The sequence below is a fragment of the Ruegeria sp. AA6 genome (assembly GCF_056542865.1).
Genome location: NZ_JBQGAN010000003.1, coordinates 1 through 221,889, shown reverse-complemented (window position 1 = coordinate 221,889; position 221,889 = coordinate 1). Strand labels below are relative to the sequence as shown.

228 protein-coding genes, 2 tRNA genes and 1 riboswitch (1 of these 231 only partly in view) are annotated in these 221,889 nt (G+C 57.5%); of the genes, 133 read left to right on the top strand and 97 right to left on the bottom strand.

The genetic code is table 11. The annotated features are described in order from the left end of the window. Window positions 1-273, bottom strand: partial view of a beta-ketoacyl-ACP synthase I gene (fabB, locus tag ACR0LN_RS06990; protein WP_480428629.1) — the beginning only. 957 nt of this gene lie to the left of the window's left edge; only the first 273 of its 1,230 coding nucleotides appear in the window; its start codon is at window positions 271-273; the stop codon falls past the left edge of the window. 47 nt (window positions 274-320) lie between these two features. Then, entirely contained in the window at window positions 321-830 is a 510-nt protein-coding gene (fabA, locus tag ACR0LN_RS06985) for a bifunctional 3-hydroxydecanoyl-ACP dehydratase/trans-2-decenoyl-ACP isomerase (RefSeq protein ID WP_480428628.1), read from the bottom strand. 188 nt (window positions 831-1,018) lie between these two features. Here fabA and irrA point away from each other — a divergent pair, with 188 nt between their 5' ends. After that, window positions 1,019-1,435 carry an iron response transcriptional regulator IrrA gene (gene irrA, locus ACR0LN_RS06980; RefSeq protein WP_480428627.1) on the top strand — a complete coding sequence of 139 codons (417 nt, stop codon included), beginning with the start codon at window positions 1,019-1,021 and terminating at the stop codon, window positions 1,433-1,435. 2 nt (window positions 1,436-1,437) lie between these two features. On the opposite strand, the gene ACR0LN_RS06975 is transcribed toward irrA, so the two are convergent. Further along, complete coding sequence (locus ACR0LN_RS06975) at window positions 1,438-2,328, bottom strand: LysR family transcriptional regulator (RefSeq protein ID WP_480428626.1); 891 nt, start codon at window positions 2,326-2,328, stop codon at window positions 1,438-1,440. An 87-nt stretch (window positions 2,329-2,415) separates the two neighbouring features. Between ACR0LN_RS06975 and ACR0LN_RS06970 the strand changes: the two genes are divergently transcribed. Then, window positions 2,416-3,213 carry a phytanoyl-CoA dioxygenase family protein gene (locus ACR0LN_RS06970; RefSeq protein WP_480428625.1) on the top strand — a complete coding sequence of 266 codons (798 nt, stop codon included), beginning with the start codon at window positions 2,416-2,418 and terminating at the stop codon, window positions 3,211-3,213. Window positions 3,214-3,215: 2 nt separating this feature from the next. Here ACR0LN_RS06970 and ACR0LN_RS06965 read toward each other — a convergent pair whose 3' ends face one another. After that, window positions 3,216-4,079: a hypothetical protein gene (locus tag ACR0LN_RS06965; RefSeq protein WP_480428624.1), complete on the bottom strand. Its 864-nt coding sequence runs from the start codon at window positions 4,077-4,079 to the stop codon at window positions 3,216-3,218. A gap of 120 nt (window positions 4,080-4,199) precedes the next feature. Here ACR0LN_RS06965 and miaB point away from each other — a divergent pair, with 120 nt between their 5' ends. From miaB to cmk, 10 genes are all read left to right on the top strand, one after another. Beyond that, window positions 4,200-5,519: a tRNA (N6-isopentenyl adenosine(37)-C2)-methylthiotransferase MiaB gene (gene miaB / locus ACR0LN_RS06960; protein ID WP_480428623.1), complete on the top strand. Its 1,320-nt coding sequence runs from the start codon at window positions 4,200-4,202 to the stop codon at window positions 5,517-5,519. Between the two features lie 184 nt (window positions 5,520-5,703). Then, a complete protein-coding gene (locus ACR0LN_RS06955; protein WP_480428621.1) occupies window positions 5,704-6,468 on the top strand; it encodes an outer membrane protein in 765 nt (254 codons plus the stop codon). A 134-nt stretch (window positions 6,469-6,602) separates the two neighbouring features. Then, window positions 6,603-7,625: a PhoH family protein gene (locus ACR0LN_RS06950; RefSeq protein ID WP_480428619.1), complete on the top strand. Its 1,023-nt coding sequence runs from the start codon at window positions 6,603-6,605 to the stop codon at window positions 7,623-7,625. A 33-nt stretch (window positions 7,626-7,658) separates the two neighbouring features. Beyond that, a complete protein-coding gene (ybeY, locus tag ACR0LN_RS06945; protein ID WP_480428618.1) occupies window positions 7,659-8,153 on the top strand; it encodes an rRNA maturation RNase YbeY in 495 nt (164 codons plus the stop codon). Window positions 8,154-8,189: 36 nt separating this feature from the next. Further along, on the top strand, window positions 8,190-9,071 hold the full coding sequence (locus ACR0LN_RS06940; RefSeq protein ID WP_480428617.1) for a hemolysin family protein: 882 nt from the start codon (window positions 8,190-8,192) through the stop codon (window positions 9,069-9,071). Then, window positions 9,068-10,564: an apolipoprotein N-acyltransferase gene (gene lnt, locus ACR0LN_RS06935; RefSeq protein ID WP_480428616.1), complete on the top strand. Its 1,497-nt coding sequence runs from the start codon at window positions 9,068-9,070 to the stop codon at window positions 10,562-10,564. The genes ACR0LN_RS06940 and lnt overlap by 4 nt, the downstream gene beginning before the upstream one ends. 42 nt (window positions 10,565-10,606) lie before the next feature. Next, a riboswitch (SAM-SAH riboswitch) is annotated at window positions 10,607-10,655 on the top strand. A gap of 5 nt (window positions 10,656-10,660) precedes the next feature. Further along, window positions 10,661-11,842, top strand: coding sequence for a methionine adenosyltransferase (gene metK / locus ACR0LN_RS06930; RefSeq protein WP_480428615.1), 1,182 nt, complete (start codon window positions 10,661-10,663; stop codon window positions 11,840-11,842). A gap of 93 nt (window positions 11,843-11,935) precedes the next feature. Beyond that, window positions 11,936-12,646, top strand: coding sequence for a tRNA (guanine(46)-N(7))-methyltransferase TrmB (trmB, locus tag ACR0LN_RS06925; RefSeq protein WP_480428614.1), 711 nt, complete (start codon window positions 11,936-11,938; stop codon window positions 12,644-12,646). Between the two features lie 68 nt (window positions 12,647-12,714). After that, window positions 12,715-14,061 carry a 3-phosphoshikimate 1-carboxyvinyltransferase gene (gene aroA / locus ACR0LN_RS06920; RefSeq protein ID WP_480428613.1) on the top strand — a complete coding sequence of 449 codons (1,347 nt, stop codon included), beginning with the start codon at window positions 12,715-12,717 and terminating at the stop codon, window positions 14,059-14,061. Next, window positions 14,058-14,675, top strand: a complete 618-nt coding sequence (cmk, locus tag ACR0LN_RS06915) for a (d)CMP kinase (protein WP_480428611.1) — start codon at window positions 14,058-14,060, stop codon at window positions 14,673-14,675. The genes aroA and cmk overlap by 4 nt, the downstream gene beginning before the upstream one ends. A 17-nt stretch (window positions 14,676-14,692) precedes the next feature. On the opposite strand, the gene ACR0LN_RS06910 is transcribed toward cmk, so the two are convergent. Further along, on the bottom strand, window positions 14,693-15,172 hold the full coding sequence (locus ACR0LN_RS06910) for a YHS domain-containing (seleno)protein (protein ID WP_480428610.1): 480 nt from the start codon (window positions 15,170-15,172) through the stop codon (window positions 14,693-14,695). Window positions 15,173-15,389: 217 nt separating this feature from the next. Between ACR0LN_RS06910 and ACR0LN_RS06905 the strand changes: the two genes are divergently transcribed. The 9 genes from ACR0LN_RS06905 to trpB all read left to right on the top strand — a co-directional run bounded on the left by ACR0LN_RS06905 (window position 15,390) and on the right by trpB (window position 23,448). Next, entirely contained in the window at window positions 15,390-15,914 is a 525-nt protein-coding gene (locus tag ACR0LN_RS06905; RefSeq protein ID WP_480428609.1) for a hypothetical protein, read from the top strand. A 221-nt stretch (window positions 15,915-16,135) separates the two neighbouring features. After that, on the top strand, window positions 16,136-17,821 hold the full coding sequence (locus ACR0LN_RS06900) for a tryptophan halogenase family protein (RefSeq protein WP_480428608.1): 1,686 nt from the start codon (window positions 16,136-16,138) through the stop codon (window positions 17,819-17,821). 130 nt (window positions 17,822-17,951) lie between these two features. Then, a complete protein-coding gene (locus ACR0LN_RS06895) occupies window positions 17,952-18,245 on the top strand; it encodes a DUF6525 family protein (RefSeq protein ID WP_480428605.1) in 294 nt (97 codons plus the stop codon). 265 nt (window positions 18,246-18,510) lie between these two features. Then, the gene (gene rpsA / locus ACR0LN_RS06890) at window positions 18,511-20,187 is read left to right on the top strand and encodes a 30S ribosomal protein S1 (RefSeq protein WP_480428604.1); all 1,677 of its coding nucleotides are present in this window, start codon (window positions 18,511-18,513) and stop codon (window positions 20,185-20,187) included. Window positions 20,188-20,457: 270 nt separating this feature from the next. Beyond that, on the top strand, window positions 20,458-20,742 hold the full coding sequence (gene ihfB, locus ACR0LN_RS06885) for an integration host factor subunit beta (protein WP_037310872.1): 285 nt from the start codon (window positions 20,458-20,460) through the stop codon (window positions 20,740-20,742). Between the two features lie 3 nt (window positions 20,743-20,745). Beyond that, window positions 20,746-21,099 carry a lipopolysaccharide assembly protein LapA domain-containing protein gene (locus ACR0LN_RS06880; RefSeq protein WP_480428602.1) on the top strand — a complete coding sequence of 118 codons (354 nt, stop codon included), beginning with the start codon at window positions 20,746-20,748 and terminating at the stop codon, window positions 21,097-21,099. Window positions 21,100-21,108: 9 nt separating this feature from the next. Beyond that, a complete protein-coding gene (locus ACR0LN_RS06875; RefSeq protein WP_480428601.1) occupies window positions 21,109-21,750 on the top strand; it encodes a phosphoribosylanthranilate isomerase in 642 nt (213 codons plus the stop codon). A 47-nt stretch (window positions 21,751-21,797) separates the two neighbouring features. Continuing rightward, entirely contained in the window at window positions 21,798-22,133 is a 336-nt protein-coding gene (locus tag ACR0LN_RS06870; RefSeq protein ID WP_480428599.1) for a hypothetical protein, read from the top strand. A gap of 67 nt (window positions 22,134-22,200) precedes the next feature. Continuing rightward, complete coding sequence (trpB, locus tag ACR0LN_RS06865) at window positions 22,201-23,448, top strand: tryptophan synthase subunit beta (protein ID WP_480428598.1); 1,248 nt, start codon at window positions 22,201-22,203, stop codon at window positions 23,446-23,448. Window positions 23,449-23,534: 86 nt separating this feature from the next. Here trpB and ACR0LN_RS06860 read toward each other — a convergent pair whose 3' ends face one another. From ACR0LN_RS06860 to ACR0LN_RS06830, 7 genes are all read right to left on the bottom strand, one after another. Then, on the bottom strand, window positions 23,535-23,912 hold the full coding sequence (locus ACR0LN_RS06860) for a DUF2237 family protein (RefSeq protein ID WP_480428597.1): 378 nt from the start codon (window positions 23,910-23,912) through the stop codon (window positions 23,535-23,537). A 9-nt stretch (window positions 23,913-23,921) separates the two neighbouring features. Continuing rightward, window positions 23,922-25,085 (bottom strand): serine hydrolase domain-containing protein, encoded by a 1,164-nt coding sequence (locus ACR0LN_RS06855; RefSeq protein WP_480428596.1) that lies wholly within the window; start codon window positions 25,083-25,085, stop codon window positions 23,922-23,924. An 81-nt stretch (window positions 25,086-25,166) separates the two neighbouring features. Next, the gene (gene pth / locus ACR0LN_RS06850; protein ID WP_480428595.1) at window positions 25,167-25,847 is read right to left on the bottom strand and encodes an aminoacyl-tRNA hydrolase; all 681 of its coding nucleotides are present in this window, start codon (window positions 25,845-25,847) and stop codon (window positions 25,167-25,169) included. A gap of 127 nt (window positions 25,848-25,974) precedes the next feature. After that, window positions 25,975-26,631 carry a 50S ribosomal protein L25/general stress protein Ctc gene (locus tag ACR0LN_RS06845; protein WP_480428594.1) on the bottom strand — a complete coding sequence of 219 codons (657 nt, stop codon included), beginning with the start codon at window positions 26,629-26,631 and terminating at the stop codon, window positions 25,975-25,977. A 248-nt stretch (window positions 26,632-26,879) separates the two neighbouring features. After that, window positions 26,880-28,046 carry an alpha-hydroxy acid oxidase gene (locus ACR0LN_RS06840; protein ID WP_480428593.1) on the bottom strand — a complete coding sequence of 389 codons (1,167 nt, stop codon included), beginning with the start codon at window positions 28,044-28,046 and terminating at the stop codon, window positions 26,880-26,882. Between the two features lie 137 nt (window positions 28,047-28,183). Next, window positions 28,184-28,975, bottom strand: coding sequence for a tryptophan synthase subunit alpha (gene trpA / locus ACR0LN_RS06835; protein WP_480428591.1), 792 nt, complete (start codon window positions 28,973-28,975; stop codon window positions 28,184-28,186). Window positions 28,976-29,053: 78 nt separating this feature from the next. Beyond that, entirely contained in the window at window positions 29,054-29,539 is a 486-nt protein-coding gene (locus tag ACR0LN_RS06830) for an acyloxyacyl hydrolase (RefSeq protein WP_480428590.1), read from the bottom strand. Window positions 29,540-29,737: 198 nt separating this feature from the next. Between ACR0LN_RS06830 and ychF the strand changes: the two genes are divergently transcribed. Continuing rightward, window positions 29,738-30,835: a redox-regulated ATPase YchF gene (gene ychF / locus ACR0LN_RS06825; protein ID WP_480428589.1), complete on the top strand. Its 1,098-nt coding sequence runs from the start codon at window positions 29,738-29,740 to the stop codon at window positions 30,833-30,835. 54 nt (window positions 30,836-30,889) lie between these two features. Here ychF and ACR0LN_RS06820 read toward each other — a convergent pair whose 3' ends face one another. Then, on the bottom strand, window positions 30,890-31,402 hold the full coding sequence (locus ACR0LN_RS06820; protein WP_480428588.1) for an ester cyclase: 513 nt from the start codon (window positions 31,400-31,402) through the stop codon (window positions 30,890-30,892). Window positions 31,403-31,558: 156 nt separating this feature from the next. Between ACR0LN_RS06820 and ACR0LN_RS06815 the strand changes: the two genes are divergently transcribed. From ACR0LN_RS06815 to ACR0LN_RS06795, 5 genes are all read left to right on the top strand, one after another. Continuing rightward, on the top strand, window positions 31,559-32,440 hold the full coding sequence (locus tag ACR0LN_RS06815; protein WP_480428587.1) for a LysR family transcriptional regulator: 882 nt from the start codon (window positions 31,559-31,561) through the stop codon (window positions 32,438-32,440). Window positions 32,441-32,525: 85 nt separating this feature from the next. Next, complete coding sequence (locus ACR0LN_RS06810; protein WP_480428586.1) at window positions 32,526-34,229, top strand: NAD(P)H-dependent oxidoreductase subunit E; 1,704 nt, start codon at window positions 32,526-32,528, stop codon at window positions 34,227-34,229. Between the two features lie 13 nt (window positions 34,230-34,242). Continuing rightward, window positions 34,243-37,029 (top strand): formate dehydrogenase subunit alpha, encoded by a 2,787-nt coding sequence (fdhF, locus tag ACR0LN_RS06805; protein WP_480428585.1) that lies wholly within the window; start codon window positions 34,243-34,245, stop codon window positions 37,027-37,029. Window positions 37,030-37,143: 114 nt separating this feature from the next. Next, window positions 37,144-37,932 (top strand): cyclase family protein, encoded by a 789-nt coding sequence (locus ACR0LN_RS06800; RefSeq protein WP_480428584.1) that lies wholly within the window; start codon window positions 37,144-37,146, stop codon window positions 37,930-37,932. Further along, entirely contained in the window at window positions 37,925-38,437 is a 513-nt protein-coding gene (locus tag ACR0LN_RS06795; protein WP_480428583.1) for a thioesterase family protein, read from the top strand. The genes ACR0LN_RS06800 and ACR0LN_RS06795 overlap by 8 nt, the downstream gene beginning before the upstream one ends. Here ACR0LN_RS06795 and ACR0LN_RS06790 read toward each other — a convergent pair. From ACR0LN_RS06790 to ACR0LN_RS06775, 4 genes are all read right to left on the bottom strand, one after another. Further along, window positions 38,434-42,516, bottom strand: a complete 4,083-nt coding sequence (locus ACR0LN_RS06790) for a translocation/assembly module TamB domain-containing protein (protein ID WP_480428581.1) — start codon at window positions 42,514-42,516, stop codon at window positions 38,434-38,436. The genes ACR0LN_RS06795 and ACR0LN_RS06790 overlap by 4 nt on opposite strands. Continuing rightward, the gene (locus ACR0LN_RS06785) at window positions 42,513-44,315 is read right to left on the bottom strand and encodes an autotransporter assembly complex protein TamA (RefSeq protein ID WP_480428580.1); all 1,803 of its coding nucleotides are present in this window, start codon (window positions 44,313-44,315) and stop codon (window positions 42,513-42,515) included. Before ACR0LN_RS06785 ends, ACR0LN_RS06790 begins: the two co-directional genes overlap by 4 nt. 277 nt (window positions 44,316-44,592) lie before the next feature. Then, window positions 44,593-45,579 (bottom strand): type I glyceraldehyde-3-phosphate dehydrogenase, encoded by a 987-nt coding sequence (locus tag ACR0LN_RS06780; protein ID WP_480428578.1) that lies wholly within the window; start codon window positions 45,577-45,579, stop codon window positions 44,593-44,595. 54 nt (window positions 45,580-45,633) lie between these two features. After that, window positions 45,634-45,957, bottom strand: a complete 324-nt coding sequence (locus tag ACR0LN_RS06775) for a hypothetical protein (RefSeq protein WP_480428577.1) — start codon at window positions 45,955-45,957, stop codon at window positions 45,634-45,636. A 364-nt stretch (window positions 45,958-46,321) separates the two neighbouring features. Between ACR0LN_RS06775 and ACR0LN_RS06770 the strand changes: the two genes are divergently transcribed. After that, entirely contained in the window at window positions 46,322-46,678 is a 357-nt protein-coding gene (locus ACR0LN_RS06770) for a hypothetical protein (RefSeq protein WP_480428575.1), read from the top strand. 7 nt (window positions 46,679-46,685) lie between these two features. Here the strand turns inward: ACR0LN_RS06770 and ACR0LN_RS06765 are convergent, their stop codons facing one another. After that, a complete protein-coding gene (locus tag ACR0LN_RS06765; RefSeq protein WP_480428573.1) occupies window positions 46,686-47,621 on the bottom strand; it encodes a 2-hydroxyacid dehydrogenase in 936 nt (311 codons plus the stop codon). A gap of 148 nt (window positions 47,622-47,769) precedes the next feature. Here ACR0LN_RS06765 and ACR0LN_RS06760 point away from each other — a divergent pair, with 148 nt between their 5' ends. The 3 genes from ACR0LN_RS06760 to ACR0LN_RS06750 are packed head-to-tail and all read left to right on the top strand — an operon-like array spanning window position 47,770 to window position 50,226. Continuing rightward, window positions 47,770-48,576 carry a thioesterase family protein gene (locus tag ACR0LN_RS06760; RefSeq protein ID WP_480428572.1) on the top strand — a complete coding sequence of 269 codons (807 nt, stop codon included), beginning with the start codon at window positions 47,770-47,772 and terminating at the stop codon, window positions 48,574-48,576. A 4-nt stretch (window positions 48,577-48,580) separates the two neighbouring features. Next, complete coding sequence (locus ACR0LN_RS06755; protein WP_480428570.1) at window positions 48,581-49,297, top strand: DUF1007 family protein; 717 nt, start codon at window positions 48,581-48,583, stop codon at window positions 49,295-49,297. After that, window positions 49,282-50,226 (top strand): nickel/cobalt transporter, encoded by a 945-nt coding sequence (locus ACR0LN_RS06750; RefSeq protein WP_480428569.1) that lies wholly within the window; start codon window positions 49,282-49,284, stop codon window positions 50,224-50,226. Before ACR0LN_RS06755 ends, ACR0LN_RS06750 begins: the two co-directional genes overlap by 16 nt. Here ACR0LN_RS06750 and truA read toward each other — a convergent pair. Next, window positions 50,223-50,990: a tRNA pseudouridine(38-40) synthase TruA gene (gene truA, locus ACR0LN_RS06745; RefSeq protein WP_480428568.1), complete on the bottom strand. Its 768-nt coding sequence runs from the start codon at window positions 50,988-50,990 to the stop codon at window positions 50,223-50,225. The genes ACR0LN_RS06750 and truA overlap by 4 nt on opposite strands. A 107-nt stretch (window positions 50,991-51,097) precedes the next feature. On the opposite strand from truA, the gene ACR0LN_RS06740 reads away from it, so the two are divergent. From ACR0LN_RS06740 to ACR0LN_RS06695, 10 genes are all read left to right on the top strand, one after another. Next, window positions 51,098-52,510, top strand: a complete 1,413-nt coding sequence (locus tag ACR0LN_RS06740; protein WP_480428567.1) for a YcjX family GTP-binding protein — start codon at window positions 51,098-51,100, stop codon at window positions 52,508-52,510. Further along, complete coding sequence (locus ACR0LN_RS06735; protein ID WP_480428566.1) at window positions 52,507-52,962, top strand: N-acetyltransferase family protein; 456 nt, start codon at window positions 52,507-52,509, stop codon at window positions 52,960-52,962. The genes ACR0LN_RS06740 and ACR0LN_RS06735 overlap by 4 nt, the downstream gene beginning before the upstream one ends. After that, window positions 52,955-53,944, top strand: a complete 990-nt coding sequence (locus tag ACR0LN_RS06730) for a YcjF family protein (protein WP_480428564.1) — start codon at window positions 52,955-52,957, stop codon at window positions 53,942-53,944. The genes ACR0LN_RS06735 and ACR0LN_RS06730 overlap by 8 nt, the downstream gene beginning before the upstream one ends. Before the next feature lie 54 nt (window positions 53,945-53,998). Next, entirely contained in the window at window positions 53,999-54,709 is a 711-nt protein-coding gene (locus ACR0LN_RS06725) for a VIT1/CCC1 transporter family protein (protein WP_480428563.1), read from the top strand. Between the two features lie 78 nt (window positions 54,710-54,787). Continuing rightward, window positions 54,788-56,110 (top strand): SDR family oxidoreductase, encoded by a 1,323-nt coding sequence (locus ACR0LN_RS06720; protein ID WP_480428562.1) that lies wholly within the window; start codon window positions 54,788-54,790, stop codon window positions 56,108-56,110. After that, complete coding sequence (locus ACR0LN_RS06715) at window positions 56,110-56,595, top strand: DUF2269 family protein (protein ID WP_480428712.1); 486 nt, start codon at window positions 56,110-56,112, stop codon at window positions 56,593-56,595. Before ACR0LN_RS06720 ends, ACR0LN_RS06715 begins: the two co-directional genes overlap by 1 nt. An 88-nt stretch (window positions 56,596-56,683) precedes the next feature. After that, a complete protein-coding gene (locus ACR0LN_RS06710) occupies window positions 56,684-59,383 on the top strand; it encodes a DUF2339 domain-containing protein (RefSeq protein ID WP_480428561.1) in 2,700 nt (899 codons plus the stop codon). 164 nt (window positions 59,384-59,547) lie between these two features. Continuing rightward, on the top strand, window positions 59,548-62,490 hold the full coding sequence (gene ileS, locus ACR0LN_RS06705; protein ID WP_480428560.1) for an isoleucine--tRNA ligase: 2,943 nt from the start codon (window positions 59,548-59,550) through the stop codon (window positions 62,488-62,490). A 72-nt stretch (window positions 62,491-62,562) separates the two neighbouring features. Beyond that, a complete protein-coding gene (locus tag ACR0LN_RS06700; protein ID WP_480428559.1) occupies window positions 62,563-63,018 on the top strand; it encodes a methylated-DNA--[protein]-cysteine S-methyltransferase in 456 nt (151 codons plus the stop codon). Between the two features lie 76 nt (window positions 63,019-63,094). Continuing rightward, the gene (locus ACR0LN_RS06695) at window positions 63,095-63,562 is read left to right on the top strand and encodes a hypothetical protein (protein WP_480428558.1); all 468 of its coding nucleotides are present in this window, start codon (window positions 63,095-63,097) and stop codon (window positions 63,560-63,562) included. Here ACR0LN_RS06695 and ACR0LN_RS06690 read toward each other — a convergent pair. From ACR0LN_RS06690 to fsa, 4 genes are all read right to left on the bottom strand, one after another. Next, window positions 63,547-64,260, bottom strand: a complete 714-nt coding sequence (locus tag ACR0LN_RS06690) for a CDP-alcohol phosphatidyltransferase family protein (protein ID WP_480428557.1) — start codon at window positions 64,258-64,260, stop codon at window positions 63,547-63,549. The genes ACR0LN_RS06695 and ACR0LN_RS06690 overlap by 16 nt on opposite strands. An 85-nt stretch (window positions 64,261-64,345) precedes the next feature. Then, a complete protein-coding gene (locus ACR0LN_RS06685) occupies window positions 64,346-65,266 on the bottom strand; it encodes a tyrosine recombinase XerC (RefSeq protein ID WP_480428556.1) in 921 nt (306 codons plus the stop codon). Then, a complete protein-coding gene (locus ACR0LN_RS06680) occupies window positions 65,263-65,970 on the bottom strand; it encodes a DUF484 family protein (RefSeq protein WP_480428555.1) in 708 nt (235 codons plus the stop codon). The genes ACR0LN_RS06685 and ACR0LN_RS06680 overlap by 4 nt, the downstream gene beginning before the upstream one ends. A 196-nt stretch (window positions 65,971-66,166) precedes the next feature. Then, on the bottom strand, window positions 66,167-66,820 hold the full coding sequence (gene fsa, locus ACR0LN_RS06675; RefSeq protein ID WP_170404410.1) for a fructose-6-phosphate aldolase: 654 nt from the start codon (window positions 66,818-66,820) through the stop codon (window positions 66,167-66,169). Window positions 66,821-66,908: 88 nt separating this feature from the next. On the opposite strand from fsa, the gene ACR0LN_RS06670 reads away from it, so the two are divergent. The 4 genes from ACR0LN_RS06670 to ACR0LN_RS06655 all read left to right on the top strand — a co-directional run bounded on the left by ACR0LN_RS06670 (window position 66,909) and on the right by ACR0LN_RS06655 (window position 71,799). Next, window positions 66,909-69,104, top strand: a complete 2,196-nt coding sequence (locus ACR0LN_RS06670; RefSeq protein ID WP_480428554.1) for a primosomal protein N' — start codon at window positions 66,909-66,911, stop codon at window positions 69,102-69,104. Window positions 69,105-69,177: 73 nt separating this feature from the next. Continuing rightward, window positions 69,178-70,410: an MFS transporter gene (locus ACR0LN_RS06665; protein WP_480428553.1), complete on the top strand. Its 1,233-nt coding sequence runs from the start codon at window positions 69,178-69,180 to the stop codon at window positions 70,408-70,410. 66 nt (window positions 70,411-70,476) lie between these two features. Beyond that, complete coding sequence (locus tag ACR0LN_RS06660) at window positions 70,477-71,349, top strand: 50S ribosomal protein L11 methyltransferase (protein WP_480428552.1); 873 nt, start codon at window positions 70,477-70,479, stop codon at window positions 71,347-71,349. A gap of 105 nt (window positions 71,350-71,454) precedes the next feature. Beyond that, complete coding sequence (locus ACR0LN_RS06655; protein ID WP_480428551.1) at window positions 71,455-71,799, top strand: hypothetical protein; 345 nt, start codon at window positions 71,455-71,457, stop codon at window positions 71,797-71,799. 100 nt (window positions 71,800-71,899) lie between these two features. Here ACR0LN_RS06655 and ACR0LN_RS06650 read toward each other — a convergent pair whose 3' ends face one another. After that, window positions 71,900-72,115, bottom strand: coding sequence for a DUF1127 domain-containing protein (locus ACR0LN_RS06650; protein WP_480428550.1), 216 nt, complete (start codon window positions 72,113-72,115; stop codon window positions 71,900-71,902). Between the two features lie 333 nt (window positions 72,116-72,448). Between ACR0LN_RS06650 and ruvC the strand changes: the two genes are divergently transcribed. From ruvC to ACR0LN_RS06630, 4 genes are all read left to right on the top strand, one after another. After that, window positions 72,449-72,946: a crossover junction endodeoxyribonuclease RuvC gene (ruvC, locus tag ACR0LN_RS06645; RefSeq protein ID WP_480428549.1), complete on the top strand. Its 498-nt coding sequence runs from the start codon at window positions 72,449-72,451 to the stop codon at window positions 72,944-72,946. Continuing rightward, the gene (gene ruvA, locus ACR0LN_RS06640; protein ID WP_480428548.1) at window positions 72,943-73,620 is read left to right on the top strand and encodes a Holliday junction branch migration protein RuvA; all 678 of its coding nucleotides are present in this window, start codon (window positions 72,943-72,945) and stop codon (window positions 73,618-73,620) included. The genes ruvC and ruvA overlap by 4 nt, the downstream gene beginning before the upstream one ends. A 4-nt stretch (window positions 73,621-73,624) precedes the next feature. After that, a complete protein-coding gene (gene ruvB, locus ACR0LN_RS06635; RefSeq protein ID WP_480428547.1) occupies window positions 73,625-74,644 on the top strand; it encodes a Holliday junction branch migration DNA helicase RuvB in 1,020 nt (339 codons plus the stop codon). A gap of 63 nt (window positions 74,645-74,707) precedes the next feature. Continuing rightward, window positions 74,708-75,331 (top strand): hypothetical protein, encoded by a 624-nt coding sequence (locus ACR0LN_RS06630; RefSeq protein ID WP_480428546.1) that lies wholly within the window; start codon window positions 74,708-74,710, stop codon window positions 75,329-75,331. A gap of 3 nt (window positions 75,332-75,334) precedes the next feature. Here the strand turns inward: ACR0LN_RS06630 and ACR0LN_RS06625 are convergent, their stop codons facing one another. Next, window positions 75,335-77,041, bottom strand: coding sequence for a SulP family inorganic anion transporter (locus ACR0LN_RS06625; protein ID WP_480428545.1), 1,707 nt, complete (start codon window positions 77,039-77,041; stop codon window positions 75,335-75,337). 191 nt (window positions 77,042-77,232) lie between these two features. On the opposite strand from ACR0LN_RS06625, the gene ybgC reads away from it, so the two are divergent. The 14 genes from ybgC to ACR0LN_RS06555 all read left to right on the top strand — a co-directional run bounded on the left by ybgC (window position 77,233) and on the right by ACR0LN_RS06555 (window position 90,779). Beyond that, window positions 77,233-77,628, top strand: coding sequence for a tol-pal system-associated acyl-CoA thioesterase (ybgC, locus tag ACR0LN_RS06620; RefSeq protein ID WP_480428544.1), 396 nt, complete (start codon window positions 77,233-77,235; stop codon window positions 77,626-77,628). Window positions 77,629-77,737: 109 nt separating this feature from the next. Beyond that, on the top strand, window positions 77,738-78,433 hold the full coding sequence (gene tolQ, locus ACR0LN_RS06615; protein WP_480428542.1) for a protein TolQ: 696 nt from the start codon (window positions 77,738-77,740) through the stop codon (window positions 78,431-78,433). Window positions 78,434-78,435: 2 nt separating this feature from the next. After that, on the top strand, window positions 78,436-78,912 hold the full coding sequence (tolR, locus tag ACR0LN_RS06610; RefSeq protein WP_480428541.1) for a protein TolR: 477 nt from the start codon (window positions 78,436-78,438) through the stop codon (window positions 78,910-78,912). A gap of 9 nt (window positions 78,913-78,921) precedes the next feature. Then, on the top strand, window positions 78,922-80,016 hold the full coding sequence (locus ACR0LN_RS06605) for an energy transducer TonB (protein WP_480428540.1): 1,095 nt from the start codon (window positions 78,922-78,924) through the stop codon (window positions 80,014-80,016). Beyond that, window positions 80,013-81,332, top strand: coding sequence for a Tol-Pal system beta propeller repeat protein TolB (tolB, locus tag ACR0LN_RS06600; protein WP_480428539.1), 1,320 nt, complete (start codon window positions 80,013-80,015; stop codon window positions 81,330-81,332). Before ACR0LN_RS06605 ends, tolB begins: the two co-directional genes overlap by 4 nt. Before the next feature lie 88 nt (window positions 81,333-81,420). After that, window positions 81,421-81,930 carry a peptidoglycan-associated lipoprotein Pal gene (gene pal, locus ACR0LN_RS06595; protein ID WP_480428537.1) on the top strand — a complete coding sequence of 170 codons (510 nt, stop codon included), beginning with the start codon at window positions 81,421-81,423 and terminating at the stop codon, window positions 81,928-81,930. Between the two features lie 4 nt (window positions 81,931-81,934). Beyond that, window positions 81,935-82,759 carry a tol-pal system protein YbgF gene (ybgF, locus tag ACR0LN_RS06590; protein WP_480428536.1) on the top strand — a complete coding sequence of 275 codons (825 nt, stop codon included), beginning with the start codon at window positions 81,935-81,937 and terminating at the stop codon, window positions 82,757-82,759. Between the two features lie 50 nt (window positions 82,760-82,809). Further along, window positions 82,810-84,009: a tRNA lysidine(34) synthetase TilS gene (gene tilS / locus ACR0LN_RS06585; protein WP_480428535.1), complete on the top strand. Its 1,200-nt coding sequence runs from the start codon at window positions 82,810-82,812 to the stop codon at window positions 84,007-84,009. 76 nt (window positions 84,010-84,085) lie between these two features. Then, window positions 84,086-86,002, top strand: coding sequence for an ATP-dependent zinc metalloprotease FtsH (ftsH, locus tag ACR0LN_RS06580; protein ID WP_480428534.1), 1,917 nt, complete (start codon window positions 84,086-84,088; stop codon window positions 86,000-86,002). Window positions 86,003-86,102: 100 nt separating this feature from the next. Further along, window positions 86,103-86,678 (top strand): MOSC domain-containing protein, encoded by a 576-nt coding sequence (locus tag ACR0LN_RS06575; RefSeq protein ID WP_480428533.1) that lies wholly within the window; start codon window positions 86,103-86,105, stop codon window positions 86,676-86,678. Window positions 86,679-86,843: 165 nt separating this feature from the next. Further along, complete coding sequence (locus ACR0LN_RS06570) at window positions 86,844-88,520, top strand: formate--tetrahydrofolate ligase (RefSeq protein ID WP_480428532.1); 1,677 nt, start codon at window positions 86,844-86,846, stop codon at window positions 88,518-88,520. A gap of 58 nt (window positions 88,521-88,578) precedes the next feature. Continuing rightward, window positions 88,579-88,884 (top strand): chorismate mutase, encoded by a 306-nt coding sequence (locus ACR0LN_RS06565; protein WP_480428531.1) that lies wholly within the window; start codon window positions 88,579-88,581, stop codon window positions 88,882-88,884. A 52-nt stretch (window positions 88,885-88,936) separates the two neighbouring features. Then, window positions 88,937-89,827: a bifunctional methylenetetrahydrofolate dehydrogenase/methenyltetrahydrofolate cyclohydrolase FolD gene (gene folD, locus ACR0LN_RS06560; RefSeq protein ID WP_480428530.1), complete on the top strand. Its 891-nt coding sequence runs from the start codon at window positions 88,937-88,939 to the stop codon at window positions 89,825-89,827. Window positions 89,828-90,032: 205 nt separating this feature from the next. Further along, entirely contained in the window at window positions 90,033-90,779 is a 747-nt protein-coding gene (locus ACR0LN_RS06555) for a LytTR family DNA-binding domain-containing protein (RefSeq protein ID WP_480428529.1), read from the top strand. Window positions 90,780-90,785: 6 nt separating this feature from the next. Here ACR0LN_RS06555 and pdeM read toward each other — a convergent pair whose 3' ends face one another. From pdeM to ACR0LN_RS06480, 15 genes are all read right to left on the bottom strand, one after another. Further along, on the bottom strand, window positions 90,786-91,448 hold the full coding sequence (gene pdeM, locus ACR0LN_RS06550) for a ligase-associated DNA damage response endonuclease PdeM (protein ID WP_480428528.1): 663 nt from the start codon (window positions 91,446-91,448) through the stop codon (window positions 90,786-90,788). Window positions 91,449-91,489: 41 nt separating this feature from the next. Then, the gene (locus tag ACR0LN_RS06545) at window positions 91,490-93,901 is read right to left on the bottom strand and encodes a ligase-associated DNA damage response DEXH box helicase (RefSeq protein ID WP_480428527.1); all 2,412 of its coding nucleotides are present in this window, start codon (window positions 93,899-93,901) and stop codon (window positions 91,490-91,492) included. Between the two features lie 40 nt (window positions 93,902-93,941). After that, window positions 93,942-95,249 carry an ATPase gene (locus ACR0LN_RS06540; protein ID WP_480428526.1) on the bottom strand — a complete coding sequence of 436 codons (1,308 nt, stop codon included), beginning with the start codon at window positions 95,247-95,249 and terminating at the stop codon, window positions 93,942-93,944. Between the two features lie 117 nt (window positions 95,250-95,366). Continuing rightward, a complete protein-coding gene (locus ACR0LN_RS06535; protein WP_480428525.1) occupies window positions 95,367-95,912 on the bottom strand; it encodes a prepilin peptidase in 546 nt (181 codons plus the stop codon). A gap of 3 nt (window positions 95,913-95,915) precedes the next feature. Continuing rightward, window positions 95,916-96,767 carry a tetratricopeptide repeat protein gene (locus ACR0LN_RS06530; RefSeq protein WP_480428524.1) on the bottom strand — a complete coding sequence of 284 codons (852 nt, stop codon included), beginning with the start codon at window positions 96,765-96,767 and terminating at the stop codon, window positions 95,916-95,918. Between the two features lie 30 nt (window positions 96,768-96,797). Further along, window positions 96,798-97,379: a tetratricopeptide repeat protein gene (locus ACR0LN_RS06525; protein ID WP_480428523.1), complete on the bottom strand. Its 582-nt coding sequence runs from the start codon at window positions 97,377-97,379 to the stop codon at window positions 96,798-96,800. A gap of 19 nt (window positions 97,380-97,398) precedes the next feature. Further along, a complete protein-coding gene (locus tag ACR0LN_RS06520; protein ID WP_480428522.1) occupies window positions 97,399-98,373 on the bottom strand; it encodes a type II secretion system F family protein in 975 nt (324 codons plus the stop codon). A gap of 10 nt (window positions 98,374-98,383) precedes the next feature. Beyond that, window positions 98,384-99,352 carry a type II secretion system F family protein gene (locus ACR0LN_RS06515; RefSeq protein ID WP_480428521.1) on the bottom strand — a complete coding sequence of 323 codons (969 nt, stop codon included), beginning with the start codon at window positions 99,350-99,352 and terminating at the stop codon, window positions 98,384-98,386. A gap of 11 nt (window positions 99,353-99,363) precedes the next feature. Further along, a complete protein-coding gene (locus ACR0LN_RS06510) occupies window positions 99,364-100,797 on the bottom strand; it encodes a TadA family conjugal transfer-associated ATPase (protein WP_480428519.1) in 1,434 nt (477 codons plus the stop codon). Window positions 100,798-100,822: 25 nt separating this feature from the next. Further along, window positions 100,823-102,052 carry a CpaE/TadZ family protein gene (locus ACR0LN_RS06505; RefSeq protein ID WP_480428518.1) on the bottom strand — a complete coding sequence of 410 codons (1,230 nt, stop codon included), beginning with the start codon at window positions 102,050-102,052 and terminating at the stop codon, window positions 100,823-100,825. Window positions 102,053-102,250: 198 nt separating this feature from the next. Beyond that, window positions 102,251-102,880, bottom strand: coding sequence for an OmpA family protein (locus ACR0LN_RS06500; RefSeq protein WP_480428517.1), 630 nt, complete (start codon window positions 102,878-102,880; stop codon window positions 102,251-102,253). 16 nt (window positions 102,881-102,896) lie between these two features. Then, a complete protein-coding gene (locus ACR0LN_RS06495) occupies window positions 102,897-104,303 on the bottom strand; it encodes a type II and III secretion system protein family protein (protein WP_480428516.1) in 1,407 nt (468 codons plus the stop codon). A 194-nt stretch (window positions 104,304-104,497) separates the two neighbouring features. After that, entirely contained in the window at window positions 104,498-105,373 is an 876-nt protein-coding gene (cpaB, locus tag ACR0LN_RS06490; protein ID WP_480428515.1) for a Flp pilus assembly protein CpaB, read from the bottom strand. Window positions 105,374-105,522: 149 nt separating this feature from the next. Then, a complete protein-coding gene (locus ACR0LN_RS06485) occupies window positions 105,523-105,747 on the bottom strand; it encodes a hypothetical protein (RefSeq protein WP_480428514.1) in 225 nt (74 codons plus the stop codon). Between the two features lie 88 nt (window positions 105,748-105,835). Further along, window positions 105,836-106,036: a Flp family type IVb pilin gene (locus ACR0LN_RS06480; RefSeq protein ID WP_480428513.1), complete on the bottom strand. Its 201-nt coding sequence runs from the start codon at window positions 106,034-106,036 to the stop codon at window positions 105,836-105,838. A gap of 352 nt (window positions 106,037-106,388) precedes the next feature. Between ACR0LN_RS06480 and ACR0LN_RS06475 the strand changes: the two genes are divergently transcribed. Beyond that, window positions 106,389-107,255, top strand: coding sequence for a lytic transglycosylase domain-containing protein (locus ACR0LN_RS06475; RefSeq protein WP_480428512.1), 867 nt, complete (start codon window positions 106,389-106,391; stop codon window positions 107,253-107,255). A 42-nt stretch (window positions 107,256-107,297) separates the two neighbouring features. Here ACR0LN_RS06475 and ACR0LN_RS06470 read toward each other — a convergent pair whose 3' ends face one another. From ACR0LN_RS06470 to tldD, 5 genes are all read right to left on the bottom strand, one after another. After that, complete coding sequence (locus ACR0LN_RS06470; protein WP_480428510.1) at window positions 107,298-107,924, bottom strand: CoA transferase subunit B; 627 nt, start codon at window positions 107,922-107,924, stop codon at window positions 107,298-107,300. Then, a complete protein-coding gene (locus ACR0LN_RS06465; protein ID WP_480428509.1) occupies window positions 107,924-108,628 on the bottom strand; it encodes a CoA transferase subunit A in 705 nt (234 codons plus the stop codon). The genes ACR0LN_RS06470 and ACR0LN_RS06465 overlap by 1 nt, the downstream gene beginning before the upstream one ends. Before the next feature lie 91 nt (window positions 108,629-108,719). Continuing rightward, window positions 108,720-111,338 (bottom strand): type I DNA topoisomerase, encoded by a 2,619-nt coding sequence (gene topA, locus ACR0LN_RS06460; RefSeq protein ID WP_480428508.1) that lies wholly within the window; start codon window positions 111,336-111,338, stop codon window positions 108,720-108,722. A gap of 160 nt (window positions 111,339-111,498) precedes the next feature. Next, window positions 111,499-112,626: a DNA-processing protein DprA gene (gene dprA, locus ACR0LN_RS06455; protein ID WP_480428506.1), complete on the bottom strand. Its 1,128-nt coding sequence runs from the start codon at window positions 112,624-112,626 to the stop codon at window positions 111,499-111,501. A 228-nt stretch (window positions 112,627-112,854) separates the two neighbouring features. Continuing rightward, window positions 112,855-114,276 carry a metalloprotease TldD gene (gene tldD, locus ACR0LN_RS06450; RefSeq protein ID WP_480428505.1) on the bottom strand — a complete coding sequence of 474 codons (1,422 nt, stop codon included), beginning with the start codon at window positions 114,274-114,276 and terminating at the stop codon, window positions 112,855-112,857. A 176-nt stretch (window positions 114,277-114,452) separates the two neighbouring features. Between tldD and coxB the strand changes: the two genes are divergently transcribed. From coxB to ACR0LN_RS06395, 11 genes are all read left to right on the top strand, one after another. Continuing rightward, window positions 114,453-115,364 carry a cytochrome c oxidase subunit II gene (gene coxB / locus ACR0LN_RS06445; RefSeq protein WP_480428504.1) on the top strand — a complete coding sequence of 304 codons (912 nt, stop codon included), beginning with the start codon at window positions 114,453-114,455 and terminating at the stop codon, window positions 115,362-115,364. 76 nt (window positions 115,365-115,440) lie between these two features. After that, entirely contained in the window at window positions 115,441-116,397 is a 957-nt protein-coding gene (gene cyoE / locus ACR0LN_RS06440; RefSeq protein WP_480428503.1) for a heme o synthase, read from the top strand. Beyond that, window positions 116,394-116,555, top strand: coding sequence for a hypothetical protein (locus ACR0LN_RS06435; protein ID WP_480428502.1), 162 nt, complete (start codon window positions 116,394-116,396; stop codon window positions 116,553-116,555). Before cyoE ends, ACR0LN_RS06435 begins: the two co-directional genes overlap by 4 nt. Beyond that, the gene (locus ACR0LN_RS06430) at window positions 116,555-117,130 is read left to right on the top strand and encodes a cytochrome c oxidase assembly protein (RefSeq protein ID WP_480428500.1); all 576 of its coding nucleotides are present in this window, start codon (window positions 116,555-116,557) and stop codon (window positions 117,128-117,130) included. The genes ACR0LN_RS06435 and ACR0LN_RS06430 overlap by 1 nt, the downstream gene beginning before the upstream one ends. Before the next feature lie 22 nt (window positions 117,131-117,152). Next, entirely contained in the window at window positions 117,153-117,968 is an 816-nt protein-coding gene (locus tag ACR0LN_RS06425) for a cytochrome c oxidase subunit 3 (protein ID WP_480428499.1), read from the top strand. Between the two features lie 156 nt (window positions 117,969-118,124). Then, on the top strand, window positions 118,125-118,802 hold the full coding sequence (locus tag ACR0LN_RS06420) for an SURF1 family protein (protein ID WP_480428710.1): 678 nt from the start codon (window positions 118,125-118,127) through the stop codon (window positions 118,800-118,802). Beyond that, window positions 118,799-120,187: a threonine synthase gene (gene thrC / locus ACR0LN_RS06415; protein WP_480428497.1), complete on the top strand. Its 1,389-nt coding sequence runs from the start codon at window positions 118,799-118,801 to the stop codon at window positions 120,185-120,187. Before ACR0LN_RS06420 ends, thrC begins: the two co-directional genes overlap by 4 nt. Beyond that, on the top strand, window positions 120,184-121,446 hold the full coding sequence (locus ACR0LN_RS06410) for a M16 family metallopeptidase (RefSeq protein WP_480428496.1): 1,263 nt from the start codon (window positions 120,184-120,186) through the stop codon (window positions 121,444-121,446). Before thrC ends, ACR0LN_RS06410 begins: the two co-directional genes overlap by 4 nt. Beyond that, window positions 121,446-122,030, top strand: coding sequence for a GNAT family N-acetyltransferase (locus tag ACR0LN_RS06405; protein WP_480428494.1), 585 nt, complete (start codon window positions 121,446-121,448; stop codon window positions 122,028-122,030). The genes ACR0LN_RS06410 and ACR0LN_RS06405 overlap by 1 nt, the downstream gene beginning before the upstream one ends. Window positions 122,031-122,132: 102 nt before the next feature. After that, entirely contained in the window at window positions 122,133-122,951 is an 819-nt protein-coding gene (locus ACR0LN_RS06400; RefSeq protein WP_480428493.1) for an MBL fold metallo-hydrolase, read from the top strand. Between the two features lie 38 nt (window positions 122,952-122,989). Continuing rightward, window positions 122,990-124,405, top strand: a complete 1,416-nt coding sequence (locus ACR0LN_RS06395) for an FAD-binding oxidoreductase (protein WP_480428492.1) — start codon at window positions 122,990-122,992, stop codon at window positions 124,403-124,405. 36 nt (window positions 124,406-124,441) lie between these two features. Here ACR0LN_RS06395 and ACR0LN_RS06390 read toward each other — a convergent pair whose 3' ends face one another. The 3 genes from ACR0LN_RS06390 to ACR0LN_RS06380 all read right to left on the bottom strand — a co-directional run bounded on the left by ACR0LN_RS06390 (window position 124,442) and on the right by ACR0LN_RS06380 (window position 125,847). Then, window positions 124,442-124,924, bottom strand: a complete 483-nt coding sequence (locus ACR0LN_RS06390; RefSeq protein ID WP_480428491.1) for a fasciclin domain-containing protein — start codon at window positions 124,922-124,924, stop codon at window positions 124,442-124,444. A gap of 168 nt (window positions 124,925-125,092) precedes the next feature. After that, on the bottom strand, window positions 125,093-125,632 hold the full coding sequence (locus tag ACR0LN_RS06385; protein ID WP_480428490.1) for an adenine phosphoribosyltransferase: 540 nt from the start codon (window positions 125,630-125,632) through the stop codon (window positions 125,093-125,095). 80 nt (window positions 125,633-125,712) lie between these two features. Beyond that, window positions 125,713-125,847: a hypothetical protein gene (locus ACR0LN_RS06380; protein ID WP_480428489.1), complete on the bottom strand. Its 135-nt coding sequence runs from the start codon at window positions 125,845-125,847 to the stop codon at window positions 125,713-125,715. Window positions 125,848-125,953: 106 nt separating this feature from the next. Here ACR0LN_RS06380 and ACR0LN_RS06375 point away from each other — a divergent pair, with 106 nt between their 5' ends. Beyond that, window positions 125,954-126,127, top strand: coding sequence for a hypothetical protein (locus ACR0LN_RS06375; RefSeq protein ID WP_170384937.1), 174 nt, complete (start codon window positions 125,954-125,956; stop codon window positions 126,125-126,127). A 4-nt stretch (window positions 126,128-126,131) separates the two neighbouring features. Here ACR0LN_RS06375 and ACR0LN_RS06370 read toward each other — a convergent pair whose 3' ends face one another. Beyond that, window positions 126,132-126,761 (bottom strand): LysE family translocator, encoded by a 630-nt coding sequence (locus ACR0LN_RS06370; protein ID WP_480428488.1) that lies wholly within the window; start codon window positions 126,759-126,761, stop codon window positions 126,132-126,134. 205 nt (window positions 126,762-126,966) lie between these two features. Between ACR0LN_RS06370 and ACR0LN_RS06365 the strand changes: the two genes are divergently transcribed. After that, window positions 126,967-127,824, top strand: a complete 858-nt coding sequence (locus tag ACR0LN_RS06365) for an alpha/beta hydrolase (protein WP_480428487.1) — start codon at window positions 126,967-126,969, stop codon at window positions 127,822-127,824. A 5-nt stretch (window positions 127,825-127,829) separates the two neighbouring features. On the opposite strand, the gene ACR0LN_RS06360 is transcribed toward ACR0LN_RS06365, so the two are convergent. Beyond that, entirely contained in the window at window positions 127,830-128,702 is an 873-nt protein-coding gene (locus ACR0LN_RS06360; RefSeq protein WP_480428486.1) for an S-methyl-5'-thioadenosine phosphorylase, read from the bottom strand. A gap of 205 nt (window positions 128,703-128,907) precedes the next feature. Here ACR0LN_RS06360 and ACR0LN_RS06355 point away from each other — a divergent pair, with 205 nt between their 5' ends. Next, window positions 128,908-130,542 carry a SulP family inorganic anion transporter gene (locus tag ACR0LN_RS06355; protein WP_480428485.1) on the top strand — a complete coding sequence of 545 codons (1,635 nt, stop codon included), beginning with the start codon at window positions 128,908-128,910 and terminating at the stop codon, window positions 130,540-130,542. A gap of 31 nt (window positions 130,543-130,573) precedes the next feature. Here ACR0LN_RS06355 and ACR0LN_RS06350 read toward each other — a convergent pair whose 3' ends face one another. Together ACR0LN_RS06350 and ACR0LN_RS06345 are read right to left on the bottom strand one after the other, a co-directional pair. Continuing rightward, a complete protein-coding gene (locus ACR0LN_RS06350) occupies window positions 130,574-131,215 on the bottom strand; it encodes a CatB-related O-acetyltransferase (protein ID WP_480428484.1) in 642 nt (213 codons plus the stop codon). Further along, window positions 131,215-131,820 carry a flavin reductase family protein gene (locus tag ACR0LN_RS06345; protein WP_480428482.1) on the bottom strand — a complete coding sequence of 202 codons (606 nt, stop codon included), beginning with the start codon at window positions 131,818-131,820 and terminating at the stop codon, window positions 131,215-131,217. The genes ACR0LN_RS06350 and ACR0LN_RS06345 overlap by 1 nt, the downstream gene beginning before the upstream one ends. Before the next feature lie 72 nt (window positions 131,821-131,892). On the opposite strand from ACR0LN_RS06345, the gene ACR0LN_RS06340 reads away from it, so the two are divergent. The 5 genes from ACR0LN_RS06340 (at window position 131,893) to ACR0LN_RS06320 (ending at window position 134,936) form a co-directional block, all read left to right on the top strand. Beyond that, entirely contained in the window at window positions 131,893-132,387 is a 495-nt protein-coding gene (locus tag ACR0LN_RS06340) for a GNAT family N-acetyltransferase (RefSeq protein WP_480428481.1), read from the top strand. Between the two features lie 53 nt (window positions 132,388-132,440). Then, window positions 132,441-133,184 carry an EcsC family protein gene (locus ACR0LN_RS06335; RefSeq protein ID WP_480428480.1) on the top strand — a complete coding sequence of 248 codons (744 nt, stop codon included), beginning with the start codon at window positions 132,441-132,443 and terminating at the stop codon, window positions 133,182-133,184. 119 nt (window positions 133,185-133,303) lie between these two features. Then, window positions 133,304-133,768, top strand: a complete 465-nt coding sequence (locus ACR0LN_RS06330) for an NUDIX hydrolase (protein WP_480428478.1) — start codon at window positions 133,304-133,306, stop codon at window positions 133,766-133,768. A 70-nt stretch (window positions 133,769-133,838) separates the two neighbouring features. Next, window positions 133,839-134,294: a DUF1178 family protein gene (locus ACR0LN_RS06325; protein WP_480428477.1), complete on the top strand. Its 456-nt coding sequence runs from the start codon at window positions 133,839-133,841 to the stop codon at window positions 134,292-134,294. Between the two features lie 3 nt (window positions 134,295-134,297). Further along, window positions 134,298-134,936, top strand: coding sequence for an SDR family NAD(P)-dependent oxidoreductase (locus tag ACR0LN_RS06320; RefSeq protein ID WP_480428476.1), 639 nt, complete (start codon window positions 134,298-134,300; stop codon window positions 134,934-134,936). Here ACR0LN_RS06320 and ACR0LN_RS06315 read toward each other — a convergent pair. Further along, the gene (locus ACR0LN_RS06315) at window positions 134,930-135,283 is read right to left on the bottom strand and encodes a hypothetical protein (protein ID WP_480428475.1); all 354 of its coding nucleotides are present in this window, start codon (window positions 135,281-135,283) and stop codon (window positions 134,930-134,932) included. The two genes, ACR0LN_RS06320 and ACR0LN_RS06315, sit on opposite strands and share 7 nt — an antisense overlap. 163 nt (window positions 135,284-135,446) lie before the next feature. Here ACR0LN_RS06315 and ACR0LN_RS06310 point away from each other — a divergent pair, with 163 nt between their 5' ends. From ACR0LN_RS06310 to ACR0LN_RS06290, 5 genes are all read left to right on the top strand, one after another. Then, window positions 135,447-136,685, top strand: coding sequence for an aspartate kinase (locus tag ACR0LN_RS06310; RefSeq protein WP_480428474.1), 1,239 nt, complete (start codon window positions 135,447-135,449; stop codon window positions 136,683-136,685). Window positions 136,686-136,731: 46 nt separating this feature from the next. Next, window positions 136,732-138,975 carry a phosphoenolpyruvate--protein phosphotransferase gene (gene ptsP, locus ACR0LN_RS06305; RefSeq protein ID WP_480428473.1) on the top strand — a complete coding sequence of 748 codons (2,244 nt, stop codon included), beginning with the start codon at window positions 136,732-136,734 and terminating at the stop codon, window positions 138,973-138,975. Between the two features lie 139 nt (window positions 138,976-139,114). Further along, a complete protein-coding gene (gene zwf / locus ACR0LN_RS06300) occupies window positions 139,115-140,560 on the top strand; it encodes a glucose-6-phosphate dehydrogenase (RefSeq protein ID WP_480428472.1) in 1,446 nt (481 codons plus the stop codon). 3 nt (window positions 140,561-140,563) lie between these two features. After that, complete coding sequence (gene edd / locus ACR0LN_RS06295) at window positions 140,564-142,369, top strand: phosphogluconate dehydratase (RefSeq protein ID WP_480428471.1); 1,806 nt, start codon at window positions 140,564-140,566, stop codon at window positions 142,367-142,369. 5 nt (window positions 142,370-142,374) lie between these two features. Beyond that, entirely contained in the window at window positions 142,375-143,007 is a 633-nt protein-coding gene (locus tag ACR0LN_RS06290; protein ID WP_480428470.1) for a bifunctional 4-hydroxy-2-oxoglutarate aldolase/2-dehydro-3-deoxy-phosphogluconate aldolase, read from the top strand. A gap of 262 nt (window positions 143,008-143,269) precedes the next feature. Here ACR0LN_RS06290 and ACR0LN_RS06285 read toward each other — a convergent pair whose 3' ends face one another. The 3 genes from ACR0LN_RS06285 to ACR0LN_RS06275 form a co-directional block, all read right to left on the bottom strand. Beyond that, a complete protein-coding gene (locus ACR0LN_RS06285; RefSeq protein ID WP_480428468.1) occupies window positions 143,270-144,376 on the bottom strand; it encodes a pyridoxal phosphate-dependent aminotransferase in 1,107 nt (368 codons plus the stop codon). A gap of 82 nt (window positions 144,377-144,458) precedes the next feature. Continuing rightward, entirely contained in the window at window positions 144,459-145,166 is a 708-nt protein-coding gene (locus ACR0LN_RS06280; RefSeq protein WP_480428467.1) for a phosphatase PAP2 family protein, read from the bottom strand. Between the two features lie 45 nt (window positions 145,167-145,211). After that, entirely contained in the window at window positions 145,212-145,382 is a 171-nt protein-coding gene (locus ACR0LN_RS06275) for a hypothetical protein (RefSeq protein ID WP_480428465.1), read from the bottom strand. Between the two features lie 170 nt (window positions 145,383-145,552). Here ACR0LN_RS06275 and ACR0LN_RS06270 point away from each other — a divergent pair, with 170 nt between their 5' ends. Further along, on the top strand, window positions 145,553-146,335 hold the full coding sequence (locus ACR0LN_RS06270) for a crotonase/enoyl-CoA hydratase family protein (protein WP_480428464.1): 783 nt from the start codon (window positions 145,553-145,555) through the stop codon (window positions 146,333-146,335). A gap of 15 nt (window positions 146,336-146,350) precedes the next feature. Here ACR0LN_RS06270 and ACR0LN_RS06265 read toward each other — a convergent pair whose 3' ends face one another. Both ACR0LN_RS06265 and ACR0LN_RS06260 read right to left on the bottom strand, forming a co-directional pair. After that, the gene (locus ACR0LN_RS06265) at window positions 146,351-147,511 is read right to left on the bottom strand and encodes a benzoate/H(+) symporter BenE family transporter (protein WP_480428463.1); all 1,161 of its coding nucleotides are present in this window, start codon (window positions 147,509-147,511) and stop codon (window positions 146,351-146,353) included. A 138-nt stretch (window positions 147,512-147,649) separates the two neighbouring features. After that, window positions 147,650-150,811, bottom strand: coding sequence for a valine--tRNA ligase (locus tag ACR0LN_RS06260; RefSeq protein ID WP_480428462.1), 3,162 nt, complete (start codon window positions 150,809-150,811; stop codon window positions 147,650-147,652). 141 nt (window positions 150,812-150,952) lie between these two features. Here ACR0LN_RS06260 and ACR0LN_RS06255 point away from each other — a divergent pair, with 141 nt between their 5' ends. Beyond that, window positions 150,953-153,244 carry a xanthine dehydrogenase family protein molybdopterin-binding subunit gene (locus ACR0LN_RS06255; protein ID WP_480428461.1) on the top strand — a complete coding sequence of 764 codons (2,292 nt, stop codon included), beginning with the start codon at window positions 150,953-150,955 and terminating at the stop codon, window positions 153,242-153,244. Continuing rightward, window positions 153,222-154,298, top strand: coding sequence for a DUF2235 domain-containing protein (locus tag ACR0LN_RS06250; RefSeq protein ID WP_480428460.1), 1,077 nt, complete (start codon window positions 153,222-153,224; stop codon window positions 154,296-154,298). Before ACR0LN_RS06255 ends, ACR0LN_RS06250 begins: the two co-directional genes overlap by 23 nt. A 1-nt stretch (window position 154,299) precedes the next feature. Here ACR0LN_RS06250 and ACR0LN_RS06245 read toward each other — a convergent pair whose 3' ends face one another. Beyond that, window positions 154,300-154,998, bottom strand: coding sequence for a hypothetical protein (locus ACR0LN_RS06245; protein WP_480428459.1), 699 nt, complete (start codon window positions 154,996-154,998; stop codon window positions 154,300-154,302). Between the two features lie 187 nt (window positions 154,999-155,185). Beyond that, on the bottom strand, window positions 155,186-155,761 hold the full coding sequence (locus ACR0LN_RS06240; RefSeq protein WP_170332657.1) for a GcrA family cell cycle regulator: 576 nt from the start codon (window positions 155,759-155,761) through the stop codon (window positions 155,186-155,188). A 126-nt stretch (window positions 155,762-155,887) separates the two neighbouring features. On the opposite strand from ACR0LN_RS06240, the gene ACR0LN_RS06235 reads away from it, so the two are divergent. Beyond that, entirely contained in the window at window positions 155,888-156,691 is an 804-nt protein-coding gene (locus ACR0LN_RS06235; RefSeq protein WP_480428707.1) for an ABC transporter permease, read from the top strand. Here the strand turns inward: ACR0LN_RS06235 and ACR0LN_RS06230 are convergent. Beyond that, complete coding sequence (locus ACR0LN_RS06230; RefSeq protein WP_480428457.1) at window positions 156,673-157,563, bottom strand: DMT family transporter; 891 nt, start codon at window positions 157,561-157,563, stop codon at window positions 156,673-156,675. The genes ACR0LN_RS06235 and ACR0LN_RS06230 overlap by 19 nt on opposite strands. A gap of 294 nt (window positions 157,564-157,857) precedes the next feature. On the opposite strand from ACR0LN_RS06230, the gene ACR0LN_RS06225 reads away from it, so the two are divergent. Both ACR0LN_RS06225 and argF read left to right on the top strand, forming a co-directional pair. Next, window positions 157,858-159,045 carry an acetylornithine transaminase gene (locus ACR0LN_RS06225; RefSeq protein WP_480428456.1) on the top strand — a complete coding sequence of 396 codons (1,188 nt, stop codon included), beginning with the start codon at window positions 157,858-157,860 and terminating at the stop codon, window positions 159,043-159,045. Between the two features lie 74 nt (window positions 159,046-159,119). After that, window positions 159,120-160,046: an ornithine carbamoyltransferase gene (gene argF, locus ACR0LN_RS06220; RefSeq protein ID WP_480428455.1), complete on the top strand. Its 927-nt coding sequence runs from the start codon at window positions 159,120-159,122 to the stop codon at window positions 160,044-160,046. On the opposite strand, the gene ACR0LN_RS06215 is transcribed toward argF, so the two are convergent. Beyond that, entirely contained in the window at window positions 160,043-160,639 is a 597-nt protein-coding gene (locus ACR0LN_RS06215) for a ferric reductase-like transmembrane domain-containing protein (RefSeq protein WP_480428705.1), read from the bottom strand. The two genes, argF and ACR0LN_RS06215, sit on opposite strands and share 4 nt — an antisense overlap. 8 nt (window positions 160,640-160,647) lie before the next feature. Beyond that, a complete protein-coding gene (locus tag ACR0LN_RS06210; RefSeq protein WP_480428454.1) occupies window positions 160,648-161,136 on the bottom strand; it encodes a twin-arginine translocation pathway signal in 489 nt (162 codons plus the stop codon). A 184-nt stretch (window positions 161,137-161,320) separates the two neighbouring features. On the opposite strand from ACR0LN_RS06210, the gene ACR0LN_RS06205 reads away from it, so the two are divergent. The 3 genes from ACR0LN_RS06205 to ACR0LN_RS06195 all read left to right on the top strand — a co-directional run bounded on the left by ACR0LN_RS06205 (window position 161,321) and on the right by ACR0LN_RS06195 (window position 164,295). After that, window positions 161,321-162,151: a phytanoyl-CoA dioxygenase family protein gene (locus ACR0LN_RS06205; RefSeq protein WP_480428452.1), complete on the top strand. Its 831-nt coding sequence runs from the start codon at window positions 161,321-161,323 to the stop codon at window positions 162,149-162,151. Window positions 162,152-162,292: 141 nt separating this feature from the next. Beyond that, entirely contained in the window at window positions 162,293-163,255 is a 963-nt protein-coding gene (locus ACR0LN_RS06200) for a pirin family protein (RefSeq protein ID WP_480428451.1), read from the top strand. A gap of 65 nt (window positions 163,256-163,320) precedes the next feature. Then, a complete protein-coding gene (locus ACR0LN_RS06195) occupies window positions 163,321-164,295 on the top strand; it encodes a 2-dehydropantoate 2-reductase (RefSeq protein WP_480428450.1) in 975 nt (324 codons plus the stop codon). A 7-nt stretch (window positions 164,296-164,302) separates the two neighbouring features. Here the strand turns inward: ACR0LN_RS06195 and ACR0LN_RS06190 are convergent, their stop codons facing one another. From ACR0LN_RS06190 to hrpB, 3 genes are all read right to left on the bottom strand, one after another. Then, window positions 164,303-165,781, bottom strand: a complete 1,479-nt coding sequence (locus tag ACR0LN_RS06190; protein ID WP_480428448.1) for an inorganic phosphate transporter — start codon at window positions 165,779-165,781, stop codon at window positions 164,303-164,305. A gap of 92 nt (window positions 165,782-165,873) precedes the next feature. Further along, on the bottom strand, window positions 165,874-166,332 hold the full coding sequence (locus ACR0LN_RS06185; RefSeq protein WP_480428447.1) for an NUDIX hydrolase: 459 nt from the start codon (window positions 166,330-166,332) through the stop codon (window positions 165,874-165,876). A gap of 111 nt (window positions 166,333-166,443) precedes the next feature. Continuing rightward, the gene (gene hrpB, locus ACR0LN_RS06180; protein ID WP_480428445.1) at window positions 166,444-168,885 is read right to left on the bottom strand and encodes an ATP-dependent helicase HrpB; all 2,442 of its coding nucleotides are present in this window, start codon (window positions 168,883-168,885) and stop codon (window positions 166,444-166,446) included. 130 nt (window positions 168,886-169,015) lie between these two features. Between hrpB and meaB the strand changes: the two genes are divergently transcribed. The 5 genes from meaB (at window position 169,016) to ACR0LN_RS06155 (ending at window position 172,963) form a co-directional block, all read left to right on the top strand. Further along, window positions 169,016-169,993 carry a methylmalonyl Co-A mutase-associated GTPase MeaB gene (gene meaB, locus ACR0LN_RS06175; RefSeq protein WP_480428444.1) on the top strand — a complete coding sequence of 326 codons (978 nt, stop codon included), beginning with the start codon at window positions 169,016-169,018 and terminating at the stop codon, window positions 169,991-169,993. A 109-nt stretch (window positions 169,994-170,102) separates the two neighbouring features. Further along, window positions 170,103-171,236 (top strand): Hint domain-containing protein, encoded by a 1,134-nt coding sequence (locus tag ACR0LN_RS06170; protein ID WP_480428443.1) that lies wholly within the window; start codon window positions 170,103-170,105, stop codon window positions 171,234-171,236. Between the two features lie 170 nt (window positions 171,237-171,406). Further along, entirely contained in the window at window positions 171,407-171,694 is a 288-nt protein-coding gene (gene rpmB / locus ACR0LN_RS06165; protein WP_480428442.1) for a 50S ribosomal protein L28, read from the top strand. A 402-nt stretch (window positions 171,695-172,096) separates the two neighbouring features. Further along, window positions 172,097-172,447 (top strand): hypothetical protein, encoded by a 351-nt coding sequence (locus tag ACR0LN_RS06160; protein WP_480428440.1) that lies wholly within the window; start codon window positions 172,097-172,099, stop codon window positions 172,445-172,447. A gap of 42 nt (window positions 172,448-172,489) precedes the next feature. Further along, the gene (locus ACR0LN_RS06155; RefSeq protein ID WP_480428439.1) at window positions 172,490-172,963 is read left to right on the top strand and encodes a copper chaperone PCu(A)C; all 474 of its coding nucleotides are present in this window, start codon (window positions 172,490-172,492) and stop codon (window positions 172,961-172,963) included. 88 nt (window positions 172,964-173,051) lie between these two features. Here the strand turns inward: ACR0LN_RS06155 and ACR0LN_RS06150 are convergent, their stop codons facing one another. Continuing rightward, complete coding sequence (locus tag ACR0LN_RS06150) at window positions 173,052-173,660, bottom strand: HdeD family acid-resistance protein (protein ID WP_480428438.1); 609 nt, start codon at window positions 173,658-173,660, stop codon at window positions 173,052-173,054. A 60-nt stretch (window positions 173,661-173,720) separates the two neighbouring features. Then, window positions 173,721-174,416, bottom strand: coding sequence for an NAD-dependent deacylase (locus ACR0LN_RS06145; RefSeq protein WP_480428437.1), 696 nt, complete (start codon window positions 174,414-174,416; stop codon window positions 173,721-173,723). A 28-nt stretch (window positions 174,417-174,444) separates the two neighbouring features. Here ACR0LN_RS06145 and ACR0LN_RS06140 point away from each other — a divergent pair, with 28 nt between their 5' ends. After that, window positions 174,445-174,888, top strand: a complete 444-nt coding sequence (locus ACR0LN_RS06140) for a low molecular weight protein-tyrosine-phosphatase (protein WP_480428703.1) — start codon at window positions 174,445-174,447, stop codon at window positions 174,886-174,888. Here ACR0LN_RS06140 and ACR0LN_RS06135 read toward each other — a convergent pair. The 3 genes from ACR0LN_RS06135 to ACR0LN_RS06125 form a co-directional block, all read right to left on the bottom strand. Next, window positions 174,885-175,826 (bottom strand): LysR family transcriptional regulator, encoded by a 942-nt coding sequence (locus ACR0LN_RS06135; RefSeq protein ID WP_480428436.1) that lies wholly within the window; start codon window positions 175,824-175,826, stop codon window positions 174,885-174,887. The two genes, ACR0LN_RS06140 and ACR0LN_RS06135, sit on opposite strands and share 4 nt — an antisense overlap. 65 nt (window positions 175,827-175,891) lie before the next feature. Next, entirely contained in the window at window positions 175,892-176,200 is a 309-nt protein-coding gene (locus tag ACR0LN_RS06130) for a hypothetical protein (protein ID WP_480428435.1), read from the bottom strand. Window positions 176,201-176,363: 163 nt separating this feature from the next. Next, window positions 176,364-177,488, bottom strand: coding sequence for a hypothetical protein (locus ACR0LN_RS06125; protein ID WP_480428433.1), 1,125 nt, complete (start codon window positions 177,486-177,488; stop codon window positions 176,364-176,366). Between the two features lie 29 nt (window positions 177,489-177,517). Between ACR0LN_RS06125 and lepA the strand changes: the two genes are divergently transcribed. Next, window positions 177,518-179,317 (top strand): translation elongation factor 4, encoded by a 1,800-nt coding sequence (lepA, locus tag ACR0LN_RS06120; RefSeq protein WP_480428432.1) that lies wholly within the window; start codon window positions 177,518-177,520, stop codon window positions 179,315-179,317. Between the two features lie 35 nt (window positions 179,318-179,352). On the opposite strand, the gene ACR0LN_RS06115 is transcribed toward lepA, so the two are convergent. Beyond that, entirely contained in the window at window positions 179,353-180,300 is a 948-nt protein-coding gene (locus ACR0LN_RS06115) for an aldo/keto reductase (RefSeq protein WP_480428431.1), read from the bottom strand. Window positions 180,301-180,642: 342 nt separating this feature from the next. Here ACR0LN_RS06115 and ACR0LN_RS06110 point away from each other — a divergent pair, with 342 nt between their 5' ends. The 5 genes from ACR0LN_RS06110 to ACR0LN_RS06090 all read left to right on the top strand — a co-directional run bounded on the left by ACR0LN_RS06110 (window position 180,643) and on the right by ACR0LN_RS06090 (window position 182,890). After that, a complete protein-coding gene (locus ACR0LN_RS06110; protein WP_480428430.1) occupies window positions 180,643-180,822 on the top strand; it encodes a CTP synthetase in 180 nt (59 codons plus the stop codon). Between the two features lie 117 nt (window positions 180,823-180,939). Next, window positions 180,940-181,425, top strand: a complete 486-nt coding sequence (locus ACR0LN_RS06105) for a hypothetical protein (RefSeq protein ID WP_480428429.1) — start codon at window positions 180,940-180,942, stop codon at window positions 181,423-181,425. 138 nt (window positions 181,426-181,563) lie between these two features. Continuing rightward, a complete protein-coding gene (locus ACR0LN_RS06100) occupies window positions 181,564-181,917 on the top strand; it encodes a hypothetical protein (RefSeq protein ID WP_480428427.1) in 354 nt (117 codons plus the stop codon). Window positions 181,918-181,999: 82 nt separating this feature from the next. Next, the gene (locus ACR0LN_RS06095) at window positions 182,000-182,314 is read left to right on the top strand and encodes an SMR family transporter (RefSeq protein ID WP_480428425.1); all 315 of its coding nucleotides are present in this window, start codon (window positions 182,000-182,002) and stop codon (window positions 182,312-182,314) included. A gap of 129 nt (window positions 182,315-182,443) precedes the next feature. Then, window positions 182,444-182,890 (top strand): hypothetical protein, encoded by a 447-nt coding sequence (locus ACR0LN_RS06090; RefSeq protein ID WP_480428424.1) that lies wholly within the window; start codon window positions 182,444-182,446, stop codon window positions 182,888-182,890. A 1,073-nt stretch (window positions 182,891-183,963) separates the two neighbouring features. Here ACR0LN_RS06090 and ACR0LN_RS06085 read toward each other — a convergent pair. Further along, the gene (locus ACR0LN_RS06085) at window positions 183,964-184,101 is read right to left on the bottom strand and encodes an entericidin A/B family lipoprotein (RefSeq protein WP_480428423.1); all 138 of its coding nucleotides are present in this window, start codon (window positions 184,099-184,101) and stop codon (window positions 183,964-183,966) included. Between the two features lie 135 nt (window positions 184,102-184,236). After that, window positions 184,237-184,578, bottom strand: coding sequence for an ArsR/SmtB family transcription factor (locus ACR0LN_RS06080; protein WP_480428422.1), 342 nt, complete (start codon window positions 184,576-184,578; stop codon window positions 184,237-184,239). 311 nt (window positions 184,579-184,889) lie between these two features. Between ACR0LN_RS06080 and ACR0LN_RS06075 the strand changes: the two genes are divergently transcribed. The 6 genes from ACR0LN_RS06075 to ACR0LN_RS06050 all read left to right on the top strand — a co-directional run bounded on the left by ACR0LN_RS06075 (window position 184,890) and on the right by ACR0LN_RS06050 (window position 188,637). Next, window positions 184,890-185,522 (top strand): ATP-dependent Clp protease proteolytic subunit, encoded by a 633-nt coding sequence (locus ACR0LN_RS06075; RefSeq protein ID WP_480428421.1) that lies wholly within the window; start codon window positions 184,890-184,892, stop codon window positions 185,520-185,522. A gap of 131 nt (window positions 185,523-185,653) precedes the next feature. Beyond that, window positions 185,654-186,919: an ATP-dependent Clp protease ATP-binding subunit ClpX gene (clpX, locus tag ACR0LN_RS06070; RefSeq protein WP_170493494.1), complete on the top strand. Its 1,266-nt coding sequence runs from the start codon at window positions 185,654-185,656 to the stop codon at window positions 186,917-186,919. A 62-nt stretch (window positions 186,920-186,981) separates the two neighbouring features. Continuing rightward, window positions 186,982-187,344 carry a RidA family protein gene (locus tag ACR0LN_RS06065; protein ID WP_480428420.1) on the top strand — a complete coding sequence of 121 codons (363 nt, stop codon included), beginning with the start codon at window positions 186,982-186,984 and terminating at the stop codon, window positions 187,342-187,344. 79 nt (window positions 187,345-187,423) lie between these two features. After that, a complete protein-coding gene (locus tag ACR0LN_RS06060) occupies window positions 187,424-187,807 on the top strand; it encodes an NADH:ubiquinone oxidoreductase subunit NDUFA12 (protein ID WP_480428418.1) in 384 nt (127 codons plus the stop codon). 12 nt (window positions 187,808-187,819) lie between these two features. After that, entirely contained in the window at window positions 187,820-188,272 is a 453-nt protein-coding gene (mlaD, locus tag ACR0LN_RS06055) for an outer membrane lipid asymmetry maintenance protein MlaD (protein WP_480428417.1), read from the top strand. After that, a complete protein-coding gene (locus ACR0LN_RS06050; protein ID WP_480428415.1) occupies window positions 188,269-188,637 on the top strand; it encodes a DUF2155 domain-containing protein in 369 nt (122 codons plus the stop codon). The genes mlaD and ACR0LN_RS06050 overlap by 4 nt, the downstream gene beginning before the upstream one ends. On the opposite strand, the gene aat is transcribed toward ACR0LN_RS06050, so the two are convergent. From aat to ACR0LN_RS06030, 4 genes are all read right to left on the bottom strand, one after another. Next, window positions 188,592-189,224, bottom strand: coding sequence for a leucyl/phenylalanyl-tRNA--protein transferase (aat, locus tag ACR0LN_RS06045; protein WP_480428414.1), 633 nt, complete (start codon window positions 189,222-189,224; stop codon window positions 188,592-188,594). The two genes, ACR0LN_RS06050 and aat, sit on opposite strands and share 46 nt — an antisense overlap. 48 nt (window positions 189,225-189,272) lie before the next feature. Continuing rightward, window positions 189,273-190,622 (bottom strand): acetyl-CoA carboxylase biotin carboxylase subunit, encoded by a 1,350-nt coding sequence (gene accC / locus ACR0LN_RS06040; RefSeq protein WP_480428413.1) that lies wholly within the window; start codon window positions 190,620-190,622, stop codon window positions 189,273-189,275. Between the two features lie 9 nt (window positions 190,623-190,631). Next, window positions 190,632-191,117, bottom strand: a complete 486-nt coding sequence (gene accB / locus ACR0LN_RS06035) for an acetyl-CoA carboxylase biotin carboxyl carrier protein (RefSeq protein ID WP_480428412.1) — start codon at window positions 191,115-191,117, stop codon at window positions 190,632-190,634. A gap of 150 nt (window positions 191,118-191,267) precedes the next feature. Beyond that, window positions 191,268-191,804, bottom strand: a complete 537-nt coding sequence (locus ACR0LN_RS06030) for a LuxR C-terminal-related transcriptional regulator (protein ID WP_480428411.1) — start codon at window positions 191,802-191,804, stop codon at window positions 191,268-191,270. A gap of 205 nt (window positions 191,805-192,009) precedes the next feature. On the opposite strand from ACR0LN_RS06030, the gene ACR0LN_RS06025 reads away from it, so the two are divergent. The 5 genes from ACR0LN_RS06025 to ACR0LN_RS06005 all read left to right on the top strand — a co-directional run bounded on the left by ACR0LN_RS06025 (window position 192,010) and on the right by ACR0LN_RS06005 (window position 197,925). Next, a complete protein-coding gene (locus tag ACR0LN_RS06025) occupies window positions 192,010-193,305 on the top strand; it encodes a short-chain fatty acyl-CoA regulator family protein (protein WP_480428410.1) in 1,296 nt (431 codons plus the stop codon). Between the two features lie 78 nt (window positions 193,306-193,383). After that, window positions 193,384-193,764: a response regulator transcription factor gene (locus tag ACR0LN_RS06020; RefSeq protein ID WP_480428409.1), complete on the top strand. Its 381-nt coding sequence runs from the start codon at window positions 193,384-193,386 to the stop codon at window positions 193,762-193,764. Further along, entirely contained in the window at window positions 193,761-194,075 is a 315-nt protein-coding gene (locus ACR0LN_RS06015) for a hypothetical protein (RefSeq protein WP_480428408.1), read from the top strand. The genes ACR0LN_RS06020 and ACR0LN_RS06015 overlap by 4 nt, the downstream gene beginning before the upstream one ends. Then, the gene (locus ACR0LN_RS06010; RefSeq protein WP_480428407.1) at window positions 194,063-196,741 is read left to right on the top strand and encodes an ATP-binding protein; all 2,679 of its coding nucleotides are present in this window, start codon (window positions 194,063-194,065) and stop codon (window positions 196,739-196,741) included. Before ACR0LN_RS06015 ends, ACR0LN_RS06010 begins: the two co-directional genes overlap by 13 nt. Window positions 196,742-196,818: 77 nt before the next feature. Continuing rightward, window positions 196,819-197,925 carry a FliM/FliN family flagellar motor C-terminal domain-containing protein gene (locus ACR0LN_RS06005; protein ID WP_480428406.1) on the top strand — a complete coding sequence of 369 codons (1,107 nt, stop codon included), beginning with the start codon at window positions 196,819-196,821 and terminating at the stop codon, window positions 197,923-197,925. Window position 197,926: 1 nt separating this feature from the next. On the opposite strand, the gene ACR0LN_RS06000 is transcribed toward ACR0LN_RS06005, so the two are convergent. Genes ACR0LN_RS06000 through ACR0LN_RS05985 form a run of 4 tightly spaced genes read right to left on the bottom strand, consistent with a single transcriptional unit; the run spans window position 197,927 to window position 200,117 of the window. Continuing rightward, window positions 197,927-198,358 (bottom strand): protein tyrosine phosphatase family protein, encoded by a 432-nt coding sequence (locus ACR0LN_RS06000; RefSeq protein WP_480428405.1) that lies wholly within the window; start codon window positions 198,356-198,358, stop codon window positions 197,927-197,929. 9 nt (window positions 198,359-198,367) lie between these two features. Next, window positions 198,368-198,799: a DUF6691 family protein gene (locus ACR0LN_RS05995; RefSeq protein WP_480428702.1), complete on the bottom strand. Its 432-nt coding sequence runs from the start codon at window positions 198,797-198,799 to the stop codon at window positions 198,368-198,370. Next, window positions 198,799-199,221 (bottom strand): YeeE/YedE family protein, encoded by a 423-nt coding sequence (locus ACR0LN_RS05990; protein WP_480428404.1) that lies wholly within the window; start codon window positions 199,219-199,221, stop codon window positions 198,799-198,801. Before ACR0LN_RS05990 ends, ACR0LN_RS05995 begins: the two co-directional genes overlap by 1 nt. A 32-nt stretch (window positions 199,222-199,253) precedes the next feature. Further along, entirely contained in the window at window positions 199,254-200,117 is an 864-nt protein-coding gene (locus ACR0LN_RS05985) for an MBL fold metallo-hydrolase (RefSeq protein ID WP_480428403.1), read from the bottom strand. 244 nt (window positions 200,118-200,361) lie between these two features. Here ACR0LN_RS05985 and ACR0LN_RS05980 point away from each other — a divergent pair, with 244 nt between their 5' ends. Continuing rightward, window positions 200,362-200,577 (top strand): hypothetical protein, encoded by a 216-nt coding sequence (locus ACR0LN_RS05980; RefSeq protein ID WP_480428402.1) that lies wholly within the window; start codon window positions 200,362-200,364, stop codon window positions 200,575-200,577. A gap of 9 nt (window positions 200,578-200,586) precedes the next feature. Here ACR0LN_RS05980 and ACR0LN_RS05975 read toward each other — a convergent pair whose 3' ends face one another. Then, window positions 200,587-200,805, bottom strand: a complete 219-nt coding sequence (locus tag ACR0LN_RS05975; protein ID WP_480428400.1) for a hypothetical protein — start codon at window positions 200,803-200,805, stop codon at window positions 200,587-200,589. A 160-nt stretch (window positions 200,806-200,965) separates the two neighbouring features. On the opposite strand from ACR0LN_RS05975, the gene ACR0LN_RS05970 reads away from it, so the two are divergent. After that, window positions 200,966-201,235 (top strand): DUF2312 domain-containing protein, encoded by a 270-nt coding sequence (locus ACR0LN_RS05970; RefSeq protein WP_170493552.1) that lies wholly within the window; start codon window positions 200,966-200,968, stop codon window positions 201,233-201,235. A 127-nt stretch (window positions 201,236-201,362) separates the two neighbouring features. On the opposite strand, the gene ACR0LN_RS05965 is transcribed toward ACR0LN_RS05970, so the two are convergent. Continuing rightward, window positions 201,363-201,923, bottom strand: coding sequence for a hypothetical protein (locus ACR0LN_RS05965; RefSeq protein WP_480428398.1), 561 nt, complete (start codon window positions 201,921-201,923; stop codon window positions 201,363-201,365). 497 nt (window positions 201,924-202,420) lie between these two features. Between ACR0LN_RS05965 and ACR0LN_RS05960 the strand changes: the two genes are divergently transcribed. The 6 genes from ACR0LN_RS05960 to ACR0LN_RS05935 all read left to right on the top strand — a co-directional run bounded on the left by ACR0LN_RS05960 (window position 202,421) and on the right by ACR0LN_RS05935 (window position 211,062). Further along, a tRNA-Thr gene (locus ACR0LN_RS05960) sits at window positions 202,421-202,496 on the top strand. Between the two features lie 362 nt (window positions 202,497-202,858). Next, window positions 202,859-205,090: a type I restriction-modification system subunit M gene (locus tag ACR0LN_RS05955; protein WP_480428396.1), complete on the top strand. Its 2,232-nt coding sequence runs from the start codon at window positions 202,859-202,861 to the stop codon at window positions 205,088-205,090. A 78-nt stretch (window positions 205,091-205,168) separates the two neighbouring features. Beyond that, a protein-coding gene (locus tag ACR0LN_RS05950) for an IS3 family transposase (RefSeq protein ID WP_480428395.1) occupies window positions 205,169-206,520 on the top strand; the annotation gives its coding sequence in 2 pieces (ribosomal slippage) (window positions 205,169-205,505 and window positions 205,505-206,520; 1,353 coding nt in all). Window positions 206,521-206,554: 34 nt separating this feature from the next. After that, window positions 206,555-206,953 carry a SprT-like domain-containing protein gene (locus ACR0LN_RS05945; RefSeq protein WP_480428701.1) on the top strand — a complete coding sequence of 133 codons (399 nt, stop codon included), beginning with the start codon at window positions 206,555-206,557 and terminating at the stop codon, window positions 206,951-206,953. 777 nt (window positions 206,954-207,730) lie between these two features. Then, the gene (locus tag ACR0LN_RS05940; protein WP_480428393.1) at window positions 207,731-208,723 is read left to right on the top strand and encodes a hypothetical protein; all 993 of its coding nucleotides are present in this window, start codon (window positions 207,731-207,733) and stop codon (window positions 208,721-208,723) included. After that, window positions 208,723-211,062 (top strand): ankyrin repeat domain-containing protein, encoded by a 2,340-nt coding sequence (locus tag ACR0LN_RS05935; RefSeq protein WP_480428392.1) that lies wholly within the window; start codon window positions 208,723-208,725, stop codon window positions 211,060-211,062. The genes ACR0LN_RS05940 and ACR0LN_RS05935 overlap by 1 nt, the downstream gene beginning before the upstream one ends. Window positions 211,063-211,322: 260 nt before the next feature. Here ACR0LN_RS05935 and ACR0LN_RS05930 read toward each other — a convergent pair whose 3' ends face one another. Together ACR0LN_RS05930 and ACR0LN_RS05925 are read right to left on the bottom strand one after the other, a co-directional pair. Further along, window positions 211,323-212,570, bottom strand: coding sequence for a hypothetical protein (locus ACR0LN_RS05930; RefSeq protein WP_480428391.1), 1,248 nt, complete (start codon window positions 212,568-212,570; stop codon window positions 211,323-211,325). Then, window positions 212,567-212,962, bottom strand: a complete 396-nt coding sequence (locus tag ACR0LN_RS05925; RefSeq protein ID WP_480428390.1) for a plasmid mobilization protein — start codon at window positions 212,960-212,962, stop codon at window positions 212,567-212,569. Before ACR0LN_RS05925 ends, ACR0LN_RS05930 begins: the two co-directional genes overlap by 4 nt. Before the next feature lie 202 nt (window positions 212,963-213,164). Here ACR0LN_RS05925 and ACR0LN_RS05920 point away from each other — a divergent pair, with 202 nt between their 5' ends. From ACR0LN_RS05920 to ACR0LN_RS05910, 3 genes are all read left to right on the top strand, one after another. Beyond that, a complete protein-coding gene (locus tag ACR0LN_RS05920; RefSeq protein ID WP_480428389.1) occupies window positions 213,165-213,443 on the top strand; it encodes a hypothetical protein in 279 nt (92 codons plus the stop codon). Window positions 213,444-213,519: 76 nt separating this feature from the next. Beyond that, window positions 213,520-213,708, top strand: coding sequence for a hypothetical protein (locus ACR0LN_RS05915; RefSeq protein ID WP_480428388.1), 189 nt, complete (start codon window positions 213,520-213,522; stop codon window positions 213,706-213,708). Continuing rightward, the gene (locus tag ACR0LN_RS05910) at window positions 213,705-213,920 is read left to right on the top strand and encodes a hypothetical protein (protein WP_480428387.1); all 216 of its coding nucleotides are present in this window, start codon (window positions 213,705-213,707) and stop codon (window positions 213,918-213,920) included. Before ACR0LN_RS05915 ends, ACR0LN_RS05910 begins: the two co-directional genes overlap by 4 nt. Here ACR0LN_RS05910 and ACR0LN_RS05905 read toward each other — a convergent pair whose 3' ends face one another. The 10 genes from ACR0LN_RS05905 to ACR0LN_RS05860 form a co-directional block, all read right to left on the bottom strand. Continuing rightward, the gene (locus tag ACR0LN_RS05905; RefSeq protein WP_480428386.1) at window positions 213,921-214,136 is read right to left on the bottom strand and encodes a hypothetical protein; all 216 of its coding nucleotides are present in this window, start codon (window positions 214,134-214,136) and stop codon (window positions 213,921-213,923) included. It lies immediately after the preceding gene. A 266-nt stretch (window positions 214,137-214,402) separates the two neighbouring features. Next, entirely contained in the window at window positions 214,403-214,639 is a 237-nt protein-coding gene (locus ACR0LN_RS05900; protein WP_480428385.1) for a hypothetical protein, read from the bottom strand. A gap of 26 nt (window positions 214,640-214,665) precedes the next feature. Then, window positions 214,666-214,863: a hypothetical protein gene (locus tag ACR0LN_RS05895; protein ID WP_480428383.1), complete on the bottom strand. Its 198-nt coding sequence runs from the start codon at window positions 214,861-214,863 to the stop codon at window positions 214,666-214,668. Further along, window positions 214,860-215,159 carry a hypothetical protein gene (locus ACR0LN_RS05890; protein ID WP_480428382.1) on the bottom strand — a complete coding sequence of 100 codons (300 nt, stop codon included), beginning with the start codon at window positions 215,157-215,159 and terminating at the stop codon, window positions 214,860-214,862. The genes ACR0LN_RS05895 and ACR0LN_RS05890 overlap by 4 nt, the downstream gene beginning before the upstream one ends. A gap of 21 nt (window positions 215,160-215,180) precedes the next feature. Then, window positions 215,181-215,819 carry an AAA family ATPase gene (locus ACR0LN_RS05885; RefSeq protein ID WP_480428381.1) on the bottom strand — a complete coding sequence of 213 codons (639 nt, stop codon included), beginning with the start codon at window positions 215,817-215,819 and terminating at the stop codon, window positions 215,181-215,183. After that, window positions 215,819-216,034: a hypothetical protein gene (locus ACR0LN_RS05880; RefSeq protein ID WP_480428380.1), complete on the bottom strand. Its 216-nt coding sequence runs from the start codon at window positions 216,032-216,034 to the stop codon at window positions 215,819-215,821. The genes ACR0LN_RS05885 and ACR0LN_RS05880 overlap by 1 nt, the downstream gene beginning before the upstream one ends. A gap of 49 nt (window positions 216,035-216,083) precedes the next feature. Then, a complete protein-coding gene (locus ACR0LN_RS05875) occupies window positions 216,084-216,998 on the bottom strand; it encodes a hypothetical protein (protein ID WP_480428379.1) in 915 nt (304 codons plus the stop codon). Window positions 216,999-217,157: 159 nt separating this feature from the next. Next, the gene (locus ACR0LN_RS05870; RefSeq protein ID WP_480428378.1) at window positions 217,158-217,328 is read right to left on the bottom strand and encodes an AlpA family phage regulatory protein; all 171 of its coding nucleotides are present in this window, start codon (window positions 217,326-217,328) and stop codon (window positions 217,158-217,160) included. 112 nt (window positions 217,329-217,440) lie between these two features. Further along, window positions 217,441-218,142 carry a hypothetical protein gene (locus tag ACR0LN_RS05865; RefSeq protein ID WP_480428377.1) on the bottom strand — a complete coding sequence of 234 codons (702 nt, stop codon included), beginning with the start codon at window positions 218,140-218,142 and terminating at the stop codon, window positions 217,441-217,443. Beyond that, on the bottom strand, window positions 218,123-219,319 hold the full coding sequence (locus tag ACR0LN_RS05860; protein ID WP_480428375.1) for a tyrosine-type recombinase/integrase: 1,197 nt from the start codon (window positions 219,317-219,319) through the stop codon (window positions 218,123-218,125). The genes ACR0LN_RS05865 and ACR0LN_RS05860 overlap by 20 nt, the downstream gene beginning before the upstream one ends. Window positions 219,320-219,909: 590 nt before the next feature. Here ACR0LN_RS05860 and ACR0LN_RS05855 point away from each other — a divergent pair. Next, window positions 219,910-219,995 (top strand) — tRNA-Leu (locus ACR0LN_RS05855). Between the two features lie 517 nt (window positions 219,996-220,512). Here the strand turns inward: ACR0LN_RS05855 and ACR0LN_RS05850 are convergent. Further along, window positions 220,513-221,271: an alpha/beta fold hydrolase gene (locus tag ACR0LN_RS05850; RefSeq protein ID WP_480428374.1), complete on the bottom strand. Its 759-nt coding sequence runs from the start codon at window positions 221,269-221,271 to the stop codon at window positions 220,513-220,515. Between the two features lie 92 nt (window positions 221,272-221,363). On the opposite strand from ACR0LN_RS05850, the gene ACR0LN_RS05845 reads away from it, so the two are divergent. Beyond that, window positions 221,364-221,738 carry a hypothetical protein gene (locus ACR0LN_RS05845; RefSeq protein ID WP_480428373.1) on the top strand — a complete coding sequence of 125 codons (375 nt, stop codon included), beginning with the start codon at window positions 221,364-221,366 and terminating at the stop codon, window positions 221,736-221,738. The last annotated feature ends 151 nt before the right edge of the window (window positions 221,739-221,889 follow it).

Below are 221,889 nucleotides of genomic sequence, written 5' to 3'. Positions count from 1 at the left end.
ATCCTCGGTCAGGCCGGAATCAGCAATGGCCTGGTTCATGGCGATATGGGCATAGGCTGCGCCGGGCCCCATGAAACGCAGGGTGCGCTTGTCCACATGCTCGGCCACGTCAATTTTCAGCGATCCGGCGATCTGGCTGCGAAAGCCATGCTCGACCATCTGCTCATTGGCCTCGATGCCGGATTTGCCTGCTTTGAGCGAGGCGAGAACCTCTTCGGCATTGTTCCCGATTGAGGAAACAATCCCCAGACCGGTGACGACGACGCGACGCATATGCGTACTCCTGTGTTCCGTTCCCTATTGCATGTCGTCAGCTAGGATCAGCTTTCCGACAATGCAACCTTCATATCCTTGACCTGATAGATCACTTCGCCATCCGCTTCGACACGGCCATCGGCCACGCCCATTGTCAGACGGCGGGTCTGAACAGCCTTGGTAAAATTGACATAATATTTCAGCATCTTGCGGTCGGGGCGGACCATGCCGGTCAGTTTGACTTCACCGACTCCCAACGCATAGCCCCGTCCTTGCCAGCCGCGCCAACCCAGGTTGAAACCGGTCAGCTGCCACAGACCATCCAGACCCAGACATCCGGGCATAATCGGGTTGCCGGGGAAATGGCAGTCAAAGAACCACAGGTCCGGGGTGATGTCGAATTCGGCAATCACATGACCCTTGCCATGTTCACCGCCATCGCCGGAAATCTCGGTTATGCGGTCCATCATCAGCATCGGCGGAGCAGGCAGCTGCGCGTTGCCGGGGCCAAATAATTCGCCACGGGCGCATTTCAGCAGATCGTCTTTGTCAAAGCTGCTCGGGAATTGGGCCATTCTGCCGCCTCTCCTGCCAGGGGTCCGTTTATCTAATCTGGCCTCACCTAGCACCCGTATGCAAGGTCCTGCAAGAGCGGTCGCCCACATCATGTTGTGTTCAGTGCATTCTTTGCGAATGAATTTCATTTGAAATTACCCGGGCAAGGCACTTATATATAGGTCAGCAAACCACAGGTATCGGATTCATGACGCCTCAGAGCCAGAACATCGCCACAAATTGGTTGGTTGACGCAGGACTGCGTCCGACGCGTCAGCGCGTGGCGTTGGCCGAACTGCTGGTGGGCGATGGGCGTCATCGGCATGTGACCGCAGAAAGCCTGTTTGAATCGGCCAAAGAAAACGGCGATGCCGTGTCTCTGGCCACTGTCTACAACACTCTGCGTGCCTTCTGCGAAGCAGGTGTGCTGCAGGAAATTACCGTGGACGGGTCGAAAAGCTATTTTGACACCAACACTCACGATCACCCCCATTTCTTTTGGGAGGATGAAGGCCGCCTGAGCGATGCGCCTTCGGACCAACTGGTGATTCAACGCCTGCCAGATGCACCCGACGGGGTTGAGATCGCGTCTGTAGACGTCGTCATCCGCCTTCGAAAAAAGTAATCCTATTTCGTTAGTTGGGTCAAAGCGCGCTCTGCGGTTGCAGTTTGGGCATCCGTAGGGCCCGAGCCATGCCGGGCAAGCACGACAGGTTCAGCCGCGAACGTGTCCGAAACGGGTATGCTCCGCAACTGCATACTGTCATAGCTGATATCGCTCGGGGGATTGGCATAGCTGATCGCAACGCCTTCACCATGCGCAGCAAGGCTACGCTGAATTTCCAGCGAAGCCGCCCGGTGCGCGACTTTCGGGCTTTTCCCTATCTGGCGGAACAGGCCCAATACGTGCTGTGCGGATAGACCTTCTTCGGACAAGATCAGTGGATGGTCAGCCAAATCTGTCAGCGACACGTCGCGCTGCGCGGCCAGGGAATGATCCGGAGACAGCAGGGCATGCGGCGTGCTTTCGAATAGGGTTTGTCGGCTAAAGCTGGCATCCATGCTAAGCCCATAGGTCACCGCCAGATCAATCCTGCCGTCGATCAGGCCAGCGATAAGCCCTTCGAAATTGTCTACCCTGTACGACAGTGACACGTCCGGCATCTCAGCGCGCAGCAGGCGCAGAGCGCGGGCCAATAGAAACGGCGCCAGATCGACAAAGCACCCCAACCGCAGCCGCGCCTTTCCCGCGCCGGCCTCGGTTGTGTTCTCCAGCCTCGCCGCACTGGCCAACAGCGCTTCGGCCTCTTCAATAAAACTGCGCCCTTGCGGTGTCAGTGCCATCGCCGCTCCGCGCCTGCGGGCGAACAGGGGATGGCCCAATTGCTCCTCAACCCGTGTTAGCGCATTGGACAAGGCGGGTTGCGAGACGTTCAGGTGCTGTGCGGCGGCGGACAGGCTGCCATGCCGCCCTATGGCGCAGACGTATTCGTATTGGCGCAGGGAAATATATAACATGAAGTTAAGTGTACCTTTGAAAGATATGACTTGAACAGGGGGCTTTCCCATGTGCAGATCACTCAACCCCATGGCACGGAGACGAACATGACGCACCCTCTGGTCACGCAAGAGATGATCGACACCTATCAGCAGGACGGCGTTGTCCTGATTAAGGGTCTGTTTGCCGATCACGTTGAAACCCTGCGCGAAGGCGTCGCTGCGAATATGGCCGAGCCCGGTCCGTACGCGTCTGAAAACAAAAAAGAAGGCCAGACTGGTTTGTTCTTTGACGACTACTGCAACTGGACTCGCATCCCGCAGTTCCGGGACGTTATCGAAAACTCTCCGGCGGCGGGGGTTGCTGCAGATCTGATGCAGTCGCAGAGCGTGCAGATGTTCCACGACCATGTTCTGGTCAAAGAGCCGGGCACCTCGATGGCAACCCCGTGGCATCAGGACGGGCCATATTACTTTGTCGAAGGCCAGCAGACCATTAGCTTCTGGTCACCGCTGGACCCGGTGAAACAGGCGACGCTACGTTGCGTGGCCGGATCGCATCGTTGGGAGAAAGAGGTTCTGCCGACCCGCTGGGTCAGCGAAGAAGGGTTCTTCCCGGATGAAGGCCAGTACATCCCGGTCCCCGACCCGGATGCCGAAGGCATGAAGGTCGTGGAATTCGAGATGGAGCCGGGCGACGCAGTAGCGTTCAATTATCGCACGCTGCATGGCGCAAGGGGCAACCACTCTGACAGCCGGCGCCGGGCGTTTTCGCTGCGTCTGGTAGGGGATGATGCGCGCTACGTCGAACGTCCGGGCCGGACCTCACCGCCGTTTCCCGGTCATGAAATGACCCCCGGTCAGCGCCTACGTGAGGATTGGTTCCCGGTTCTGTTACGACGCTAGGGTCAGAACCATTGGCCCGGTTCGATCAGGCCAAGGTCTAGCAATTGCCCGGACGCCCACTGGAACGGCACCGAATTGCTCCAGCAGAATGTCGGGATATCAAACGTGGACCCGGCGTTGCTTTTTAACGCCTTGGCCGCGCGGAACGAGCATATGGCGGCCGTCATATTGTGATGCCAAGGGCAAGAGTAGGTGTTGTATTCCGGTTCGTTAAACGTGTGATCAGGGCGCAATTCCAAACCCTTGCGGGATTTGAATATCGCAATCCGGTCAATACGGCGTCGTTCAAAAGGAATGTGGTTCTCGAACCGCCAGCGCAGGCCGCCAGACATGTCCAGCTGCCGCTCTACCGGTTGGCCCTCGGCGTCGTGTCTGGCGTGGGCGTAGTAACCGGTGCTGTCTAGCATGGCGCGATCCGGCGCAACTCCGTTCGGGAATGCATTCAGGTCGTCCGCATACAGGTCGACAACGTGGTTTAGCATCGCGTCACGCCGTTCCTCGGCATGGAAGGCCAGCAACTCGGCAACCGTGCGGGTCTCGCAAAACGGAAAGAACAGGTATTCCGCGTTGTAGCAATAATACATCCAAATACCGGGAGCGGTCTGGACGACCCTGTTAATGGTGTCGAACACAGCTGCGCCAGGAACGCAGGTCAGCGCGACACGATGGATGCGATCTGACAACTCGGGGTCCAGCACAAAGCCCTGCGGCATGAAGACGATCACGGATTTAAAGCCGAGATGCAGGTGATGCCGGATGGTGCTGTCGACCTCGACCGTGTCTTCAGCAAAGATCAACGCGACCGGGCCTTTGGCCAGCGCGGATTTGCCTGAACTCAGGAAAACGTCGAGAGAGTCGTATTGCATGGCCTGTCGGGTTCCACTTGGCTGGAATCTGCGATCAAAATCGGGTATCCGCCTCGGCATTGCAAGCGGCGTTCGTAGGGTATAGACGACGCCGATCCCGCGAACGCAAAGGCCATACCCATGTCAGAACCCAAAAAGCTGTACATCAAAACCTATGGTTGCCAGATGAACGTCTATGACAGCGAACGCATGTCCGAGACGCTGGGCGGGCAGGGCTATGTTGAAACGCAAAGCCCAGATGACGCGGATATGATTTTGCTGAACACCTGTCATATTCGCGAAAAGGCGGCGGAAAAGGTCTATTCCGAGCTTGGCCGCTTCAAAGGTTTGAAAGCGGAAAAGCCAGACCTGAAGATTGGCGTCGCAGGGTGTGTTGCGCAGGCCGAGGGCGAAGAGATCATGCGTCGGCAACCCCTGGTCGATCTGGTTGTTGGCCCCCAGAGTTATCACCGCCTGCCCGAGATGGAGGCGAAGACCCGCACGGGCGCCAAGGCGCTGGACACGGATTTTCCCGAAGAAGACAAATTCGAGAAGTTGAAAAACCGCCCTAAGGCCAAACGTGGTCCGACGGCGTTTCTGACCGTTCAGGAAGGCTGCGATAAGTTCTGCGCCTTTTGCGTAGTGCCCTATACCCGTGGTGCCGAGGTCAGCCGCCCTGCCGATCGCATCATTCGTGAGGCTCAGGATCTGGTCGAACGCGGCGTGCGCGAGATCACTCTGCTGGGTCAGAACGTGAACGCTTATCACGGTGCGGGTCCCAACGGCGATATGACTTTGGCCGGTTTGATCTGGGAGTTGAACAAGGTCGATGGGCTGGAGCGTATCAGGTTTACGACCTCACACCCCAACGATATGGCGGACGATCTGATTGAGGCGCATGGCACCTGCGATAAACTGATGCCATATCTGCATCTGCCGGTGCAGTCGGGATCAGACCGAATCCTCAAGCGCATGAACCGCAGTCACACGGCAGAAAGCTATCTGCGCTTGATCGAGCGTATTCGCGCGGCGCGACCCGACATCGTGATGTCCGGTGACTTTATCGTCGGGTTTCCTGAAGAAACCGAAGAGGATTTCCAGGCCACGTTGGATTTGGTCGAGCAGGTCAAATACGGCTATGCCTATTCCTTTAAATATTCGACGCGCCCCGGCACTCCGGCGGCCGAGCGGCCCCAAGTTGACCCGCAAGCGGCGGATGACCGCCTACAGCGGTTGCAGGCCCTGATCACGCAGCATCAGCGGGAAATTCAGGATGCAATGGTTGGACGTAAGGTTCGCGTGCTGTTTGAAAAAACTGGCCGCTTGCCGGGGCAAATGGTCGGAAAATCCGAGTATTTGCATTCGGTTCACGTGTCCGACGCGGATGTCGCGGTTGGCGATTTGCGAGAGGTGTTGATCACCGATTCAGGGACAAATTCTCTGGCGGGCGCGTTGGTTTGATCTTCCGGGCACGTGCTGTCTGAATGCCATAGTGGGTATTAGCTTCCAAATTTAACCCTTGATTTATCCCTCAGAACTATGGTCCGAGAAAGGCTAGTTTTTTGGGGCGCTTGGATTGTGCGTCCAGATTATTCCAGATGTGTGCTGAACCGATTGCTGCGGGCTGGCACGATGGAGGGTGCGAGTGAAATTCCTAACGCAATACTTTGGATCGAATGGCCGATTTATCCTTTTGGCAGTTCTGGCCTGTTCACTTTTTTCCAGCGCAACGGTCGCAGGTAACCTCGAACAGGGCGTGACGGATCCTCCGGTCGTCAGTCCAAAACGTTTTGGCAACGACGTAAGTGCTTTCTATTTGGGCCTCAGTGGCGGCAACGCTTCGAATGGGTCGGACCGCTACGGGCTGCGTACACCGGCGGATGTGTTCGAAATCGGTGATCTGGACCTGAGCGGTGGCTATGTTGGAATTCGAGGCGGTTGGCGCGGTGTTCTTCCCGCCATTGGCGGGCGCGACTACGTGTATGGGGTCGAGTTGGGCTATGATACGGGGACGATTGATGATCGTGTCTCGACCGAGATCGGCAGTGTCACAGTCTCTGGAAGTTCCAAGGTCTCGGATATTCTCTCGATCCGGTTGCGCAATGGCCTGACCAACAAAAGCGGTTCTTTGTTGTATTTTGTTTCAGTTGGCTACGTTCAAGCTGACGTTGAAACGACCAGCGGGCTGGCCTTCGGTTCAACCTCACAACTCTTTGAAGAAAGTGACACGCGCGGCGGGTTTTCGGCCAGCATTGGTGCGGAACACAAGCTGAATGAGAATTGGTCGATTACAGGTGAATACGAATACGTGCAGTTCGATTCGCGTACCGTTGAATTTGACAACGGGTTCTCGACCAAATCCACACCTCGTTACCGGGGCCTGAGGTTCGGATTGAACTACACGTTTTGACGGCGAACCTTTCGGCAGAACGTGTCGCGCGTCGGCGGTTTTACCATCCATTGATGAATTTTTGAATCTGTGGCTTGCGCCCACCAAGAAATGTTGTCTACGCTCAGGGTGAAACGCCAAGACAGGAGAACGGATTGGCCATCGGTGCCCTTACCCCACCGCAAGATGACATGCCCCAACGTGAGGCGTTTGTTGAATTCCCTGACAACCGGTTGTTGATAGATTTGTGCGGCGAGTATGACCGCAATCTGACCGATATCGAGCAGAAGCTATCTGTCCAGATCGTGCGCCGCGGCAACCAGTTGGTTGTCATGGGTGACGAGGACGCCCAGAAACAGGCGATTGAGGTGTTACAAGCCCTTTACACTCGTCTGGAAGGCGGACGTGACGTAGAAGCCGCCGATGTCGACCGCGAACTGCGCATGGGCGGTTCGGAAACAGGAACCGGCAGCCGCGATGGCGACCAGCTTGAGATGTTCAAGGGCGGCACGGTCGAGATCAAAACACGCAAAAAGCTGGTCGAACCGCGCACCGATGCGCAGAAGGCCTATGTCCAGTCGCTGTTCAACAATGAACTGGCCTTTGGGATCGGTCCAGCGGGTACCGGTAAGACCTATCTGGCCGTGGCCGTGGGTGTGTCGATGTTTATCGGTGGGCATGTGGACCGGATCATCCTCAGCCGCCCGGCGGTCGAAGCCGGGGAAAAGCTGGGATATCTGCCCGGTGACATGAAGGACAAAGTCGACCCCTATATGCAGCCGCTTTATGACGCGCTGAACGATTTCTTGCCCGGTAAGCAGCTCGCTAAGCTGATCGAAGAAAAACGAATCGAAATCGCGCCGTTGGCCTTCATGCGCGGGCGGACGCTGGCCAATGCGTTTGTCGTGCTGGATGAGGCGCAGAACGCCACAACCATGCAGATGAAGATGTTCCTGACTCGTTTGGGTGAGGGCAGCCGCATGGTGATCACCGGCGACCGGTCTCAGGTAGATCTACCGCGCGGGGTGCAGTCTGGGTTGGCTGATGCCGAGCGTCTTTTGAAGACGATCCCGAATATCAGCTTCAATTACTTCACGTCGAAGGACGTGGTGCGTCACCCGCTTGTCGCCGCAATCATCGAAGCGTATGAGGCCGACTCAGGCCGCGAGACGGGGTGATCGTCCGGCGCTGAGGGCTTTGGGCGTGGCGAAATGAACCTTGAACTGACAATTGAAGATGCGCGCTGGCAGGGGCTGGAACCCTTGGCGATGCGCGCCGTTAAGGCGGTGTTGGATCATTGCAAGCTCGACGCAGATTTGTGCGAAATCAGTCTGTTGGCTTGCAATGACGCACGGATCGCCGAGTTGAACGCCGAATTCCGTGAAAAGCCTGCGCCTACCAACGTGCTCAGCTGGCCGGCCGAGGATTTGGCGGTCGAGCAGCCCGGCGCAATCCCGGTGTCGCCCGAGCCTGACTTTACCGGTGAAATCGCGCTGGGTGATATCGCGATTGCATACGAGACTTGTGCGCGCGAAGCGAAAGAGGCTGGAAAAAATATGGATGACCACGTCACGCATTTGATCGTTCACGGAACGTTACATTTGCTGGGATACGATCACATTCGTGACCCCGACGCCACTTTGATGGAAGGGGTTGAGGTCGCTATACTTGGCAAAATGGGTATTGATGACCCATATAACATGTAGTGAGGGCCATTTCGGCCGATAAATTGGAACAGGACAATGGGCGATACAGACGGCAGTTCTAGGGCGGCGCAGAGCGCGCAACCAGAGAACAGCGGTGAAAAAGAGAAAGCCGGATTTTTTTCTCGAATAGTGGACGCGTTCTCGCCGCAGGGCGAGGACGAGAGCCACGAGGCCAATGGGCACGAGGTCGACAAGGTGCAGCCGCGAGGCATGATCAATCTGCGGCGGATGCGCGTTGAAGACGTTGCCATTCCTACCGCCGAGATCATTTCTGTCCCTACGACCATCACAAAGGACGAATTGGCGCAGGTATTCCGCGACAGCGGTTTATCTCGAATTCCGGTGTATGAGGGCACGCTTGATACGCCTTTGGGGTTTGTTCACCTCAAGGATTTCGCGCTGACCCACGGGTTCAACGGCACGTCGTCCGAGTTTGATCTGGCCTCGATGCTGCGGACGTTGTTGTTCGTGCCGCCCTCGATGCCGATTGGTGTTCTGATGACCAAGATGCAGACCGAACGCCGTCATATGGCGCTGGTGATTGACGAATACGGCGGCGTTGACGGACTGGTTACCATCGAGGACCTGATTGAGCAGGTCGTTGGTGAAATTGCGGATGAACACGACGCGGACGAAGACCAGTTGTGGGTGCAGGACAAACCCGGCTGCTATACCGTTCAGGCCCGTGTCCCGCTGGAAGAGTTCGAGGCTGAGATAGGCCGCTCGCTGACCAGTCACGAAGACGTGGACGAGGAAGAGATCGACACGCTGGGCGGTCTGGTCTTCATGTTGTCCGGCCGGGTGCCCGCGCGGGGTGAGGTTGTCCTGCATCCCGAAGGCCCTGAGTTCGAGGTGATCGACGCAGATCCGCGGCGTATCAAACGTTTGCGTGTTATGCTCCCGGATCTCGTTGGATGAATCTTGCCCAGGGCTGGCCGTTTTGGCTGAGGTTCCTGTCGGCGGCCCTGTTGGGTGCGCTTGCGGCCTTTGGGCTGGCACCGTTTGGTGTCTGGGGCGCGGCTCTGATCGCGCTGGTGTTGCTCGCCCCGCTATTTCTGTCGGCTGAAACACGGGGCCGAGCGGCATGGATTGGTTGGGCTTTTGCCACCGGGTATTTCGCACATGGCCTCAGTTGGATCATTGAGCCGTTCTTTGTCGATGCCGAACGGCACGCCTGGATGGCCCCGTTCGCGCTGGTGTTTATGGCGGGCGGGTTGGCATTGTTCTGGGCGTTGGCGTTTTGGGTGGCACGGAGGCCGGGTGGCGGTGCAGTCGCACAGGCTGTCTTTCTGGCAGTGGCCGTGTCTTTGGCGGAATTTGCCCGCGGCTATGTTCTGACAGGTTTCCCCTGGGCGGGTTTGGCGCAGATTTGGGTTGGATCTCCGGTCGCGCAGTTGTTGTCCCTGTTCGGGCCCTATGGGCTGGGTGCGGTGACTCTGTTGTCAACCTTGCCCCTGGGTGCGGCGCTGACGCATCGCGGTGGGTTTGCGCTGCCGCTTGGCCTGACAGGTGGTGCAGTTCTTCTGGCGGCAGTCTATGCCACCACGCGCCCGACAGTCACGGAAACTGACCATGTAGTTCGGCTTATCCAGCCCAATGCGCCCCAGCACCAAAAATGGGACCCGGACTATGCGCCGCTTTTCTTTGCCCGACAGATCGAATTCACCGCCGCGCAACCTCGGCCTGATCTGATTGTTTGGCCTGAAACTTCGATACCCGCATGGCTGGGTAGTGCTCAGCCCTACCTTGATGTCGTTGCTGATGCTGCTCAGGGAGTGCCGGTGTTTCTGGGAATTCAACGTGGTGACGGGCCGCGTATATACAATTCCATGATCTACCTGAATGAGGACGGTCAGCAACAAGGGCTGTATGACAAGCACCATCTTGCGCCGTTTGGCGAATATGTGCCGTTCGGGAATCTGATGGCAATGTTTGGTATTCACGGGATGGCTACTACGGCGGGCCATGGTTTCAGTGCCGGGCCAGGGGCTGCGCTGATGGATGCGGGCAGGCTGGGTAAAGCGTTGCCGCTGATCTGTTATGAGGCCGTGTTTACTCAGGATGTTCTTTCTGCACCTGGGCGCGCGGACTTTCTGCTGCAAATCACCAATGATGCTTGGTTTGGAACCCGGTCAGGCCCCTATCAGCATTTGGCACAGGCGCAGATGCGCGCGATCGAGCAAGGTCTGCCTATGATGCGCGCGGCCAATACCGGAGTGTCGGCGATGATCGACCCTCTGGGCCGTATCACCGATGCGCTGGCGTTGGGGCAGGCGGGTTATGTGGATGCAAAGCTGCCCGCACCACTGACGCCCACGATATACGCTCGCATTGGGGATTTGCCGATCTTCGCGCTGCTGTTGGCCCTGTTTGCGCTGTTTTGGCGCAACGCATGGCGGGGGCACGTTTAATTTCGGATTGACCCTATGTTTCGGTCGGCGTATCCCCTCGCATGCCCGTCACAACGGCTTCCTGGCGTGATGGGGAAATCTTAATGGAGCACTTTCATGTCCCGACAGAACTATACTTTCACTTCGGAGTCCGTTTCCGAAGGGCACCCGGATAAGGTTTGCGACCGGATCTCGGATGCCGTCCTTGACGCATTTTTGAACGAAGAACCCGAAGCGCGAGTGGCCTGTGAAACCTTTGCCACGACTGATCGAGTGGTGATTGGCGGTGAAGTAGGTCTGTCTGATCAGGACAAGTTGCACGACTACATGGGCCGCATCGACGAAATCGCGCGCGCCTGTATCAAGGATATCGGCTACGAGCAGGACAAGTTTCACCACGAAACCGTCGAGGTTACGAACCTGTTGCACGAGCAATCCGCGCATATCGCGCAGGGTGTGGATGCGTCTGAGAACAAGGAAGAAGGTGCCGGTGACCAAGGCATCATGTTCGGCTATGCGACGACCGAAACTCCAGCGCTGATGCCTGCTCCGATCCAGTATTCCCACGCAATCCTTCGCCGTCTGGCAGAGGTGCGTAAGAATGGCTCGGAACCGGCGCTGGGCCCTGATGCCAAGTCGCAATTGTCGGTCATATATCGCGATGGCAAGCCTGTTGGTGTTAGTTCTATCGTGCTATCGACTCAGCACTTGGACGAAGCGCTGACCTCGAAAGACATCCGTGCCATCGTCGAGCCTTACATCGCCGAAACCCTTCCCGAAGGCTGGCTGACCAACGAAACAGAGTGGCACGTGAATCCCACCGGGAAATTCGTGATTGGCGGCCCGGATGGCGATGCCGGTTTGACCGGGCGCAAAATTATCGTGGACACCTATGGCGGTGCCGCGCCGCATGGCGGTGGCGCGTTCTCGGGCAAAGACCCGACTAAAGTGGACCGCTCGGCGGCATATGCCGCGCGCTATCTGGCCAAGAACGTGGTTGCCGCAGGCATGGCCGAACGCTGCACCATTCAGCTGAGCTATGCGATTGGCGTATCCAAGCCGTTGTCGATTTACGCTGACACACATGGCACTGGTCAAATTGCGGATTCTCAGATCGAAAAGGCAGTCGGTCAGGTGATGGACCTGACCCCACGCGGCATTCGCGAGCATCTGCAACTGAACAAGCCGATCTATCAGCGCACCGCTGCTTACGGCCATTTTGGCCGCGAACCGGATGCGGATGGTGGTTTCAGCTGGGAACGCACCGATCTGGCCGATGCACTGAAATCGGCAGTCTGATCTGAAATAACCCCAAGCGCGCCGAATCTGGCGCGCTTTTTCGTTGCCGCGCCGGGGTTGCAACACTGCCATCCGCGCAGTAAGGGCACCGCCATGAGTACCCAGACACCCCAACGCCCCCGCAGGAACTTCTATGGCCGCTTCAAGGGCAAGACCCTGAAGCCCAGTCAAAAGACGTATCTGAGCGAAGACCTCGACGCCCTGTCGCCGGGTGCGGTGGATTGGGAGACTAACCCCGAACGTCACCCGCTGGACCTGCAGGCGTTGTTCGGTGGCAAGGATGTTTGGCTTGAGGTCGGCTTTGGCGGTGGCGAGCATCTGGTTCATCAAGCAGCCGGCAATCCCGACATCGGCATCATCGGGGCCGAACCGTATATCAACGGCGTCGCCATGTTGCTGGGCAAGATTCGCAAGGCTGGCGTCGAGAATCTAGCCGTTCATCCCGGCGATGCGCGTGATCTGTTCGATGTACTGCCCGAGGCCAGCATCTCGCGCGCCTTTCTGTTGTACCCCGATCCGTGGCCCAAAACGCGGCACCATCGTCGTCGCTTTGTGACGCAGGAACACTTGGAGCCATTGGCCCGCGCCCTGAAGCCGGGCTCGATCTTTCGCGTGGCGACTGACATTCCCGATTATGTCCGACAGACGCTGGAAGAGGTTCCGCGTGCCGGGTTCGAATGGCTGGCTGAACGTCCCGCAGACTGGCGCGAGCCGTGGGATGACTGGATTTCCACCCGCTACGAACAAAAGGCCCTGCGTGAAGGGCGCACGCCTCATTACCTGACCTTCCGGCGCAAAGGCTGATTGCCGCTGGACCAACCGGCCCCAATTCGCTAATCCGCCTTGAACTGATAGCGAAAACAGGAGCCCCCATGTCCGGACACGGCACGCCCATCCCGATGACCTCGCATCCCTGCGGCCCGCTGACCGGCACGGCTGAGGTGCCCGGCGACAAGTCGATCTCGCATCGCTCGCTGATCCTTGGCGCAATGGCGGTCGGTGAGACCAAAATCTCGGGCCTGCTGGAAGGTGAAGATGTCCTGGACACCGCCAAGGCCATGCGGGCCTTTGGGGCCGAAGTCACCGATCATGGCAATGGCGAATGGACAGTACATGGTGTGGGTGTTGGTGGTTTCGCCGAACCCGATCAGGTGATTGACTGTGGAAACTCGGGCACCGGAGTGCGGCTGATCATGGGTGCGATGGCGACCTCTCCGATCACCGCAACATATACTGGTGATGCCAGCCTGAACAAACGTCCGATGGCGCGGGTCACCGATCCGCTGGCGCTGTTTGGAACGCAATCGGTAGGTCGCTCGGGTGGGCGCTTGCCGATGACCATCGTTGGTGCTGCTGAACCGGTTCCGGTGCGCTATGAGGTGCCGGTGCCGTCAGCTCAGGTGAAATCCGCGGTGCTGCTGGCCGGTCTGAACGCGCCGGGCAAGACCGTCGTGATCGAGAAAGAAGCCACCCGTGACCACTCGGAACGGATGCTGGCTGGCTTTGGTGCTGAAATCACCGTCGAAGATACTGATGAGGGCCGAGTGATCACCCTGACCGGTCGCCCCGAGCTGAAACCGCAAGTCCTTGCTGTGCCGCGTGACCCGTCCAGCGCGGCCTTCCCGGTCTGCGCGGCGCTGATCACGCCCGGTTCGGATGTGTTGGTGCCCGGCATCGGGCTGAACCCGACCCGCGCGGGTCTGTTTACCACGCTGCGCGAGATGGGCGCCGACCTGACATATGAGAATGAACGCGAAGAAGGCGGCGAACCCGTTGCCGATCTGCGGGCGAAATACTCGCCCAACATGAAGGGCATCAACGTACCGCCTGAACGTGCGGCTTCGATGATCGACGAATATCCGGTTTTGTCGGTGGTAGCAGCAAACGCCGCAGGCACAACGATGATGGGCGGCGTGAAAGAGTTGCGTGTTAAGGAAAGCGATCGGATCGACGCGATGGCCAGAGGTTTACGTGCCAACGGCGTGACCGTCGACGAGGGCGAGGATTGGTGGTCGGTCGAGGGGTTGGGCATCGGCAACATCCCCGGTGGCGGTACGTGCGAGAGCTTTTTGGACCACCGCATCGCTATGTCTTTCATGGTTATGGGTATGGGCGCGAAAACTCCGGTCTCTGTAGATGATGGCGGCCCCATCGCCACCTCATTCCCGATTTTCGAACCTCTGATGGCGGCATTGGGTGCCAAGGTCGAACGTACATGAGCTTTACGGTCGCTATCGACGGTCCCGCAGCGGCTGGCAAGGGAACTATATCCAAAGGGGTTGCGGCCCATTTCGGTTTTGCGCATTTGGACACGGGCCTGCTGTACCGTGCCGTTGGCCGCCGAACGTTGGATGGGATCGACCCGACTGAGGCTGCACAGGCACTGACCCCTGAAGAATTGCAGCAGGGCGATTTGCGGACGGCCGAGATTGCGCAGGCGGCCTCAAAAGTCGCTGTGATCCCCGAAGTCCGCGCGGCGTTGGTCGACTTCCAACGCGCGTTCGCTCGGCGAGAAGGTGGAGCGGTTCTGGACGGTCGCGATATCGGGACGGTGATTTGCCCCGAGGCCGAAGTAAAGCTGTTCGTAACGGCGAGCGCCGAGGTCCGGGCAGAACGTCGCTATCTGGAGCTGAGTGCCAAGGGGGCCGACGTGACGCGCGATCAGGTGTTGAATGATGTGCGCGAAAGAGACGCTCGAGACGCAGAGCGCAGCGCCGCGCCGATGAAACCCGCCGCAGATGCCGTGCTGCTGGACACTTCTGACCTGAGTATCGAGGCGGCGCTGGCTCAGGCGGTGGCTCTTATCAAAACCAGGCGCCCCGCAGCACACTAGTACCGCGGGGCAGACGCTCAGAGTTCGCCAACGGCGATAGTCTTGATCTGGGCCCATTGATCGTCGGCAGTTTTTGCCGTGCCGGTCACATCCTTCAGGAAAGCTGCGCGAGTTTCAGCGTTCAGAAACAGGTACAGTTTGCCGTCGGTGACCAGATACTGATCCGGGTCGCCGTCAAACTTCTTGCCAACCGACACGCCGAACGAACAAAACCCGCCGTGCTGCGGCAGATAAGCACCGGGGTTGACTTCGAAAGCTTCGCGATTTGCAGCGCTGGTAAAGTAGTAGGACGCTCCGTCGTAGGTGGCGGAATGTGTGGCAAAGCCTTCAACCGGATTGCCGTCATTGACCAACGCCACCAGATCTACGCCATGCGCGGCCAGCGGTGCGCCTGCTGCCGAGATACCGTTCGAGACGTTGATTTCATCTGCTGCGAAAGCCGGGGCGGCGATCAAGGGTAGGGTGGCGATCAGGGAGGTCACGATCAGAGATTTCATTGCTTTTCCTTTCATGTTCAGGATCGGGCTGACGGGGCCGCCAGCCGCTGAAACAAAGCTAGGTGGCCGTATCTGAACGAGCTATCGCAGTTAGAGCGGCATATCTTGCAGATCGTTCAAAGCTGTGGCCAAGCAGGAAATACTCCTCACCAAGCTTTGTTTGGTCAGAGTGCAAATGGGTTCCTATGGTTGACGTGTAGACTGCAGGAGAGATGCGATGATCCGACTAGCCGCAATGCTGATATTTCTGGCCGGAGGTCTGGCGGCGCAGGAAGGCGCCGAAACCGAGCCTCCGATGGATTATGAACGTCTGGGCAAGATTATCTTTGCGCTCGACCCCGAGGCACAGCCCCAAGGGCCAGGCTTTCAGCTCACTGTGTCGGACTTCCCGGTATTGGTAATTACAGACATCAGCGCTGATCGGATGCGCGCTATGGTTCCGATACGCAGCGCCGAGGGCCTGACCGCCGAAGACATGCAGCGTATGATGCAGGCGAATTTCGATACCACTTTGGATGCCCGCTATGCGATTGCCAACGGCACCTTGTGGGCCGCGTTTATCCACCCATTGTCTTTGCTGAAGAAGGATCAGCTAATCTCGGGTCTGGCGCAGACAGTAAACATCGCCAACACTTATGGCACGTTCTATTCCAGCGGAGCGGCAGAGTTCGGCGGAGGTGACAGCGGCGACCTTCAGCGCGCCCTGATCGAAGAACTTCTGAAGAAGGGCGAAGAAATCTGACCCGAGCCGGAAATGAACGCGCTTTATGTGAGGCGGCCAATGTAACAGTTTTGTTGCGGTTCCCACACAAATGCACAGATCTAAGCGGCTTTGGCCCTAGCGACGTACCGGAAACTTGGTATGCTATTTGTTCAAGCAAAAGGGGGTAGCTGCGCGAAATCCAGAAAAACTAGAAAAAGGAAGCAGCGAATACGCCCCTGAAGCCAACAGGGATGGAAAATATGAATAATCGACTGCGCAAAATCACCATTGTCGGCGGGGGAACGGCAGGGTGGATGACCGCGCTGATCCTGGACATGGTGTTTTCTCGCACTTCAGCACCCAAGGATCGCCCACAGCTTTGCCTTATTGAAAGCCCCAATATCTCGACCGTGGGCGTCGGAGAAGCCACGGTGCCACGCATGCCAGTCACGCTGCGCCAGGCGGGCATTTCCGAGCGGGACTTTTTCCGCGAAACGAACGCGTCGTTCAAACTGGGGGTAAAGTTCTGCAATTGGAACAAGGACGCCAAGGGTAATCGCATCGACTATGTGAACCCCTTTGCCCATGGTCAGATGATCGAAGGGTTAGAAGCGGCCGAGTATTTCTTGCGATTTGGAAACGGCGGGCGGGACTTCACGCAATCCGTTTCTCCGCACGATGATCTGGGCCGTTTGTGCAAAGGCGCGCGGCAATTGGGGCAGCCGGAATTCGAGCAGCGGTTTGGCTATGCCTATCATTTGGATGCAGTAAAGTTTGCAGGCATGCTGACACGGGTCTGCACACAGCGCGGCGTGGAGCATATCCGGGATGAGGTGCAGGCGGTCGAACTGGACGAACAGGGCAATGTCAGCCACCTGATGCTGGAGCGGAATGGTCGCCATGACATCGAAATGGTTATTGATTGCACCGGGTTCCGTGGGTTGATCATTAACCAGGCTCTGGGTGAGCCGTTCATGGATTATTCGGACTACCTGCCGAACGACCGCGCGATGGCGTTGCAGATCGAGCATCCAAACCCAAGGAAGATCGAAAGTCTGACACGGGCGACCGCGCTGGGCGCAGGTTGGACCTGGCGCGTGCCGCTGTTTAACCGGGTGGGCACGGGTTATGTGTTCTCGTCTGCGCACCGCACGGATGATCAGGCAGCAGATGAATATCTCAAGTGGTTGGGTGACAGCGGTAAGGGGGCGACGCCGCGCGTGATCCCGATGCGGATCGGGCGTGTCCGCAATGCCTGGGTCAAGAATTGCCTGGCAATCGGTTTGTCCGGCGGGTTCATCGAGCCTTTGGAAAGTACCGCGATCCACATGATTGATCACGCGGTACGATGGTTTGCCGAACACTTGCCCACGCGCGATATCGAGCCGCCCTTGCGGGCAAGATACAATCGGCAGATGAACAGGATGTATGATGAAGTTCTGGATTTCATCTGTCTGCACTATCGTTTGGGCAACCGCACGGACGATCAATATTGGATTGATGCGCGCACCGAGATGAAGATCCCGGATCGTTTGGCCGAGAATCTCGAACTGTGGCAGCACCGCCTGCCGATAGAGCACGATATCGAATTCGCAACGCTGTTCAATTTCCGGGTCTATCAAACCGTTCTTTTGGGCAAGCAAGTCTATGATACAGGCTACGGTACTGGCATACGTGATCGTCTGCGGCCGCTGAAAAAACCGATCTGGGCTCAGGCAATGAAGCACGCGAAAATGGACCTTGCACGCATAATTCAAGCAATGCCGGACCACAAAACGCTGCTGCGTGATATCCGTGGAGAACTGAAGCAACCAACCTTTGCAATGGCGTCGGCGATGAAACCGACTGTGGCCATGCCCGGTGTCGCGCCCGAACCCTTGGTGATTCAGAATATGCCGAATATCGCCGAAATCCAAAGCGGAAAGAAGGACTTACAATTATTCTAGGGGTTTTTCTTGCGCTCTGCGCAGGGAACATCTGAAAAGAATGAAGGGCGGGGCGATGAGTTCCGCCTTTTTCCTTCACCTATTGTGGGTCGTATGAATGTAATGTAATCACATTTAAAAAAAGTGAGGGGTGAGCAGAGTGCGTTCACGGCAGCAACAAAGCCAAAAGGCCCGTCGGAATCTGCGGAGCAGTCTCAAACGCACGCGGCGGCAGACAGCGCCAATGCAGGTCTACGATTCGCTTCCGCTGGGGCTTCGGCAATGGTTGGCCTCGGCAACCCTGCCGTGGAGCCCCGTTTCCGCTCAGAAGATCTGGAACCGGGCCGGCGGTGAGCGTAATCCAACCGCCGCACTGATGCGCTTGAATGAAATCGAGCAGGCCATGCTGCGACGCGATGCCGGGGTTTGGAGTGGCAAAACCTGAGCCGTGCCCCCGCAAAGACCTGCCGAACCTAGTAAATTAAGGGTCTTTGCCCTTGCACAGTCTACGGAATCCACCTATAGACGCGCTGTCTGAACAAGGGCGGTTAACGTCTGGATGACGTATCTGAGCAGGGCCGGGTTACCTCGGCCCTTTGTGTTTGTTTGCTCAGGTTCGTTCTGGATCACGCTGTCAGGCACCATGAAACAAGACCGGCGGAGACAACCGCTCGGCCAGCAAAAACGTATGTAAAGGAAAACAACGCCACATGGCTAACGCATCCATGGAGGAATTCGAAGCCCTCCTGAATGAAAGCTTCGAAATGGACACACCCGAAGAGGGTTCTGTTGTCAAAGGCAAGGTTCTGGCGATCGAAGCCGGCCAAGCCATCATCGACGTAGGCTACAAAATGGAAGGCCGCGTTGATCTGAAAGAATTCGCAAATCCCGGCGAAGCCCCTGAAATTGCTGTAGGCGACGAGGTCGAAGTATACCTGCGTGCCGCAGAAAACGCCCGTGGCGAAGCCGTCATCTCGCGCGAGATGGCCCGCCGTGAAGAGGCATGGGACCGTCTGGAAAAAGCATATGCCGACGACCAGCGCGTCGAAGGTGCAATCTTTGGTCGCGTCAAAGGTGGCTTCACCGTCGATCTGGGTGGCGCAGTTGCGTTCCTGCCCGGCTCGCAGGTTGATGTGCGCCCCGTGCGCGACGCTGGCCCGCTGATGGGTCTGAAGCAGCCGTTCCAGATCCTGAAAATGGACCGCCGCCGTGGCAACATCGTTGTGTCGCGCCGCGCAATCCTGGAAGAATCGCGTGCCGAACAGCGTGCCGAAGTTATCGGCAACCTGTCCGAAGGTCAGACCGTCGAGGGTGTCGTCAAGAACATCACCGAATACGGTGCATTCGTTGACCTGGGCGGCGTTGACGGCCTGCTGCACGTCACCGACATGGCATGGCGCCGTGTGAACCACCCGTCCGAAATCCTGACGATCGGCGAAACCATCAAGGTTCAGGTCATCAAGATCAACAAAGAGACCCACCGCATCAGCCTGGGCATGAAGCAGCTGCAGGAAGATCCGTGGGATCTGGTTGCTGCCAAGTACCCGCTGGGCTCGGTCCATCAGGGTCGCGTCACCAACATCACCGACTACGGCGCGTTCGTCGAGCTGGAAGCCGGTGTCGAAGGTCTGGTGCACGTGTCCGAGATGTCCTGGACCAAGAAAAACGTCCACCCCGGCAAGATCGTTTCGACCAGCCAGGAAGTCGACGTCATGGTTCTGGAAATCGACGGCGCCAAGCGTCGCGTGTCTCTGGGCCTGAAGCAGACTCAGCGCAACCCGTGGGAAGTGTTTGCAGAAACACACCCCGAGGGCACGCAGGTCGAAGGCGAAGTCAAGAACATCACCGAATTCGGTCTGTTCATCGGCCTCGAAGGCGACATCGACGGCATGGTTCACCTCAGCGACCTGTCGTGGGACGAGCGTGGCGAGGATGCCATCCAGAACTACCGCAAAGGCGATATGGTTTCGGCTGTTGTCTCGGAAGTTGACGTTGAGAAAGAGCGTATCTCGCTGTCGATCAAAGCCCTGGGCGGTGACAAGTTCGCCGAAGCCGTGGGCGGCGTGAAGCGTGGCTCGGTCATCACCGTCGAAGTGACCGCGATCGAAGATGGCGGCATCGAGGTCGAGTACGAAGGCATGAAGTCGTTCATCCGCCGTTCCGACCTGTCGCGTGACCGTGCTGACCAGCGCCCTGAGCGTTTCTCGGTCGGTGACAAGGTCGACGTTCGCGTCACCAACGTCGACAGCAAGACCCGCCGTTTGGGCCTGTCGATCAAGGCACGCGAGATCGCCGAAGAGAAAGAGGCCGTGGAACAGTACGGTTCCTCCGACTCGGGCGCGTCGCTGGGCGACATCCTGGGTGCAGCGCTGAAGTCGGGCGACTAAGCCCAGGCATCAGCCTAGCCGAATTTACGGCCCCGCGTATCTGCGCGGGGCCGTTTTTGTTGCGAATCAATATGTTCCAATTTCTGGGCTTTATTCACCTGTCGTTCACGCTTTAAGCGGGTAATTCCCGCTCACAAGCAAAAAAACGCGCGAATTCATAGGAAAATGAAGGCTTTGCACACAGAGTCGACGTTCCCCCGAACCGGGTTTGTTTCTATACTGTCCGAACAACTAGAGATGGCTAACCGGTCGCCTGGGAGGGTAACGCTCATGATCCGTTCAGAACTGATTCAGAAAATCGCCGACGAAAACCCGCATCTTTATCAACGCGACGTCGAGCGGATTGTGAATACTGTGTTCGAAGAGGTGACCGACGCGATGGCGCGCGGTGACCGTGTGGAACTGCGTGGATTTGGTGCTTTTTCGGTAAAGCAACGCGATGCTCGCGTGGGCCGCAACCCTCGCACTGGTGAGACTGTTCAGGTCGAGGAAAAATGTGTGCCGTTCTTCAAAACTGGCAAGTTGCTAAGGGACCGATTGAACGGTAAAGCCTAGGGCATGATACGCTACCTTCGATATGCTTTCCTGGCGATCCTCGGGATCGTTCTGATTTCCGTTTCACTGGCCAATCGCGAAACAGTTGAGCTGACGCTGATGCCGGAACCTTTTGCCGAGCTTGTGGGCTTTAACCTCAGCACGTCGCTGCCGCTGTTTGTGGTGGTGCTGGGCGGTGTGGTCGCCGGCCTGATCATCGGTTTCCTGTGGGAATGGCTGCGCGAGCATAAGCATCGCCGGGATGCATCGGTGAAGAAAAGCGAAGTGCGCAAGCTTGAGCGAGAGGTCAAGAAGCTCAAGAAAAAGCAGAACGAAGGTCAGGACGAAGTGCTTGCCCTTCTGGATGAGGCCAGCTGAGGCCCTTAAATGTCTGATGCTTCGGTCAAAATTTGCGGCCTGACCGCCCCGGATCACGTGCGCGCGGCTGCCGACGCTGGCGCGCGCTATGTCGGGTTCGTGTTTTTTCCCAAATCGCCACGCCATTTGGAAGTCGAGGCTGCCGCCAAGCTGGCCCACCTTGTTCCCGCAGGGATTGCCAAGGTTGCGTTGACCGTGAACGCAACCGATGAAGACCTTGATCGTATCGCCGCTGCTGTGCCGCTGGATATGTTGCAGCTGCATGGAAAGGAAAACCCTGACCGGGTGGCCGAGGTTCGCGACCGGTTTGGACTGCCGGTAATGAAGGCGGTCGGGGTGGCTGAGGCTGAGGATCTTGCAGCGATTGATCTGTACTCTGAGGTGGCCGATCAACTGCTGATCGACGCCAAACCGCCCCGCAATTCCGAGTTGCCGGGCGGTAATGGCCTGTCTTTCGACTGGCGCTTACTGGCCGGGCGTAAATACTGGCGTCGCCCATGGATGTTGGCCGGTGGACTAACTCCCGACAACGTCGCCGAAGCCATGCGCATGACCGGCGCGCAGCAAGTCGATGTGTCTTCGGGCGTGGAAAGCGCGCCTGGGGTCAAGGACGAAGCGCTCATCCGGGCCTTTATCGACGCCACAAGGTGATCTGATCGCCAAGCGGCCGCGTATCTCCGAAAGGGGAGGGGGCGACCATGCTTGCAGCGATTGGCGGAGTTTCATTAAAACGGTGGTACTATGGCCCGGAATTTTTCTGGCGTGCCCGTCAGGCGCTGCTGCAAGCGCGTGGCGATCCATTGTGTCTGCAGGCAGATGTATTCCCGCATCAAGGGCTCTATTTTTCTCTGAGTGTCTGGCACGATGCCGAGGCGATGCTGACCTTCGCGCATTCCGGCCCGCATCGCCGTGTCGTGCAGGCGGCTTCAAGGCTGGCGGACGTAAATGAGTTTCACCATTTTCCCTGCATCGCGGTGCCCAGCAGAGAGCAAGCCTTGCAAGTCTGGGCACACCATATTGAAGCGGCGGAATAATACGTTTTGGCATGGCAAATCCCGCCGCCACCACCTATGAACAACGGGTACGACGAGGGAGACACCCATGGCCAACGATCTTTTCAATTCCTTCATGTCCGGCCCCGACGAGCAGGGCCGTTTTGGCATCTTCGGCGGGCGGTTTGTCAGCGAGACGCTGATGCCCCTGATCCTGTCGCTGGAAGAGGAATATGAGAAAGCCAAGGACGATCCCACCTTCTGGGCCGAGATGGACGATCTGTGGGCAAACTACGTGGGCCGCCCATCGCCGCTGTATTACGCGGAACGCCTGACCGAGCATTTGGGCGGTGCAAAGATCTATCTCAAGCGTGATGAGCTGAACCATACTGGCGCACACAAGATCAACAACGTGCTGGGCCAGATCATTCTGGCGCGCCGCATGGGCAAAACTCGAATAATCGCAGAAACAGGGGCCGGTCAGCACGGCGTGGCCACCGCTACTGTCTGCGCCAAGTTCGGCCTGAAATGCGTAGTTTATATGGGTGCCCATGACGTGCAGCGTCAGGCCCCGAACGTGTTCCGTATGCGCCTTCTGGGTGCCGAAGTGATTCCGGTTACGTCGGGTCGCGGCACGTTGAAAGACGCGATGAACGACGCCCTGCGCGACTGGGTGACCAATGTGCGCGACACGTTCTACTGCATCGGCACCGTGGCCGGTCCACACCCATACCCCGCGATGGTCCGTGATTTCCAGTCGATCATCGGCAAGGAAGCCAAGGAACAGATGATGAAGGCCGAGGGCCGCCTGCCCGATACCATCATCGCGGCCATTGGTGGTGGATCGAATGCGATGGGCCTGTTCTACCCATTCCTTGACGACAAAGACGTCAACATCATCGGTGTTGAGGCCGGTGGTAAGGGCGTGAACGAAAAAATGGAGCACTGCGCCTCGCTGACCGGCGGTCGTCCGGGCGTGCTGCATGGCAACCGCACCTATCTGCTGCAGGATGATGACGGCCAGATTTTGGAAGGCTATTCGATCTCAGCCGGTCTGGACTATCCGGGCATTGGCCCTGAACATTCCTGGTTGCATGACATCGGTCGGGCGAACTATGTCTCGATCACCGACAAAGAGGCGCTGGAGGCGTTCCAGCTGTGCTGCGCGACCGAGGGCATTATTCCGGCGCTAGAGCCCTGCCACGCGCTGGCGCATGTGATGAAAATCGCGCCCGAGCTGCCCAAAGATCACCTGATCTGCATGAACATGTGCGGACGCGGCGACAAAGACGTGCAGACCGTGGCCAAATATCTGAACTTTGACATGTCGGATACAGAAGGCCGCACGGCAGACTAAAAAGCCGCTGGTTCACGAAAATTTAGACGGCCCTTACCTTTAGGCAGGTGAGGGCCGTTTTGCGTTCCAAGACCGGTTCGCCGGGGTCAGGTCTTGCTGGCAGCGTACTGCGTAAGAATGTCCAACGGAACTACTTCAAGCGCCCGTTGATGGGTGGCTTCCAGATGCACCTTGGGTGCGCAGCCCTCGTCATGAGCTTGCAGGAACCGCCCGGCGCACAGGCACCAACTGTCTCCGGGTTTCAGACCGGGAAAGTTGAAATCGGGCCGGGGGGTGCTCAGGTCATTCCCGACATATTTGGAAAAGGCCAGAAATTCGGCCGTCATAACTGCGCACACCGTGTGGCTGCCCTGATCTTCGGGGCACGTATTGCAGGCCCCATCGCGAAAAAACCCGGTCAGCGGATCACGCGAACATGGGGCAAGCACCCCACCCAACACATTGATACTGTCTTGTTTTTGCATGAGACCACTTTACAGGCTTTGGGCGATTTTGCGGAACATTTCTATATTGGCTTCGTTGATGCCTGGATCTCGGAACTTGCGATCCGCCCCGGTTGTTACAATCAGTACGCCGCGCGGTTGGTCGAAATAGATGTATTGCCCGTAAACACCACGGGCCAGAAACTCACCCTCATGCGCGCCAAGGGGGATCCACCATTGGTAGCCATAGCCGATCTTGCCGGGCACGGTCGGGGCACTGGGCAGAACGGATTTGGCAATCCAGTCTGCGGGCACCAGTTGCACACCGTTATGGACCCCGTTCTGCAGGATCATCTGACCAAACCGAGCGAAATCACGGGTGGTGAAATTCAGCCCACCCAGCACAAAGGCGACCCCGGCCCCGTCGGTTACATAATAGCCGTCGTACTCAAGGCCCAAGGGCTGAATGATCTTCTCCGTCAACAGTTCGGTCACGCTGCGATCAGTCGCTCCACGGATCACCATGCCGATGACATGAGTGTCGATGGATACGTACTGCCAAGTTTCACCAGGGGTCGCGAAGGTGTCTTGCAAAGAGGCCGCGAAATCGTCCAGTTCTCCACCCAGGGCGACGACCCGGCCCATGCGGTTGATATCAGAGTTCGGGTCGAAATAATCCTCGTTAAACGTGACACCACTGGCCATGTTCAGGACATTGCGGATCGTAGCACCGTCATAAGCGGTGCCTTCCAGTTCAGGCGCGTACTTCGTGACCGGATCGTCCAGCGACTCAATAGCGCCTTCGGCTAGCAGGATGCCGAACAGCGCCGAGAGATAGCTTTTTGCAACTGACCATGAAATGCGCCGATCTTCGGGGCCGGTGCCCTGATAGTATTCTTCAAACCTGATCTGCCCATCCTGCATCACCAGCAGAGAGGTCACCGCGCGGTCCTCGATCCAATTGTCGGTGCCCTCGGGAAGATCAAAACCAGGGCCGTAAGAGAGTTCTGAGGTCGGACCATTGCCGCGTGGTAAGTTGACCGTCAGAAAGGCTTCGTCCATATTGGAAAAATTGTGAACGATCTTTTCCTCGGAAAACAAAGAGTTAACGGCCATCAGGCGCTGAAGCTCTTCGCGTTTCCAGAACCCTATAACAACCGCGGCCAGCACCAGCATCAGAAGGATGCGTAGCATCCACTTCAACACAGCTCTCATAGTCTGCCTCCCTCTTCCTGCCGCATAGGAGCGCGAGCAACGCCATTGTGCAATTGGGACGTTACGGCATAGTGACGGGCTCTATTTGAACTTATCCAACAGCTTTTGCATGGCCGTGCGCTCGTCAACTTCTGGAACAGGCGCGGGCTTGGATGCGGTTTTGGGTGCCTCAGCCGGTGATTTTGAAGACCGAGGAGGGGCGGTGCGCAGCGCGACCGCGTTCATGAACTTGCCGCTGTCTCCGTCCGCCAGGTAGCCTGCCCCGTCTGACACGCCACGCAGCACGTCATCCAGCCAATCGGCATCGGCCTTTGCAAAGTCGCCAAGGACGTAGGGTGAAACCATCTCTTTCCGTCCCGGATGGCCGATACCCAGCCGCACCCGATCATAGGCCGGGCTGATATGATCGTGGATGGAACGCAGCCCGTTGTGTCCGGCGTGCCCTCCGCCCGCCTTGACGCGCACCTTGCCGGGGGCGAGGTCCAGTTCGTCGTGAAAGATGGTCACGTCGGTCGAGTCTAACTTATAAAACCGCATTGCCTCGCCCACGGGCTGACCGGAACGGTTCATAAAGGTTTGCGGCTTAATCAGCAGTACTTTTTCACCGCCCAGACGCCCTTCGGCAATCTCGGCCTGAAACTTGGATTTCCAAGGACCAAAGCCGTGGTCGTCGGCAATCCGGTCCACGGCCATAAAGCCGATGTTGTGCCGGTTGCGGGCGTATTTCGATCCCGGATTCCCCAATCCGACAAACAGTTTCATAGTCTCGTCCTTGTGCAGCGCTGGTGGTTGATGGCACGGAATGCCACTGCTTTTCCAGCCCGTAGCACCAAAAGAAAACGGGGCCCAATCTAGGCCCCGTTCCAAAATACGAAAAGAAGATTCAGACTTATTCTTCTGCTTCTTCCTGACCGACGACTTCTACTTCGTCTGCGGCTACTTCTTCGCCTTCTTCCTCGTCGTCGCTGGACGACAGGCCTGTCGGTGCCGAGATGTTCGCGATCACGAAGTCACGGTCGATGGTCGGCTTGGTGCCCGCAGGCAGATCAACAGCCGAAATAGTCACAACGTCGTTGATGTTCAGACCGGTCAGATCAACAGTGATCTTTTCAGGAATGTCACCGGCGGTACACATCAGTTCGACTTCCGGACGAACAACGGTCAGAACGCCGCCCTTCTTGATGCCGGGGGCCGCTTCTTCGTTGATGAACTCAACCGGGATGAACAGCGCGATCTTGGTAGTCCGACGCAGGCGCATCAGATCCAGATGGGTCGGCAGGTCTTTGACGACGTCACGCTGAACGTCGCGGCAGATGACGCGGACGTCTTCGTGGCCTTCAACCTTCAGGTTCCACAGGGTCGACTTGAACCGGCCCGCTTTCAGGCGCTTGAACAGGACGTTGAACGGGATCTGGATCGGCAGCGGCTCTTTGTCGCCACCAAAAACAATGCCCGGAACCATGCCGTCGCGGCGTGCTTGACGAGCGGCGCCCTTGCCTGTCCCCGTCCGTTCCAGAGCTACGAGATCAGGAATCTCACCAGCCATGATATATCTCCAAATGTTAGGGCGGGCATCCTCCAAGGCTGTATGCCCGCGTGAAGCCGCGTCCTTAGCTTGATTCATTAGATTTGGAAAGGGGTTTTTAGCCGCAATGATTTTTTGCGAGGCTCTGCCTCGCGCTCCGAGGTATTTGGGGCCAGATGAATAACGGATCCCTTGCTTCATCTGGCTAAAAATATCTCGGGGGAGTCGCCCAAAGGGCGGCGGGGGCAGAGCGCCCTGATCCCGCGTAGTCAGCCCTGCCAGCGGCCACCGAAGTCTTCGGGGATCAGCAGGTTATGCCGCCCCAGATCACCGACGCTTTTCTCACCGCACAGGGCCATAGTCGTGTCCAGTTCTTTCTGAATAAGTTCCAGCGCGGTAGTCACGCCTTTCTGGCCCATCGCACCCAGCCCATAGACAAATGCGCGACCTACATAGGTGCCCTTGGCCCCCAGAGCGACGGCCTTGAGGACGTCCTGACCTGACCGGATACCACTGTCCATGTGGACTTCGATGTCACCTCCGACCGCATCCATGATTTCCGGCAGCATGCGAACAGAGCTGAGCGCACCATCCAGTTGGCGGCCACCATGGTTTGAGACGATGATAGCGTCGGCACCCAGTTTTGCGGCCATTTTGGCGTCTTCGGCATCAAGAATACCCTTTAGGATGACTTTGCCGCCCCATTGTTCCATCAGCTTTTCAACTTTGGCCCAATCGAGGCTGGGATCAAACTGTTCAGCCGTCCACGCGCCCAGAGAAGACGCGTCCGAAATACCTTCAACATGACCCACGATGTTGCCAAATTCGCGGCGCTTGGCGTTGAGCATCTCTATGCCCCAGGCCCATTTGGTCATCAGGTTCGCGATGGTTTTCGGGGTTAACTTTGGTGGTGCGGATAAACCGTTTTTCAGATCCTTGTGCCGCTGCCCGAGTATTTGCAGGTCCAGCGTGATCACAAGGGCCGAACACTTTGCATCTTTTGCGCGTTGGATCAGGCGGCTGACATAGTCCTGATCTTTCATCGTATAAAGTTGGAACCAGAAGGGCTTGGTCGTGCTCTGGGCCACGTCTTCGATCGAATTGATCGACATGGTGGATAAGGTGAACGGCACGCCAAACTCTTCTGCAGCTTTTGCGGCCTTTATCTCTCCATCCGCATGCTGCATCCCCGTCAGCCCGACAGGGGCCAGTGCAACCGGCATTGCAACATCTTCACCGATCATCTGCGAAGCGGTCGAGCGCCCGGCCATGTCCACTGCTACCCGTTGCCGTAAGCGAATATCAGAGAAATCCGAGCTGTTTTCACGAAAAGTCTGTTCGGTCCAGCTGCCGCTTTCTGCATAGTCATAAAACATCCGCGGCACGCGGCGTTCATAGAGGCGTCGAAGGTCTTCGATGGTGGTAATGACGGGCATGAAGCAGCGTTTTATTGAGTGGGTTAAATCGTTCTACTGACGTATTCCAAATGGTGCAATTGGCAACGTGGATGAAAAAAACCGCAGCATGCCAGGGGCGCGCTGCGGTTTCGTTGGAAAACGTTGTGCTTGGAACGTCAGGCAGAGTGTGCGCCGTCGGCCAGAGATTTCACAAAGTCCAAAACCTCAACCACGGGTTTGCCTGCAGCGATCTGGCTGACAATGGCCGAACCAACCACGGCACCGTCTGCAACGCTGGCGATGGCCTTGGATTTCTCGGGCGTGTTGATGCCAAAGCCAACAATCACCGGCAGGTCTGTTGCGGACTTGATCCGAGCCACCTCAGGGCCGACATTTGTGGCTTGCGCCTCTGCTGCACCAGTGATGCCTGTGATCGAGACATAGTACACGAAACCCGAGGTGTTCTGTAGAACGCGCGGCAGGCGCTTGTCGTCGGTTGTTGGCGTTGCCAGACGGATGAAGTTCAGACCTGCGGCCTGTGCTGGCAGGCACAGTTCCTCGTCCTCTTCCGGGGGCAGGTCGACCACGATCAAGCCGTCGATGCCAGCAGCTTTGGCGTCGTCCAGAAATGTATCAACGCCTAGGCTGTAGATCGGATTGTAGTAACCCATCAGAACAATCGGGGTCGTGTCGTCGGTTTCACGGAACGCACGCGCCAGATCCAGAGTGCGCTGCAACGTCATACCCCCATCCAACGCGCGTTGACCGGCGGCCTGAATGGTAGGGCCATCCGCCATGGGGTCCGTAAAGGGCAGGCCCAGTTCGATTACATCCACGCCCGCGCCCGGCAAACCTTTCACGACCTCAAGCGAGGTGTCGAAATCGGGGTCGCCCGCCATGATATAAGCAACAAAGGCCTTCTTTCCATCGGCTTTCAGGGCGGCGAACTTGGCATCAATACGGGTCATCTGCAGTCCTTGCATTCAGAGTCAGACCTGATGTGCAGAAACTTTGCCCGGAAATCAATCCCGACGGGTCACATTGCATCAGAACTCGTAGTGATAACGAAGCAGAGCCGAATTCACGCCCGGATTGTCGTCCTGCGTGCTGGCGTTGGATTTGTGCGTGATAGCAACGGAAAGTTTGTTGCCGTTGTTAAGCGTGTAGCCTACTCCCAACAGGCTTCGGATTTGGAACTCTCCGCCAAGGTCGTTCAATTCGTCCCCCTCGGCAAAGTATCCGGGCATGACACTACCTTCAAGGAACCATCGGTCGGCAAAGGTATGAAAGCCGATCAAGCCAATGCCGATGTGAATGTTGCCCGCTGTGTCAACGGTCAGAGCGCTTCCCCATGTAGCAGAAAAGCGGGTGGCTTCGTGAAACGGGCTGTGTTGGTATTCCAGCGAAAAAACAGCTTCATCGTCGGCTGCGCTGTCGGAAAAATCTGAATATCCTGCGCCAAAGACAAGTGACTGTGCTTGTGCCGTCGGGGCCATGAGTATCAGCGCGAGGGCTGCGACAGAGTTCTTCATATTAGATCTTCACAATGTGTTTGTTCACAACGTACTACGTGTTGACCTTAAAGCGCGGGTTTCAATTCGGGCAAGCTCTTGCAGGTTGAACATTTCCGTGATGTTGCAAAATGGACTTATGGGCCTGACAGCAGTGTGGCTTGCGCATTTCCCCGGACCTGCCTAGAAGACGCCGTCGTATCGCTTCAGGAGGCCATCATGGGCTTTAAAATGGGAATCGTGGGTCTGCCGAATGTGGGCAAGTCGACCCTGTTCAATGCGCTGACCAAAACTGCAGCCGCACAGGCGGCGAATTTCCCGTTTTGCACTATTGAGCCGAATGTAGGCGACGTGGCCGTTCCCGATGACCGGCTCGACAAGCTGGCCGCGATTGCCAGTTCGAAACAGATCATTCCAACACGGATGACCTTTGTGGACATCGCCGGTCTGGTGAAGGGGGCGTCTAAAGGTGAAGGGCTTGGTAACCAGTTTCTGGCCAACATTCGCGAAACGGACGCCATCGCTCATGTACTGCGCTGTTTCGAAGATGGCGACGTGACCCATGTGGATGGCCGCGTCGACCCGGTGGCCGACGCCGACACCATCGAGACCGAGTTGATGCTGGCCGATCTGGAAAGCATCGAAAAGCGCCGCGCCAATCTGGTGCGCAAGCTGAAAGGCAACGACAAAGAGGCGCAGCAGCAGGATCGCCTGCTGGCTGAGGCGCAAGCCATGCTGGAAAGCGGCAAACCCGCGCGTCTGGTCGAGGTTTCGGACGAGGACTCCAAGGCATGGAAGATGCTGCAACTGCTGACCACCAAGCCCGTGCTCTATGTCTGCAACGTGTCCGAGGAAGAAGCTGCCGACGGTAATGAATATTCCGCGAAAGTGGCCGAAATGGCTGCCGCGCAGGGCAATTCCCACGTCATCATCAGCGCCAAGATCGAAGAAGAGATCAGCCTGCTGGAAGAGGACGAGGCCCAGATGTTCCTAGAGGAAATGGGACTGGAAGAACCCGGCCTCGACCGTCTGATCCGTGCCGGTTATGACCTGCTCAAGCTGGAAACCTATTTCACCGTCGGCCCGAAAGAGGCCCGCGCCTGGACCATCCGTACCGGCACCGCCGCACCACAGGCCGCTGGCGTGATCCACGGGGATTTCGAGAAGGGTTTCATCCGCGCCGAGACCATCGCCTATGACGACTATATCGCCGCCAATGGTGAGCAGGGCGCGAAAGAGGCAGGCAAGATGCGGGCTGAAGGCAAGAGCTATGTCGTCAAGGACGGCGACGTGATGCACTTCCTGTTTAATACCTGAGTAATGCTTGAGCGCCCGGTTTAGTTGAGGCCGGGCGCAACCGGGGTTTTGGCACTAGTTTCCCAGGCCGAGCTCGTGCCGCAGTGTGAAGTAGTCCCAGACGACCCAGCTTTCAGCAATCTTTCCATCGGCGATCCGGTCGATTTGGACTCCGGTCCAGTTGACGACATCGCCAGAGGCGGGCTGACCTAGGTAGGCCCCTTTCTGTGTCCCATAGAAACGCCAATGGGTGGATACGCGGTCTCCCTCGGCGATCTGTCCAAAAATCTCGACCTTCAGATCGGGAAAGGCTTTGTGGTTTTCCGCGACTATACTGGCCCAGGTGGCCAAATCGATGCTCCCAGTGCCTCCGGTAGCCAAGGGGGCCTGATGGTTTTGGTAACCTTCGGTGAAAATTGACTCGTCAATCGTGGACGCAGCTGCCCACATTTCAACGGCCTTCCGCGAGAGGTTTTTTGCTGTGGAATTTCCAGTTTCTTGTGCCATCACATTTCCTCCTGCGGCAAAGGTCAGAACAATCGCCAGTGCCCAAATGCGCCTGGCCAAGTTTTTATACTTACTGGCCATTGACCTCCTCCGTTCATCATGCCGGCTGCAGACAGGATACCGTGCTCGTTTGAACTGGGGAATTTGTAAGTTACGGCTTATAGAACCGTAACAATAACTTTTACGAGGCTGTAAACACGCTATTCTGCGCTTCTGACTGAAAGAAGAACCCAGAGCATGATCGAAATCCGCGACCTGCAATTGCTCAGTGCCCTCGCACGGCACCGCCATTTTGCCAAGGCGGCCGAGGAATGCGGGATTTCGCAGCCTGCCTTCTCAATGCGTATCCGCAATCTTGAGGACCGGCTGGGCGTCTCTATTGTCCGCCGCGCCAACCGTTTTCAGGGCCTGACCGAAGAGGGCGAAATGATCGTCCAGCGGGCGCGGCGAATCCTCGACGACACAAAGGCGCTGGAACAGCAGGTGCTGGCCGCGAAGGGTGAGATCACCGGCACGCTGATTTTGGGCGTGATACCCACAGCAATTGCTTTTACCGGGCGTCTGACCAAACGGCTTCGCGACGCTCATCCCCGCATCATCACGCGGATTGAAACCATGTCGGCCACTGCCATTCAGCATAGGTTGGACGAAGGTAGTTTGGACGCGGGGATCACCTATGGCGATAGCATCGGGACTGACCTTCGGCAGGTGCAGCCTTTGTACGAGGAAACTTATGTTCTGCTGGTGCCGTCGCATATGACGGATGAGACCGGCTCGATCCCATGGTCGCGGGTTGCAGAGTTTCCGCTCAGTTTGCTGGAGCCGCAGATGCAGAATCGACGAATCCTGGAACGGATTTTTGCCGAACAGGGCCTGCACCCGGATGTTGTGGCTGAAACCAGCGGGTTCACGGCGTCGATGGTCATGGCGCGAGAAGGGTTGGCCGCCACGGTGGTCCCTCGGGTTCTCGTCCGTGCGCTGGGTGATTTGAAGGGGACAAAAGTGCTGCCTTTGGTTGATCCTGTTGTCAGCAAGCCGATTTGTCTGGCGACTCTGTCCCGCGATCCGGAATTGCCGACAGTCGAAGCATTAAGAGCCGTTGTGACGTCTTTGCGGTGATAAGCTGTCGTTATCGTGCAATTGCGATAAGAGATTTGACGATATGTTAGTCTGATGAGACACGGAGCCTCAATCGGAGGGCATCATGGCACCATTAGACACCAAGCCATCAGGCGCACCAAAGGGCGTCTGGAAGTCAGGTAAAGGCAAGGGGCGGCACACGCCCAAGGGCCGTCAGTTCACGGATGAGGCACAGGCCGAAATTGCGCGCCTGTTGGGCGACCGCCCGCGCCGCCGCGATCTGCTGATCGAATTCCTGCATTTGATTCAGGACGCACACGGCCATATCAGTGCCGATCACATCGCCGCTTTGGCTGTTGAGATGCGTGTTGGTCAGGCCGAGATCTATGAAACCGCGACTTTCTATGCCCACTTTGATGTGGTGAAAGAAGACGAAACACCTCCGCCCGCGCTGACAATCCGGGTCTGTGATTCTCTGTCCTGTGAAATGGCCGGTGCTCAGCAACTGCAAAAGGCGCTGGAAGATGGGTTGAACCCGGCAGAGGTCCGCGTAGTTCGCGCGCCCTGCATGGGCCGTTGTGACACTGCTCCGGTGCTTGAGATCGGGCATAACCATATCGACCACGCGACCCCCGAAAAGGTGCAGGCCGCTATTGCTGCGGGTGACACCCACGCCCATCTGCCCGACTACGAAGCCTTTGTCGCTTATGAGGCAAACGGCGGTTACGCCAAGCTGAAAGAGCTGCGAGACAGTGGCGATTGGGAGAAGGTGCAGGAAGACGTCCTGTCCTCGGGCCTGCGTGGTCTGGGCGGTGCTGGATTCCCGTCCGGCAAGAAATGGGGCTTTGTTCGTGTGAACGAAGGTCCGCGCTATCTGGCTGTGAACGGCGACGAAGGCGAGCCCGGCACGTTCAAAGACCGCTACTATCTGGAACGCACGCCGCATGTCTTCCTAGAAGGCATGTTGATCGCAGCATGGGCCGTCGAGGCCGAGACCTGCTTCATCTACATGCGCGACGAATACCCGGCGGTTCTGGAAATTCTGCGCCGTGAGATCGCCGCGTTGGAAGACGCGGGGATCGTTGAGCAAGGCTACATCGACCTGCGCCGGGGTGCTGGCGCTTACATCTGCGGCGAAGAATCCGCGATGATTGAATCGATCGAGGGTAAAAAGGGCCTGCCGCGTCACCGTCCTCCGTTCGTGGCGCAGGTTGGGGTCTTTAACCGCCCAACCTTGGTGCACAATGTCGAGACGCTCTATTGGGTCACTAAGGTTTGCCGCGAGGGGCCGGAATGCCTCAACAGCACCGAAAAGAACGGTCGCAAGGGCCTGCGCAGCTATTCGGTCTCGGGCCGGGTGGCGAAGCCGGGCGTTTACCTGTTGCCTGCGGGTTCGACCATTCTGGATGTGATCGAAGCGGCTGGGGGCATGGCCGAGGGGCAGACCTTCAAGGCGTATCAGCCGGGTGGTCCGTCCTCGGGTCTGCTGCCCGCTTCGATGGACGATATCCCGCTGGACTTCGACACGTTGCAGCCGCATGGCACCTTTATCGGGTCTGCGGCGGTTGTGGTTCTGTCCGATCAGGACACCGCGCGTGATGCGGCGTTGAACATGCTGCGGTTCTTCGAGGACGAAAGCTGCGGCCAGTGTACGCCCTGTCGTGCTGGCTGCGAAAAGGCAGTGAAGCTGATGCAGGCCGACAAGTGGGATCAGGACCTGCTGGAAGACCTGTGTCAGGTCATGGGCGACGCCTCGATTTGCGGTCTGGGGCAGGCTGCTCCGAACCCGATCCGCCTGGTCATGAAACATTTCGCTGACGAAATCTGAGGGAGACAGAGCCATGCTTGATGCAAGCCCAAACAAGACCGTCACCTTCAACCTGAACGGCGAAGATGTCACCGTCCCCGAGGGCTGGACCATCTGGGAAGCCGCCAAGGGGCAGGGGTTCACCATCCCTCACCTGTGCCACAAGCCGCAGCCGGGATATCGCCCGGACGGCAACTGCCGCGCCTGTATGGTTGAGGTGGAAGGCGAGCGCACGCTGGTCGCCTCGTGCATTCGTCCCGCGGCGGACGGTATGGTCGTCAAGACCGACAGTGACCGTGCCGAGAAATCGCGCGCCATGGTCATGGAACTGCTGGTGGCCGATCAGCCCGAAGAGGCGCACGACACCTCCAGCCACTTCTGGGATATGGCCAAGCTGAACGATGTCAGCGACAGCCGTTTCCCGGCGAAAGAAGCCGAGAAGATCCCGCTGCTGGATGACAGCCACGTTGCGATGCGCGTCAATCTGGACGCCTGCATCAACTGCAACCTCTGCGTCCGCGCTTGCCGCGATGTGCAGGTAAATGACGTGATCGGCATGGCTGGCCGCGGGCACACCGCGCAGGTGGTGTTTGACCAGAACGACCCGATGGGCGCGTCGACCTGTGTGGCCTGTGGCGAATGCGTTCAGGCCTGCCCGACTGGCGCGTTGATGCCCGCCACCGTGCTGGACGACCAGCAAAAAGGTGACAGCAAGGACTATGACTCTGAGACCGAAAGCGTCTGCCCGTTCTGCGGTGTGGGCTGTAAAGTCTCGCTGAAGGTCAAGGACGGCAAGGTCAAGTATGTCGAAGGCATCAACGGCCCCGCCAACGAAGGCCGTTTGTGTGTCAAAGGCCGGTTCGGCTTTGACTACATCCACCACCCGCATCGCCTGACCAAGCCGCTGATCCGGCGTGAGGACGCGCCGGAGAAGGGTCTGAACGTCGATCCAGGCAACCTGTCGACTCATTTCCGCGAAGCGACGTGGGAAGAGGCGATGGATCTGGCTGCCACCAAGCTGAAAACCCTGCGCGACGAAGACCCGCGCAGCGTTGCTGGCTTTGGCTCGGCCAAATGCACCAACGAAGAAGCCTATCTGTTCCAGAAGTTCATCCGTCAGGGCTTTAAGCACAACAACGTCGACCACTGCACCCGCCTGTGCCACGCGTCGTCCGTTGCTGCTCTGATCGAGAACGTGGGCTCGGGTGCCGTGACCGCGACGTTCAACGAGATTGAAAACGCGGATGTGGCGATCATCATCGGGGCCAACCCGATCGAGAACCACCCGGTGGCTGCCACGTACTTCAAACAGTTCACTAAGCGGGGCGGCAAGCTGATCGTGATGGATCCGCGCGGCGTTGGCATGCGCAAGTTCGCTGATGAAATGCTGCAGTTCCGTCCGGGGGCTGACGTCTCGATGCTCAACGCGATCATGAATGTGATCGTCGAAGAGGAACTGTATGACAGCCAATACATCCATCGCTGGACCGAGAACTGGGAGGCCGAGAAAGAGCATCTGAGCCAGTTCACGCCCGAGGCGATGTCGCCGATCTGTGGCATCGAACCGGATCAGTTGCGTCGTGTCGCGCGCACCTTTGCGCAGGCCAAAGCAGGTCTGATCTTCTGGGGTATGGGCGTCAGCCAGCACATCCACGGCACGGATAATTCACGCTGCCTGATTTCGCTGGCTCTGATGACCGGCAACGTTGGCAAACCGGGCGCGGGTCTGCACCCGCTGCGCGGTCAGAACAACGTTCAAGGTGCCTCGGATGCGGGTCTGATCCCGATGTTCCTGCCGGACTATCAGTCGGTGATGGATGACGATATCCGCGCCAAGTTCAACAATGTTTGGAACGACGAGCGCGACTTCTCGAACGAGAAGGGTCTGACGGTGACCGAGATCATCGATCAGGCATATGCGGGCAACATCAAGGGTATGTATATTCAGGGTGAAAACCCCGCCATGTCCGACCCCGATGTTGGGCACGCGCGCGAGGCTCTTGCTAAGTTGGAGCTGATGATCGTGCAGGATATCTTCCTGACCGAGACGGCGAATTATGCCGACATCATCCTGCCTGCTTCGGCGCTGTATGAAAAGAACGGGACCGTGTCGAACACCAACCGTCAGGTACAGCGTGTTCGCCCGGCTGTGACACCTCCGGGTGAGGCGCGCGAAGACTGGAAGATCACCGTCGAACTGGCGCAGCGCATCGGCCTGAACTGGGATTACACCGATGTCTCGCAGGTCTTTGCCGAGATGAAGTTGACGATGAACTCGCTCAACAACATCACGTGGGAGCGTCTGGAGACCGAGACCATCACCTATCCGTCACTGTCCGAGACAGACCCGGGGCAGGCGATTGTGTTCGGCGATGGCTTCCCACGCCCGGATGGCCGTGCCCGGTTCACACCGGCCAGTGTCATCCCGCCGGATGAAGCGCCGGATGATGAATACCCCATGATCGCCACTACGGGGCGTCAGCTTGAACATTGGCACACAGGGTCGATGACCCGCCGGGCGACCGTTCTTGACGCCGTTGAGCCCGAGGCGAACTGTTCGATGAATCCTCGCAAGCTGAAGCTGATGGGGATCGAGCCGGGTGAGATGATCCGTCTGACCACGCGTCGCGGCTCGATCGAGATCATGGTCCGCGCCGACCGGGCGATTGCCGAAGACATGGTGTTCATTCCGTTTGCCTATGTCGAGGCGGCGGCGAACATCCTGACCAACTCGGCCATCGATCCCTATGGCAAGATCCCTGAGTTCAAGTTCTCGGCGATCCGGGTCGAAAAGATCGAAGACGCCATCGCGGCGGAATAAAACCACCACTCGCAAAATCAGGAAAGGGCGGCCCAAATGGGTCGCCTTTTTCTTTCCTTGACAGAGAGTTACTTGCAGCCAACCCTGTCACCGTCCGTGGAGGAGGAGGTTTGCATGGCCCGCCGTTTCGTCGATCTTTCCGTTCCCTTGGAAATGGGCATCGTGTCCGACCCGCCGATCATGTTGCCCGAGATTGAATACATGAACCACGACCAGACCGCGGAACAGGTCATGTCCTTCTTTCCGGGGTTACAGAAAGAGGACCTGCCCGGTGGCGAAGGGTGGGCCATCGAGCGGCTTCAGATTGCCACCCACAACGGCACCCATCTGGATGCGCCCTATCACCACCATTCTACGATGAACAAAGGTGAGCGGGCGATCACCATCGACGAGGTCCCGCTGGAATGGTGCATGAACCCCGGTGTGAAGCTGGATTTTCGCCACTTTGACGATGGCTATGTGGTGTCGGCTGCAGATGTCGAGGCCGAGCTGAAGCGGATCGGGCACGAACTACAACCACTGGATATTGTGGTCGTGAATACCGCAGCTGGCACACAATACGGGCAGCCCGACTATCTAATGAAGGGCTGCGGCATGGGGCGCGAAGCGACGTTGTATCTGACAGAACGCGGCGTCCGGGTCACCGGTACGGATGCCTGGAGTTGGGACGCGCCCTTTGCGCTGACGGCTCTGGAATATGCGGAGACACGCGATCCGTCGATCATATGGGAGGGGCACCGGGCCTCGATGGATATTGGCTATTGCCACATGGAAAAGCTGACTAATCTGGAAGGCTTGCCGCCGACGGGGTTCGATATCTCGTGCTTTCCGTTCAAGATCAAAGGGGCGTCGGCCGGCTTCGTGCGTGCCGTCGCGATTTTCGAGGAGGACGCCGATGTCTGAACCGCTCAGTGGGCATGACGGCCCTTATGATGTACCAGTCGAAATTCGGGGTTTCTCGGTTTTGCCAGAGTGGATCGACTATAACGGCCACATGAATGTGGGCTACTATGGCGTAGCTTTTGATACGGGTCTTGAGAAGCTGTTGGTTGACCATCTGGGCTTGGGTGAGCCACAGGTCAAATCACTGGGGCAGGGGCCGTATGACCTTCAATCCAGTATGAACTTCTTACGCGAACTGCAGCAGGGCGAACCCTTTTGGTTCCGCTTTCGCATGCTGGACGCAGATCATAAACGCGGCCACTACTTTGCGCAGATGCTAACCCAAGATGGTGAGATCTGTGCCACGCAAGAGGCGCTGTTCATGAATGTCAGCCACACGACCGGACGCGCGGTCGCCTACCCGGATTGGGCGGTTGCGCGGATGGGGCGAATGGTCCGAGATCACGTGACGCTGGACCCCGCGCCACAGGTTGGTCAGCCGATAGGTATCAGGCGGAGTGTTTAATAATCCCGCTGGAAAAACACGCCGAGACCGGTTTCCCCACGTCCGTCCACTGTGCCCCGCACAGTAAAGCTTTCGGTGACGTCCAGATTCAGGTTTACTTCGGTGTCACCTTCGGTGTTGACGCTGAAGTCCGTGTACAAATTGTCGCTGAGGTAAGTACCTGCACCCAGAACACCTCCGCCACCTTCGGCAGTTCCAACGTCGATTGTATCCAGTCCGGTGGCCTCCCGTACGCCTTTGGTCGCATCACCGCCAGCTCCGCTAAGCTGGGCAAGCGAGGCCGCCATTTGTGCGATGACGAACGGCGACAATTCCGAGAAACGGTTGCCGAACAATAACATGGCCAACGCCTCTTCTGCAGGGCGTTCGGGGTCAGAATAAACATCGACTTCGGGCGCATCCAACGGACCAGAGATTTCGATTGTCGCCGTTCCATCTGACGTACTGGTTGATGACGCGAACTCGATATACGGTTTGAGGTCACCTTGCAGTGTCACAAGACCCTTGGTCAGGGCGAGCCTCCGGCCCAGGATGTCAAAATTACCCCGGATCAATTCGATCTGGCCGGATGGAACGACCGAGGCCGTCGTGCCGCCGATAAACAAATTACCACCGAGCTCGGCATTCACACCACGACCGCGCACAAAAACAGCTTTGGGTGCCAGCAAGCTGATATCCAATGCGATGCGCGAGTCGCTCTTCTGTGCGCTTTCTTCAACCACTAGCCGCGCGCGTTCGCGGGTTTGGAAACCGGCGGCGCTTTCGTTGATATGCTCAATTTCCGGGATCGGAGCGGCACCGACGGCACCTGCTGCGGCCGCGAGGTTGATATTGGTCTCTTCGAAAGTGATTTGCCCGGAAATAGCACTGTTGCCTGCCAGTGCACCGGTCACGGCAATCTCGCCGTTCAGAATGGTCTCATATAACAGCTGATCCGTGATCACGAGTTGATTGAGTCGGGTAACAATATTCGCATTGAGCGGCGGCGTCAGGTCCACAGGACCAGATACGGTAAAGCTGCCACCGGCCCGCATTCCGCCATTCAACGAGATTGTGGCCCGGCTTTGCGCCAGTTCGACCGATCCGCTGATGCCTGTGATGGTCTGTCCGATATCCGGGATGGCCAGCGACGTCCCCGAGGTGGTGATGCTGCCGCTCAGCGAACTGAGTTCGGGTTGGCCCTTTAGCCTGAGATTGTGCCGGGCCGATCCTTCGATCTTGTTGGGCGAGATAAAGATGTTGGCAATACCAAGGTTGATACCACCCTGCGCTTGCATATCCGCCTCGCCGGTGGCCTCATCAAAAGTGCCCGCGATTGTGCTGCTGATCTCGGCGGGGCCGTTCGCCGACCCGTCGATTGTCCAGACGCCTTTGTTGCGCTTGGCGTTTCCAGTCGCGGCTATGGTGCCGGGAAATTCAGGGGCGAAACGTTCGATCTTGTTCAGCTTTGCGTCGAAGTCCAAATCTGCAGAGCCGTCTGTGCCGACCACTCCAGTCACCGCTGCGTAAGAACTGTCCGGCCCGCTCAGCTTGACGGTTCCGTCCAGCCCCGAACCGGTCGGGGCCACATTCCCGTCCAGTGTAAGTGGCCCGGACATTGATGCAACAACGCGAGATAGGTCGTCGAGCTGGGCTGTAAAGTTCAGCCCTCCGGCCTCACGATCCAACTTGCCCGAAGCGGTGGCCGACAAGGCTGTGCCGCGCAGGCGGAAGGTGCGGACATCGACAAGTTCGTCCCCCTTGGCGGCATCGACCTGCAGGGTCGTGCGGCCCTGGATCAGTTTGTCGACCATTTCAATGCCGGTTTTGATGTCATCGGCGCTTAGGTCGCCCTTGATGTCAAAAATCCGGTCAGCGAGATTTCCGTTTCCTTGCAGATTGGCGGATACCGAGCCGCTCAGGTCGCGTTTGGCGAGGCCCGAGAACAGCGAAAGATCAGGGGTATCTACACTGGCGTTGCCGTCCACCGACAGATCGCCAGCGGGATCGTCAACCGTTGCCGCGACCCGCGCGGTCAGTGCCGTGCCATTGACTGTTGCCTGACGAATTTCAATCCTGTTGGCGGTGCGCGCGCCGTCCCAATTGACCGTAGTCCTGCCGGTCAGCAAGGGATCAACGTCGGACATTCCGGTTTGGATATCTTGTCCGATGAGGCTGGCGGTGCCGTCGAATTCCAGCGTCTGCACAGTACCTGTGCCGTTTATCTCGGCTTGCACGGCGCCACCAAGCTCGCGCTTGGCCAAACCGGAAAACACGGCCAGATCGGGCGCATTCACGCTGGCTTGTCCGTCGATGGTCAAATTGCCATCCGGCGTCGTGACATCTCCGCTGGCCTGCGCTTGTGCGGCTTCGCTGTTCAGGTCGAATTCGCGAATGGTGATGCCATCGCTGCCTCGGCTGCCGTCCAGTGTGATCGTGGTCTCACCCTTGATAACGGGGTCGATGTCGTCTCGGCCTGTGACCAGATTGCGGCCTTCGACAACCAGTTTGCCGTCAAAGCTCCCTTCCAAGGGTGAGCCTTTGCCGTCGACCCGGGCCGAGGCCGACCCACCCAGATCAAGCTGGGCCACTTCCGAGAACCGGGACAGGTCCGATGCCTCAAGCGTGGCCGACCCGTCAACGGTTAAGCCGCTGGTCAGCCCGTCGATCAATGCGTCCAGCGCCAGCGTATAGTCGGTCCCCACCAGTTCGAACCCGCTCAGGTTCAAGGTCTGATCGGTGCCGTAATCGAACTGACCGTCCAGGGTGATGCGGTCGCCCAGAGCCGAGTTCACCCCCTGGTCATTCAGGTCGATGCCGTCGACAATGGCCTGAAGGTCACCCTGCACAGCGAGCATGTCGCCTTGTTCCAAAGTGCCCTGCGCCGTGATCCGAGCGGTGTCCAGCTTTGCTTGCGGGGACTGAAACGCATTTGCCGTCAGGCTCAGATCCCAAAGGTTGCCGTTCTTCTGGTCGAACAGCGCAGAAATCTGTGCCGCCTCGATCGAGGTGTCTCCGCCCGCAACCGGCAGCACGACGGTTTGCCCATCGGGCGGGGTAATGCGGCCTTGCAGGGCCGCCAGTTGCAAGCTGCCACCTTCGGCCAGTTGCAGTTCGCCCTTGAGGTTTAGGGCTTGCGTCGTCAGTTCCAGTTCGGGGATTTCCAGCGCCCCTTCCGGCTTGGTCTGGCCGTCGACGAACAGCCGCGTGTTCGGACCAAAGAACGGGTCCAGATCCTCGGCCATGAACGGGGTCAAATCACCACCCAGATCGGCGGTGAATGCAATCCCGTCCGCCGCGCCGCTTTCGGCGGCGCGCAGTTGAACCTGCCCGGTAACCCGCTGCTGGTTATCACTGCTCAGCGCGATATCGGCCGTGAAGTCGGTCAGAGGTCCGGCACCTTTGGCAGATAAGCCGATTGGCGGGCTGTCAGGGATTTTCAGCGCGGTCGAAATCAGCCCGCCTACGGCCTCATTGACCTGCAAATCAAGATTGATCTCGCGCGACGAGTTCTGGAAGCCAGCGGTCAGCTTGACCTCGTCACCAGCGCGGTCCAGCCGGGTAACATCCAGATTGGTGTCCAGTGTGCCATCGGCCAAGGACAGATTTCCCGTCACCGAAAGATCAGCGGCGACACCGACCAGAGGTTCGCCCAGCGAAATCTCATCTATCCGAATCTCTCCGATCTCGATTGAGACGGGTAGTTCGGGCAGTTGAAAGGGCTCGGTTTCAGCCGACGGTGGCGGGGTATCCTTGGTAGTGGTACCGGGCGCACGGGCGACGTCGATTTCTTGCGCGGTGAGGGCATTGACGGAAAACCTTCCCCGGATCAGGGCTAGCCGGTTCCAGTCCAGCACGGCGTCCTTGATGGTCAGCCAGACGCCTTCATCATCTGCCACGGTGATCTCTTGTATCGTGGCACGTGCGCTCAGCGCCCCTTGAAGGCCCGTGATGGTTACGTTCTGATCATCCCCTGACAGCGTGTCCTGCAAGAAACGCTCAAGCATACTGCTGCCGCCGTCATCCTCTTGCGCAATGGCGGGCGGCGCAGTCAGGAACAGCACCGTGGTGATTATCGGATATGAATACTGCCGTATCAAAACGCCTGTCCGATCCCGATATAGAATTGCAACCCGTCGCCCGTGTCGCCCTGAACCGGCAAGGCAAGGTCAAGGCGCAAGGGGCCAAATCCGCCCAAATCGTACCTTACCCCAAGACCGGCACCCGAATGGTATTCTGCATCGCTGCCGATAAAGGATGACGTGTCCACCGTACCGAAGTCGTAAAAACCGACAAGCGATATCGTGTCTGTGATCTTTCCACGCACCTCACCGGATAGGCCCACAAAGGATTTGCCACCTGCGATACCGCCATTCACCGGAATGCCGAGGCTTTCGAAAGGCTGTCCGCGTACCGTGCCTGCCCCGCCCGAAAAGAACAGGAAATCGGGTGTCACGTCACTTGCTGCGGGTCCAATCACCGATCCCAATTGTGCGCGGCCCGCCAGTACGATCCGCCCGCCCGTATTCAGGCTGGTGTACCCGCGGCCGTCAAAAAACAACCGAATGCCGTTGTCCGTGCCTGAAAACCCAACGAAAGGCATTGCCTGGGAATCCAGATAAAACCCGCGAGTCGCGCTGACCTTGCTGTCCCGTTCATCCCATTCCGACCGAACCGGAATGATGAAGTATCGGAACTTGCGCCCTGTTCCATAGGCGTCATCCGCGTCCGACCACTGAAAGCCGGCCGAGGCTTCGGCATACAGTCGGTCGGAAAAAGTGCGCCGTGCACCGTATGCCAACGAAGCTATGGTCACGTTGTAGTTGTCGGTATTACGCCGTTCCAGCAACGCGCTCCAAAAGGTGTTGTCATCCGGTCCCAGCCTGTCGGGTTGGTCCAGTCGCAGGCCAATACGACCGTCCAGATCTTCGGTGCCACCAATGTTGCGCAGCGCGGCCTCGAACCTCAGCCGCTCGGCGCGACGGAATACGTTGCGATGGGTCCAGGTCGCGGTCAGGTCCAGCCCCGCGTTCGAGGCAATCTCACCGCCGAGTGTTATGCGACGTTTGGGCATGTCTTCGAATGTAGCGTCGAAGTCCAGGGAGCCGTCGGGGTTGGGAGTTTCATGCTCTTTGATTGAAACCACACTGAATGTGCCAGTGCGCCGAAGTCGAGTACCAACCTTTTGGATTTGAGCGGGCGAGTATACCTCTCCCGACGGGAACCCGGCGATCTTTTCGATGGAACGATGGCGCACGTCGGTGTCGCCTTTGATGAACATTTTGCCAAACGTCAGGCGTTGTCCCGGCGCAAGGTCGATCTGCGCATCCAGCCGGTTCTGGGCATGCCGGGCGATGACCCTTTGATTTTCGACCGCGGCCTTGGCGTGGCCTGCATCCCGCCAGCCCTGAACTCCGGCAGATGCAGCCTGTTGTATGGCGCCTGTTGTGGCCAGTTTGCCCGGCGCGAAACCTTCGGGCAGAACAGTATCCGGCGCGACAGGGGCGACGACAGCTTCGCCAAATTTGAAGGTCGGCCCGGTGTTGACTGTGATAACCGCACGGTTGATCGTGTTGGGCACGGTGAGCGAGCTCATGTCCGCGGCTTCCTGCCCGTCCAGCTTGATGCTGACGACCGGGCTGAAATAGCCCTCATCATACAGTATCTGAACGATGGTGCGGTAATCCGACAAGGCGGCGGACAAAATTTCCAGCGGTGTATCCAGGCCCCGGTTTTCGGCAGTCGCAACCGAGGAGGTTTCCTCAATGCGTTCGACCAGCCCCTTCGGGGCACCCGGCGCGTTCAGCGTTGTCTCCAAGGCTGCCAGAGAGGTCGGAGCGGCCAAAATCGCGCCGAGAAGGCAAAATTTAACAAAGGCCCGTGGCCTGCTTCCCCGCATCGAATGGCTCCAACTGCCCCAAGTCGAAATCAATATCGCCGTCTTATGCAAAATGACGGTTGATACATTCATGTTAGAGCATCAGTTTCCACGCAGGGAAAGAAATTATCGAAAACAGTGCCAAATTACCGGTTTGTGTGCCCGTCCAGTCCCAATCCTGGGGCTCGGGATTGTGGAACCAGCGAATGGTGGCGTCGCGGTCTTCGGGTTCCGCAAATGTAACATTGGCAGGCGGCGATGGCTCAGGTCCAAGTCCGCACGCTGCGGTATCGCAGGGTCAGTGACGTGTCATCAGGCGGGCGACGTCGAGCATACGTGCCGAAAAGCCCCATTCGTTGTCATACCAGCCGAAAATGCGGACCTGACTATCACCTGTTACCCTTAATTCCGGCCCCGCAATGACCAGTGATTCCGGCCGGGTGCGCAGGTCTGACGACACCAGTGGGTGATCGGTCCAGCCCAGAACGGAGGAGTTAGCGATGGCCTTGCGCAATTTTGCCTCGAACTCGGTGGCGGACATGCTGCGGTCAAGAGTAGCCACCAGGTCTACCGCCGACACGCTGGCGGTTGGGACGCGAACCGCTGCACCTGAGATGCGGCCTGCAAGGTGCGGCATGACTTCGTCAATCAAGTGCGTGGCGCTGGTGGTGGTGGGAACCATTGACAGCGCCCCGGCACGTGACCGAGCCAGATCGCCGCGTGGCGCGTCGACCATGGGTTGGCTGTTTGTGTAGCAATGGATTGTTGTCATGTGGGCCGAAGCGATGCCTCCGATCCTGTCCAAAACCTTGACCAGAGGTGCCAGCCCGTTTGTGGTGCAGGACGCGTTCGACACAATTCGCGCATTGCCCAGCTGATCTTCGTTCGCCCCCAGAACAATTGTGACTTCGGTCGCCGGTGAAGGACCCGAGATCAACACTTTGCCCGCCCCGGCGGTCAGCCCTTGACCTGCCACGTCCGATGTGCGCGCAACGCCGGTGCAATCCATCAGGACATCCACGCCGGTCAGATCAACGCGGGACAAATCCGGGCAGTGGGTGACAGGAATTGTGTGCCCGTCAACCATCAGAATCCCGCCATCGGTCTCAACGTTTCCGGGGTAAGGGCCAAAGGTACTGTCGTACTTGAAAAGATAAGCACAGGTTTCCAGCGGCGCGATATCGTTGATCAGAACCAGTTCAATATCTTTGCCCAACGGCAACGCCAGAAGCTGCCGTAGGATCGTGCGGCCAATACGACCGAATCCGTTGATCGCGAGTTTCATACGCAAGCTATGGCAGCGGGTTGCGCCGACCTCAATGCCCCATTCGCCGCAGGATCAGTTGCAACTGACCTGCGAGAAGAACTGACCCGAGATGTTTTGATACATGCTGGCCCTTATGGGCTTGCATCCGGTTGCCGCCTGAATGGCTGCCATTGCCTGAATGGTGCGCAGGCGTGGCGGCGGGCCAAAGGGGTTCAGGTTGTTGTTGTCTCGGGTGGCGCGGTACATGACCGGTGAGTCCGAGACCTGCGTCACGGCCCAGGTTCGGCTCATGACAAACACCGACCTGGTTTCTTCCTTTGCGGCAACCGGGGTTGCCTCAAAGGCTGTCAGGCCAACTATTGCCGCCAGAGCCAGCATCGATCCGCGAAGTGCCATTGAATATTCTCCAGTGCTAAAAACACGGGTTATTTCACCAGATTCAATCGGTTCTGTGAACCCCTGCGTAGGAAATGACCAAATTCTCGTCGGCGTTTGGGCAAAAACAGCGGCATGCACCTGTCCACATCTTCAAGGAGCAGATACCGGAAGCGCCTGCATGGTAAGCCTGCAGACAAAAAGCGCGCCCTGACCTGGGTTGCGGCATGTGTTCCCGTAGTATGTGGAATGTGCCAACAATTCTGGCGCCCTATTCGCGATTGGATTGTTCAGGACAAATTGAAGGTCGCCTGTCGGGGGTTGGCCCTTGTTCACTGCCGGTATATTCTTGAATGCAAATCTATTTCAGAAAGGTGGGGCGATCATGAAAGCCTGGATTTCTTCTACAATTGTGGCAGCCGCGATACTTGCGACGGCTGCAAGCGTGCAGGCCCAAACGATTTCCCGAATCATTGCGGATATGGGCCTGAGCCCGGCAGATTTTGAAGTCTTGAATGCCACCTCAGCCGCAATGTTGGCGGGCGGTACACCACGGGTTGGTGAAGAAAGAACGTGGGTTAACGATCAAACGGGATCGAAAGGTACGATCCGTGTGAGAGATATCCGGGACAACTGCGTTCATCTGCAGCACTTCATTCAGCCCGAAGGAGCAGAGCAGAGCCGGGAAATCAGAACCCGACGCTGCCGCGATGCGAACGGAAACTGGATTCTGACGCCTTAATTCGTGCCTAGTAGCCGCGGGTCCGATCAACCTCGTGCAAAAGGGGATCGCCTGCGGTCAGACGCCGGAAGTTCTCACCTACATCCGCCAGCGCCTCGCCCAGATGCCAGCCCGAGACATGCGGCGTGATTGTCACGCCGGGATGCGCCCAAAGAGGGCTGTCGGATGGCAGCGGTTCGGTCGAGGTCACGTCCAGCACCGCGTGCCCCGGTGCGCCGCTGTCGAGCGCCGCAATCAGGGCGACCTCGTCAATCAGGTCGCCACGCCCCGCGTTCAGTAATTGGCTGCCCGGCTTCATGGCCGACAGCATCCCGGCGTCGAACAGCCCGACGGTCTGAGGGGTAGAAGGCAGAATGGCGCAGACATGGTCACACTTGCCCAACAGTTCAGGCAGGGCCGCATCGCCATGCATGCACGTGACGCCTTCAATCTGCTTGGGTGAACGGCTCCAGCCCATGACCTGAAAGCCAACCGCCCGCAGCATCTTGGCGCTGCGGGCGCCGATGTGACCCAGCCCAAGTACCCCAACCACGGTATCAGGCGAATAAATTGGTGCTTTGGGCGCCCATTCCGCTCGGCTCTGCGCGGCCTCGTGATAGGTCATGTGGCGTTGGTGCCGCAGGACATAGGCGACAAACCATTCAGCGATACCCTGAGCGGGCGCATCTGGTTTCAGCCGGGTCACGCGCACATGCTCGGGCAGGTGGGGATTGCTGACGATGGTCTCGACCCCGGCGCCCAGTTTTTGCACCAGTTGCAGGTTGGGTAGGCGTTGGGGGTGGTCGTCTTGCAAAGCAACCACTGCAACCATCGTGATGTCGTCGGGATTGCCCAGCGTCTCTGATGTGCGCACATCCGTTCCCGGAAATAGCCGCTGCACCTCTTGCGCGATGTCGCTGTCGTTTATCCAATCGGACAGCCCGGTTTCAATCAACAATGCCATCTTGTGCTCCCCCTATCTGGCTTGGTTCTGAATGTCAGGACGTCACGTCATCCGGCTGGACATCGTAACTGCAGCTAAGTCATTCTGTGGTCGAAGGTAAAGCCCGGTCGTGGGATCGAGCGGGCAGAAAAAACGTTTGAGGCAGCCTATGAACGGTACACAGGACCTGACCCAGCAGGCCTATTTTCATCTGCGCGACGATGGGGCCTTTGTGGGCAACGATCCTGCACGCGGCCCCTGGTCCGCCGATCACTGCCATGCGGGGCCGGTCAGTGGCCTGATCGTGCGCGCGGCGGAAACCGAGGTTGGACCCGAGAAAATGTTGACCCGTCTGACGGTCGACCTGATCCGGCCGTTGCCTCTGGCTGGGTTACGTGTGGCGGCGGAAACAACCCGCCATACCAAGACTTTGGCAACGACACGCGTGACCGTTCACGATCTGGACGACACGCTTTGTGCGCGGGCCACGACGATGCATCTGGTTAGACGCGATCTGGGGCCGGTTCCAAATGTGACGATGCCGCCGCCCCATTTGGAGGACACCGTGACCGGCCCGTTCCCGATTGGTGAGATGCGCCATGACTTGCCGGGGTTCGCCCACTATTCTCAGGTGCTTTACCCGCAAGGCGGAAATCAAGGGGCCGGGCCAAAGACGGTATGGATGCGCACTCCGAAGCTTTTGGAGCAAGAGGAACAGTCGCCGATCCAGTCATTGTGTCCGCTGGCCGACTGCGGCAATGGCATCTCATGGAACGCACCGACGACCGAGATGGGGTTCATGAACACCGACCTGACGGTGCAAATTCACCGAGAGCCCGTATCGGACTGGCTGGCGTCGGACTCTCTATGCCATTGGCAGCCGTCGGGGATCGGGATGTCCCAGTCTGTGCTGTATGACACCGAAGGGCCGGTCGCGACGGCGTTGCAGACGCTGGTTCTGTTTCCACCTGCATGATTCTGTGGCTGGTTTCTGCGTGGACGAAGCGAAACGCGTTGCGGGTCGTATGCCGAGGCCCTATCTTTCGCATATGCGCTGGATTGTAACCCTTTTGACTTGCTGCCTGCCGATTCCGGCCTTGGCACACCCGCATGTCTATATTGACACCGGGTTGGAGTTCATCGTGGACGAGGCCGGCCAGTTGACCCATGTTCGGGTGACTTGGGCCTATGACGAGCTGTACTCGTTATACACGCTTGAAGAATTGAAGCTGGATCAGGATTTTGATGGCATCCTGACTGAAAACGAAGAACAGTTCTTGTCTGGTTTCGATGCGCAATGGATCGAAGGCTATAACGGCGATCTGGTTGTTTTCGCGGATGGCGCGCCGGTGTCCCTATCCGGCCCGATGGAGCCGACCGCCACTACCGAGGACGGGCGCATTATCACGACTCATCTGCGTGCGGTTGAGGGTGGCGCCGTGCCAGCCGCCGCGCTGACCGCAAAGGCTTTTGATGAGACCTTTTACATAGCTTACGAAGTAACCCGTCCGGTGACCGTGTCTGGGCCTGCATCCTGCGAGATCAGCCGGATCGAGCCTGACATTGACGGGCAGTTGGCGCAGATGCAGGCGTTTCTGCGGACGCTGGACGCCAATTACGACCTTGAGGAAAACGATATTCCGCTGGTCGGGGAAAGCTTTGCCACCGAGATTTTCGTTTCATGTCCAAATACCTGATTGTTCCGGTCGCTATCGCCATCGGTTTACTGCTGTGGTTCTGGGGAAGCGGTGGCTTTGACAGCCTCGCCGCCTGGGCTGCGGGTGAACAGCGCGAGTTTCAGAACCAGATTGCACGGGCCTTGCGGGCGGCGCGAGCTGAACAATCCGAAGCCGTCGCGACTCTGCTGACTGTGTGTTTTGCCTACGGGTTCTTTCACGCCATTGGCCCTGGCCATGGCAAGGTTTTGATCGGCGGTTATGGTCTGGGCCGCAGTGTCGCGTTTTGGCGTCTTTCCGCGATAAGTGTGCTGTCGAGTTTGGGGCAGGCGGTGACGGCCATTGTCTTGGTTTATGCAGGTGTTCTGGTTTTCCAGATGTCGCGCGACAGCCTAGTGGACACGACTGAACAGGTCATGGCCCCAATTAGCTATGGGGCGATTGCCGCGATTGGCTTGTGGCTGGTTTTCCGAGCGCTCCGCAGCTTTGCCCGACGGCACCGCAGCGAAACGGCTCATCACCAACATGATCATCACCACCATCACGACCATCATCACCACGACGATCATCTCGGCGGCGAGGTCTGCGCGGATTGCGGCCACCGCCATGGTCCTACAGCCGAAGAGGTGGCGCAGGTCGGCAGTTTGCGCGAGGCTCTGCTGCTGATTGCAGGCATCGCCGCGCGCCCCTGTACCGGGGCGCTGTTTGTGCTCATCCTGACTTGGCAGATGGGCATCGCCATGGTCGGAATCGCGGGGGCGTTTGCGATGGCGTTGGGCACGGCAACGGTGACCACACTGGTCGGTTGGACCTCATTCGGGTTGCGCGGTGGCTTGCTGGCCTCGGCATCCGCAACTCGGTTTGCGTCCGTGCTGGCTCCGACGATTGAACTGGTTGCTGGGCTGGTTGTCGTCGTCGTCGCCAGCGGGCTGCTGATGCGCGCGATCTAGTCGAATACGGGGTCGGGGTAGCCGACCCGCGCCAGATACAGGCCTTGCGGCGGGCATACCGGTCCGCAGGCAGCGCGGTCTCCAGCCTCAAGTGCATCCCGCACATCATCAGGCGTCCATGCGCCTGCACCGACGCGCTCCAGCGTACCTACGAAACTGCGCACCTGATTGTGCAAGAAAGACCGGGCGCGAACGTGGAAATGCACCTCGGGACCGGAAAAGCCCTGAACCTGCTCAACCCGAAGCTCATCCAGCGTTTTGACCGGGCTGGCGGCCTGACAGATGGACGAGCGGAAGGTGGTGAAATCATGCCGTCCGATCAGCATATCCGCCCCGGCTTGCATCGCATCGACGTCAAGCCGGTGATTGATCTGCCAAACCTGCCCCGCGTCATGCGTCGCAGGCGCGCGGCGCATCAGGATGCGAAACAGATATTGCCGCTCCAGCGCCGAAAACCGCGCGTGCCAGTCTTCGTCCACCCGTGCCGCTTTGACAATGGCCACCGGCTGCGGCCTGAGGTGATAGTTCAACGCTTCGGACAGGCGAAACGGATCCCACTCCTTGACCAGATCGCAATGCGCGACCTGACCAAGCGCATGAACGCCCGCATCCGTGCGCCCGGCGGCGGCAATGGTGTGCTCGCCGGGTTGAATGCGCGACAGGGCCTGTTCGATTGCCCCCTGAACGGATGGCAATTCCTTTTGCCGCTGCCATCCGGCAAACGGTTCCCCTTGGTATTCGACTTTCAACGCGTATCTAGGCATGGGCTGCTGGTAACGCGCTGTGCAAAAGGGGGCAAGGGTGGGAAAGCTCTGGCAAGTACCGTGTCCTCTACCTATCTTGAGCGAAACGATAAAAGCGGGGCGGCGGTTTGGTCATCTCATCCCTGGCAGACAGTCTTGTGCGCGGCGTCGAATCTGTAGGCGACCGCGTGTCCGAGGCACTGTTCGAGCCAGTTATTCGACTGGGCGTCACAGGTTTGGCGCGTTCGGGCAAGACGGTGTTCATCACCTCTCTGGTCGCTAACTTGCTGGATCGGGGGCGGATGCCCGGGCTGGTCGCACAGCAAGAAGGGCGGATCAATTCCGTCTATTTGCAACCACAGCCTGACGATACGGTGCCGCGCTTTGATTATGAAAACCACTTGGCCGTATTGACCGGCCCGCAGCCGCATTGGCCCGACAGCACGCGCGCCGTGTCGGAGCTGCGCCTGTCGTTCAAGGCGCGCCCGGCTGGGTTGCTTGCTGGATTGCAGGGGCCGCGCACTATCCATCTGGATATCGTAGATTATCCGGGCGAATGGCTGCTGGATTTGGGGCTGCTGGAAAAAACCTACGAAGCTTGGTCGGCTGAGACACTGGATCGCATATCCGGGCGGGGCGAAGCCAAAGCGTTTATCGCGCAGGCTAAGGCTGTTGATGCCACCGCAGCACATGATGAGCCAGCGGCTCAGGCGTTGGCCAAGGCGTTCACAGCTTACCTGACAGACGCGCGTGATGCTGGTTACTATGACTGTACGCCGGGGCGTTTCCTGTTGCCGGGCGATCTGGCGGGGTCTCCGGCACTGACTTTTGCGCCATTACCGGTTGAAGGTCACGCCCCTCGGCGCAGCCTGCATCGCGAAATGGCGCGGCGGTACGAAGCTTACAAGTCACAAGTGGTAAAGCCGTTCTTCCGGGATCACTTTGCCCGGATCGACCGTCAAGTGGTTCTGGTCGACGCGCTGGGCGCGATCCACAAAGGGCCACAGGCAGTCGAGGATATGCGCCGCGCAATGGCGGACATCCTTGCGGCCTTCCGGCCCGGACGCAACGCGTGGCTCAGCCAGTTGCTGTTGGGCAAACGGGTCGAGCGTATCCTGTTTGCAGCAACCAAGGCCGATCACCTGTACCACACGCAGCACCCGCGTCTGACGCACATCATGGAGGCATTGACGCGTGATGCCCGCGACCGCGCCAGCTTTGCCGGGGCGGAAACGGCGGCGTTGTCTCTGGCCTCCCTGCGGGCGACGACCGAAGAGATGCGCACCCATAACGGAACCGAGCTGCCCTGCGTGCGCGGCACTTTGCTGAATGGTAAGCAGGCGGCCTTCTACCCCGGTGATCTGCCGGATGACCCTGCCCACCTGCTGGGACCAGCGCGTAATGGGGCGGAAAGTTGGCTGGGCGAGGATTTCGGTTTCATGGCGTTTGCCCCGGCCCACCTGACCCTGCGGCCCGGCGACGGCCCGCCCCACATCCGTCTGGACCGCGCCGCGCAATTCCTGATCGGAGACCGGCTGTGACCGTAACCCTTCGACCCGCCCGCACCACGGATGCCGGTAGTATCGGAGAGATTCTGCACGGCTTTGCCCGTGAAAACGACTGGATGCCCGAATTGCATTCTCGTGCTGAAACCATCGCCTTTTGTGGCCGGATGATTGATCAGGATTGGGTCACCGTGGCCGAAACCGAAGGCGGCGTTGTGGGATTTCTGGCGCTGAATGCAGCCGAGGTTCATTCTCTGTATCTGGCCCCAGCGGCCCGAGGGCAGGGGATCGGGCGGCGGTTGTTGAGGCACGCCATGTCCCGATGCACGCGTTTGTCTTTGTTTGCTTTTCAAGCCAACCAACCTGCACGCCGGTTCTATGAGCGCAACGGGTTCGCCGAGGTTGCCCGCAGCGACGGAGCGCGCAACGATGAAAACCTGCCCGACATCGAATATGTCTGGCACCGGAAAGGAGCTGTCGATGGCTAAAGGTCCGGTACTGATTGATCTTGATGCGGAAGAGCCTGCCGCTGACGTCGCCCAAGCCCCCCCGGTGCCGGACATCGCGCAGCCGCAAGGGCAGGCGATGCAGGCTGCGGCCCGGCTTGCAGCCCGAAAACCTTCAACCCTGTCGCGGTGGTTCTGGGGGTTGGCGCTGGCCGTGATCGGCGCGGTGGTTTCGGTTGCCGCTTGGGATTTTGTCACGTCTCTGATGTTGCGCGCGCCCGTTTTGGGCTGGGTTTTGACGGGTCTGATGGGGGCTTTTGTCCTGGTTGCGCTGATCATTGCGGTGCGGGAAATCGCCGCTATCGGGCGGCTGTCGCGGGTGGACGGGATGCGCCGCGCAGCGGATGCCGCGCTGGCCGAAGGCGATCTGGCGCAGGCGCGCGCAGTGACCACCCGTCTGATTGCCTTTTACAAAGTGCGGGACGAAACCCAATGGGGCCGTGACCGCCTAGCCGAGCGTATGGGTGAGCAGTTCGATGCTTCAACCCTGTTAGCCTTGGCCGAAGACGAGTTGCTGGCCTCACTGGACGCCGCCGCCAGCCGCGAGGTCGAAGCCGCAGCCCGACAGGTTGCAACGGTGACGGCTTTGGTCCCGCTGGCATTGGCCGATGTGGTGACGGCGCTGGCGTCCTCTCTGCGTATGATCCGCCGGGTGGCTGAAATCTACGGCGGTCGCGCGGGATTTCTGGGCAGTTGGCGCCTGACCCGTGCGGTCTTTGTGCATCTGGTGGCAACCGGTGCCGTGGCGGTGGGTGACGACCTGCTGGAACCCGTATTGGGCGGATCGGTCCTCAGCAAGCTTTCTCGGCGATTTGGCGAGGGTCTGGTGAACGGCGCGCTCAGCGCACGTGTTGGAGTGGCCGCGATGGAGGTTTGCCGTCCGTTGCCATTTTCCGAGCGTCACAAGCCCTCGACTCGCGGGATGGTCAAACGTGCGCTCAGCGGTTTGTTTTCGAAAACTTGACTTAACGCAAAGCCGACCTGTCTGCTGGCCTGCATAACAATGCCGGAGCCAGCCATGACCGACCACGGACACAGCCAGCAGGAAATCGCCGCGCGGATCAATGCGCCACCGGGGCGCGGAGTGCTGCGCGATATTGTCTACGGGGGCATTGACGGGTCGGTCACCACTTTTGCCATTGTCGCCGGGGTCGCCGGGGCGGGACTATCCCCCTTCATTATTGTGGCATTGGGGCTGGCCAATGTGCTGGCCGACGGATTCTCGATGGCGGCGGGGAATTATTCGGGCACCAAGGCCGAGTTGGACAATATCCGCCGAATTCGCGCCATCGAGGAGCGCCACATCAGTCAATACCCTGACGGCGAACGCCGCGAAGTGCGCGAGATTCTGGCGCAGAAAGGGCTATCGGGCCGAGTGCTTGAGGACGCCACTGATGCGATCACAGCCAATAACGACAATTGGATAAACCTGATGATCGAGGGTGAATACGGTCTGGGCAGCGTCGACCCCCATCCGATCAAGGCCGCGATGGCAACGTTTCTGGCCTTTCTTGTTGCTGGAATGGTGCCGCTGTTGCCGTTCCTGCTGTCCCTCGATCAAGCATTCGCGATTTCGGCGTGGATGACCATGGGCGTTTTCTTCGCCATCGGGGCCTTTAAAAGCCGCTGGTCTTTGTCTCCGTGGTGGCGATCTGGCGGAGAGACTTTGGTGATTGGTGGCGCAGCGGCTTTGATAGCGTATCTTGTAGGCTCTCTCTTCCATCCCTAATGGCCGAGATTGTCGCAGAACGCGACAATGGGCTGGTCTTGGCTCAAAGGTGCGTTAGGCTGAGAAAATCAGCTTAAAGTGATTGAGCGACCATTGCCGTTGGGAAATAAAAACATTCTTGTTTTAGGGGCATATGGCTTCATCGGCTCTGCCGTTACCCGATCATTGATGGCCAGGGGTGCGCGGGTTTCAGCGTTTGTGCGCAGCAAGAAAACCGCGGCTCGAGTTTTACCAAATGTCGAGCAAGTCCTGGGTGATTTGCGCGCCTGTACGCGGCCCGAGGATTGGGATAACGCCCTTACAGGGATCGATTGCGTCGTGAACTGTGCAGGCGCGTTGCAGGATGGTCCGGCAGATGATCTTGAGGCTGTCCACCATACGGCAATCGCGGCTTTGGGGCAGGCCTGTGCGCAAAAGAGTATCGCAGTGTTGCAGATATCTGCAATCGGTGCAGACCCCATCGCCGATACGGACTTTATGCGCACAAAAGCGGCTGGGGAGGCAGCCCTGCGGGCCTGCGGCGCGCCGCTTTGGATATTCAAGCCAGGTCTGGTCGTCGGACAGTCAGACTATGGCGGTACGGCATTGCTGCGAATGCTGGCGGCGGTGCCTTTTGTGCAGCCCATCGCGCATTCAAAAGTACCGGTTCAATCTGTGGGTATGCCCGACTTATGCGATGCTGTGGTCGAGACCATTGCCGGAAATTTGCCGCAGGGCAGCTACGATTTGGTTGAGGACGCCCCTTTTCCGTTGTCCGAGGTTCTGTCGGAAACGCGCAGTTGGCTCGGGTTTCCAGCGGCGAGGGTGACATTGAACGTCCCTGATTGGGCAACGCGCATTGTTTCTCGCTGCGCGGATGCTCTGGGCCATTTGGGCTGGCGCTCGCCCTTGCGAAGCAACGCAATGACCATCATGGCAAGTGGAGTGGTCGGGAACCCGGAACCCTATCGCGCCGCAACCGGCCGGTCCATGATGCCCTTGCACCAGATGTATGCCGGTCTGACCAGCTCGCGCGAACACAGGCTAAGTGCACGGATGTCCTTAATGATGCCAATGGTCGTAGCGGTTCTGAGCCTGTTCTGGCTGCTGTCAGGCGTGTTCGGGATCATTGGCTTGTCTCAAGCGACCGAGGTTCTGACAAATGCCGGTTGGGGCGTCATACTGGCGACTTTGAGCGTGGTGTTTTGGTCGGTGGTAGACATCGCGCTGGGGCTTGCGATCCTCTGGCGTCCATGGGCTGGACACGCTTGTTTGGCGCAATTCGGCGTCGCGCTGTTCTACCTAGTTGCCGCCAGTTTTGCGACTCCGGCCCTGTGGCTTGATCCGCTTGGTCCGCTGACCAAAATCCTGCCGGTAATGATGCTCTCGTTGGTTGCATGGCCTTTGGTGCAGAAACGATGATGGACCCAGACCTGATCCTTCGATGGCTGCATATTGTCGGGGCTTGCGTCCTGCTGGGTACTGGTGCCGGGATCGCCTTTTTCATGCTTGTAGCGCACCGTACCGGTGATTCCCGTTTCATCGCGCAAACGGCTGGAACCGTAGTGCTTGCCGATCTGGTGTTCACCGCAACTGCGGTCATTGCACAACCGGTGACCGGCGGCTTGCTGGCCTGGCGACTGGGCTGGTCGTTGACTGAGGGATGGCTTCTGGTTTCGTTGGTTCTGTACGTGATCACTGGGCTCTTCTGGTTGCCGGTCGTGTGGATGCAGGTCCAGATGCGCAAGCTGGCCTGTGCGGCAGTTGAAAATGCTGAGGTACTACCACCGGCCTATCACCGTTTGTTTCGCATCTGGTTCGTTTGTGGGTTTCCTGCCTTTGCGGCGGTGTTGACCATTCTTTGGTTGATGATCTCGCGCCCGGCGGTTGGCTGGAACTTGATTTAGCGTCATCGCCACGAAATCACTGAGATTTCTGACTGTTGCCAAGTGGGCGCCTCGGGTAGCCTGACATCGCAACCACTCGGAGAGCCCCTTGGAATCCTTACTTGTTCTTGTCGGATTGATTGTGCTGGCCATTCCGGTGACCATTATAGCTCTGTTGGTCAGTCATACACGCCTGCGTCGGCGCGTTGAGCAATTGGAGAAGCAAATTCTCTCGGCAGGCGCAGAAGCGGTCGCAACGGACCCTAGGGCGATGCCTCCCGAGCCGCGCAAACCGACCGAAAAGCCGGCTAAGACGTCGAAGCCTGCGCCCTGGAGCGCCGCCAAGGCGCAGTCACCCAAGTCACCGGCCGAGGACACACCCCCAGCCGCCGTGGTGTTCCGGGAAGATCGCTTTGTGGCGCTGACAAGCTGGCTGCGCGAGAACTGGTTTTATGCGGTCTCGGCCTTGTCGCTCGCTTTGGCAGGGATATTCTTGGTGCAATACGGCGTGGAAAGCGGATTGCTAACTCCATCTGCACGGGTGATCGCGGCGTTGCTATTCGGCGCAGCCTTGATCGTTGCCGGAGAGGGCATTCGGCGCAAATACGGAGACGACGAAACCTCTGCCACGGCCTATCTGCCTTCGGTGTTTTCCGGGGCAGGGCTGGTCACTCTGTTTGGTGGTATTCTGGCCGCCCGGCAGCTTTATGATCTGATCGGCCCCGAAGCCGCGCTGGCAGCGATGGTCTTTGTTGCGCTGGTCGGGCTGGTGCTGGGCTGGTTTCACGGCCCCTTGCTGGCCGCAATTGGTTTGATCGGAGCGTTCGCGGCCCCGTTTGTTGTCGGCGGCACATCCGAAAATCCGGCTTGGCTTTATGCCTATTTCTTCGTGATCGCCGGTCTGGGGCTGGGCATTGACACGGTTAGGCGTTGGGCTTGGGTTTCGGTATTAGCCTTGTTCGGCGCGTATTCCGCCTGCCTGCTGCTGGTATTGTCCGCGCCGTTTACTGAGGCGGCGTATCTGATGTGCGTGATGGCTCTGGCCGTGGTGGCCATTGCCATCCCTGTCAGGCGCATATGGCCGGATCATGGCGGGCAGATGATCACTTCGATCATCTGGCGCAAAAAGGGGGAGGCCTGGCCAGAGTTTCCAACCCGCGTTGCTTTCGCTGCGGTGGCCGTCAGTTCGGCGATCGTTGCAGTACACTGGGCAGACAGCTCTGATGAGTTCTGGCTTGGCGTCGCCCTGTTATCAGGGTTGACGTTGGTCATGATGCTTTGGGGGCAAGGGGCCAAAGCCTTACAGGATGCGGTTGCACTGCCCGCGCTGGGCCTAATCTGGTTTGTGTTAGTTCATGGCTTGGACAATGGCGTCGTGCTGCGCGCCTTTTCCGAAACCTACGCCAAAACGCCCGAGGCCGATTACCCATGGGTAGTCACCATACTGATCCTTTTGGGCGCGGTAATTTCAATCACCGCGGCATGGCGATCAATGCGTGCACAAACCTACGCCGCGATCTGGGCCGGAGCAGCCGCCGTTTTCGCGCCCGCGCTGGCGATTTCGCTTGAGGTGGGATGGCACCCGGCCTTGGTTATCGGAGCCTACCCATGGGCGCTGCACGCAATTGCGCTGGGCGTTCTGATGGTCATATTTGCCGAACGGTTTGCGCGTGTCGATGGAGACAACCGGATGCGCCCGGCACTGGCCACACTTTCCGCGCTGTCCTGCTTGTCCTTTGCCTGCGTCATCGTGCTGAGCTCGGCGGCCCTGACCATGGCTCTGGTCGTGATGGTTGTCATGGCCGCTGCGCTGGATCGCAAGTTCACGCTACCACCGATGAGCTGGTTTATTTGGGTGGGTGTGTTCACCGTTACGGTGCGGCTGGTGCTGAACCCGGGTCTGGACTGGGCCAGCACGGCCCCCGTTGCCGAGATGGCGCTAGTCTATGCAGCGTCTACAATCGGGTTCTTGGTGGGGTGGCTGCTGATCAGGCCACTCGACCGTCCTGTGGCAACACTGTTGCTGGAAAGCGCAGCCTGGGCCACCGGAGGGATATTGCTGTCGCTGCTGCTGGAGCGTTGGCTCCAGAGTTTTGGCGATGGCAACGCCACCAACAGCCATTGGGGGCTGGGGCTGCTGGCCGTTATCTGGCTGCTGCTGGCCTTTGCGCAGGTTCAGCGGTTCGAGTTGGGCGGCAAGCTGAATTATGCCCGCTACCTGTTGGCCGCGTTTTTTGCCGGGCATGGTCTGTTGCGTCTGGCACAGGCCTTGGCTGATGCAAACCCATTGCTTAATCCGTTTGCGCCTCCGGTTCTGGGGCTCCCGATTTTAAACACGCTAGCGGTGGCCTATTTGCTGCCCGCTCTGACCATTGGGTTTTCTGTCTGGCGGATCCGGGTAACGCCCCTGTGGCTGCGGCGCGCGTGTTGGGGATTGGTCGGTGTTTTGGCCTCAGTAGGGTTGGGGTTGATGATCCGCCATGTCTGGCAGGGGGCCGCGGGCATGTATGAGGGCAACGGTGTTACGCAACCCGAGCTTTATACCTATACAATGGCCTTGCTGGTGATTGGTGCGGTGGTGTTCTACCAGTCGCTCGCACGGCGATCCGACCTGATGCGCAAGGCCGGACTGGCCGTGATCGGGTTGGCGGTGGCCAAGGTGTTCCTGATCGACATCTCTGGTCTGGGTGGTCTGATCCGGGTGTTCTCGCTGCTGGCACTGGGGCTTGCACTGGCGGGTCTTGCGTGGCTGAACCGCTGGGCCAAGCTGCGCCATTCGCCTCAGGGGGCGGAGCCTCTGGACCATTAGGCGCGGGCGTCCTATAAGCGCGGCCATGTATGACCGTTTGGCCATCATTATTCGAATTATATCCCCGGCGCTCTGACCCTCTGAGACGCCGGGCAAAGGTGTTTGAGAACTCGCACCGACCGCTTCGATCCTAGTACGACCAGATCATCCAAAGGACGCTCCCAATGTGCGCCGACACGATCCAGACACCTGACTACAAAGACACGCTGAACCTGCCCAAAACCGAATTCCCCATGCGCGCTGGCCTGCCCAAGCGCGAACCCGCATGGTTGGAGCGGTGGGAGACCATCGGCGTCTACGACCGCCTGCGCGAAAAAGAGGGCCGCACGCCCTTTACTCTGCACGATGGCCCGCCCTATGCGAACGGCCACCTGCATATCGGCCACGCGCTGAACAAGACCATCAAGGACATGATCGTGCGGTCGCATCAGATGATGGGCTTTGACGCACGATACGTGCCGGGTTGGGATTGCCACGGCCTGCCGATCGAGTGGAAGATCGAGGAACAGTACCGCAAGAAGGGCAAGAACAAGGACGAGGTGAACGTTGTCGATTTCCGTCAGGAATGCCGCAAGTTCGCCGAAGGCTGGATCGACATCCAGCGCGAAGAGTTCAAGCGTCTGGGCATCACCGGCAACTGGGCCGATCCTTATATCACCATGGACTATCACGCCGAAGCCGTGATCGCCGACGAGTTCATGAAGTTCCTGATGAACGGCACGCTGTATCAGGGCTCAAAACCCGTGATGTGGTCGCCCATCGAAAAGACCGCTTTGGCTGAGGCCGAGGTCGAGTATCACGACAAGGAGAGTTTCACCATCTGGGTGAAGTTCAAGGTCGTTGACCCAGTCGGTGGAGACGGTCAGCAATTAGAGAACCGTGATTTAGTGGGCGCTTACGTAGTGATCTGGACGACCACTCCATGGACGATGCCATCAAACAAAGCGGTCGTGTATGGTAAAGACATTTCCTACGGCCTCTACGAAGTCACCGGCGCTCCAGAGGAGTGCTGGGCGAATGTCGGGGACAAGTTCCTGCTGGCCGACAATCTGGCTGCCGACGTTCTGGGCCGCGCGCGTCTGAACGACGACCAGTGGACTCGCGTTCGTGACGTGACTGCAGATGAACTGGCGGGCGCCCAACTGACCCACCCGCTGGCCGGGGCCGAGGGTGGCAATGGCGAATGGGACGACATCCGCGATTTCCGCGCTGCCGAATTCGTGACCGATACCGAAGGCACCGGCTTCGTTCACTGCGCGCCGTCGCACGGGATGGAGGAATTCGAACTCTATCGCGATCTGGGCATGCTTGAGCAGGTCATCACCTATAATGTGATGGACGATGGCTCGTTCCGCGCCGATCTGCCGTTCTTTGGCGGCAAATACATCCTGTCCCGCAAGGGTGGCGAGGGTGATGCGAACAAGGCCGTGATCGATAAGCTGGTCGAGGTCGGCGGGCTGCTGGCGCGCGGCAAGATCAAGCACAGCTATCCGCATTCGTGGCGCTCGAAAGCGCCGATCATCTACCGCAATACGCCGCAGTGGTTTGCATCCGTCGACCGCAAGCTGGATGACGGTATGGGCGAGATGGGCGACACCATCCGCGAACGCGCCCTGCGATCCATCGACGAGTTGGTGAAATGGACGCCGCAGACCGGTCGCAACCGCCTGTATTCGATGATCGAAGCGCGCCCGGATTGGGTGCTGTCCCGCCAGCGCGCGTGGGGTGTGCCGCTGACCTGCTTCACCAAGAAGGGCGCTCTGCCGACCGATGCGGATTACCTTTTGCGCAACGAAGACCTCAACGCCCGCATCAAAGCGGCGTTTGAGAAGGACGGCGCAGACATCTGGTACACCGATGGGTTCAAAGAGCAGGTGCTGGACGGCATCGCCAACCCTGACGATTACGATCAGGTGTTTGACGTGCTGGACGTGTGGTTCGACTCGGGTTCGACCCACGCCTTTGTTCTGCGCGACCGTGAGGATGGCACCGAGGATGGCATCGCCGACGTCTACATGGAAGGCACCGACCAGCACCGGGGATGGTTCCACTCGTCGATGCTGCAAGCGTGCGGCACCAAGGGCCGCGCGCCGTACCGCAACGTGGTGACCCATGGCTTCACGCTGGACGCCAAGGGCAACAAGATGTCTAAATCGCTGGGCAACACCATCGTGCCGGAAGAGGTCGTAAAGCAATACGGCGCCGATATCCTGCGTCTGTGGGTGGCTCAGACCGACTATACCGCTGACCAGCGGATCGGGCCGGAGATCCTGAAAGGTACCGCCGACAGCTATCGCCGCCTGCGCAACACGATGCGGTTCATGCTGGGATCGCTGGCTGACTTCACCGAAGCAGATCGCGTTGCGCTCGAGGATATGCCGCGTCTGGAGCGCTGGGTCCTCAGCCGACTGGCCGATCTGGATGAGCAGGTGCGCAAGGGCTATGCGTCTTTCGACTTCCAGGGTGTGTTCAGCGCCGTCTTCACCTTTGCCACGGTTGATCTGTCATCCTTCTACTTCGACGTCCGCAAGGATGCGCTGTACTGCGACGGCGACAACCTGCGTCGCCGGGCGGCGCGCACCGTGCTGGACATCCTGTTTCACCGCCTGACGACATGGCTGGCCCCGGTTCTGGTGTTCACCATGGAAGAGGTCTGGCTAGAGCGGTTCCCGGGCGATGACAGCTCGGTCCATCTGGTGGATTTCCCGGACACGCCCGCCGATTGGCGCGATGCGGAACTAGAGGCCAACATGGCCAAAGTGCGCCGCGTCCGCCGTGCCGTAACCGCTGCGCTGGAAATCCAGCGTCAGGACAAGGTGATCGGTTCCAGCCTTGAGGCCGCGCCGATCGTGCATGTTGAAGATGGCGAAACCCGCGATTTGCTGGCGACCTTCGATGTCGACGACATGTGCATCACCTCGGGTCTGACCATCACCGGCGACCCAGCCCCGGCCGAGGCGTTCCGCGTGCCCGAAATTGAGGGCGTCGCGGTGGTATTCGAAAAGGCCGAAGGCGAGAAGTGCCAGCGGTGCTGGAAGATCCTGCCCGATGTGGGCCGCCATGCCCATGCAGGCGTCTGCGGACGCTGCGACGAGGCGCTGAGCTAAGTTTAAAAACCCCCGGTCCTTTACCGGGGGTTTTTCGTTGCGCCGGGCAGTGCGATCTGAAACGCTGCGCTTATGCCTATGATTGCTGTTGATACCCAATTTGGTCGCCTTGGAGTCGAAGAAGCCAACGGGGCCATCACTCGCCTTGTCTGGAACGGCAAGGATGAGGGGCGAGAGACGCCTTTATTGCAAGAAGCTGCCGCCCAGTTGAGGGCCTATGATCAGGGGCAACTGGATCGCTTTGATCTGCCATATCACGTGGCCGGGTCCGAGTTTCAGCGACAGGTTTGCGATCTGATGTTTGCAATCCCTTTGGGCGAAACCCGAACCTATGGCGATATCGCCAAAGAGCTGGGGCAACCCCCGCAGCCGGTGGGGCAGGCGTGTGGCGCCAACCCGATCCCGGTTATCATCCCGTGCCACCGGGTACTGGCCGCGAACGGAATTGGTGGGTTTTCCGGTGACGGCGGGATCGAGACCAAAGTTGCCCTGCTGCGCCATGAACGGGCGGCAGGCCTGCTGATCTGATAGGCGGAATTCTGTTGCAATCCGGCTGGTTGAGGCTCAACTTGTATCAGATAGAGAATTCAAAGGATCGCATTGCATGACCGCCCAAACCGACCCAGCCGCCCGTAAAAAGGCCATTATCGACCGACTGATGTCACTGGAAGAGCAGGAATTGGCAACCGCGCAGGCCCATTACGATGCGTTTCTGAAGGATTCCCAACTGGATGACCGGGAAGGGCATGACAAGGATGACATCGCCGCCTCGCGCGAGAATGCGGATTTGGCGGCGGCCTTTGACGCCCCGGTCCATGCGCATCATGCCAAGATCGACGTGATCGAGAATACGGATTTCAGCATTACTGACACCGTGCAGCCCGGTGCAGTGGTCAAGTTCAACAACCGACGCTTTGTCGTTTGTGTATCGACCACCCGGTTCGATGTGGATGGCAAAACCTATATGGGTATTTCAACCCAAAGCCCGATCTATCTGGCGATGGTTGGCCTGCAAGAGGGTGACGTCTTTACCCATAACGGCACCGAGTTCGAGGTTCAGGAAGTCCTATAATCCACGCTTTTGCGCTGCGGAATGATCTGCTGCGCAATTCCTGCGAACACCAAGTACAGGCTGGTTACGACCAAGCCCCAATGCGCCCAGCTTTCCGGGTGAAAATCAACCCATGCGGCCCAACCGGCAAAGAATGTCCACGCGAACGCGATGGGCAGCGAGACCGAGCGCCACCGCTCGGTGCGGACCGGGTGAATGAATTTCAGTGGCAGGAACATGGCCAGCGACAGAACTGAAACCAACAGCAGGATGATCCAGAAATTGGGTTCCAGCGCGAAGACGACGATGACGAACATATTCCAGCATCCGGGGAAGCCAGAAAAGGAATTATCCTTTGTTTTCATTCGCGTGTCGGCAAAATACATCGCGCTGGCGAAGGTGATGACGATGATGGCAAACCAGCCGGTCCAGCCGTCCATCAGCCCGGACTTGAACAGAGCAAAGGCCGGAATGAACACATAGGTCAGATAGTCGATGATCAAATCCAGAAGCACCCCGTCGAACTCGGGCGCGTTCTTCTTGACGTGGTAGTGTCGGGCCAAGGGGCCGTCGATGCCGTCCACGATGAACGAAACGACCAGCCACAGATACATCAGGCTCCATTTCTCCTCGACTGCGGCCAGCATGGCCAACATGGCGAAGACGGCTCCGGTCGCGGTGAACAGATGGACGGAAAGTGCTTTGAATCTGAGTGTCATGCAGGTGTCATGGACGATGCGTTCGGCAGATGCAAACCAAAAGCCAAACATGGGTGAATGTGCCACGTAACGATGCAGTGTTGCGTCAGGCTTTGGGGTGGGCGCGGTTGTAGACTTCCATCAATCGCGCAGTGTCGACGGCCGTGTAGGTCTGGGTGGTTGAAAGCGATGCGTGTCCAAGCAGTTCCTGAATGGCGCGCAGGTCACCTCCGGCAGACAGAAGATGGGTCGCAAAACTGTGCCGCATCGCGTGTGGTGTGGCCGTTGCCGGCAAACCAAGTTGCATGCGGGCCTTGGCCATCACCTCTTGGATCGCGCGTGGATTCAGCGGGCCGCCACGTACTCCGCGAAACAGGGCGGCGTCATTAGCCTGTGGGTGCGGGCAAAGCTGTACGTAGCGTTCCACCGCAGCGCGTGCGGCGGGCAGGACGGGAACGATCCGCTCTTTGTTGCCTTTACCAACGATGCGCAGCGTTTCAGGCAGCGGCGCATCGGCTCCTGTCAGAGAGAGCGCCTCGGATATGCGTAACCCACAACCATAAAGCAGCGTGACCACGGCCACATCACGGGCTGAGACCCAGTCGTTGGTCGATTGCAGTTCAACCGTATCTATCATCGCGCGCGCGGCGTCTTCGGCCAATGGTCGCGGCAGTTTCTTGGTGAATTTCGGCGCTCGGGTGGACAGAACGGCGGTGGGTTCGAACCCCTCACGTTCAGACAACCAGCGGTAAAAGCTTTTGACAGCCGAAAGTTTGCGGGCCAGTGATCGCGCACCGACCCCCGAAGCGCGCTGATCTGCCATCCAGGCACGCATGTCAGAAACCGTGATCCGCGCCAAAGCGGCCAGACCCTGTCGTTCGCTGTGGTGCAGGGTGATGAATGAAAGAAAATCAGTGACGTCGCCGCGATAGGCGGTCTGCGTGTTTTCAGACCGCCCGGCCAAAGCCCCCAGACTGTCCAGCCAATGCTGCAACGCATCGCGGCAGGCTGGGGAAATCAGGCTCACGACAGCCAGTGGCGCATCGAGCGTTCGAAGACGCCAGCGAAGAAGGCCAGCAGATCGGTGCCCAATTGAGGTGTAAAGTGGTTGGCGTCTTTTGCACCCATGACGATCATTCCGGGCAGGCGACCCGCTCCGAAATTCAACTTCAGGCAAGCCTCGGATCGGAGTTGGCTAGCCATTGGGCCAAAAATTCGTGGGCTCGGGTTCGGCATCTGACGCAGAACGACCTCGCGCGCAGGGCCGCCGCGGTCCTGGCTAAGATAGGCGTCAATCGCACCTGGTTCGACCACGGTCAAAACGCCCCCCAACTTTTCAATGGCTGGGTCTTCTTGCACGACCGTAGTTTCAAGAACCAGTGTTATGTGGTCGACGCGCAGAATCTCGGCGACTTCGCCGCCCAGGGTGCTTAGGAAATCTTCGAACTCGACTGGGTCCAGCAGGCGCAAGATGGCGCGGTGCACTTGATTGGTGCCTGCGAGATTTTCATATGCTGCCGCGATGACCGACCGATGTGTATCCTCAAGCCGATCCAGCCGGGCTTCGAGCCGTTGCATCGCGATGCCACGCAGGTCGACTACGTTGTCCCCGCGGGCCTGTTCGTTGGCAGACACCAACGCCTGCATCAGATCCTTGTCGTCCAGAACTGCGTCTGGCTCGGCCAGAATCGCCGCGCGGAGATTATCCTTGAGTTTGGTGTTGCTGCTCATGTCCCGTCCGGTCTTTTTTTGTTGAGCGGCTTATAACACGACATGCCGGATTTGCCTTGGGAAAAATACAGGCAAAAGTGGAATTCATATGGGGATGTGTCGGAAAGGCTCCCGCCTGCAACATCCTGATCTTAAAATAAGGATTTGCAGTTGGGCCGGGCGCGGCGCCCGCGGGCGCCGCGCGGGTGCGCAAAACTTACAGGATTTTTTGGCCAGTTTTGGCCCAGTCGGCCAGGAAGGTTTCCAGACCTTTGTCGGTTAGCGGGTGATCAGCCAGTTTCTTGATAACGCCCGGAGGGGCGGTGATCACGTCCGCGCCGATGCGAGCGCTGTCGGTCACGTGGTTCACGGTGCGGATCGAGGCGGCGAGGATTTCGGTCTCGAACCCATAGTTGTCATAGACTTGGCGGATGTCGGCGATCAGGTCCATACCATCGAGGTTGATGTCGTCCAGACGGCCAATGAAGGGCGAGATAAAGGTCGCGCCTGCTTTGGCCGCCAGAATGGCCTGATTGGTCGAAAAGCACAGTGTGACATTGACCATCTGACCTTCGTCAGTCAGCGTCTTACAGGTTTTTAGGCCGGCCCATGTCAGCGGGACTTTGACGGCGATGTTCGGCGCGATCTTGGCCAGCTTGCGGCCTTCGGCGATCATGTCTTCGGCTTCGGTGGCGACGACTTCGGCGGACACGGGGCCGTCGACCAGATCACAAATCTCTTTGGTGACTTCCAGAATGTCGCGGCCCGACTTCAGGATCAGCGAGGGGTTGGTGGTTACGCCGTCCACCATGCCCAGATCGTTCAGTTCGGCGATGGCGTCAATCTCGGCGGTGTCTACGAAGAATTTCATGAGGGCAGTCCTTTGATGGGTTGGCCTTGGTCGCGGATGCCTTTACCTCAAAGAGACCCATGCTGAAACCCCCTGACTAGGAGATGCGGTGAGCACTCAGGAGTATTTTGACCAAGGTGAACTGGTGGCGGTTCTAACCACGCAGCCGCTGGACCGGACGTTGGACTACAAGGCGCCCGAAGGTGGGTGTTTTCTGGGTGCGTTTGTCGAGGTGCCCTTGGGGCCGCGCAAGGTGCTGGGTGTGGTTTGGGGGCCGGGGCAGGGCGGCTTTGACATCAGCAAGGCGCGGTCGGTGATCCGGGTGCTTGAGGTTGCGCCGATGCGCGAAGAGATGCGCGTTTTCTTGGGGAAAGTAGCCGATTACACGCTGACGCCGATGCCTGCGATGCTGCGGCTGGCGACGCGCGCGCCAGGGCTGGGTGATCCGCCGTCGATGCGCAAGATTTACCGCCTTGGCGATGCTGAGCCGGATCGGATGACTGACGCGCGGACCCGTGTGCTTGAGGCGCTGCGAGATTACGGCGGGCTGGCGTTCACGTTGAAAGAGCTGGCCGAACAGGCAGGAGTAACGTCCTCGGTCGTCAAGGGGCTGGTGAAACAGGGCGCAGTTCGGGAAGAGGACAGCCCGCGCGATCTGCCTTATCCACATTTGGACCCGGACCTGCCCGGGAAACAACTGACCGAGGATCAGTCAACTGCCGTGGCCCGATTGCAGGCAGGGCAACGGACCGGAGATTATGGCACAACGCTGCTAAAAGGGGTGACAGGCTCGGGCAAGACCGAGGTTTATCTGGAAGCGGTGGCCGAGGCGCTGCGAATGGGACGGCAGGCGTTGGTGCTGCTGCCTGAAATTGCCCTGACCGCAGAATTTCTGACACGGGTCGAGGCGCGTTTCGGCGCTCGGCCTGCCGAGTGGCATTCTGGGGCGACTATGACCGAACGCCGCCGGGTTTGGCGGATGGTCGGGCAGGGGGGCGCGCAATTGGTCGTGGGCGCGCGGTCGGCGTTGTTCCTGCCGTTCCGCGATTTGGGGCTGGTGGTGGTCGATGAGGAACACGACACCTCGTACAAGCAGGAAGACGGCGTGCATTACAGCGCGCGGGACATGGCGATTCTGCGCTCGGCCATCTGCGGCGGACGCGTGGTTCTGGCGAGTGCGACACCATCGTTGGAAAGCTGGGCCAATGCCGAGGCCGGAAAATACGAGCGGTTGGACCTGACTTCGCGGTTCGGCGCGGCGGTGCTGCCCGAGATGAAGCCCATCGACATGCGGGCCGAGCAGATGCAGCCGGGAACGTGGATTTCTCCGTCGCTGCGGCAGGCTGTGCGGCAGCGGATTGAACGGGGCGAGCAGTCACTGCTGTTCATCAACCGCCGTGGGTACGCGCCCGTCACGCTGTGTCGGGCGTGTGGTGAACAGATCGCCTGTGACCATTGCGACGCGCGGATGGTCGAGCACCGATTCCTCAAGCGCCTTATGTGCCATCAATGCGGTGAGACCAAGCCAATGCCTGATGCCTGCCCCTCTTGCGGGGTTGAGGGTAAGCTGGCCCCAGTTGGGCCAGGAATTGAGCGGCTGGCGGAGGAGGCCGAAGCGACGTTTCCCGAAGCCAAGATTGCGATGCTGAGTTCCGATCTGTTCGGTTCAGCCCGCGCGTTGAAAGCTAAGATCGAAGAGATTGCAGAGGGCGACGCGGATATTGTTATCGGCACGCAACTGGTGGCCAAGGGACATAACTTTCCCAAGCTAACATTGGTGGGCGTAATTGATGCCGATCTCAGTCTGCATGGGGCTGATCTGCGGGCGGCGGAACGGACGTTCCAATTGATGCGGCAGGTCGCCGGTCGCGCGGGGCGTGCGGATAAGCCGGGGCAGGCGCTGTTGCAGACCTTTCAACCGGAACATCCGGTGATCCGGGCGATCCTGTCGGGCGATGAAGAGGGGTTCTGGAAAGCCGAAGCCGCCGGGCGGCAAGCTGCTGGAGTGCCGCCTTATGGCAGGATGGCGGGGATCGTTCTGTCCGGTCCAGAGGTCGGGCCGGTTTTCGATATAGGTAATGCAATGGCGCGAAACGATGCGCCGTTGCGCGACGTGGGGGCGCAGGTTTTTGGCCCCGCTCCCGCGCCCATTGCGCGAATCCGGGGGCGACATCGCGTACGCCTGCTGGTCAAGGCTCCAAAGGGCGCGCCGATTCAGGACGCCATCGCCCGCTGGATCGCACCTTTGCGCCTGAAAGGTGACATTCGTCTGACCGTCGATATAGACCCGCAGAGTTTCTACTGACGTCTGCATACGCGCAGGGCAGTTGTGCGCCAACCCTCTCGCCAAAGCAAAAAAATGGGCGTAGAGGGGTCCCATGTTGAAACCAATGCCCTTGTCCGAGGCGCAGAGCCTTCCGTTCTGGCGCCGTCCCATCACGCTCTTGTTCATGATGGCGCTGACCATGCCCATCGCGTTCAATGGTTGGAGCGCGCTACTGAACAATTTCGTCATTGAGGTGGCGAATTTCGATGGCGCGGATATCGGATTGCTGCATACCGTGCGCGAAATCCCGGGATTTCTGGCCATTGGCGTCATCGCAGTAATCATATTCATCCGCGAGCAGGTGCTGGCCATGATCTCGCTGATGATGCTGGGGGTGGCAACAGCAGTGACGGCGTGGTTCCCCAGCCTTGGTGGGTTGTTGTTCGTGACGTTGTTCAGCTCGATCGGTTTTCACTACTACGAAACGGTCAATCAGTCATTGCAATTGCAGTGGTTGCCCAAGGATCGCGCTCCGCAGATTCTGGGCTGGCTGGTGGCCATGGGCTCGGCCGCGACGGCGGTTGTTTATGGCCTGATCGTGCTGACCTGGGACCGGTTCGATCTGTCCTACAACACGGTGTTCATGCTCACAGGCGGCGTTACCGCGGTGCTGGCGCTGCTTTGTCTACTTGCTTACCCGCAATTCGACGCGCCGACCCCGCAGACCAAGAAATTGATCCTGCGCAAACGCTATTGGCTGTATTACGCGTTGCAATTCATGGCAGGTGCGCGTCGGCAGATTTTTGTCGTGTTCGCAGGCTTTATGATGGTCGAAAAGTTCGGCTTTGAAGTGCACGAACTCACCAGCCTGTACCTGATCAATCTGGTGATCAACATGGCCGCAGCGCCCTTGCTTGGTAAAGCCGTGGCAAAGTTCGGGGAACGGCGCACGCTGATATTCGAATACGCAGGTCTGGCTATCGTTTTCGCGGCTTATGGTGGTATCTACTGGTTTGGTTGGGGCGTTCTGCTAGCGGCCATCCTCTATGTGATCGACCACGTGCTGTTTGCGTTGGCGCTGGCTTTGAAGACTTATTTCCAAAAGATCGCTGACCCGGCGGATATTGCGCCCACGGCGGCTGTGGCGTTCACCATCAATCACATTGCGGCCGTCTTTCTGCCTGCGCTGCTGGGCCTGTTGTGGGTCGTTTCCCCCGGCGCGGTCTTTGGTTTGGCCGCTGCGATGGCCCTGATTTCACTGGCGCTGTCGATGCTGATCCCGCGTCACCCTGAACCGGGTAATGAAACCATCCTGTCGAAATACGCGCCGGCACCTGCGGAGTAATCTCCAGAGCTTGACCTTGGCGGGCCCACGCCCTAGGCGCTGTCTCAACTGAGATAGGAGGCCCCCATGCCCACATTCACCGCGCTTACCACTCTGACCGGCAAGAAAGCCGCCGAAGGTCTGGGCGAAGCGATGGAGCGTCTGGACCCGGAACCCACAGGCGTTGGCGTGTTCGAGGTCGAGGACGGTTCGGGCCTGTGGGAGGTTGGCGGTTACTTCACCGAAGCGCCTGATGAAACCGCTTTGGCCGTATTGGCCGCTGCGTTCGAGGCCAAGCCGTTCGTGGTGTCCGAATTGCCCGAAACGGATTGGGTCGCCCACGTGCGCCGCGAGCTGGCCCCGGTCGAAGCTGGGCGGTTCTTTGTTTATGGCAGCCATGACGCCGACAAGTTGCCCGAGGGACGCATCCCATTGTTAATCGAGGCGGCGATGGCTTTCGGCACCGGCCATCACGGCACCACGCTGGGCTGCCTCAAGGCGCTGGATCACTTGCTCAATGACGGCTTCGAAGCGACCAAGGTGGCCGATATCGGCTGTGGCACCGCCGTTCTGGCGATGGCCGCCGCGCGTGTCTGGGACGGTGATATCATCGCCAGTGACATTGATCAGGTTGCCGTGGATGTGGCCGAGGCCAACTTGAAGGCCAATGACATGGCTGGTCAGGTCCACTGTGTCGAGGCCGCCGGGTTCGACCACCCCGATCTGAAATCGAAAGCCCCTTACGATTTGATTTTCGCCAATATCCTGAAGGGCCCACTCGTCGCATTGTCACCCGAAATAGGAGCGAATCTGCGCGAAGGCGGGCATGCGATCCTGTCGGGAATCCTCAATGAACAAGCCGATGATGTAGTCTCAGTTTATTCGCAGAATGGGTTCAATCTGACCAAAAGGGACGAGATTGGTGAGTGGACGACGCTAATCTTAACAAAACAGGGCTAAAATTAGACCATTTACAGGAGTTTCGTGGATTCTCGCCTCGTTTTTGTCGCAATCTGCAACTACCGTCATAACGTGGTTACGGGGGCGGTTCTTGAGGAGGCTGCCATGACGGGAAAACAACTGGAATTTGATCAGCGCGTTCATCGCCTGAACAAGAAGCATGCCAAGCTGAGCCGGGGTTATCGCGCCACGATGCGCAAGGATGGCCTTGTTGTTATGAAACCACAGCGGGTCAAATCTGCGGTTCCGGCAAAAATGCTTCTGATTTGTCTTGCCGGATTGTTTGCGTTTAAGACGTTTTTGCTGAGCAGCCTTGGCGCTTCGGCTTACCAATACCGTGTTGATAGTCTGGCGCAGGGCACGTCGGTGGAAAAAGCTGGTGCATGGGTCATGCAGATCGATCCGCTGTCAGAATATCTGGCGTCTCAGATCAACGGCTTTATCCGTTAAAACCGGCTTACTTGTAACAGAACGCCGCGCATTTCGTATGCGCGGCGTTCTGTTGTTCCCCTAAGGAAAGGGGTAGGGGTATGCGAGTGGTGGTATCGTCTTAGCGACGACCTTCTGCCACGACGTCAATATCGCCACGGCACAGGCCGATATCATCCAGCTCGCGATCCGTCAGACCGTTCAGGGCATTGCGGGTCGCGCGGGCGTCATTCCATTCGATTGCCGCGTTTACGACCGATGCGAATGTTGCGCCGATACGGCCAACGAGGCCGAACGAGCCAGTGGTGGCGATGCGGGTAGTGTCCAGTGCAGCCATATCCTGTTTCCTTCTGTTAAAGTTCAAATCTTGATCAACCGATCTGAGCGGCATCTAGTGATGTCGATTTACCTGTGCAAGTGCAGAAATTGCATGTGTCCTATGCAATTTTTGCAAGCCAGATTTTCCATTAAGAACCCTTAATTTATTGGCCATTTTGGCGTTAAGAAAAGTGTCGAAATCAGACTTTTCGCGGTCGCAAACAGGCCGTTTTGTCGTCTCTGAGATAGGTGTGTCGTTTTCAGCCAATGCGTCAATTCTCTTGGAAAATGTTCACGCTTCGTGCTAATCGGACATAAAGATCACAAAAACCCTAGCAGGCCGAGGCACATCATGCGGATTTTGGGCATTGATCCGGGGCTTAGGACCCTGGGATGGGGCGTCATCGAATCGCATGGCAGCCGTCTGACCCATGTTGCCAACGGGTTGTGCAAATCAGATGGGGATGATCTGGGGGAGCGGTTGCTGTCGCTGCACAACCAGATTGTCGAAGTTATCGCTGAACACCGGCCTGATCAGGCGGCCATTGAACAAACCTTCGTTAATAAGGACGGGGCTGGTACGCTCAAGCTTGGTCAGGCGCGAGGGGTTGCCTTGTTGACGTTGGCGCAAGCTGGGTTGCCGGTGGGCGAATATGCACCCAACCGGGTGAAGAAAACGGTCGTTGGTGTCGGGCATGCCGAGAAAGAACAGGTCCTGCATATGGTCAAATTGCAACTGCCGGGCTGTCAGCCCAAAGGTGCGGATGCAGCGGATGCGCTGGCGATTGCCATCTGTCACTCGTATTACGGAACCGCACCACAGGCGCGCATGAAAGAGGTTCGGGCATGATTGGAAAACTGACGGGCCGGTTGGACTATCGCGCGGCGGATCACGTGCTGATCGACGTGCGGGGCGTGGGCTACATCGTCTATTGTTCGGACCGAACCATGGCCGCGCTACCGGGTGTGGGCGAAGCGGTCTCAATCTACACCGACATGGTCGTGCGCGAAGACTTGATGCAACTGTACGGGTTTCTTTCGTTGGTCGAAAAAGAATGGCATCGCCTGTTGTGCTCAGTGCAGGGGGTTGGGGCCAAGGTTTCACTGGCTATTCTGTCTGCGTTGGGTCCGGACGGTGTAAGCCGCGCCATCGCTTTGGGCGATTGGGGTGCAGTCAAGGCGGCCAAGGGCGTCGGGCCGAAGACGGCACAGCGCATCGTGCTGGACCTCAAGGACAAAGCGCCGGGTGTTATGGCGATGGGTGGAACGGTGATCGAGGCGATGGACGGACCAGGACTGGAGGTCGTCGAGTTGGCCGAACCGGCACCTGCACCCAAACGGTCGGTGAAAGCCGCCTCGGGATCGGCAGCGGCTTCGGCGGGTGCGTTGTCGGCGCTTGGCAATCTGGGGTATGGACCTTCCGAGGCTGCGTCGGCTGTGGCCGAAGCGGCGGCCAGCCTGCCTGATGCGGGAGAGGCCGAACTGATCCGCGCGGCGCTCAAATTGTTGGCCCCGAAAGGTTGATTGAATGGTAGACGCCGATCCCACCCTGCGCCCCGATCCTCTGCCCGAGGACAAAGACCGGGCATTGCGCCCGCAGGGGCTGGACGAATTCATCGGCCAGGCCGAAGCGCGGGCCAACCTGCGCGTCTTTATCCAATCCGCGCGTCAGCGGGGCGAGGCGATGGATCATACCCTGTTCCACGGTCCGCCGGGGCTGGGGAAGACGACTCTGGCCCAGATCATGGCGCGTGAGCTGGGGGTGAACTTCCGCATGACCTCTGGCCCAGTGCTGGCCAAGGCCGGGGATCTGGCGGCGATCCTGACAAATCTGGAATCGCGGGATGTGTTGTTCATCGACGAAATCCACCGTCTGAACCCAGCGGTGGAGGAAGTGCTCTACCCTGCAATGGAGGACTTTGAGCTGGACCTCGTCATTGGCGAGGGACCAGCCGCACGTACGGTTCGGATTGAGCTGCAGCCGTTCACCCTGGTCGGTGCAACCACGCGAATGGGTCTGCTGACCACGCCTCTGCGCGACCGGTTCGGTATTCCTACCCGGCTGCAGTTTTACACGGTGGGTGAACTGCACGAGATCGTCACCCGCAATGCCCGCAAGCTAGGTGCCCCCGCCGACGATGACGGCGCACGTGAGATTGCGCGTCGATCACGTGGCACGCCTCGGATCGCTGGGCGATTGCTGCGGCGGGTTGTGGATTTTGCCATTGTCGAAGGCGACGGGCGGATCACCCGCGAGCTGGCAGATGGTGCGCTAACACGTCTGGGGGTGGACAATCTGGGGCTGGATGGCGCAGACCGCCGGTACCTTAAACTGATTGCTGAGAATTATGCAGGTGGACCGGTGGGGATTGAGACCTTGTCCGCGGCCTTGTCCGAAAGCCGAGATTCGCTGGAAGAGGTGATCGAGCCGTATCTGCTTCAGCAGGGATTGATCCAGCGCACGCCTCGTGGCCGGATGTTGGCGCAGAAAGCGTGGACGCATCTGGGGATGGCTGCGCCTCGGGGGCAGAGCGATTTGTTTGGTTGAAGCCTTGCGCCGAAGATTTTATGCCTCCGGCGGGAGTAATTTTGAAAAGATGAAGGGCTGGGCGTGACACCCGATCAGATCGAAGCGCTGTTTACGCGGGAAAGTGGTGAGTTCCTGTTTGCCCGGTGGGGTCGTCCCATCGTGCCCATCGTCTTTGGCGTTGAAGATGAAACACTGTCCACTGTCAAAGGCGCGTTCGAGGCTGTGGTGGCTTTGGCCGGGCATAAGATGGCCGAGACCGACCCGGAACTGGGTGCCAATTGCATGGTCTTCTTTTTCCTTGATTGGGAAGAATTGCTGGAAGTTCCTGATCTGGACCGGCTGATCCCGGATCTTGCGCCTCTGGTGGATCGTCTGGTGGCGGCGGATGCCAACCAGTACCGGATATTCCGGTTTGAAGAGGACGGTGCGATCCGTGCGGCCTTTGTTTTCCTGCGGATGGACAACGAACTGTCAAAGGTTCCCGCCGAGACTTTGGCGCTGAGCCAGGTGGTGCAGACCATTCTGCTGTGGTCCGATACTGCGTTTCGCGCGCAGTCACCTTTGGCCGTGGCCGGGGGCACGACTGTTTTGCGCCCTGATATAGCCGAGTTGATCCGCGCAGCCTATGATCCGGTTCTACCGGGGGCGGCGCAGGATACCTCTCATGCGTTGCGGTTGTTCGCGCGGCTGCAAGCGCCTCAGTGAGGCCTAGGTGGGTGATTTTTCGGCGCGCCGGAACGCCTCAACCAAGTCGCTGCCGGTTTCAAAGTAAGCTTCAGGCCCGACCAGATCAGTGACCCCGTAACGGTCCAGTTCCTTGCGGACATCAGGCTCAACCAGCAAGAAAACCAACCGGATGTTCTTGGATTGCAGCAAATCGTGGACATTGCGCAGGGTGTAACCCGCAGTAAAGTCCACATCATCCACCGATGAAGCCTCGATGCAGAACCAGCGCAATTCCGGTTCGTTCTTCTTGACGATTTCGGCGATCTCATCCAACAGCCTCTGTGTGTTGGCGTAATAGAGGCTGTGCGAGAAGCGATAAATCACGAGGCCGGGCTCGAACGAATTCGGGTGGGTAATGGGCTGAGTGTGCCAGCCGCCGTCACTGCTGTGGACGATGACCGCGTTCTTGGGCCGGTATCCTCGGCGGGTGTGGTCGATCAGCGACAGGACCATGGCAAAGATGATCCCTTGTTCTACGCCTACCAGAACCACTACGGCTGCTGTAGCGACGGCAATCCAGAATTCAGATCGGGCTTGCCGGTAGATAGCGGTCAACCCTCTTACGTCGATCAGTTTGACGCCGATCAGAAAGACCACTGCCGACAGTGCGGCGTTTGGCAGGAAAGCCAAAGGACCGGTCAGAAACAGGATGACCACAAGGACAATCGCAACCGTTGTCAGTTGTGCGATCTGGCTGCGTCCTCCGGCACTGGCGACCATCTCGGTCTTGGTGGGGCTGCCGTTGACGACGAAAGTGCCCGAAAATGCGGCCCCCAGGTTGGCCAGTCCCAAGCCGACAAGATCGGTATTTTCGCTGAATTTGTCTTCGTACTTGGCGGCATAGGCGCGCGAGGTGGCGGCGCTCTGCGCCAGGATGACCACAAAGATGGACAAGGCGGTGGGGGTTAGTTGTTTGAACAGAGACCAACTCCAATCCACATTTGGGATCGACAAGGCGGGAAGGCCGCTGGGAACCGCGCCCAGAACGGCAATGCCCGAGGCGCTGAACTGAAAAGCCCAGCTGCAAAAGATGATACCCAGAATGGCAAACAGAGGGCCGGGCAGCTTTGGCGAAAGGCGCTTGCACCCGATAACAACCACCAGAACGGTCAGCGACACTGCAACCGTTGACCAGCTTGTCTGACCATAGTGCTGGACGAGTTCGCGAAGCTTGGCGAGGGTGCCGTGGCCGGATGTTTCGATCCCGAGCATTCCGGGGATTTCTCCGGTCGCCACCTGTATGCCAACGCCGGTCAGAAAGCCGACCAACACCGTGCGCGACAGGAAATCTGCAAGAAAACCAAGGCCGATCAGGCGCGCGGCAATCAACAAAACCGCGGCCATCAGCGCCAGTAACGAGGCCAGTGCCAGATATTCGGAAGATCCTGAAACCGCCATACCCGCCAAGGCTGAGGCGGTAATAGCTGCCGTTGCCGAGTCCGCACCGACCACAAGGTGCCGGGATGATCCGAACAAGGCGAACAGGGCCATCGGAATGAGGATCGTGTATAAACCCGTCACAACCGGGGTGCCCGCGATCTTGGTGTAGCCCATTACTTCGGGGATCGCGAGACAGGCGAATGTCAGCCCGGCCAGAATTTCGGTCGGCAGGGCAGAGCGGGTGATTGGCAGGATGCCCTGCAGGATTAGTAGCTGTAATTTTCCCACTGCGCGCTGGGGGGCTGCCATTCGATCACCCTTTAAATTCAACTCTCTATTTGTTCAGCCTAGTCGCCAAACGGGAAAATTTCGATACCGGGTTTCGGGAGATTTGGCTATTCGGGTCACGCGGGGATTGCGCCGGAGTACTGATCCGTGTGAGGCATAGCCCATCCCGTGCCTTTAGATTTCATTCAGATTGAACCTCCGGAATCGTAAAAATGACTGACCAAAAAGTGCATCTGTACAGAATTCGGGTCTACTATGAAGACACAGATATGGGCGGAGTGGTCTATCACGCGAATTATCTGAAATACATCGAACGCGCTCGTTCGGACTATGTGCGCGGTCTGGGCAATGATCAGAACGCGATGCGGGACGACGGGATCGTCTGGGTGATCCGGCGGATCGAGGCAGACTATCTGGCGCCGGCGCGGTTCGACGACGAATTAACTATCGAAACGCATTTCATCTCACGCTCGGGCGTTCGTCTGACCATGGGGCAATTGGTAAAACGCGGCGAGACCGAGATTTTCCGCGCCACCGTTACCGCCGTTTGTATGAATGCGCAGGGCAAACCGGTGCGGCTTCCGGCAGAGATTCGCGCATTGCTGTAACAAATTACGGCGCAAGGGTGGTTCTATTGGCTTTTCAGGACCATCTGGGTTAGCGTTTGGCAAAACAAGGCCAAACCAACGGCCGTCAGGCAAAACAAAGAGCAGGTTCATGGAAGCTGAAACGCTGGCGCTGGCGCAGGAGATCGATTTCTCCATGTGGGGGCTGTATGCCCGCGCGACCTTTATCGTCAAACTGGTGATGCTGATGCTGGTTGGCGCATCGATCTGGTCCTGGGCGATTATCATTCAAAAGCTGATCAACTACCGCGCTGCCCGACGTGAGGCGCAGGTGTTTGATGAAAGCTTCTGGTCCGGGAACCCTCTGGACGAGTTGTTTGAACAGATTGGTACCCAGCCAGATGGCAGTTCGGAAAAGATTTTTGCGGCAGGGATGATCGAGTGGCGGCGATCTCATCGTACCGATGGCGGCTTGATCGCCGGGGCCACGGCGCGGATTGACCGGTCGATGGACGTGGCGATTGCCAAAGAGTCAGAGACGCTGCAGAAGGGCCTGCCTATTCTGGCGACAGTCGGCTCGACCGCCCCGTTCATTGGTTTGTTTGGCACGGTTTGGGGCATCATGAACGCCTTTATCGAGATTGCCGAGCAGCAGAACACAAACCTCGCCGTTGTGGCCCCAGGTATTGCCGAAGCGCTGCTGGCCACCGGTCTGGGCCTGCTGGCCGCGATTCCGGCGGTGATTTTCTACAACAAGCTCAGCGCGGATAGTGACCGGATCGTTGGCGGCTACGAAGCCTTTGCTGACGAGTTTGCCACCATCCTGTCGCGTCAGTTGGACAGCTGACGATGGGGGCGGCGGTTCAGCAATCCTCGAACGGAAACGGGCGCAGGCGCGGCCGACGTCGCGGTCGCGCACAACCGATGGCTGAGATTAACGTGACGCCGTTTGTGGATGTCATGCTGGTGCTGCTGATCATTTTCATGGTTGCCGCGCCGCTGCTGACGGTTGGCGTGCCAGTGGATCTGCCAAAGACCGCTGCAAGCGCGTTGCCCGGCGACAACGAAGAACCCCTGACCGTAACCCTGACCGCCGATGGCCGGGTGCAAATCCAGACCACGGATGTTTTGCGCGAAGAGTTGATTGGCAAGCTGCGCGCGATTGCGGCAGAACGCAGCAGTGACCGAGTGTTCCTGCGCGCTGACGGGGCGATCCCATATGCACAAGTGATGCAGGTCATGGGCGCGCTGAACGCGGGTGGGTTTTCCAATGTGGGCCTTGTGACCGACACCGGCGGGCCGACCTTGGACGAAGGTGGAGAGTGAGGCCGCGCGGTGGATACCGGCACCAAGATCTCGGCGATTGCCCACGTCACTTTGATTGGATGGGCTTTTTTCGGCGGTACCTTCCGGTCCGAACCCTTGCCTATGGCAGTTCAGGAGGTGTCAGTGGTTTCGGCTGAGCAATTTGCCGCGATGACCGCTCAGAATGACGCGCCCGAAGTGCCGACCCCCACCGCATTGCAGCAGCCTAAAACGCCCGAGGAACAGGTGGCCCCGCCTGAAACGGTGGACGAAGAGATCACCCCGCCCGAGGTCGTGACCCCGCCGGAACCCGAACCCGATCCTGTGCCCGAGCCGGTTGAGCCCCCGCCCGAGCCGGAGGTGGTCGAGGAACCCCCGATCTTGGATCAGCCCGAACCTGTGACCGAGGTTCTGCCTGTGGCCCCCGGACCCGAGGCCCAGCCGCGTGCCGCTGACAAGGTTGCACCTGAACCCGTTGCCCCGCCGCCGCCCGAAGCGCAGCCGGATGACATCGAAACTCCGGCCGTGTCGTTGGATGAAGGCGCTGAGACGCAGCAGGAACAACAGGATCAAACCGCGCCCGAAGAGGCCACGGATGAAATCGTGACCGAGGCGGAAGAGACTAAAGAGAACGCCCCGCGTACGTCTCCTCGCCCACAGGTGCGGCCAAACCGGCCCGCGCCTCCGCCACCAACCGAAGTGGCCGAGGACCCGGAACCGACTCCGTCCACGCAAGTTGATGAAAGCGCAGTCGAAGATGCCCTGGCCGAGGCGCTACAGCAGAGCAGTGAACCATCCGGCCCACCGCTGACCAGCGGCGAAAAAGACGCTATGCGACTGGCCGTATCGCAGTGCTGGAATGTGGGGTCCTTGTCCACGGATGCACTTCAGACCGTGGTCGTCGTGGGCTTTTCGCTGACGCCGGACGGCAAGGTTGTTGGGGGCAGCCTTAGCATGCTCGACAGCTCTGGCGGGACGGCAGCGTCTGCGAAACAGGCATATGAGGCCGCCCGACGGGCAATTTTGCGCTGTGGAGCCAAAGGATATGACCTGCCTGCTGACAAATACGCGCAGTGGCAGGATATTGAGATTACATTCAATCCCGAGAGGATGCGGATCAAATGATGAAATTTCTGACCAGCCTATTGCTTGGCCTGACGATTTTGACAGCGCCGGTATACGCCCAGAACGGACCGCTGCGGCTGGAACTGGATCAAGGCATTATCGAACCGCTACCTTTTGCGGTTCCAAATTTCGTTCCAGATGGGCCAGCGGCAACGCAATACGCCAACGACATCTCTCGGGTCGTCGCGGCGGACCTGACCGGAACCGGACTGTTCCGCGAGATTTCTTCGGATGCCTTCATAAGCCAGGTCAGCAGCTTTGACGCTCCGGTTCAGTTCGCTGATTGGAAAGCCATCAACGCAGACGCGCTGGTAACCGGGGCGGTGAATGTCTCGGGCAACCGCCTGACGGTGCGCTTCCGGGTTTGGGATGTGTTCTCGGGGCAGGAATTGGGCAACGGTCTGCAATTCGCAGGCACCACCGATGGTTGGCGGCGCATGGCGCATAAGGTGGCCGATCAGGTCTATAGCCGGATCACTGGGGAAGGTGCTTATTTTGACAGCCGCGTGGCGTTTGTGTCGGAAAGCGGCCCCAAGGATCAGCGTCTGAAACGTCTGGCGATCATGGATTATGACGGGGCCAACGTTCAGTATCTGACTGACAGCTCGTCCATCGTGTTGGCTCCGCGCTTTTCACCGACGGGCGACCGCTTGCTTTATACCAGCTATGAAACCGGCCAGCCGCGTATCTACGTTCTGGATGTTGATCGCGTGCAAAGAACCGAACTTAGGACGCAAGAAGGCACGATGAGCTTTTCGCCGCGGTTTTCGCCGGATGGCCGATCAATCGTCTATTCGTTGATCCAAGGCGGTAACACCGACCTGTGGAAGATGGATCTAGCCTCGGGGCAAAGTGTGCGCCTGACTAACACAACGGCCATTGAAACCGCACCCAGCTATTCGCCGGACGGGTCGCAGATCGTGTTTGAAAGCGACCGCTCGGGCACGCCGCAGCTGTATATCATGCCTGCAAATGGTGGTGAGGCGACTCGGATCAGTTTTGGTCAGGGGCGCTATGGCACGCCGGTCTGGTCCCCGCGTGGCGACCTGATCGCATTTACCAAGCAGAACAAGGGCCGGTTCCATATTGGCGTCATGCGCGTCGATGGCAGCGAAGAGCGGTTGCTGACGTCGTCTTTCCTTGACGAAGGACCCACGTGGTCCCCCAATGGGCGTGTCCTCATGTTCACCCGCGAAACACAGGGCGCAAGCGGTCGGGCGACGTTGTATTCCGTGGATATTTCGGGGCGGAACCTGCGCCCGGTCAGAACCCCGGATGGTGGCAGCGATCCATCTTGGGGGCCACTACAGAATTGATCGGGGCAGAGGCTTGGAAAAGTTCACAAAAATTCTGCACTGTGATACAGAGACGGCAATAAACCGATAAAACAACGAGGCACCTGAAATGAATGTATTGGGCAAAATCATAGCGTTGGGCGCGCTTAGTGTCATTGCCGCCTGCACCAACAACGATCCTTCCGCATTGGGCGGAGGGTTTGGTAACGGTGCAAACGGTTCCATCGAACCGGGGTCGCCAAGCGATCCGCGCTCACCAGCTTATTTCCAGCAGACCATCGGCGACCGTGTGTTGTTTGCGGTTGACCAGTCGACCCTGACCCCGCAGGCGCAGACGGTTTTGCAGGGGCAAGCTGACTGGCTGTTGGCCAATCCTGATTACGTGGCGACAATCGAAGGTCACGCTGACGAGCAAGGCACACGCGAATATAACCTCGGTTTGGGTGCCAAGCGCGCCAATGCAGCCCGGGATTACCTGATCTCTCGCGGCGTTGCAGGCAATCGTCTGACAACGGTCAGCTATGGCAAGGAACGCCCGATCGAGATTTGCAGCACCGAGGACTGCTATTCCAAAAACCGCCGCGCGGTGACGGTGCTGACCGGTTCAACCTTGGGGTAAGACGATGAGAATTGCAGGATGGGTTCTGGCCGCGGTGGTTGCGACCGCAGGCATGGCGCAAGCACAGGATCAGCAGACTTTGGCGGATATCCGGCAAGAGCTGACGGTGCTGCATGTGGAAATTCAGCGCCTCAAGCGTGAGTTTTCGACAACCGGGTCGCCGGCTCCGAACCTGTCCGGTAGTTCGATCCTTGAGCGTGTAGACGCAATCGAGGCTGAGTTGCAGCGCCTGACAAGTCAGACCGAACAGTTGAACCAGCGGGTGCAGAATGTGGTCACCGACGGCACAAACCGGATTGGTGATCTCGAATTCCGTTTGGTTGAACTGGAGGGCGGCGATCTAAGCACTTTGGGCGAAACCTCGACCCTTGGAGGCGAAACGCAAATCACTGCGGCGACGCCCATCACTCCGGCTACCCCGTCTGTGTCCGATCAGGGAGAGCTGGCAATAGGCGAGCAGGCGGATTTTGAGGCCGCTGCGCTAGCCCTGGCCGAAGGTGATTTTCAGGCTGCCGCCGATCAGTTCGCGCAGTTCGACACATCTTATCCCGGCAGCCCTCTGGCGCCGGAAGCGAACTTGAAGCGCGGGCAGGCGCTGGAAGGTTTGGGTGACACGCGTGAGGCCGCGCGGGCATTTCTGGCCAGCTTTACCGGTGATTCCGAAGGCGCGTTTGCGCCCGAGGCTCTGTTCGAACTGGGGGCAGCATTGGGACGTTTGGGTCAGACAGATCAGGCCTGTATCACACTGTCCGAGGTTGGGGTGCGGTTTCCTGCCTCGACCACGGTCTCCGCTGCCACGCAGGAAATGGCATCACTGGGTTGTTCTTGACCCGTCAGGCCGACACTCTTCGATCAGAACTTCGCGCGCGGTTGCCTGAAATGTTACCGCCGCGCTTGGGCATTGCCGTTTCCGGCGGCGGAGATTCCGTTGCGTTGATGCACTTGTTGCAAACCATCGCGCAGAATGAGCAGATCAACCTTTTCGCAGCGACTGTAAATCATGGGTTGCGCGCCGAAGCCGCAGCCGAAGCTGAGCGTGTGGCCGAACAGGCGGCGCAATTGGGCATCCCGCATGACACGCTGCTTTGGGAAGGCTGGGATGGTTCGGGAAACTTGCAGGATCAAGCGCGTCAGGCGCGGTATCGGCTGCTGACCGACTGGGCGCAACGCAACGACATCACGGCAATTGCCTTGGGCCACACATCGGATGATCAGGCCGAAACAGTGCTGATGCGACTGGGCCGGGCGGCTGGCGTCACGGGCCTTTCAGGTATGCCCCATGCGCGGACGCGAGACGGAATCACATTGCTGCGTCCGATGCTGAGGATTACTCGGCAAGCCTTGCGGGACTACTTGTCAGAACAAAGCGTGGGTTGGATCGAAGACCCGTCGAATCACGACCAGAAATTCGATCGGATCAAGGCGCGCAAGGCGGTGTCTGAGTTGGAGCCTCTTGGCATTTCCGCTCAATCCTTGACTCGTGTGGCTGAAAATCTTGCACAAGCGCGTGAGGCTTTGGCCTGCTTTACGCAGGAAACCGCGCGTAAGATCACGACCGTTGATGGTGGTGACGTATGCTTTGACCGCAGCGGCTTTGGGTTGCTGCCGACTGAGATTCAAAGGCGGTTGGTTACGGGGGCAATCGCATGGATTTCCGGGCAGGGGTATCCGCCGCGGGGCTCTGCGGTGGATCAGGCCGTGGCTTCGGTGCGGGATGGTCAGGCCTTTACGCTGGCTGGATGTATGTTGGTGCCGCAGGGCGATAAAACGTGGATTTGCAGGGAACTAAACGCAGTGGCAACGCAAACCTCAGAGCCTCACGAGGTATGGGATAACCGCTGGGTTCTGTATGGCCCCGAAGCTATTGGCGCCGAAGTGCGCGCATTGGGTGAGCGCGGTTTGTCGCAGGTGGATAACTGGCGCGCATTGGGCAAACCGCGTCAGGCGCTATTGTCGTCTCCGGCGGTTTGGAGCGGTGAAACCCTTATTGCGGCGCCATTGGCCGGTTTTTCGAACGGTTGGGCGGCTGAGTTGGCCCCGCAACGGGCCGAGTTCCAGCATTCGCTTTTATCGCATTGAACCTGCTTGAATCATCTCTATTTTATAGAGCAACCCGGCAGACCCCCATCTGCCGAAATCTTTTGGGAGATTTTCCTTGGGCAACGCTCGTAACATCGCTTTCTGGGTCGTTCTGTTTCTGCTGATCCTTGCACTGTTCAATTTCTTCAGTGGTCAGGGTGGAACGCTTCAGAGCAATGAAAGAACTTATTCCGATTTCGTCAGTGCCGTTGAGGGCGGCGAGGTCAAGAGTGTGACGCTGGACGGAGAGCAGATTCGCTATTCCACGCAAAGCGGCGCAAACTATGTCACCATCAAGCCCGGTGACGCAGAAGTCACCAAGTTGCTGATTGATGAAAACATCCCCGTTCAGGCGGTAAAACAGCAGCAGTCCGGGTTCCAGTCGTTCATTCTGACGCTACTGCCCTTCCTGTTGCTGATCGGTGTGTGGATTTATTTCATGAACCGGATGCAGGGCGGCGGCAAAGGCGGTGCGATGGGCTTTGGCAAGTCCAAAGCCAAGATGCTGACCGAAAAGCATGGTCGCGTGACCTTTGATGACGTGGCGGGCATTGATGAGGCCAAGGAAGAGCTGGAAGAGATCGTGGAATTCCTGCGCAACCCGCAGAAATTCTCGCGCCTTGGCGGCAAGATCCCCAAGGGCGCGCTGCTGGTTGGCCCTCCGGGTACTGGTAAGACGCTGTTGGCCCGTGCCATCGCAGGTGAGGCGGGCGTGCCGTTCTTCACCATCTCAGGCTCGGACTTCGTTGAGATGTTCGTTGGTGTAGGTGCGAGCCGTGTACGTGACATGTTCGAACAGGCCAAGAAGAACGCGCCTTGCATCGTGTTTATTGACGAGATCGACGCCGTCGGTCGCCATCGTGGTGCAGGCTATGGCGGCGGCAACGACGAACGCGAACAGACCCTCAACCAGTTGCTGGTCGAGATGGACGGGTTCGAGGCCAACGAAGGTGTAATTATTCTGGCCGCTACCAACCGTAAAGACGTCTTGGACCCGGCTCTGCTGCGTCCGGGTCGGTTTGACCGGAACGTGACCGTCGGCAACCCCGACATCAAAGGCCGTGAGAAGATTCTGGGTGTTCACGCACGCAAGACGCCGCTGGGCCCCGATGTCGATCTGCGCATCATTGCGCGGGGTACGCCGGGCTTCTCGGGCGCCGATCTGGCGAACCTCGTGAACGAGGCTGCGCTGATGGCTGCACGCGTTGGCCGCCGCTTTGTCACGATGGAAGACTTTGAGAACGCCAAGGACAAGGTGATGATGGGGGCCGAGCGCCGCTCGATGGTGCTGACCCAGGACCAGAAGGAAAAGACCGCCTATCACGAGGCTGGCCACGCCGTGGTTGGTCTAGAACTACCGCTGTGTGATCCGGTTTACAAGGCGACCATCATTCCGCGCGGTGGTGCTTTGGGTATGGTTGTCTCATTACCGGAAATGGATCGCCTGAACTATCACCGTGATGAGTGCGAGCAAAAGCTGGCGATGACCATGGCTGGTAAGGCAGCCGAGGTGATCAAATACGGCGAAGACCACGTCTCAAATGGTCCTGCAGGTGACATCATGCAAGCCAGCCAATTGGCGCGGGCTATGGTGATGCGCTGGGGCATGTCGGATAAGGTTGGTAATATCGATTATGCCGAAGCCCATGAAGGGTATCAGGGTAACACCGCCGGTTTCTCGGTTTCAGCGCACACCAAAGAACTGATCGAGGAAGAGGTGAAACGCCTGATCCAGCAGGGTTACGAGCGTGCGCACCAGATTCTGACCGAGAAGAACGAAGAATGGGAACGTCTTGCGCAAGGTCTTCTGGAATACGAAACCCTGACTGGGGATGAGATCAAGCGCGTCATGAATGGTGAATCGCCCTCAGAAGGCGATGACGACGGCGACAAGCCTGACGAGGGCAGCGCGCCCAGCGTGACGGCGATCCCGAAGACCAAGGTCAAGAAGTCTCCGCCCGACGGTGGGATGGAGCCGGAACCTTCGGCATAACAACAGCAGCCCCGGGCAATGTCCCGGGTCTTTTTTTGCCTTTTCATTTTAGGGAAGCTGGCCTCTATTGCCCGTAGAGCAGCTTTGAAAAGGACCTGAAATGCCCGTCATGCGCGAGACCGAGTACAAAGGCGAAGTTGTCTGGCTGGGGCATGTGCCCGCTGGTGAGTCTATTCGGGCTCATGCTGTTGATACGCTCGATCTGGGGTTCGCCGGAGACCGTGGCGCGCGGCACGAAGGTGAGAACCGCGCCTCGTGCGTGCGGGTTAAAAATCTCTACCCGCAGGGCACGGAAATCCGCAATGTTCGCCAATTGTCGATCCTGTCCGCTGAAGAGATTGAAGCGACAGCGCAAGAGATGGGGTTGGACCATTTGGCCCCTTCCTTTTTAGGCGCCAGTATCGTGCTACGCGGCATCCCGGATTTTACGCACATCCCGCCGTCTTCGAGGTTGCAAGCCGCTGGCGGCGTCACCATCACGGTCGATATGGAAAACCGCCCATGCGTGATTCCGGGTCGAGAAATCGAAGCTGATCTTCCGGGTCACGGTGCGGCCTTCAAGCCGGCGGCTCAGGGGCGGCGCGGTGTCACCGCATGGGTTGAACGCCCGGGAGAATTAAAGCTGGGCGATAAAATGACTCTGTTTGTGCCGGACCAACGGAATTGGGCACCATAGGACCGGTCCGTTTCCAATTAGAAACACCGGAGTCGCCCCAACGCCGTTTCGCGGCATGAATATGTCGGAATCTATAGCCTTCTATATTGTGCACGACGGTATGGGTTACGCAGCGCCGACGCCCCGCGTCGGTTTTGCACGCTATTCAATCAAGGACTCTGGCCAATGAGCTACAAATCCGACATCGAAATCGCCCGCGAAGCGAACAAGAAACCGATTCAGGAAATCGGCGCAAAGATCGGCATCGACTCTGCCGATTTGCTGCCCTACGGCCACGACAAGGCGAAGGTCAGCCAGGACTTCATCAACTCGGTCCAGGACCGTGAAGACGGGAAGCTGATTCTGGTTACCGCGATCAACCCGACCCCAGCGGGTGAAGGTAAGACCACGACCACCGTTGGTCTGGGTGATGGCCTGAACCGCATCGGTAAAAACGCGATGATCTGTATCCGTGAAGCCTCGCTTGGCCCGAACTTCGGCATGAAGGGCGGCGCTGCAGGCGGCGGTTACGCGCAGGTTGTTCCGATGGAAGAGATGAACCTGCATTTCACAGGTGACTTCCACGCCATCACCTCGGCCCACTCGCTGCTGTCGGCAATGATCGACAATCACATCTACTGGGGCAACGAGTGCGACATCGACATCCGCCGCGTCGCATGGCGTCGCGTTGTCGACATGAACGACCGCGCTCTGCGTCAGATCACCGCCTCGCTGGGCGGCGTGTCGAACGGCTTCCCGCGCGAAGCAGGCTTTGACATCACCGTGGCATCGGAGGTTATGGCGATCCTTTGTCTGGCGACCGACCTGAAAGATCTGGAAAAGCGTCTGGGCGACATCATCGTTGCTTACCGCCGCGACAAGACGCCGGTTTACTGCCGCGACATCAAAGCCGAAGGCGCAATGACCGTTCTGTTGAAAGACGCGATGCAGCCGAACCTGGTACAAACGCTGGAAAACAACCCGGCATTTGTCCACGGCGGCCCCTTCGCGAACATCGCGCATGGCTGTAACTCGGTCATCGCGACCAAGACCGCTCTGAAAGTTGCTGACTATGTCGTGACCGAAGCTGGTTTCGGTGCCGACCTGGGTGCTGAGAAGTTCATGAACATCAAGTGCCGCAAGGCGGGCATTGCTCCTTCGGCAGTGGTGCTGGTCGCGACCGTGCGTGCGATGAAGATGAACGGCGGCGTTGCCAAGGCTGATCTGGGCGCGGAAAACGTTGACGCCGTTCAGTCCGGTTGCGCCAACCTGGGCCGTCACATCGAGAACGTGAAATCGTTTGGTGTTCCGGTTGTTGTCGCCATCAACCACTTTGTCACCGACACTGATGACGAAGTGCAGGCGGTCAAGGATTACTGCGCCGAGCACGGCGTAGAAGCGATCCTGTCGCGTCACTGGGAACTGGGCTCGGATGGTTCCGCGCCTCTGGCCGAAAAAGTTGTCGAAATCGTCGAAGGTGGTTCCGCGAACTTCGCGCCGATCTACCCCGACGAAATGCCGCTGTTCGAGAAAATCGAAACCATCGCCAAGCGCATCTACCGCGCAGACGAAGTTCTGGCAGACAACAAGATCCGCAACCAACTGCGCGAGTGGGAAGAAGCGGGCTATGGCAATCTGCCGGTCTGCATGGCGAAAACCCAGTACTCGTTCTCGACCGATCCGACCCTGCGCGGTGCGCCTACTGGCCACTCGGTTCCGGTGCGTGAGGTTCGCCTGTCGGCTGGTGCTGGCTTCATCGTGGTTGTCTGCGGTGAGATCATGACCATGCCCGGTCTGCCCCGCAAACCCGCGGCTGAGACGATTCGCCTCAACGACGAAGGCCAGATCGAGGGCTTGTTCTAAGCGCCCGAATGATACATCTCGTGGTCCGGGGGTATCCCCGGGCCGTGAGGAGAAGAACATGCCCACTCTGACACCGCCGCAAGACTGTAACTCGATGCAGGACGTGCGGCTCCAGATCGACAACTTGGACCGCCAACTGATTGAGATGTTGGTGATCCGCGCAGGTTACATTGATCGTGCGTCCGCGTTGAAACCCGGTGAGGGGCTGCCCGCCCGTATCCCGGATCGCGTCGAAGAAGTGGTGCAACGCGTGCGCAAAAGCTCGGACGAGTTGGGCATGGACCCCGACCTTGCGGAAAAGCTCTGGCGTATTTTGATTGACTGGTCGATTGCCCGCGAAGAACGCGTGATCGGCCCCGACTGAACACACGGGCGCTTTGTGCGCCCGATCCGTTTTTGAAAGAAGGGATCAAAGGATGGTAGCGCAGGTTATCGACGGTAAGGCTTTTGCGGCCAAGGTTCGTGCTCAGGTGGCCGATCAGGTTGCAAAGCTGAAAGAGGAAAACGGCATCACCCCAGGTCTCGCCGTGGTTTTGGTGGGCGAGGACCCGGCCAGCCAGGTCTATGTCCGCTCGAAGGGCAAGCAGACCGTCGAGGTCGGCATGAACTCGTACGAGCACAAGCTGGACGTTGAGACTTCAGAAGAGGACCTGCTGGCGCTGATCGACAAGCTGAACAACGATCCGGCTGTACATGGCATTCTTGTGCAGCTGCCGCTGCCCAAGCATCTGAACGAAGATCTGGTGATCAACTCGATTGACCCGGCCAAGGATGTCGACGGCTTCCACATCTCAAACGTGGGTCTGCTGGGCACCGGTCAGAAGTCCATGGTGCCTTGCACTCCGCTGGGTTGCCTGATGATGCTGCGCGACTACCACGGCTCGTTGTCGGGTATGGATGCAGTTGTGATCGGTCGTTCCAACATCGTTGGCAAACCGATGGCGCAATTGCTGCTGGGCGATAGCTGCACCGTGACCATCGCGCATTCGCGCACCAAAGACCTGCCGGACGTCGTGCGCCGCGCCGACATCGTTGTCGCTGCTGTTGGACGGCCCGAAATGGTGCCGGGCGACTGGATCAAGGAAGGCGCCACCGTGATCGACGTAGGCATCAACCGGATTGAACGCGACGGTAAGAACAAGCTGGTCGGTGACGTCGACTACGCCAGCGCGGCTGAGCGTGCGGGCGCGATCACCCCGGTTCCTGGCGGCGTCGGTCCGATGACGATTGCCTGCCTGCTGGCTAATACTCTGACCGCCTGCTGCCGTGCAAATGGTCTGCCAGAGCCAGAAGGTCTGACCGCCTGATTGGCAGATAGCGTCGCTGACTATCGAGGCCGGAGAGTGGAAACACTCTTCGGCCTTTTCTTCATGAAGATCGCATTAAGTTTGAATCGCTGGGGTTTGAAGTATTTGAATTCGGTGATAAATAAATTATTCCAGCCGGTTACGTGATTTTGTTGCAGGTCGTCGGGTTTTGGGCTGGGCACCGCCGACCATTCACTGAGTGAGTATGACAGCCATATCAAGCCCAATTCTGTCCGCGCTCTCCTTGCGTCGAGTAATCGCGGGCGTTGCTTTCCCGCCGTTGCTGGCATGTGCTTTCCAACCCTTTCCTGATCTCTATTTAACCTATGATCAAAGGTTGGCGTTCTGGATCGGAGTGATGGGACTGGCGTTATGTGTGACATGGGTTGCGCGGTATTTGGTGCGGCGTTTTTTTCCCGATACGCATTTTTCCTGGCGCGACGTTGCCTTGGTAGTCGTCATTCTGGCGTTGTTTGTACCGCCCCTCTGGCTCATGTCGGTCCTGTTGATCACTGTAGGTGGGCAACAGGCACCGGGCCTTTTGTCAGTGGCGCCATATGGTGCGCTATTCGCCACCGGGTTGGTACTGGTTCGAGGCCATAGTCAGGTCGTCCCGACGCAGGAAACAGCTTCGCCTTCGGCTCCGCGTTTGGCAAATCGCCTGCCGGGTTCGTTTGCGGGCGAAGTTTACCGGCTTGCTGTTCGGGACCACGCCGTCGATGTGGTGACATCCGAGGGCACATTCACCATCCGATCAAGGTTTACCGACGCAATAGCTGAAATGGAGCCGGTTCCGGGACACAGCACGCACAGGTCGCACTGGGTGGCTGATGATGCCATAGTTGGGACCCAAAGGAAGGACGGTAAGATCTTCCTGCGATTGAAGAACAGCGATCTGGTTCCGGTCAGCCGAAAATACAAACCCCAATTGGAACAGGACGGGGTACTCTGATGTTCGCTACCGCGGCATTGGGATGATCCGAGGCTGCGGGCCCGTCAGTATCGCCAAAGCCTGCTTTTCCATAAGGGTATCCAACACATGATCCGAACATCGCATCCCGCCAGTATATGTGCCATAGGCAGGTAGGATCAGCCGTGTTTGATCCACAAGGAACGCCGGGCGGGTAATCGCGCGACCGCGCGTCCTTAGCCCGGCTTTGGGATGATAGTGGCCCGAAACTTCGGCTTGCGCTTGTTCTTCAGCGATATGGCGAAAGGTCAGGGGGCCAATTTTGCATTCCGATAGATGCGAGCCCCCCAGATCAATAGGGCCGGGATCGTGGTTGCCTTCGATCCAAACCCACCGGCGACCGGCTTGCAGAGCCATGATGTCGCGCTTTTCGGTCGTGTCCATCGCCACAGAGGCATCCAGATCGTCGAAACTGTCCCCCAGACAAATCACAGTGCCGGGATTTGTCGCGGTCATATCGGCAGTCAGGCGGGTCAGGGTCTCTTGACCGTCATAGGGCGGCAAGGTCGGGCCGCCCAAGCGCGCGATGCGTTCGGACTTGCCTAGATGCAGGTCTGAAACGCAAAGAAGTCGCTGATCCGGCCACCATAAGGCACCGGATCCCAACGCGCTGAGGGTTTGCCCCGCGAAAGTAAACGTTACTTCGTTCATGATCCGTTCTTTGCGCGTTTCGTGCTGTCGCGCAAGGGGTATCAGTTGGGGTCTAGGCCCGCAGCTTGTAACAGGCGGGCGCTTTCCTCGGCCAGAAGGCGTTCCTCGGCTGCTCCTTTCACCGGAACCTTACCAACTTCAAGAAAGAGCGGCGCGGCCAGAGGGGAAACCCGGTCCAGACGCAGAAGGTCAATCCGGTCACCGATACGGGCGATCATTGCTTCGATTCGACCAAAATCAACCAGCCCCCGCATCGCCTCTTCTCGGGTGATTTGCATGAGTAGGTGATCCGGGTCGTATTTCAGCAAGGTGTCATAAAGAATATCCGACGAAAACGTTGCCTGACGCCCGCTTTTGCGCTGTCCGCCGGTATTACGCTCGATCAGGCCAGCGATAGTGGCCGAGGCGCGGAATGTCCGCTTCATCACCGCGTTTCCGGCCAGCCATGTCTCAAGCCCGTCTCGCAGGGCGTCCAGTTGAAATAGCGGGCGGGGATCGGTCACTGCATCCAACCCCCAGATCAGAGTGGCATAGTCGGTTGCAACGAAACCCAGCGGAGCCAAGCCGGTTTCTTCCATCCGCTTGGTCAGCAGCAGGCCCAGCGTTTGTTGCGCGTTGCGACCGGCGAAACCGTAAACACACAGGTTCTCGCGCCCGTCGTTGGGAAAGCTCTCGATCAGCAGCCGGTCGCGTTGGGGCAGGCGGGACATGTCGCGCTGCAGGGCCAGCCAGTCGGCCGTGTGGGCGGGCAGTTGCGGCCAGTCGGGTTGCGAGAACATGCGCAGGATACGGTCGCTCAGTTGCGTTGAAGTGGCGAATTTCGTGCCCGAGAACACCGCCACTTTCGGTTTTCGATCTGCGCGGCGGCTAACCTCGACCACCATCTCGCGTAGCCCCTCATACCGCACGATCTGTCCGCCGATCAGGAACGTATCGCCCTGGGTGAGCGAGGCGGCAAAAGCCTCTTCGACCTCGCCCAGTGGTTTGCCACCGCGATTACGTTTCAGGCGCACTTTCAGCGTGTCAGTGTCCTGTATGGTGCCGAGGTTCATTCGGATGCGCTGTGCCGCGCGTGGGTCGCGTAGCTGCCACTGACCGTCGGGACGTTGTTGCAAACGCTGCCAGCGGTCATAGGCACGCAGGGCGTAGCCTCCGGTCGCGCAGTACTCCAGACAAGCGTCGAATTCTGTGCGGGGCAGATCTGCATAAGGTCCGGCGGCGGTCATTTCCGCAAACAGAGTGTGTGCGTCGAATGGCCCAGCCGCAGCAGCGATCAGGATATGTTGGCACAAGACGTCTCGGGGGCCGGGGCCGCGCGGCTCTCCGTCCAGATCATGCGCTTTGGCGGCCTCAAGTGCTGCGACGCATTCGACGACCTCAAATCTGTTTGCAGGCACCAGAAGGGCCTTGGAGGGCGCATTGTAGCGGTGATTGGCACGCCCGATCCGCTGCACCAGCCGTTTGACGTTCTTGGGCGCGCCGATCTGTATCACCAGATCCACATCGCCCCAGTCAATCCCCAGATCCAGAGAACCAGTACAGACAATGGCGCGCAGGTCCCCTCGCACCATAGCTGCCTCGACCCGTTCGCGCTGCTGTCGATCCAGACTGCCGTGGTGGATGCCGATAGGCAGACCGTCGTCGTTGGCCAGCCAGAGATTATGAAAGAAAATTTCGGCCTGCGCGCGGGTATTGTGAAAGATCAACGTGGTTTTGTGTTGCTTGATCTTCTCCAACACGGCCGGGATCGCGTAGGCTGCGCCGCCACCTGACCACGGTGGCATTTCCTGCGTTTCCAGCATTCGGATATCTGGGTCGGGGCCAGGGTCCGCTTGCACGATCTGACACGGGTCGGGATGCCTTGCCAGAAAACGCGCGATGGCCTCGGGGTCTTCGACTGTGGCCGACAACCCAACACGGCGCAGATCGGGGCATAGGGATTGCAGCCGTGCGAGGGCCAGCATCAGTTGATCGCCCCGCTTGCTTTCTGCCAGTGCATGGATTTCATCGATGATAACGCGTTGAACACCTGAAAACATCCGCGGGGCGTCCTCGTAAGACGTCAGCAGGGCAAGACTTTCCGGCGTGGTCAGCAGAATATGCGGAGGGTCCACGCGTTGCCGTTTCTTTTGGGTGGCCGAGGTGTCGCCGGTGCGGTCCTCAATCCGAATGGGCAGGCCGATCTCATCTGCTGGGCCGCGAAGGTTGCGGCGAATGTCGGCAGCCAGAGCCTTGAGCGGCGAGACGTAGATGGTGTGTAGGCCCGCATGGTCCTGCTCGGCCAGTTCCGCCAGAGTGGGCAGAAAACCGGCCATGGTCTTGCCGCCACCGGTCGGAGCGATCAGCAAAGTGGCCGGGTCTGACGCCCGGTCGAACATGTCTTGTTGATGAGGGTGGACGGACCAACCCTTGGCGGCAAACCAATCTGTGATCCGGGCGGGAATCTGCGTCATGCGCGCAGATTAAACGGCCCGTCAGGAGATTGGCACGGAGTTATTTGACGATTTTCTCGTCTTTGACGAACATGTTGGACCACGCCCGGTCGATCAGGTCGGGGCTCATCTGATAGGGGATGCCCTCGAACTCGCAGATCGAGATCATCTGGTCGATCAGGAAGATCGGCTGATAGTTCGCATAGATATTGTTGATGGTCGGGTATTTGACCTTCAGCAGATGGACCAAGGCAGCCTCGTCCAGCGGCATGCCGCGTTTGCGGGCCACCATGGCAAAGATTTTCAGGAAGTTTTCCTGGTTCGGTCCGTCGATCTTGATCTTGAAGAAGATCCGGCGCAGGGCCGCTTGGTCGAAGATTTCGTTCGGGTGGAAGTTGGTCGAGAAGATGACCAGCGTGTCAAAAGGTACTTCGAATTTTTCACCCGATTGAAGGCCGAGGATGTCCTTGCTTTCTTCCAAGGGAACAATCCAGCGGTTGATCAGCGCCTGCGGTGGTTCCTGCTGACGTCCAAGGTCGTCAACGATGAAGATGCCGCCGGTCGATTTCAACTGCAAAGGCGCCTGATAGGTCCGCGCCGTGGGGTTGTAGACCAGATCCAGCATGCTCAGCGACAATTCACCACCCGTCACCACGGTCGGGCGTTCGCATTGAACATAGCGCGAATCGAACCGCTTGAGGCGGCGCAGGCTGTTGGGGTCGTCGGGTTCCTGTTCGATCGCGGTGTGAACGATCGGGTCATAGACTGTGATCACCTGACCGGCATATTCGATAGCATAAGGGACATAAACATTGTCCCCCAGCGCGTCCCTGATCCCGTTCGAGATGGACGACTTACCATTACCCGGAGGGCCGTACATCAGGATCGAACGGCCCGCGCTCACCGCCGGACCCAAATGATCCAGAAGGCTATCGGGCAGAACCAGATGACCCATGGCGCCAACCAACTGATCGCGGGTCACCTGAATGTTGCGGATCGACTGGCGCTTAACCTGTTCGCGGTAAACATCCAGCGGCACGGGCATGGCGCCGAAATATTCAGACTGGCTGAGCGCGTCCAGCGCGCGGGCCTTGCCCGCGTCCGTTAACTGGTAACCCATTTCGTTGCCGCTGTTGGCGTTCAATGTACCTGTGGCCTCGATCAGCTTCTGCTCGCGGGCCATGTCGATCAGCTCTTGGGTAACGGAACCGGGTAGGCAAATTGCCTGAGCGATTTCAGAAACAGTATCGACGTTTTTGCGGAAGATCGTTTTCAGCATGATGTCACGCATCATGACGATGGGCAGTTTCATTTCTCCCAAACCCTTCGGGGCAGGGGGAGCCATAACTGATGTAGTCTGCATATTCATGAGCGTTGCCCGTCTATCCAGTATTCACGCCAAAAGCCCCCAGCAGGGCTAACTCAGTGAAATTTGGCGGGGCTTTGTGGCAGTACCATGGCAGCGGCAAGGCGGGTTAATGATAGTTTACGAGCCGTAAACAGTGCCTAAGATCAGATAGATGGCCAAGGTTCCCCCCAGTGGGAATCCCATAGGAAAATGTTTGGTTCTGTTCCAACTTTCCCAGTCCGGCGCAATATTTCGCAGCGGCGTTTTCTTGACCAATCGGTGCGTGACATAGGCTGCCAGCGTTGTTGTCGCGAGGATGACAAAGATCAGCCTCCAGTCACCTGACCAGACGAACGGAGACGCGGCCGCCAGGAACTTTGCATCACCAGCCCCCATCACGCCGGCTGCGTTAAGCAAAATGCCAAAGATCAGGATGACAACGATATGAAGCAAATGCCAGACATAGGGCGGCAGTGATAGGGACAGTGGCCCAACAGCTGCCGCTGTCCAGTCTGTCGCCCAAGGGGGCAAAACAAGCAGGCCGACTACGACAAAGACAAGGCTAAGCGCAACAACGGCGTGATTCTTGATCAGCATGTCCCGCAAATCGGTGAATGCCACGTAAAAACAGATTGGCAGAACAAACGGCAAGAACCACAGCGCAGCTTGCGCGGGAATGTCCATCAATCAGGCACCTTCTAGCGCGCGGAGCGAGCGGACGGCCTCATCAAAATGCTGCGGGTGGGTCGCGATAGCCTCACGAAACAGATTCTTCGCCGTTGTGACGTCACCTTGTTTGACCGCGGAAATTCCCATTGTATTCAGAAGCATGGCGCGTTCAACCTGCGTCATTGGCACAACAGGCATGCTGTAGTTACCCTGAGCCGCCCTAGCCAAAACCAAATTATTTTTGGCGGTAAAGAGAGATTTGTCCTGGCGGATCGCCTCGGTGAACAGACGTTCAGCCTCGGAATACTGGCCGCGGGTCAACTTGGAATAACCCCAATTGTTCATGACGCCACCGGGACGTGTCGTCAGACCAACCGCAGTTTCATAGAAATGATCAGCCCGTTTCCAATCCTGCGTGGAATCGGCGACGACAGCTTCAAGGCGATAGCGCTTGAAGGTTTCATAGGTTGGCGGAATGCTATTCAGGACCGACCGGGCTTGTCCCCAATTTCCAGCACGCACGAGGGCATCGGCATATTCGACTTTGTCGATATTCAATGTTCCCTTCATCGTCGTCACTTTTTTCCAGGCGGCGACGGCCTCGGTCGTTCGTTTCGCCCGGGTCAGAGAAATCGCCAGCCCGCGCTGAAGGTCAATCCGGCCCGGATTTTTGGCGGCGGCGCCTTGAAAGTAGGTGACTGCTTCGTTCGGATCTGCGGCGGTTAGCAGGACCTCGTTCAGGTTGGTCTCGTCAATAACGTTGACTTCCTGATACGTGCGTTCGACCTTTTCTTCTTCGGTCTCTTTTTCGCAGGCAGACAGTATCAACCCGCACATAGCGATTGGCGCAATCAAGAAATGTTGGCGCATTTTTTGCGTCCTTTACTGCTCTTGCCTGTGTCACGGGAGCTTGCGCAGCTTGAATTGACCGTCGCCTTGCTGCTCCAGCGTAAATTCTTGTTCTTGAGCGGTAGTATTAACAGGATTTTCCATTTTTGCGAGTGCTAAGCGCAGATTGTCTCGGATTGCGTCACTTTCGCCATTGTCCAGCGCATAGGCGCGTTTGAAGACTTGTGCGGCCTCAGGGTATTCGCCCAATTCCATCAAAACGACCCCCAGATTGTTCCAGGCGACGGGCCAATCAGGATTATCCTGGACCGCCCGGCGCAGCAGAGTTTCGGCCTGTCCCAAACGTCTGAGACCAAGGTTCGCTGTGCCCATGGACGTAAGTATCTGCGTGGTCATGCCCTGATCCAAGGCAGCGCGCGAGAATGAATCCAGCGCAAGTTCAAATTCGCCGGCTGCCATTAACCGATTCCCAACCGTTATTTCGTCTTCGCTTTGGCCCTTGGGGTCTATCCCAGGCGCGTCAAGGTCATTGTTCAGGCCCGTGTCAGTACAAGAGGCCACCATGGCGATTACCATGGCGGCCTTTAGTACGCGGCGTTTTCCGAAAGGGGCGCGTTTGTTTCTTGATATCATTCCGTTATCGGCCGCCAGCCTATTTCCCAAGTTCTGAGATTCCTTTCGCCGAAGGTCCGACCAGAATGACCAGCAAAGGCGGAACCGTCAGGATCATTGTGGCAAGTGTCATCTTTGTTGGCAACTTGTTCGCAGCCTCTTCGGCCCGCATGACGCGTTTGTCGCGCATTTCACTCGCATAGACCCGCAGCGCTTCGGCGATTGAGGTGCCGAATGTTGCAGACTGGATCATAACGGTCACGAATGCGCTGACGTCTTGAACACCACACCGCGTTCCAAAGTCGCGAAGAACCGTGTCCTTGTCTTTGCCAGCCTTCAATTCATAGGCAACAACCTCGAATTCTTGCGCGATCTCTGGGTAGGAAGTGCTCATCTCTTTTGCAACTCGAACGATAGCCTGATCGAGCGACTGACCGGCTTCAACGCAGACCAGCATTAGGTCTAGCGTGTCGGGAAAGCCCGCTGTGATTGCCTCATGCCGTTCTTCGACGCGACGAGTGATCCAGTATCGGGGTAAGAAGTACCCGGCAACCACTGGAATTATGACGCGGGTTCCCATCTGCGCAGGTGTGAACTCTTGACCGCCAGACAGCACCGTAACCAGCAGGACGCCAATCAAGATGCCAACGATCCCCAAAGCAAATTGGGCAAAGTGAAAGAAACGCACCGCATCTTTTGAGTGATAACCGGCTTGCCGCAGCTTGAGCTGGATTGCCGACAGTTCCTCTTCGTTTTGAGGTTCAAGAAATGTGGCGAACTTCTGCAGTTGCTCGTTGCGACTGGCATGACGGAGTTTGTCCTTTTTTGCCTTCTTGTCGACCTTGGGCGCAGAGTTTGCACGTTGGAGCTTTTTCAGCGGGTCCTCTGGCTGTTTCAGCATCAAGGAAACTGCAATCACGATCATCAACACCCCGAGAATTCCCAGGATGATAAGCGGACCGAATTCGCCCAAATGCTGTTTGATCAGGTCGTTGAGTGGGTTCAGAAATTCCATGGCACAGACCTCAGACCTTAATGTTGGTAAGGACGCGCATCACGACCAGGTTCAGCGTCAGCATGATGCCAACGAAGAAACAGGCAGGGATAAACAAGGCGTGATCCAGCACGTCATCATAATATCCGGGGTCCGTCACAAGAATGAACACCAGACAAAACAGTGGGAAGCCAGACAGAAACCTGCCGGACCATTGCGCTTCGGCAGTGATCGCTTTTACGCGGCGGAACAGGCGGAACCGAGCACGGATCACCTGCGCCAGGCCAGCCAGAATTTCTGCGAGGTTGCCGCCTGATTGCTGTTGGATGCCAACGGCAACGGCCAAGAAGCGAAGGTCCTGCATGTCCAGCCGCTCGGCCAGATCTTTTAGCGCTTCGCCCACGTCACGCCCATAGGCGCATTCGTCAGCAATAACACCAAATTCCGTGCCAAGAGGGTCCTGCACCTCGTTGGCGACAATCTGTACCGAGGACACAAACGGATTGCCTACACGCAATGAGCGGACCATCAATTCCACCGCATCGGGAAGCTGCTCTTCCATCATGCTCATGCGTTTATTGGCCTTGCGGCTCACCCACGTGTAAACCCCGCCAACACCAATCAAAATAGACAGCGCAACACGCAACACCATTTCCGTGGCGGTGCCGACGCTTAGGCCCACAAAGGCAAAGCAAGACACCAAGGCCATGACCAAGATCAGTTGCCGCGGTGAGAAGGCGATAGCCGCCTTTTGCGCCTTATCGGCCAACAAAGAATAGAGTGGAATGCTCTGAGATTTCATATGCTGCTGCATCTCTTTGCGCAGCTGTTCCAGAACCTGCTCTCGTCCGACGCCTTTATCCAGCATATCGAGACGCCGGTTCACGCGGCTGTTCAGGCTGATAGATTTGCCAAATGCTACCAGATAGATACCTTCGACCAGTGCGAACACCGCAGCGAAGATCACGACATATATGATCGCCTCAACAGGCAGTTGCATATTCAGATCTCCTACATAGTCGTTGGTTCATAGATCGAAGCGGGCAGGTCAAAACCCCATAGGCGGAAGCGCTCGGAATAGTGGCTGCGCACGCCGGTTGCGGTGAAGTGGCCGATGATCTTATTGTCTGGCGTCAATCCAACGCGTTGAAATTTAAAGATTTCCTGCATCGAGATCACGTCGCCTTCCATGCCGGTAATCTCGGTTATCGAGGTCATCCGACGCGATCCATCCTGCAAGCGGCTGGCCTGCACGATCAGGTTCACAGCGCTTGAGATCTGGCTGCGAACGGCTTTGATCGGCATCTCGATCCCAGCCATCGCGATCATGTTTTCCAGACGCGAGATGCCATCGCGGGCCGAGTTGGCGTGGATCGTGGTCATTGATCCATCGTGGCCAGTGTTCATAGCCTGCAGCATGTCAATAACCTCGGCGCCACGCGTCTCACCTACGATGATGCGGTCAGGGCGCATACGCAGAGCGTTTTTCAGACAGTCACGCGGGCTGACCTCACCTTTGCCTTCCACGTTGGGCGGGCGGCTTTCCATCCGGCCTACATGGGTCTGCTGCAATTGAAGTTCCGCCGTATCCTCGATGGTCAGGATGCGCTCAGCGTCGTCGATAAAGCTGGACAAGGCGTTCAGAGTTGTCGTTTTACCGGAACCCGTACCGCCTGAGACGATGATGTTCAGACGGGTCGACACTGCGGCCTGAAGATAGGCGGCCATCTCTTCGGTAAAGGCGCCGAAATTGACCAGATCGTCGATTCCCAGCTTGTCCTTTTTGAACTTACGAATAGAAACCAACGACCCGTCCACCGCAATTGGTGGCACCATCGCGTTGAAACGCGAGCCATCTGCCAGACGGGCGTCAACATAGGGGTTTGATTCATCGACACGACGGCCCACTGCGGACACGATCTTGTCGATGATCCGCATCAGGTGCTTTTCGTCCTTGAATGTAATGTCGCTGATTTCCAGTCTACCGTCGCGTTCCACAAAAATCTGCTGCGGGCCATTGACCAGAATATCGTTAACTGAATCATCTTGTAGCAGGGCCTCAAGCGGGCCGAGACCGGTAACTTCGTCGTAGAGTTCCTTGTTCAACTGCGAGCGATCTTCGCGGTTCAGAACAATATTTCGGGTTTCCAAAACCTCGCTGGCGATCGCGCTGATTTCCGCGCGCAGTTCAGCCTCGCCTGCGTTTTCAAGCGCTGCCAGGTTCAGGTTTTCCAGCAATTCCCGATGTAATTCGATCTTGATTTCACCCAAGCGCTCCTTGCGCTTGCGTTCGCGATCAGAACCTACCGGTTCTGCCGCTTTCTTTTGTAAGGGGCGCCTGGCGACCGCATTGGACGTCGGAGCCTTTTCTGCGACTGGCGCAGGCTTTGCGGCCGGAGTTTGAACCGGCTGTGCTTCGGGCTGTTTCTTGTAACGTGAAAACAAGGCGGCTCTCTCCCTTTAGTATAGTTTACGCGGCTTCAGCGTCGTTGTTGCTCAGGCTGTGAAGAGATTTCGCAAGTTTTGCGATTTCCCGACGCAGTGGGTTTTTCGCCGCCGCACTGGCCAGTGGCTGTCCGTGGTCGCCGCTTTGCATGACTGGCTTGCCACCGTCAGGCAGTTGCAGGTCAATGGAAATTCCTAAGCTTTCGCCCATCCGTTTGACCCGGCTTTTGCCATTCAGATCAGTGAATTTCGGTGCCCGGTTCAGAGCGAAGCGCAACTTGTTGAACGGCAGTTCCTCTGCCTGCAAAGCACGTTTCAGGCGCAAAGCGTTTTGGGCCGAGCGCATATCCAGCTCAATCAACGCAAAATACACATGTGCCGTTTGAAGAATGGTTTCTGACCATTGGACCAAGGTCGAAGGCATATCCACAATCACATAGTCAAAGTGGCGCCGTGCTGTTTCGATGACACGATCAATGTCTTCGGGCGTGATCAAGTCAAGCGGTACCATGTCGGACGGTGCTGTCAAAACTTCTAACTTGTCTTCGTAGCTTTGAAGTGCTTGCGAGAACACGTCGTCGTCCATGGACGAGGTGTCCGATAGCATCTCGAACACGGTTTCACGGCGCGGCAAGTCCAGATAGGTTGAAACTGTGCCAAATTGCAGGTCGAGATCCAGTAGGCAGACAGACGGTGCGTCCTTGTCGGATACGGTTGCCAATTCCCAAGCCAGATTGACCGCCATGGTGGTCGAGCCCACACCACCAGCCAATCCGTGTACAACAAAAAGAGCGCCTTCTTTGGATTCACCTTGCGCCATCGGAGTGGCGGCTTGCTGTACCACAACCGGATCGGGTTGGTTCATCCGGTCAATTGCTTCTTGCAGTTCACCTTCGGGCAAGGGGTAGGGGACAAATTCGTCGGCGCCTTTACGCAACAGCTGATGCAGTGAGGCCGGGGTAACATCTTCTGCAATGAGAACAATCTTGATCTTCTTTTCTTTGGCGCGGGTGATGATCTCGCCCATCAGCGACAGGTTGTCTTCATCTTCGCCATCAATTGCCAATGCCACGAATTCGAGTGAATCAGCATCAGGTTGGCTGAAAAATGCCAGTGCTTCTGCAAATCCAAGATCGCCCCAGCGCTCACCCAGGGCCGCTTCCATATCTTCGATCAAAAGATCGAAATTCTGGACATCTCGGCTGATCGTACAAGCCAGGATGGCATTTTCGTTTTGTGGCGTAGCGCTCGTCATAAACACAATCCTTGTTGCGAGAGCTGGCGGACCGGATGAGCTCGGAGGCTCTTTCTGGTTCGCTGTCGTCCCGTTGCGGCCAATTGGGGCCGTAGGTCACCTAATTGTAGAAAATTTGGCTTGGAACTTTGGCAACATTTGGGCGCAAAAGAACCAATTGTTGGGAAATGGGCGACGATGTCGCCCATTCCCTAGGGATTATTCTTCGCCACCGGTAGTGGTATCTTCGCTCTGGATGTAGCTTTCCCTAGTCGCGCTATCAACATACTCGCGATAGATCACTTCTGCGTACTTGCCGTCCAGAAGCTGTGGCGCACGATCCACAAAGCCAGACACCTCGGTCACGGTTCGGCGGTTGCGGCGATCCCGGTTCGGTGTGTCGATCAGCGGGCGCGACTTGCCAAACGAAACTACTGCCTCGAGGCGTGAGCGAGAAATCCCTTGCCGCGTCAGGAACGCAACAGCTGCATTGGCGCGTCGTTGACCCAAGGCTTTGTTGTAGCCGGTTGAGCCAACGGCATCAGTATGACCGTATACGCGGAACCTTGCTTCAGGGAACTGCTTGATCCAATCGGCTTGCCGCAGCAAGATACGCTGAGCTGACGCGTCCAACTGGGCGCTATCAAAGGCAAAGTTGATCTGAGTCGGAACTTCAGCTGCAAACCGCTGTCCCAGTATCTGGGCATAGGTCAGTTCGCCGTTCATGACTTGGACGTTGTTCAATGTCGCATTTCCGAACGCCCCTTGATCAACTTCGTATCCGGCCTCACGCGTACAAGCGGTGACAGCGACTGAAAGACCCAGTGCGACGATAATACACTTCTTCATTGGTCCTATCCTCCTATCAATCCAGCACGTAGCCGTAAGAGCTGCCAAAGTCCTGCTTGGCGACTTCGGATGCGCCTCCGGCTCCCGCACGCTCAGTGCGCGCGGTTCTACCGTTGATGAACAGATCAAACTCGCTGGGCGGCTTGACGCGATCTGTCGGCAACGCTAGTGCTTCACCACGAGTCGGCGATACAAGATGCGCAGTGACGATGATAACCAGTTCGGTTTGCTGGCGTTGGTACTCAGCGCTGCGGAACAATGCACCCAGTACCGGCACATCACCGATCCAGGGGATCTGGCTATTAAGGTCGGTAAAGTCATCCTGTATCAGGCCAGCAATCGCAAAGCTTTCACCATCACGCAGTTCAACTGTTGTTTTGGTCTGCCGAGCGATAAAGGTCGGCACGTTGTTGCCTGCAATTGTAAAGTCAGAGCTGCTGTCGATAGTGGAGACGGATGCTCCCATCTCGAGGTTGATCAGATCGCCGTCTACGACACGCGGCGTAAACAGAACCTGGACACCAAAGTTTCGGTATTCAATTGCAATGTTGCCATCGTCAGCGGGAACCGGGATCGGGACTTGGCCACCTGCAAGGAATTCGGCTTCCTGACCCGAAAGGGCGGACAGGTTGGGTTCTGCGAGGCTACGCGCAAGACCTTTGGCTTCCAGTGCCTCAAGCAGCAGGCGAACCTGTGTGGAGCCGGCACCAAATCCAAACAGGATTGCACCCGTATTGGTTTGCTGGATCGGTATGTTATTGTTAAGGGCATTGGCCAACGCACCCGCATTGTTCAGTGTGTTGAAACCACCGGTCACATCGCTACCGCCAAAACCCAGAGATGCGGTCAGGCTTTTGGCTACAGACCGGCTCATCTCAGCAAAGCGGACTTTCAGCATCACCTGCTGTACACCGCCGACCGACATCAGGTTCGAAACTCGCTCGGGCGCGTAACGCTCGGCCAGTTCCAAAGCTCGGGCCAGTTTCGCACTGCTGGACACGGTACCCGATAGGACGATGCCATCATTCGCCGTACGCACTTCAATCGGCTCAGCCGGCAAAATCTGCCGCAGGCGCTCTTTAAATTCGGATACATCCGGTGAAACGCGAACCCTGACGTTCGCCAGCAAATTGCCTGCGCCGTCAAACAATGTCAGTGTGGTCAGGCCCGGTGCCTTACCCAGAACATAAATCGTGCGGTCTGAAAGCGACGAAATGTCGGCGATGCCAGCATTTGCGATGCTGAGTTCCGCAAACGGCTCTTCGCTTTCGACAACAATTGCACGGTTCATGGGAACGTCAAGCGTTTCCGCTGTACCGTTCTTTACCACGCGTAAAGTTTCCGCCCAGGCCGATTGACCGACCGGACTAACTACAAGCGCCAACCCAAGAAGGGTTGCGCTGATCCAGGAATATATTTTCATGTGACCTGCCTCTCCGATCACGCCTCGTTTTTTTAGGCACTTTGCCCTATGTGGAATAACCCTGCGCGAATTACGATTTTATTGCAATAATCAATGGTTTCCGGAGGTTTCCTTATGTGGGGATTGCGCAACATTCAAAACAAAGAAAGCCGCGCACTTGGCGCGGCTCGTTTTGTTAAGGCGCTGATTTAGCGTCAGTTTGTGCAGGGAATTTCCTCTTCGACAATTTCCGCACCGCTCCGCTTTTTGACTGTGCAAACTCTCTTTTGGACGGCAACAGGGGCCGGGGCCGTCTGTTTCAGCCCAAGCAGTTTTTCCTGGTTCACTTCGACCGCGCTGATCTCGGTGTCATCCTGTGCTCCGACCAAAGCCAACGACATGCGTCCTGTGTTTTGTGCTTGCGCCAAAGCAGCGATTTCCTCGGGCGTTGCGGCGACAGTCACCGTGCGCGCGATTGTAGCACCGGTTATGTCAGATCCAGCAGTCTGGTCGACCGCAATAAGCTCAATATTTGTTTGGATGAGGCGTGTAATTTCGCCGCCGCCGCCTTCATAGTTGCCGCTGACGGAACCCGTCCAGTATACGTCTACATGGTCCCCAGGGCGCAGAAAGCCCGAAACGCCGGAAGCAACGTCAACTCGGAAGGCAAATGCGCGTTTGCCTTTTTCGATGCGCGAAATCAGCCCGGCGGTCTCCCCAGGATTGGTGACTTTCACCCCAAGAATCGCTTCGTCTTTTTCCATGGCTCTGAGGACGAATCGGTCCCCTTTGGCGTCTTCAGGAAACAACTCTGTCAGGCCAGCAAATGTACCTTCAGGAATTGCACCTTCAGGCCAGCTTACAGTCCGAACATCTTCGGAAGTTAAACGCTCTCCGTATTTTAGTGTCCGGTTTGAAACAATGACCTCAACGGTTGCAATCGTTTTGACACTAGCCAAAGCGTCCTTTGTAGCCTGACGTTCTCGGGCGAGCTGATCCTGGTGCTGTGCGATGTAGTCGCGCGCCAAATAAACGGCTCCTCCGGCCAAAGCCACCCCGACTATCAGGACAAGTCCAAATACTGCACGCATTCGCGTCCCCTCATACTGTTTTCTTGTTCAGTGCCGCACTGACTACGGCATCAATTGCCCCGTCATAAATGCGAATTGTGTCGAAAAGGGGGACAATGCGTGATTTTGTTCTGATCCGTGGCTATCAGATCAACCTGAACTCAGATTAGTCAGGACGGCGGATCGCCGAACTGGACTTTGACTTCCATTCCGCCAACTTGGGTTGCAACGCCAGAAAGAGCTTGGCCGCTTTTTGCATCAATTCCCTTGACAGGCTCGGCTATGTATAGAGCTACGACACTGCCCATAAATGCGATTGCAGCAGTTAGGACAACCCAATCAACTGTCACAGCTCCATCTTCATTCTCTATGAAATCTCTGCTTCTGTTCTTCATATGAACACCAGATGACGAGAGTTTAAAAAAAGGGCCATGCCGAAACAGGCAAGGCCCCACTATAAAATTTTTGGCTCAATCAGAGAGCTTAGTTAGGCAGGTTCAGCGTGCTGGATACTGATGCGTTGCTCAGTGTCGAGCCAACCGCGTCAGCAATGCTGCTGGTGCCATCGCCAATTGCCGAGTAAGCAACTGCGGCCAGACCAACGATAGCTGCGGTCAGAACAACCCAGTCAACAGTTACTGCGCCGTCTTCGTCTTTGCGGAAGTTCTTGATGAACTTGATCATTTTACGTCCCTCCTAAAGGATCAAAAGCTAATTAAACCTCGGCGTGCTACAGAGCTTTCTCTCTCAGTCCGCTCCCGACCGTCTCGGTATGTCATTATGTTTGCCTGTCAGGCGTGGCAGGAATTGGGCCAAACAACATTTTTTTTCATTTTGGCTTAACTTTTTGAAGTGAATTCTCCTAAGCTTCAGAAAACAAACAAATAAAAAATAGAGAGAGCTAGGGGTATCTGGTGAAGCCGATGCAAAATTGCGCCAAATGAGGCGAAATCGCCCCATTTCGCTGCGTTTCTCTGGCTTTGCAAAGGCATTTGCGTTTCAAATCGCTCAAAAGAAAAAGCATGAGGCAGGTAAAATGAAACTTCGGGTCGCAATGACCTGCGTGGGCATGGCTGTATTGTTGATTGCAGGAACTTTGCCTGCCGTTGCAAACGAGATTGAGCCCAGGGGCGTTTACAAAAGAGTGAAACCCCCTAAACCGGGTTCACGACCTAAAGTGACTGTTCAGATTTCGCCCGAAGAACACGCTGCAGCACCTTTTGCGCCCAGTACCGGGGCCGAAATCGTCATTCCTGAAATTGTGGCTCGCACTAAGGTTGTTCCCCCGAGCGTGCCGGGGTCTGGGCCGCAGAATAAACCGGTTGGTTCCTATAAGGCGTTCTGGGACAAGATATCGCCAGCGCTGGCTGAAAGTAGCGCTGGTCGCCTTCGTGCCGCGATGAACGCGTTGGCTGCGACCAATGTCGCGTCGCCCCGGCTGCAAACTCTTCAGAACATAGCCCAGAAGCAAGGGATCGAGATTCTGCGTTCGACCGTGGGAACAAATGTCTCGCCAGCATTGGTGCTTGCTGTAATTTCCGTTGAATCTGCAGGCCGTGCAGACGCGGTCAGCTCGGCCGGGGCACAAGGTTTGATGCAGTTGATGCCCGCCACAGCCCGCCGCTTTGGTGTTAAGGACAGTTTCGAGCCGTCTCAGAACATTTCGGGCGGGGTAAAATATCTCAACTGGCTGATGGGAGAGTTTGGTAACGACCCGATTCTGGTGCTGGCGGGATATAACGCGGGCGAGGGGGCGGTGCGCAAACATGGTGGTGTGCCGCCCTATGCCGAAACGCGGGACTATGTGCCCAAGGTTCTTGCGGCGTTTCAGATTGCCAAGGCACTGTGCTCAACACCGCCTGAACTGATTTCCGACGGGTGCGTGTTCCAAACCCTGAACTGAAAAAGGCCCGCCTGTTCTGGCGGGCCTTTTCGGTCGTATCGATCAGTTGACAAGCTTGGCTTCGGTGGCGGCGCGAATTTCGTCTTCGGTCACGCCCTCGGCCAGTTCGACGATCTTAAGGCCACCTTCGACCACGTCCAGAACGCCCAGATTTGTGATGATGCGATCCACCACCTGTTTGCCGGTCAGCGGCAGGGTGCATTTCTTCAACAGCTTGGATTTGCCGTGCTTGTTGGTGTGATCCATTACAACAATCACGCGGCCTACACCGGCCACAAGATCCATCGCGCCGCCCATGCCTTTGACCAGCACGCCGGGGATCATCCAATTGGCCAGATCGCCTTCTTCGTCCACTTCCATCGCGCCCAGAATTGCCGCTGCAATCTTGCCGCCGCGGATCATGGCGAATGAGGTCGCGCTGTCGAAATAAGCAGTGCGAGACAATTCGGTGATTGTCTGCTTACCCGCGTTGATCAGGTCAGGGTCTTCCTCTCCTTCGAACGGGAAGGGGCCCATGCCCAGCATGCCGTTTTCGGATTGCAGGGTGATGTCCTTGTCACCCACATAGTTCGCCACCAGCGTCGGAATCCCGATGCCGAGGTTCACATACATGCCGTCGTCCAGCTCTTGCGCCGCGCGGGCGGCCATCTGATTGCGGTCCCAAGGCATTATGCGTCCTCCTTCTTGCGGGTGGTGCGCTGTTCGATGCGCTTTTCGTGCTCGCCCTGAATGATGCGATGCACGTAGATGCCGGGCAGATGGATCGCGTCGGGGTCAAGCGAGCCGCGGGGGACGATCTCTTCAACCTCGGCGATGCAAATCTTGCCGCAGGTCGCGGCGGGCACGTTGAAGTTGCGGGCGGTCTTGCGGAAGATCAGATTGCCTGTGTCGTCAGCTTTCCATGCTTTGACGATGGCGAGATCGGCAAAGATGCCTTCTTCCATTATGTATGTCTCGCCGTTGAAGTCCTTGTGTTCCTTGCCTTCGGCGATCACGGTACCCACGCCTGTTTTGGTATAGAAACCTGGGATGCCCGCGCCTCCGGCGCGCATCCGCTCGGCCAAGGTTCCTTGCGGGTTGAACTCCAGTTCAAGCTCACCAGCCAGATACTGACGCATGAACTCGGCGTTTTCACCGACGTAAGAGCTGATCATCTTCTTGACCTGCTTGGTCTGCAACAGGATGCCGATGCCGAAATCATCAACGCCCGCGTTGTTCGAGGCAAAGGTCAGGTCCTGAGCGTCCGAGTCCTTGATTGCCTCAAGCAGCAGTTCGGGAATGCCGCACAGGCCGAACCCACCTGCGGCGATCATCATGCCGTCCGAGAGCACTCCGTCGAGCGCCTCGGCGGCATTGGCATAGATTTTCTTCATGGAAAACTCCCCCAATGACATGGTGATAGGCAGGTTGTGCCGTCAGGTCATGGGGAAGTCAACGAATCCAAGAGCGTGGTGGTATTTCTACCTAAGTGGCCGCCTTCTTGGTGGTTTTCTTGGCTGTGGCCTTTTTCTTGGGGGCTGCCTTCTTTTTAGTGCCCTTCTTGGCTGCACGCTCGTTGACCAGTTCGATGGCCATTTCCTGCGTCACGTCTTCGGGCTTGATGTCCTTGGGGATGGTGGCGTTGACTTTTTCCCATTTCACATAAGGCCCGTAACGCCCGTCCAGTACCTGCATGGCACCGCCATCAGGATGCTCGCCCAGCTCTTTCAGCGGCTTGGCGGCTGCGCGGCGTCCACGCCCCGGATTGGCGCGTTTTTCGGCAAGCATCTCGACGGCGCGGTTCATGCCGATCTCGAATACATCATTCGGGTCCTTAAGGTTGGCATAGACCGGCTTCGCCTCTTCGGGCAGCTGGTGCATCAGATAGGGGCCGAACCGCCCGAAATTCGAGCTGATCATGCCGCCTTCGGGGTGTTCACCGATCTGACGTGGCAGGGACAGCAGGGTCAGGGCCTTGTCCAGATCCATGTCGTCCTTGCTCCAGCCTCGGGGCAGGGAGGCACGTGGGGGCTTTTTGTTCTCAGGCGTGGGTTCACCACGCTGGACATAAGGCCCAAACCGGCCGGATTTCAGCCAGATTTCATCACCTGCATCTTCGCCCAGAAGACGTTCGTCGCCCTCGGCCCCTTCACCTGCGATGGGGCGGGTATAGGTGCATTCGGGGTAGTTGCCGCAACCGACAAAACCCCCGGTGCGCGAAGTTTTCAGATGCAACTGACCCGTGCCGCATTTCGGGCAGATGCGGGGATCAGACCCATCTTCGCGTGGTGGGTACAGCTGAGGCGCAAGCGCCTCATCTAGCTTGTCCAGAACCTCTGAGATGCGCAGTTCCGACGTCTCGCCAATCGCGGCTGAGAAATCGCGCCAGAATTTGCCCAGAAGGTCTTTGTAGTCGCGGTCCCCGGCGCTGACGTCGTCCAGTTCTTCTTCCAGGTTGGCAGTGAACTCGTAGCCCACATATTGGCGGAAGAAGTTCAGCAGGAAAATCGTAACGATCCGCCCCTTTTCTTCGGGGATCAGGCGGTTCTTGTCCTTGCGCACATATTCGCGATCCTGAATCGTGGTCACGATCGAGGCGTATGTCGAGGGGCGACCAATCCCAAGCTCCTCCATCCGCTTGACCAAAGTCGCCTCGGTATAGCGCGGCGGCGGTTGAGTGTGGTGCTGCAGCGCCAGAACGGCCTCGTTGTCGGACAGAATTGCCGCCTTGTCCTCGGCTTTTGCGAACTGATCCTTTAGCGAGGTCTTTGCAAACGGCGCTGGATCGCCCTGCATGATCTGAGGCAGGCGCTTTTCATCGTCATCGGCGACGTCATCGCGGCCCTCTTCGTAGACGCGCATGAATCCGTCGAACAATACGACCTGACCGGTCGCACGCAGGCCGACCTGACCATCTGCGCTGCCGACTTCAACAGTGGTCCGCTCAAGGCGCGCAGCAGCCATCTGACAAGCGATTGTACGTTTCCAGATCAGATCATAGAGTTTGCGCTGATCCTCATCCGTGACCTTCAGCGCCTTGGCATCGCGTGACATATCCGTGGGGCGGATACATTCGTGCGCTTCCTGCGCGTTCTTGGCCTTGTTTTTATACATGCGCGGGCTGTCTGGTACGTATTCTGCGCCGTACCGCTCGGTGATTGCATCGCGCGCGGCAGCAACGGCCTCGGGCGCCATGTCGATGCCGTCAGTTCGCATATAGGTGATGTAACCGGCCTCATAGAGGCGCTGCGCCACTTGCATCGCGTGGCGCGCGCCCATGCCGAATTTGCGGCTGGCCTCTTGCTGGAGGGTCGAAGTCATGAACGGCGCGCTGGGGTTGCGGGCGGCTGGTTTAGCCTCAACCGACATCACGCTTAGCGCGCGGCTGGTGATTGCTTGTACAGCCAGCTCGGCCTGAGTGGAGTTGGACAGATCGTGCTTGTCCAGCTTCTTGCCCGCTAATGTAACCAGGCGCGCCTCGTAAGTTTGGCCGCGTGGCGTTTCAAAAAGGGCACGGACTGACCAGTATTCAACCGGCTTGAACGCCTCGATTTCCATCTCACGTTCGACGATCAGACGCAGACAGACCGATTGCACACGGCCGGCCGATTTCGCACCCGGCAGCTTGCGCCACAGAACCGGAGACAGGTTGAACCCCACTAGGTAGTCAAGCGCGCGGCGGGCCAGATAAGCCTCGACCAGAGGCATGTCGACCTCGCGTGGGTTCTGCATCGCCTCGGTTACGGCGTCCTTGGTGATCGCGTTGAAGGTCACACGGCTGACCGGCGTGTCCTTTTTGATCGAGCGGCGCTTGGTCAGTGCTTCTTGCAGGTGCCAGCTGATCGCTTCCCCCTCGCGATCAGGGTCGGTGGCGAGGATCAGGGCGTTGTCCTCTTTCAGCGCATCGGCGATTGCCTTGACGTGTTTTCGGCTATCGTTTCCAACCTCCCATTTCATTTCGAATTCATGCTCGGGATCGACCGAGCCGTCCTTTGGCGGCAGGTCCCGCACATGGCCGTAAGACGCCAAAACCGTGTAGTCGGAGCCGAGATACTTATTGATTGTCTTGGCTTTGGCAGGGGATTCTACAACAACTACAGGCATTTAGGGGAAAACCTCGCTCGACGAATTGGGCGCCTTCTATGATTGTGCAAAATGTGTAGGGCAAGAGCGAATTGTCAATGCGTTCCTTGAAAAACCAGAATTTGACGGCAATTTCAGCGTTGTAGGCGTGGATTTTTTTGCGTTTGTCATGAAACGCGCTTCAAGCCGTCAGGGACAATAAGCCGCCGGGCTGGCGCTGAATACGCCCTTCCAGTTCCAGATCGACCAAGGCTGGGCCAATTTCGCCCGCGGTGGCGGCGATGTCGCGGATAAGCTGATCCTCGGCAATTGGCGACGGTCCCAGCCGTGCTAGTATTTCACTGTGCAGTGCGGCACCCAAGAGTGGCCGCTCTGCGGGTGCTGCAGGCAGAGGAGCTTCGAACAAGTCAGCCTGTTGCTGTGGCAGTGCCTCAATCACGTCTTCTGCAGATCGTACCAGTGTGGCCCCGTCGCGGATCAACAGATTGCACCCTGCGGCACGGGCATCAATGGGATGGCCGGGGACGGCCAGAACTTCGCGCCCCTGATCCAAAGCATCCCGTGCGGTGATCAGGCTGCCGGACTTGGCGGCCGCCTCTACGACCACGACGGCCTGCGCCAGCCCCGAGATGATCCGGTTGCGTCGCGGAAAGTGGCGCGCTTGTGGGGTTACGCCCATCGGTTGCTCGGACACGCGCAGCCCTGATTGAGCGATATTTCGTGCCAGATCAGTGTTTTCGGCGGGGTAGATCACATCAACGCCGCCTGCCATAACCGCTACAGTGCCAGTGTCCAGCGCGGCCACATGCGCCGAAGTGTCGATTCCACGCGCTAATCCGGACACCACGACATATCCCTGTTTCCCCAGGTCCGTGGCAAGCCCACGTGCCATTCGTGCACCCAGCGAGGAACAATTGCGCGCCCCGACCATCGCAATGCAGGGTTTACGCAGCAACGACACATCGCCAATGGCCCACAGCATTGGCGGGGCATCGGATAAATCATTCAACGCGTCAGGAAAATCAGCGGACCCAAGGCACAAAAGCTGCGCATTGGCGGCTTTTGCCGCCTTGAGTTCCGCCTCAATCACGCCGGGCGGGCAAATTTCATACCCTTCAATTCCGGCAGCGCGCGCCATTTCAGGCAGCGCGGCCAGCGCGTTCTGCGCCGAGCCATGTTCCCGCAGCAGCCGACGAAACGTCGCCGGACCAACTTTGCGCGAGCGCAACAGACGAAGCCAGGAAAACCGATCCTCTTCCGTGGTGGGTGGGAGTGTGGGGTGATTGGAAGAAAGCTGCTCTTCGGTCATCCGATGCTCCGCCTGATTGCAGAACTGGTTTACGGGTTCAGGAGTTAACAGCTTGTGAATCCATTCAAATTTTTCGGATAATTTTCCAGAGTTTCTTTTCGCTGATCGGTAACCATCAGATTTTTATAGGTAAAATAAAAGCGCCCGCTCAAAAGGAAATTTTGAGGGGCGCTGAAAAAAAGGAAATGCCGAGCGAAGGAGTTAACCGAGATCGTCGCCGATATTTTGTCAGGCCGCCGATCCGCCGACCGTCAGGCCATCCATTAGAACCGTCGGCTGACCCACGCCCACCGGTACCCATTGACCGTCCTTGCCGCAGGTGCCCATGCCCGGGTCCAGCGCCATGTCATTGCCCAAACCGCGAATACGGTTCAGTGCTGAAGGACCATCGCCAATCAGGGTCGCGCCCTTGACCGGAGCACCGATCTTGCCGTTTTCAACCCGATACGCCTCGGTACAGGAGAATACGAATTTGCCGTTAGTTATGTCGACCTGACCGCCGCCAAAACCCACAGCCCAGATGCCGTCTTTGATGTCTGCAACCAAAGCCGCAGGGTCGGCATCCCCGCCCAGCATCACGGTATTGGTCATACGTGGCATTGGCTTGTGGGCATAGCTCTGTCGCCGTCCGTTGCCGGTGGGCGCAACGCCCATCAGGCGGGCGTTCTGGCGGTCCTGCATGTAACCGGTCAGTACACCATCTTCGATCAGCACGGTCCGCGAACTGGGCGTGCCCTCATCATCCACGGTGATCGAGCCGCGCCGGTCCGCAATCGTACCGTCATCCACGACTGTCACGCCTTTGGACGCAATCTGCTGCCCCATCAGTCCGGCAAAGGCCGAACTGCCCTTGCGGTTGAAGTCACCTTCAAGCCCGTGCCCGATGGCCTCGTGCAGTAGAATTCCGGGCCAGCCGGGGCCAAGCGCGACTTCCATAACACCTGCCGGAGCAGGGACAGCGTCCAGGTTGACCAGCGCGATCCGCAGCGCCTCACGCGCTTTGTCCTGCCAGTCGGCAGGGTCGATCAGTCCGTCCAGACCCACGCGTCCACCGCCACCAGCCGAGCCACTTTCACGGCGGCCATTCTGTTCGACAATGACCGATACGTTCAAACGGGTCATCGGGCGCACGTCACGGACCTGAACACCGTCGGGGCGCAGAATTTCGACCTCTTGCACGGCGGCCAAAAGCGATGCGCTGACCTGCACCACGCGGGGGTCCAGATCACGGGCAAAGGCGTCGATCTCGCGCAAGGTTTCAATCTTTACCGGGAAACTGGCGGATTCGATCGGGTCTGCGTCCGTATAAAGCCTTGTGTTGGTTGCCCGAGGTGCCTCGGCCAGAGTGCCACCACCATCGCCAACGGCAAGCCGCGCGGTCTCGGCGGCGCGTTTCAGGGCCGGGATCGAGACGTCGGTGGAATGCGCATATCCTGCCACCTCACCTTGCACCGCCCGCAGGCCGAACCCCTCCGATGCGTCGTATGACGCGGTCTTCAAGCGCCCGTCGTCAAATACCAGAGACTCGGATTTCCGACGCTCGACGAACAGCTCTCCGTCCTCGGCCCCGGCAGTGGCAGACTGCAGTACCGCAAGCGCGTCGTCCTGGGGAAGAGCGCTTTCAAAAGGGCGAAACGGGTCGTTGGGCATGGGTTGGGACCTTTCGAGTTTGATCCAGATCAAAAATAGCGTCTGTTTGACGCAAGCATTTTGCTTTATCTACCCGCTGGAATATGGTTTTTAACGCGGCCAAAGACAACGGGAGAGGTGCGACTGATTCACACCTTTTCGCCAGGGACGCAAAGATCAAACGATCAGGACAGAAAATGAAGAATGCTTTGATGCTTTCGGGGCTTGTTACAGCCCTCTCCAGCCTTCCCGCTATGGCTCAGGAGCTTGAGATTATCGGTAAGCCGGTTGACGGCGGTCTCGGCTTCCAGCCCGCGGCCACCAGCCTTGCCGAGGGGATTCACCGGCTGGACAGTATGATTCTGGTGATCATCACCGCAATCTGCGTGTTCGTGGCCGGTCTGCTGGTCTACTGCATCGTGCGCTACAATCAGCGCTCCAACCCAACACCAGCACGTTTTTCGCACTACACCCCGGTTGAGATTGCTTGGACCCTGGGCCCGATCCTGATTCTGGTCTTCATCGGTGCGTTCTCGCTGCCGGTTCTGTTTAAACAGCAGGAAATTCCCGAAGGTGACGTGGTCATCAAAGTGGTCGGTAACCAGTGGTACTGGACCTATGAATACGTTGACCATGATTTCGCATTCGACAGCTATTTGCTGGGTCATCCAGCGACCCTGGATGAGGGCGCACGTCCGGCGGATGCCGATGTGACTCCGTTCGTTCTGGACGACGCGATGCGCGCGAAGCTGGCTGATGCCGGTTACGGCGAAGATGAATGGCTGCTGGCCACCGACACTGCGGTTGTTGTGCCTGTGGGCAAGGTCATCGTCATGCAGGTCACCGCATCGGACGTGATTCACTCGTGGACCATCCCGTCCTTTGGTGTGAAACAGGATGGCGTTCCCGGTCGTCTGGCCGAGCTGTGGTTCGAAGCTGACAAAGAGGGTATCTACTTCGGTCAGTGTTCTGAACTGTGCGGCAAAGACCACGCTTATATGCCGATCACCGTCAAAGTGGTCAGCGAAGAGGCGTATGAGGAATGGCTGCAGGGCGCAATCGACGAATATGCCGGTCTGCCGCAGCCTTATCAGGTTGCCTCGAACTGATACGGGCTTAGGCCTATTTAAAACATGATGCAGGCTGCGCGGCGATCGCGCAGCTTTCGCCCCAGAAGGACCCGAAATGAGCGACGCAAGCATCAATGCCAGCACCGTTTCCGCGCAGATTCGCGCGGACGAGGCCAGCTTTGGCGACTACTTTGCCCTGCTAAAGCCGCGGGTGATGTCGCTGGTCGTATTTACTGCGCTGGTTGGTCTTCTGGCTGCTCCGGTGCCCGTACACCCATTTGTGGGCTTTTGCGCCATCCTGTTCATTGCCATCGGTGGCGGTGCGTCGGGCGCACTGAACATGTGGTGGGACGCGGATATCGACAAGGTGATGAAGCGCACCAAGGGCCGCCCGATCCCCTCTGGAAAGGTCGAGGCGGGTGAGGCCATGGCCATCGGTCTGGCGCTGTCGGGCCTGTCGGTCATCATGCTGGGGCTTGCGACAAACTGGTTTGCTGGGGCCTTTCTGGGTTTCACCATCTTCTTCTACGTCGTCATCTACACAATGTGGCTGAAACGCTCGACGCCGCAGAACATTGTAATCGGTGGTGCTGCTGGGGCTTTCCCGCCGGTGATCGGCTGGGTGGCCGCCACCGGCTCGATGACGCTTGAGCCGTGGCTGATGTTTGCCCTGACCTTCATGTGGACGCCGCCACATTTCTGGGCGCTGGCGTTGTTCATGCGCTCGGATTACGACGATGCTGGCGTGCCGATGCTGACCGTGACCCATGGCCGCCGCGCGACCCGCTGGCATATTTTGGTCTATACCGTGCTGCTGGCACTGCTGGCTGTTGGCACTGCGTTCTCGGGTATCGGTGGCCCGATCTACCTGACCGTCGCGGTGGTGATGAACGCCCTGTTCCTGCGGGGTGCATGGCAAATCTCGCGCCGGACCGAGGACGACGCGGAGGCGGACAATTTCAAGGTGGAGCGCTCTTTCTTCAAGCTGTCGCTGCTCTATCTTTTCCTGCACTTCGGAGCAATTTTGGCCGAGGCGCTGTTGAAACCCTATGGGCTGGGAGGTTGGTCATGAGCCTGCGCAAAAGCCATGAACTGCACCAACGCCGGTTCAGTCGCAATCTGGGGGTTGGCCTGACGCTTGCGGCCTTCATCGTGATCATCTTTGGCCTGACCATCGTCAAGGTCTCTGGTACGAGTCTGGGCCTGCCAGCAGAAGAGGTGCAGAACTGATGGCGTTGTCCGGTCCGCAGAAAACAGTGGCGCAAACGGTTGGCGTGGTTGTGCTGATGGGCAGCCTGGCCTGGGCTGCGGTGCCGTTCTACGACTGGTTCTGCCGTGTCACCGGGTTTGGCGGTACCACGGGCGTGTCCGAAACCGCACCCGAGGATATTCTGGACCGGACCGTCACAGTCCGTTTCGACGCCTCGAAGGCGAAAGGCATGGCTTGGGAATTCAAGCCGGTCAAGCGTGAGATGGAAGTGCGCATCGGTGAAACCGGGTTGGCCTTCTATGAAGCCTACAACCCGACAGACCGCCCCATAGCCGGGCAGGCGTCTTACAACGTCGCGCCGTATTCGGCCGGTGGCTATTTCCAAAAAATCGCCTGCTTCTGCTTTGAAGAGCAGGTGCTGCGACCCGGCGAACGGGTGCAGATGCCGGTAACTTTCTTCGTTGACCCGGAAATGGTCGAGGATCTGGAAGCCAAGTATGTTCATACGATCACTCTGTCGTATACATTCTACGAAATTGACCTGCCCGAGGGCTATGCCGCCCTTGAAACGCAGGCAGATACAAACACGAACTAACGCCTGTAGGTGAGGGACGCTGATGGCACACGCAAAAAACCATGATTATCACATTCTGGCCCCGTCGATCTGGCCGCTGACCGGCGCGATCGGTGGCTTTGTGATGCTGTTCGGGGCCGTCCTGTGGATGCACGGCATCACATCGTTCATGTTCTGGATGGGTCTGGTGGCCGTTCTTTACACCATGTTTGCCTGGTGGTCCGAAGTAGTGGCCGAAAGCCGTCAGGGCGATCATACTCCGGTCGTTCGCATTGGCCTGCGCTATGGCTTCATCCTGTTCGTGATGTCCGAGGTGATGTTCTTCTTCGCCTGGTTCTGGTCGTTCTTCAAACACCGCATGTACCCGATGTACGACTATGCGGGCACCGAATACATCCAACCGGATATCCACGCAGTTGATCCGTTCCACTTGCCGCTGATCAACACTCTGGTCCTGCTGCTGTCGGGCTGTGCGATCACTTGGGCGCACCACGCGCTGGTGCATGACAATGACCGCAAAGCTCTGATCAACGGTCTTGCCATCGGTATCGTTCTGGGTATCGCGTTTACCGCACTGCAGGCGTTCGAGTATTATGAACTGCTGGCCCATGAAGGCTGGGAGTTCGGTGGCGATCAATTCTATTCGAACTTCTTCATGGCAACCGGGTTCCACGGCGCGCACGTCATCATTGGTACGATCTTTCTGAGCGTATGTCTGATCCGGGCGCTGCGCGGGGACTTTACACCCGAAAAGCACGTCGGTTTCGAGGCCGCAGCTTGGTACTGGCACTTCGTTGACGTCGTCTGGCTGTTCCTGTTCTTCGCGGTCTACATCTGGGGTCAGGCACCTTTGATGTAACAGCGATCACGTGATCCAATTGCAAAAGCCGCCCTTACGGGCGGCTTTTTCTTTATCCGGGGCGCAAGATTGCGCCCCATACAATTGCGTGGTTGCAATTCGGCCCGCGCCCACCTTAACAAGGCGCCGGTTCCTGCAATGAGGTTTGACGCTGACATGCGCCGTATCCTGTTCCTGCTGATCTTCGGTCTCGCCGGTCTGGGCGTGCTGCTGTCGCTGGGTATGTGGCAGGTGCAGAGACTGGCTTGGAAGCAAGGTGTGCTGGCCGAGATTGAAGGCCGAATTTCGGCCGAACCTGTTGCCTTGCCATTGCAGGTCTCTGAAGATGCAGACAAGTACCTGCCCGTCACGGTCTTGGGCGAGATGGTGCCGGGTGAAATTCACGTTCTGGTTTCCGTCAAACAGGTTGGGGCGGGGTACCGCATTATCCAGCCTTTCAGGACCGAAGATCGGACGATTTTGGTGGACCGGGGCTTTGTGCCGACGACAGCCAAAGAAACTGAGCGTTTGAATGGGCCAATGGAGGTGAATGGTAACCTGCACTGGCCCGATGAGATCGACAGTTACACGCCGGATGCTGATATCGATGCCAATATCTGGTTCGCCCGTAATGTGCCTGATCTGGCGGAAGCCTTGGGGGCCGAGCCCGTGCTGTTGATTGCTCGGTCAGAAACTGATCCGGGCGTAACGCCTTTGCCGGTAGATACCGCCGGCATCCCAAACGATCATCTACAATATGCAACCACCTGGTTTGGTCTGGCTCTGGTTTGGGCCGCGATGACCGGGTACTTCCTGTGGCGCAGCCGCGCCAATTCTGAGAGTGACGCGACATGAAATACATCTCGACCCGCGGGCAGGCGCCCGAACTGACGTTTGAAGAGGCAATGCTGACCGGGTTGGCCCGGGACGGCGGCCTATACCTGCCCGCCGAGATTCCGGTGATGTCACAGGACGAGATCGCGGCGCTGGCTGGTCTGCCTTACGAAGAGATCGCAATGCGCGTGATGTGGCCCTATGTCAGTGGCTCGTTCGGTGAGGATGAGCTCAAGTCGATCATCGCCCGCGCCTACGAAGGCTTTGGCCACGACGCCCGCGCGCCGTTGAAGCAACTGAACGAAAATCACTTCTTGCTAGAGCTTTTCCACGGCCCAACTCTGGCCTTCAAAGACTTTGCCATGCAATTGATTGGCCAGCTGTTCCAGGTAGCCCTCAAACGGCGCGGAGACCGCGTGACGATTGTGGGCGCGACCAGTGGTGATACTGGTTCAGCCGCGATTGAGGCGTTCCGCGGGCTGGACGCTGTGGATGTCTTTATCCTGTTTCCGCATGGCCGCGTGTCCGAGGTGCAGCGCCGTCAGATGACGACACCTGCGGACAGTAACGTGCATGCGCTGGCCGTCGATGGCGATTTCGACGATTGTCAGGCCGCGCTGAAGGATATGTTCAACGATTTCGACTTCCGCGATGGCGTGAAGCTGGCGGGCGTGAATTCGATCAACTTTGCCCGTGTTCTGGCGCAGATTGTCTATTACTTCTCGGCTGCCGTCAGCCTTGGTGCGCCGCATCGGAAGGTCAGCTTTACCGTGCCGACCGGCAATTTCGGCGATATCTTTGCGGGCTATCTGGCCAAACGTATGGGCCTGCCCATCGACCGGCTGGTTGTGGCAACCAACCAGAATGACATCCTGCACCGTTGCCTTTCGGGTGAGGGGTATTTCAAGGGCGACACCATCCCCTCGATCAGCCCCTCGATGGATATTCAGGTCAGCTCGAACTTTGAGCGCGCGCTGTATTACGCCTATGGCGAGGATGGTGGCGCTGTTGCGCAGCTGATGGATGAACTGAAGACCGGTGGCTTCAACGTCAGCCAGGGTGCGATGGAGGCCCTGCGCGAGAGTTTCGACTCGGGCCGGGTTTCCGAAGACGAGACGCTTGAGACAATCAAGCAGACGCTGGCCCATAGCGCCGAACTGGTCTGCCCGCACACCGCGATTGGGATCAAGGTTGGTGAAGAACACCGCGCGGCGGATGTGCCGATGATCACACTGGCCACTGCGCACCCGGCGAAATTCCCGACGGCAGTTGAGAAGGCGAGCGATGTGCATCCGCCTCTTCCATCCCGCATGTCTGATCTGTATGAACGTCCGGAACGGGTGACCCGCATCGCCAATGATCTGGGCACCCTTGAGGATCATATCAAAGGGCATATTGCTGAGTGACAGTTAGACAGGACCAACTGAAGAACGGCTTTCGTATCGTCAGTGAACACATGCCGGGGCTGCAATCGGCGGCCATCGGTATCTGGGTGACCGCCGGTGGGCGGCATGAGCGGATTGAACAGAACGGCATCGCGCATTTCCTTGAGCATATGGCGTTCAAGGGAACCGACCGGCGATCTGCGCTGCAAATCGCCGAGGCGATTGAGGACGTAGGCGGATACATCAACGCTTACACCTCGCGCGAAGTTACGGCCTATTACGCGCGTGTTCTGAAAGATGACGTGGCACTGGCGATGGATGTCATCGGCGACATCGTCCTGAACCCGGTTTTTGACCCGCGTGAGATTGAGGTCGAGCGTGGCGTGATCCTGCAGGAAATCGGGCAGGCGTACGACACGCCCGACGATGTGATCTTTGACTGGCTGCAAGAGCAGAGCTATCACGATCAGCCCTTGGGCCGAACCATTCTTGGGCCGTCCGAGCGCGTTAGCGCGTTCTCGCGCGAGGACCTCTCAGGTTTCGTGGCCGAGCACTATGGCCCGGAACAAATGATCCTGTCTGCGGCTGGCGCTGTGGACCACGATGCGCTGATGCAAATGGCCGAAGAAATGTTTGGTCACCTGAAACCGCGCAAGGGTTTGATCCCCGAAGCGGCGCGTTTCACCGGCGGTGAGGCGCGGCAGGAGAAGGATCTGGAGCAGGCCCATTTTGCGCTGGCGCTGGAAAGCCCCGGTTACCGCGACGACGCAATCTATACCGCGCAGATTTACTCGACCGCTTTGGGCGGTGGTATGTCGTCGCGCCTGTTTCAGGAGGTGCGCGAAACGCGCGGGCTGTGCTACACGATCTTCGCCCAAACCGGCGCTTATGCAGATACCGGGACGACCACGATCTACGCTGGAACCTCGGCCGATCAGGTGGGCGAATTGGCGACCATTACTATTGATGAGATGAAACGTGCCGCCGAGGATATGAGCCCCGAAGAGGTGGCCCGCGCCCGCGCCCAGATGAAGGCCGGGATGCTGATGGGGCTGGAAAGCCCGTCGAACAGGGCGGAACGTCTAGCGCGGCTGGTGCAGATCTGGGGTCGTGTGCCCTCGCTTGAGGATACGGTCGCCAAGATTGACGCGGTTAGCACCGAAGATGTGCGCGCCTTTGCCGAGGCGATGGCCGTAAAAGCCCCGGCAGCGCTTGCGCTCTATGGTCCCGTGTCCGGCGCCCCGACGCTGGCGGAATTGCAGGAGAGGCGCGCGGCGTGATGCTTTTGGGCAGACGCAAGCTGAAACTTGAAACCGAGCGCCTGAGCTTGCGCCCTCCCGTGCATTCCGACTTCAACGACTGGTCTGCTCTGCGGCGTGCGTCCAAGGAATACCTGACCCCGTGGGAACCGATTTGGGCAAAGGACCACCTGAGCCGTAAATCCTTTACCAACCGGGTTTATTGGGCGCAGCGCTCGGTTGCCAGTGGCACCGCGATCCCATTGTTTTTGTTTCGCCGAGAGGATGATGTGCTGGTCGGAGCGATCACGCTCGACAATGTCCGCCGTGGCCCGGCACAGGCAGGAACACTCGGGTATTGGACCGGTCAGGCTTTTGCCCGCAACGGGTATATGCGCGAAGCCATCGGCGCTGTCGTTCATCACGCATTTACCCGTTTGGACCTGAGCCGGATCGAGGCGGCGTGTTTGCCGGAAAACAAGCCGTCGCGTGGGCTGCTGGAAAGCTCAGGATTTAAGTACGAGGGCGTCGCCCAGTCCTACTTGCAGATCAATGGGCGTTGGCGGACGCATGTGTTGTATGCCAGCCTTCGTTCGGACCGGCGTGGGAAGACGGACGTGGGTTAGGGGGCTCTGCCCCCGTCGCGGCAAACCGCGACTCCCCCGAGGTATTTTTGGCCAGATGAACAAGGGGCATGACTTGGCGGCGTTCTGCGCTACACTTCCTTCATGCGCTGGATAGTTGCGGCATTGATGGTGATTTCGGGTGGGGCTGCGGCGCAGGAGCGGCGGCCAAGCCACTGTATCGCCATCGCCGATGCGGCTCCGGGCATTGAGTATGTACACAAAGCGGCTTGGACGGACCCAATCCCCGAATTCTCGGTGCGGATCAGTTACATTGCGCATGCCTCATTTCTGATCCAGACCCAGGGTGGGTTGAACGCGGTAACCGATTTCACAGGTTTCATTGGCGGTGCAGATTTGATCCCCGATGTGGTCACCATGAATCATGCCCACAGCACCCATTGGACAGCACATCCCGACTCAGCCATTCCGCATGTGCTGCCCGGGTGGGGCGAGTTCGGGCAGGGGATCGAGCATTATCTTGATTTGGGCGAGATGCTGGTGCGCAATGTCTCGACCGATATCCGGTCACCCTATGGCGGGGTCGAGGAACGCGGTAACTCGATCTTTGTGTTCGAGGTGGAAGGGCTGTGTATCGGCCATCTGGGGCACTTGCACCATGTGCCATCGGACGAACAAATTGCAGCGTTGGGGCGTTTGGATGTTGTTATGGCGGCCGTGGATGGAGGGACCACGATGCCGTTGCCTGACATGATCTCGGTTTTGAAGCGGCTGAAAAGTTCGGTGATCATCCCGATGCATTGGTTTTCAGGCTTTTCGCTGGACCGGTTTCTGGTTGATATCCGCAATGATTTCCCTGTTGAGCGTAAAGGTGTGTCCGAGATCGTCGTGTCCTTGCGCGATTTGCCGGATAAGCCGACGGTAGTTGTGCTTGAACCGCGCTATTTGATTGAATTGGAATAGGGGTTGTCGTGGAACGCCCGCTTGGGCAAGGAAGAGGTATGACTCTGAACCCTGCTGACGACACCCTTGCCCAACAGATTTGCGCCGACTTGGGTGAAAATGTTCTGCGCCCTGTGGCCGAGCGTTATTTGGAAGAGCCGCGCCGCCGTCTGGCCGGACATGTGGGTTTGTTGGCCTTACCGCGCACGGTTGAAGAGGTTTCGACGCTGGTGCGGTTGTCATCAAAGGCCCGAGTGCCGGTGGTTCCCTATGGCGGCGGTACGGGGCTGGTGGGCGGTCAAGTCATGTCTGAGGGGCCAGCGCCGCTGTTGATCTCGTTAGAGCGGATGACGGCGATACGGGCGGTGTACCCGACCGAGAATATTCTTATCGCCGAGGCGGGGGCCGTTTTGGCTGATGTGCAAACCGCCGCAGAGGACACCAACCGACTTTTCCCTTTGGCGCTGGCGGCACAGGGGTCGTGCCGGATCGGGGGCAACCTCTCGACGAATGCGGGTGGAGTGAATGTTCTGCGCTATGGCAACGCGCGGGATTTGTGCCTCGGGCTGGAGGCGGTTCTGCCGAACGGTGATATTTGGCATGGCCTTAGTCGGTTGCGCAAGGACAACACGGGTTATGATTTGCGCAACCTGCTGATTGGGGCAGAGGGCACACTTGGGATCATCACAGCGGCCTCGCTGAAGTTATTTCCGAGGCCCGCCTCCGTCGGTACGGCGATGCTGCAGGTCAGCTCACCCGAGGCCGCAATTGAGTTGCTGGCGCTGGTGCGGGATCAACTTGGGGATGGGGTCAGCACGTTCGAGTTGATCCACAAACAGGGGTTCCAGTTCCTGTCTGAAACCCTGCCGAGTGTGCGTCAACCTTTTGATACACAACCTGAATGGAGTGTTCTGATTGAAATCGGGCTGTTCGCAGGGCGTTCGCCCTCTGATGCTCTGGAAATGCTCTACGCTGCGGCGGACGAGGAGGGGCTGGTCGGCGATGCGGTCATCGCGCAGAGCGAAGCACAAAGCATGGAGCTTTGGGCTGTGCGCGAGCGTATCCCCGAGGCCAATCGGCTAATCGGTTCGGTTTCAAGCCACGATATCTCGATCCCGATTTCTCGGATTCCCGAGTTCATTCAGCGCGGACCCAAGGTGGTGGCGGCGCTTGGCCCGTTTCGTATCAACTGCTTTGGGCATTTGGGCGACGGAAATCTGCACTACAACGTGTTCCCACCGGAAGGGCGTGATCGGTCCGAATTTGAAGGGCAAAGGGACGCAGTTAAAGATGCGATCCATGATCTGGTACACTCCTTTGGCGGTTCGGTCAGTGCCGAGCACGGCATAGGGCGCCTTAAAGCGGAAGACCTTGAGTGCTATGGAGATCCGGCAAAACTGTCTGCAATGCGCGCCATCAAAGCCGCGCTGGACCCGCAGGGGATCATGAATCCAGGCGCAGTTTTGAGGTCATAGGCGCGGCCCGGCGTCACCCGGGCCGGGGCGGTACAGTTACGATTCAGGCAGGATGACCTTATCGATCACGTGGATGACGCCGTTTGAGGTTTCGATATCGGCCTGAACAACAGTTGCGTCATTCACCATCACGCCATTGTCCAGATCTATGGTGATATCTCCGCCCTGGACCGTGGCGGCGGTCATGTCGTCGGACAGATCGCCCGACATCACTTTTCCGGGCACCACGTGATAGGTCAGAACCGCGACCAGTTGATCCTTGTTTTCCGGCTTCAGTAACGTTTCTACCGTGCCTTCGGGCAGTGCCGCGAACGCCTCATCAGTAGGAGCGAATACGGTGAATGGGCCTTCGCCTTTCAGCGTATCCACCAACTCGGCGGCCTGTACGGCGGCGACGAGAGTTTCAAAGCTGCCAGCATTGACGGCGGTGTCGACGATGTCCTTAGAGTGGCCATCTGCAAACGCGGTGGAGGCGAGAAGGGCGCTTGTCGCGCCAGCAAGAGCGAATTTGCGAAACATGATACAATTCCCGTGTTGGAATGCCTCGTTTGGCATCAACGGGTTTACGGACAGACGTCGCAACAAGATCATCGAATATGTCTATTCGATAGGGTTGAACAAAAGGATTGCCGCGCTAAGCCCGAGTGGTTGCGGAATTCCACTCACAAATTTGTGATAGCGCGGTCCTCAAAGCCCCTCGAATTCGCACAGAACGTGTACGTCCATGCCCATCTCTTCCAGCACCTTGCGCCCGCCCAATTCAGGTAGGTCGATGATGAAAGAGCACGACACGATTTCGCCGCCCAACCGTTCAATCAGCTTGATCCCGGCGGCCGCGGTGCCTCCGGTGGCCAGCAGGTCGTCGACGACGAGGATTTTCTCGCCCGGCTGAATGGCATCATCGTGAACTTCGACGATGGCCTCGCCGTATTCCAATTTGTAATCTTGGCTGATGGTGGTTCCGGGCAGCTTGCCCTTTTTGCGGATCGGAACAAAGCCAACGCTCAACTGGTGCGCAATCGCGCCGCCGAGGATAAAGCCGCGCGCTTCAAGCCCGACGACCTTGTCGATTTGCTCACCCGCATAAGGGTGGAGCATCTGGTCAATAGCCATACGAAACCCGCGCGGGTCGGCGAACAGGGTAGTGACGTCCCGGAACATGATCCCTTCATGCGGAAAATCAACGATTGTACGGATGTAATCCTTGACCGACTTGTTTCTGGACATGACCAACCCCTTTGGCGTCAAAACACGCTGGGCTGTTTGGCCCATCGGGGTTAGTCATGCAAGGGAAGATTGGCTCAACTTTAGTTGCGACGCTGCGGAGTGGCTTTCGGCAATCCGTAATAGCGATAAAGCGCGGCGGGCAGCCACGACAGATGCGGTTTACGCCAGTTGCGTTGGTCTCGCAAAAGAAATGCCTGAGCAGCATGAAGGTTCATTGCCATAATCCTTTTTTATTGTTAGGTGCTCGATAACTACAACCTCTATGCTATGTATATACATTGCATCGCTTAAAGAATCAAGTGTTGGACGGGGAAAAGGCACGTGGCAAAGAAAGACGGTAAGGGGTCTACCAAGAAAAACAGTCAGTTGGTCCTGCGCCTGGACAAGGACGAACGCGACGCATTCGTTGAACTGTGCAAGGAATTGGACACCTCAGCCGCGCGGGAAATCCGGCGGTTTATTCGCGGTTTCATGAAAGAACACGCCGAGGACTAAGGCATTAGGCCGGGCGGCGCAGGATAGCGGTTGCGAACCCCATACCGATCAGTGCCAGGCCCCCGAAACGGGTCATCGCGGTGATCACTCCGGCGCGCCCGATCATGCGGCGCAATCTGTCGGCCAGCAACGCGTAAGCCAACGCATTTAGCCACGCCAATCCGACAAAAGTTGCGATCAGGATAGCGAATTGTGGTCCCAGCGGGTCAGCAGGGCGCAGAAACTGGGGCACGAATGCAATGAAGAACGCAATGGATTTCGGGTTCAGCGCGGTGACAGCGGCGGCATGCCCGAAGACGCTGTGCGGGGTGACATTGCGCCCGGTATCCACTGTTTCCAACCCGCCAGAGGGCGCGCTGCGCAGCAATTTGATGCCAAGCCAAACCAGATAGGCTGCCCCCACCCATTTCAGAACGGAAAACAAGGTGGCAGAGGCCAGAACCAAAGCACCCAAACCCAGCAATGAGGCCGTCATCGCCACGAGGTCTCCCACCGCAACCCCGGTGGCCGAAGCTACGGCAACGCTGCGACCTTTGGACAAGGCATAGCTAAGCACCAGCAGAACCGTAGGGCCGGGGATCAGCAGCAGTGCGGTCGATGCAGCCACGAAGGCCAGCCAAAGATCAAGGGACATGGTGTTTCCTATCTAGGTGTTCACGACACCAAGCCTTGGTAACGTGTTGAGGTCAAGCGTTTCGTATGTGCTAGACGGCCCAATTTTCTAATGCTGCCATAGAATCCGCGAAAGTTTAAGTTTGCATTAAAGCGGGCTTTCCGGTCTTGAAAGCTTGAACGACTTTACCGAACTCTGAACAAAAGCCGCAGGGTCGGAGCTTATGATGGCGCATACAGAATCCTTTGATAGCGAGGCGCTTGCGGGTGCTGCGAAAACCGCGCGGCTGAAGCGGGGCTTGGGTCTGCTGGCCCTGGTTGCCGTCGTGCTTTATGCCGCAATCGTCGGCTACATGTACGCGAAACAAGATACGCTTCTGTATAAACCCTCTGGCGAGTTGCCGGACCCCAAAACAGTCGGGATGGCTGACGTCGATGTGGTCTCACTGCCGATGTCAGACGGGGTGGTGTTGACAGCGTGGTCCGCGCCCCCTGCCACTGAAGGGGCGCCGACAGTTCTGTTTTTCCACGGGCAAAGTGGCAATCTGGGCGACCGGGCCGACCGTATGCGGGAAATCCTCAACAGTGGTTTTGGCCTATTCGCCCCCAGTTATCGTGGTTTTCCGGGAAGCGAGGGTGAACCCTCGGAACTGGCGCTGATTTCGGATGGGGTTCAGATGTTCGACCGTCTGGATGCTGATGGGGCAGATGTTGTCCTGCATGGGCAAAGCCTTGGTACGGGTATCGCTGCGGCGATTGCCGAGCAAAGACCGAACGCGCAGCTTCTGGTTCTCGAGGCACCGTTTACAGCAACCGTGGATGTCGCATCGGAACGCTATCCGTGGTTGCCCGTGTCAGCCCTGATGAACGACCAGTTCGCCACCCGCAACTTTATTGGCGAAATCACCGTGCCTACGTTGATTTTCCACGGGACCGAGGATGAGACGGTTCCGCTTCATCATGGTGAAGCGCTGGCGGCAATGTCGGATGGAGCTGCCCAGCTTCATGTCATCCAAGACGGAACGCATAACGACCTATGGTCGCATGGGCTCTGGGATGAGGTCCAAAGATTCATGGGCCAATAGAGTCGTCACAGTACCCGACCAGCCACCGCGTCCAGCTTTGCCAATAGGGCCGGATCGCGCTTTTCGGGTGCGGTCAGGATCGCGTATTCCAACGCCCGATCGCAACCATGCGGGCATGGTTCGCGTACAGCGCCCAACAGATCGGGTAGGCCCTTTACCAACGCCCGGCCTTTTTCGGCGTTGCCGGTCAGTGTGGCGATGATGGCCGACACGTCGACCTCGCCATGATCCGGGTGCCAACTGTCATAGTCGGTCACCATGGCGATCGAGGCATAACAAAGCTCGGCCTCGCGGGCGAGCTTCGCCTCGGGCATGTTGGTCATGCCAATTACGTCGCAGCCCCACTGCTCGCGATACATTTTGGATTCGGCCAAGGACGAGAACTGAGGCCCCTCCATCGCCAGATAGGTGCCGCCCCGGTGGACGGTGATGCCGGCGGCCTTGCCAGCAGTTTCGCAAGCGTCCGACAGGCGCGGGCAGGTCGGGTGCGCGACGCTGACATGGGCGACGCACCCGGTGCCGAAAAAGCTTTTCTCACGTGCAAAAGTCCGGTCAATGAACTGATCGACGATCACAAAATCTCCGGGCGCCATATGTTCTCGAAACGACCCGCAGGCTGAAACCGAGATTACGTCTGTCACACCCAGCCGTTTCAGCGCGTCGATATTGGCGCGATAAGGCACTTCGGTCGGCGAATGGACATGCCCACGTCCATGACGGGGCAGGAACGCCATACCAACGCCGTTCAATGCACCGGTCAGAATCTGATCCGAAGGATCACCCCAGGGCGTTTCCACGGTGACCCATTCCGCGTTCTCCAGCCCATCGATGTCGTAAATTCCTGATCCGCCGATGATGGCGATTTTGGTCTGGGTCATGGCAGCGCTCCGCGTGAAAAAACCGTTGCAGAATTTCTGAGGGGCGCCGGGTGATTTGGCAAGTGGGTTCAACGGTTTGTGTTGGTAGCTGACCCGGTATGCGCCTGACGCATATCAGGGTCCCGCCGGACGCGGTACCTCAGCTGGGGCTTGACCGCTAAAAGGCCCCTTTCGCGCGAACAAATCAGACCCACAGGACCGCCCCATGCCCCGAGCCATGCTGGCAAGCTTTGCCAATCGTATAGCCAAACCCGATCTGCGTTGGGTGCCGGATGAAGGGCTGACCGCCTCACGCCTGCGGATTGAGCTGTTGTCAGGGCTTACTGTTGCGTTGGCGTTGGTGCCCGAAGCTGTAGCATTTGCTTTTGTCGCCGGGGTGCATCCGCTGGTTGGCCTTTACGCGGCCTTTATGGTCGGTCTGATCACGGCGCTGATCGGCGGTCGTCCGGGCATGATTTCAGGCGCGACTGGGGCATTGGCCGTAGTGATGGTGGCGCTTGTGGCCGAACACGGGGTCGAATACCTGTTCGCCACCGTTGTTTTGATGGGTATTCTGCAAGTAATCGCCGGGGCGATGCACTGGGGCCGCTTTATCCGTCTGGTGCCGCACCCAGTGATGCTGGGTTTTGTGAACGGTCTGGCGATTGTGATCTTTCTGGCGCAGTTGGGCCAGTTCAAGGTGCCCGGCACGATGGAAAACACGGGCCACGGCGTCGGTGGGGGCGAGTGGCTTTCGGGTCTGCAGCTTTATACAATGTTGGGGCTGGTTGCGCTGACCATGGCCGTAATTTGGGTCATGCCGCGCATCACACGTATCATCCCTGCACCGCTTGCCGGTATTTTTGTCGTGGCCGCGCTGGTGATCGGCTTCGGTCTTGACGTGCCGCGCGTGGGCGATCTGGCTTCCATCGAAGGCGGCCTGCCGCCGTTCCACATTCCGATGGTGCCGCTGAATTGGGAAACCTTCGAGATCATTCTGCCCTACGCGGTCATTCTGGCCGCAATTGGCCTGATCGAATCCCTGCTGACCCTGAACCTTGTGGGCGAAATCACCGGCAAACGTGGCGGAGCTTCGCAGGAATGTATCGCACAGGGCGTCGCCAACGTAGCCACCGGATTCTTCGGTGGTATGGGCGGTTGTGCGATGATCGGGCAGTCGATGATCAACGTGAAATCCGGCGGACGCACGCGTATTGCTGGGATCGCTGCGGCGCTGTTCCTTCTTGTATTCATACTGTTCGCCTCGCCACTGATCGAGCAAATCCCGCTGGCTGCTCTGGTCGGAGTGATGTTCATGGTCGTGATCGGAACGTTCGCCTGGAACTCGTTCAAGATCATGCGCAAGGTGCCTCTGATGGACGCGTTCGTAATCGTGCTGGTGACGGTCGTGACCGTGATGGAGGACCTCGCGGTTGCCGTCGTCGTTGGCGTAATCGTTTCAGCGCTGGCCTACGCTTGGAACAACGCCAAGCGCATCCACGCGATCACCCGCGACTCCGAAACTGAAAAGGGCGCGAAAGTCTACGAAATCCAAGGGCCGCTTTTCTTTGGTTCATCCGACGGGTTTGTTGAGCTGTTTGACGTGCCGAACGACCCGGAAACTGTAATCGTGGATTTTGCCGAAAGTCGCGTTGTCGACCAATCTGCGCTGCAAGCCATCGAAAACATCGCCGCAAAATACGAGGCCGCGGGCAAACGAGTCATGTTGCGCCACCTCAGCCGCGATTGCCATAAGCTGTTGAACAAGGCGGGCCATCTGATGGTGGATAGCGATGATGATCCTGACTACCAACTTGCCGTGGACTATTCTGTCCGCACCGGCATCCTTGGCGGCCACTGACAGGTTGGAACGGCGGCCCGAAGGTCGCCGTTCAATTTGGTGCCAGACGTTCCAAGCTATCGATATCACCGGATAGAAGGGCGCTTTCGGAGGCTCCAACTTTTTGTGGCGGCCAGTCCCACCAGCCAAGCGCCTCCAGTCTGGCAATCACATCCGCTTCAAAACGGTATCGCCGCACCTCTGCGGGATTTCCCGTGACGATTGCATAAGGTGGGATATCACCTCGGACAACCGATCCGGCACCAATGATTGATCCGTTGCCGATCCGTGCTCCGGGCAGGATCAATGCGCCATATCCGATCCAAACGTCATGCCCGATGATCGTATCCCGCGTGTCGGGTTGGTATCCCGACATTCTGTCCGGATCGAAGACAGGAAAAGGAAAACAGGTCAGACCTGCCATCGCGTGATTGGCCGAAGAAGTAATGAACCGAACGCCATGAGCAATCTGGCAAAATTTGCCCAGGATCAGCTTTTCCTTTGAAAACGGGAACAGATAAGGAGCCAGCCGCGCCCCCCAATCCTCGGGCGGGTCAAAGTCTGATGCGTAGCTGAACGCCCCGGCCTCAAAGCGTGGATGATCGACTGCCTCGGACAAAAACACCGTGCCCTTGTGAACGGTCCCATCGGGCAGGGTAACGGGGTATCTGCGATGAGGATCAGGGAGTTGCATCAGTCGTCAGGTCGGCTCAGAGAGAATAGTTCGGTGACAACCGAGTAGTCCCGATAGCCCAGTCTTGCCAGTGGTTGAAACGTCGTCACGTCGAAAATACCATCTCGCAGGCAGTCGTCTCGTAAGTGGATACCGGTGACTTCTCCGAATACGACCCGATTAGCCTGTCCCGGCAGCGAGACAATCTTTGTCAGCTTGCATTCCAGAGCTGCCGGGGCTCCGTCAACTCGGGCGCAGGGGATGGTTTCGCACTCAACTGGTGTAAGGCCGGCGTGTTCGAACTCGTCGTGATGTTTGGCCAAACCTGCTGAACTGGCATTCATTGCGTCCCGATGCGCATGGGCAACCACGTTCACGCAAAATACTCCGGTTGCCTCGATGTTTGCGACACTGTCTTTTCCGCCGTTCTGATCGTCCTTCGTTCCTGTCGACGCAAACATGACCTGCGGCGGTGTGTACGCGACCCCGTTAAAAAAGGAATAAGGAGCCAGATTGTTTATACCGTCCAAACTGCGCGTAGAAATCCAGCCGATCGGACGAGGGGTAATGATCGCGTTGAACGGGTTGTGCGGCAGGCCGTGGCCTTCTTCGGGGCGATAGAACATCTGATCTCCAAGCGTTTGCCCAAGGCGTACCGAAGTGCTAGGGCGAATGCCAGCGAGGAAAAGAGGGTCGAGGTGCAGCAGTTCGGGATCAGGCCGGAAGAGCCGGACGATTGGTGGGAGGTCGAAGCCCTCTATGATCTATGCTTTGCGCCCGGGCGCGAGGCTCTGTCCTCGTACCGATTGCGGGATGATGTGCCGCCTGTTTCGGGCCTGTCTTTAGTTGCGCGCGACGGACAGGGCATTCTGGCAGGCGCGATCAGATTCTGGCCGGTGCATGTGGGAGAATATGATGCGTTGCTATTGGGGCCGGTGGCTGTGCACCCAACGCATCAGGGCGAGGGGTTGGGCGGGTTCCTGATCCACGAAGGAGTTCAGGCCGGGCGCGCGCGAGGCTGGAATCGCGTGATGTTGGTGGGCGACGCACCTTATTACGCGCGGTTCGGGTTTTCGCGTCTGAGCGGGATCGAAATGCCGCCTCCAACCAACCCTGACAGGGTCCTCGGGCTGGAATTGTCTCCTGGCGTCTGGGACGGGGTGAGCGGGCCAGTTACCCGGTGGACCCGCTGAACTATTGAAACCGGAGCCAAAAAACCCGATGTCTTTAGGGCAGGAGGGTATCAATGCAGGACGTGGTTCTTGTCGAAAAACTGGATGCTGAGGCCGAATTGGACCGGTTGGCCGCGTGTTACCGGTCTGCGGGTGGGCCGGGTGTCAAACTTCTGAACAGTTTGGGTGGGTCGGCAGAATCTTTGCTAGAACAATTGCCCGAGCCGATCAGGCAGGGTCTGACGGGTGCGACCGAACAGGCCTTGTGGCTTGCCATGCACGCGGCAGAAGGGTCGCGCCGAGCCGTGCCGGATCAGCGACCTTGGGTGAATACCGCTCTGACCACAGCCATGGGTGCTGCTGGGGGGCTGGGCGGCGTGTCTACTGCTTTGATGGAACTGCCAGCCACAACGGCGATGCTTTTACGCTCGATACAAGGCGCGGCAGCGCGCGAAGGATTTGATCCGTCGGAAGAGGGTGTGAAATTCGATTGCGTGCGCGTGCTGTCTGCCGCAGGTCCATTGTCCAATGATGACGGGGCAGATATGGGCTTTTTCTCGGTTCGCCTGACATTAACAGGCCCGGCCATGCAGCGGCTGATCGCGGCGGTTGCTCCACGTCTGTCAGTGGTGCTGGGGCAAAAGCTGGCGGCGCAGTCGGTGCCCGTGTTGGGCGCAATCGCCGGGGGCGGCACAAACTATGTCTACACGCGGTATTACCAGCAGATCGCTCGTGTGCATTTTGGGTTGCGGCGGTTGGCTGTTGATGCCGATATTCCGCATGAGGAATTGGTTCGCAAACTAAGTTCCAGAATGTAGACCTGCTTCAAGGGCTTGGAGAAAAACGCCTTATGTGGTACGCATGATCTGAAGCCCCGCTAAATAAGCGAAAATAATGCGGGCAACAGGCAAGAGTTCCATCTGAAAGGCGGCGCAGCGTGAAAGACGCAAGGTTATCGCCATATGTTTCGCAGAAAGTCCGGCAATTGCCGGTGCTGCAGCAGTCGGCCGCCTTGTGCTATCGGTTCGAAAAGGGCCGACCCGAGGTGTTGTTGATCACTACCCGCAAATCGGGGCGCTGGATCATTCCCAAAGGATGGATGATCGACGGTTTGACGCCGTCAGAGACTGCAGTGCAAGAGGCGTGGGAAGAGGCGGGTATTCGTGGCAAATGCGATGCGCGCTCGATGGGGCGCTTTTTCTACCAAAAGCGTCATCGAAAAAAGGGTTTGGTGCTGTGCGCCGTGGACGTGTTCCCGCTATTGGCGACGTCACTTTCCACACGGTTTCCCGAATACCAACAGCGGCACAGAAAGTGGTTTACGCCGAAGAAAGCCGCACTGATGGTCAATTCCCGGGAACTGGCGGTATTGTTGCGAAAACTTGAGCCTGTTAGGCACTGAGATGCCCTTTGAGGGGCTTGATCTTGCCGAGTCCCTCGGTATCTAATTGGCGACCGATTTTGGACGGACCATGATTCAATACGCCCTTAAATGCAGTAATGGCCATACATTTGACAGTTGGTTTCAATCTGCTGCCGCCTACGACAAACTGGCATCTGCTGGCATGGTGACATGCACAGTTTGCGGCTGTGCAGACGTTGAAAAGGCGATCATGACACCACGTGTGCGTCCTGCCCGCAGCGTCGAGGCGCGTGTTCAGGCGAAGCCGCAGGAAGCTGAAACCATAGATGTGGCCGCACCGCCCCCGGACCTTGAAAAGGCGCTGGCGGAATTGCGTCGTAAAGTCGAAGAAAACTCGGATTATGTCGGCAAGGACTTCGCCCGTGAAGCCCGCAAGATTCACCTCGGCGATGCGCCAGAGCGCGCGATCTACGGTGAGGCTAGGCCTGAAGAGGCGCAGGCCCTGATCGATGACGGGGTGCCTGTCGCACCTTTACCTTTCGTTCCAAGCAGAAAGACAAACTAAGCCGTGCATATCGTTATTACCGGGGTCAATCGCGGGATTGGCCGAACGCTGGCCGATGCCTATCGTGCCCGCGGCGATGCTCTGACCGGAACCGCGCGGAACGGAAGCGCGGATCTGGTTTTGGATGTTACCGATCCCGCGCAGCATTCGGATATGGCGGCGCATTTGGGCGACCAACCGGTCGACCTGTTGATCTGTAATGCCGGTGTTTATCTGGACAAAGGACAGGACATTGACGGGTATCCTGCGGATATGTGGGCCCAAAGTTTCGCCGTCAACGTGACCGGTGTGTTTCTGTCTGTTCAGGCACTGTTGCCCAATCTGCGCGCCGCGAAAGGCAAGATTGCGATCCTGTCTTCGCAAATGGCGTCGCATACGCGGGCACCGGGCGGCAGCTATATCTATCGTGCGTCGAAGGCCGCCGCGTTGAACCTTGGGCGCAATCTAGCCACCGATTTGCGCGAGGACGGCATCGCCGTTGGAATCTATCACCCCGGTTGGGTGCTGACGGAAATGGGTGGACCGGCTGCTGAGATCACCACGGATCAAGCCGCTGAGGGCCTGATCGCACGGTTTGACGCTTTGTCACTTGAAACGACGGGCTGTTTTGAGACTTGGGACGGCTTTCCACACGCTTATTGACGTTTCAGCGCCGCCGAGGGGATTTCGTAAACCTCGTCAGGGTCAATGAAAACCACCGTGAGATCACCGCGCGTCTCGTGGGTGATCTTGGCGGGTGAGCTGCTGGAAGTGGGGACTCCATCGGTGAAATAGATGCTGCGCACTTCACCGGCGCCCAATGCTACGGCAAGGGTGGTTGTGCCGTCGTCGTGGTGGCGTAGTTCGGCATGGCAGCTGCTCAGCGGTTGACCACCTGCAGCGCAGGGCACTGTACCCAGGGCATTCTTGCCATCGGTTGCGGCCAGCGAAGCCTGTTGTGCAAAAGCGGGCGAAGACAGCAGCATGGTTGCGATGGCAAGGCGGAGCATGGAAAACCTCTTGGAAAATGCGTTGTCTAAGGCTGACACCGCCACTACCGGATGTAAAGCGGCCCAATGCGGCAATCGGGGCGGTTTTGAACCCTTGCCCTTGTGGCCCCCCTCGCATAAGACGCACGGGACCTGAATTCCAAGGCGCGGAGAGACCACCCCCATGCCCGTACTCGTAATGAAATTCGGTGGCACATCGGTTGCCAACCTTGACCGCATCCGCCGCGCGGCCAAACGCATCGGCGTCGAGGTGGCCAAAGGTTATGACGTGATCGTCATCGTCTCGGCCATGTCTGGCAAGACAAATGAACTGGTGGGGTGGGTTGATGAGACTTCGCCACTGTACGACGCACGGGAATATGACGCCGTGGTATCCTCGGGTGAGAATGTGACCGCCGGTCTGATGGCGCTGACGCTGCAGGAAATGGATATCCCAGCCCGCAGTTGGCAGGGCTGGCAGGTGCCGCTGAAAACCACCAGCGCCCACAGCCAGGCGCGGATCGAGGAAATCCCGACCGAGAATATAGGCCAGAAATTCGACGAAGGCATGAAGGTAGCCGTCGTTGCTGGGTTCCAGGGAATCAGCCCCGAAGGCCGCATCACCACGCTGGGGCGGGGCGGTTCGGACACCACCGCCGTTGCCTTCGCAGCCGCATTTGGTGCCGAGCGTTGTGACATCTACACTGATGTGGATGGCGTCTATACCACTGACCCGCGCATCTGCGAAAAGGCGCGCAAACTGGATCGCATTTCGTTCGAAGAAATGCTCGAACTGGCGTCGCTGGGCGCGAAAGTGCTGCAAACCCGCTCGGTCGAGCTGGCGATGCGCTATAAGGTGAAACTGCGCGTTCTCTCAAGTTTCGAAGAACAATCCGACGAGGCCGGTACGCTGGTCGTGGACGAGGAGGATATCATGGAATCCAATGTCGTGGCCGGTGTGGCCTATTCCCGTGACGAGGCCAAGATGACCGTCGTATCGGTGGCGGACCGCCCCGGTATTGCCTCGACCATCTTTACCGCGCTCAGCGATGAGGGCGTGAATGTGGACATGATCGTGCAGAATATCTCGGACGAGGGGCGCACGGACATGACGTTCTCGTGCCCGACCGATCAGGTGACGCGCGCCGAAAAAGCGCTGCTGGCAATCAAGGACGCGGGCGAGCTGAACTATGCCGAACTGGTTGCGGATCAGGACGTCTGCAAGGTCTCTGTTGTCGGGATTGGTATGCGCTCTCAGTCCGGTGTGGCGGCCAAAATGTTCAAGGTACTCTCGGATGAGGGTATCAACATCAAAGTCATTACAACCTCTGAGATAAAAATTTCCGTACTTGTGGATCGGAAATACATGGAACTTGCGGTTCAGGCACTGCATGATGCCTTTGAACTGGACAAGGCGGCCTGAGCTTTTCAGCCAAGGATCTCGCCTGACACACTAATTTGGTTGGGCCATGGCGGACGGCACCGAAACAGAATCCCGTAAGCTGCTGGGGCGGCTGCGCGAAGAGATGGCAAGCGAGGCCGCTGGTCAGGAACGCCTTGACCGGATCACGCATCTGATTGCTGACAGCATTCGGGCCGAAGTCTGCTCGGTTTACCTGTTTCGCGACGAGGACACGCTGGAACTTTGCGCGACCGAAGGGTTGGCGCCCGAGGCCGTGCACAAGACGCGGATGCGCATGGGCGAAGGGCTGGTAGGTCGCGTTGCCCAATCCGGCAAAGTTATGAATACGGCAGATGCGCCATCTGCCAAAGGCTTCCGTTACATGCCGGAAACCGGGGAAGAGCGGTTTTCTTCGTTCCTTGGTGTTCCGATCCAAAGACTCGGCGAAAAGCTGGGCGTACTGGTCGTGCAATCCCGCGAAGCGCGGGAGTTTTCCGCAGATGAGGTATATGCGCTGGAAGTTGTCGCCATGGTTCTGGCCGAAATGGCCGAACTGGGTGCCTTCGTGGGTGAAGGCGCAGCCCTGTCACCGCTGCACCAGCAATCAGTTCTGATGCGGGGTGGCCCAGCGCAGGAAGGCGCGGCCGAAGGCCATGTCTGGCTACATGAACCGCGCGTGGTGGTAACGAACCCCATCGCCGAAGACCCACATCGGGAACTGGAACGACTGAGTGAAGCCGTCGAAGAATTACGCGTTGGCGTCGATAAGATGCTGGAAATCTCGCAGGGCGGTGACAAAGAGCAGCTACAGGTTCTTGAAGCCTATCGTATGTTCGCAAATTCCAAAGGCTGGATGCGTCGGATGGAGGAGGACATCGGACTGGGCCTGAGCGCCGAGGCCGCTGTCGAGAAAGAACAGTCTCAGGCCCGCGCCCGGATGGGGCAGGTAACGGACCCCTATCTTCGCGAACGGCTTGCTGATCTGGACGATCTGTCCAACAGGTTGCTGCGCATTCTGACCGGGCAGGGCAATGCCAACGGCACGGACTTGCCGTCCGATCCGATTCTGATTGCCCGGAACATTGGACCAGGTGATCTGTTGGAATACGGCAGGTCGTTGAAAGGTATCGTGCTTGAAGAAGGATCGGTCGGTAGTCACGCCACTATCGTGGCGCGCGCGCTTGCGATTCCGTTGGTCGTTCACGTGGCCCGTATCACCACCGAGGCGTTGAATGGAGACCATATTCTGGTTGATGGTGATCAGGGTGTAGTACACCTGCGCCCCGAAGATACCGTTGTTAGCGCATTCCGCGACAAGATCGCGATGCAAGCCAAAGCGCAGGAACGCTATGCCTCGATCCGTGAAACCCCGACGGTTACACGGGATGGAGAGCGTATCAATCTGGTGATGAACGCGGGTCTGATGGCGGATCTGCCGTCGCTGGAGAACTCCGGTGCCGAAGGCGTTGGCCTGTTTCGGACCGAGTTGCAGTTCCTGGTGCGCAACCAGATGCCGAAGCGATCGGAATTGGTGACGCAGTACCAGCGGGTTCTGGACGCGGCTGGAGACAAGCGTGTGGTGTTCCGTACGCTGGATATCGGCTCGGATAAGGTGCTGCCCTACATGAAACATGTCGCCGAACCAAACCCGGCTTTGGGCTGGCGGGCAATTCGAGTGGGTCTGGACAAGCGTGGCGTGATGCGGATGCAGCTACAGGCGTTGTTGCGTGCTGCCGACGGTCGCCCGTTGACGATCATGTTCCCATTCGTGGCGCAGGCCGACGAATTCCGCGAGGCCCGATGGGAGGTCAACAAGACCATCGAACGGGAAAAGCGGCTTGGCCATGTGCTGCCCGAAACGCTTGAAGTCGGCGCGATGCTGGAAACCCCGTCGTTGGCCTTTGCGCCGCAGAAATTCTTTGACGAGGTCGATTTCATCTCGATCGGTGGCAATGACTTGAAACAGTTTTTCTTCGCCGCCGACCGCGAGAACGAGCTGGTTCGGCGCCGCTATGACACGTTGAACGTCAGCTTCCTGAGTTTCATCGAGCGGATCGTCGAGCGCTGCAATATCTCGAATACACCGCTTTCCTTCTGTGGCGAAGACGCAGGTCGCCCGGTCGAGGCGTTGTGTCTGGCCGCGATGGGCATCCGAACGCTGTCTATGCGACCCGCATCGATTGGACCGGTCAAAAGCGTTCTGCTCAGGTCCGATCTGCAATCGCTGCGCAAGATTATCGCTGATGCGCGGCACCGCGGCGAACAGTCTGTGCGCCCGTCAGTCATGGAATGGCTGCGCAATCAGGGATAATCTGTTAAATCCGGGCTTGCTTTCTGCATCTGCATTGCCTATTCAGACGGCAAATGTTAGCGGTAACATGGCCCGCGTCACCGGCACTGCTGAAACAAGGTGCTATGGTGACCCAGGTGAGAACTGAAGGAGCCCGTCGATGGTTTCACGCGTAATTCCGGTTAACCCGTTTGACCTGGTGCTGTTTGGTGCAACCGGCGATCTGGCACAGCGTAAGATACTGCCGGGCCTCTATCACCGGTTCGAAGTGGGGCAGATGCCCGAAGACGCAAGGATCATCGGCACCGCCCGTTCGGACATGGACAGCGACGCATTCCGTAACCAGCTTCTCGGCTCGATGAAGGAATTTGCGCCGGAATACAAAAAGGATGTGCTGGACAAGTTCCTCAGCCAAATCGAATATGTCCCGGTTGACGCATTGGGTGAGGCCGGTTGGGCCGATTTGGCCAAAACCTTGCGCCCGGATGTGGTGCGTGCCTTTTATCTGTCGGTTGGCCCAAGCCTGTTTTCAGGCATCGCACAGCGGTTGCATGATCACGGTCTCGCCACACCTGACAGCCGTATCGTGGTGGAAAAACCCTTTGGTCATGATCTGGCGTCCGCAAAAGCGCTGAACCAAGGTCTACGCGCCTGTTTTGAAGAGCATCAAATCTATCGGATCGACCATTATCTGGGCAAGGAAACGGTGCAAAACCTGATGGCGCTGCGCTTTGCCAATTCCCTGTTCGAGCCGCTGTGGAACTCGACCCATGTCGATCACGTGCAGATTACCGTCGCCGAAACCGTCGGGGTTGAGGGGCGCGGTGCTTACTATGATCAGTCCGGCGCGATGCGGGATATGATCCAGAACCACCTTGTGCAACTCTTGTGTCTGACGGCGATGGAACCGCCCTCAAAGTTCTCGCCGAACGCGGTGCGCGACGAAAAGGTCAAGGTAATCGAAGCGCTGGAGCCTGTCGAGCCGAAGGATATTGCCCGCGGTCAATATCGTGCAGAACATGGTCAGGGTGGATATGTCGATCATGTCGGTAACCCGGCCAGCCGGACCGAGAGTTTCATTGCTCTCAAGGTCCATCTGGGCAACTGGCGCTGGGCAGGGGTGCCGTTCTATCTGCGCACGGGCAAGCGCCTGCGGGCACGGGAATCCGAGATCGCCGTGTTCTTCCGCGATCCGCCGCATACGATTTTCCCCAATGTCGGTCCGCTTCACGGCAACGTGCTGGTGATCCGACTGCAACCGGACGAGGGGATTACACTGCGTACAACCATAAAAGACCCCGGCCCAGGCGGTTTCCGCCTGTCCGACGTGGCGCTGGACATGAGCTTTGCCGACGCACTGGGCGCCGAAGCAAGTGCCCCCGACGCCTATGAGCGGCTGGTGATGGATGTCATTCGCGGCGACCAGACCCTGTTCATGCGCGGAGACGAGGCCGAGGCCGCCTGGGCCTGGGTCGACCCTATCATTCAGGGCTGGGAAGATCGCGGTGATCGCCCTGCGCGTTACGATCAGGGCAGTTCAGGCCCCGAAGAAGCATTGATGCTGATGCATCGCGACGGCCGTCGCTGGCGTCAGATCGGAGGTTAAATCATGGTTCATTCTGTCATCACCGACGTCACGAAGCGGATCGTCGACCGCAGCGCGGACCTGCGTGGCCCGCATCTGGAACGGATGGAGCACGCTAAATCCAAAGGCCCTGCGCGTGGGCATCTGTCGTGCAGTGGTCAGGCACATGCTTATGCCGGGGCTGGGACGGATCAGCAGGCGATGGCGACTGGTACGGCCGGAAATCTCGGTATCGTTACCGCCTATAACGACATGCTGTCGGCCCACCAGCCGTTCGAACGCTACCCGGGTCTGATCCGTGACGCGATCCGCGCCGCGGGCGGCACAGCGCAAGTCGCTGGCGGCGTACCCGCCATGTGCGACGGTGTCACGCAGGGCGAGGCGGGGATGGAGCTGTCCCTGTTCTCACGCGATGTGATCGCATTGGCGACTGGCGTGGCGCTCAGCCACAACACCTATGACGCCGCCGTGTTCCTTGGTGTGTGTGACAAGATCGTCCCCGGCCTGATCATCGGTGCGCAAGCCTTTGGCCATCTGCCCGCCGTTTTCCTGCCCGCCGGTCCAATGACCAGTGGCCTGCCGAACGACGAAAAGGCCAAGGTCCGTCAGCAATTCGCCGCCGGAGAAGTCGACCGCGACGCGCTGATGAAGGCGGAAATGGCCGCCTATCACGGCCCCGGAACCTGTACGTTCTACGGCACTGCCAACACGAACCAGATGCTGATGGAGTTCATGGGCCTGCACCTGCCGGGCTCGAGCTTCGTCAATCCCAACACGCCGTTGCGGGATGCGCTGACTGAAGAGGGCGCGCGCCGCGCGTTGTCACTGAGCGCACTCGGGAACCACTATACCCCTGTTTGCCAAATCCTCGACGAACGTGCCTTTGTGAACGGAATCGTTGGCCTCATGGCTACGGGCGGGTCAACCAACCTTCTGATCCATCTGATCGCCATGGCGCGTGCGGGCGGTATCGTTTTGGATTGGCAGGATTTTTCCGACATCTCTGCCGTGGTTCCTTTGGTCGCGCGGGTCTATCCCAACGGGCTGGCGGACGTGAACCATTTCCACGCCGCAGGTGGTCTTGGCTACTGCATCAGCACACTGCTAGAGGACGGGCTTCTGCACCCCGACACGCTGACCGTCGCGGGGCAGGGTCTGCACAACTACACCAAGGAACCCAAGCTGAAAAACGGCGAACTGGTCTGGGAAGAGGGCGCAGGCCACAGCCTGAACGAGAAAATCGTGCGCCCGGCCAAAGACCCGTTCCAGCCCACTGGCGGCCTGTCGCGCCTGACCGGCAATCTGGGCACCGCCGTCATGAAAGTCTCGGCGGTCGCTCCTGAACATCAGGTGGTTGAGGCCCCCGTCCGCGTATTCCACGATCAGGATGAAGTCAAAACCGCGTTCAAGACGGGCGAGTTCACTGACGACGTTATCGTCGTTGTCCGGTTCCAAGGCCCCAAGGCCAACGGGATGCCCGAACTGCACTCGCTGACCCCGATTCTTTCGATCCTGCAGGGCAGGGGGCAAAAAGTGGCACTGGTCACCGATGGTCGCATGTCCGGCGCGTCGGGCAAGGTTCCAGCCGCGATCCACGTCTGCCCGGAGGCGTTGGATGGTGGCGCAATCGCTTGCCTGCAGGACGGCGATCTGCTGCGCGTGGATGCGGTAAAGGGCGAACTGGAAATCCTTACTCCGGGTGTGCTGGATCGCACGCCTGCCACTGCCGACCTCTCGGCCAACCAACACGGCGTCGGGCGCGACCTGTTCGGCACCTTCCGCGCCAATGTCGGATCCGCCGACACCGGTGCCAGTATTTTCGGAGTCTAATCCTCATGTCAAAAACCGAACGTACCCGCGAAATCTGCAGCCTGGCCCCTATTGTCCCGGTTTTGGTTGTCGATGACGCAGCGCATGCCCGCCCTCTGGCCGAGGCGCTGGTCGCTGGTGGTCTGCCCGCACTTGAAGTCACCCTGCGCACCCCTGCGGCGCTGGATGTAATCCGCGCAATGGCCGAAGTACCCGGCGGCGTGGTCGGCGCGGGCACTTTAGTTACTCCCGAAGACGTTCGCGCAGCGAAAGAAGCAGGCGCGCAGTTTGGTGTTTCGCCCGGCGCAACCGACACGTTGATCGCCGCCTGCGAGGCTGAGGGTCTTCCCCTGTTGCCCGGCGCAGCGACGGCCAGCGAGGCGATGGCCCTGCTGGAAAAAGGCTATGACATGTTGAAATTCTTCCCGGCCGAAGCTTCGGGTGGCGCACCTGCGCTAAAGGCCATTGGGGCGCCGTTGCCTCAAATTACCTTCTGTCCAACCGGTGGTGTGTCACCCTCAAACGCCCGCGATTATCTCAGCCTTTCCAACGTGGTCTGCGCTGGCGGCAGCTGGGTCGCGCCCAAGCAGATGGTAATCGATGGCGACTGGGCCGGGATCGAAGCGCTGGCACGAGACGCCGCCAAGCTGAAGGGGTGACTCCCGCATAATCGGAGCTTGGGTCGGGTCGTCTCTCAAAGGTCGATCTGATTGATTTTGGCATGACCGGAGCCTGAGACTTGGAACGCATTGCGTAAGTTTTGGGTGCCGCCAAAGACTATCAGACAATGATCGTTCTGACGTTCCACGCTGGCACGTCGATTTCGATCCGTAACGACAAGCCGGTCTTGCAGGCTTTGCTGGACGATCTGAACTACCCCGCGCGTTGGCGATAGATTGAACCGCCCGCAGCTACGCCGGTTCAAGTCGTGCTTTTGGCCTCCAACAGCGCTTTTGGTAGCGCTGCGGCAAAGGCATCCAGATCAGCCTCCGTGCCACAACTGACGCGAATGCAACGATTCTGCGGCGCGGCAAAAGGCATCCGGACAAAGATACCTTGCTCCACCAGCGCGTCCAATACCGCCTTGGCAAAGGGACCATCGCGTCCGCAATCGATCGCCACAAAATTCGTGGCCGACGGCAGTGGCTCCAGCCCGTTTTCTCGCGCGATCTGGCTAATTCGGTCACGCGCCGTGACGATCTGTGTTTGTACATGTGCAAGCCACTCGCCATCCTGCAACGCCGCCAGCGCGCCTGCCTGCGCCGCTCGGTTCATGCCGAAATGATTGCGTACCTTGTTGAATGCGGCGATCAGATCCGGTGCGCCAATAGCATATCCAACACGAGCCCCGGCCATGCCGTATACCTTTGAAAACGTGCGCATTCGGATCACGCGGGGATCATCTGCCGCAATGATCGCCGCTGTCCCTTCGGGGGCGCATTCAACATAGGCTTCGTCCAACACAAGTAGGCAACCTGATGGTAAGGCCTCCATCGCTTCGATGATATCGCGGCTACGATGCCAACTGCCCATCGGGTTGTCGGGGTTCGCGAGGTAAATCAACTTGGCGTCCACCTCGGCCGCTTTGGCGAACAGCGTTGCAGGGTCTTCGTGGTCGTCTTGATAGGGCACTTTGTGCAACGTTCCGCCAAACCCGGCCACGTGGTAGTTGAAGGTTGGATAGGCCCCGTCGGACGTCACGACGGCATCGCCCTGTCCGACCAGCAATCGCACCAGATAGCCCAACAAGCCGTCTATCCCTTCGCCGACCACGATATTTTCGGGTCTTACCCCATGATGTTTCGCCAGAGCGTTTGTCAGATCGTGGCTTTCGGGGTCGCCATACATCCAGATTTCCGTCTCGGCCATCGCCTCAAGCGCGCGGGGAGAGGGGCCAAAAACGCTTTCATTCGCGCCAAGCCGGGCTGCAAATGGCGCGCCCCGCTGACGCTCCTGCGTTTCGGGGCCGACAAAGGGCACAGTGGCGGGCAGTGACAGAGCAAGCGGGGTATAGCGAGGGGCTTTCATAGGCGCAGATAAGCGCAGGCCGTGGAATTGGGCAAGCCTTACGCGGTCGCAAGCCGTATTTCGGGTGATGTGTTGAAGAACGTTACTGACCCGTGACTTCAAGAAACATGTGCGCGCTGGAAGACTCCCGCTTAGCATCCCGGCCACGGATGGCATCCAATGCTATTTGGTAGGCCGGCTGGTCTCGAATCACGTCCATGTAGGCATTGCCCAACGTCTGCCCGGAAACAACATCCATGGGATAATGCACACCCCCAATGACGCGGCCATACCCGATCTCACGCCCAAGCTTTTCCAGCTCGTCCATGTGCTGAGGAAAGAGATCTGAAAGAACCGACGTATACACGATGGCCCGGATCGTGTGACCGCTAGGGTAAGAAGTTACCGGAAAAGCAGTCGCGACCGGTTCAACCGCATCGTTCAGCACGAAAGGGCGCGGGATGTCATAGTTCGCTTTGACGGCGTTGTAGTCATTGCGGACTTCATCGATAATTTGATCCAGCGTGTCGCTTAGAACCTGAGTGTCGATCTCCAACAACTCCGTGGCAACGATCGGAGCAAAACGCTCAAGGTTGACGGATTTTTGCACAAACTCAACCTGTTCCGGCGTTCGGCTTTCCTGCAACCACATGACGGCGAACATTTCCTGATCGAACTCAGCAGTACCGGGTTCAGCAGGAGGGCCAATCAATTCGACGGCATCAATACTGTTCGCCGGAAAGAACTTGTCCGCAAGGGCAGGCCCGGCAAAGGTGATGCAGGTAACAACGGCCATGACACTCTTTAACACGGCGACTTCCTTTACGTTCTTATGTTGGCGGAGGCCGAAAACCTGTCAGGCTTCGGCAATCAAGGTTCCCCAACTGGAATAATTACCATTCGTCTCGCATATGATCGTCTCGGCTCCGGTCACCGCATCGGTTCCGAAATAACACTCGGCAAACGCGGGATTGCTAAGAAAGGCCAGGTTCAGGGCGACGAGACCCAAAGCAGCAGTATATTTCATCGTACTCACTCCTATTAGGTGAGCCTCAGATGGCCCTGCTTCATGGATTGGGAAATTGATAAGAGATTAAACTTTCTTAATTCTATGCTGAGTAGATCTGCCCTCACGTCGCAGTGGCATGAAAAGATCTTTCCGGGCATGGTTGGCGAAACCGGATTTAAGAGGCCCGCATGTCACGCGTATCTGTCGAATACAAGGATCACATCGCCCATGTCACGCTGACCCACGGCGACAAGATGAACGCGCTGGACGACGCGATGTTCAAGGCGCTGCTGTCAGCAGGGCAAGAGGTCGCCGCCTCGGATGTGCGCGCCGTTGTGCTGTCGGGTGAGGGCAAAAGCTTTTGCGCTGGGCTTGATATGGTCAGCATGGCAGGACTGGCGCAGGCCAATCCGGCTGAGATGCTGTTGCCGCGCAGCCACGAAGATGCCAACGCGCTGCAAGAAGTTGCTCTGATCTGGCGACGTGTGCCGGTACCGGTGATCTGTGCCATTCAGGGCGTTGCCTATGGCGGGGGTCTGCAGATTGCGCTGGGCGCCGATATTCGCATCGCCCACCCCGAGGCCAAACTCTCGGTGATGGAGATGAAATGGGGCATTATTCCCGATATGGGCGGGATGGTTCTGCTGCCGCAATTGGTGCGCTCGGATGTTTTGCGATTGCTAACGTACACTGCCCGCCCCATCGGTGCCCAGCAGGCCGCCGAATGGGGGCTGGTCACGAAACTATCGGACGATCCGTTGACCGAGGCGTTGGCGCTTGCCGAGGATATCGCGGGTAAAAGCCCGTCGGCTATTCGCGCGGCGAAACGTGTGATCGAAGTGGCCGAAACCAAGGCCCGCGCTGAGGTTTTGCTGGCCGAATCTGCTGAGCAGGTTGACCTGATCGGCAAGCCCGATCAGATGGAGGTTGTGATGGCCCAGATGCAGGGTCGGAAACCTGAATTCAAATGATCCTCTGACAGCGATTCAGGCTTTTCGGCGCAACAGGTAGGCGACGCCGCCCGCCAGCAGGCCCCAGACCGCAGCGCCAAGCCCAAAGACCGTGATGCCTGACGCTGTGATCGCAAAGGTCAGAATGGCGGCTTCACGCTCGGCAGGGACCTCTAGTGCGGCGTGGGTTGCGTTGGCCATCACTCCGATCAAAGCAATCCCCGTCAGCGTGCCCATCAGCAGCGGGTCAGCATGTGCGGCGAAGCCGGTGATGGCTACGGCAAATATGCCGAACAAGCAGTAGAACACGCCAGCCATAACCGCCGACCAGTAGCGCTGGGCCGGGTCGGGATGGCTGTCCTCGTTCGAACACATCGCAGCCGTTATGGCGGCGAGACAGGTGGCTGGTGCACCGAAGGGGGCCGACAGGATGCTGGCCGCGCCGACCGAGGAAAACAGTTTACCTGCGGTGGGCGAATAGCCAAAGCTGCGCATTACTGCGACGCCAGGAATGTTCTGGGTGGCCATTGTCACGATGAACAGCGGGACGCCGATGCCGATGACCGAGGCCAGAGAGAATGTCGGCGTGGTCCAGGCTGGTGCCGACATCAGCTGAGTTGGCACAACAGATGCCTCGCCCGCGTTCAGTATCACGACAATAGCAGCGGCCACGACGGCCGCCGGGACCGCGAACAGACGGTTAACCCGACCAGCGATGAACCATGTCAGGATCACCGGCAACGCTTGCCATGGAAGGTCGACGGCTGCTTTGAACGGTACGATGCACAAGGGCAGAAGTACTCCGCCCAACATCGCTTGTGCCAAGGTCGTCGGGATAGCTGCCGCCAGTCGCCCCAAAGGTCGCCAGAGCCCTGCAAGGACAGTCAACGCACCGGCGCACAGGAAAGCACCCGTCGCCTCAGCAAAGCCCGCAGCGGGCATCGCCGATACGGCCAGCAGCGCCACGCCAGGGGTCGACCATGCCACGCTGATGGGCAGCCGATACCACAGGCTGAGCCCTATCCCCGCGAGCCCCATTGCGATGGCCGCCATCATCAGGCCCGAGGCGGACTGCTGCGCCGAGGCCCCCATGGCCGCCAGACCCTGCAAAACGATCGGGAAAGAACTGAAGAACCCGACGATGGCCACGACCAGCCCGGTCGAAACGGTTTGAAACGGGGGGATTGCGCGCGCCATTTTTGACCTCGGGGGTTGTAACCTGCACTTGCTAGCAATGGTTGGCTTGCCGAGGCAAGTTCTTTGGGTGCAAAAGAAAACCCCGCCGCTGGATGCGCGGCGGGGTTTGGGTTTTGAGTATTTGGGAAAAGATGAAGATCAGGCGATTTCGGCCAGACGGGCGAGCGCTTCGTTCAGTTTCGCTTCTTCTTCTTCGCGGGCGGCGAGGTTGGCTTTGGCTTCCGCAACCACCTCCTCCGGGGCCGAGGCCACGAATTTGGGGTTGTTCAGACGCCCGCGCAGGCCACCCAGTTCCTTGGCCAGCTTACCTTTGGCTTTTTCCAGCCGTTCCTTTTCAGCGCCGATGTCGATGATGTCCGCCAGCGGCAGGCCGAAGGACGCGCCGGGGGCAGCGATCGAGATTGTGCCTTTGGGCAGTTCATCCGCTTTGGTCAGGCTGTCTATCCGCGCAAGACGTTTAATCAGGGCCTCGTTGCGGTCCCACGCGGCTTGTCCGTTCGCATCTATCTCGGTCACCAGCATCGGCACGTAGAGGCCAGCAGGCACCCGCATCTGCGCACGGGCCGAGCGGGTGTTTTCGATGACCGAGATTACCCAATTCATCTCACGATCCGCATCCGCGTCGATCTGGTCGGCGGCGGCGTAGGTCGGCCAGTCGGCGTGGACGACCATCTTGGCGCGGTTACCGGTCAGCCCCCAGAGTTCTTCGGTGATGAACGGCATGATCGGGTGCAGCAGAACCATGCACTGATCCAGAACCCAGCGCATGGTGGCGCGGGTTTCGGCCTGCGCCTCGGTATCGTCGCCTTGCAGCAGGGGTTTGGACAGTTCCACGTACCAATCGCAGACCTTGCCCCAAACAAAGGCATAAAGCCCGTTGGCCGCGTCGTTGAAGCGATAGCTTTCCAGCGCCGCGTCGACCTCTTCGCGTACGCGGGCGGTTTCGCCGATGATCCAGCGGTTCACGGCAGCTTTGGGCTTCAGACCGGCGATATCCAGTTGCGGGACGTCATCGGTGAAGACCTCGTTCATCTCAGCGAAGCGGACGGCGTTCCACAGCTTGGTGCCGAAGTTGCGATAGCCGGTGATGCGCTCGCGGGACAGTTTCAGCACGCCGCCAATCGCCGCCATCGAGGCGTTGGTAAAGCGCAGCGCGTCGGCGCCGAACTCGTCCACGATCTCAAGCGGGTCGATGACGTTGCCGGTGGTCTTGGACATCTTCTTGCCCTTCTCGTCGCGGACGAGCTGGTGCAGGTAGACGGTGTGGAACGGGATCTGATCGACGACGGCCAGTTGCATCATCATCATCCGGGCGACCCAGAAGAACAGGATGTCGAAGCCAGTGATCAGAACGTCCGTGGGGAAGTAGCGTTCCAGTTCTTCGGTCTGTTCGGGCCAGCCCAGCGTGCCGATGGGCCAGAGGCCGGACGAGAACCAAGTGTCGAGCACGTCAGGGTCGCGCCAGACCGGGTACACCAGCTTGGTTGGGTCTTGTTCTACCGCGTACTGTGCAAGGCTTTCAGCGAACTGATGGATCGCTTCCTGCTTGTCGGCGACTTCGATGACAGTCGCGTGGCTAAGTGGGCTCGGGATGTTTGCGTTGTCGTCGAGGAACTTCTCGGTTACGGCCTCAAGGCTGGCTGCGCATTCCATGACATTGCCACGGTGCAGCATTCCGCCTTCGTTCAGCAAACGGCCCAGTTCGACCAGATCAAGGTCGCCGTCATTTTCATCGCCAATGAAGTCATCGGCGGACAGGTCGAGGCCATACCAAACCGGAATCTGGTGCCCCCACCACAGCTGGCGCGAGATGCACCAGGGCTCGATGTTTTCAAGCCAGTGGTAATAGGTCTTTTCGCCCGACTCGGGGATGATCTTGACCGTGCCGTCCTTGACCGCATCCAGCGCGGGGCCGACGACCTTTGCGGCGTCAACGAACCACTGATCGGTGAACATTGGCTCGATGACCACTTTCGAGCGGTCGCCAAAGGGCTGCATGATCGGTTTGCTCTCGACCAGCGGGACCAGCTTGTCTGCGCCTTCGTGATCCGGCTTCAGAGCAGTGGAACCCAGACGCGGATCATCCGCGCGGGTCATCACGGCCAGACCGTCAGCGGTGATCTCTTCCACCACCTTCGCCCGCGCCTCAAACCGGTCCAGCCCGCGCAGGTGATCGGGAACGAGGTTGATCGCGTCGATCTCGTTTTCGGTGAACTCACGCCCACGCGCGTATTCCTGCGCCTTGTCGGCCTCTTCGGCGTAGGGCGCGCCATCGGCCCGCATCGCGCCTTTGGTGTCCATCAGGCGGTACATCGGAATGCCGCCGCGCTTGGCAACCATGTTGTCGTTGAAGTCATGCGCACCGGTGATCTTCACTGCACCCGAGCCGAAATCGGGGTCCGGGTAGTCGTCAGTGATGATGGGGATCTGACGGCGATGCTCTTTCGGGCCAACCGGGATTTCGCAAAGTTTTCCAACGATTGGCGCGTAACGTTCATCCGACGGGTGAACCGCAACCGCGCCATCGCCCAGCATGGTTTCGGGACGGGTTGTGGCGATCGAGATATAGTCGCGCTCTTCCTCAAACACGATGTTCCCGTCTTCGTCTTTCTCGACGTAGGTATAGGTCTCGCCCCCGGCCAGCGGGTATTTGAAGTGCCACATGTGGCCCGCGACTTCGATATTCTCGACCTCAAGGTCCGAGATTGCAGTCTCGAAATGCGGGTCCCAGTTGACCAGACGCTTGCCGCGATAGATCAGGCCCTTTTCGTACATATCGACGAAGACCTTGATCACCGCGTCGTGGAAGTTGGCCGAGTTCTCATGCCCCGTGCGCGGGTCGCCCGCCGCACCGGCCATGGTGAAGGCGTTGCGTGACCAGTCGCAGGAGGACCCCAGACGTTTCAGCTGCTCGATGATCGTGCCGCCGTATTCACCTTTCCATTCCCAGACTTTCTCAAGGAATTTCTCACGGCCCAGCTCGCGCCGACCCGGCTGCTGAGTGGCGGCCAGCATCTTTTCCACCTGCATCTGCGTGGCGATGCCCGCATGGTCCTGACCGGGTTGCCACAGCGTGTCAAACCCGCGCATGCGGTGCCAGCGGATCAGGATGTCTTGCAAGGTGTTGTTGAACGCGTGGCCCACGTGCAGCGCGCCCGTCACGTTGGGTGGCGGGATCATGATGGTAAAGCTTTCGTCGCGCGATTTGTTTGCGCCTGCCTTGAAGGCTCCGGCCTGTTCCCAGGTCTCGTAAATGCGGGCCTCGGCTTCGGCCGCGTTGAATGTCTTTTCCATCGCCATGGGGTGCGTCCTGCGTCATCAATCCTTGGTCAGCGCCTGCAATAGCGAATGCGTGCAGGAAGGGGAAGGGTCTGCGGACGCTCTGGACAACGAACCGGCGCAGCCTAAAGTCGGCCCAACTGGCCGACCTAGGAGCATCCCATGGAAAAATTCGGAAAAAGTCAGTCGGTCAAACGAACCGAGGATCAGCGGTTACTGACCGGGCAGGGGCAGTATATTGACGACGATGTGCCCAGTGGTGCTCTGTTCGCCGCGTTTTTTCGTAGCCCGGTGGCACATGGGCGGATCACGACGCTAGATCTGGACGCAGCGCGTGAAGCCGACGGGGTGCGGATAGTGATGGCCGTTGACGATCTTGCAGAAGCTGGGATCGACACCGTGCTGAACGCGGCGGTATTGACCAACCGGGACGGGTCCAAAGCAGCAGCGCCTGACCGCCATATGCTGGCCAAAGATCGCGTACGTTTTGTCGGTGAGCCAGTTGCGGTCGTGATCGCTGAAACTCAGATGCAGGCACGCGACGCGATCGAGTTGATTTGGATGGAGACAGAGGATCTGCCTGCCAAGCTGGACGTGGACGCAGGCGGCGAAACACTGCACGTCGAAGCCCCCGATAACCGTGCATTTGACTGGGGCATGGGCGATGAGGCCGCAACCGAAGCTGCCTTTCAGGCCGCCGCGCATACCGTCCAACTGAACGTTGCGGATAACCGGGTGATTGTCACTTCGATTGAACCGCGGGGGTGTCAGGCTCATTGGTCTGACGGTCGTTTAAACTTTGCCTACGGGGGACAGGGCGTCTGGGCCATGCGCGGGCAGATGGCCCAGAAGTTGAAATTGGAGCCCGAAGCCATCCGTGTCACTACCCCCGATGTGGGCGGTGGATTCGGCATGAAGGTTATGCCCTACCCAGAATACTTTTGCGTCGCGGTCGCTGCGATGAAACTGGGCCAGCCTGTCCACTGGATGTCTGACCGGTCCGAAGCGATGCTGTCGGATCATCACGGCCGCGACTTGACCTCGCTGGCTGAACTGGCCTTTGACGCTGATCACAAGATCACCGCGTACCGAGTCCACAGCAAGGTGAACCTTGGTGCCTATAACAGCCATTTCGGGCAGGCCATTCAAACCAACCTATTCAGCAAAGTGCTGATGGGGGCCTATGATGTCCAAAAAGCCTATCTGCGGGTCGAGGGGTTCTATACCAACACGACACAGGTCGACGCCTATCGCGGCGCTGGGCGGCCCGAAGCAATCTATGTGTTGGAGCGCATCATGGACCGGGCCGCCCGGGAACTGGGCGTGGACCCGTGGGAGTTGCGACGCAAGAACTTCATCCGGCCCGAGGCTTTCCCCTATAAAACCGCTACCGGCGAAACCTACGACGTCGGCGACTTTGGAATGGTCCTGACCCGCGCGGAGGAGCAAGTACAGGGATTTGCCGAACGTAGGGCTGCGGATGCCGAACGTGGTCTAATCCGGGGGCAGGGGCTGTGCTATTACATTGAAAGCATACTTGGCGACCCGTCCGAGAACGCAAAAATCGAGTTCTGCGAGGATGGAACCGTGAACCTATATGTAGGAACCCAATCGAACGGGCAGGGGCACGAAACGGCATATACTCAGTTCCTGTCGGATCAGACGGGTGTTCCGATGGATCGGATCAAGATTGTTCAGGGCGACACTGATCAACTGCCCAGCGGGGGCGGTACTGGTGGGTCACGCTCGGTTACGGTTCAAAACACGGCCACGCTGGCCACAATCGATGTCATGATCGCCGCATTCACGCCTTATCTGGCCGATAAGATGGGCGTGGAGGAAGGCGGCGTGAGCTTTGACCGCGAAACATTCCGGGCGCCGGGGTCGAACCTGACGCCTACTTTGACCGAAGCGGCCAAGATGGCCCGTGCCGACGGTCGTACCGACCTGTTGCAGCACACGGCGCGTATTACACTAGATGCGCGCAGTTTTCCGAATGGCGCGCACGTTGCCGAAATCGTTATCGATTCTTACACAGGTGAAACTTGGGTCGACCGTTACACGGTGGTTGATGATTTCGGTAATCTTATCAACCCCATGCTGGCCGAAGGGCAGGTGCATGGCGGAGTGGCGCAAGGCATAGGTCAAGCCCTGAGCGAGCGCGTCGAATATGATGCACAGGGGCAACTGCTCACGGCTTCGTTGATGGACTATGCCTTGCCCCATGCCGCCGAGATACCCATGATAAAGTTTACCTCGGCGCCGGTTCCGTCAACTTCTAACCCATTGGGAATGAAAGGATGCGGAGAGGCCGGCACCGTGGGCGCGCTGGCCGCTGTGGCAAACGCGGTTCAGGACGCGCTTTGGGATCACGGGGTGCGACAGGCGGATATGCCATTCACACCTCTCAGAGTTTGGGAATTGTTGACGCATGGTTCTGTCGCGGCTGACTAGAAAGGTACTGGGATGGCTCGGGCGGCCTCTGCGGTCCGAACATTCGGCCGAGACGCTGCACCGCGAACCCGTCAGCCATGTCATTATCCTTGATGGCACCATGTCGACGCTTGAACCGGGGTTCGAGACCCATGCGGGCCAAACCTATCGCCTGTGCCGGGAAATGGGCAGCAGCGTCTCAGTCTTCTACGAATCTGGGGTTCAGTGGGAAAGTTGGAAATCTTCGCTGGATGTGATGATGGGGCGGGGCATCAATAGGCAAATCCGCCGCGCCTATGGTTATCTTGCGTCGCGTTACAAACCTGGTGATCGAATCTTTTTCATCGGCTATTCGCGTGGGGCATACGGGGTACGCAGCCTTGCCGGCGTGATCGACATGATCGGACTGCTCAAGGCCGAACATGCCACGGAGCGCAATATCAAACAGGCTTACCGCCATTACGAATGCAATCCCAACGGCCCGGCGGCGCAAGATTTCCGCCGACAGTTTTGCCACGAGGAAATTGCCATCGAAATGATCGGTGTCTGGGACACGGTCAAAGCTTTGGGTTTGCGGTTGCCGTTGCTGTGGCGTTGGGCCGAAGAAAAGCACGCGTTTCACAACCATCAGCTTGGCCCGGCGACCCGCCACGGCTATCACGCAATGGCACTGGACGAGACCCGCGAGGTTTATGAGCCGGTCCTGTGGACCTGCTCACCCGAGTTTAAAGGCGACGTCCAGCAGGTTTGGTTTCGTGGGACGCATGGGGATGTTGGCGGGCAGTTGAACGGCTACGAAGAGGCGCGCCCACTGAGCAACATCTCTCTGATCTGGATGCTGGACAAGGCCGAGTTACACGGCTTGCCGCTGCCCGAAGGCTGGCGCGATCGTTTCCCCACCTCAACCTCAGCGCCGTCGGTTGGCACCTGGCGTGGCTGGGGCAAGATTTTCCTGCTGCGCAAACACCGGAAAGTTGGAGCGGACCAGTCCGAACATTTGCATGCCTCAGTTTCACGCGATGACCTGCCGGGGTGGGTGCCGATGCCGGATTTACCATCGCATCCGGCAGAGTAGATCAGCTCGGAACACAAACGTTTCGGACTGTTTCTATAAACATATCCTCGCGCTCGACTAAGTCGAAGCGCCACCGTCTTGGGGACCAATTGTAAATGCTTTGCTTGTCTGGACGATCAACAATCATCAAGCCGTGAAAGTACCATTCTGACGTGGACTTATATCCGGTCTTTGTTGTGTAGAATGAAAATCCACGCAAATCACGCAGCGTTTCAATGCGGGAGGTCGGTGCGTGCTTTGCTATACAAAAGGGTGAGCCATCCGCAATATCTCGCGCCTGAATGTGGATCATCGGGATCGTCAAAATCGACCAGAGTGCCACGATTGTCGAGAGCGTCACCCCAAGTTTCGCAAGTCGAGAAGGTTGCGGTTCCTCATCTGACCCTGACCAAATGAGAATGCTGGAGGTGACTGCGATGGTCAGTGTCACGCCATGCAGGATCTCAATGTCCGACCCCAGTGAGAAGATCATCCCCAGAAAAGTCAGTAAGAAGCCGGTGACGATGCAAATTCCTGCGAGAACTTTGGCAAGAGCGGTCGGTATCTGCCGCATCCCCATCAGTGCAAGACCGGCGATGACCAGTGGTATGGCAGGTGCAATCCAGGCCAACAAGTACAGCCCCAGCGCCCATGCTGGCGGGCTGTGGTCGAATTGGTTGGGTTTGAAAATCGACGGATCAATCGGCTGCAAGTAAGCCAAAAAAATCAACGCCGCATAAGTGCAGAACAGGATTTTGGATTTCAGGCGTGGCTGGATGGGAAAATTCCTTGGGCCGAAATCAGTTCGGTGAAACTGGCCATCCGCTTCCGGGCGTTTGGCCAGTCAAAGTTGAAACGCATTTTTTCAGATGCTCAGCATCAATATTGCCGTGCACCTTGCACGGGATTTACCGACGACGGTCGCGGCGCGAGCTCATGGGCTGGAAGGCCACGCCCACGTGGGCCTCGCAATAGGGTTTGCCAGCTTCAACCGGCAGGCCGCAGAACCAAAAATCCTCGGTCGCGGGGTCACCGACGGGCCATTTGCAGGTCTTCTCGGTCAGTTCCATCAGCGTCAGCTTCTTGGCTTTCTTTTCGACCTCATTGACCTTGGCAAGCGCCTCGGGGCTGATTTCGTTAGCCGAGGGCTGCGGCGGCAGGGGTTGGCCAGCCGGGATGATCTGGCGGCGTGCTGGCACAGCGGGTTTTGCCTCAGCCGCAGGGGCAGGGGCCGGTCGCGCCGGTTCGGTCTTGGGCGCGGGTTTGGGCTTGGCCTCGGCCTTGGGCGCGGGTGCCGGTTTTTCTTTCGGTTCGGCCTTGGCGGGGGCCGCACCCGTGGCGCGGTTCGACAGGCCCAGACGGTGCACCTTGCCAATTACGGCGTTGCGGGTCACGCCGCCCAGTTCCTTGGCGATCTGGCTGGCCGACTGGCCCTCGCCCCACATTTTCTTCAGCAGTTCTACGCGCTCGTCAGTCCAGGACATCATTTGCCTTTCAAAAGCGGAAAGCGGCCCCGGATTCGGGCCGCCTTGGGAATTCGTCTCAGCCCCCTATTCTAATCACTGCGGACCGAGTTACAAGCGGTCTTCGAATCAGGTTGAGGTCAGATGATGCAGATTCCCCTTGAGCAGAACGAACGCCGTTTCGGAGCGGTCAACTGGATGGGTCTATTTACCTTGGCCCAGCGTGAGACACTGCGCTTTCTTGCAGTCTGGACACAAACCCTGCTGGCGCCGCTTGTAACCGCGGGCTTGTTCCTGCTGATCTTCAATATTGCCATCGGAACCAGCCGGCCTGATGTGATGGGGGTGCCGTTTCTGACTTTTCTTGCCCCGGGCATCATGATGATGACCGTGATCCAGAACGCCTTTGCCAACACCTCGTCTTCGATGGTGATCGCCAAGGTGCAGGGCAATATTGTTGACACCCTGATGCCGCCGCTGTCGCCGTTGGAAATCCTGCTGGGCTATCTTGCCGGGGGGATTGTGCGCGGTGTGTTGATCGCTTTGGTCGTGGCCCTGGCCCTGGCCATAGTGTTGGGGCTGATACCGAAAAACCCATTGATTTCGCTTGTTTTTATTGTATTGGGCGGCGCCTTTATGGGCGCGCTGGGGCTTTTGGCTGGCATTTTCGCGGTCAAGTTCGATCAGATGGCGGCGATCACCAACTTCATTGTCACGCCGCTGGCCTTTCTGTCTGGCACCTTCTACTCCGTCGAGGCCCTGCCGCCGATCCTGAACCGTCTTAGCCATGTGAACCCGGTATTCTATCTGATTGACGGGCTGCGCTATGGGATGATCGGGGTGTCCGACAGCTCTCCGTGGCTGGGGATGGCGGTCTGCGCGGGGGCGACACTGGTGGTTGGCGCTGCGACCTGGCAGATGCTGCGGACGGGTTACCGGCTCAAGGCTTGACGCTGCCGCGCCTCGCGCCAGACCAGGATCAGACCACCAGTCAGAATGATGACCGAACCGACCTGGCTGATGACATCCGGGATCACGCCGAAGACGGCGAAATCATAGAAGGCTGCAAAGATCAGCGTGGCATAGCTGATCGGCGCCACAAATGACGCATCCGCCCGGGCCATCCCGTTGACGAAACAAGCTTGAGCGCAGGCCATTAGAACGCCGATCCCGGCCAGTGCGGCCCATTGTTGTGGTGTGGGCATCTGGAAGACAAAACTGACTGCGACCGAAGCGATAGTCAGACCCATTGCATTATTGATCAGCAGAATCTGGATCGGGATTTCCCGGCCCGACAGCTTCTTGATAAAGATCAGTTCCATCCCGATCACCACTGCTGCCGTCAGGGCCAGCAGTGCCGCGGGCTGAAAACTGGCCGGTGTCGGGCGCAGCAGGATCAAAGCCCCGGTCAGAGCGACCGCTGCCGCCAGCCAGCGCCACGGACCAACCCCTTCTTTCAACAGCGGAATCGCCAGAACCATGGCGAAGACTGGGTTCAGGAAGGATATCGCTGTGGCATCTGCCATCGGGATAAACGCGACCGAAGCGAACATCAGCGTAATACCGACCCAGCCAAAACTGGTCCGACCGATGTGCAGCCCCCAATGCGGGCGGCTCAAGCGCGGACGCAGAACACCAACTGCGCTCACGATCACCAGAAACGCAAACATGAACCGTCCGTGGCTGATCTGCATCGGGTGAAGCGCCGGGCCCAGCGTATCCGTCCCAAGCGCCTTGGCCAGCAGAGTGGTGCCTGCCAACAAGGCGCTGGCTGCGAAGATGAGAAGAGCCGCAAGGGTGGGGTTCTGGCGTACGGGTATCATCCCCAAGCGGTGCGTCAGCGGGCGGTAAATGGCAAGTCGTAAATGCCGGGTCTCGAAATGAAATTTCAACTTTGGCGAATTTCAGGGTTTTCAGGTGCCCCGCATCCGGCTATACGGCCAAGCATGATCAAACACGCACATATCCTGCGCCTCCGACGCCGACGCTTTACCGCGTAACCGGCCCGTTTGATCTATTGCGCGCTGTAAATCCGCGCAAACCCCACCAAATCAGTTGACGAACATGGCTCTCGTGTATCACTCACAGGGCTAAACTTATGAGAAAAGGATGATCCGATGATCCCGTCCGTTCTGCCAACCTATAACCGTGCGCCCCTGACTTTCGCGAAGGGTGAAGGCGCCTGGCTGACCGAGGCGGATGGCCGACGTTTTCTGGACCTCGGCGCCGGGATCGCGGTGAACGCGCTGGGCCACGCGCATCCGGCGCTGGTCAACGCACTGACCGAGCAGGCGCACGCGCTGTGGCATGTCTCGAACCTGTATCACATCCCACAGCAGCAGGCTTTGGCCGACAAGCTGGTCGAGCACACCTTTGCTGACACGGTGTTCTTCACCAACTCCGGTACGGAATCCTGCGAACTGGCTGTGAAAATGGCACGCAAGTATTTCTATGACAAAGGCCAGCCCGAGCGGGTCGAGATCATCACCTTCGACGGCTCGTTCCACGGCCGGTCGTCCGCCGGTATCGCGGCGGCCGGGTCTGAGAAGATGACTAAGGGTTTTGGTCCTCTGCTACCCGGTTTCGTGCATCTGGCATTTGGAGACCTCGACGGCGTCACCAACGCCATCACCGACAAAACTGCCGCTATCATGATCGAACCGGTTCAAGGCGAAGGCGGCATCCGCCCGGTCCCCGACGCGGAAATGAAGGCGTTGCGTCAAATCTGCGACGACAACGGTCTGCTGCTGATCCTTGATGAGGTGCAGTGCGGAGTCGGCCGGACAGGCAAACTGTTTGCTCATGAGTGGGCGGGCGTCACGCCAGACATCATGATGGTTGCCAAAGGCATCGGCGGTGGTTTCCCACTGGGCGCAGTTCTCGCCACCGAATACGCCGCGTCTGGCATGACCGCAGGTACGCATGGCTCGACGTATGGCGGCAACCCGCTGGGCTGTGCCGTGGGATGTGCGGTCATCGACCAAGTCGCCACGCCCGCTTTCCTTGAAGGTGTAAACCGCAAGGCGGGGCTGCTTCGCCAGAAACTTGAAGGCTTGATCGCCGAGCACCCTGAGGTCTTTGAAGAAGTGCGCGGCGTGGGCCTGATGCTGGGCCTCAAATGCAAGCCGACTAATATCGACGTGGTGAATGCGGGCTATGACAATGAAGTCATCACAGTCCCTGCCGCCGATAACGTCATCCGCCTGCTGCCACCGTTGACGCTGACCGAGGACGACATCGCCCAAGCCATGATCCGCCTCGACAAAGCCGCCAATCAGATCGAGGCCAGCCTCGCCAGCGCCTGATCTTCATCTTTTCTAAAATACTCCGGGGTCCGGGGGCAGCGCCCCCGACCACCGATAGCCAAAAGCGAAATGATATGAACCACTTTCTCGACATCCACAAAACCGACGCAGGTGACCTGCGGACAATGATCGACCAGGCCAGCACGATGAAACAGGCTCGTCTGGGCCGCCCCAAGGCCGCCCCAGATGATGACCTGCCGCTCAAAGACCGGATGGTTGCACTGATCTTCGAAAAGCCCTCGACCCGGACGCGTGTGTCCTTTGATGTGGGGGTGCGCCAGATGGGCGGGCAGACCATGGTGCTGTCCGGCAAGGACATGCAGTTGGGCCACGGTGAGACCATCGCCGACACCGCCCGCGTTCTGTCGCGCTATGTCGACATGATCATGATCCGAACCTTTGATGAAACAATTCTGACCGAAATGGCAGAATACTCGGATGTCCCCGTAATCAACGGCCTGACCGACCGCACCCATCCTTGCCAGATCATGGCGGATGTTCTGACCTTCGAAGAACACCGCGGGCCGATCAAAGGCAAAAAGGTTGTCTGGACGGGCGATGGCAACAATGTCTGCGCATCCTTTCTGCATGCAGCGGGCCAGTTTGGGTTTGATCTGACTTTCACAGGTCCAGCGCAGTTTGACCCCGAGGAGGAATTTATGGGCTTTGCCCGTCAGAAGGGGTCCAAAATCGTTGTCGAGCGTGATCCGTTCAAAGCCGTTGAGGACGCGGATCTCGTGGTTGCTGACACCTGGGTTTCAATGCACGATTCCCAGTCGGCGAAAGAACGCCGCCACAACCTGCTGCGTCCCTATCAGGTGAATGCTGAGCTGATGTCCCACGCCAAATCCGATGCTTTGTTCATGCACTGCCTTCCGGCCCACCGCGAGGAAGAGGCGACATCCGAAGTCATGGACGGCCCGAACTCCGTGATTTTTGACGAGGCCGAAAACCGTCTGCACGCGCAAAAAGCGGTGATGCGCTGGTGCCTGGGCGTTTAATTTCGGCGGCGTAAATCCCATACACGCAATCTGGCGAGCGTCCGGGCGCTCGCCAACAATACCAGCACACATAAGGCTGTTTTGGTTATGATCTCCATCGTGCCCTCGATCAGCATGGCATGCACGACGCTGCCGATGATGGTGACGGCGGCCAGTCCAGTGTGACCCAGCCTCCAAACCCGATAACGCAAGCCAAGGCGCTGTCTGAACAATCCCAATAAAGCCACCGCAAAGGCAGCCCACATCGCAACCACGCCCCAAGCGGAGAACGGAGTGGGTGAAACAAATAGCATTGCGTCCACAACATCGGGGGGGCTGGTGATCCACAATCCGCCGACATGGATCACAATAGCCAAAACCAACGTGATACCGACCCACCGGTGCCAGCGTCGGCTGGTCAAAGGTGACAAGCCCGGCAAATCCCGACCCGCAAGCAGTGGTTGCAGCAATAACAACCCCATGCAGAAGACCCCGGCAACCCCAGCTAAGATGTAAACCGGGTCACGCCATGCCAATAGGGGGCTGTTCGCGGCGGCGATCAGCGGCACAGCCAAGGCGATGACAACCACCACCCAGATAACAAGGGTACGGATCACGAAGCTCAGGCGGGCTGCAATACGAAATGCGCGGCCAGGGTCTTGTCTTTGGAACTTGCCATTATCGGGCGCAGAAACACTGTTTCGAACGCGCCACTGTCATAGGCCAGATGACCGTGTGGTTGTCCGAAGGCGGGAACGATCTGCGGCATCTCCAATCGGAATTCTCCGTTTGCGTCGGTCAGCGTTGCGCCATGGCTCTGCGGGTCGCGCTCATGCCCTTCGGTCGTATGCGCCCAAATCTGGATGCGCTGACCGGGCAGAGGGGCACCGTCGCCTGCGCGCCGAACTGTGCCGGTCATCCAGAACCCACCTCCGCCGATCCGATCCACGATGGGTGCGCCGGGGCGATAGTTGTTGGACCCGCCGCGCATCGAAGGCGTCGGTGCCAATCCTGCCGCACGTGCTGGTACGATCAGGCCGGTTGCTCCGGTCGCCACAACGGCGCTGCCCATAGCAATCAGGTTACGACGGGAAAGGGTCGATTTCGTCATCTCGGAACCTCCTGCGCTGCGATGTCCAAATGGCCCAGACCGCCACGCGTCTAAGATAGCACGGTCCTATCCGATTCCGAGGCGGTCCTCACGCCTGTGTGAACAGTGCAGGCGCACGCGAAACTCTTTGACGCCGTGTCGGATAGGGTGCCATCCTATCAGCACCAACCCGAAAGGCTGGCACATGGATATAGCACATTCAGTTTCTGTTGACGAAATTGCTGCGTTCAAACGAGACGGAGCTGTTGTTTTGCGCTCGAAATTCTCGGATCACTGGCTGTCGCTGCTGCGCGATGGCATTGACGCAGACCTTGCCAAGCCAACCGACAACTTCACCCGTCACACCAAGGACCCGCGCGCGCCGGCTTATTTCGAGGATTATTGGGCCTGGAATAAAATCCCGCAGTTCACTGATTTTGTCCACAATTCACCTTGCGCTGCGCTCGCGGCGGGGCTGCTGGGCGCGCCCTCGATCAACCTTGTCATGGATAACTGGTTCCTACGCGAAGCCGGTTCGACCTCGCGCCCGCCGTTTCATCAGGATCTGTCTTATTTCGATTTCGAAGGCACGATGTGTGTGCTTTGGCTGCCGCTGGAGCCCGTGACAAAGGACAACGGTATCGCCTTCGTCAAAGGCTCGCATCTGTGGGACAAGCTGTTCATGCGGGTCCGGTTTGCCGATGGCCATCCCAGTTATGAACCGACCGAGGTCGCAGGTCTTACCTATCACCCGCCGCCTGATATTAACGCCGACCCGGATGCCTATGAGTTGCTTCAATGGGATATGGATTTGGGGGATTGCATCTTTTTCGACATGCGAACGCTGCATGGCGGGCTATCCTCGGTCACGCCGACGGAAACAGTGCGCCGGTTTACATTGCGTATGTCCGCCCCGGACGGGACCATCCGATATCGCGGCGATTGGGCGAAAGATGAGCGGGCGCAATTCGAGTCGGCCGGGTACCGCGAGGGCGACCGGATCGACGGGCCGTTTTTTCCCCAGCTTTGGCCTTGAGAAGCGCAATAGGCGATCCCAGCGATATTCGGGTTTGTGAATGTCGCACTTTAATTGTGCGAAATTGCAAATACCATTGCGAAAAAACACCCTATATCCTGCATAAGTGAACCTTACTTCTCTGATCGCAGGAGACTAGCCATGAGTTGGAACCCCACCCACAGCCCCGAATGCCTGTCCGAGAACGCGGCGCTGGAGACATTGATCATCCCCCGCGCCCGCGATCTGGGCGGGTTCGAGGTGCGGCGGGCATTGCCCTCGGTCAAACGCCAATTGGTGGGGCCGTTCATCTTCTTTGATCAGATGGGTCCAGCCGAGTTCATCACCGATGGCGGCATCGACGTGCGTCCGCATCCGCATATCGGTCTGGGCACCGTCACTTACCTTTATCAGGGTGAATTTGAACATCGCGACAGTCTGGGGACCCATCAGATGATCTACCCGGGCGAGGTCAACTGGATGGTTGCTGGGCGCGGCGTTACCCATTCCGAGCGCACCAGTGATGAGACCCGTGGCAAGCGTCATAGCCTGTTCGGTATTCAGACATGGATTGCACTTCCCGAGGCGCATGAGGACATGGCCCCGGATTTTGAGCATCACAAACAGGGCGCGTTGCCGCATCTTCAGGATACGGGTGTCAGCGCCCGCCTTATCCTCGGGTCTGCCTATGGCGAAACCAGCCCGGTTACGATGCTGTCGGAAACCTTCTATCTGGACGTGCAGCTGGACCCCGGCACGTCTTTTCCGTTGCCGGACGATCATGAGGATCGGGGTGTTTATGTCACGCAAGGCTCGGTCGAGATTGCGGGCGATACGTTCGACGAGGGGCGTATGATGGTGTTCCGCCCCGGTGATAGCCTTTCGGTGAAGGCAGGACCAAGGGGCGCGCGGTTGATGCTGCTTGGCGGCGCGACCCTTAACGAAGATCGCTATATCTGGTGGAATTTCGTGTCGTCCTCGAAAGAGAAGATTGAGGCAGCAACACGTGAATGGAAAACCGCCGATTGGGCAAATGGAGCCTTCCACCTGCCGCCGGGCGATGATCAGGAATTCATTCCGATCTCAGAGGAATTGGAGCGCACCAAGCCAAGACTTGCCCGCTGACCAAACGTCACGTGGTCTTGCCCACATACCTGATCCCAGCGATGCTTTGCGTCGGGGAGGGCGTCATGAAGGTCGTGATCGCAGGGGCAGGCAGTATTGGGTGCTATTGCGGCGCATTGCTGGCGGATGCGGGGCATGACGTCACGCTGCTGGGTCGCTCGCGCATACTGGGCCCGATCCGGGACAAGGGGCTGACTGTCACGGATTTTTCCGGCCTTCACCGCCACGTCGCGGCTACGGACTTGACCTTGACCGAAGATGCCCGCTGTTTGAGCCTTGCCGAGCTTGTCATCGTGACCGTCAAGACCGGGGCTACGGCCGGGATGGCTGCCGAGATCGCGCAATTCACACCGGACTCTACGCCGGTCATATCTTGGCAGAATGGTATGGACAACGCGCGCACCCTACGTGCGGCTTTGGCGGATTATGACGTGCGTGCCGGGATGGTGCCGTTCAATGTAGTTCCTACCGAAACGGCCAGGTTTCACCGCGCAACGTCCGGCGAGATCGTCATTCAATACGGTCCCGGCGCGCTGGGCGAAAAGCTAAGCAGCCCCGATCTGCCCGTGATCGAAAGCGACGATATCGATGCTGTCCAATGGGGCAAGCTGGTGATCAACCTGAACAACGCTCTCAACGCGTTGTCTGGCCTGTCGCTGAAAGAGCAGCTGCTGGATCGATCTTGGCGCTGTCTGATGGCGGATCAAATGGCCGAGGCGCTGGCGGTCCTCAAATCCGCGGGCCATTCGGTTGCCTCGACCACACCGCTACCTGCGTGGATGACACCGCATATCCTGCGCCTTCCGACACCAATATTTAGTCGGATTGCGGCGAGAATGCTGACCATCGACCCCAGCGCGCGAACTTCGATGGCCTACGATCTGATGGCAGGCCGCCCAACGGAAATTGATAGCCTGCAAGGAGAAATTATCCGCCTCGGTGCGCAAACAGGCATGCCAACCCCAATTTGTGCTCGGGTACGAGAATTGATTGGTCAGGTACCAGCAGGCAAGATGTCACCTCAGCAGGTTTTGCCTTAGTTGCGGTTTACACAAAAGCCGTAAGGAACACGAAAATCGCCGCCGACATAGCCGCCGCAGCGGGAACCGTAATCACCCACGCCGCCACAATTGTCATGAAGTGCGAGCGGCGCACCAGCTTGCGGCGCTGATGTTCTTCGCGGGCCAGCCGTTGTTCCGCTGGACGCTGCTGGTTTGATTGCTTCCAGCGGCGGTCGGAATGCCACTCGCGGTAGAAACCAACCCCGAACACGGCTCCGACCGCGATATGGGTCGAACTGACCGGCAGGCCAAGCCAGCTGGCGACGATGACTGTGATCGCTGCCGACAGGGCCACGCAGAAGGCGCGCATCGGGTTCAGCTTGGTAATCTGGCTGCCCACCATACGAATAAGCTTTGGCCCGAACAGGAATAGACCGAAAGAGATCCCGAAGGCTCCGATCACCATGACCCAGCTTGGGATCGACACTTTCGCGGCAAAATCGCCAAATTCCGCCGCGTGTACGATCGCGGCCAGCGGTCCCACCGCGTTGGCCACGTCATTGGCGCCATGCGCGAAGCTGAGGAACGTGGCCGAGATGACAAGTGGCAGACTGAACAGCGTCTTCAGGGATTTCGTGCGATTTTCCAACCCTTCGGACTTGCGACGCACCCAAGGTACTGTAACCGACCAGACCAACAAACCCGAAATGACGCCGATTAGCAGTGCCACCTCAAGGTCGATTTTCACGATCCGTTTCAGCCCTTTAACGGAAAGATAAGTGGCGAAAGCCGCAGCCATCAGCGCAACAAGGATCGGAACCCAGCGCTGCGCTGCCGCGATCTTGTCGTCCTGATACTGTATCTTGGCTTTGATCAGTGCCAGAAATCCCGCAGCGATCACACCGCCCAGGACCGGAGAGATCACCCAGCTTGCGGCAATCGCGCTCATGGTGCCCCAACTGACGGCATTCAGCCCTGCGGCTGCGATGCCTGCGCCCATAACGCCGCCGACGACGGAATGCGTGGTCGACACCGGTGCACCCACCCAGGTTGCAAGGTTGACCCACATCGCTGATGAGATCAGTGCGGCCATCATCGCCCAGATGAAGACGTCGCTGTTCTGAACCGAAGCAGGGTCGATGATCCCCTTGGAAATCGTCGACACGACGTCCCCTCCGGCTAACAACGCCCCGGCGCTTTCGGCGATGGCGGCGATCACGATTGCGCCGCCCATCGTCAGTGCGTTGGCACCCACGGCAGGTCCCATGTTGTTCGCGACATCATTGGCGCCGATATTAATTGCCATATAGGCCCCGAAGGCTGCTGCCGCGGCGACGATCAGACCGCCATCCGCCTGCCCAAAAAATACCGCAGCCGACAAACCGGCCAGCGCAATAAAGGCCAGCGCGATACCCGGGGCTAGCATCGGGCGGGCCACGTGGACATTGGCGCTCTCAATACGCGAGATGCGGTGGAGATCACTATCCAGCGCTTGCCAGCGGTTTTTGGTGGTCATGTTCGACATGGGTTTCTCAAGGGGCTTTGGGATTGACGCACGCCGCTAGACGGTTTCCGCCCTGTGGACAACCGATTTGTCATCAAATTTTTGGGGTTCTGTTACATTCGTAGCAGCAGATTACGCAGTTCCGGCTCGTTTACCCGCTCTGCCGCTGTTGACGGCTGCACCCATACCCGCTTGCGTTGACCGGCTTCGGGGAAATCGTCGGCCAGTTCCTGAACTTCGACCCGATAGACACTGGCCTGCACCGGCTGAGCGGAACCATCCTTGAGGATTTTGTCATAGGTGAAGTGTCCAATTGGTTCCTTGGTTGGGCTTGGTGCGCGCACGCCAGCCTCTTCCCAGGCTTCCTGCAACGCCGTTTCGGCCCCATCTTTTCCGTCGATCGGCCAGCCTTTGGGGATGACCCAACGCCCCGTATCCCGACTGGTGATCAGCAGAACCTCTGGCCCGGTCGACGTGTTACGTGTGCATAGGGCGGCAAACTGCACCCGGTGGGGGCGCAGGAAAATAGGTCGTGCGACCTGTTCCCAGAATTTTCGCAGCCATGCCGACATAACTAGGTGATGTCCTGCCATTCGTGTTTGAAACTGTCGTGTCATAACAGTGAAACAGGGGTGTTTCAATAATTGCCTAAAATACATGCAACTTTGTTGTGGGTTTCGTAGTTACTTTCGTCTTTTGGCGCGCAGGGTCGGATCGGCCTGAGTTGGGTCCTCGGGCCAGGGGTGTTTGGGGTATTGGGCACGCATGTCCTTGCGGACATCGGCATAGGACCCTGCCCAAAAACCGGGCAGGTCGCGGGTGATCTGGATTGGGCGCTGCGCCGGGGACAGCAAGGTGATCTTCAGCGCTTCGCCTCCGACTACTGGATGTCGCGTGACGCCGAACAGTTCCTGAAGGCGCACCGAAATTTCCGGCACCGCGCCGCCATAGTCAATCGGCACTTTGCGTCCCAGTGGCGTTTCGAATGACCCGGGCGCGCGTCTGTCCAGTTCTTGCGTTTGATTCCAATCCAGCCGGGCGCGTAGGGCGGGCAATAGGTCGAACCGTTTCCAGTCCTCGGCACTGCGCACGCCGGAAAGCATGGGCAGCAGCCAGTCTTCAATCGAGTTGGTCAGCCCCTCAAGGGTAAAGTCGGGAAGGTCGGTCCCCTCGGCCCTAACCAGTTCAACCCGGGCGGCCAGTCGCGCTGCGGCCCCGTCCAGCCGTAGTCCTAAGTCGCGCACACCGTCCAGCATGGTCTGTGCCACCCTGTCGTCTGGCACGTCTTTCCAGATACGGTCGCTTAGAGTGATCGCGCCGAGCCTTTCCTGCTTTCGTGCCACAATCCTGCGCTCGCGCTTGGACCACTCGCAGCTGTCTACCCAGTTTATTTGATCCGTGAACAGATCGCGGATTTCCCTTTCCGAGATCTGGACCGCCATGCGTACGCGCGCCTCACGCGGGTTGCCGTCGGTATCCGTGACCACGAGGTATGGCGCGGCGGCCAGCGTGTCGCCGTTATCCAAAACCACCCCTTTGCCACCCGACAAAACATAGCGCGGCACGTCGCCCTTGCGGCGTTGCCCGATCCGATCGGGATAGGCCAAGGCCGCCATTGCGGCCGGGCCTAAGTCACTGGAAGTGTTGTTGCTTCGGAGCCGCTTGGCTTCGGCTTTGATCCGATCCACAGCGCCTGAATTCACCTGCCAGACCCGGTTGCGCTGAAACGCGCGAACATCTCGTAACGCTTCCAGTCGTAGCAGCATGTCCACCGGCGCTCCCTTCAGTGGATCGCGTTCAGCCATCAGTGCGGCCAAGGTGGCTGCGCCCGACCCGGCGCGTTCCAGCATATGCCCAAGACGCGGGTGCAGGGGCAGGGCCGACAACGCACGCCCATGATCAGTGATCCGGCCCTTGGCATCCAACGCGCCCAGCATCTTCAGTAGGGCTTTCGCCTCGGCCATCGTGCCTTCCGCCGGGGGCGTCAGGAAGGCCAGATCGCCCGGCTCCGCGCCCCAAAGCGCCAGTTCCAGCGCCAACCCGGTCAGGTCGGCGGCTTCGATCTCGGCTGGCGGGTAAGCGGCCAGCGCGCCTTCTTCGCCCTTGGACCAAAGACGGTAGCATGCGCCGTCGGTTACACGTCCAGCACGGCCAGCGCGCTGGGTGGCTTCGGCCCGCGTCACGCGTTCGGTGACCAGCCGCGACATGCCTGAGCCCGGATCGAAACGCGCGCGTCTGGCTTGCCCCATATCGACCACCACGCGGATGTCTGGGATGGTCAGAGAGGTTTCGGCGATCGAGGTCGTCAGCACCACCTTGCGACCAGTTTCCGCCGGGGCAATCGCGGCACGTTGGGCGGCAAAGGGCATTGCGCCGAACAAGGGGCGTATCACGCAGTCACCGGGCAAACGCCCTGCCAAGGCCGCCTCGGCCCGGCGGATTTCGCCTTCGCCCGGGAGAAATACCAACACTCCGCCACCTGTTGCACGCGTGTCGCGTTCCGCCTGAACCACCAGATCGACCAGAGCATCCAACCGCCGTCCAGTGGCACCTAACGGACGTTCAAGCCAACGGGTTTCCACGGGATAGCTGCGCCCCTCGGATGTTACCAGTGGCGCTTCCATCAACTGCCCCACCGGTTCCGCGTCCAGTGTGGCCGACATGGCAAGCAGGATCAGGTCATCCCGCAGCGCGCCGGTGACCTCCAGACACAAGGCTAAGCCAAGATCTGCGTTCAGGGACCGTTCGTGAAATTCGTCGAAGATCACCGCGCCGACTCCGGGTAAGTCGGGGTCAGATTGCAACATCCGGGTCAGGATGCCTTCGGTCACAACCTCAATCCGGGTCGCTTTCGAAACCTTTGCCTCGCCGCGTACCCGATAGCCAACCGTTTCGCCTGCGCGTTGGCCCAACGTCTGTGCCATCCGTTCTGCAGCGGCACGCGCAGCCAGCCTGCGTGGTTCCAGCATTACGATCTTGCCGTCGCACAGACCCGCCTCGAGTATCGCCAGAGGTACGCGGGTTGTCTTGCCCGCACCCGGCGGGGCTTGCAGCACGGCGCGGCCCTTTGTCTTGAGGGCCGTAAGCAGGTCAGGAATGGCGTCGTCAATCGGCAGGCGTGTCATGCGGGCTTTATCTGTCAACCGTCAGGCAACGTCCAGTTCCCACACACGGCATGACTGTCGGTGGCGCAAGGCACTGGACAAACCCTGCAATGCTCCGTCAATTAGGCGCAAATTTAGTAAGGGACCGCGCATGACGACTGCTGAGCTGGGCGACAGGATTTTGAACGGTGAGCGCCGCGCACTGGCCCGCGCGATCACTCTGGTCGAAAGTGGCCGTGAGGATCATCGGATACAGGCGACCGAGCTTCTGGCGCATGTGGCCAAAGCTGGGCGTCAATCCCTGCGCATCGGCCTGTCGGGAACGCCCGGCGTGGGTAAATCCACCTTCATCGAAAGCTTTGGCATGATGCTGATCGAGCAGGGGGTGCGCGTGGCAGTTCTGGCCGTTGATCCCAGTTCGGCCCGTTCTGGCGGCTCGATCCTGGGGGACAAAACCCGGATGGAACGCCTGAGCCGCGAGAAAAACGCGTTCATCCGCCCATCGCCCAGTCAATCGCATCTGGGCGGTGTCGCCCGTCGTACGCGCGAGGCGATTGCCCTTTGCGAGGCCGCTGCGTTTGATGTGGTGCTTATCGAAACCGTGGGCGTGGGCCAGTCGGAAACCGTGGTCTCCGAGATGTCCGATCTGTTCCTGTTGCTGCTTGCGCCGGCGGGCGGAGACGAACTGCAGGGCGTCAAACGCGGCATCATGGAGATGGCGGACATCATCCTGATCAACAAGGCGGATGGCGACCTTAAATCCACCGCCACGCGCACCTGCGCCGACTATGCTGGTGCGCTGCGCCTGTTGCGTAAACGACCGCAAGACCCCGAGGGTTTCCCAAAGGCGATGACCGTCTCGGCTGTCGAAGAACACGGGCTCGAGGATGCATGGTCAGAGATGCAGTCCCTCTCGCAATCCCGCAGGGATAGCGGGCACTGGGACGCGAACCGGGCTGAGCAGGCGCAGTATTGGTTTGAACAGGAGGTTCGGGCGGCCCTTCTTGCGAAACTGTCGACTGCGCAGGCGCGGGCCGAAATGGATCAACTGGGCGCTCAGGTGCGCGCGGGTGGGCTAAGCCCTTCAGCGGCTGCTGACGCCATGCTGACCTCTCTGATGGCTCGTTGACTGGGATTGCGCCATTCGGGTACTCGCATCCCCTTAAGGTTGTATCGGGTGCTGACGTGATCATGCAAAGATGATATTCTGGAGGTCCTGACGCATAGGATCCGCCCGAATGCCTCGAATAAACGGGACAAACAACGACGACGATATAGACGTCACAGGTGATAACGGGACCCTGAATGGGGCCCCGCAGGGTTCTCCGATTGACAATATTCGGGGTCGCGGCGGTAACGATAATATCGATGTCTCGAACAGTGCCATTGCTGATAATGTGTTAGGCAACGCCGGAAGCGATGTCATAACCGTTACCAACAGTTCCGTTGGTGGCCGCGTTGCTGCAGGTGCTGACGCCGATATTGTGGATATCAGCGGCTCGACCGTAGGCAGCATTCGGTTGGGGGCGGGTGACGATACACTGAATTTCAGTAGTACATCGGTCACTGACGACATACGCGGCGGTAGCGGCACAGATACGTTGAATCTGCCCGCTGGAACCGTTGTTACAGACAGCGTGTTCGGTACCTTCACTGTCGAAGACGGAGTTGGTTACTCCGTGTCCAGTGGCACCTTCGCTCTGCCGTCAGGCATTGTAGTGACCTATTCGGCCTTCGAAAACGGGTCAGGAGTTCCATGCTTTACCCGCGATACCCGAATTCTGTCCCAGTGCGGAGAGCGCCCAATTCAAGCGTTGAAGGTCGGGGATACGATTCCGACGATGGAGCACGGAGAGCAGTGCATCCGATGGATTGGCCGGCGTCGCTTTGACCGTAGGGAACTGTTGGATAACCCTCGGCTGTTTCCAGTGCGCATTCTGGCTGGTGTATTGGGTAACGGGTTGCCAAGGAGGGATTTACTGGTCTCGCGCCAGCACCGTATGTTGGTTCAGTCCAAGATAGCCGAGCGGATGTTTGGTACAGACCAAGTGCTTGTTCCTGCAATTAAACTGACGGTTCTGCCCGGGGTTTTTGTTGATGAAAGTGTAGAAGATGTCGAGTATTTTCATCTGCTGTTTGATAGCCACCAAGTGATCTTTGCCGAAAGCGCGCCAACTGAAAGCCTGTTCATAGGGGCCGAGACCCTAAAATCTCTCGGCGCAGAAGCCGTCCGAGAGATTTTAGAGATATTTCCTGAGCTGATCGAAAAGCGGCTGACACCGCGACCCGCGCGCTATATTCCGCAGGGACGGCAGCAACGGCATCTTTTGCATCGGCATCTTAAGAACAACAAACCTTTGCTGCAGCCGTGAATTCTTACCCTCGGTGATGTGCCGACAAAGAATTCGCGCGATCTGTCTTGACCCTCCCTGCGATTCCCACTACACGCATCCAACCAGTTTTCGGGCGCGACTTCGGGTTGCGCCCCTTGTGATTTGGCCGCAGGCATTTTGCCCGGCCTCCAGAAACAAAGGAAGAAACCATGTCGCGCCGTTGCGAACTGACCGGAAAAGGCCCGATGACTGGCAACAATGTCAGCCACGCCAACAACAAAACTCGTCGTCGTTTCCTGCCGAACCTGAACGACGTCACCCTGCAGTCCGAAACACTGGGCCGTGGCGTCAAGCTGCGTATCTCGGCGGCTGCTCTGCGTTCGGTTGACCACCGCGGTGGTCTGGACGCGTTCCTGGCCAAAGCCAAGGACGAAGATCTGTCGGCGAACGCGCTGAAAGTGAAAAAGGAAATTGCCAAAGCGCAAGCTTCGGCCTAAGCCTTTTTCCCGCCAAGAATTCAACCCTGTACCGCAAGGTGCAGGGTTTTTTTATTGCGTGATCAGCTTCTGTAACAAAATTAAATATTCAACTTCGGTGATGTTGTTCACATACCCTGCGCTCAGTGTCGTTTATGTTTAGTCATATTCATCTGGCGGAGTTCAACCCCATGTCTTTCAAGTTGTCTGATTTCTTCTCCCTGTTGGCTGCCTTTTTTGGCAAGACTTTTGGGACATGTGTTCGGATGCAACGACAGGTGAATCGGTTGCATACGAGCCTGACCAAGGGGTCTGTCAAACGTCCCGGACTGGACGGCTGACGATACAACCAAGGCTGCGGGCTTCTGGCGCACCCCATAGTGCTTGAAGCCCGCTTCGCGACCGGCATATACCGGGCTTAGGATGAAGCCCGTTCTGACCAAATTTCTACCATTGGCGTTGTCGCTGCTCGTTATTTTGACAGGGCAGGGCGTTGCCGCGTCGCGCGGAATAGACGGCGCGGTAGGTCAGATGGTGTTGTGTACCGGCACGGGGCCTGTTGTGGTCTATATGGATGCCGAAGGTCAGCCAACGCAGCCCCCGCAATTCTGCCCCGACTACGCGCTGACCCTTCTGGGTGCGATAACATTTGCACCGCTCGTAGTGCCAGTTGCGCCGGAGCGCGTTCAGCCTGCGCCCTTGCGAAAGGCAGATAGTCTGATTGCTGCACCGATTCCCAGCAGACCGGCCCGCGCGCCTCCTGCATTGATCTGATCTCTTTTCAGTTTTTCAGACATCAAAATAAGGAGAGGCAAAATGTCCCTCAAATCCCAACTATTCGCCACTCTGGCTGCTGTAACGCTGGCGACGACTGCCGTGGCGCAGGACACAATCACTGTTGGCGACGCCTATGCCCGGTCATCGGGAAAGGCAGCAAAGGCCGGCGCGGCCTTCATGATGATCCAGAATGCTGGTGACGCGGATGACCGGCTGATCGGTGTGGCGTCAGACGCGGCCGCACGGGTCGAACTTCATACTCATTTGATCGACGACAACGGCGTGGCCAAGATGGTTCATGTTGAAGAGGGTTTCATCATTCCAGCAGGTGAAATGCATATGCTGAAACGCGGGGGCGATCACGTGATGTTCATGGGGCTGACGGCTCCGTTCGAGCAAGGCGCAATGGTTCCAGTGACGTTGATTTTCGAAAATGCGGGCGAAGTTGAGATCGAAATCCCGGTCGACCTAGAGCGCAAGGACGAAGGCGGCCACGGATCGCATTCCCACTGAGGCTACACCTGTCTTCGGGCCGCGCTGCGGCCGTCATCCAGGCGTCAGGCCGGGCATTGCCCGGCCTGTTTGCGTTGAGGCGCAGGGGTCAGCGGTTGACCACTCGCATCGCGATACGGTCGTGGGCGCGTTTGAAGCGCGCGGTCAGCCAGAACATCACTGCTGAGAACGCAAGAGCTCCGAAGGCGATCGCCCAGCCCAACGCCACCATCCCGCTGCCGGGCCAGAAGATCAGGACCAGTCCGATAAGCAACGCAACGATCCCCGAGTTGCGCACCGAAGGGGCGTCAGGATGTTGGTCCGACATCTGTCGCCAAGCCACCAGCGAGCCGACACCGATGATCAATGCCCAGGCGCCCAGCAGGAAAAAGGTCAACCGCGCCACGCCCTCAGGCCAGATCAACAGTATCAGACCGATTAGCAGCGCTCCAATGCCGACGCCTCCGATCAGGCCGCGCCGACCGAAGCCCAAAAGGGTAAGACCGCCGTCAATAATCAACAGAAGCCCGAGGAGGCGCAACAATAGGGAGATACTGCCGGTGGGCCAGAACAGGGCAGATATTCCCAGAGCCCCTGCCAAAACTCCGCGCAGCAGGAAGGTCCACCAAAGCCCTGCGAGTTGGTCACCAAGTGCGTCACGGCCGTCCAGAGTGCCGTCTTCAAGGATTTCCTCACGTGGGCTTTCGGGGTTCGTCATTTTGCTCTCCGGACTTATTACGTGTTCAGTATAAACGGAAAATTCCGCTGGTGTCTGCGGTCATCTCCTGTTCAACAGTCGCTCGACCCATTGAGGAACAGTCTCTGTTGCGGGGCCAAGTATGACCTCGTCAAAACTGGCGGCGCCGTCAGAGGGCTCAAGGTTCAGCTCAACTGCGCGCGCTCCGTTCTGCATTGCTTCGTATACGAAGGCAGCAGCTGGATAGACCTGACCTGACGTGCCTACAGCGGCAAACAAGGTCGCTTCGGCCAAATGTTCGTAGATAGCATCCATATGATAGGGCATTTCCCCGAACCAGACGACGTCCGGGCGCGCCATGGGGGCAGCGCAGGCGGGGCATGGCTCGCCCACGGCCATCGAAGCCGGGGCGGGCCAGCGGTGGTCACAGGCTGCGCAAAGGGCCCCGGCCAATGTGCCATGCATGTGGATCACGTTTGAGGAACCGCCAGCCTCGTGCAGGCTGTCAACGTTTTGGGTCACGATCACAACCTCGCCCGCGTATTCTTTTTGCAGGCGAGCCAGCGCTTTGTGCGCAGCATTGGGTTGAGCCTTGGCGGCTTGAACCCGACGGTCATTGTAGAAGCCATGAACCAGAGCGGGATTGCGAGAGAAGCCTTCAGGTGTGGCTACATCTTCGATCCGGTGCTTTGCCCACAACCCACCTTCATCGCGAAAGGTTCCCAGACCGCTTTCTGCTGAAATTCCGGCGCCTGTCAGAATGACGATCTTTTCCATCTTTGCCCTTCGCGTTACATCTTGGCCCATGACTCACCGTATCCTCTTTGTCTGTTTGGGCAACATCTGCCGATCCCCTGCCGCCGAGGGCGTTTTCCGGGCCCGTGCCCCTCATCACACGACCGACAGTGCCGGGACATCGGGCTGGCATATCGGCGACCCGCCTTATGGGCCGATGCAGGCGGCGGCGCGAGAGCGGAATTTCGATCTGAGCGACCTTCGCGCACGGCAATTTGTGAGCGATGATTTCGACCGGTTCGACCTGATAATCGGCATGGATGCCGAGAATGTCGCGAATATCGAAGCGTTGCGGCCGTCAGGCAATGAAACTCCGGTACGTCTGTTAACCGATTTTGCGCCTCATACAGGCGCGGATCACGTACCTGATCCCTACTACACGCGGGACTTTGACGGGGCGCTTGATTTGATCGAAGTTGCAGTCGAGGGGCTAGAGAAGCATTTGCGGGCCTAGCCCATTACTTTCAGCTTATCGTTTAGCCACGGAAGCTGGGCCAGCGCCGGGTCGATGATCTGGTTGCGCATCAGTCGACGCATCATGCCCGCGACCTCTTGCGGCACGTGACCGGACCAGTCGGTGCGGGTAAACAGAGAGATTGTGCGCGAAAACTCTCCGAACGGAGCAGGGTGCACCTCCAGCGCGTCATGGAATCGTGCGGCCCGCATATAGCCCAGCGGCGTCGTAATCGCCCATCCCAACCCACGTGCAACCATCGCCACCAGTGCCAGGTGTGAGCCGATCTCGAACCGTTCTTCGTAGTTCACCTGATGTCTGGCCAGGTGGGATTCAATCTGGCGACTAATCAGCTGTTCACGAGCGTATCGCAGGAAAGGCAGGTCCTGCACCGGGCTGTCTACACCCTTGGGGGTCACCAGAATGAAGGGGTCCTGTACCAAAGGGTATTCTACGACGCCTTCCAGCACCTCGCCGGAATGGGCCGACACCACCATATGCAGGCGTTGGGCTTCAAGCTCGGCAAACAGGTCCAGACTGGGTAGCGTGATCAGCTTGAACTTTGATCGGGTCAGGCTGTCGGCCAGCAGAGTGGCCAGCCGCGGTGTCAGGTCATTGTCGAAATCGTCGATCAAACCGATGGACAGCGTGGTCAGATGCCCAAGGTCCATCACGGTCAGTTCGCTTTGGGCCATTTGCAGCTCGGCCAGAACCGCTTCGGTCCGCGCCAGAAAACTGCGCCCGGCCTGCGTCAACCGCATCGGGCGACGCCCGTGATCGACCAGTTCGGTGCCAAGGGCGTTTTCAAGATTGCGCAATTGTTGCGACACCGAAGGCTGGCTGAGCCCGGTGATCTCGGCCGCTTGCGCCACCGATCCCGTCCGCGCCAGCGCCTCGAACACCTCGAGGCCCCGCAGGGTCAGCCCTTTCATAACCATCAGATGTACCTTTCGCTGCGCCTTTTCTGGGGCGCAGTGCCGATCAGGTCAAGGATTGAGATGGGTTAGCTGCAGATCGCCTGCGCCATCTGGCCGAAGTTTTGATACCGATCCCACAGCGCATCATCACGCGCGGTTTGGGACATCTTCAGCTCGTGCGCCTGATGCGGGTCGCTGAACCATTTGGCGACGGTTTTCTGGTCGCTGCGGGTCAGCGCCTGATCCGCAACACGCTGGATGCAGCTGCACCGATCACGTGTCGCAGCCGATCGGTCGGACGCCAGACACGCCCGTTTGATCTGCGCGGCCTCAACTATCAGCGGAGACCCCGCCACAGACGCAGCACAGAATGCGATCAGGAGGAACTGTTTCATGCTCATGCCTCGTTTTTGCCTGCCCGGAGGGATCTTGTGCCCCTCTCGATCTGCGGCGGAGTATGAATCAAAGTGGATTCGGGATCAATTGGGTGGTGCGAAAAAGTGAATACACGAGTCAGAAACACCCCACCCCGTAGACTGGGCTTCAGCCCAGCACTGGTTAGCGAAGCAATGGAATCCACTCTTGCATGGCTTTGATCAAAAGCTGAATCTTCTCTGGGTTCTGAGCAATGTATGCGCCACCAACTATAGGAATGCTCCATTTGATTGTGGCATCAATCGCAAGATCGGCTTTTCTTCCAGTCCATTTGACCATTGTCGCAAACGCAGTTTGTAGCGACTTCAAGATTGCCTCTAATCGGTCAACATCTGGCTGCCTTTTACCAAACTCTTCCGAAAGCTCCTCTACAGAGTCCCAAATCAGAGTAACCGAATTCTGAAATTGTAGATCCGACGTCAGGCCAGGTGGGTGATTACCTCCTATACCAAAGCGGCCAAGTGATCTTGCTCCGAGGTTTTGTCTTAGGTCATCAACGGCCCGCTCTACTGCCATGCGTTTGCGTATTTGTTCGATTTCTTGAGCTACGGCTTCAACACCTCCATCCCAGATCGCTTCTGGTATTCGGGATACATGGTACTCAAGTAGCCATTCGACAGGATTACCGGATAAATATCCTTGGTACCATTGATGCCAAAAAGCCCATTTCTTAGGATCGGAGTTGAAGAAGTTTAGTAAGCTGCTTACGTCGCGATCAATGTGTTCCGGCAAATTTGACCATATTGGGAGTCTGTGAAGTGTCCCGGCATCTTGGGTAGAACTGAGGGACTCCAAGTCGGTCAGCAAGTTTCCTTCGTCAACAGAGTTGGTTGGAGAAAGCTGTGCGTCTCTGAGATCCATAAATATGTGCCCACCGTCACCGACTAGGTCGGGATTCAGCTCCCAAATGCACTCATACATTTGAGTTTCAGTACTGTGTGTTACACGAAACTCAATTTCTCGACTGTGGCCGGAAAAAGATATCTCCCAATCGTCTGCATCATACCCCCATTGCATCTCGGCCGTACGGAGGCTAGGCCCGTCAACTACACAAACGTTTAAGGCAAATTTCAAAGCGTTTAAGATTTTCTCCTCGCTGATCGCGTTGTAGTCACTGGCAACGAGAAACAATGACCTTAGAAATACGCGCGCCGTCGCAACTTTTATTTGGTCGTTTCTTAGAGCTTGGAACAACTCTGCTTCGCGCTCAAAATTAAGTTGCAACGAAAACTCTCCCACCTTGACCAACCCACGATTCCTCTACATATCCCCAACCCATGACAGACCTCGCTCATATCCGCAATTTCTCCATCGTCGCGCATATCGACCATGGCAAATCCACCCTTGCTGACCGGCTCATCCAAGAGACCGGAACGGTCAAGGATCGCGACATGAAGGAACAGCTGCTCGACAGCATGGATATCGAGCGCGAACGCGGCATCACCATCAAGGCCAATACGGTTCGCATCGACTATACCGCCGACAATGGCGAGCAATATGTGTTGAACCTGATCGACACCCCCGGCCACGTGGACTTTGCCTATGAAGTCAGCCGGTCGATGCGCGCGGTTGAGGGCTCTCTGCTGGTCGTAGACTCGACCCAAGGGGTCGAAGCGCAGACGCTGGCGAACGTGTACCAAGCCATTGATGCAGACCATGAGATCGTGCCGGTGTTGAACAAGATCGACCTGCCCGCGTCCGATTGTGACCGCGTGGCGGAACAGATCGAGGATGTGATCGGCATCGACGCGACCGACGCCATTCAGGTCAGCGCCAAGACGGGGCAGGGCATCCATGAAACGCTCGAGGCCATCGTCACCCATCTGCCCGCTCCGCAGGGCACCGTAGACGCGCCGCTCAAGGCGATGCTGGTGGATTCCTGGTACGACGCTTATCTGGGCGTCATCGTTCTGGTCCGCATCATGGACGGCACGCTGAAAAAGGGGATGCGGGTCAAGTTCATGTCGAACGGCACCCTGCACCATGTCGACCGCGTTGGTGTCTTCCGGCCTGAGATGGAGATGGTCGACAGCCTCGGCCCCGGTGAGATTGGGTTTCTGACGGCATCCATCAAGCAGGTCCGCGACACCCGCGTCGGCGACACCATCACCAATGACCGCAACGGCACCGAGGACGCCCTGCCGGGCTTCAAACCCGCGCAGCCGGTGGTGTTCTGCGGTCTGTTCCCGGTGGACTCCGCCGAATTCGAAGACCTGCGCGACGCGATTGAGAAGCTGGCCCTGAACGACGCCTCGTTCAGCTTTGAGATGGAGACCTCGGCAGCACTTGGCTTTGGCTTCCGCTGCGGCTTCCTCGGCCTGCTGCACCTTGAGGTCATCCGCGACCGGATCGAGCGCGAATACGATATTGAACTCATCACCACCGCGCCCTCGGTGATCTACCACGTCTTCATGAAAGACGGCGAGATGATCGAGCTGCACAACCCCGCCGACATGCCGGACCTGTCCAAGGTCGACCACCTTGAGGAACCGCGCATCAAGGCGACCATTCTGGTGCCCGACGAATACCTCGGTGACGTGTTGAAACTCTGCCAGGACCGCCGCGGCATCCAGATGGACCTGACCTATGCGGGCAGCCGCGCCATGGTCGTCTATGACCTGCCCCTGAACGAGGTCGTCTTCGACTTCTACGACCGCCTGAAATCGGTGACCAAGGGCTATGCCTCGTTCGACTATCAGATGACCGGGTATCGTGAGGACGCGCTGGTCAAGATGTCGATCCTTGTGAATGACGAGCCGGTGGATGCGCTGTCGACCATGGTTCACCGCGACCGGGCCGAGATGCGCGGCCGGGCGATGTGCGAAAAGCTCAAGGACCTGATCCCGCGTCACATGTTCAAAATCCCGATCCAGGCGGCCATCGGAGGCAAGGTCATCGCCCGCGAGACCCTCTCGGCCCTGCGCAAGGACGTGACCGCGAAGTGCTACGGCGGCGACGCCACGCGGAAACGCAAGCTGCTGGAGAAGCAGAAGGCCGGTAAGAAAAAGATGCGCCAGTTCGGGAAGGTCGATATCCCGCAGGAGGCGTTTATTTCTGCACTTAAAATGGACAGTTAAGGCTGTCCGTTTTCTCTTTTCCTGTTAGAACTCCCCTATGTGGCTTCTGGATCTGCGTCCGCTTGCCCAACATCAGCGAGTTCACTCCAAACCGTCTCTGGAATGTCCCAGTCAGCCCATTCTTGTGCCTGGTCTACGTGCTGCGCCCACGTCACCCCGCACACTGTCGAGGCAATGTTAGCGTCTCGTAGTGAGAACTGCAGCGCAAGTGCCCCCATAGGCACGTCATGGCGAGCACAGATTTCCTCGACTGCGCGTACGGGTGCGAGTGTTTCTTCTGTGGCTGGGCGGTAGACGTAAAAGTGGTGTACTGCACTGCCTCTGGCCAGAATTCCGCCCGCAAAAGGGGCTGCATTTAATACCGTAACGCCCTTGGAGTTGGCCAATTCGATCAATGGCGCAGCATTCATGTTTACAAGCGTATGCCGGTTGTGCGTCATCACGACGTCGAAATCCCGGTCTTGCAGCATCGGCATTAGTACGTTCAGCCGTCCGCCCGCCAGACCCACGGCGCTTGCAAGCCCTTCCTCTTTGATTTTGAATAATTCGTCCAAAGCGCCGCCACTACGGGTAATCTCGGTCACGTCGGCAGCGTATTCCGGATCATGTAGATGAAGAATGTCGACACGGTCAACTCCAAGCGCCTCAAGGCTTTCCTCAAAGGATCGCCGTGCTTGGGTCGCATTGAAAACGCCCGTTTCCATGTCACGATCGACTTTTGTTGACAGTATTCTGCCTTTCGGCCAGCCGCCGAGCTCGCGGATGACACTCCCGATGCGCTCTTCGCTGCGCCCCAAAGCATAGCCGCGCGCAGTGTCGATAAATCCGTCTGGAAGGGCCAATACGGCACGCAATGTCTCTCGCGCCCTATCCTCATCAACTTCGTAGCCATAAATTTGAGGAATGCTGCCTAATCCAGTTGACCCAAAGCCAATTCGAGGGATGCGTATTCCAGTTTGAGCAATTTCCCGAGTTGTCTTCATGGCACCCTCCCATTAAACATTTGAATGTTGGAATACTGAACGGGATGACCCTTTGGCGCAAGTTACTAAGAAGTACGAAGCTAAGTATTGATCAAGACTGCGCCCGTGCCTTCAATTCTGATGGATTGCGAAAATCGATTTTCAGTACCCGATTTGGCTAGTCAATTGAAACAATTGGGCGCACATTCGATGAGGATCCTATGTTCAGTTGCTGATGTGGTCATGGTCACATTTTTTTGCCGCTACTAGTCCCGGATCACGTTGCGTACTGACCGAGATCAAGGACCTGTCCCGTCCTCGGTTTTACGGTCCGCAAAGCAGACTGACAAAAACGAGGCCCCTATGTCGCCCCTAACGCTGATCCTTCACATTTTCCTTGGCTCCACCCTTGCAGGCTCCGCGGTGATTGCGGTGCTGGTCATGGGCTCTGCATCGTGGACAACCATGCTGATCGCGGCGGTCGTGGGCTTTGTGGCGGCGTTCCCTGTCTCGGTTCTGGTCGCCCGCAAGCTGGAAGGCTGAGCGCCGGGTTTAGACGCAAAGAACGGAATGTGTTATCCTCTGCGCGTGGGGGCCGCGTTCAGGCGGTTTTTTTATTATATGCTTGCAACGCCGAACCCTCAGAAATGAGAGGTTATTATGCACAAGTTCTTAACGACGACCGCAGCCACAGTTCTGACCCTTGGGCTGTCCATTGGCGTGGCTCAGGCCGAGACGTTTGACGGGACCTCCAAGGGGATGGGCGTCAACAACAACACGGTCTTTGGTATCTCGGACGGAAACGCGGTGGTCAAAACGCAGACCGATTACGAAAGCTTCGAAGTCACGGCCGGGCACCCGCTGGAGGGGGCGTCGGGCACGTGTTTTGGCGCGCTGCTGATCAATGGGGCTGGGGTGTCGGGCACCGGAAATTGCGTCTATGACACCGCGTCCGGAGAAAAGGCTGTGATTACCTGGACGGCCACCGGGTTCGGCGCCGATGGCGCTTTGACCGGGGATTGGACTGTGTCGGGCGGCTCGGGCAATTGGGCGAGTGCAACCGGTGGCGGCACGTTTTCATCGCTTACCGACCCGGACACCAACAAATTCGTCAATACGGTCAACGGCAGTATCACGATCGAATGATTTCGGCCTGACGGTCTATCTGGGCGCACAGTTTCGCATGCACTCCGTGCGCCTGGAACAGTGCGCCCAAGTTTCGATAAGCAGGCAATGGGTGATATACTTCGTTCATTAAAAACAATAATTTGAAGGAGGAAGGTTATGGACCCGCAGTTGCGCTCCGAGCTCTCAATGGATCGTTTGGGCCACTATTACCACATCATGCGGACAACGATCTTTGCCTACGTCGCGCTCGCCGCGATTATCGGCTTTGGGCCCGAGGGGGTCTCGTTAGTGCTGATCGTACTGGTCATTGCGACTGCCGCTTACGGTATTCTGGCAGGAAAAACCGCGTTGGAGGATGTCGAGAACCTGCGGGACGATATGGATGAGGAGTTCGCTCAGAGCCATTTTGCCAAAGGGATAATGACCCGTAACATGAAGGGGTTGATACTGACCTCGAATGTGTTTCTCGGCCTGATTGGTTTGGCGGAGCTGATCGCGATCGTGTTCTGATCAGTCTGTGACAAACCTCACAGCCGAAACCCTGCCCACCCGCTACAATTGACCTAACGGAAACCTCAGCGGGAGGCCAAACATGTCCATGATCCCAATTATCGCCTTCGGATCGGCAGGCCTCTATACCGTTGCCATGATCTCGATGAAATTTTGGTGGAAAATACCTGGTGTTGGTCTCAGCCTGCTGATCGTCGCCACACTTTTGGCTGCCGCCACCCTGGAACTGGCCGCCTTGCGCGAGGAGCGGTTGGGCATCATTTATACCGGTATTCTGGGGGCCGAGGTTGTTCTGATCGCAATTGCCTCATTCTTTCTGTTTGGTGAGAATTTCTCACATAGGGAAGTGATTGGGATCGGTCTGGTGATTGTGGGTACGGCGCTGGCATGGGCCTGATCCCGTCCGTTGTATGACGTGCACCTAAACCGTGAATGAAGTTTCCCTTAGGTAAGTTGTAAACGGGTTTCCCCCTTCCAATCTGTTCAGCAGGCCAAGCACGGCCATGCACTTTGGAGGAGAGAGCCAATGACCAGATACCTGACTGCCGGAGCAGCCGCTCTGGCCACGACCCTCACCCTTGGAACGGCCGCTTTGGCCGATACACCGGACCTGCGCGGAACATGGTTTGGGTCGTACACGACCGTTTCGCCGACGCACTATCACCGCGGCGAAGAACCCCGGTTCAATCAGGCCGAATGGATGCTGGATGTCCAAATGCAAGAGGACAACGTCTTTTGGGGGCCCAGCAAGTGGCGCCGAGATGGCGATACCGAGTGGAACGAATACGAAGCCACAGGAACGATTAGTTTGGATGGCTCGGGTTCGATCGGCATCGTTGAGACGGCCCCCTTGGTCATCGGGGCAAACGCGTTAATAGATGCCCGGTATGAAGACGGAAAAATCTATGCGGATTTCCGTAGCCTGCGTAACGGAACAACCTACAGCACTGTTCTGGAGCGGCAGGTGAACTGAAGCGACTCTGGCCCGGTCGGGCTGTAGGGGGTACTGACTGCGAATTCATCGCAGCGCATAGTAGGTAATCCCGGTCGGGCCGGAGCGCTTCTCAAAAAGCGGAACCAGCGTCTCCGATGGGAGGGGACGGGTCGGGCGGTCTTTGCGATGCCCGCGACAGAGCTCAGAGCGCCCCGTGCCGGACAGCGGCGTTCCCCGGAACGGGGCCTCTGGACTTCGCGAACCTTCAGCGCGTGTCACAGGCGGTACGTTGGCGGTCCGACCCAGGTTCCGTTTTGCTCCTTTCGGTTGCGTGTTCCACACAAGACCGAAGGGGGCACGATTCGAACAAAATTTCGTCTTCAGAGGATTTGGCCCGCCGTTTTCTGCGTATTTTCACTGTGGAATGTGTTTTGCACCCGCAGAAATGTGCCCAAATCCGTACCTTTTTGCAGGTTTTGACTTTTCCTGCAGCAAACCAGCTTTGCTTCACGATTTTCGGAGTTATCCACAAAGCTTTCCAGCAGGATATCAACACGTTATCCCCGCCTAATTTTCATGCTGCAGTGCTATTTTCTTGCCGGGTAACACGTCGAATGCAACAGTTTGCTTACCGCATCGGTTCCTAGGAGCCAGGGTGGGGCGCAAAGGCCAGGGGGTCAGGCGGCGGTGACGGGTTTTAGGACGTGTCAATCGCCAGAAAGACTTACCGGTGGATGGTCAACTAAGCTGGATCTTGCATCTGGATCAGTGGATCACCTTCTCAGAAGGCTGGCGCGCGCTGTGTGGTGCCGCTCGGTGCAACACAGCAGCTATGATCCTTTAGGGGATCAGGGCAACTGACTCGGGGCGTCTTTCTGACGTTTCGACCCTGCAAGGCGTCAGGAGTGTCCGCAAGGATACGAGCATGGACCACGTCTACGCACCTGACGCCTTTTCCTTTTGTTGGACTTAGGTTTGAAACGGGCTGCCACTCGACCCCTACATTAAAACGAAACGGGGTTCTTGTGTGTGCACAAGAACCCCGCAGTTTTGTCTGGCATTATCCAGGTATCGGGCAATAAGTCTCTAAGACCAAAGCGCCCGAGAAAGGATTAGATATTCTCTTGAACGTCAGTGGCCGCGTTTTGAATTGCGTCGCCGGCTTTCTCAATATCTTTTCCGGCGCCCTTGGCGGTTTCGCAGGCAGTGAGAGTGAACAGGGCGAGCCCAACCAGAATTGCACGGATCATCAGTGTCTCCATTTGAATTAACTATCCGTTGCGTAACAGTTTTGCCCGAGTGAAACCAGAGCCATGCAGCCTTTACGCACCAGCGGGCAAATCAGGGCGGTTAATCTGCCTTCCGATCAGGGCGCAGGTCCCTAGTCAGCCTTTCTCATCACCGCAGAACATGTCATATACCAATTCCAGCATACGGCGTGGGCGGTCGTCTGCCAGACGATAGTAGATTGCCTTGCCTTCGCGGCGGGGCGTTACCAGCCCTTCAAGGCGCAGTCGGGACAGTTGTTGAGAAACGGCGGCCTGACGGGCGGACAGCAGCTCCTCCAGTTCGGTCACGGATTTTTCGCCGGACACCAGATGGCACAGGATCATCAGCCGCCCTTCGTGGCTGATCGCCTTGAGGAAATTTGACGCGCGTGTTGCGTTTTCCACCATCTTATCAAATGAGTCTGGGGACTTATCTTGCGAGAGCTGAGGGAGGGCCATCGTGTGTTTCCTTATTTGCCCGTTAGCCGAGCGCTTAGTGGTATGAGTGGGGTCGCTGCCGCGATGAGCTTCGATACTTATTTTGAACATGTATTTCCATATGCATGGATCAAAATGACGTGATGTGAAGATAGGTAAAATGGATGTTCGCCTATTCGGTGAGCTTCGAGCGTCCAGTTTCAGGCATCAGGACAAGGCGATTAGGGGCGAAGTTTCCGGCCCCCCTTGCAGCCCCTCGGTGGCGACACTAAGACTCGGGTAACGTTTCTTCGGGTAGTGTCCCACTCCATAGCAAAGCAGGCAGGTTCAGAATGTTCGATCCAGTTGATACCTATATGAATACGCTCGTTCCGATGGTGGTCGAACAGACCAGCCGCGGCGAACGTGCCTACGATATTTTCTCGCGCCTTCTGAAAGAGCGGATCATCTTTATCAATGGCCCTATCCATGACGGGATGAGCCATCTGGTCGTCGCCCAGCTGCTGCATCTTGAGGCGGAAAACCCAAGCAAAGAGATCTCGATCTATATCAACTCGCCCGGCGGTGTTGTGACCAGCGGTTTGTCGATTTACGACACAATGCAGTATATCAAGCCGAAATGTTCGACATTGGTGATCGGTCAGGCGGCCTCGATGGGGTCGGTTTTGCTGGCTGGTGGTGAGAAAGGGATGCGCTTTTCGCTGCCCAACAGCCGGATCATGGTGCATCAGCCCAGCGGTGGATATCAGGGTCAGGCCAGCGACATCATGATTCACGCGGCCGAGACGCAAAAACTGAAAGATCGCTTGTATGACATCTATGTACGTCATACCGGACAGACCAAAAAGGCGGTTGAAAAAGCGCTGGATCGTGACAATTTCATGAGCCCGGAAGAGGCGAAGGAATGGGGCCACATCGACGAAATCGTCGAAAACCGCGCCAAAATGGACGGCGACGAGGCCTGAGTTTAAGCCCCCGCGTCAAAGGCGCGGGGCGCATTTTGAGATTGTAGCCGTCTCGGTGCTGTCCTAAGCTGCAGCAACAGGCGGCAAGTGGCCCGAGGGGGGCCGCAGAGACGAAGCCCGAAAGGTAGAACATGGCGACGAATTCAGGCGGTGACAGCAAGAACACGCTCTACTGTAGCTTTTGTGGCAAGAGCCAGCATGAGGTGCGCAAGCTGATTGCTGGCCCGACCGTGTTTATCTGCGATGAATGCGTCGAGCTTTGCATGGATATCATCCGTGAGGAAACCAAGGCCAGCGGGCTGAAATCCTCGGACGGTGTGCCAACGCCGAAAGATATTTGTGAGGTTCTGGATGATTACGTGATCGGCCAAGCGACGGCAAAGCGGGTTCTGTCTGTGGCCGTGCACAACCACTACAAGCGTTTGAATCATGCCCAGAAAGCGGGCAGCGATATCGAACTGGCGAAGTCCAACATCCTGCTGATCGGTCCCACCGGGTGCGGCAAGACGCTGCTGGCCCAAACGCTGGCGCGTATTCTGGACGTGCCGTTTACCATGGCGGATGCAACCACGCTGACCGAAGCTGGTTATGTGGGTGAGGATGTCGAAAACATCATTCTCAAGCTGTTGCAGGCCAGCGAATATAACGTCGAACGCGCGCAGCGCGGTATCGTCTATATCGACGAGGTCGACAAGATCACGCGCAAGTCGGAAAACCCCTCGATCACGCGTGACGTGTCGGGTGAGGGCGTACAGCAGGCTCTGCTGAAGCTGATGGAAGGCACCGTGGCTTCGGTTCCGCCGCAAGGTGGCCGCAAACATCCGCAGCAGGAATTCCTGCAGGTGGACACCACGAACATCCTGTTCATCTGCGGGGGTGCTTTTGCCGGTCTGGACAAGATCATCGCGCAGCGCGGCAAGGGCTCGGCCATGGGCTTTGGCGCGGATGTACGCGACAATGATGAACGTGGCGTGGGTGAGATTTTCAAGGATCTGGAGCCTGAAGACCTACTGAAATTCGGTTTGATCCCGGAATTCGTTGGCCGTCTGCCGGTTCTGGCGACGCTGGAAGATCTGGACGAAGATGCCTTGGTCACCATCCTGACCAAACCCAAGAACGCTCTGGTCAAGCAGTATCAGCGCCTGTTCGAACTGGAGGACGCCGAACTGGCCTTTACCGACGATGCACTAAAGGCGATTGCCAAGAAGGCCATCGAACGCAAAACCGGTGCGCGGGGTCTGCGCTCGATCTTGGAAGACATTCTTCTGGACACCATGTTCGAACTGCCGGGCATGAAGAACGTGACCGAGGTTGTTGTAAACGAAGAGGCGGTGTCGTCCGACAAGCAGCCGTTGATCATCTACGCGGATGCTGCGGAATCGGCCTCGGCGGGATAAGGTCATAATGAGTTGGCAAAGACGGCGCGGCATCGCCCGCGCCGTTTTCATGTGGGGGCAGCATGACAATAAGACGTATCTCATCCGGCGGAGAATTTGAGGCCAAGATCGGCTATTGCCGAGCAGTTGTGGCCGGTGGCTGGGTTCATGTCGCTGGAACGGTCGGTCAGGGCGATGATGTGACAGCGCAATGCCGTTCGGCCTTGGAAATAATTGGAAAGGCCCTGACTGAGGCAGGGGCCAGTTTCGCGGATGTTGTGCGTGTAACTTACATGCTGCCGGATCGGGCCGAATTCGAACCCTGTTGGCCGATCCTGCGGGACTATTTTGGCGAAAACCCTCCTGTAACAACAATGATCGAATGCGGATTGATCGACCCGAAATACCGGATCGAAATCGAAGTAACGGCTTATTTGCCGGAATAGTGACTGGGGTCCTTGTGACACTGGACCTTGGCGAGCCTTTGGTCCATATCTGCGGGGATAGAAATGTCGGAGGCAACCGATGGGTATTTTGAACAGTCTTTTGCGGGCGGTAACCTGGTGGAATGGGGCAACCTTGAACACGCAGATTTACACCGCGCGCAAGGGTGTAAAAGTCGGTGAGGACAACGAAGGCAATGTGTTCTATCGCAACGAAGATGACAGCAAGCGCTGGGTGATTTTCAATGGCGAGGCCGAGGCCAGCCGTGTTGACCCTGATTGGCATGGTTGGCTGCATCGCACTTGGGATGAGCCGCCGACCGATAAACCGTTGCAGCATAAATCCTGGGAAAAGCCGCATCAGGAAAACCTTACAGGCACGGCGTTGGCGTATACGCCGGCGGGGTCTCTGCGTCGTCAAGACCCGGTCGAGCGCAGCGACTACGAGGCTTGGAACCCGGAATAAACGAGGCGAGCAATGTCGACTTACAATGTAACCGAAGTTCTTGTCGGCGGTGCCGTTTTGGCCTGTGCCATCGCCTTTGGCGTTTATGCAAGCCAGTCCACCGGCCTGTCCCAAGGCGGAGATGGGTATCAGTTGGGGGCTTCTTTCCGCTCGCTCGAAGGTGTGGGTGTCGGCACAGATGTACGTCTGGCCGGGGTCAAGATTGGCACCGTGACGGGCGTTGACCTGAACCCGGAAACCTATCGAGCGGACACGACGTTCACGATCCGCGACGGCATTCTGGTGCCGGATGACAGCGCCATCGTGATCTCCTCCGAGGGGCTGCTGGGCGGTAATTTTGTCGAGGTGATGCCGGGCGGTTCTCCGTTTTATTTCGAACCAGGCGATCAGGTTGAAGATACGCAGGGCGCTGTAAGTTTGATCTCGCTACTGGTGAAATTTGTGGCCGGGGACGGTGGCGAATGAGGCGACTTGCCCTGATCGCAGCGTTGCTGGCCGCCACAGGAGCCGCAGCACAGCAAAAGGTTCAGTCCGGTCCCGGGGCGATCCTGAGAGGGTTGGACAAGGTCAGCGGCCAGACCGTTGATCTCGAAATGAAAAGCGGTCAGAGCGGAGAGATTTTCGGCCTAGACGTGGCTTTGGGGGATTGTCGCTATCCGCCTGAGAACCCAACAGGGGATGCGTTTGCATACCTGACGATTTGGGAAAAAGGTAAATCCGACCAATTGTTTGATGGGTGGATGATCGCCACGTCACCAGCGCTGAATGCGTTGGATCACGCCCGTTATGACGTCTGGGTGATCCGCTGTATTACGCCCTCGGGTGATTGAGCTATTGGGGCGGTGAAATCTGCACTGGCGTTAATTGCCTCTTCCAGTTCCTGCCGGTATTGCGAGCGCGGTATTTCGATTGCGCCCAAAGACGCCAGATGCGCTGTAAGGAACTGCGTATCGAACAACTGAAACTCGGTTTGACGCAGGCGGTCGACCAGATAAGCGAGTGCGACTTTCGATGCATCCGTCCGGCGCGAGAACATGCTTTCACCGAAGAATGCGCCTCCCAGCGTAACACCGTAAACGCCCCCGACCAATTGATCCTCTTCCCATATCTCTAACGAGTGTGCGTGACCTGACAGATGAATTTGAAGGTATAATTCGCGTAGTTCTGCGTTTATCCAGGTGTCTGCGCGGTCGGCGCAGCCGTCTACGACGCCCAGAAAGTCTTGATTGATGGTCACCGAATATCCGCATTTGCGGATGCGCCGCGCAAGGCTGCGCGAGACGTGGAATCCGTCCAATGGAAAGACACCCCGAAATTTGGGATCAACCCAGAACAATTCCGCAGCATCGCGGTGCTCGGCCATCGGAAAAATGCCGATTGAATAGCCGTGAAGTAAAAGTTCTGGAGAAATGCTCATGCAGAATACTCTAAGGGCGAAGGGCAGAAACCCTTCGCCCCCAGTATGTTACTCGGCCATGTTCTCTGCAAGCCAGTGTTCCAACCAGTGGATGTTATAGTCACCGCTATGGATGTCGGATTCCTGCAGCAGTGCGTGGAACAGGGGCACGGTGGTGTCGATACCGTCAACGATCAACTCACCCAGCGCACGTTCCAAACGCGCGAGTGCTTCGGCCCGGTCGCGGCCCTGCACGATCAGCTTGGCAATCAGCGAGTCGTAGTAGGGAGGGATCGAATATCCGTCATAAAGCGCGGAATCCATCCGAACACCCAGCCCGCCCGGTGCGTGATAAGCTGTGATCTTGCCGGGGCAGGGCGAGAAATTCGGCAGCTTTTCAGCGTTGATCCGAACCTCGATTGCGTGGCCGTTGATCTCCAGATCGTCCTGACCGAACGACATCGGCTCGCCCGCGGCAACGCGGATTTGTTCACGCACCAGATCGACGCCAAAGATGCCTTCGGTCACAGGATGTTCCACCTGCAAACGCGTATTCATCTCGATGAAGTAGAACTCACCGTTTTCGTACAGGAACTCGATGGTGCCCGCGCCGATATAGTTGATTTTGGCTACGGCGTCGGCGCAGACCTTACCGATCTTTGCGCGCTCTTCCGGGGTGATGCAGGGGCCGGGGGCCTCTTCAAACACCTTCTGGTGGCGGCGTTGCAGCGAACAGTCGCGTTCGCCCAGATGGACCGCCTTGCCTTTACCGTCGCCAAAGACCTGAATTTCGATATGGCGGGGCGTGGTCAGGTATTTCTCGATATAGACCTCGTCATTGCCAAAGGCAGCTTTGCCCTCGGCACGTGCGGTCATGAAGGCGCTTTCCATCTCATCGGCGCTCATCGCCACTTTCATGCCGCGACCGCCACCGCCTGCGGTGGCCTTGATGATGACGGGATAGCCGAATTCTTCACCGATCCGCTTAGCATCAGCCAGCGTTGGCACACCGCCGTCCGACCCAGGAACACAAGGCACGCCAAGCGCCTTCATCGTGTCCTTCGCGGTGATCTTGTCACCCATGACCCGGATATGCTCGGCAGTGGGGCCGATAAAGGTGATGCCGTGGTCTTCGACGATCTGAACGAATTCAGCATTTTCGGACAGGAAGCCATAGCCGGGGTGGATCGCTTGCGCGCCGGTGATTTCACAGGCCGAGATAATCGCGGGCACGGACAGATAGCTTTGCGGGCTGGGCGGAGGGCCGATGCACACCGATTCGTCCGCCATGCGCACATGCATCGCGTCGCTGTCGGCGGTCGAATGCACGGCAACCGTCTTAATCCCCATCTCGCGCGCGGCGCGGATGACGCGCAGGGCGATCTCGCCTCGGTTGGCAATCAGGATCTTATCGAACATGGGTCCGCCTTACTCGATGATGACCAGAGGGGTGCCGAATTCCACAGCGTCGCCGTCGCCGACCAGAATGCGCTTGATCGTGCCGGCCTTGGGCGCGTGAATGTGGTTCATGGTTTTCATCGCTTCAACGATCAGCAGCGTGTCGCCTTCGGAAACGGATGCGCCGACCGAAATGAACGCAGGTGCGCCTGGCTCAGGCTGCATATAAACGGTGCCAACCATGGGTGAGGTTACGGCGCCGGGGTGGCTGGCTGGATCTTCCTGCGCAGCGGGTGCCTCAGCGGCGGCTGGGGCCGCGGCAGGAGCTGCTGCGGTCGGAACGGCGACCTGAACCGGAGCGGCCACAGCCTGGGTCATGCGGCTTACACGCACATTCAGGCTGTCTTCCTCGCCATATTCGCGTTTCACCTGCAGTTCGGTCAGGTCGTTTTCGCGCAGCAATTCGGCCAGTGCCTTGATGAATGCCACATCCGCTTCGTGTTTGGTGTCTGTCATGAGTGTCCTCGACGGTTCCCCTTGGCCCGTCTGTTCCTGCGGGCTTTGATCTGATTACGCAGCGTTATAAGCGAAGCGCACGGTCATGAAAAGCGCAGTCTGGGCTAGTCAGATAGGGGTTTTATACAACAGTTCGAGCGGGGGAAGGAGTTACAACGGCATTCCTGAAAGTTTCGCTACTAGTTCAGGCAATTTACGGGCTCCGAATTTCTCAAGCAGGCGGGCGCGGTAGGCTTCGATCGTTCGATAACTCAGGTCCAGCTCCATCCCGATTTCCTTGGCAGACAGGCCGCGGCAGGACAAGATTGCGACTTCGCGTTCGCGGGCGGTCAGTTCAACCAGTGGGCGTTCCTCTGAGATGTCGGAAAAGCTCCAGATTCCATGACGAAAGGGGTCATCGGGGGTCAGTGATCGTCCGCGCGCACGACACCAGAACAGATCGCTGTTGCGGCGTCTCATTACGCGTTCATCGGTATAATAACCCGTGTCGCGCATCACTTGCAGGCTGCGTGCCCCGATGCGTTCCCAGTCGGCGACGGAGGGATACAGATGCAAAAGCGGCATGTTACGATAGTCCGCTGCCTCGCCACCAAAGGTTCGTGCGAACTGCAGGTTGCAGCGCCGGATGATCCGGTTCTCCAATTCGACCAGGCCAATTGGTGCATATTCAAACGCGGGGTCGCTCATCTGGCTATCGTGCCGGGATTCCAACGAAAATAGAAGGGGCAGCCCGCAGAATTTGGTTCTGGCTGGATAGCATTGCGTCATGCCGGGTTGTTAAGGTTGTAAAGAGACTATGAAAACTTGCCCTTAACCAATAGAAATACATCAAGAGTTCTGAAAATCATCCACATCCATGAACGGATGGTCCCGCTTGAGGAGGGGCGAGGGTATGCGCGACACGCTGACAGGCAGCCGAATTAGGGAAAGGCGTCAAATCGCAGGTTTGCGGCAGGCGGAACTGGCGCGGCAGGTCGGAATTTCGGCCTCTTACCTGAATTTGATCGAGCACAACCGCCGCAGGATTGGTGGTAAATTGCTGGTCGATATCGCATCGGCGTTGATGGTGGAACCATCGGTGTTGACGCAAGGGATTGAGGCGACGTTGATCTCGGCGCTGCGTGAGGCTGCTGCGGATGCCGTTGGGCAAGAGGCCGAACTGGACGGGCTGGAAGAGTTCGCTGGCCGGTTCCCCGGATGGGCAGGTGTTCTGGCGCAGATGCACCGCCGGGTCGTATCCTTGGAACGTACGGTCGAAACCTTGTCCGACCGGCTGACCCATGACCCCCATCTGGCTGCGTCGATGCACGAGGTTCTGTCGACGGCCGCCGCGATTCGCTCGACCGCCGCGATCCTGGCGGACACGCAAGAGATTGAGCCCGAGTGGCAGGACCGATTTCACAGCAACCTGCATCAGGATGCCGAACGATTGGCCGAGAGTTCTAAGTCGCTGGTTGCCTATCTGGATGAAAGTGATTCTGCCGGGGATCACCGCGGTGTGCCTCTGGAAGATGTCGAGGCATTTTTTGCCGCCAACGGGCACCATTTCCCGCAAATTGAGCAGGGTGGTGACGAAGCAGAGATCGACCTGAGTGAAATAGATTCGACCGCCGCAAGATCTTTGACCCGGGATTTTCTGGAGATCTACGCTGAGGATGCTCGTGCGGTACCTATCGAACAACTGCAAACAGCACTTGCCGAGTCACCGTTGGACCCTTTGCAGTTGGCCTCGCAGTTTTCTGTGGACGTCGCCACTGTGCTGCGCCGGCTTGCCGCGTTGCCAGACGGCTATCTGGGGCGACCGACCGGTATGGTTGTGTGTGACGCGTCTGGCAGTGTTTTGTTTAGCAAGCCCGTACCAGGTTTTGCCATGCCGCGGTTTGGCGAGGCTTGCCCTTTATGGCCGTTGTTTCAGGCGCTGAATCGGCCTCTGGTTCCGATCCGGCAAAGGGTGGTGCAACTCGGGCGGACGGCGGCGGTTTTCGACTGTTATGCCTATGCATGGCCTCAGACCATTTCGGGTTATGATCAGGGTCCGGTTTACCGTTCGGTGATGCTGGTGCAGTCAATTGAAGATGTCGCGCAGGACGAAAGGGCCGTTGCACGGGTCGGTCCCAGCTGCAGGGTGTGCCCCCACAGCGACTGCACGTCGCGGCGCGAGCCTTCGATTCTGAGCGAAGGTTTTTGACAGTTTCCTGGCACTGCGCGTAAGCTGACGGCGACGGGTCTAACAGTCTACGACCTGTCACGGGGAGGACAGACAATCATGAGCCGTAAGGTTCTGTTAATTGAGGATGAGCCCAATATTGCCGAGGCCATTCGTTTTCTGCTGACGCGCGAGGGTTGGCAGGTGGAAACTCATGGTGAAGGCACGGATGCGTTACAGGTCATTCAGGGGGCAAACCCCGACTTGGTGATTCTGGACGTTATGCTGCCGGGGAAAAGCGGGATGGAGATTCTGCGGGACTTGCGCGAGTTAGAGGACATGCAGGGCTTGCCGGTTCTCATGCTGACCGCGCGCGGCCAGTCCCGCGATCGTGAGATGGCCGAGAACGCTGGGGTGAGCCGGTTCATGACCAAGCCATTCTCCAACACCGAGATGCTGACAGCGGTGCGCGATCTGCATGCGCAAGCGACGCAGTCATGAGTTCGGGCGAAGACCTACCGCCTTCGGGTGCCAGGCCTTCGTTGTTTCTGGAACGGCAGAGTTATCGCCGCCGCAGGTTGTCGGACGCCGCGCGTCTGCTGCCCTTTTTGGGCGCCGCGCTGCTGGCGATCCCTTTGCTTTGGCCGGATGGTCAGGGCGAACAGGAGGGCGTGAGCCTTTCATCTGCGATCTTTTATATCTTCACTTGCTGGGCTGCCTTGATTGTGGCCAGTCTGGTGTTCGGCTTTGCTGCCAGACGTATGTCCGCCCAGGACGATGCTGATCCCGAGACGGACCAATGGCAACGCTGAACATCCTGATTCTGGTCTGTCTTGGCTATGTGGTTCTGCTGTTCGGCGTTGCGTTCGCCGCCGACAGGATGGCGGCCGCCGGGCGCGGCGCGTGGCTAAGGTCTCCGCTGATCTATACGCTGTCTCTGTCTATCTACTGTACCGCTTGGACGTTCTACGGGGCGGTGGGTAACGCCGCGCGTTCCGGGCTAGAATTCGTAACGATCTACCTTGGCCCAACGCTGGTCATGATCAGTTGGTGGTGGGGCCTGCGCAAGCTGGTGCGGGTTGGACGAAGCCAGCGGGTGACGTCAATTGCCGACCTGATCTCGTCGCGTTACGGCAAGTCCAACACGCTGGCGATTTGCGTAACTATTCTGGCTGTGCTGGGTGGCACCCCGTATATCGCGCTACAATTGCAATCCATTACACTGTCATTTTCCATCTTTGCCGAAGCCGACCCCTCGGGCCTTTATCGTGAAGGTTCCAGTGTGTTTTGGGTGGCGGCTGGCCTTGCCGTTTTTGCCATTCTCTTTGGCACGCGCAACCTGGACGCAAATGAGCGCCACCACGGGGTGGTTACAGCCATCGCGTTGGAGTCGGTGGTCAAGCTGTTCGCCCTGCTGGCGGTAGGCGCTTTCGTCGTCTGGGGCGTGGCGGGGGGCGTAGGCCCGATGATGGACCGAATTGACGCGTCAGAGATCGGCCAGTGGAACGTGGATGCCGGACGGTGGACCACGTTTATTTTCCTATCTGCTGCAGCCTTTGTCTGCCTGCCGCGTATGTTTCAGGTCATGGTGGTCGAAAACGCGGATGAGGGGCACTTGCGAACCGCCGCTTGGGCGTTCCCGCTGTACCTTCTGTTGATGAGCCTTTTCGTGGTGCCGATCGCTGTGGTCGGGCTGGACCTGCTGCCCGAAGGGTCGAACCCCGACTTGTTCGTGCTTACGGTACCTTTATCGCAAGGTAACGACTGGCTGGCGATGTTGTCCTTTATCGGTGGTTTTTCCTCGGCCACATCCATGGTGATTGTCACGGCGATGGCGTTGTCGACGATGGTGTCGAACCACGTCGTCATGCCGATCTGGCTGAGCACGCAAGAGGGAGGCGGTGCCGTCTCTGGCGACGTGCGAAACGTCGTTCTGGTCGCCCGCCGGGTGTCGATCGCGGCCATCATGGCGCTGGGCTATTTCTACTATCGCCTGTCCGGGGGCGGAGCCGCTTTGGCATCAATCGGTTTGGTGGCATTTGCCGGATTTTCCCAACTCTTGCCTGCCTTGGTTGGCGGGCTTTTCTGGCGTGGCGCCACAAGGACAGGTGCATTGGTTGGACTGACCGTCGGATTCTTGCTGTGGATTTACACGCTGTTACTGCCGGGAATGGGTGGGGCTTTGATGCCTGCGACGGTTTTGCAATACGGTCCATTCGGGTGGGGGTGGCTGCGCCCCCAAGCCCTGTTCGGGATCGATGGGATGGACCCAATGGTGCATTCCGTAATGTGGTCGCTCTGCTTGAACACGGTCGCGTTCTGTGTGGCATCGCTGTTGAGTTTTCCCAACCCACTCGAGCGCCTGCAGGGCGCGCAATTTGTTAACGTCTTCGACCACTCGGTCGCGCCAAGACGCTGGACCGGTTCGGTGGCGCAGAGCGAGGATCTGATGATCATGACTCAGCGCATATTGGGAGCGGCCCCAGCGCAGGAGTTCTTTCAGGCCGAAGCCGAAAAACAAGGTGGTCGGGCCAGTCTGCCTGAACCGACACCCGCCTTCCTTGAGCGGCTGGAGCGGGAGTTAAGTGGTTCTGTCGGCGCAGCCACCGCCCATGCGATGATTGGCCAGATCGTTGGTGGGTCGTCTGTTTCGGTCGAAGACCTGCTGGCCGTGGCAGACGAGTCCGCCCAGTTACTGGAGTATTCCAGTCAGCTTGAGGCCAAATCGGCCGAGCTGACCCGGACTGCGCGACAGTTGCGAGAGGCCAATACAAAACTGACGCAAATCTCAGAACAAAAGGATAGCTTCCTTAGTCAGGTCAGCCATGAATTGCGCACGCCCATGACTTCAATCCGGGCCTTTTCCGAGATCATGCGCGACACCGACGGGCTGAGCGCCGAGGAACAGACACGCTATGCTGCGATCATCCATGATGAGGCGCTCCGCCTGACGCGATTGCTGGACGATCTTCTGGACCTGAGCGTGTTGGAAAGCGGAAGGGTCAACCTGAACCTGGGCGGTGATACATTGCGCTCGGTGCTGGATCGGGCTGTGTCCAGTGCACTGGCCGGTACTAGGCAAACATTGACTGTACGGCGTACAAAATCATCTGAAAGTATACCGCTGCAAACAGATCTGGATCGGCTTGGGCAGGTCTTTATCAACCTGATTTCGAACGCGCAGAAATACTGTGATGCTGAAGAGCCCGAGCTGACGATTTCCGCTCATGACGTGGGTGGTCAGGCGGTCATAGATTTCGCCGACAATGGCAGCGGAATCCCACCCGAGGCGCGGTCGATGGTGTTCGAGAAATTCGCCCGTGTTGGCGGCGACAAGGCGGGTGGTGCCGGGTTGGGGTTGGCGATTTGCCGCGAGATCATGCAGCGTCTGGGGGGAGAGATCAGCTACTTGCCCGGGCAAGGCGGGGCGGCGTTTCGCGTCCGGTTGCCAATTGCCTTTCAGCAGGCCGCCCAATGAGGCGGATGTAAATACATTTGTAACCTTCACAGGGTTAGACCTGAGGTCAGTCACAGCAACTAACAGTGGTTTCGGGCATGACGCAAACGGTCAGCGCTGCGTTGGCGCGCAAGCTTTCAGCGGGACAGGAAGAACAGGGTGACAAGCAGCGTTCAGTCCTTCGGGCGCTACGGCTTGCCCTTGCGCGGGCAGCTGGTGACAGGTTGCAGCTTCCCTTGTCTGTAATTGGTGCCAAGCAATCCAATCGCGCGCCGCAAGCGCTGGCGGATCGGATCGGGGATGATTGGCTTTTATTGCAGTTTGTGAACGGGGAAGGCCTGGCCGCTGCCGCTTGTGTGGATTTGGGGGTCGCTTCGGCCATCGTACAAGTGCAAACGATCGGAGAGGTGCTGACCGACGCTCCGACGCCCCGCGCGTTCACACATACTGACGGGGCAATGGTCGCTCCACTTGTCGAAGATGCCCTATCCCGTGCGGTCGAGTTGGTGGAAGTGCAGGCGGATCGGGTCAGCCTGTCAGGCTACGAGTTTTTATACCGTTTGGCCGATCAGCGCGCCCTATTCTTGGCGTTGACGGAAGAATTTTACCGGGTGTTCGAATTGACCGTAGAGTTGGCTGGCGGGCCTCGGCAGGGTCAGATTGCTATCTTTTTGCCCGACCGGCCAGCCGAGGAAAGCAACGATATCTCGGTTGATGATACCGGGCCGAGCCTCGAGCAGGCATCGGGGGTTTTACGGGCCGAGTTGGATACGGTGATCTGTCGCTTGTCGCTATCGCTCGGGGTGCTGTCTGCTCTTGGAGCAGGTGATGTTTTACCCCTGACTGGATCACGATTGGATCGGGCTGAAGTTCTTACAATCGACCGCACGCGCGCGGCAATCGGGCGTCTGGGTCAATGTGGCGGAATGCGCGCAGTGCGCTTGAACGAATGCGCGCCAATGTCTGCGCTGACACAATCCGAGGCCGAAGAATTTCTAGAAGCACGTTCGACCGTATTGGCAGACCATGAACCCGACCGGCCCACGTCGACTGTAATTCGGCCCGTCCAAACCACCATGGAGACCGCTTCGTTCAATGACCCGGACACCGGCCTGAATTTCGCGGATTCAGATCAGATGGTTGCCGAGATATCGCAACTTGCCGGGTTGTCGGGGCCGGGTCAAAATCCAGAGAGCTTTGAGTAGATCACTCTGCGTCGCTGCGGATCTGATCAAGAATCGGGCGCAAGTTGTCCAGCGCGTAACCGGCCTTGTTCGTGGCGTCCAAAATCTCGTCAGTGCTCATACGCTCGCATTGACCCAGAGCCCAAACCACCGAACAGCGAGTACCCGAAGCGCAATAGGCCAGAACCGGTCCGCTGCAGCTCTCAGCCAGATCACGTTGCAAGGCGACATTTTCAGGTGTCATGGTCTGATGCGTCAGCTCCAGCACCTCATATTCCAAACCCGCTGCGCGTACTGCGTCTCCGATTGCGTCAGATTGCATGGTCGCCGGAACCTCAACATTCGGTCGGTTGCAGATGACCTTGACGAAACCGGCTTCGACAATGGCTGGAACGTCTTCGACCGTGATTTGCGGCGAGACAGCATAGCGGGGGGTAATCGGGCGAATCTCCATGACAATTGCTTATGCCGCGTTGGCGGTTCTGTCCAGTTGTGCGCCCAGGGTGGGGGCCGCGTACATTCCTATGATCATTGAGATCAGGAAGACGACTCCGCCGACGCCACCGTAACTCAGCGAGGCAAGTGCAGGCCCGGGGCACAATCCGGCGAGCCCCCAACCTATGCCAAACAAAGTGGAGCCCAAGACCAGCCTGCGGTCCAATTCCGAGCCAGCCTTAGATGGAAATGTTCCACCGGTCACGGGCTTTCGGTTGTTCGTCAACTGCCACGCAACCAGCATTGGAAGGATCGCGCCACCCATCACAAATGCCAGCGTTGGATCCCACTGTCCGAAAATGTCCAGCCAACCTTGCACTTTTCTGGTGTCTGTCATGCCTGAGATCAGTAAGCCGACGCCGAACAAAGACCCCGCTAACAGAGATATGATCACTCGCATCATATCAGCCCCCAGATGTGGCGAAGCAAGGCAACAGTTCCCATACCGGCGGCGATATAGACAATGGTGGCAACGATACCGCGCAGGGAAAACCTCGAAATTCCGCAGACTCCGTGCCCCGACGTGCAACCATTGGCGACACGAGTTCCGAGCCCCACAAAAAGACCGGCAAAAACCACGACCGTAAGGTTACTGGTCAGGTACGTCTCTGGTGCGGGGGAGAGTAGGGGGCGCAACAAAACCGGCATCCCGATCACCCCTGCAAGAAAACTCAGCCGCTCCAACGATCGGTCGCTGTTGTCAACGACCCCTCCCAAGATGCCGCTTGCCCCCATGACGCGTCCGTTACCCAAGAGGTAGACGGCAGCGCCTAAACCTATGAGAAGGCCTCCGCCAAGACCCCAAAGCCATTCGATTTGCATGTTGTGTCCTAAATCTGATCGCCTGTAACAGGTCAGAGTTTGTTAAGTGGAAGTTTCAGAAATACGTCGCCGTTTTCGTCCGATGGCGGCATCTGGCCTGCTCGCATATTGACTTGCAAAGACGGCAAGATCAGGCGCGGCATTGGCAGCGTGGCATCGCGCGCGTCGCGCATTTCGACGAATTCCTCCACTGATCGCCCCTGCCCGATGTGCACGTTCAACGCCTTTTGTTCGCCGACTGTTGTTTCCCACGCGAATTCATCGCGACCTGGTGCCTTGTAATCGTGTCCGACAAAGACACGCGTCTGATCCGGGAGCGACAGGATTTTCTGGATCGACGTGTATAACATCTCGGATGATCCGCCCGGGAAATCGCACCGCGCAGTTCCGAAGTCCGGCATAAAGAGCGTGTCCCCGACGAATGCAGCATCACCTATCACATAGGTCAGGCAGGCCGGAGTATGCCCGGGCGTGTGTAGGACATCCCCACGCATTTGGCCGACGTGAAAACTATCGCCTTCGCGGAATAAGGCATCGAATTGACTGCCATCGCGTTGGAATTCGGTGCCTTCGTTAAAGATTTTGCCAAAGGTTTCCTGAATGGTGACGATCTGATCGCCGATTCCGATTTTACCGCCCAGCTTTTGCTGCAAATAGGGCGCAGCGGACAGGTGGTCGGCGTGAACGTGGCTTTCCAAGATCCATTCGACACGCAAACCATTTGTCTGCACATAGTCGATGATCTGATCGGCTGAGCGTGTATCCGTTCGACCTGATGCGTGGTCGAAATCCAAAACACTGTCGATGATAGCGCAGGCAAGCCCTTCTGGTTCCTGTGCCAAATACGAAACCGTAAAGGTTTCCGGGTCAAAAAACGCTTTTACTCTTGGGGTCATGAGGCCCTCCGCCGATACCATCGTTCATATAATAATTACGGAATATGTTATAATCAACTGTGTGTGATTTGATGCTGGTCAAAGCAGGTTAGGTGAAATGTGGATAAAATTTAATCAAATCGCCCTTTCGTTGCCGAAATGCTCTGACGAACAGGCGGTTTTCCGCGCGATTGTCGGGCAAACTATGCGGGTCTTAAAAAGGTCACATATATCAGAGTAAATGGAGGCATTTGGGAGGAAGGAAATGTCATCAATCAATTTATACTCGGAAGCCGAACAGCTAGAGCAAAAGCTGAAAGGCGCGTGTCTGGACACACGTCTTGCCCTTCAGCCCAGCGTGACCAAAGTCATCGAACGGATGCGGCAGCAGGGGATGCATATCCCATCGCGCCTGCGGCGGTTGGATGCGGCCCTTTGCGAAGACGCAATGGAGGCGCGCTTTGACAATCTTCCTGTCTAAGATTTTGTTTTAGCTGAAGGAAATGCCAACGATTACCACCATCAGCCCAAGCACTGACAGGAATAGAGACGCCAGATTCCAAGGTAACACACCCTGAACAACGGCGCGCAGTTCATCGTCCGTCAATCCGGACGTGCGCGCCTTCAGCACACGCAGAATACACCACACAAGGCCCAGCAGCCCGGCCAGTGACAGGGCGGCTCCGCCCCAGGTGATGAGTTCGAACATGGTTCCCCACATTTGCTTATCTCGTTCAACTGCGCTTAGCGGATCGTCTCGGGCCGCACAAGCCCGATGGGATTGGGTGCTTGCGGCCTGAGCAGCAGCAATGTATCCGGCGTAGTGCCCACTGATACAGCATCAGAATTCCACCTCTGGGAGAGACTACATGGATGACATGACCGAAGATCAGGCCGCTGCCAACTACCGCGTTACTGCGGGCGAACTGCGCCAGTTCATTGAGCGGTTCGAACGCTTGGATGCAGAAAAGAAAGATCTGGCAGAACAGCAAAAGGAGGTGATGGCCGAGGCCAAAGCCCGTGGCTACGATACCAAGGTCATGCGTAAAGTGATCGCACTGCGCAAGCGCGACAAGGATGACATTGCCGAGGAAGAAGCGGTCCTCGAGATGTACAAAGAAGCTCTGGGTATGAGTTAATCTAAGTTTCAGCCCGTCTGGTTATGCTGCCACGCGGGCGAAGCTTTTTTGTCGCTTAGGCCGACCGGAACACGTTACAACTAGAGAGATCGGGCCGACGCTGTGGGGCTGAGTTTAAGTCGAGCGATCAGGGTTTGATTACTCGAACGCCGGGCATTTCGCCAAGCCGGTCAAGATCCTGTTCGTACAGTTCAGAAAATGCGTCAACGATCTCATCGCTCCAACCAGGCAGATGCAGTTCTTCCTCAATTTTTTCCGGCCGTGCGTGATCGTCGAAAATATCGGCCATTTGGCTTCTTAGGTTGGCTTTATTCTGTGGCGCGTTTGCTTCTGTCAGTTCCATGACCCTGTTTCGTCCTTGATCGTCCAGCAAAGACAGCAACAGATCGTATTCGCCGATCAAGGACGTATCCGCATCCAGCCCAGTCAGTGCGCGAATTATGTCGCCCCAGATAAACGGAGTGTCTTCATTGCTCCATAATGTAATCTGAGTGCCCGGTGCCAGATCGCGGATGTTTTCAATCATTCGGATCCAGCTCAGGCAACTCAGATCGGTGTTTCGGATGATCTCAGCGCGCGACTGTTCCGGTAGAGACATCAAGAGCTTCGGGAAAAAGCTGCCAAGGTTTCGCAGCCCCATAAACAGCTCGATTTCATGATCTTGGTAGATGTGTTCCAACAGCGCCATTCGGCGACCGGCAAGTGGGTAAAGTTGCCCTTCCTGCAAAGCGAAAGCCGGCTCAGAAACGAAGTCCGTACTTGTAAAGACAGTGCGTCGCGCGTTGGGCCCGGTGGGCAGAAGCGTCTTGAGTTTTTGTCGCGAAGCTAAGTCGGCAACCTGTGTGTCCAATTTGTCAAGCACAGGTCCAAACATAGTATTGTACCGCCGCGGACCAAAGAATGTGGTACCCTCTGTCGCAAGAGTGTTCGAGTTTTTCTTTAATGAATTCAGCACACGGCCTTGGTCGGTAAAAGCTACACCTGCGTGGATAGCAACCTGCATCTTCGGTTTTTGCCCTTGCTTCTTACCTCGCATGTCGGGTTACAGCTTGGAACTTGAACAGTCAAATCCAGACTGCTTCACGACGATCAAGCACTGCAACTCTGTGAAAACTCAAATTCCTTAAGTTGAGGTGAAAATATGGGCTTGCAGTCCTCAGCAAGAAAAAGTAATCGACACCAAGCGCCCCTATAGCTCAGCTGGTAGAGCAACTGATTTGTAATCAGTAGGTCCGCGGTTCGAGTCCGTGTGGGGGCACCACTTCAATCAGTTTTATTTTTAAAAAACAAAAGCTTGCGGTATTTTTTACGTATTCAATCCACCCTTTTACCCACCCACCAGTGATTCCATAAGGCGGTTGAGAATGGAGCAGCCTCAAGAACGCCTTTGACTAGCTTCAAAGCGGGATCCTGTGAGGGAAAGTAGACCGTCTCGATGCCACCAATTATGCCGTGTATTGAAATTTGCTGGGCTGTCGAAGCAGGTTTTCATCAACACACCGCGTTGCCAGCTCCCGCTTTTAGGTCAATCTGAAAGCAAATCACCAAATTGACGGTCATCACCATTGGAAGTCTTGAACCCAATCTTTAAGAAGAAGAAAAAACAATTGGGGCTGGAAAAGCGTGGCAATCAAGAAAACAGAGCTCTACGCGACACTATGGGCTAGCTGCGACGAACTGAGGGGAAGCATGGATGCCTCGCAGTACAAGAATTACATTTTGACTCTTTTGTTCGTCAAATATGTATCCGACAAATATGCAGGGCAGCCTTACGCGGAAATCGAGATCCCCGAGGGTGGATCGTTCTCCGACATGGTGGCAGCCAATGGGCAGACCGACATTGGTGAAAGATTGAACGTTGTAATTGGCGCATTGGCATCTGCAAATGACATGGGCTGGCTTCAAAGCCCGGACAACGACTTCAATAATGAAGATCGCCTTGGCAAAGGCAAGGCGATGGTTGACCGGCTCTCGAAGCTGGTTCGCATCTTTGACGGGCTTGATCTCGGGAAAAACCGTGCTGATGGCGATGACCTTATGGGAGATGCCTACGAGTATCTCATGCGTCACTTCGCGACTGAGTCCGGAAAGAGCAAGGGGCAGTTTTATACCCCGTCAGAAGTTTCGACTATCCTCGCCAAGGTGCTGGAGATACCGGTCGATGCACCGCGTAGCACCACTGCCTACGACCCGACATGCGGATCTGGCTCTCTGCTGCTCAAGGTGAACGCCGAGACCCGGAACGGCCTGTCACTAAGAGGGCAGGAAAAAGAACAAGCAACGTCTGCCCTTGCTAAGATGAACATGGTGCTGCACAACGCGCCGTCATCAGAGATTTGGCAGGACGATACCATCTCTGATCCCCATTGGAAAAACGCTGAAGGTAAACTCGAAACCTTCGATTTTGCTGTCGCCAACCCGCCGTTCTCTCTCAAATCTTGGGACAATGGCATCACCGTTGACGCGGATGAGTTTGACCGGTTCGAATATGGCCTACCGCCAGACAAAAACGGCGATTACGCCTTCCTTCTGCACGTCATCAAATCGCTGAAGTCCGAAGGGCGCGGGGCGGTCATTCTCCCTCATGGTGTTCTCTTCCGAGGCAACGCAGAGGCAGAGATCCGTCGTAAGCTTATCCAGCAGGGCTACATCAAGGGGATCATCGGGCTGCCCGTGAACTTGTTCTATGGCACCGGCATTCCTGCCTGCATTGTTATTATCGACAAGGGAGCCAGCGGGCATCAAAAACCGATCTTCATGATCGACGCTTCAAAGGGCTTCATCAAAGACGGTAACAAAAACCGGCTGCGTGCGCAGGACATCCACCGGATCGTCGACACCTTCACCAACCAGATCGAGACCGACCGGTACTCGCGGCTTGTGCCCTTCGAAGAGATCGCTGCCAAAAACGAGTTCAATCTGAACATCCCTCGCTACATTGATGCCAGCGCGCAGGAGGACATCCACGATCTGAGCGCGCACCTCAAAGGTGGTATTCCAAACTCGGATATCGACGATCTACAGGCATACTGGGATGTTATGCCGGACCTGCGAGCGCAGCTTTTCGGACAGAGTGATCGCAACGGATACTCTTCGCCACTCATCGCCCCGCGCGAAGTCAAGCAGACTATATTGAAGCATCCACAGTTCTTGGCATTCAAAACCGCTGCAATGTCGCGGTTCGAGGCTTGGCGGGATCGGCAGAAGCCGCGTTTGGAGCACATAAGCTCAGATAATCATCCTAAAGAGTTGATCCACGAGATTTCAGAAGATCTGCTCGACAGGTTCCACGGGGCCGATCTGCTCGACAAGTATAACATCTACCAGATCCTCATGACCTATTGGGAAGAGGTGATGCAGGACGATGTCTATATGCTTGTCGCCGATGGCTGGGCAGCTGCAAGCACTTTACGCAAGCTGGTGCCTTACAAGGACAAGAACGGGAATAATAAGTACCGGGAAGATGCGGACTTCGAGACCGGCACCGGGAAGAACAAGGTCAAGTGGCGCTCTGACATTGTCCGCCCGTATCTGGTCGTGGCGAAGTTCTTTGCGGCTGAGAAGGCGGCACTGGATGCGGCAACCCAAGCCAAGGACGACGCCATCGCCGCGCTGGAGGCCTTTGTCGAAGACAACCGCGGAGAGGACAGCCTGATCGGAAGCGCGCAGGGCGATAACGGGAAATACGCAAAGGCGGAAGTGAAGCGGCAGATCAAGGAGGGCGGGGACCCCGAGGAGGTCGATGCGCTGAAGAAGCTGCTGGCGCTTCAGGAAGACGAAACCGCTGCAAAGTCGACCGAGAAGAAGCTTAAAGAAGAGCTGGACGAGCTGATCTTCGCCAAAATTCCTGTCTGACGTCAGCGCCAATGGGACAGTTTATGTCGATTTGATAAGAGAGGGTTTCTGGCTCATCGTAACCGCCAAGGAGTGGAGATGAGAAGGAAACCCGGAACCAAGCAGAGCCACGGTGAGAAAGTTGTAAAAGACATCCGCCGCGCCACGCGTAAGCAATATTCAGCAGAAGAGAAGATCAGGATTGTGCTGGACGGCCTGAAGGGCGAAGACAGTATTTCAGAGCTGTGCCGTCGTGAGGGCATTGCACAGAGCCTCTACTACAGTTGGTCCAAGGAATTCCTGGAAGCCGGCAAAAAACGTCTGGCAGGCGACACGGCCCGAGCAGCGACATCGACCGAGGTCAAAGATCTGCGCCGCGAGGCGCGAGATCTGAAGGAAGTAGTTGCCGAACAGGCTCTTGAACTGCGGTTGCTCAAAAAAAGCATGATCGCGGATGGGGACGACGGCGAATGAGGTATCCTGCATCTGAAAAGCTGGAGATCATCCGCCTCGTCGAAGGTTCGCATCTCCCGACCAAGCGCACTTTGGAAAAGCTGGGCATCCCGAAGACCACCTTCTATCGCTGGTATGACCAGTATCTATCGGGTGGTTCTGAGGCGCTTGAGGATCGCAGTCCCAAGCCATCACGGGTCTGGAACCGTATTCCGCAGCTAATGCGTGAGAAGATCAAGGACCTGGCTCTGAAGGAAAGTGAGCTTTCTCCGCGTGAGTTGGCTGTTCGCTTCACTGACACGGAAAAGTATTTTGTGTCAGAGGCTTCTGTCTATCGCATCCTCAAGTCCTACGATCTCATCACCAGCCCGGCTTATGTGATTTTGTCCGCTGCGGATGAGTTCAGGGACAAAACGACACGACCGAACCAGCTCTGGCAGACCGACTTTACCTATCTCAAGGTGATCGGCTGGGGCTGGTTCTATCTCAGTACGATTTTGGATGATTACAGCCGTTACATCATCGCTTGGAAGCTTTGTACGACGATGAAGACCGAGGATGTGACCGACACTCTGGACCTGGCACTACAGGCGTCGGGCTGTGATCAGGCAACCGTGCTGCACAAACCGCGCCTGCTCAGCGACAACGGGTCCAGCTACATCTCTGGTGAGCTTGCCGAATGGCTGGAAGATCAGAAAATGGATCATGTTCGAGGCGCGCCATATCACCCACAGACCCAAGGCAAGATCGAGCGCTGGCACCAGACTCTCAAGAACCGCATCTTATTGGAGAACTACTATCTGCCCGGCGACCTTCAGCAGCAGATCGACGCCTTTGTCGATCACTACAACCACCGGCGCTATCACGAGAGCCTCCAAAACCTCACGCCCGCTGATGTCTACTTCGGACGCGGGCAGACCATTCTAAAGCAGCGAGAAAGGATCAAACGAAAGACCATCGAAACCCGGCGCTTGCTTCACCGCAAATCCGCCGCATAATCAGACAAACCAGATGAGCCAGATCCTCTCTTAGATCAGGCAGCCATCTGTCCCAAAATCCCTGACGACGGACACTCGCCAAAAGGCATTCGATTTGTTTTATCGATCTCACCTTCAGGCACTTATCGAGAGAAAGCTTAACCAATACTGTTCCGCTCTGTCGGTAGAGCGTCCAAAAGTGCAGATCCGTCGTATGAGGACCAAGTGGGGGAGCTGCACTGCCGTTTCGAGGCGGATTCTTGTCAATCTTGAGTTGGCAAAAAAGCCCGCAGCTAGTTTTGAGTATATACTGGCTCATGAACTGGTGCATCTTCGGGTCAGACGCCATAACGACGAGTTTAAGTCACTTTTGGAGGGCGTTATGCCTGACTGGAGACAGCGTCGGGACGTTTTGAGTTCGCTTCCTCTAGCATATGATGAATGGGATTACTAAAGGCCAGTTCTTGCTGAAAGAATGAATCATTATACGCCATATCTGCTGCGAATTCTGACGTCTCGCTCGTTCTGATTAGGTTCGAAGTGGTTTGCTGTCATCTAGTCGTGTCGATCCGCACGCTCTGCTGTAGGCCGTGAGCGTCTTTGGTGATGTGTTCTTTAGTAACATAGGCATATGGCCGACATTCAAAGTTGACCGCTAAAGAGCGGCCAAGGCAAGCTGCCTAGGTTGTTGGGGTTATCACCTCTGCAATACAAGTTGGTACCCTAACTGATACTATAAGGACCTACCTTATGAGTTACTATAAACGCTAAGGTTTAGTAATTAGAGCCCATACCTGCCGTCGACTAGGCTTCTCTTTTTTGAATTTGCGGCACGTCGCGAACCACGCAAATCGAACGTTCAACTCGGTTTTCCAGATGGCACGTGTGCGGATTAAAAACACTTAATCGTTGCGCTTGCGTCAATGTCTGCCTTGACGCAGCAGTATCAAACGGTCTTCCGCCCCGCCTTGTGGAGAGCGTGCGAGAGTTAAAATGACTTTTTACAACAGATATGCAAATATCAGTGCACTTGTACTCAAAATTATTGTCACCCTTCCGGAATGTTTCCTAAATGAAACAAAGGTATAATACGAACAATCTACTCAGCATGCCGGCGTACGTGAGGTTGGTAATCTGTGCTGTGTCATTTGTTGGATCTACAGCCTACGCGCAACTTGCGACCGCCCCAGTTTTCCCAACAATGTCCGATTGTCGTGAGTTGAACTCTTCATTGACAGCTTCCGTAGACCGGCTCCACGAAGCACTAAGGCAATGTACAGTTTCAGCTCAGCAAGCCAGAGAACCAATCGGCAACAATAGCTTTAGTGCATGCGGAAAGAGTACATGGTCGTTGCACGCCTCATGTAAATCGAAGAAAGCAGAACTCGTTTGCGCGCTGGCTCACAAAGATCAAGAAGTCCGCCTGTGCAATTCTCGTGCGGCAATCGCAGAAAAGTCTAGGGCAGTTGCAAATAGAGAAGCAGGTCGTAGCGCGACAAGAGCTATCGCTGGTACAGCGGGGGTTGGAGCTTATGACTCTTTCAATTCGTGGAAAACCCGCCTCAGTTCGGCTAGACTAGGTTGGCAAAACGTAAAATCTCTTACAGATCGGCAGGCAACCTACCAAAAAAGAAACTCCGCATTGACGGGGATCATCAATATGGTTTCTTCCAATAGCAAGGCCCATTCATTAAGTAAAAAACTGACGCGCCAGTCATTGAATCACAGTAACCTAATTTCAAATAGTGCCGTTTCAGAGCTTGAAAGAGCTTTCAAAAGATTTGAAGCCGAGTTGGGGTTAAAAGGAAGAAACAACAAAAAATTTCAAACTAATTTTGCGAGAACTCAGCTCCCAAATGATGAAGAACCAGATAAAGATGGTGTTGAATCCATTACAGAATTGAAAAGATCCTTTAACGAGCTAGAGGAAGTAATTAACGAGAATTTTGATGAGTCAATGGACAAAAACAGAAACGTGATGGAGCAGGCAGCAGCAAAAAGAAACGCTGAGCAATATGAGGGAAGATTGAAACAGGAGAGGCGAGCGAAAACGCAGAAGAGAGACTCGTTTGTCACCTCAAAAAATATAGATGTTGAGGGAGGGTGTGACTATTTGGGCGAAAGAATAATGTTGCGAGATATTGCCCAACGCAAAGGTACTTGGACGCCAAAACACGAAGCAAGATTTCAACGTGACCTTGCCTACTATGGACCGAGATGCTGATGTTGCTTCAAACCTCTAAAATAATTTCAATGAAGGTATTTTTTGTTGCGATATTTTCTTTCGGAATAGCTGAAACTTGTGCTTCGCAAGAAATTTCTTTTGAGCAGAGTATTGCTGATACGATAGAGCACCAAGACCACGAAGAATTAACTAAGTTACTGGATGCGCTGTCATGGAATGAATACCCGAAGGAAACGCCCGTAAACTTGCTAGCTTTCGCTGCCAGCATGGGCAATATTACTGCGATTGATGCGTTGGTGAACTCAGGAGTTGACATAAACGCAACATTGGAAGGTGGTTGGACAGCACTTTCAGTGGCTCTTATGTCAAACCAAATTGAAACAGCCCAACAAATAGTATTGTTAGGCGGCAATCCTTTCATTGAAAGCGATGAAGGCGTTTCTCCCAATGATATAGCAGTAAGTGTCGGCGTAGAATTAGGTGAAAAAACAGGGAGCTCAAAAAGTCAGCAAGGCTCTATCGAAATACCGTCGCCAAATCAGTTGCTGATTTCCGGAATCTTGACTCAAAACAAAAATGAAGTCGTTCGAGCTTTGGAGGCCAAGGCCGACCCAGACTTTGTTACAGTCGATGGGTGGCCTGTAGTCGTATTGGCGGCTGCTGAGAATAATGAATATGCGTTTCAAAAACTAATAGACAGCGGAGCACAACTAGAAACATCAAACGGTGATGGATTAACCGTAGCTTCAGCCGCGATATTAAACAATAACCACACTGTTCTAGAAAAAATTCTAAATTCTGGTCGGTTTGATCCAGACTACAGACCAACACCGAATACCCTTCGCGCCATTGAAGTAGCTATTCTCGAAGACGACATAGAGGCAGTAGTGCTTTTGGTCGAGTATGGAGCAGCCCTAAAAGCACTTAGCGGTTCAGATAGCCCACATCAACTTGCAATGAAATTAGGAAACGAAAAGCTAACGACGTTGCTGGAACCATTGCCCACCGGAAACCTTTTGCAAGTGCATGAATACTTGATTGGTGAAACTAGAGTCACGGCCGAACGAATGCTGGCCATATTGAGCTACGATTGGGCGTCAGCAGAGTATTTATTCAAAAAGGTCTGGGCTGGAAAAAGTTTGATCGAACTCGCAATTAGTAATGGAGAAATTGACCCCTGGCCAAATAAGCCTGAGTATTTGTCGGAAAATGTTCGAAAGTATGCCAACAAACGTGGGTTACTTGAAAGTGCTGAAAGGGTATCGACCAGAGCGCAAATGTTGGTTGGCAGAATAACCGAAGACTGGGATAACTTTCCCCTTGTTCAGAAGATGGAGGATGCAGCAGCTCTCTACCCTGAGCAGTGGGGCTTATTTGTCGGAGTTCTAGAGAGCAACTATTTAAATCTGATCAAGTTGTTAGAAACGTCTGGTTGGGAAAACGTTGAAAACCAAGCCAAAAAGATAAATGCTGAATTAAGGAAAATTTTTGCACTACCAGGAATGCACGTAAAAAACCTCTCTGACGACAAAGGGTTTTTATCTGTATTAAGTTTTCTTCTAGAGAAAGAACTTTGTCACGAAGCATCTGTTTCCGCTGGATCAAAGCTTCGAGCTTCGGGACCTCACTTAACACTAAACAAAATAGATAAGATGCGGCTTGATCCAGATACTAATATTTTATGGGCTGTGTTTTTACTTTGCGATGAGAAAGAGGTTCTTACTCTTCTTCACTACTCCGACTATGGAGCCGCAGCTCAAAACAATACCTCGGTTAGAACATGGAAGCGCGTGTTACTGAAGCAAGGTATCGACCTTTTTGATGCAGCAATCTCAAAAGAATTCTATAGACTCTCCGCACATTTACCACTTTATGGGTATGAATGGCCCTCGCTTCAAGGAAAAGGCGACGGTCAAGTTAGAAAAGAAATCCAACAGTTTCTCGCCTCGGTTGGTTTCTATTCTGGGGAAATCGATGGAGTATGGGGCGCAGGATCGCGAAATGCCGTTGACAAGCTTTGTCTGTCTTTAATCAAAAAATCCCACCTATCGGTGGAAACTCTTGGAATTTACGGAAAATGTGATTACAGACGCGGGGGTCGTTGCGCGCATACCGAAGATAGAAGCGAACAGGGCCTTTATCTGTACCGATCTACAGGCTTCGTTAGCAACGAGCTCCTTACTAATTTCTACTATTTTGCCACTTCTCCATTCCAAGAAGGCGATACTTGGATAAGGGACCATTATAAGAGCTGTAGGATAAATGGGTTTGCTGACGAAAAAGGCTCTTTGGAAACTTTGAACTACTCACCAGACGGACGCACAGTGCTGACGATAAAGGATCCCGGAAAAGAACTTCAATTCAATTGGTTGGAGTGATGTGTTGAGGCGGGAAGTCTTTCCGTCAGTCAAAGTATTGCTAGTTTGACGAAAAACGGCGGATCCTATGCCAGTTTTCTTGAATCCAGTACAAGAGCATTCCATTCTGCTCACGGACCGTCTTAGAGTGCCGGTCCGTTGAACCCGCCCTGTTGGGTGGGTGCTTATCGATGGTGGACACTTAGATCACTCTCCGCAAAGCCGTTAGGTCGGGTTCACCGGACGCTCACTGTAGGCCTGAGGTGTCGAACTTTAGTTCCTCATTTTCTAGTGTTCGGAGGTGAACAGACGTCAGGTTGCAGACCAGGTTTTTGAGGTTCGATTTCTGTTTTGAGAGATTTGCGCAACATTGCTGAAAGCTTCATCATTAGATTTGGATCATCAATTTCAGGGGGGGCGTCAGTGTTAGAGCCGGTCAGGTCGCTGTTAAGGCTACTCGCAAGCTTTTGAGTCAATGGTTTCAGATCGGCAGCAGCAAGACACAGTTCAGCTTCCTCTCCCTTTAACTCTTGGCTATCGCTGACAGAATTCGCAGGAGTGCATTCATTCGCAAGATCAGCTCGTTGTTGCGCTGGTAAATCCGTTCCTGCCCTTTGATGATCTCCAAAAGTAGATCTCGGATGGGGATCTCGTTCGAGATCTGGTTTTGGATCGTTGGATCTGAGGTCATGTAAAATCTCCTGTGCTTCCTCAATAAATTTAGGCACTTCCACGGCTTTGAGTCGCAAAGTGCGGTTTGCGTTGTGGGGCTTGATGTCTTCGCCAAGCTCAATGTTGATCCGGCTGCGGCCCCTGCCTTCCTGAACAGCGGGGGCCAACTCTAGGGCCTGATCATGAATCAGCTCAGCCAGTGCGCGTGCCTGCTGATCAGGAGGCAACTCGGCCAGCTCTCTGAGCTGCTGGCGTAGTCCCGCTAGGTCAAAATTCTGGCGCTTGGCTTGCTGATGTTCAGTGTGGCTGAAAGCGGCCCAATTGGCGTTCTCCAGTTGTGCCACCTGCTCGGCGTAATCGGCGCGGTCCAACTCCTCAAAACGTTGGGCCACAAAATTATTGTGCGCGCCGCTTACCAGTTTGTGACCGAATTCCAACTCAAGGAAGCGGCTGACCACTTCGTCACGGCATTTGGACTTGTACATTTTGTAGGTCTTGCCTGTGGCGCTGTCGGCAGCTGGCCCGACAAAATGCCCATGCTTCTGAATCGCGCCATCGGCTCGACGGCTTTCATGGATGACGAAAGAATTGGGATCGTCAGGATTGAAGCCGAACTCTGCGCGGATCGCGTCAAGCGTCTGCTCCCACTCGGCGGGGGTCAGTTCCTGGTCGGGGGAAATGATGACGTGCAGCAAACCTTTCTTACGGTTTTTGAGCTGCGCAAAATCATCCGCGACCAAGAGCTGATCACTGCTGTCTTTCAAAACATGCACATTCTCATTGTCACCTTGCCTCGTGACATATGAGCAAATGCGGGGGCCATCCCCCGCTTTTATGGTGCCGGTTTTGATGATCATTTAGCGGGCTTCAACTTGGCAATCTCTGCCTTCAGCTCGTCCAGCGGCTCAAGCCAAAGCCGCCTGCCCTCGGCAATGGCTTTGTACATCGCCTCGAACTGATTGCCGTTCAGGGTGCCGTCAGCCTTGGCCTCGTTGATGGCTTTCTGGCATAGGTCCAGATTGGTGCCGATCCCTGCGAGCTGGCGGGCGATGGCCTCAAGCTTGGTCGCGTCAGGAAGCTTGTAAGAGGTCTGGCCGAGTATCTGAAAACGGCAGTATTCAGATTTGGAAAGCTCGTGTTTATGCGCCGCGGATTTCACCGCCGCCGCCTGGTCCGGCGTCAGGTGAACCTTTAGCGTGTGAGTTTTTCGCGCGTCGGCTGGTTGGCCTTCTGGGGCAATAGGGTCCATTATAAAATCCTCGTTTTTCAAATGCGGCCCGCTGGGGGGTCAAGGGGGGGGTATGCCCCCCTTTGCAAGTTCTGAATGGCCCTTTGGGGCCGTTCAGTCCCACTTGCTCAACCTATTCGAGCACTGAATTTGTAAATTGCAGTGAAACCAGAAAAAGCAAATTTCTTAGAGTGATAGCGGGGTAAGTGGGGTAGCTGGGCCAATGGCAAAATTTGAGGAAATAAGGCGTTTGGCCCTATTGGGGCAGTTGGGCCAAGAGGGGTTGCGCCGCCTCGATGACCTGAAAGCGATAGAGGCTATGGAGGACGCGCATAGGGCGTACCTGCGTGTTCAACGTCTTTTGAGTGAGAAAGAGAAGGTAGCGGCGGCACACAAGGCTGCTGCAACTGATATGATGCGGCTGTTGCGTGTTTATGGCGAACTGCACACCACTGATGCGCCAGAAATAGACGAGGAAAAATATCGTCGCTGGATCATATAGGTTTCGGAAAGATTAATGCGGGCTTGTTCCGTGCTTCCTGTCGCGCACCTGCAATGCAGGCGATAGGAGGCCGGATATGATAAAGAAATCCACGATTAAGACCGAGGAATATTTTGAAATTAAGCGCGCGTTTGAGACGTATTTTCATGAGCAAAATTCATTGCAAGAGCGGATCGCGGCTGAGCTGGTGATAGTCAGTAAACAGCAAAAAGCATTGCTGGCGATTTTTGGTCAGGCTTCTGAGAAGCTGGGGAAAGCAAAATGACGGGGCTGTTGCGCGGTTTGATGGGCATGGGGTTAGCTATGACAGTGACCCTGAATAACCATCTGAGAGAGGCGCTAGGGGCGATGGGGGGCCGGAAAGTACCGGCCCCCAATGCTGCCAATAGGGCTGCTGCTTTGGGCTTGATGACGGCTTGGGCGATGATGGCACGGGCTAACCGTGATATCTCGTATTATAGCCGTCTGGGGATATGATTAGGGTTTCATGGCGTCGTTGATAATCTGCTCAATGTCGATGCCGTCTGAGCCTAGCCCGGTGTCGTCTGGATTCCATCGGTCGCCCATTTCCTCAAGCAATTCAACGGTTCGCTGACCAGTGAGCGCTTGAGCTGCTTTCCACCATCTGTTGGAACAGCGGCCTAGATGAGCGATTGAATCTTCGATTTCAGCCAAGCTTTTTTGATAGGTCATTTTGCGGGCCTCCTTGTTTTACCCGCCAAGCAAATGCGCGGGCGAATGCAAGGAACCGTAAAAAAGGGGGCTGACTGCCCCCGGCCCTGTCGGGCCTCCCCCGTGAACATTCCGCTCGGGAATGGGGGTGGGTTGATTTCTGGGAGAAACCAGGCATTTGCAGATTGCCCGGTGAGCAGGACACTTGACTCGGACTCGGGAATGCCCCCCAGTTTGCCATTTTCTGGGGGGTGTTTCCTGTTTAATTGTTTAATTAGACAGTGAAATTACTCGATCTTTGCTAGGCGTTTGTAGTAGATGGCAAGCTGCATGTTTGCCTCTGCCCATAAATTGAGCTTGTAACGGTATTCGCCCTCGAAACTGCTTAGATCGAGTCCGGCGGATCGGTGTGAATTTTCATCAAGCCACCACATTAGTTCGTCTGCTTGTTGTTCGTAGAAGTCGATTTTCTCCATTTCTTCGAACATTTTGGCAAAAACGGTCGCCGTCGTTTTCGTGGTCATTGGTAGTTTCCTGTTTATTTGTTTATTTAAAGTCTGGCGTTCAGGATGTTGACAGCGAGCTTACCGTTTTTCTCGATAAGCTGCTCCAATTCGAGATGCTTTGCCTTTGCGGTTACGCTGTCGCCATTCTGGATAGCGTCATGCAGTGCAGTCATGATCGGTTTGTAATCAGGATCATCCTCTATCAGTTTCGAGGTTAGCTCTATGCGGGGGTCGTTCTTCACTTCTTTACTTCCTTGTTAAGTGGGTGGGTTTGGATCAGGTGGATTAGCAGCCGCTTTGCAGCTCCGTGCTTCCGGCCTCCGGTCTTTTCCAGATAGGTGTCGATAAGATCGTCAAATCGCTCAGCAATGCTTTCTTCGATCTGGAAATGATAATGGCGGCGGGCCTCTGTGCTTTCGCGTGGGCGGCCTTGAGGCTTCTTCTCGTCGCGGTCATTGGTCGCCATAGGCGTTGATGCCGATGATATTTTCGGTGTTTCTGGGGCTTTTGGCGGTGCGCCTTTTCCTAGCTTAGCCATGTCGGTTTCCTGTTTAATTGTTTATTTGGTTGCCTCGGCGATGCGGTCTGTGATCGCGGCAATCATTTCCTTGGCCGTGTCGTTTACCGTTCGGAATCTCGTCTCGGTAAATGCAATCCCGTCCTCAGCTACTTTGGTCCAGCTCGGCTTGTAGAGTAGATGGCCGGGCAGCGTGTGGTATTCGCTGGTGTCCAGATATTCGCGGCCTGCGCGGGCTTCTGAATCCGTGCTGACGTGATTGAGCGCAAATGCAATGCGTTCTGGGGGCAGGCCGTTTGCTACTAGCTCGTGCGCAAGCGTGACTGCTGGTTCAAGGTCCAGAATGCTGGCAGATGTTGGGATGATCGTCAGGTGAGATTGCCCTGTTACCTCGGCTGTCTGGGCAGATGCGTAGGGCTTCCCGTCGATCACAAGGGCGTCGTACTTGTTGCCCAGCTTAATGGCCTCAGCGATGTTTTTGGGCGACGTGTGGTCGATACCTGGATTCAGTTCGGCCAGCTCTCGGCGTTCTGCCCATAAGGTTGCGCTGCCTTGCTGTCGGTCGAGATCAGCAAGCAGTGTTTTTAAGCCATCACGGGCCAGTTCAACGGACAGTGATACCGCAAGGGACGTCTTACCGACGCCCCCTTTTTGAGAGACGAGCGACATAACATAAGGCATCACATACCCTTCATTTTGAAAGTATGATCGTAGTGCTCGGACCCGTCGGCCAACAGCTCTAGAAGGCTGCATTTCTGGGCATACAGAAAGCGTAAATGGCGCTCACTGTAATAGAGTTCAGTCCATCCGGAGGCTTCCTCGGCGGCGTCGGATGCCTTGGCAATCTCGTCGTCGATATTGTCGAGATCGAGTAAATCGTATTGATAGTCAGACATATTGGTTCCTGGTTCTGTGGGAATGACGCGTGCTGCACGCGATGGTTTTCTAGTTTCTGCTAAGGCTGCGGGAGATTGTGAATCTGCCCTTGCGTGCGTGATTGCCTTCGATTGTGCCTTGGGGGGCATCGTAGGTTCCGCGTGCAAGGCGACCGCCGAATTCCCGCCCTCTCTCGGGCTTTCGAACGTTGTCCACAAGCTGGCCCCGAAAAACTCTCTGGGAAGGCTCGGATTTTCCGCAGTACGCGGCTATCCAATAACCGGGGAAAGGGGCGTTCCCCTTGCCGTCATCGACGGCAACATGCCAAGATTCAAGCTCACCAACGGCGATCTCTCCTCTTGTTTTCTTGTGGCAGGAGCGACCACCTTTTTTTGTTGTCTCTCCAGTTGTCCGTTCAAGAAAAGCAAGAAATCCACCTAGATATTGTTTGGGAAGGTGAAGGCCAATGTGAAGGTGCTCGCCTTCCGCATCGGTACTTTCTCGGGTCCAGAAGTAAGCAGGGGGAATTTGACGTACTGGTCGTTTTGACCAGCGTCTTAGTTGGCCGATGAATAGTTTGACTCCTTCGTAACCACCCGGAAAAACAAGCGGGCAGTTTCCGTATTTGAGAGTTGAAGCACGAATGGTTGCTAGCGTGTTTATTTCGTGGCCTTTTTTAAAGCCGATCCAAGCTGCATCCATCAGCTTGTCTTGAGTGCCAACTTCAAGAGAGTTGGAAACCTTAGGCCGAACGATTGAGCTAGAATTCAAATTCTTCGAGCTACAAGTTTTCCCTTTATTGGGAACGGATTCCAAACAGCGGTCGTACGTCCAATGAAGCGCGCGATCTTCTATACTTAGAAGGGGTGTTCGCAAATCGGCGGTTTCGTCGGATACGTCGGATCCAACGCTAGCACGTTGGTGGCCTTGTTTGGTTGAACTGGGGGTGGACTGTACTGTCTCAAGTTGTTGGGTAGTGTCCATTTTCATTTCGCAGCAAGAAGCCAGCCGCCCAAATCGGGCGAGCTTAGCTTTAGATTTCGGATAAGGAGAAAGCGCTCAGTGGGAGGTCAAATAGAGACCGCCCCCGCAGTTGCAGGCGGCTACCGTGAGTAGATTGAACAGATCGAGCTTAGAGTTGCACTAGTGGGTGCAGTTTACCATCGCCTCGTCAATCTGGCTTTCGAGCCAGTACAGTCGCCCACCTAGTTTGGTTGGCTTAGGCAGCCGACCGAACTCGATGTCCAGATAAATGGCCGAACGAGAACGGCCACCTAGTTTGCTGCGGAGATCCGCAAAGTTGAGATAACGCATGATACCATCCTTTTTTGTTAAGGTCGCGATTACATGCCGAAGCTCGCGGGCCCATGTTCAAGATCGCCTCGGATGGTTCGATGATGTCCAACTTTGCCGCTTGTGTCGTTTGTTATAAATTCAGGCGTATTTTTTCACAAAGTTCCGAACGCCAGTTTTCGTCGATTTGAAGTTTCGCTTTTCCCCTGGAAACACTCTCTTCAAGTGAGGTCATTTGCACGTCTCTTGTGAAAACGGGTTTGTTGCTGAAGATTTTTGGATTGAAGTTTTCGGCAGTAATCGCCTTATCAATCACGAAGCGGTTTGTTGCAGTAACACCAATGCTAGGGTCGAAATCCATTTCGAACCCACTTGCTACGGCCACCCGCAAAAGATGCCAGCAATGAAAGGCACGTTGGCTGTCTTTGTCTGCCAAAGCATGTCGTCCGTTTTTGGGCCTTCCCCGGCTCTTTTTTTTCTGCTTTGCAATGGCTTCGTCTGCATTTAGGACCAACTGCATTTCATAAAGAAGGCCATTGAGAACCAGCTGATATGCCCGTTCTGATCCTTCCACTCTCTTCAGAATTTCACCCATTGAGTCCGGTCCTACCTGCCCATCATCACGGATCAAGAGAGATGCGTAAGCTCGGGTGGCAAGGTCAGCGCGATATCCGATAAACGCCCAGCGCGTGGCCTCGTCTGTAGCTCCGTGCCCTAGTCCAGGAACAAACTCCGGGCTTGGGTCGGGAAATGACCAGTCAAACCCAGATATTTCTGCTAGCGCGGCTTCAACCCACGTCTTTACTACAATTTTTTTATTGCCCTTCTTTGACAACTCTTAGTTCCTTTCCTTCATTTTCCACAACATGAGATGCCCAGCGGTCCATTATGACCCGCCGTTGTTCCAGGTAGTCTGTACGCCTGTAAGCTCGCTCTACAGTTGACCCAACAACGTGCGCAAGGACTGCCTCAGCAATTTCTTGAGGAGCGTCCGTAGCCTCTGCGATCCAAGTACGCAAACTAGAGCGAAAGCCGTGTGGTTTTTCAGTCATTCCGCGCCGCTTCATTAGGCCCGACATCGTTCCGTCCGAGATCACTCCCTTGCGCTGGGAAGGGAAAAGGAAACCTTCCCGTTCGAATGGCCGTGCCAGTTCGATTACCTTTAAAGCTTCCCCGGAAAGTGGAACGCGAAAGTCATTTGTCTTCCCTTTCAAACCCTTCATAGATTCAGCGGGAATTGTCCAAACGTCTCCGATTATCTGATCTGCGTGAATGTAGCGAAGGGGATAGGATCGGACGCCAGTCAAAATCAGTAGTCGCAAGGCAAGGTTTGAGACAGATAACTCTGTTAGTGTTGAATAGAACGCTGGGACATCAACCCAAGGCATCGCCTCAACGTGCTTGGGTTTATGACGAGATTTTCCGAGCAGAGCCTGGGCTTTTTTTGTGGCAACTATGTCGACATCGAGCCCAAGTGCTGCCCCATGCTGTAATACCAACCCTATTCTGTTAAGTGCTTTGCGAGCGGTTTCGGCCTTTGTGTGCCAAAGGGGGGCTAGAACGCCCCTGATGTCACGTTGATCGATTTCCTCAATGGGAACTTTCCCGAGTTTGGGAAGTACGTGTAGCTCAAGCGGAGAAAACCAACGGCCCGCCTTGCCGTCACCTTTTAGCTCCGCTTTTTTAGCTTCAAATGTTTCTTCGGCGATTTTACGCAATGTTGTGTCGGCGCGGCTCGCTTCTCGTGCTTGACGCTCCCTTTCCTTGATCGGATCAACGCCGGTCTTGGCCAGAGCACGCCATTGGTCTGCAAGCTCGCGAGCCAACTTAAGTGAAACGTCTTGCAATCCACCAAGGCCCATCTCTCTTCGTCTGCCATGGATAGCAACACGGAGTATCCATTGGGCGCCACCATCTTCTCTTTTGTGAAGCCATAATCCGCCCCCGTCGCAATGCTTGCCGACTGGAGCTGACTTGACAAATGCCGCAGAAAGTCTGTGCCTGCCTGCCATTTCTATCCCCCTTTTTATCCACCCTTTACTATTGGATGGGGATGAGCGAGGCAAGACAGTTTAGTACAGTTAAGCTGCTGAAAAACAATACTAAGAACTAATTTTTTGGCGAGTTTGGTCAGCTTAAAACAATAGTTCGTTGCTGTGTGGGGGCACCACTTCTCCGTAAATATTGCCAGGTTGTAATGTCTTAAGCGTTTTTCTTAGGGCAACATCCACCTTTTGCCAGTCCTTTAGTGAGACAATAGGGTGATCAAGAGTGAGACGGCTTTAGGTTTTTGCAACCAGGTACGTACAAAGTGTGAAAATTTAAAAAATTTCATCTCGTATCACTTGGGAAACGGCACATGCATTGCTTGATTTTTCAACAGAAACGGCAACACGAACACCAATAGACTATGTGATCTCAGCAATCGGCCTTAGGTTGCCCTACGCAATAGTGGTGTGAAATCGCAATTCTAAATCTGAAAGCGGTGACAAAGGTCAAAAAGCCGACTGTTGAAGCGTTAACATAGCACAAAAAACGCATTGTATTCACTGCTTTGAGACCTTACAGGTTTTTCAGGTCAGAATTCGGTCCCACAGACCTTGCCCGCGTGGTGGAATGGTAGACACAGGAGACTTAAAATCTCCAGGCGGAAACGCCGTGCCGGTTCGAGTCCGGCCGCGGGTACCATTTTCTCAGGAAATAGAAATGTTTGCGCATGTATGGAAGTTGCGTCCTGGTGGTCTCACAAGCGCCTGGGCAACATGGAACGGTCGAGAACTCCAACAAAAGCCTGCAGCGATACCTTCCAAGGCATGCCTTGGCAACGGCGCGTCAGTGCCTCGGACAGTGGGCGCTTGTCGAAAGCTTCGAATGCGAACTGATAGAAATAAAACCGGTGGACGTAATAGGCCAAATCAGAAACTGCGCTTCAACGTGAGGCCACATTCATTTGATCGCGGAATGTCGTCCGTCGTGGGTCGTGTTCAATTTCGTTTATAGCTGCCTCCAGTTTCGGTCCAGTCGCGTTACCGAGTTGTACTGTGACAGCATTGCCAACTTAGTCCTATAGCATTGACTGGCTGTTCGCTTGTAACGCGAAAGTGTTAAGGAACCCGTAAGCTACTGAAGGATATGGCAATCAGCACGTCGATGACTTTGGCGGTTTGTCCGATTGGATCAATGCCAGCGGCGATGTTTCCGCGCTCTAGGCGTTCAGGAATGCCCGGACGGCGGCCTCAAACTCTCGTGGTTTTTCGGCGTGCAGCCAATGCCCCGCTCCGGGTATCTTGGCAAATTTGGCCGCTGGGAAATGCGTGCGGATCAGGTCGCGGTGTTCGGGCAACACATAGTCGGATTCGGCGCCAGACAGGAACAGGGTGGGTCCGTCCCAGCTTGCCTTCAGCTCCGGAAATCCCATGATCTTTGGCATCTCAGCCGCCAGCACGTCCAGGTTCAGCAACCAGCGTTGACCTTGGACATCCAGCGACTGAGTAAAAAAGCTCTGGAGCGTCTTCTCAACACCCAAGTTTGCCAGTTGTTCAGACGCATCCGAACGCCGCTCAACCTTAGACAAGTCCACGGCGCGCATGGCCTCTATGAACTGGATTTGGCTGTGCGTGTAGGTCACTGGTGCAATGTCGGCCACGACCAGTTTGCGCAGCAGATCCCCATGTTGCAAGGCCAGCATCATTGCGGCCTTACCGCCCATCGAATGCCCGACCACATCGGCCTTGCCCCCGAAATGGTCGATGACTTCGGCCAGATCCTTGGCGAGGTCGGGATAGCCGTGCCGATCGGTCCACATACTGTAAGCGTGGTTGCGCATGTCGACTGCTACGACCTGCCGCTCATCCGCCAGACGCCGGGCAATCACGCCCCAATTCCGCGCCGAACCGTAAAGGCCATGCGCGATCAGCAGGGGAGGGTTTGAGGTCGGTTCACCATGTATGATCGTGTTCAGCATGAGGTCCGTGATACTCGTCACACACAGAAACAGCCAGCCCCATTGTCGCCGTTGCCTAGGGTAGTTAGATTAACGGGCTTGGAGGCCCCGTCATGTCGGAAAATACAGATGTCCAAAGCCAGATCGCGCGTACGCTCCAATTGATGCGGAAAAAGCTGGGTGTGCGGGATAAAACACTGACAGCGTCGGTCAGAAAGGCCAAACGGCAACTTCCCCGTCGGATTTACAAACAGGCGCTTCTACTTGCGAATGCTGAACAAATGGCTGCGCATCCCAAATTGCGTCTGGTGCTGGACACACCGAATCTTGTGAAGGCGTCGGAAGAGGTTCAGGCCCACCTAAGCAGCATAAACCTTGCCGACCGGAGGATGGGCTGGTTTCTGGGAATGTTGGGTAGTCTGGCTTTTAACTTGCTGGCCTTGTCGGTATTGCTGCTGATTTTCCTGCGGTGGCAGGGGTTTATCTAGAGCGAGATAAAAAAGAACGGCGCCCGAGGGACGCCGTTCAAATCACTTATAAGTATCCGCCTTACAGGTTCGGATAGATTGGAAACTTGGCGCAGAGGTCTGCGACTTCGGCTTTGACCTTGGCTTCGACTTCGCCGTTGCCGTCTTCGCC

What these genes read in the sequence shown, in the direction of transcription:
- coxB (WP_480428504.1), top strand. Translation starts at nt 114,453, where the DNA reads ATGAAGAATGCTTTGATGCTTTCGGGGCTTGTTACAGCCCTCTCCAGC.
- ACR0LN_RS06160 (WP_480428440.1), top strand. Translation starts at nt 172,097, where the DNA reads ATGAAGCCCGTTCTGACCAAATTTCTACCATTGGCGTTGTCGCTGCTC.
- ptsP (WP_480428473.1), top strand. Translation starts at nt 136,732, where the DNA reads ATGGCGGACGGCACCGAAACAGAATCCCGTAAGCTGCTGGGGCGGCTG.
- ACR0LN_RS06725 (WP_480428563.1), top strand. Translation starts at nt 53,999, where the DNA reads ATGACCGACCACGGACACAGCCAGCAGGAAATCGCCGCGCGGATCAAT.
- ACR0LN_RS06800 (WP_480428584.1), top strand. Translation starts at nt 37,144, where the DNA reads ATGGCCCGCCGTTTCGTCGATCTTTCCGTTCCCTTGGAAATGGGCATC.
- accC (WP_480428413.1), bottom strand. Translation starts at nt 190,622, where the DNA reads ATGTTCGATAAGATCCTGATTGCCAACCGAGGCGAGATCGCCCTGCGC.
- ACR0LN_RS06270 (WP_480428464.1), top strand. Translation starts at nt 145,553, where the DNA reads ATGTCACGCGTATCTGTCGAATACAAGGATCACATCGCCCATGTCACG.
- cyoE (WP_480428503.1), top strand. Translation starts at nt 115,441, where the DNA reads ATGAGCGACGCAAGCATCAATGCCAGCACCGTTTCCGCGCAGATTCGC.
- ACR0LN_RS06505 (WP_480428518.1), bottom strand. Translation starts at nt 102,052, where the DNA reads ATGACGAGCGCTACGCCACAAAACGAAAATGCCATCCTGGCTTGTACG.
- ACR0LN_RS06095 (WP_480428425.1), top strand. Translation starts at nt 182,000, where the DNA reads ATGTCCATGATCCCAATTATCGCCTTCGGATCGGCAGGCCTCTATACC.
- ACR0LN_RS05870 (WP_480428378.1), bottom strand. Translation starts at nt 217,328, where the DNA reads ATGCGTTATCTCAACTTTGCGGATCTCCGCAGCAAACTAGGTGGCCGT.
- ACR0LN_RS06465 (WP_480428509.1), bottom strand. Translation starts at nt 108,628, where the DNA reads ATGAAGAAAATCTATGCCAATGCCGCCGAGGCGCTCGACGGAGTGCTC.
- ACR0LN_RS06970 (WP_480428625.1), top strand. Translation starts at nt 2,416, where the DNA reads ATGACGCACCCTCTGGTCACGCAAGAGATGATCGACACCTATCAGCAG.
- ACR0LN_RS06235 (WP_480428707.1), top strand. Translation starts at nt 155,888, where the DNA reads ATGCAGATTCCCCTTGAGCAGAACGAACGCCGTTTCGGAGCGGTCAAC.
- ACR0LN_RS06240 (WP_170332657.1), bottom strand. Translation starts at nt 155,761, where the DNA reads ATGTCCTGGACTGACGAGCGCGTAGAACTGCTGAAGAAAATGTGGGGC.
- ACR0LN_RS06695 (WP_480428558.1), top strand. Translation starts at nt 63,095, where the DNA reads ATGACCGCCCAAACCGACCCAGCCGCCCGTAAAAAGGCCATTATCGAC.
- ACR0LN_RS06795 (WP_480428583.1), top strand. Translation starts at nt 37,925, where the DNA reads ATGTCTGAACCGCTCAGTGGGCATGACGGCCCTTATGATGTACCAGTC.
- fsa (WP_170404410.1), bottom strand. Translation starts at nt 66,820, where the DNA reads ATGAAATTCTTCGTAGACACCGCCGAGATTGACGCCATCGCCGAACTG.
- ACR0LN_RS06500 (WP_480428517.1), bottom strand. Translation starts at nt 102,880, where the DNA reads ATGAAGAAGTGTATTATCGTCGCACTGGGTCTTTCAGTCGCTGTCACC.
- ACR0LN_RS06545 (WP_480428527.1), bottom strand. Translation starts at nt 93,901, where the DNA reads ATGACGCAGATTCCCGCCCGGATCACAGATTGGTTTGCCGCCAAGGGT.
- ruvB (WP_480428547.1), top strand. Translation starts at nt 73,625, where the DNA reads ATGGTAGACGCCGATCCCACCCTGCGCCCCGATCCTCTGCCCGAGGAC.
- ACR0LN_RS06385 (WP_480428490.1), bottom strand. Translation starts at nt 125,632, where the DNA reads ATGTCCAGAAACAAGTCGGTCAAGGATTACATCCGTACAATCGTTGAT.
- ACR0LN_RS06680 (WP_480428555.1), bottom strand. Translation starts at nt 65,970, where the DNA reads ATGAGCAGCAACACCAAACTCAAGGATAATCTCCGCGCGGCGATTCTG.
- pal (WP_480428537.1), top strand. Translation starts at nt 81,421, where the DNA reads ATGAATGTATTGGGCAAAATCATAGCGTTGGGCGCGCTTAGTGTCATT.
- ACR0LN_RS06225 (WP_480428456.1), top strand. Translation starts at nt 157,858, where the DNA reads ATGATCCCGTCCGTTCTGCCAACCTATAACCGTGCGCCCCTGACTTTC.
- ACR0LN_RS05975 (WP_480428400.1), bottom strand. Translation starts at nt 200,805, where the DNA reads ATGTTCGAACTCATCACCTGGGGCGGAGCCGCCCTGTCACTGGCCGGG.
- ACR0LN_RS05890 (WP_480428382.1), bottom strand. Translation starts at nt 215,159, where the DNA reads ATGGCTAAGCTAGGAAAAGGCGCACCGCCAAAAGCCCCAGAAACACCG.
- meaB (WP_480428444.1), top strand. Translation starts at nt 169,016, where the DNA reads ATGACGACTGCTGAGCTGGGCGACAGGATTTTGAACGGTGAGCGCCGC.
- ACR0LN_RS05915 (WP_480428388.1), top strand. Translation starts at nt 213,520, where the DNA reads ATGATAAAGAAATCCACGATTAAGACCGAGGAATATTTTGAAATTAAG.
- ACR0LN_RS06390 (WP_480428491.1), bottom strand. Translation starts at nt 124,924, where the DNA reads ATGTTTCGCAAATTCGCTCTTGCTGGCGCGACAAGCGCCCTTCTCGCC.
- ACR0LN_RS06265 (WP_480428463.1), bottom strand. Translation starts at nt 147,511, where the DNA reads ATGGCGCGCGCAATCCCCCCGTTTCAAACCGTTTCGACCGGGCTGGTC.
- ACR0LN_RS06815 (WP_480428587.1), top strand. Translation starts at nt 31,559, where the DNA reads ATGATCGAAATCCGCGACCTGCAATTGCTCAGTGCCCTCGCACGGCAC.
- ACR0LN_RS06110 (WP_480428430.1), top strand. Translation starts at nt 180,643, where the DNA reads ATGTCGCCCCTAACGCTGATCCTTCACATTTTCCTTGGCTCCACCCTT.
- ACR0LN_RS06185 (WP_480428447.1), bottom strand. Translation starts at nt 166,332, where the DNA reads ATGTCGGCATGGCTGCGAAAATTCTGGGAACAGGTCGCACGACCTATT.
- pdeM (WP_480428528.1), bottom strand. Translation starts at nt 91,448, where the DNA reads ATGAACGAAGTAACGTTTACTTTCGCGGGGCAAACCCTCAGCGCGTTG.
- ACR0LN_RS06135 (WP_480428436.1), bottom strand. Translation starts at nt 175,826, where the DNA reads ATGGTTATGAAAGGGCTGACCCTGCGGGGCCTCGAGGTGTTCGAGGCG.
- fabA (WP_480428628.1), bottom strand. Translation starts at nt 830, where the DNA reads ATGGCCCAATTCCCGAGCAGCTTTGACAAAGACGATCTGCTGAAATGC.
- ACR0LN_RS05920 (WP_480428389.1), top strand. Translation starts at nt 213,165, where the DNA reads ATGGCAAAATTTGAGGAAATAAGGCGTTTGGCCCTATTGGGGCAGTTG.
- ACR0LN_RS06010 (WP_480428407.1), top strand. Translation starts at nt 194,063, where the DNA reads ATGGCAACGCTGAACATCCTGATTCTGGTCTGTCTTGGCTATGTGGTT.
- ACR0LN_RS05980 (WP_480428402.1), top strand. Translation starts at nt 200,362, where the DNA reads ATGTCATCAATCAATTTATACTCGGAAGCCGAACAGCTAGAGCAAAAG.
- ACR0LN_RS05995 (WP_480428702.1), bottom strand. Translation starts at nt 198,799, where the DNA reads ATGCGAGTGATCATATCTCTGTTAGCGGGGTCTTTGTTCGGCGTCGGC.
- ACR0LN_RS06530 (WP_480428524.1), bottom strand. Translation starts at nt 96,767, where the DNA reads ATGCGCCAACATTTCTTGATTGCGCCAATCGCTATGTGCGGGTTGATA.
- ACR0LN_RS06075 (WP_480428421.1), top strand. Translation starts at nt 184,890, where the DNA reads ATGTTCGATCCAGTTGATACCTATATGAATACGCTCGTTCCGATGGTG.
- ACR0LN_RS06275 (WP_480428465.1), bottom strand. Translation starts at nt 145,382, where the DNA reads ATGAAATATACTGCTGCTTTGGGTCTCGTCGCCCTGAACCTGGCCTTT.
- ACR0LN_RS06260 (WP_480428462.1), bottom strand. Translation starts at nt 150,811, where the DNA reads ATGGCGATGGAAAAGACATTCAACGCGGCCGAAGCCGAGGCCCGCATT.
- ACR0LN_RS06005 (WP_480428406.1), top strand. Translation starts at nt 196,819, where the DNA reads ATGACGCAAACGGTCAGCGCTGCGTTGGCGCGCAAGCTTTCAGCGGGA.
- ACR0LN_RS06310 (WP_480428474.1), top strand. Translation starts at nt 135,447, where the DNA reads ATGCCCGTACTCGTAATGAAATTCGGTGGCACATCGGTTGCCAACCTT.
- ACR0LN_RS05965 (WP_480428398.1), bottom strand. Translation starts at nt 201,923, where the DNA reads ATGGCGCTGTTGGAACACATCTACCAAGATCATGAAATCGAGCTGTTT.
- ACR0LN_RS06540 (WP_480428526.1), bottom strand. Translation starts at nt 95,249, where the DNA reads ATGAATATGCAGACTACATCAGTTATGGCTCCCCCTGCCCCGAAGGGT.
- ACR0LN_RS06940 (WP_480428617.1), top strand. Translation starts at nt 8,190, where the DNA reads ATGGGCGATACAGACGGCAGTTCTAGGGCGGCGCAGAGCGCGCAACCA.
- ACR0LN_RS06115 (WP_480428431.1), bottom strand. Translation starts at nt 180,300, where the DNA reads ATGAAGACAACTCGGGAAATTGCTCAAACTGGAATACGCATCCCTCGA.
- fdhF (WP_480428585.1), top strand. Translation starts at nt 34,243, where the DNA reads ATGCTTGATGCAAGCCCAAACAAGACCGTCACCTTCAACCTGAACGGC.
- aroA (WP_480428613.1), top strand. Translation starts at nt 12,715, where the DNA reads ATGTCCGGACACGGCACGCCCATCCCGATGACCTCGCATCCCTGCGGC.
- ACR0LN_RS06420 (WP_480428710.1), top strand. Translation starts at nt 118,125, where the DNA reads ATGCGCCGTATCCTGTTCCTGCTGATCTTCGGTCTCGCCGGTCTGGGC.
- accB (WP_480428412.1), bottom strand. Translation starts at nt 191,117, where the DNA reads ATGACAGACACCAAACACGAAGCGGATGTGGCATTCATCAAGGCACTG.
- dprA (WP_480428506.1), bottom strand. Translation starts at nt 112,626, where the DNA reads ATGACCGAAGAGCAGCTTTCTTCCAATCACCCCACACTCCCACCCACC.
- ACR0LN_RS06785 (WP_480428580.1), bottom strand. Translation starts at nt 44,315, where the DNA reads ATGCGGGGAAGCAGGCCACGGGCCTTTGTTAAATTTTGCCTTCTCGGC.
- ACR0LN_RS06565 (WP_480428531.1), top strand. Translation starts at nt 88,579, where the DNA reads ATGCCCACTCTGACACCGCCGCAAGACTGTAACTCGATGCAGGACGTG.
- ybeY (WP_480428618.1), top strand. Translation starts at nt 7,659, where the DNA reads ATGAACCTTGAACTGACAATTGAAGATGCGCGCTGGCAGGGGCTGGAA.
- ACR0LN_RS06770 (WP_480428575.1), top strand. Translation starts at nt 46,322, where the DNA reads ATGAAAGCCTGGATTTCTTCTACAATTGTGGCAGCCGCGATACTTGCG.
- ACR0LN_RS06875 (WP_480428601.1), top strand. Translation starts at nt 21,109, where the DNA reads ATGTCTGATGCTTCGGTCAAAATTTGCGGCCTGACCGCCCCGGATCAC.
- ACR0LN_RS06145 (WP_480428437.1), bottom strand. Translation starts at nt 174,416, where the DNA reads ATGGAAAAGATCGTCATTCTGACAGGCGCCGGAATTTCAGCAGAAAGC.
- ACR0LN_RS06050 (WP_480428415.1), top strand. Translation starts at nt 188,269, where the DNA reads ATGAGGCGACTTGCCCTGATCGCAGCGTTGCTGGCCGCCACAGGAGCC.
- ACR0LN_RS05970 (WP_170493552.1), top strand. Translation starts at nt 200,966, where the DNA reads ATGGATGACATGACCGAAGATCAGGCCGCTGCCAACTACCGCGTTACT.
- ACR0LN_RS06775 (WP_480428577.1), bottom strand. Translation starts at nt 45,957, where the DNA reads ATGGCACTTCGCGGATCGATGCTGGCTCTGGCGGCAATAGTTGGCCTG.
- tolR (WP_480428541.1), top strand. Translation starts at nt 78,436, where the DNA reads ATGGGGGCGGCGGTTCAGCAATCCTCGAACGGAAACGGGCGCAGGCGC.
- ACR0LN_RS05900 (WP_480428385.1), bottom strand. Translation starts at nt 214,639, where the DNA reads ATGACCACGAAAACGACGGCGACCGTTTTTGCCAAAATGTTCGAAGAA.
- ACR0LN_RS05925 (WP_480428390.1), bottom strand. Translation starts at nt 212,962, where the DNA reads ATGGACCCTATTGCCCCAGAAGGCCAACCAGCCGACGCGCGAAAAACT.
- ACR0LN_RS06975 (WP_480428626.1), bottom strand. Translation starts at nt 2,328, where the DNA reads ATGTTATATATTTCCCTGCGCCAATACGAATACGTCTGCGCCATAGGG.
- ACR0LN_RS06315 (WP_480428475.1), bottom strand. Translation starts at nt 135,283, where the DNA reads ATGCTCCGCCTTGCCATCGCAACCATGCTGCTGTCTTCGCCCGCTTTT.
- ACR0LN_RS06150 (WP_480428438.1), bottom strand. Translation starts at nt 173,660, where the DNA reads ATGACGAACCCCGAAAGCCCACGTGAGGAAATCCTTGAAGACGGCACT.
- ACR0LN_RS06845 (WP_480428594.1), bottom strand. Translation starts at nt 26,631, where the DNA reads ATGGCTGGTGAGATTCCTGATCTCGTAGCTCTGGAACGGACGGGGACA.
- trmB (WP_480428614.1), top strand. Translation starts at nt 11,936, where the DNA reads ATGAGTACCCAGACACCCCAACGCCCCCGCAGGAACTTCTATGGCCGC.
- ACR0LN_RS06665 (WP_480428553.1), top strand. Translation starts at nt 69,178, where the DNA reads ATGTTGAAACCAATGCCCTTGTCCGAGGCGCAGAGCCTTCCGTTCTGG.
- ACR0LN_RS06290 (WP_480428470.1), top strand. Translation starts at nt 142,375, where the DNA reads ATGTCAAAAACCGAACGTACCCGCGAAATCTGCAGCCTGGCCCCTATT.
- miaB (WP_480428623.1), top strand. Translation starts at nt 4,200, where the DNA reads ATGTCAGAACCCAAAAAGCTGTACATCAAAACCTATGGTTGCCAGATG.
- lepA (WP_480428432.1), top strand. Translation starts at nt 177,518, where the DNA reads ATGACAGACCTCGCTCATATCCGCAATTTCTCCATCGTCGCGCATATC.
- ACR0LN_RS06810 (WP_480428586.1), top strand. Translation starts at nt 32,526, where the DNA reads ATGGCACCATTAGACACCAAGCCATCAGGCGCACCAAAGGGCGTCTGG.
- ACR0LN_RS06855 (WP_480428596.1), bottom strand. Translation starts at nt 25,085, where the DNA reads ATGAGAGCTGTGTTGAAGTGGATGCTACGCATCCTTCTGATGCTGGTG.
- ACR0LN_RS06080 (WP_480428422.1), bottom strand. Translation starts at nt 184,578, where the DNA reads ATGGCCCTCCCTCAGCTCTCGCAAGATAAGTCCCCAGACTCATTTGAT.
- ACR0LN_RS06355 (WP_480428485.1), top strand. Translation starts at nt 128,908, where the DNA reads ATGCCCCGAGCCATGCTGGCAAGCTTTGCCAATCGTATAGCCAAACCC.
- ACR0LN_RS06700 (WP_480428559.1), top strand. Translation starts at nt 62,563, where the DNA reads ATGCCTATGATTGCTGTTGATACCCAATTTGGTCGCCTTGGAGTCGAA.
- ACR0LN_RS06650 (WP_480428550.1), bottom strand. Translation starts at nt 72,115, where the DNA reads ATGGCTGCACTGGACACTACCCGCATCGCCACCACTGGCTCGTTCGGC.
- ACR0LN_RS06820 (WP_480428588.1), bottom strand. Translation starts at nt 31,402, where the DNA reads ATGGCCAGTAAGTATAAAAACTTGGCCAGGCGCATTTGGGCACTGGCG.
- ihfB (WP_037310872.1), top strand. Translation starts at nt 20,458, where the DNA reads ATGATCCGTTCAGAACTGATTCAGAAAATCGCCGACGAAAACCCGCAT.
- aat (WP_480428414.1), bottom strand. Translation starts at nt 189,224, where the DNA reads ATGAGCATTTCTCCAGAACTTTTACTTCACGGCTATTCAATCGGCATT.
- ACR0LN_RS06350 (WP_480428484.1), bottom strand. Translation starts at nt 131,215, where the DNA reads ATGCAACTCCCTGATCCTCATCGCAGATACCCCGTTACCCTGCCCGAT.
- ACR0LN_RS05990 (WP_480428404.1), bottom strand. Translation starts at nt 199,221, where the DNA reads ATGCAAATCGAATGGCTTTGGGGTCTTGGCGGAGGCCTTCTCATAGGT.
- ACR0LN_RS06380 (WP_480428489.1), bottom strand. Translation starts at nt 125,847, where the DNA reads ATGAACCTTCATGCTGCTCAGGCATTTCTTTTGCGAGACCAACGCAAC.
- pth (WP_480428595.1), bottom strand. Translation starts at nt 25,847, where the DNA reads ATGAAACTGTTTGTCGGATTGGGGAATCCGGGATCGAAATACGCCCGC.
- ACR0LN_RS06750 (WP_480428569.1), top strand. Translation starts at nt 49,282, where the DNA reads ATGTCCAAATACCTGATTGTTCCGGTCGCTATCGCCATCGGTTTACTG.
- ACR0LN_RS06425 (WP_480428499.1), top strand. Translation starts at nt 117,153, where the DNA reads ATGGCACACGCAAAAAACCATGATTATCACATTCTGGCCCCGTCGATC.
- ACR0LN_RS06285 (WP_480428468.1), bottom strand. Translation starts at nt 144,376, where the DNA reads ATGAAAGCCCCTCGCTATACCCCGCTTGCTCTGTCACTGCCCGCCACT.
- ACR0LN_RS06140 (WP_480428703.1), top strand. Translation starts at nt 174,445, where the DNA reads ATGACTCACCGTATCCTCTTTGTCTGTTTGGGCAACATCTGCCGATCC.
- ACR0LN_RS06155 (WP_480428439.1), top strand. Translation starts at nt 172,490, where the DNA reads ATGTCCCTCAAATCCCAACTATTCGCCACTCTGGCTGCTGTAACGCTG.
- ACR0LN_RS06520 (WP_480428522.1), bottom strand. Translation starts at nt 98,373, where the DNA reads ATGGAATTTCTGAACCCACTCAACGACCTGATCAAACAGCATTTGGGC.
- ACR0LN_RS06030 (WP_480428411.1), bottom strand. Translation starts at nt 191,804, where the DNA reads ATGAGCGACCCCGCGTTTGAATATGCACCAATTGGCCTGGTCGAATTG.
- truA (WP_480428568.1), bottom strand. Translation starts at nt 50,990, where the DNA reads ATGCCTAGATACGCGTTGAAAGTCGAATACCAAGGGGAACCGTTTGCC.
- ACR0LN_RS06430 (WP_480428500.1), top strand. Translation starts at nt 116,555, where the DNA reads ATGGCGTTGTCCGGTCCGCAGAAAACAGTGGCGCAAACGGTTGGCGTG.
- ACR0LN_RS06910 (WP_480428610.1), bottom strand. Translation starts at nt 15,172, where the DNA reads ATGAAATCTCTGATCGTGACCTCCCTGATCGCCACCCTACCCTTGATC.
- rpmB (WP_480428442.1), top strand. Translation starts at nt 171,407, where the DNA reads ATGTCGCGCCGTTGCGAACTGACCGGAAAAGGCCCGATGACTGGCAAC.
- ACR0LN_RS06905 (WP_480428609.1), top strand. Translation starts at nt 15,390, where the DNA reads ATGATCCGACTAGCCGCAATGCTGATATTTCTGGCCGGAGGTCTGGCG.
- ACR0LN_RS05985 (WP_480428403.1), bottom strand. Translation starts at nt 200,117, where the DNA reads ATGACCCCAAGAGTAAAAGCGTTTTTTGACCCGGAAACCTTTACGGTT.
- ACR0LN_RS05880 (WP_480428380.1), bottom strand. Translation starts at nt 216,034, where the DNA reads ATGTCTGACTATCAATACGATTTACTCGATCTCGACAATATCGACGAC.
- ruvC (WP_480428549.1), top strand. Translation starts at nt 72,449, where the DNA reads ATGCGGATTTTGGGCATTGATCCGGGGCTTAGGACCCTGGGATGGGGC.
- ACR0LN_RS06900 (WP_480428608.1), top strand. Translation starts at nt 16,136, where the DNA reads ATGAATAATCGACTGCGCAAAATCACCATTGTCGGCGGGGGAACGGCA.
- ACR0LN_RS06765 (WP_480428573.1), bottom strand. Translation starts at nt 47,621, where the DNA reads ATGGCATTGTTGATTGAAACCGGGCTGTCCGATTGGATAAACGACAGC.
- ACR0LN_RS06130 (WP_480428435.1), bottom strand. Translation starts at nt 176,200, where the DNA reads ATGAAACAGTTCCTCCTGATCGCATTCTGTGCTGCGTCTGTGGCGGGG.
- ACR0LN_RS05885 (WP_480428381.1), bottom strand. Translation starts at nt 215,819, where the DNA reads ATGCCTTATGTTATGTCGCTCGTCTCTCAAAAAGGGGGCGTCGGTAAG.
- ACR0LN_RS05875 (WP_480428379.1), bottom strand. Translation starts at nt 216,998, where the DNA reads ATGGACACTACCCAACAACTTGAGACAGTACAGTCCACCCCCAGTTCA.
- ACR0LN_RS05910 (WP_480428387.1), top strand. Translation starts at nt 213,705, where the DNA reads ATGACGGGGCTGTTGCGCGGTTTGATGGGCATGGGGTTAGCTATGACA.
- ACR0LN_RS06090 (WP_480428424.1), top strand. Translation starts at nt 182,444, where the DNA reads ATGACCAGATACCTGACTGCCGGAGCAGCCGCTCTGGCCACGACCCTC.
- ileS (WP_480428560.1), top strand. Translation starts at nt 59,548, where the DNA reads ATGTGCGCCGACACGATCCAGACACCTGACTACAAAGACACGCTGAAC.
- ACR0LN_RS06370 (WP_480428488.1), bottom strand. Translation starts at nt 126,761, where the DNA reads ATGTCCCTTGATCTTTGGCTGGCCTTCGTGGCTGCATCGACCGCACTG.
- ACR0LN_RS06570 (WP_480428532.1), top strand. Translation starts at nt 86,844, where the DNA reads ATGAGCTACAAATCCGACATCGAAATCGCCCGCGAAGCGAACAAGAAA.
- ACR0LN_RS06015 (WP_480428408.1), top strand. Translation starts at nt 193,761, where the DNA reads ATGAGTTCGGGCGAAGACCTACCGCCTTCGGGTGCCAGGCCTTCGTTG.
- ACR0LN_RS06170 (WP_480428443.1), top strand. Translation starts at nt 170,103, where the DNA reads ATGCCTCGAATAAACGGGACAAACAACGACGACGATATAGACGTCACA.
- thrC (WP_480428497.1), top strand. Translation starts at nt 118,799, where the DNA reads ATGAAATACATCTCGACCCGCGGGCAGGCGCCCGAACTGACGTTTGAA.
- ACR0LN_RS06205 (WP_480428452.1), top strand. Translation starts at nt 161,321, where the DNA reads ATGGATATAGCACATTCAGTTTCTGTTGACGAAATTGCTGCGTTCAAA.
- ACR0LN_RS06365 (WP_480428487.1), top strand. Translation starts at nt 126,967, where the DNA reads ATGGCGCATACAGAATCCTTTGATAGCGAGGCGCTTGCGGGTGCTGCG.
- ACR0LN_RS06190 (WP_480428448.1), bottom strand. Translation starts at nt 165,781, where the DNA reads ATGTCGAACATGACCACCAAAAACCGCTGGCAAGCGCTGGATAGTGAT.
- rpsA (WP_480428604.1), top strand. Translation starts at nt 18,511, where the DNA reads ATGGCTAACGCATCCATGGAGGAATTCGAAGCCCTCCTGAATGAAAGC.
- ACR0LN_RS06965 (WP_480428624.1), bottom strand. Translation starts at nt 4,079, where the DNA reads ATGCAATACGACTCTCTCGACGTTTTCCTGAGTTCAGGCAAATCCGCG.
- trpA (WP_480428591.1), bottom strand. Translation starts at nt 28,975, where the DNA reads ATGACCCGTATTGATGCCAAGTTCGCCGCCCTGAAAGCCGATGGAAAG.
- ybgF (WP_480428536.1), top strand. Translation starts at nt 81,935, where the DNA reads ATGAGAATTGCAGGATGGGTTCTGGCCGCGGTGGTTGCGACCGCAGGC.
- ACR0LN_RS06860 (WP_480428597.1), bottom strand. Translation starts at nt 23,912, where the DNA reads ATGCAAAAACAAGACAGTATCAATGTGTTGGGTGGGGTGCTTGCCCCA.
- mlaD (WP_480428417.1), top strand. Translation starts at nt 187,820, where the DNA reads ATGTCGACTTACAATGTAACCGAAGTTCTTGTCGGCGGTGCCGTTTTG.
- ACR0LN_RS06870 (WP_480428599.1), top strand. Translation starts at nt 21,798, where the DNA reads ATGCTTGCAGCGATTGGCGGAGTTTCATTAAAACGGTGGTACTATGGC.
- ACR0LN_RS06325 (WP_480428477.1), top strand. Translation starts at nt 133,839, where the DNA reads ATGATTCAATACGCCCTTAAATGCAGTAATGGCCATACATTTGACAGT.
- edd (WP_480428471.1), top strand. Translation starts at nt 140,564, where the DNA reads ATGGTTCATTCTGTCATCACCGACGTCACGAAGCGGATCGTCGACCGC.
- ACR0LN_RS06555 (WP_480428529.1), top strand. Translation starts at nt 90,033, where the DNA reads ATGACAGCCATATCAAGCCCAATTCTGTCCGCGCTCTCCTTGCGTCGA.
- trpB (WP_480428598.1), top strand. Translation starts at nt 22,201, where the DNA reads ATGGCCAACGATCTTTTCAATTCCTTCATGTCCGGCCCCGACGAGCAG.
- ACR0LN_RS06105 (WP_480428429.1), top strand. Translation starts at nt 180,940, where the DNA reads ATGCACAAGTTCTTAACGACGACCGCAGCCACAGTTCTGACCCTTGGG.
- ACR0LN_RS06025 (WP_480428410.1), top strand. Translation starts at nt 192,010, where the DNA reads ATGCGCGACACGCTGACAGGCAGCCGAATTAGGGAAAGGCGTCAAATC.
- ychF (WP_480428589.1), top strand. Translation starts at nt 29,738, where the DNA reads ATGGGCTTTAAAATGGGAATCGTGGGTCTGCCGAATGTGGGCAAGTCG.
- clpX (WP_170493494.1), top strand. Translation starts at nt 185,654, where the DNA reads ATGGCGACGAATTCAGGCGGTGACAGCAAGAACACGCTCTACTGTAGC.
- ACR0LN_RS06660 (WP_480428552.1), top strand. Translation starts at nt 70,477, where the DNA reads ATGCCCACATTCACCGCGCTTACCACTCTGACCGGCAAGAAAGCCGCC.
- folD (WP_480428530.1), top strand. Translation starts at nt 88,937, where the DNA reads ATGGTAGCGCAGGTTATCGACGGTAAGGCTTTTGCGGCCAAGGTTCGT.
- ACR0LN_RS06060 (WP_480428418.1), top strand. Translation starts at nt 187,424, where the DNA reads ATGGGTATTTTGAACAGTCTTTTGCGGGCGGTAACCTGGTGGAATGGG.
- tldD (WP_480428505.1), bottom strand. Translation starts at nt 114,276, where the DNA reads ATGCCCAACGACCCGTTTCGCCCTTTTGAAAGCGCTCTTCCCCAGGAC.
- ACR0LN_RS06655 (WP_480428551.1), top strand. Translation starts at nt 71,455, where the DNA reads ATGACGGGAAAACAACTGGAATTTGATCAGCGCGTTCATCGCCTGAAC.
- ACR0LN_RS06525 (WP_480428523.1), bottom strand. Translation starts at nt 97,379, where the DNA reads ATGATATCAAGAAACAAACGCGCCCCTTTCGGAAAACGCCGCGTACTA.
- irrA (WP_480428627.1), top strand. Translation starts at nt 1,019, where the DNA reads ATGACGCCTCAGAGCCAGAACATCGCCACAAATTGGTTGGTTGACGCA.
- ACR0LN_RS06690 (WP_480428557.1), bottom strand. Translation starts at nt 64,260, where the DNA reads ATGACACTCAGATTCAAAGCACTTTCCGTCCATCTGTTCACCGCGACC.
- ACR0LN_RS06535 (WP_480428525.1), bottom strand. Translation starts at nt 95,912, where the DNA reads ATGGACATTCCCGCGCAAGCTGCGCTGTGGTTCTTGCCGTTTGTTCTG.
- metK (WP_480428615.1), top strand. Translation starts at nt 10,661, where the DNA reads ATGTCCCGACAGAACTATACTTTCACTTCGGAGTCCGTTTCCGAAGGG.
- cmk (WP_480428611.1), top strand. Translation starts at nt 14,058, where the DNA reads ATGAGCTTTACGGTCGCTATCGACGGTCCCGCAGCGGCTGGCAAGGGA.
- ACR0LN_RS06200 (WP_480428451.1), top strand. Translation starts at nt 162,293, where the DNA reads ATGAGTTGGAACCCCACCCACAGCCCCGAATGCCTGTCCGAGAACGCG.
- ACR0LN_RS06485 (WP_480428514.1), bottom strand. Translation starts at nt 105,747, where the DNA reads ATGAAGAACAGAAGCAGAGATTTCATAGAGAATGAAGATGGAGCTGTG.
- ACR0LN_RS05930 (WP_480428391.1), bottom strand. Translation starts at nt 212,570, where the DNA reads ATGATCATCAAAACCGGCACCATAAAAGCGGGGGATGGCCCCCGCATT.
- ACR0LN_RS06400 (WP_480428493.1), top strand. Translation starts at nt 122,133, where the DNA reads ATGCGCTGGATAGTTGCGGCATTGATGGTGATTTCGGGTGGGGCTGCG.
- ACR0LN_RS06760 (WP_480428572.1), top strand. Translation starts at nt 47,770, where the DNA reads ATGAACGGTACACAGGACCTGACCCAGCAGGCCTATTTTCATCTGCGC.
- ACR0LN_RS06730 (WP_480428564.1), top strand. Translation starts at nt 52,955, where the DNA reads ATGGCTAAAGGTCCGGTACTGATTGATCTTGATGCGGAAGAGCCTGCC.
- ACR0LN_RS06085 (WP_480428423.1), bottom strand. Translation starts at nt 184,101, where the DNA reads ATGATCCGTGCAATTCTGGTTGGGCTCGCCCTGTTCACTCTCACTGCC.
- ACR0LN_RS06210 (WP_480428454.1), bottom strand. Translation starts at nt 161,136, where the DNA reads ATGACGAAATCGACCCTTTCCCGTCGTAACCTGATTGCTATGGGCAGC.
- ACR0LN_RS05860 (WP_480428375.1), bottom strand. Translation starts at nt 219,319, where the DNA reads ATGGCAGGCAGGCACAGACTTTCTGCGGCATTTGTCAAGTCAGCTCCA.
- lnt (WP_480428616.1), top strand. Translation starts at nt 9,068, where the DNA reads ATGAATCTTGCCCAGGGCTGGCCGTTTTGGCTGAGGTTCCTGTCGGCG.
- ACR0LN_RS05845 (WP_480428373.1), top strand. Translation starts at nt 221,364, where the DNA reads ATGTCGGAAAATACAGATGTCCAAAGCCAGATCGCGCGTACGCTCCAA.
- ACR0LN_RS06065 (WP_480428420.1), top strand. Translation starts at nt 186,982, where the DNA reads ATGACAATAAGACGTATCTCATCCGGCGGAGAATTTGAGGCCAAGATC.
- ACR0LN_RS06195 (WP_480428450.1), top strand. Translation starts at nt 163,321, where the DNA reads ATGAAGGTCGTGATCGCAGGGGCAGGCAGTATTGGGTGCTATTGCGGC.
- ACR0LN_RS05905 (WP_480428386.1), bottom strand. Translation starts at nt 214,136, where the DNA reads ATGACCTATCAAAAAAGCTTGGCTGAAATCGAAGATTCAATCGCTCAT.
- ACR0LN_RS06715 (WP_480428712.1), top strand. Translation starts at nt 56,110, where the DNA reads ATGGACCCAGACCTGATCCTTCGATGGCTGCATATTGTCGGGGCTTGC.
- ACR0LN_RS06100 (WP_480428427.1), top strand. Translation starts at nt 181,564, where the DNA reads ATGGACCCGCAGTTGCGCTCCGAGCTCTCAATGGATCGTTTGGGCCAC.
- ACR0LN_RS05935 (WP_480428392.1), top strand. Translation starts at nt 208,723, where the DNA reads ATGTTGCTTCAAACCTCTAAAATAATTTCAATGAAGGTATTTTTTGTT.
- ACR0LN_RS06345 (WP_480428482.1), bottom strand. Translation starts at nt 131,820, where the DNA reads ATGTTCTATCGCCCCGAAGAAGGCCACGGCCTGCCGCACAACCCGTTC.
- ACR0LN_RS06495 (WP_480428516.1), bottom strand. Translation starts at nt 104,303, where the DNA reads ATGAAAATATATTCCTGGATCAGCGCAACCCTTCTTGGGTTGGCGCTT.
- ACR0LN_RS06395 (WP_480428492.1), top strand. Translation starts at nt 122,990, where the DNA reads ATGACTCTGAACCCTGCTGACGACACCCTTGCCCAACAGATTTGCGCC.
- topA (WP_480428508.1), bottom strand. Translation starts at nt 111,338, where the DNA reads ATGCCTGTAGTTGTTGTAGAATCCCCTGCCAAAGCCAAGACAATCAAT.
- ACR0LN_RS06840 (WP_480428593.1), bottom strand. Translation starts at nt 28,046, where the DNA reads ATGCCCGTCATTACCACCATCGAAGACCTTCGACGCCTCTATGAACGC.
- ACR0LN_RS06435 (WP_480428502.1), top strand. Translation starts at nt 116,394, where the DNA reads ATGAGCCTGCGCAAAAGCCATGAACTGCACCAACGCCGGTTCAGTCGC.
- ACR0LN_RS06625 (WP_480428545.1), bottom strand. Translation starts at nt 77,041, where the DNA reads ATGGCAGCCCCCCAGCGCGCAGTGGGAAAATTACAGCTACTAATCCTG.
- ACR0LN_RS06250 (WP_480428460.1), top strand. Translation starts at nt 153,222, where the DNA reads ATGGTTCTGTCGCGGCTGACTAGAAAGGTACTGGGATGGCTCGGGCGG.
- tolQ (WP_480428542.1), top strand. Translation starts at nt 77,738, where the DNA reads ATGGAAGCTGAAACGCTGGCGCTGGCGCAGGAGATCGATTTCTCCATG.
- ACR0LN_RS06230 (WP_480428457.1), bottom strand. Translation starts at nt 157,563, where the DNA reads ATGATACCCGTACGCCAGAACCCCACCCTTGCGGCTCTTCTCATCTTC.
- ACR0LN_RS06405 (WP_480428494.1), top strand. Translation starts at nt 121,446, where the DNA reads ATGCTTTTGGGCAGACGCAAGCTGAAACTTGAAACCGAGCGCCTGAGC.
- tilS (WP_480428535.1), top strand. Translation starts at nt 82,810, where the DNA reads ATGTTACCGCCGCGCTTGGGCATTGCCGTTTCCGGCGGCGGAGATTCC.
- ACR0LN_RS06335 (WP_480428480.1), top strand. Translation starts at nt 132,441, where the DNA reads ATGCAGGACGTGGTTCTTGTCGAAAAACTGGATGCTGAGGCCGAATTG.
- ACR0LN_RS06880 (WP_480428602.1), top strand. Translation starts at nt 20,746, where the DNA reads ATGATACGCTACCTTCGATATGCTTTCCTGGCGATCCTCGGGATCGTT.
- cpaB (WP_480428515.1), bottom strand. Translation starts at nt 105,373, where the DNA reads ATGCGTGCAGTATTTGGACTTGTCCTGATAGTCGGGGTGGCTTTGGCC.
- zwf (WP_480428472.1), top strand. Translation starts at nt 139,115, where the DNA reads ATGGTTTCACGCGTAATTCCGGTTAACCCGTTTGACCTGGTGCTGTTT.
- ACR0LN_RS05850 (WP_480428374.1), bottom strand. Translation starts at nt 221,271, where the DNA reads ATGCTGAACACGATCATACATGGTGAACCGACCTCAAACCCTCCCCTG.
- ACR0LN_RS06830 (WP_480428590.1), bottom strand. Translation starts at nt 29,539, where the DNA reads ATGAAGAACTCTGTCGCAGCCCTCGCGCTGATACTCATGGCCCCGACG.
- ACR0LN_RS06000 (WP_480428405.1), bottom strand. Translation starts at nt 198,358, where the DNA reads ATGGAGATTCGCCCGATTACCCCCCGCTATGCTGTCTCGCCGCAAATC.
- hrpB (WP_480428445.1), bottom strand. Translation starts at nt 168,885, where the DNA reads ATGACACGCCTGCCGATTGACGACGCCATTCCTGACCTGCTTACGGCC.
- ACR0LN_RS06475 (WP_480428512.1), top strand. Translation starts at nt 106,389, where the DNA reads ATGAAACTTCGGGTCGCAATGACCTGCGTGGGCATGGCTGTATTGTTG.
- argF (WP_480428455.1), top strand. Translation starts at nt 159,120, where the DNA reads ATGAACCACTTTCTCGACATCCACAAAACCGACGCAGGTGACCTGCGG.
- ruvA (WP_480428548.1), top strand. Translation starts at nt 72,943, where the DNA reads ATGATTGGAAAACTGACGGGCCGGTTGGACTATCGCGCGGCGGATCAC.
- ACR0LN_RS06780 (WP_480428578.1), bottom strand. Translation starts at nt 45,579, where the DNA reads ATGAAACTCGCGATCAACGGATTCGGTCGTATTGGCCGCACGATCCTA.
- ACR0LN_RS06575 (WP_480428533.1), top strand. Translation starts at nt 86,103, where the DNA reads ATGCCCGTCATGCGCGAGACCGAGTACAAAGGCGAAGTTGTCTGGCTG.
- ACR0LN_RS06470 (WP_480428510.1), bottom strand. Translation starts at nt 107,924, where the DNA reads ATGCCTTGGGACCGCAATCAGATGGCCGCCCGCGCGGCGCAAGAGCTG.
- tolB (WP_480428539.1), top strand. Translation starts at nt 80,013, where the DNA reads ATGATGAAATTTCTGACCAGCCTATTGCTTGGCCTGACGATTTTGACA.
- ACR0LN_RS06515 (WP_480428521.1), bottom strand. Translation starts at nt 99,352, where the DNA reads ATGCAACTGCCTGTTGAGGCGATCATATATGTCGTGATCTTCGCTGCG.
- ybgC (WP_480428544.1), top strand. Translation starts at nt 77,233, where the DNA reads ATGACTGACCAAAAAGTGCATCTGTACAGAATTCGGGTCTACTATGAA.
- ACR0LN_RS06480 (WP_480428513.1), bottom strand. Translation starts at nt 106,036, where the DNA reads ATGATCAAGTTCATCAAGAACTTCCGCAAAGACGAAGACGGCGCAGTA.
- ACR0LN_RS06255 (WP_480428461.1), top strand. Translation starts at nt 150,953, where the DNA reads ATGGAAAAATTCGGAAAAAGTCAGTCGGTCAAACGAACCGAGGATCAG.
- ACR0LN_RS06020 (WP_480428409.1), top strand. Translation starts at nt 193,384, where the DNA reads ATGAGCCGTAAGGTTCTGTTAATTGAGGATGAGCCCAATATTGCCGAG.
- ACR0LN_RS06360 (WP_480428486.1), bottom strand. Translation starts at nt 128,702, where the DNA reads ATGACCCAGACCAAAATCGCCATCATCGGCGGATCAGGAATTTACGAC.